Source organism: Bradyrhizobium sp. HKCCYLRH3097 (assembly GCF_051167875.1).
Lineage (GTDB): Bacteria > Pseudomonadota > Alphaproteobacteria > Rhizobiales > Xanthobacteraceae > Bradyrhizobium.
In genome coordinates this window covers 167249-394805 of the sequence record NZ_JBNPTX010000001.1, presented here as the reverse complement: position 1 = coordinate 394805, position 227557 = coordinate 167249, and the positions used below count along the sequence as shown (strand labels likewise).

Below are 227557 nucleotides of genomic sequence, written 5' to 3'. Positions count from 1 at the left end.
GACCGCCAGGGCGGTCAGCGCGGTGGTGGCAACGAGAGCAAGCAGCAGGCGGCGTCTGGTCATGAGGAGCTCCTCCGTCAGTTGGATCTGCCGGACCAGACTGCGGCTGCGGCCCGGACGCTCGCCGATTTCGGAAATCATCCCAGCCGAGAATCGCCGGGATCTCGCCGATTCTGGAATTCCTCTGCAGTTTCAAGGCTGAACAGATCACGCCGCCGACAGCCTCATGCGCCGGTATTCGGTCGGCGTCACCCCGGTCACCGCCTTGAAGGCGCGGTTGAAGGGCCCAAGCGACTGGAACCCAGCGTCCATCGCGATGGTGATCACGGGCACCTCGGCCTGGGCAGGATCGGCGAGCGCGGCCTTGGCCTCCTCGATGCGGTGGGCGTTGAGGAAGGTGTTGAAGTTGCGGTAGCCGAGCTCGCCATTGATCAGCCGCCGCAGCCGGTATTCAGGAATGGAGAGCTTCGTCGCCAGCATGCCGATCGTGACGTTCTCCCGACGATAGACCCGCTCGTCCGCCATCAGCCGCATCAGCGAATCGACCAGCCTGCGGTCGGCGGCTTTCGGAGCCACCGCTTCGAGTGCCGCGGCCGGGGGCGCCTCCGGCGCGAGCACATCGCCGGCACCGACCTTGAGCAGCATCAGCGCAACGGCGCCGACCACGGCCAAGAACATCGCCGCGTTGACCACATTGGCGAGCTCGGACGGGCCGCTGCCGGCGGACGCCATCTGCAGCAGCGCATTGACGCCACCGTAGGACAGCGCCGCGATCACGACGAAGGCGCGGATGCGCCGCCGTCCCTCGACGAGATCCGCCGCCCAGGAACGGATGGTCTGCGCCAAGGTCAGGCCGAGGAAGCCGAGAGCCAGCACATTATTGGCGACGATCACGAGCCGTCCATGTCCGGCAGGCCCCAGCACGAGACAGCTCAGCAGGCTGAAGCCGAACACCGCGAGCCAGATCAGGCCGTGCAGCCAACGCAACGCAAAGCCATCGTCGAACAGCGCGCGGCAGAACAGCCAGAGCACGACGATATCGGCGGTCGCCACCGCAATCAGCGGCGTGGAAGCGAGCGATGGCGCAGCCGTGCCGCCGATGTTGAAAGTCGCGGCATGCGCGGCCGAGCCCAGCGCCAGCGCGATCGCGAGCCGGCCGCGCCATTGCCTGCCGAGATCGCGTCCCAGTGCGACGGCGAGCACGGCCAGCAGCGCGATGGCGGCGGCGCGAAGCGCGAGATCGAGGCTTTCGAGCGTCATCGTCATGGGTCCGTTGTCAGCACCGGAACTCTAGGCCGGAGCTTCGCTTCGTTCAAATCGCGCAAGCGCCGCGACCTCGTGCCCTGCCCTCGCCCTCGTGAAGCTGCTAAGCTCGCGCGACCACATTGCAGGAGCGCCCCATGAGCTGGCAGCCATCGATCGATCCCGAGTTCGGCGATCCCACATCCTGCGACGCGCTGGAGCACGTCATCGTGCCGCGCACCCGCGATCTCGGCGACGGCTTTGCCGTGCGCCGCGCGCTGCCGCATGGCCGTCGGCAGATGGTCGGCCCGTTCATCTTCTTCGATCATTTCGGCCCGGTGCAGTTCATGTCCGGCAAGGGCATGGACGTGCGGCCGCATCCGCATATCGGGCTTGCCACCGTCACCTATCTGTTCGACGGCGCCATCATGCATCGCGACAGCGAGGGCAACGTGCGGGAGATCCAGCCCGGCGCGATGAACCTGATGACGGCGGGCCGCGGCATCGCGCATTCCGAGCGCACACCCGACCTGCAGCGGCAGAACGGGCAGAGGATGCTGGGCCTGCAGAGCTGGATCGCGCTGCCGGTCGAATCGGAAGAGATCGCGCCGAGCTTCCAGCACTACGCGGCGGACGCGCTGCCGACGGTCAGCGACACCGGCTTCTCCGCGCGCGTCATTGCCGGCAAGGCGTTCGGCGCGGCCTCGCCGGTGACGATGGTCTCGCCCTGGTTCTATGTCGAGGTCACGGCGCAGGCCGGCACGGTGGTGCCGCTCGATCCCGATCACGAGGAGCGCGCCATCTACATCGTCGATGGCGAGGTCGAGATCGCGCGCGAGCGCCACGAGGGCCCGCGGCTCCTGATCTTCCGCCCGGGCGACGCCATCAGCGTGCGCACGGTGAAGCCGACCCGGATGATGTTCCTTGGCGGCGACGCCCTGGAAGGGCCGCGGCACGTGTGGTGGAATTTCGTCTCCTCCAGCAAGGAGCGCATCGAGCAGGCCAAGCAGGACTGGAAAACCGGCCGCTTCGCCGCCGTTCCGCAGGAGCACGAGTTCATTCCGCTGCCGGAATAGGCTATTGCGGTCGCAACGCTCCCGTTTCGAAGGCTCTGCACGATGACCACGCTTCTCGCCAGCAATCTGCCGCTCCCGAAGATCGGCCGCGGCAAGGTCCGCGACATCTATGCCGTCGGCGACGACCGCGTGCTGCTGCTGACCACCGACCGGATCTCGGCCTTCGACGTCGTGATGAACGAAACCATCCCGATGAAGGGCGCGGTGCTGACGCAGATCTCGGCCTACTGGTTCAACGCGCTCGAAGGCGTGGTGCATCACCACATGATCTCGGCCGACACCGACACGATCATCGCGGAGGTGCCAGCGCTGGCGCCGCATCGCGACGAGATTCTCGGGCGCGCGATGCTGTGCAAGCGCACCACCGTGTTCCCGATCGAATGCGTGATCCGCGGCTATCTCTCCGGCTCGGCCTGGAAGGAATATGCGGCCCATGGCACGCTGGCCGGCGAGCAGCTTCCCGCCGGCCTCGTCGAGAGCCAGAAGCTCGACCCCGCGATCTTCAGCCCCGCGACCAAGGCCGAGACCGGCCATGACGAGAACATCACCATTGCGCGAATGCGCGAGGTGGTCGGCGACGACACCGCGTATACGCTGGAGAGCATGACGCGCGCGGTCTACACGCTGGGTGAAAAGCTGGCGCGCGAGCAGGGCATCATCATCGCCGACACCAAGTTCGAGTTCGGCCGCGACAAGGACGGTCACATCATCCTGATCGACGAGGTGATGACGCCCGACTCGTCGCGCTTCTGGGCCGTCGATGCCTATCAGCCGGGCCAGCCGCAGCCGAGCTTCGATAAGCAGCCGCTGCGCGACTATCTCGATGCCGAGCGCCGTGCCGGCCGCTGGAACGGCGACGCCCCCCCGCCGCCCTTGCCGCAGAGCGTGGTGGATGCGACCAGCCAGCGCTATCTGGAGGCGTTCCGGCGGGTGACGGGCAGCGAGCTGAAGATCTGAGCACTGCACGTCTCTCGCCGCGATGACGGAGCCGAAGGCAGTATTTTCTTCGGAGTGGGAGTCGAACTGGTACCGTATCGGCGGTGCGCTCCCCCGCCCCGCTTGCGGGGAGAGGGCTGGGGTGAGGGGGGCTCTCCATGCACACCAGACTCGCGGAGAGCCCCCGTCACCCGGATTGCATCTTCGATGCAATCCGACCTCTCCCCGCAAGCGGGACGAGGTGAGAACTGATCGTTCTGCGAGGCGCGTGCTCACATCAGCCAAGGCATCGTTGATCATCGGAGAGTTGCTAACGAGACGCGCTGCGTCGATCTCGCGGCCATGCTTGCCCGAGCTATGCTGATCGATCTCGCCCTCTGAAAATGCGAGGGCGCAGGGAAGGCCGGGAGCTGGCCGCCCCCATGGCCCGCGTGCGAAAGAAAATGCACGCGGCGGTCACCACAGGTTCAGCCGAGACATCCCGGCCCTCCCTGCGCGATGGGTTTAACGGCTGCTCCGTACTCTCCCCGGGGACCGGCTTGTTTGCCCCCGTCGCCCGCCACGACGCACGAACGTCATCGCGAGATTGGCGCCAGCATCGGGGCGCCAGGACCACACGGCTTGACCGTCCGCGCGCTGCCGTTCGTCAGCGCAAGAGCGCCTGACAGGCACGCGGCCACCGCTCCCCGCCTCTACGTATCGTGACGACGCGTACGCCCCTCTGCATGAGGACGGGATGCGCGGATAAGAACATGATTTCGGAAATAACGCAAGTCAAAAATTGATTGGTGATAGAGTAGCCCGACGGCCGGGGCCGTAAGGAGGGCAAAGGCGCAGCTATGCTGTCTCCGAACGTGATCGCGGTGGCGCCGTGCCCACCAAGTCGCTGATCGAGGGTGGGCACGCTGCCGCCCCACCGTACCGGCCGACCCATCCCGCGATGGTCACGATTAGGATGTGCTACAACATCATATGACGCCGACTACGACCATCGCCATCATCCTGCTGCCAGGAATGGACGGAACCGGAGAGCTCCTGAAGCCGCTTGCCGAGCGCCTGTCCGCGAACCGGCCGACGCAGATCATCGCCTACCCTCTCGATCGACCGCTCGATTACGACCAGCTCGCGACCTTCGTCAGTGAGCGGTTGCCGAGAGATCCCTTCGTCATTCTCGGCGAGTCGTTCTCCGGACCGATCGCCATCGAGATTGCAGCGACTGACGCGCGAGTCGCAGGGCTCATCCTTGCATCGAGCTTCGCGCGCCATCCGTTACCGGCCTGGCTTTCGCACGTCGCGTCGCTGCTCGATCTGAGATGGCTTCCATCAAACCTCTTCGCCGCGATGATCATGGGACGGATGGCGACACCGGAGCTCAGGCTGCAGCTGAAGGACGTCTTGAGATCGCTTCCTGCGGCAGTTCTTCAAGCACGCGCCAAGGACGCCCTTCGCGTCGACAAATGCGACCGGTTGGCCCTGACCAATTGTCCGGCGTTGTGCCTGCACGGCCGCGCGGATCGGCTCGTGGGCCGGCGACAGACCGCCGAGATCCTCACGGCACGCCCCGACTGCAAGCTGTGCGAGCTGGATGCACCGCACATGCTGCTGGCAACCCATGCCGAGGCCGCGGCGGCGGTGATCGACGATTTCTGCCGGCGCTTGGAGCGCAACTAGTCCTCGAACCCCACGAACACCGTCGCTTCCTTCACCGGCTTCCGCTCCGACACCACGGCATTGGCGGGGAAATCGTGATCCGGCCAGCCCAGCGCGATGCTCTTCATGATGACCTGGTCGTCGGCGATGCCGGCGTGCTCGCGGACCACGGGCGATTGCATGATGCCCTGGCTGTTGATGACGGCGCCGAGGCCGCGCGACCAGGCGGCGTTGACCAGCGCATTGGTGACGGCGCCGCAGTCGAACGGCGTGTCGTCGCTGCCGTCGAGCGCACGATCATAGGTCACGATGATGCAGACCGGTGCGTCGAACTGGCGGAAGCCGCGCAGCACCCAGTCCTGTCGCTTGTCCTTGTCGTCGCGCGCGATGCCCATGGCGGAGAACAACTGCTTGGCGACCTGCACCTGGCGCTCGCGATGCGCGCCCGCGAAGGGCTGGCCGATACGGAATTCACGCGACTGCGGGACGCCGGCGACCATCCGCTCGGTGTTGCCGGCGCGGATGCGGTTCAGCGGCTCGCCGGTGATGACGTAGAAATTCCAGGGCTGGCTGTTCATCGACGACGGCGCGCGCATCGCAAGCCCGATGATCTCCTCGATCAGCGCCCGCGGCACCGGATCGGGCTTGTAGCCGCGGATGCTGCGGCGGCCGAGGATGACGTCGTCGAACTGCATGTGTGTGATAGTCCCGTGATGACAACTGACCTGCCGCGAATATTCGCGGCTTTCCGGTTCCGGTGCAAGGTTGACGCGCGGACCGATCGGGGTGTCGCGAACACAGGAGGTTGTGATCGAGCTAGACCTTCAGCATCGACAGCACGGCGCGCGCGAGATCGGCCGGACATTCCACGAGGCGGTCGGCGCCGGCCATCTCGAGCTCGTCGCGGCTGCCATAGCCCCAGAGCACGCCGAGGCTGCGCATCCTGACGGCATGGGCGCCGGCAATGTCGTGGCGGCGGTCACCGACCATGATCGCGTCGGAGGGTGCGATATTCCGCTCGGTGAGAATATGCGCGAGCAGCTCCGGCTTGTGGTCCAGCAGGCCTGACGGCACCGAGCCGTGGATGGCGTCGAACAGCGACGCGAGATCGAGATGCTCGAGGATGCGGCGCGCAAACACCTCCCGTTTGGATGTCGCGAGATAGAGCCGCACCCCCGCGCCATGCATCTCGTGCAGCGCGTCCCGGATGCCAGCATAGAGCGCGCTGCCGAACAGTCCGCTCTCGCCGTAATGCTGGCGATAGGCGGTCACCGCTTCGTCGACCCGATCGTCGTCATAGGCCTGCAGCAGCGCCCGCAACATGTCCTGCAGCGGCGGCCCGATGACACGGCGGATATCGAGCGTCTCGTCCGGTGCATGCCCGAGCGCGCGCAACGCCGCTAGGGCGCTCGCGGCGATGCCGGGCTGGGAGTCGATGAGAGTGCCGTCGAGGTCGAGCAGGACGGAGTGACGACCGAGGCTCATCATATCAAGCCTTCGCACTGGGACGGCTCGAAACTACACCATACCACCGCGCGAGATGGTGGAGGTGATCCGGCGGATCGAGCTTGGCGCGGACCGCGAAATCCACCGTCACCATGGCGCTGATGTCGGCAATGGTGAAGTCGGGTCCGCAGACGAAGGCGTGATCGGCCAGCCGCGCATCGAGCCACGCGAAGTAGTGCGTGGCGCGGAGACGCCCGCGCTCCGCCAGCGCCGGAATCTGCTCGAGCGGCAACGGGCCGGGCAGAGCGCGGCTCTCCAACCCTGGCGCACTGTTCCGGAACGCTTCCTGGATGGCGTAGATGCCATCCCATTCGATCCGCCGCACCCAGCATTCGATCAGCGCGCGTTCCTCCGCACTCCGCCCCATCAGGGCCGGCTCAGGATGCAGCTCCTCGAGGTAGCGGCAGATCGCGATGATGTCGGTGATCGCAGCACCGCTGTCGAGCTGCAGGACCGGCACCGTGCATTGCGGGTTCAGCGCGCGAAATTCCGGCCGGAACTGCTCGCCGGCGCGCAGGTCGAGCTGAACGGTGGGAATCGTGAGGCCCTTCTCGCTGAGGAAGATGCGCACGCGGCGCGGGCTTGGCGCCGTCGCGGAATCGTACAGCCTCATGAGCGTCCTCTCTGCGGGATTTGGGCTGGAAGCTTGGCAGCTTCGGCGGATGGCGCAGCTACTCCGCGCCGAAGATTTCGTCCTGGTCCATGCGCACCGCGCGCAAGGCGCGGGTCCGTCGCCACGCGTCCAGCTGCACCGAGGTGGCGTAGGTGATCAGCAGCGAGCGACGGCGGGCGCCGCTGCGGTTGCGGGTCGCGCCGTGCAGCAGGTTGACGTCGAACAGCAGGATGTCGCCGGCTTCGCCTGTCGTGACGAACGGGGCGGCCTGCGCATCATCCGTGTCGCGGCGATGCGTGCCCGGCGCCACCTGCGTCGCGCCGTTGTCGGGGCCGAACGGATCGAGGAAGGCGAGCGCCGAGACGGCGTCGGTACGGAACCGGTCGACGCCGTCGCGATGCAACGGCTGCTGGCCGCCATCGGCGAGCGGCTCGCGGCCCTCGACTTGGCCGAGGAAGAACGGCGCCTTGAGAATGTGAGACACGGCCGCGAGCATCACCGGCAGCCGGCAGGCGCGCTGCACCCTGGCATCGAGATCGACCATCGCGTGGCGCCAGTCGCGGCCGCGCGGCACCGGCCATTGCTCGGATGGCAGCGTGCCCGCCTCGAACGCATCGCGCAGCGGCGGGAGCCAGTCCGCCGGAATCGCGCCGCGCAGCAGCAGATAACCGTCCGCATCGAGGCGGCGCGCATCCGCGTCCGGAAGCTGGCCGACACCGACGCGCGTGAAGGCTGCGGTCATGGTGAGCTCGCACATTGAAAGGTCGTGGTTCGCCGCGTCATGGTCGACGATCCGGCGCGTCTGGGCAAGCGGCTCGCTTACGCCCGTGCAGCCCGGTGGGGCTTCGCGCCGTCGCATTCATCCGAGGGCTATTCGTCGCCACAGGAAGACGCTGAGACGATGAGCCGCAGCGCGGAACGGGCGGCTCGTAGCCGCAGTTCACCGTTCGTTAACCCCCTCGACCTACGTCTCGTTAGCAACACTCTGCAACGATCCGACACACGGGGTAAACGAGCAGTCGAGCTCCTTGGAAGCACACATGGTCGCCATCCAAAGCACCAACCAGATCTCGCCCGCCAACGAGCGGGTCTATCGCCAGAGCAACCTGCTGGGCGAGTGGAAGGGCAGTTGGACGGCCAACGGCCAGGCCGTGAGCTTCAAGGTCGTCAACATCAGAGGCGCCGCCGCCACGGTGGAATACACCCATAACGGCCGCACCGAACGCGGCATCGGCCAGGTCAACGGCTCGACCATCGACTTCGGCGCGGTCACGCTCGGCACCAAGAACGGCAAGAACGCGGTGCTGCTGTTTTCGGCCGGCGGCGGCAAGGCCACCGCGATGCTGGAGAAGCAGGCGCCTCCCGCCGACGAGAGCAATCTGGTCGGCAGCTGGGCCGGCTATAACGGCGAAAACGGCCAGAGCGCGAGCTTTCGCGTGCTGTCCGTCAGCGGCAAGGAGGCCCAGGTCAGCGTCACGACCAACGGCGTCACGCGCCAGGGCACGGGGATCGTCTACAACAACGTCATCATGTTCGGTCAGTCGCAGATCTCGACGACCGACGGCAAGAGCGGCAAGGTCATCTTCCAGGTCGGCAACAAGTCCTATCTTGTGCCAGTGGACAAGCTGCCCAAGACTGCTTGAGCTCGGCCTGAGCCCAGGCGTCCAGAGCTCAGACGCCCGCCATCATCACGTATTTGATCTCGAGGTATTCCTCGATGCCGTGATGCGAGCCCTCGCGGCCCAAGCCGCTCTCCTTGACGCCGCCGAACGGCGCGACCTCGGTGGTGATCAGACCGGTGTTGACGCCGACCATGCCTGATTCCAGCGCCTCCGCGACGCGCCAGACCCGGCCGAGATCGCGGGCATAGAAGTAGGACGCGAGACCGAACGGCGAGGCGTTGCACATCGCAATGACGTCGGCCTCGTCCTTGAAACGGATGACGGGGGCGAGCGGGCCGAACGTCTCCTCCTGCGCGACCAGCGCGTCGGCCTTGACGTCCCGAAGGACGGTCGGCTCGAAGAAGGTGCGGCCGAGCGCATGGCGCTTGCCGCCGGTCACGACCTTCGCCCCGCCCTTGACCGCGTCGGCGATGTGGCGTTCGACCTTCTCAACCGCCTCTTCGTTGATCAGCGGCCCCTGGGTCACGCCGGCCTCGGTGCCCTCGCCGATCTTCATCGCCGCGACCTTGGCGGCGAGCTTCGCGACGAAGGCGTCGTAGATGCCGTCCTGCGCATAGAGGCGATTGGCGCAGACGCAGGTCTGGCCCATGTTGCGATATTTCGAGACCATGGCGCCTTCGACAGCCGCATCGACATCGGCATCGTCGAACACCACGAACGGCGCGTTGCCGCCGAGCTCGAGCCCGAGCTTCTTCACCGTGCCGGCCGACTGGCGATAGAGAATCTTGCCGACCTCGGTCGAGCCGGTGAAGCCTATGAAGCGCACCGACGGATGCTCGCACAGCACCTTGCCGATGTCAGGCGCGTCGCCGGTGACGATGTTGAGCGCGCCCGCCGGAATCCCGGCGCGTTCGGCCAGCACGGCGAGCGCCAGCGCCGACAGCGGCGTCTCGTTGGCCGGCTTCAGCACCACGGTGCAGCCGGCGGCGAGCGCAGGCGACACCTTGCGGGTGATCATCGAGTTCGGGAAATTCCATGGCGTGATGGCGCCGCAGACGCCGATCGGCTGCTTCAGCGCCAACAGGCGCGCATCCGGCTTCTGGGTCGGGATGGTCTCGCCATAGACGCGACGCGCCTCCTCGGCGAAGAACTCGATATAGGCGGCGCCGATATCGACCTCACCGAGCGCCTCCGTCAGCGGCTTGCCCTGCTCGGAGGTGAGGATCAGCGCGAGGTCCTCGCGGTTGGCCGTGATCAGCTCGAACCATTTGCGCAAGGTATTGGAGCGCTGCTTGGCGGTCAGCCGGGCCCAGGACGGGAACGCGCGCGCGGCGGCCTCGACGGCTTGCGTGGTCTCCGCCGCACCGAGTTGCGCGACCTTGGCGAGCTCGGCGCCGGTGGCCGGATTGTTGACCGGGAGCACCGGCGTACCGACCCACGCACCATCGATGTAGCACTGCTCGCGCAGCAGCGACGGATCCTTCAGGCGGTCACGCAGGCTCGGGGCGGCAGTGGAGGCACGGGCGGCGGCGGGCGGTGTCATCGGGCTACTCCTCGAAAGCGAGCGATCGTCTCCGAATATAGCCACGCCCCGGCGGCGGCGCACGGCGCGTGCGCCTCCTCAACGGTACATTCGATCCGGCGATCCGTGCCTGTACGGCACCAAATGCTGAATGCTGACGAGCCGACCCGGGATCAGGCCGCGCCGCTCATATAGGTCTCGCGCCGGCCGATCATGCGCTCCGCCGCCGCCTTGGCGTCGGCCTTGGTCGAGGTCGCGCAGGTGCGGTATTCCAGGTCCGGCAAGGCGGCGGGATCACGGCGGCCGAACCATGATTTCTGCCCCACGGGCAGCAGCGCCAGGGCCTGCGCCACATTGTCGACCGCGCCGAACGCATACAGCGCTCCGGTCGCCGCAATGCGCACTTCGTAGATGCCGGGCGTGATCGGCGCCTCGATATTGTCGCCGCGCCCCGGGCGGGGATACCGCTTCCACTCGCTCCACGTTGAAATCATATCGCCCCCAACGGCGGACATTGCCGCCAAAGCCATGCCATCGGCTCGAAAAAGCCGGTTCTTCAACCCTTTAATGCAAAAATGGTTGCAACTCACAACAGTCGCAAGCCCGTGGTGGGAACATGGCCCCCATGTGTCGGACTCGCGACTGAGTGGAACTAATCATGATTCTGGCGAGAAATTGAAGCGCTGTGGCCTCCGCGGCGCTGTTGTCCCCGCCTGCTTCGTTCGCGCCGCATCATCACGAGATCGCGACCGGCCGTGAGACCGGCGGTCCTTGCTGCCCAGGCCGGCCCGAGAAACAATCGCCTACCGTCATCAAGAACGGAACGGAGGAGACCATGCAGAACAAGACCGACATCGACGGCGTGCTGCGGCAGAAGGCGGAGGCGGGAGAGATTCCCGGCGTCGTCGCCTTTGCCGCTGACAGCAACGGCATCATCTATGAAGGCGCCTTCGGCAAGCGCGACCTCGGCCGCGACGACCCGATGACCACCGACAGCGTGTTCTGGATCGCCTCGATGACCAAGGCCATCACCTGCGCGGCCGGGATGCAGCTGGTCGAGCAGGGCCGGTTGTCGCTGGATGCGCCGATCGGCACGGTGCTGCCGGACCTCGCCGCGCCCAAGGTGCTCGACGGTTTCGACGCCAATGGCGAGCCGATCCTGCGGCCGGCGAAGACCGCGATCACGCTGCGCCATCTGATGACCCACACCGCCGGCTTCTGCTACGACATGTGGAACGGCGATATGGCCACCTATGTGCAGAAGGCCGGAACGCCCGGCATCATCACCTGCAAGAACGACGCTCTCAAATTGCCGCTCGCCTCCGATCCGGGCACGCGCTGGGAATACGGCATCAACATCGATTTCGTCGGCAAGGCGGTCGAGGCCGCCAGCGGCCAGAAGCTCGACGCGTACTTGCGCGACCATCTGTTCGCGCCGCTCGGCATGGACGATACCGGCTTCAAGCTCGGTCCGTCGCAGCGCGCACGTCTGGTCGGCATGCATGCCCGCGGCGAGGACGGCAGCCTGGCGCCGATCCCGTTCGAGCTCGAGCAGGAGCCGGAATTCCACATGGGCGGCGGCGGGCTCTACGGCACGGCCGGCGACTACATCCGCTTCACCCGGATGATCCTCAACAATGGCCGCGGCAACGGCAACCAGGTGCTCAAGCCCGAGACGGTCGCGGCGATGCGCGACAACCATATCGGCGAGCTCGAGATGACGAAGATGGCCGCGGCGGTGCCCGGCGTGACCAACGACGTCGATCTCTATCCCGACATTGTCAAGAAATGGGGCTTGAGCTTCATGATCACGACGGCGCAGACCCCGGAGGGCCGCAGTGCCGGCAGCCTCGCCTGGGCCGGCCTCGCCAACACCTACTACTGGATTGATCCTGCGCGCGACGTCACCGGCGTGATCCTGATGCAGCTCCTGCCGTTCGCCGACCGGCTGTGCCTGGAGACCTTTGCCGGCTTCGAACGCGGGGTCTATGCCGGGCTCGATGCCGCGGGCGGACAGAAGGCGGCGTGATCAGATTGATAGCTCGGTCCCGCTCCGAGCGGACTCGTTGTTAGTTCGACGTCATGTCCGGGCTCGGCCAGGGCATCCTCGTCTTTCACGACGACAACTCAAGAAGCGTGCATGGCCGGGTCAATCCCGGCCATGACGGTGCAGAGATATCACGGTGCAGAGAGTGGTGTCGGAAGCGCAAGAGAACGACTGCGTGACCACAGCTTCGACCTACACCTTCAGTCCGTTCTGAGCCGCCAATTCCTTCAGCGACACCTGCGGCCTTGCACCAATGTGCTGGATCACCTCGGCGGCGGCGAGGCCGCCGAGGCGGCCGGCCATCTCATAGCCGGTCTTGCGCACCAGCCCGAACAGGAAGCCGGCGGCGAACAGATCGCCCGCGCCGGTAGTATCGACCAGGCTCTCGATCGGATGCGCCGGCACCGAGATCACGCCGTCATTCGACACCACGACGCAGCCTTGTTCGCTGCGGGTGACGATGCCGAGCGTGGCGTCCTCACGCAGCTGCTTCAGCGCGCCGTCGAAATCCGAGGTCTGGTACAGCGAATGCAGCTCGGCCTCGTTGGCGAAGACGAGATCGACGGTGCCGCCGCGCATCAGGTCGAGAAACTCCTCGCGATAGCGATCGACGCAGAACGAATCCGACAAGGTCAGCGCGACCTCGCGTCCGGCGTCATGCGCGATCGCCGCCGCCTTCACGAACGCATCCTTGGCGTCCTTCGGGTCCCACAGATAACCTTCGAGATAGATGATGCGCGCCGCCGCAATCTGCGCGGGATCGATGTCCGCGGCGGTGAGATTTTGCGCGGCGCCGAGATAGGTGTTCATGGTGCGCTCGCCGTCCGGCGTCACCAGGATGTAACAGCAGCCGGTCGCCGGGCCGTCGGCAGCGGGCACGGTATCGAAGGTGACGCCGGCGGCGCGGATATCATGCCGGTACATCCGGCCGATCTGGTCGTCCTTGACCTTGCCCACGTAAGCGGCACGCGCGCCCAGGCTGGCGAGGCCAGCGATGGTGTTGGCCCCCGAACCGCCGGACATCTCGGTGGCCGGACCCATATCGGCATAGATCGCGGCCGCGCGGGCCTCGTCGATCAGCGCCATGCTGCCCTTGGTCATGCCGTGCCGGGTGAGAAAGGCTTCATCGGCATGCACCAGCACGTCGAAGATCGCGTTGCCGATCCCGAGAACATCGTATTTCGCGTCAGTCATCCACTGGCCCCGTTTACGGCGTTTTGCAAACGCTGCGGCCTATCACAAGCGGCGCTGCTATAGAAGCCTGATGATCCGCTCATTCGTGACTGTGTTGTCAGGAACACTGGCCTCGCGCCTGCTCGGCTTCGTCCGGGATGCGCTGATGGCCGCGCTGCTCGGCGCCGGTCCGGTCGCGGACGCATTTCTCGCGGCGTTTCAGCTCGTCAACGTCGTCAGGCGATTGCTGACGGAGGGCGCGCTCAATGCAGCCCTGGTGCCGGCCTGGCTGCGAATATACCAGCAGTCTGGTAGGACACATGCGGCAGCTTTTGCCGGCCGCGTGCTCGGCACCGTCAGCGCCGGCCTGCTCGCCGCCACCTTGGTGCTGGCGCTGCTGATGCCGTTCGTGATGACCGTGCTCGCGCCGGGCTTCGCCGGTGAAGAGACGCTCACCCTGGCCGTCAACGATGCCAGGCTGATGCTGCCCTATCTCGCCTTTGCCGGCCCCTCGACGGTGCTGCTCGCACTGTCCAGCGCGCAACGACGCTTTGCGCTCGCGGCCTTCGCCCCGCTGCTGTTCAACGTGGCATTGATCAGCGTGACCATCGTGCTGCTGATGCAACATCCGGACCCTGGAAGCGCCGCGCTGCTGCTCGCCGCCACGATCGGTGTCGCCGGGCTGCTGCAGCTCGCGATGCTCGCGCGGCGAGGCCGCGACGGCCCCCTCGCCTCGCCGGTGCGCGTCACCTTCCATGGCGAAATGCGCGGCTTCTTCGCCAAGGCGCTGCCCGGCATGGTCGCCAGCGCCGGCCCGCAATTGCTCGCGGTCGGCGGCGCGGTCATCGCCTCCACCTCGCCTTCCGCGGTGTCGTGGCTGTATTTCGCCAACCGCCTGATCGAGCTGCCGCTCGGGCTCGTCGGCGTTGCCATGGGCACGGTGCTGGTGCCGGAGCTGACGCGCGCGCTGCACGAGGGCAACGAGGAGGCTCTGGCGGAGGTGCAATCGCGCGGCCTCGAGCTGACGATCGGGCTCGCGCTGCCTGCGACGCTCGGACTCATGATCCTGAACGAGCCGATCATTCGTTTGCTGTTCGAACATGGCGCATTCAGTTCGGACGATGCCGCCGCGACGGCGCAGGTGCTGACCTGGCTCGCGGCAGCGTTGCCGGCGCAGGTGCTGACCAAGGCGCTGCAGCCCGCCTTCTTCGCGCGCGAGGACACGCGGACGCCGCTGCGCGCGACGTTGATCGGATGCGGTGTCGCGATCGCGCTGGCGTTCCTGCTCGCACAATTGTTTGCGGCAAGTGGCATCGCGGCAGGGCTCGCGCTCGGTGCCTGGGCCAATGCGGCGGTCCTGATCCGGCGTGGCGCCACGCGCTTCGGTTTCGCGCTTCCCCCTGCCTCGCGGCGCCGGCTGCCGCGCATCACGTTGGCTGCGATGGTCATGGGCGCGGTCCTCTGGACCGTCGCCGGACGCTTCGCCGGCACGTGGAGCAGCAGCCATCTCGGCGCGGCCGCCCTGCTCGCCGCCCTGATCAGCGGCGCCATCATCCTCTACGGCGTGCTTCTGTTGTCCCTGGGCGCCGTAAGCTGGCGCGAAACCGTCCGGGCGATCCGGCAAAAGCCCGCCGGCGACTTGCACCTTTGAGGCGCACGTGCCAAACGACCCCAAATCCATTCATCCGGAACAGTGACCATGGCCTTCGTGGAACGGGTTTTCTCGGGCGTCCAGCCGACCGGCAACCTGCATCTCGGCAACTATCTCGGCGCGATCGTCAACTTCGTGAAGATGCAGCAGACCCACAACTGCATCTATTGCGTCGTCGACATGCACGCGATCACCATGCCGATCGATGTCTGGGGCGGCCCCGCCGAACTCGCGCGCAACACCCGCGAGGTCACCGCCGCCTTCATCGCCGCCGGCATCGATCCGAAGAAGCACATCGTTTTCAACCAGAGCCAGGTCTCAGGGCACGCGGAGCTCGCCTGGATCTTCAACTGCGTTGCGCGCATCGGCTGGCTGAACCGCATGACGCAGTTCAAGGAGAAGGCCGGCAAGGACCGTGAGAACGCATCGGTCGGTCTGTACGACTATCCGGTGCTGATGGCCGCCGACATCCTGCTGTACCGCGCCACCCATGTTCCGGTCGGCGAGGACCAGAAGCAGCATCTCGAGCTCTCCCGCGACATCGCGCAGAAGTTCAACAATGACTACGGCGACTCGATCCGCAGCCACGGCTTCGGCGACGGCCTGTTCTTCCCGCTTCCGGAACCCTTCATCACCGGTCCCGCGACGCGCGTGATGTCGCTGCGCGACGGTACCAAGAAGATGTCGAAGTCCGATGCCTCGGACTATTCGCGCATCAACCTGACCGACGATGCCGATACGATCGCGCAGAAGGTCCGCAAGGCCAAGACCGATCCGGAGCCGCTGCCGACCGAGGAAAAGGGGCTGGACGCGCGTCCCGAGGCCGACAACCTCGTCGGCATCTACGCGGCGCTGTCGGACCGCAGCAAGGCCGATGTGCTCAGGGATTTCGGCGGCGGCCAGTTCTCCAGCTTCAAGAACGCGCTGGTCGAGCTGTGCGTCACCAAGCTCGGGCCGATCGCCGCGGAGATGAAGCGCCTGACCGCCGATCCCGGCTACGTCGAGTCCGTGCTGGTCGACGGCGCCGACCGCGCCCAGGCCATCGCCGCGGAGACCATGAAGACGGCCAAGGACATCGTCGGCTTCATCCGCAAGCCCTAAGCAGCACGGCGCGCGCTCCGGAGTCGGCCTTGCGGCCGTAGCCAGGATGAGCGAAGCGACATCCTCGCTACTAGAAGCCGCACCACCGCTGTCGTTGCGGGCGCGATGGAACCCGCAGCCCTCTCCCCAACGGAGATGGGCTGTGGCAGCATCGCGGCCGGATCGACTCGCAGCAGCAGGCGGGAACGCGATGGCGGCGCAGCGGCAGAGCTACCAGACCGGCCATGCGCCGAAATGCCTGGTCGTGGTCGACGACAGCGAGGAGTGGGACCGCGCGGTCCGCTATGCCGGCCGCTGGGCGGTCCGTTCCGGCGGCCGTATCGTCATGCTGCACGTCATCGAAACGGAGGACCAGAACCAGCAATGGCTGGGGGTCGCCGATCTGATGCGGGCCGAGGCGCAGGAGCAGGCGCATGCCGAGCTCGACCAGGCCGCGGCGCTGCTGTCGGCGATCGGCGTGACCGCGCCGGAACGGGTGATCCGCGAGGGTGAGCCGACGGCGCAGATCCTGGAGACGATCGAGCACGACAGCGACATCGCGCTGCTGGTGCTCGCCGCCCATTCCGGCCCCGAGGGCCCCGGCCCGCTGGTCACCCATGTCACCAAGACGAGCGGTGCCTTCCCGATCCCGCTGGTGATCGTGCCGGGCGATCTCGGTGACGCCGATCTCGACGCTCTTTCATAGGCTTAGATCGGAAACGCCGGCCATGCCCCCTTGATCGTGCGCGCGTTCGCGCCATCTGCTATGAGGACACCACAGGCCGGCCTTGAACCGGCGCTGCCGGAGAAAACCATGTTCATCCAGACCGAAGCCACCCCCAATCCCGCCACCTTGAAGTTCATCCCGGGCCGCGTCGTGTTGCCCGCGGGCACGATGGAGTTCGGCAGCCGCGACGCCGCCGCACGCTCCCCGCTGGCCGAGCGCCTGTTCGCCGTCGACGGCGTCAGCGGCGTGTTCTACGGCGCCGATTTCATCACCGTCACCAAGAGCGGCGGTGAGTGGCAGCACCTCAAGCCGGCGATCCTCGGCGCGATCATGGAGCACTACATGTCGGGCGCGCCGCTGCTCGCCGACGGCAGCGCCGCCAATGACGAATCCGCCGACGAGGACGACGAGTTCTACGACGAGGCCGACACCGAGACGGTCGGCATGATCAAGGACCTGATCGAGAGCCGCGTCCGCCCGGCCGTAGCCAATGACGGCGGCGACATCACCTTCCGCGGCTTCAAGGACGGCATCGTCTATCTCAACATGAAGGGCGCCTGCTCGGGCTGCCCGTCGTCGACCGCGACCCTGCAGCACGGCATCCAGAACCTGCTGAAGCACTTCGTGCCCGAGGTGGTTGAAGTCCGGCCGATGTAGGAAGGCAATGGCGAATGGGGTTGGCGAACAGATCTGCGCGCTAATCAGCATTTGCCTCTGCTCACGCTGCGCTGCCGAGGGTGGCGGCCACGGCCGCCCCCACCGCATGCTCGACGGTATCTCGCTCGTCACCGCGCTCGGCGTGCCGACCGGCTTCGCCGGCGCCGCCCAGACTTGCGCCAATCGGTACTTTCGCCGGACCTGTTCGTCGCCCCCCACTGCGCTCGAACTTGACCGAGCGGAATTGGGCGTTTGAGGCTGGTCCGGATGAGGCGGCGACCCCCATGCCATCGGTGCCGAACCCGAGCACCGGCTTGCGAGCGATTGATCGCCTCGACCCGGCCCCATCGCGCCGGCATCGCCTTTGCCACCGGGATGGCGCGGCGGCCTGAACGTCGAACCGGACGATCAATCCAACAGCCCGGAAAGATTTGCTTGAATGAGCGCCAATTCAGTAGTTTGCGGTCGTGCGCCGTGATGCGTTTTTCCCGATCAGGATGTAAGAAAGCGGCAACCGACTTTATCAAAGCCCCAAAAAGGTATTCGGCGCTCCTTTCAATGTGAATCTGACCGGATGTTGATCCTCGCCATCGATACTGCCCTCGACCATTGCGCGGCTGCCGTTCTGGACACTGATTCGGCCGCGATGCGCGCCGAGGAAACGCTGCCGATGAAGCGCGGCCACGCCGAGGCGCTGATGCCGCTGATCGCGCGCGTGATGCGCCAGTCGGGCGTCGGCTTCCACGAGCTCGACCGCATCGCGGTGACGACGGGTCCTGGTAGTTTCACCGGGCTGCGCGTCGGCCTCTCCGCCGCGCGCGGCATTGCCTTGGCGGCGCACAAGCCGGTCGTCGGCGTGACCACGCTGTCCGCCTACGCGGCGCCGATCGTCAGCGAGGACCGCGCCAACCCGGTGATCTCGGCGATCGATGCCCGGCACGACCATGTCTACTACCAAGTCGTGAGCGGCAGCGGCGAGGAACTGGTCGCGCCCCAGGTCGCTGCGACAGACGACGTCCTGGCGGCCGCGCGGCTCGGCGCCCCGCACCTCGTCGGCAACGCCGCGGCGCTGCTGGCCGAGCGGTGGCCCAAGGACGCAGCCGCGCCAGTTGCGGTCGACTCGCAAGACGGGCCCGACATCGGCTGGGTCGCCTGGCTCGGCGCGGCCGCCGACCCGGCGCACGCGCCGGCGCGGCCGTTCTATCTGCGCGCGCCCGACGTCAAGCCGCCCGCCGGTGCGGCGCGTCAACCGGCGCAGACGGCCGTCTCGTCATGAACATGTTCTTCCGCTGGCTCGGCAGCCCCAAACCGTTGATCGAAGCGGCCGCGCCGCGCGACGCCGCCCGGCTCGCCCTGATCCACGCCGCCTCGTTTCACCGCGGCTGGGGCGAAGGCGAGTTCGAGGCGATGCTGGCCGAGCGCAACACCATGATCCATCGGCTGCGGCTCGGGCGGAAGCTCATCGGCTTCATCGTCTCGCGAATCGGCGCGGACGAAGCGGAAATATTGTCAGTTGCACTTGACCCAAATCAGCGCGGCCGCGGATTTTCTCGTGATCTGTTGCTGCAGCATCTCGGGCACCTCGCGGGGCGCGGGGTCCGGACGGTCTTTCTCGAAGTGGAGGAAAACAACCAGCCGGCCCGCCGACTCTATGAACGCGCCGGATTTGCGACCGTGGGCCGTCGGGAACGCTATTACCTTCAGCCCGGCGGGGAACAGTTGAATGCGCTTCTGATGCGCCGGGACTTGTCGTAACCTGCGCTTGGTGGCAGAAAGCGCATCCTTGAGGCGAGACACGATGACCTCCTTGAAAACCACGCCAGCGCTCAATTCCACCGGAATCGAGGCCCGCTGTGCCGCCACCGGCATGCGCATGACCGAGCAGCGCCGGGTCATTGCCCGCGTGCTCGCGGAAGCCTGCGACCATCCCGACGTCGAGGAGTTGTACCGGCGCTGCGTCGCCGTCGACGACAAGATCTCGATCTCCACGGTCTATCGCACCGTGAAGCTGTTCGAGGATGCCGGCATCATCGAACGCCATGATTTCCGCGAGGGCCGCGCCCGCTACGAGCAGATGCGCGACAGCCATCATGATCATCTGATCAATCTGCGCGACGGCAAGGTGATCGAGTTCACCTCCGAGGAGATCGAGAAGCTGCAGGCCGAGATCGCCCGCAAGCTCGGCTACAAGCTGGTCGATCACCGGCTGGAGCTGTATTGCGTGCCGCTCGACGAAGAGACGAATGGCTGACGCGGCGCCGGCTTCGAACCTCGATCTCGTCATTTTCGATTGCGATGGCGTGCTGGTCGACAGCGAGGTGATCTCCTGTCAGACGCACGCCGACGTGCTCAGCCTGTGCGGCTATCCGATCACGACCGAGCAGGTGTTCGCGCGGTTCCTGGGCCGCTCCCTGAAACAGGCGAAGCTCGAGGTCGAGGCCGAGCTCGGTCGTTCCCTGCCCGACGATTTCAACCCGAAACTGCAGGATCGCCTGTTCCGCGCCTTCGAGCAGGACCTCGCGGCCATCGACGGGATCGCGGAGGCGCTCGACGCCATCGACGCGCCGGTGTGCGTCGCCTCCTCCGGCTCGCATCAGCGCATGCGCGTCAGCCTTGGCGCCACCCGGCTCTACGATCGCCTCGCCCCGCACATCTTCTCATCCTCCCAAGTCGAGAACGGCAAGCCCGCGCCCGATCTGTTCCTGTTCGCGGCAGCGCAGATGAAGGCGCGTCCCGCGGCCTGCGTGGTGGTCGAGGACAGCACGGCCGGTATCCGGGGCGGTGTCGCGGCCGGCATGACAGTGCTCGGGTTTCACGGCGGCAGCCACTGCCGGCCCGGGCACGCCGACGACCTGCGAGCGGCCGGCGCCACCGTGGTTTTCGACGACATGCGGCAGTTGCCGGCGATTCTGAGCCGGCTGGCCGAGAAAAAGCCCGCGATCGCTGGATTTTCGGCCCCCTAGCCTATATCTGAGCGCGGCGCCGAATTGGGCGCGCCTCCGACCGCATGCAAGGGTTCATGACGCCGCCGCGCAAGCTGCACATCAAGTCCTATGGCTGCCAGATGAATGTCTACGATGCCCAGCGCATGGTGGACACGCTGGGGCCTGAGGGCTTCGTCGAGACCGCCGAGGCCGGCGACGCCGATCTCGTGATCCTCAACACCTGCCACATCCGCGAGAAGGCCTCCGAGAAGGTCTATTCGGAGCTCGGGCGGCTGCGGGTCGCGAAGGAGGACGCCGCGCGGGCCGGCCGGACGATGCAGATCGCCGTGGCCGGCTGCGTGGCGCAAGCGGAAGGCGAGGAGATCATCGCCCGCGCCCCCACCGTCGACGTCGTGGTCGGCCCGCAGAGCTACCACCATCTGCCGCAGCTCCTGGCCCAGGCCCGCCGCGGCGAGCGGGCGATCGAGACCGAATTCCCGGCCCAGGACAAGTTCGGCTTCCTGGCGAAGCCCAGCCGCGAGGCGATCCGCGCCCGCGGCGTCTCGGCCTTCGTGACCGTGCAGGAAGGCTGCGACAAGTTCTGCACCTTCTGCGTGGTGCCGTATACGCGCGGCAGCGAGATGTCGCGTGCGGTGACACGCATCGTCGACGACGTGACGCAGCTCGTCGACAATGGCGTTCGCGAGATCACCCTGATCGGCCAGAACGTCAACGCCTATCACGGCGAAGGCCCTGACGGCCGGCCCTGGACGCTGGGGCGGCTGCTCCATGGGATCGCCGAGATTCCGGGCGTGGCGCGGATCCGCTACTCGACCAGCCATCCCAACGACGTCGACGACAGCCTGATCGCGGCGCATCGCGATCTCGAAGCGGTGATGCCGTTCGTGCATCTGCCGGTTCAGTCGGGATCTGACCGCATCCTGAGCGCCATGAACCGCAAACACACGGCGACTGACTATCGCAAAGTCGTCGACCGTTTTCGCGCCGCCCGTCACGACATTACATTCTCTTCGGATTTCATCGTCGGGTTCCCGGGCGAGACCGAGGAAGATTTTCGCGCCACCCTCGCCCTGATCGACCAAATCGGCTACGCTGCGGCCTATTCGTTCAAGTATTCGCCGCGCCCGGGAACTCCGGCAGCGGACATGCCGGAGATGGTGTCAGCGACCGAGATGGACGAGCGATTGGAGCGCCTCCAGAGCTTGATCGACAGCCAGCAAGCAGCCTTCAACAAGGCCGCGATCGGCCAGGTCGTCGACGTGTTGTTCGAGCGGCCAGCGCGCAAGCCCGGGCAACTGGTCGGACGGACCGCGTATCTGCAGCCGGCCCACGTCATGGCGTCCGACGACATCATCGGCCAGGTTCTGCCGGTGCGGATCGACAGTCTCGAACGCTACAGCCTGCTCGGCGAACTCGTCACGGCCGCGCCGGCAGTGATCTCCCCCACGCCCCTCGTGTCCATCGGAGGCTGAGCACTTGCCCAAGAGCGCATCGGATCCGTCTTCCCTCGCTCCCAGCCGCAAGTACGACCGCGACATGTCCATGCCCCCCGAGACCCAGGTCGTCATCGATTTCGACGACAACCGTGCCGCCTCCGCCCTGGTCGGGCCTTACGGCCAGAATCTGGCCCTGGTCGAACGACGGCTCGGCGTCGTCGTCGATTCCCGCGGCAACCACATCACCATCGGCGGAACACGCGACGGCTGCGATGCCGCGCGGCGCGTGCTCGAATCGCTCTATGCGCAGGCCGTGAAGGGCCACGATCTGGCGCAGGGCGACGTCGAGGGCGCGATCCGCGCCGTGGTGGCGCAGGGCTCGCTGTTCGAGTTCGACGCCAAGAACGCCAAGAACGCGTTCGAGAGCATCAACCTGCGCAAGCGCCCGGTGCGCGCCCGCACCGCCGCGCAGGATTCCTACATCCGCGCGCTGAAGCGGCACGAGCTCGTGTTCGGCATCGGCCCGGCCGGCACCGGCAAGACCTGGCTTGCGGTCGCGCATGCGGCGCAGCTGTTCGAGCGGAAGGAAGTCGACCGCATCATCCTCTCACGCCCGGCGGTCGAGGCCGGCGAGCGGCTCGGCTTCCTGCCTGGTGACCTCCGCGAGAAGGTCGATCCCTATCTGCGCCCGATCTACGACGCGCTGTACGATCTGATGGATGCGCGCATCGTCGAGCGCGCGCTGCAGGCCGGCGAGATCGAGATCGCGCCGCTCGCCTTCATGCGCGGGCGCACCTTGACCAACGCCGCGATCATCCTCGACGAGGCGCAGAACACCACATCGATGCAGATGAAGATGTTCCTCACGCGTCTCGGCGAGAACAGCCGCATGATCATCACCGGCGATCCCTCGCAGGTCGATTTGCCGAACGGCCAGACCTCCGGACTCGCCGAAGCCGCGCGCCTGCTCGACGGTGTCGAGGGGATCGCACAGGTCCGGTTCACCGGCGAGGATGTCATCCGCCACGAATTGGTGGCGCGCATCGTCGCCGCCTATGAGGGGCCGAAAGCCCGCTGACGCGAGAGCAAGCACGCCGATGGTCGCGTCGTTCCAGCGCCATCCGCACAGATATCGACCAGGATGCCACAAAGTCCCATTCCAACGACCGAGGTGATCGTCGCAGCCGATTGCTGGCAGGACCAGCCTGACGCCGAGGACGTCATACAACGCGCCATTCTCGCCGCGGCCGAGATGGTCGATGCCGATGTCGGCGACGCCGAGATCGCCGTCATGCTGACGGACGACCAGGGCATCCGCACCCTGAACAGCAATTGGCGCGGCATCGACAAGCCCACCAACGTGCTGTCGTTTCCGGCGCTGCAGCCGACCGGACCGCGCGGCGAGGATGATGCCCCGCGCATGCTCGGCGACATCGCCATCGCCTATGAGACGATGCGGCGCGAGGCCGACGACGAACAGAAGCCGTTCGAGCATCATCTCAGCCATCTCACCGTGCACGGCTTCCTGCATCTGATCGGCTACGATCACGAGACCGATGACGAGGCCGAGGAGATGGAGGCGCTGGAGACCGAGATCCTGGCCCATCTCGGCATCCCCGATCCCTATGCCGACCGGGAACGGATGAACTGACCATGGCCGATTCCGAGCCCATCCACGACAATCCGCGCCAGACGCGCAATCTGCCGGCCGTGGTGCCGCCGGCCGAGCTCGGCCGCTCGCCGGGCGAGAACTGGCTGTTTCGCGCGCTGCGCAACCTGTTCGGCTGGAAAGGCGGCGGCTCGGTTCGCGACGATCTGCAGGTCGTGCTCGATGCCTCGACGCCCGATGACATCGGCTTCTCCGCGGTCGAGCGCACGCTCCTGCGCAACATCCTCGATTTGCACGAGCGGCGCATCGCCGACGTGATGGTGCATCGTGCCGACATCGTCGCCGTCCGGCGCGACATCACGCTCGGCGAACTGATGAGCCTGTTCGAGAGCGCATCGCATTCGCGGCTCGTCGTCTACAACGACACGCTCGACGACCCCGAAGGCATGGTGCACATCCGCGACCTGCTCGCCTTCACCACGGCGCAGGCCCGGGTCTCCGACGAGGTGAAGGCGCGGCGCAAGAAGCCGCTGCCCGCCGGCCTCGATCTCAAGGCCGTCGATCTGTCGATGCCGCTGTTCGAGGCCAATATCATCCGCAAGCTGCTCTACGTGCCGCCGTCGATGCGCGCGATCGACCTGCTGGCGCAAATGCAGGCCTCGCGCATCCACCTGGCGCTGGTCGTCGACGAATATGGCGGCACCGACGGGCTGGTCTCCATCGAGGACATCGTCGAGCAGATCGTCGGCGAGATCGACGACGAGCACGACAGCGACGAGCCGCCGGCGATCGTGCGGCAGGCCGACAACGCCTTCATCGCGGACGCCCGCGCCAGCCTCGACGACGTACGCCGGGTGATCGGCGAGGAGTTCGTGACGGGAGAGGCGGGCGAAGGGGTGGAGACGCTCGGCGGCTATCTCGTCAACCATGTCGGCCGGCTGCCGGTGCGCGGCGAGCTGATCTCCGGCCCCGGCAATTTCGAGGTCGAGGTGCTCGATGCCGATCCGCGCCGGGTCAAGCGCCTGCGCATCGCGCCGCGCAAGGAACGCCCGACGCCCCGCCCGCAGCGCGAAAGCCGGCGTCGAGACGTTGCGCCGGAAGTGACCCCGGCGGACACGGACGTCCCGGCCGAGCCGCCGCCGACAGAGGCCGGCCCTGCGCCGGTCCACGACGATAGCAGCCCGCCACGGGGCGATGGAGCCAGCTCACAGTGATCCGCCCATCGACGATTCGCGGCCTCGCCATTGGCGTTGTCCTGGCCTGGGGCTGGAAGCGTGCGGCGATCGCGCTCGCCGCCGGCGCGCTCTCGTCGCTCGCGATGGCCCCGTTCAACGCCTGGCCGGTGCTTGCGATCACCTTCCCGGTTCTGGTCTGGCTGATCGATGGCGCCGCGGCGGGACGGCGGCGCGGCATCCCGGCTGCCGCCTTCACCGGCTTCTGCTTCGGCATGGGCTATTTCGTCCCCGGCCTTTACTGGATCGGCAACGCGTTCCTGGTCGATGCCGACACCTTCGCCTGGCTGATGCCGTTCGCCGTGCTGGGCCTGCCGGCCTATCTCGCGCTGTTTCCGGCCCTAGGCTTCGCCTTGGCCCGGTTGATCTGGACGCGTGATGCAACCCGCATCCTGGCGCTCGCCGTCTGCCTGACCGCGAGCGAATGGCTGCGCGGCCACGCGCTCACCGGCTTCCCCTGGGACACGTTCGGCTATGCCCTGTCGCAGCCGCTCGCGCTGGCGCAGACGGCCTCGCTGATCGGGATCTGGGGCATGACGTTCCTGGCGATCGCGATCTTTGCCAGCCCCGCGGTGCTGATCGACGGCAAGACATGGCGTGAGCGCTGGCGGGCGCCGGCCGCGGCCGCCGCCCTGCTCGTGATGATGGGCGTGTTCGGCGCCATCCGGCTCGGCCTGCATCCGACGGCCTTCGTCGCCGACCTCAAGCTGCGGATCATGCAGCCGAACCTGCAGCAGGACGTGAAGTTCAACTATGGCGCCAAGGCCGATGTCATGCGCCGCTATCTGGCGCTGTCGGACCGCGCCTCGGGCCCGAACGCCACCGGCGTCCGGGACACCAACGTCCTGATCTGGCCGGAATCGGCGTTCCCGTTCTTCCTGACCCGCGAGGCGGACGCGATGGGCCAGATCGCCGACCTGCTGTCGCCGGGCACGGTGCTGATCACCGGTTCGGTCCGCGCCCCCGACGCGCCTCGCAACACCCCCATCACCCGGGCCTACAATTCGATCTACGTGATCGATCACGACGGCACCGTGCTGTCGGTCTACGACAAGCTCCATCTGGTCCCGTTCGGCGAGTTCCTGCCGTTCCAGAATCTGCTGGAGCGGATCGGGCTCGAGCAACTCACGCGGGTGCAGGGCGGCTTCATCCCCGGCACGGCGCGACGCAACCTGGACGTGCCACACGCTCCGCGTGTTCTTCCCTTGATCTGCTACGAGGCGATCTTTCCGAGTGACAGCGTGCCGACCGAAGAACGACCGGGCTGGATCGTCAACTTGACGAACGATGGCTGGTTCGGCATTTCGACTGGGCCTCATCAGCATCTGCAGCAAGCGCAGTGGCGCGCGATCGAGCAAGGACTTCCATTAGTTCGATCTGCGAACACCGGCATCTCCGCAGTGATCGATCCCGTCGGCCGTATCGTTAAGCAATTGCCTCTCGGCGCAGAGGGCGTGCTGGATGCCGCGCTGCCTGTTGCGTTGCAGCCGACAGCCTATGCAAGGCTCGGCGACATTCCGGTTGCGATCCTGTTAGTGATCGCCCTGAGCACCGTCGTTCGCAGACGTGTTGCTCAAAAGCTTCCCTGACGACAGCAAGATCTCGATTCTTTCCGGGTCCGTAAGATTTTTTTTGACAAGCAAAACCCCAAGTGTTGACAGATAGCTGCTGCAATTCGCATTCTCGCGCGGCAGCATGAGCCGTCCAGTTCGTTGCTCGGCCGTCTTCGTTAGTACGACATGCGAACATAAATTGACGGTGTGAGCGCCTGAGGCATACTGCGACCGCCTCGTTCCGAGGCCCATTCTAAGGAGTTGAGAGATGTCGACGAAAGCGCCCAACCCTGTTGACAAGCATGTCGGCAGCCGGGTGCGGATGCGCCGTATCATGTTGGGCATGAGCCAGGAAAAACTTGGCGAGGCTCTCGGACTCACGTTCCAGCAGATACAGAAGTACGAAAAAGGCACCAATCGAGTCGGCGCCAGCCGGATTCAGCAGATCTCGGAGGTTCTGCAGGTCCCGGTCTCCTTCCTGTTCGAAGGGGTCCCGAGTGGCGGGACCAACGGTGAAGCTTTCGGCGAAGGCGCTTCGCCCGCCTATGTGTCTGATTTCCTGGCAACCTCCGAAGGACTGGCGTTGACCCGCGCATTCACGCGGATCCACGATTCGAAGCTTCGTCGCAGCATCGTCGACCTGGTCGAGCAGATCGCTGATCGTGAAGCTCCGGAAGAAGGCTAGCTGATGCGCCGGCGCTGACATTCCTATCGTGATCACTCTCATAGGAATGTCAGCGCCCTCGGGGGGCCATCAGCGGGGCACGTTTGCGGACGACGCGCTGGGCACGCTGCGTTCCGCCAGACGAATGAGCCGATAGACAGGTTGGATCACGACCAATAGAGCGCGATGGCTCCCCTTCGGGAAAGGCTATCGCGCTCTAAATCTTTTTATGCACATGTGGCCTGGAACTCCGGCGTCCCAGCCGCCAACCCGCCCAGCGACGCGCCAAGCGCGTCCACCGCCTGCTACCACTTCGTAACCATCGAGAACGATTTACAAAGCTCATGACCGCCAGCAGCAGCCCGTTCGATAGTCGCACAATTCTCGAAGGCATCCGCCAATGGGTCGAGATCGAGACCCCGACCGAGGCGCCTGATCAGGTCAACAAGCTGGCTTCCCTTGTCGCGGATGGCTATCGCGGGCTCGATGCCACGATCGAACGGATCGCCGGACGCGACGGCTGCGGCGACCACCTCGTCGCACGGTCGTCGTGGGGACAGGACGAGCCGGGCATCCTGGTCCTGAGCCATCTCGACACGGTACATCCGATCGGGTTCATCGCGCGGCTGCCGTTCGCAGTCGACGGCGACGTTGCGTACGGTCCCGGGATCTACGACATGAAGGGCGGCGCCTATCTCGCCTTTCACGCCTTTCGTCAGCTCTGCGCAGAGGGTCAAAAATCGCCCCTCGGCATTACTCATTTGTTCGTCTCGGATGAAGAGATCGGCAGCCCGACCTCGCGCGCGCTGATCGAGGAGGAAGGCCGCAAGGCCAAATACGTCCTCGTCACCGAGCCGGCGCGCGACGGCGGCAAGATCGTGACCGGACGCAAGGGCGTGGCGCGGTTCGACGTGGCAATCCGCGGCGTGCCCGCGCACGCTGGCGCGCGTCCACAGGATGGACGCAGTGCGATCCGCGAACTCGCCAACGTCATCCATGCGCTCGAAGCGCTCAACGACCCCGCCCGCGGCATCACCGTGAATGTCGGCGTCGTGCGCGGCGGCACCCGTCCCAACGTGATCGCTGAGGAAGCTTATGCCGAGGTCGATGCACGGCTGCCGACGCCTGCCGATGCCGAAGAAATCCTGCCCAAGATCCTGGGGCTGACCTCGCGCAGCGATGGCGTCACGGTCGAAGTGAGCGGCGAGGTGAACCGGCCGCCTTACGTCAAGGGCAACGCCGGCGCCGCCCTGTTCGAGCATGCGAAATCCCTGGCCGACGAGATCGGCTTCGAGCTGGTCGACACCTATACCGGGGGCGGTTCGGACGGCAATTTCACCGCACCGTTCACGGCGACGCTCGATGGGCTCGGCGTCGATGGCAAGGGCGCGCATACGCATTACGAGCAGATGTACATCTCCTCGATCGAGCCGCGGACAAGGCTGCTCTACCGTCTCTATCAAACCCTGCGATGAGCCCCGCGATCAACATGCCCGTCGACGACGATCACACCGGCACCGAGGCCCTGCACGGCCAGGGCTCGTTCTTCGGCCGGCGCAAGGGCCACAAGCTGCGGGCGCATCAGGCCGGCCTGGTCGACAACCTGCTGCCGCACCTCGCGCTCGATCTCGCCGCGCCCGCGGAAGCCGTGCTGCCCACGCTGTACGATCCGCCGGTCGACGCGCTGCGGCTGGAGATCGGGTTTGGCGGCGGCGAGCATCTTGCCGCCGAAGCGAAGGCGTGTCCGACCACCGGCTTCATCGGCTGCGAGCCCTATGTCAACGGCATGGCCAAGATCCTGTCGGCCATCGAGGCCGACAACATCGGCAATATCAGGCTGGTGGCGGGCGACGCCGCCGAGCTGTTGGCCTGGCTGCCGCCGCAGTCGCTGCAGCGCATCGACCTGATCCATCCCGATCCCTGGCCGAAGCGGCGGCACTGGAAGCGGCGTTTCGTGCAGGATGCGACGATCGCAGCGATGGCGCGCGTCCTGAAGCCCGGCGGCGAGTTCCGCTTCGTCAGCGACATCGCCGACTATTGCGCCTGGACGCTGTGGCATCTGCTGCGTTCGCCGGAGTTCGCCTGGACGGCCGAGCGCGCCGACGACTGGCGTCTGCCCTGGCTGGGCTACACCATGACGCGCTACGGGCGGAAGGCCACGCGCGAAGGCCGCGTCGCCAACTATCTGATCTTCAGCCGGCGCTGACCGCTGCGCCGGCGAGGTCACTCAGTGTCGTGTCTTCCAGAACGCGACGACGCGTTCGGCGGTCGATGGCAGCAGGCGCGCGTAGTTGACCCTGATCGCATCGATATCGCGCGGCGCCGGCACGCGTTTCGGTCCGAGGCGCAGCAGGATCAGTGCGTGCACGGTGCGCCAATCGAGCCCGATCATGCGCCCCAGGATCAGCAGCGGATCGTGACGATCGCCCGACACCAGCCGGTCGAGCGTCGCGATCTTCAATCCCGTCATTGCGGCGAGCGCCGCGATGACCTCCTCGTATTTGTGCTCGGATGCGAAGCCGAACAACGCCGACTGGTCCAAGGCACCGGCTTCATACAGCGACAGGATGGTCCGCTGCGCCGGCACGAAATCGCGCGTGCTATGCGCTGTACGCTCCGCATCGGCGAGTTCGGCGAGAGCCTGCCTGATCCTCGCCTGCTTGTCCGGCGGCACGACATCGAACAGCCGCCGCCTGATGACATCGAGCGAGCCGGCCAGCAGTTGTTTCAGATGATCGTCGGAAACATCTGCGCGCCGGCCGACCGTGAGCGTCAGCACGCCGTCTGAACTCGCGCGGTGGATCAGCGCGGCATAGCCGCGCGGGGAAAATGCTGCGCCGTCATTGGCAGCGGTCCGCCGCACCACGTCGCGATCACCTCGGCGCACCAGCACATCGGTCGTATCGGCCGATAGGCGCGTCCGCTCTGCCATCGCGAGCAAATGACCCTGGCTCTTGTCGCGCGCAATAGCGATGAGCACGGGATCGTCGAGCACGAGCGAACGGCGCAACAGCGGACCCGCCACCGCAACCTCGTCGTCGCGCGCCAGCCGGCTGACGACGGCACGGGGCGCCTTGAGGAGCCGCGACAACCGCTCCGCCAGATCGATCCGCGTCGGCAGATCCGCGAACGGGACCAGATCGATCAGGAGACCGTCGAACAGATTGATATGCTCGGGACGCAGCTTCGTCGCATCCTCGAAGAACAGGTCGGCGATGCGGCGCGTGGCCTCGAGGCCGCGTTCAGCATTGCCCTGCCTGACGATCCCGCCGAGGCCGGGGATCAGCGCGGTTGCCGGGGTCATGGACGTCTACTCGATACGCAACACGCCACGTTTCGGTGCGCTCCACTCCGTGCGGCACGACGACGGGGGCGAAAAGCACGAACTCAGCTCATTTTTAAGCGATCTTGGTGAATGAAGGGTTAGACCCTGCGGCATTCGGCCGTTCCCGGTCAGGGAAAACGATCCGATCCGCAGTCCGGGCGCGGAGCAAATTCCCAGTTCCAGGCGCCGTTTGAGGCGACACGACCCTTGCCGTCAGGCGGCAAAGCGGCTATATGAGCGCCATCAAACATCATCTCATATACGATCGCGTAGTGAGGGTGGGCCCTTCCGGACCCGCTCTTTTTTGTTACCTGGATCGCTCCGCCACGGGCGGGATCGGTCCGGTGAGCGCGATCGAACAGGCCCGACGGCCCAACCAAGCAAGACACGCGATCGACGCCTCGATGACGGAACCTACGTTCGCAACCGCTGACACCGACCTCCTGACCGAGCCCCGCCTCGTCGTCGAGCCGGGCGTCGCGGCGCGCGTGGCGGCGGTGGCCGACCCGGTGCTGCAGGGAATGGGGTACCGCCTGGTGCGGATCCGCATTTCGGGCGAAGGTGGTTGCACGGTCCAGGTGATGGCCGAGCGTCCCGACGGCACGATGCAGATCGAGGATTGCGAGGCGGTGTCGCGGGCGCTGTCGCCGGTGCTGGACATCGCCGATCCGATCGACCGTGCCTATCGGCTCGAGATCTCCTCGCCGGGCATCGACCGGCCGCTGGTCCGCCGCTCCGATTTCGAACGTCACATCGGTCATCTCGTCAAGATCGAGATGGCGGTGGCACATCAGAACCGCAAACGCTTCCGCGGCATCATCGCCGGCGTCGAAGGCGACGGCGTGCGCATCACCCGCGATGACGTGGCCAAGGACCAGGAGCCGGATGTCGTGCTGCCGATGGCCGACATCGGCGACGCCAAGATGGTGCTGACCGACGAGCTGATCGCCGAATCCATGCGCCGCGGCAAGGCGGCCGAGCGCGAGAAGAAGCGCGAGCTTGGAATCGTCCCACCGCTGGCGCCGCACGCCAAGCCGGCGGCCCAGGCGAAGCCCAAGCCGAAGCCGAAAGCAAAAGACGACAAGCCGGCCAAGAAGCCGCTGCCGACCAATACCAAGAAACATCGCCTCGCCGCCGATCGCGCGCGCAGAGGCGAGATCGATCCTGATTAGAGGAGATTTGAGCCATGGCCGTCAGCGCCAACCGGTTGGAACTGCTGCAGATCGCCGACGCCGTCGCGCGCGAGAAGTCGATCGACCGCGGCATCGTGATCGCCGCGATGGAAGACGCGATCGCCAAGGCCGCCCGCGCCCGCTACGGCAGCGAGACCGACGTTCATGCCGAGATCGATCCGAAGAAGGGTGAGCTGCGGCTGTCGCGCCACATGCTGGTGGTCGAGAAGGTCGAGAACCCCTCCAACCAGATCTCGCTGGATGATGCGCGCCGCGCCAACCCGGGCGCGCAGATCGGCGACACCATCGCCGACACCCTGCCACCGCTGGAATATGGCCGCATCGCCGCGCAGTCGGCCAAGCAGGTCATCGTGCAGAAGGTGCGCGAGGCCGAGCGCGACCGGCAGTACCAGGAGTTCAAGGACCGCATCGGCGACATCGTCAATGGCGTCGTCAAGCGCGTCGAATATGGCAGCGTGATCCTCGACCTCGGCCGCGGCGAGGCGATCATCCGCCGCGACGAGATGCTGCCGCGCGAGGTGTTCCGCAACGGCGACCGCGTCCGCGCCTACGTCTTCGACGTCCGCCGCGAGACCCGCGGCCCGCAGATCTTCCTGTCGCGCACCCATCCGCAGTTCATGGCCAAGCTGTTCGCGCAGGAGGTGCCGGAAATCTATGACGGCATCGTCGAGATCAAGGCGGTCGCCCGCGATCCCGGCTCGCGCGCCAAGATCGGCGTCGTCTCCCGCGACTCCTCGGTCGACCCGGTCGGCGCCTGCGTCGGCATGCGCGGCTCGCGCGTGCAGGCGGTGGTGAACGAGCTGCAGGGCGAGAAGATCGACATCATTCCGTGGTCGCCTGACATCGCGACCTTCGTGGTCAACGCGCTGGCGCCGGCCGAAGTCGCCAAGGTCGTCATCGACGAGGACCGCGAGCGCATCGAGGTCGTGGTGCCCGACACCAACAACCAGCTCTCGCTGGCGATCGGCCGCCGCGGCCAGAACGTCCGCCTCGCCTCGCAGCTGACCGGCTGGGACATCGACATCCTGACCGAGCAGGAGGAATCCGAGCGCCGCCAGGCCGACTTCGAGAATTCCACCCGCGTGTTCATGGAATCGCTGAACGTCGACGAGGTCGTCGGCCAGCTGCTGGCGTCCGAAGGCTTCACCTCGGTCGAGGAGCTCGCTTTGGTCGACCTCAAGGATCTCGCCGGCATCGAGGGCTTCGACGAGGAGACCGCGACCGAGCTGCAGACCCGCGCCCGCGAATTCCTCGAGCAGCAGGAAGCCGAGCTCGAGGCCAGGCGCAAGGAGCTCGGCGTCGAGGACGCGGTGAAGGACGTGCCCGGCGTCACTACCAAGATGCTGGTCAAGTTCGGCGAGAACGACATCAAGACGGTCGAGGACCTCGCGGGCTGCGCGACCGACGATCTGGTTGGCTGGACCGAGCGCAAGGAGGGTGGCGAAGCCACCAAATTCCCCGGCATTCTCGACGGTCTCGATATCTCCCGCGACGATGCCGAGGCCATGGTCATGCAGGCCCGCGTCAAGGCCGGCTGGGTCAGTGAGGCTGACCTCGCCAAGGCCGAAGCCGAACCCGAGAATGAGGACGAAACGACCGAAGGACAGCCCGCCTGACCCGCTTGGCTCGCCCCATGGACACCACGATGACCCCCACCCTGACCCAGCTCGCTTGAGATGAGGAGCCGCATCACCGCATGCTCGCTTTGGCCGACCCCGAGCTCGACAATGGACCGCGGACCGAGAAGTCCGCGACCATGCGCATGTGCGCGGTCAGCCGCGAAGTGCGGCCGATCGGCGAGCTGATCCGCTTCGTCGTCGGCCCGTCGGGCGAGGTCGTGCCCGACATCAAGCGCAAGCTGCCCGGACGGGGCCTGTGGATCACCGCCTCGCGCCAGGCGGTTGCGGAGGCGGTGCGGCGTCACCATTTCAGCCGGGGCTTCAAGACCAACGTCCGCGTCCCGCCAACCCTTGTCGAAGACCTGGAAGCCTTGCTGGCCCGCAGCGCGATCGAAGCGCTGGGGATTGCCGCCAAGGCCGGTCAGGTCGTCTCCGGTTTCTCCAAGGTGGAAGCGGCGCTGTCGCAGCGGCCATCACGGTCGACATTGGCAGCCCTCGTCCATGCCGCGGACGGCGCAGCCGACGGGATCCGCAAGCTCGACGCGCTGGTGCGGCCGAACGACGGGGGTCAGGACCAAGCCCCGACGATTCCGATCATCTGCTGTCTCACTTCGGCAGAATTGGATTTGGCACTTGGGCGCTCAAATGTGATACATGCTGCCGTGCTCGCAGGCCCGGCGAGCAGGACATTCCTGTCGCGCAGCCAGACACTGGTCCGATACCGGTCGGCCGACGCTGACAAGATTGCCGGAACCGCGGCCACGAAATCTGCTTCGACTTCGAAGACATAGCACTTTGAAGCCATAGCTACGAAGACATCGCGACGATTGCACGAATGAGACGGTGCGGTAGCCCGCACGCTGGTAACGAGATTAGGACGACTGAATGGCCGACAACAACACTCCGGGCGACAAGAAACTGAGTGTCCCGAGCAAGACCTTGACGCTGAAGCCGCGCGTCGAGACCGGCACGGTACGCCAGAGCTTCCCACATGGCCGGAGCAAGCAGGTGGTGGTCGAGAAGCGCGGCAAGCGCCGCGTCGGCGATGGGGGGCCCGATGCGCCGCATGCGCCGGAGCCGACCGTCGCCAAGGCGCCGCCGCCCCCGCCATCGCCGCGCTCATCCGGACCGCGCCCATCCGGCTCGTCGCAGCGCGGCGGGTCCGGCGTCGTGCTCCGCACCCTGACCGAGGACGAGCGCTCGGCGCGCGCCAGCGCGCTGGCCGATGCCCGCGTGCGCGACATCGAGGAACGCCGCCAGGCCGAAGAGGAAGCCCGCCGCCGCGCCGAGCGCGAAGCCGCCGAACGCGCCGAGCGCGAGGCTGCCGAGGCGCGCCGCAAGGCCGAGGAAGAGCGGCACCGTCACGAAGAGGAAGCCAAGCGCAAGGCCGAGCTCGAAGCCAAGAAGCGGTTCGGTGAAGGCGAGGCGCCCCGTCCGGCGACATCCGCGCCCCAGCCCGCCGCAGCCGCACCGGCCCGCTCGACGCCCGCCCCCGGCAGGCCCGTCGGCGCACCGGGCAGCCGGCCCCAGCAGATTGGTGGTCCGAGCTCGCGGCCCGGTGGCGCTCAGCCGGCGGGCGCACGCCCGGCCGGCGCCCGTCCTGCCGCCGGCGGTCCGCTCGGCCGCGCGCCGGCGGCGGTTGCCGCCGGTCCGGACGAGGATGAGGGTCCGCGCCAGATCCGCAGGGGTCCCGGCGGAGCCGCACGTCCCGCGCCGCCGCCGAAGACCACGCACAAGCCGGGCCCGCAGAAGCAGCGCGGCCGCCTGACGGTGGTCACGGCGCTCACGGCCGACGATGTGCGCGAGCGCTCGATCGCGTCGTTCCGCCGCCGCACGCAGCGCCTGAAGGGCCATGCCGCCAACGAGCAGAAGGAGAAGCTCGTCCGCGAGGTGACGATTCCGGAAGCCATCACCATCCAGGAGCTGGCGAACCGCATGTCGGAGCGCGCGGTCGACGTGATCCGTCTGCTGATGCGCCAGGGCGCGATGCACAAGATCACCGACGTGATCGATGCCGACACCGCGCAGCTCATCGCGGAAGAACTCGGCCACACCGTCAAGCGCGTCGCCGCCTCGGACGTGGAGGAGGGCCTGTTCGACGTCGTCGACGATTCGACCGACACCGAGCCGCGCTCGCCGGTCGTCACCGTCATGGGCCACGTCGACCACGGCAAGACCTCGCTGCTCGACGCGCTGCGCCACGCCAATGTGGTCTCGGGTGAAGCCGGCGGCATCACCCAGCACATCGGCGCCTATCAGGTGACCGCGCCGGATTCCGGCAAGAAGATCACCTTCATCGACACGCCCGGCCACGCCGCGTTCACCGCGATGCGCGCCCGCGGAGCCAAGGTCACCGACATCGTCGTGCTGGTGGTCGCGGCCGATGACGGCGTCATGCCGCAGACGATCGAGGCGATCAACCACGCCAAGGCGGCGAAGGTGCCGATGATCGTGGCGATCAACAAGATCGACAAGCCCGACGCCCGTCCCGAGCGCGTCCGCACCGAGCTGCTCCAGCACGAGGTTCAGGTCGAATCGCTGGGCGGCGAGGTCGTCGACGTCGAGGTGTCCGCCAAGAACAAGACCAATCTCGATCGTCTGCTCGAGATGATCGCGTTGCAGGCGGACATCCTCGACCTCAAGACCAATTCGGATCGCCCGGCCGAAGGCACCGTGATCGAAGCCAAGCTCGATCGCGGCCGCGGTCCGGTCGCCACCGTGCTGGTTCAGCGCGGCACCTTGCGGGTCGGCGATATCATCGTCGCCGGCGCCGAGATGGGCCGCGTCCGCGCGCTGATCTCGGACCAGGGCGAGACGCTGCAGGAGGCAGGCCCGTCGGTGCCGGTCGAGGTGCTCGGCTTCAACGGTCCGCCGGAAGCTGGCGATCGTCTCGCCGTCGTCGAGAACGAAGCCCGTGCCCGCCAGGTCACCAGCTACCGCGCGCATCAGAAGCGCGAGAACGCGGCAGCCTCGATCTCCGGCATGCGCGGTTCGCTCGAACAGATGATGTCGCAATTGAAGACTGTGGGCCGCAAGGAATTCCCGCTGATCATCAAGGCCGACGTGCAGGGCTCGCTGGAAGCCATTCTCGGCTCGCTGGAGAAGCTCGGCACCGAGGAGGTCGCCGCCCGCATCCTGCATGCCGGCGTCGGCGGCATCAGCGAGTCCGACGTCACGCTGGCCGAAGGCTTCAACGCCGCGATCATCGGCTTCTCGGTGCGAGCCAACAAGGAAGCGGCCGCACTCGCCAAGCGCAACGGCATCGAGATCCGCTACTACAACATCATCTACGACCTCGTGGATGACGTGAAGAAGGCGATGAGCGGTCTCCTGGCCCCCACGCTTCGGGAAACCATGCTCGGCAATGCGCAGATCCTGGAGGTGTTCAACATCTCCAAGGTCGGCAAGGTCGCCGGCTGCCGCGTCACCGACGGCACTGTCGAACGCGGCGCCAATGTCCGCCTGATCCGCGACAACGTAGTCGTTCACGAGGGCAAGCTGTCGACCCTGAAGCGCTTCAAGGACGAAGTGAAGGAAGTGCAGGCCGGCCAGGAATGCGGCATGGCCTTCGAGAGCTACGGCGACATGCGTGTCGGCGACGTCATCGAGTGTTATCGCGTGGAGACCATCCAGCGCTCGCTGTAAGTCCGAATCCTACAGAGCGCTGCAATTCGAGCGAGCAGCGATTCCGTGAACATGCGGAATCGCTGCGCCTCTTGAACTTAACGAAGCGTCGTTGAACTCAATCAGAATGATCCTCTCGCCCGTGCTCACGCCGGGCGACGATCCATTGGATTTTTGAAAAATGCCTCGCCATCACCAGAGGGGAAGCGCCGCTTCCGGCGGCTCGCAGCGTCAGTTGCGCGTGGCCGAGACCGTGCGTCACGCTGTCGCCGACATTCTCAGCCACGGTGACGTGCACGACCCGGACCTGGAGGGACACATCATTACGGTGCCCGAAGTCCGCATGTCGCCCGATCTGAAGCTCGCCACGATCTACATCATGCCGCTCGGCGGACAGGATACGGACGTGGTGCTCACGGCGCTGGAGCGCAACAAGAAGTTCCTGCGCGGCGACATCGCGCGGCGCGTTAACCTGAAATTTGCACCTGACATCCGCTTCCGCGTCGACGAGCGATTCGACGAAGCGGAACGGATCGAGAAATTACTGCGAACACCCGCGGTGCAGAGAGACCTCAATTCGGATTCGGAAGAGAGCTGATGACCATTCCCCCCGAAACCGGCACTGTCGACGCGCCGAGCGCCGAACCGACCGCGGCCAAGACGATCCATTCTGCCGACGGACGCCCGCCGCGCGACAACAACGATCCGCGCAACAAGCCGCGCCAAGGGAACGGTCAGGGCAACCAGCCGCGCCGCGATCGTCGCGACGTCCATGGCTGGGTCGTGCTCGACAAGCCGATCGGCATGACCTCGACCCAGGCCGTGGCGGTGGTGAAGCGCCTGTTCCAGGCCAAGCGCGCCGGCCATGCCGGCACGCTCGATCCGCTCGCCTCCGGCGGCCTGCCGATCGCGCTGGGCGAAGCCACCAAGACGGTTCCCTTCGTGATGGACGGCCGCAAGCGCTACCGCTTCACCGTGACCTGGGGCGAGGAGCGCGATACCGACGACACCGAAGGACGGGTCGTCGAGACCAGCGACGGCCGGCCGGATGCCGCGGCGATCCGGGCGCTGCTGCCGCAATTTACCGGCCGGATCGAGCAGACGCCGCCGCGCTATTCCGCGATCAAGATCCAGGGCGAGCGCGCCTATGATCTCGCCCGCGACGGCGAGGTCGTCGAGCTCCAGCCGCGCCCGGTCGAGATCCATGAACTGACCCTCGTCGACCAGCCCGACCCCGACCATTCGGTATTCGAGGCGGAATGCGGCAAGGGAACCTATGTCCGGGCGCTGGCCCGCGACATGGGCCGCCTCCTCGGCTGTTACGGCCATATCAGCGCGCTCCGACGGACCCTGGTGGGCCCGTTTACCGAGAACGACATGATTCCGCTGGAACAGTTGGAGGCTTTGTGCAATAGAGCCGCGTCCGGTGAGGGAAGCCTCGCCGACGCACTCCTGCCCGTTGAGACCGCGCTGGACGACATCCCGGCACTGGCCGTCACTCGGGCTGATGCGGCAAGGCTCCACAGGGGCCAGGCCGTTTTGTTGCGCGGACGGGATGCGCCCAATAGTAGCGGCACAGTCTATGTCACGGTCGCAGGCCGCCTTCTGGCGCTTGCCGAAATTGGCAATGGCGAACTCATCCCCAAGCGCGTGTTCAACCTGACCGGACTGACTGCCAGCTCCGGTCGCAACGAAAGAGACTGACGATGTCGGTGACCGCAGAGCGCAAGGCGGAAATCATCAAGGCGAACGCCACCAAGGCCGGTGATACCGGTTCTCCCGAGGTGCAGGTTGCGATCCTGTCGGAACGCATCAACAACCTGACCAGCCATTTCAAGACCCACGGCAAGGACAACCACTCCCGCCGCGGCCTCCTGAAGCTGGTGTCGACCCGCCGTTCGCTGCTGGACTATCTGAAGAAGAACGACGAGGCGCGCTACAAGGCGCTGCTCGAGAAGCACAACATCCGTCGTTGAGCTTCGCGTTGGAATGGGCGCGCGCGGTATTGCGCGCGTTGATGGCATGATGCCGAGGACGCCGCTTCGATCGCGGCGTTCGCGAGTCCGGGATCGTGCGGTCCGGCTGGGTCTGGAAAGAGGCAGATACGCTCTTCGCCTGATCCTGCCCGGACCATGCAGTACGCCTCAGCAGCAATCCGGCCGCTGGGCGTAACGGGCAAGGTGCCCGTTATTTACGAGAAGGATGGACGCCATCCGAAATAAGAAAACCATGGCAGGATCGCAGGGCGCTGATCGTTTTCCAGCGCCCTGCAATCTTGCGCATGGTTTTTTTGTTTCCGGGGAGTCCGCCTTCGATCATCTCATGAAAGAAGATACCCATGTTTACCAAGCATTCCGTCGAGATCGACTGGGGTGGGCGTCCGCTCAGGCTGGAAACCGGCAAGATCGCCCGCCAGGCTGACGGCGCCGTCGTCGCCACCTATGGCGAGACCGTCGTGCTCGCGACCGTCGTCGCCGCCAAGGCGCCGCGCGAGGGCGTCGACTTCCTGCCCCTGACCGTCGACTATCAGGAAAAGACCTACGCCGCGGGCCGCATTCCCGGCGGCTATTTCAAGCGCGAGGGCCGTCCGACCGAGAAGGAGACGCTGGTCTCCCGCCTGATCGACCGCCCGATCCGCCCGCTGTTCGTCGATGCCTGGCGCAACGAGACCCAGGTGATCGTGACCGTGCTGTCGCACGACATGGAGAACGATCCGGACATCGTGGCGCTCGTCGGCGCGTCGGCCGCCCTGACCTTGTCGGGCGTTCCGTTCAAGGGTCCGATCGGCGCGGCCCGCGTCGGCTTCGCCAATGACGAATACATCCTCAATCCGACCCTCGACGAGATGGCCGACACCCAGCTCGACCTGGTCGTCGCCGGCACCTCGGACGCCGTGCTGATGGTGGAATCGGAGGCCAAGGAGCTCAACGAGGACATCATGCTCGGTGCGGTGATGTTCGGTCACCGTCACTTCCAGCCGGTGATCAACGCGATCATCGAGCTCGCCGAGAAGGCCGCCAAGGAGCCGCGCGACGTCGCGATCATCGACAACGGCGCGATCGAGAAGGAGATGCTCGGGATCGCCGAGCAGGACCTGCGCAACGCCTACGCGATTCCGATCAAGCAGCAGCGCTATGCTGCCGTCGGCGCCGTCAAGGAAAAGGTGATGGCCTACTTCTTCCCCGAGGGGCAGGAGCCGAAATACGACAAGCTCCGGATCGCCGCCGTGTTCAAGGAGCTCGAGGCCAAGATCGTCCGCTGGAACATCCTGGACACCGGCAAGCGCATCGACGGCCGTGACGCCAAGACGGTGCGCAACATCGTCTGCGAGGTCGGCGTGCTGCCCCGCGCCCACGGTTCGGCGCTGTTCACCCGCGGCGAAACCCAGGCGCTGGTCGTAACCACGCTCGGCACCGGCGAGGACGAGCAGTACATCGACGCGCTGTCGGGGACGTACAAAGAGACGTTCCTGCTGCACTACAACTTCCCGCCCTACTCCGTCGGTGAGACCGGCCGTCTCGGCGGCACCAAGCGCCGTGAGATCGGCCACGGCAAGCTCGCCTGGCGCGCCATCCACCCGGTGCTGCCGCCGCATCACGAGTTCCCCTACACCACGCGCGTGGTGTCGGAGGTGACCGAGTCCAACGGTTCGTCGTCGATGGCCACCGTCTGCGGCTCCTCGCTGGCGCTGATGGATGCAGGCGTGCCGCTGAAGCGGCCGACTGCGGGCATCGCGATGGGTCTGATCCTGGAAGGCAGCCGCTTCGCCGTGCTGTCCGACATTCTCGGCGACGAGGACCATCTCGGCGACATGGACTTCAAGGTTGCGGGCACCGAGAGCGGCATCACCTCGCTGCAGATGGACATCAAGATCGAGGGCATCACCGAGGAGATCATGCGGGTTGCGCTGGGCCAGGCCCGCGAAGGCCGCATCCACATCCTGGGTGAGATGTCCAAGGCGCTGACCGCCGCGCGCGCCGAGCTCGGCGAATACGCGCCGCGCATCGAGACCTTCAAGATCCCGACCGACAAGATCCGCGAAGTGATCGGCACCGGCGGCAAGGTGATCCGCGAGATCGTCGAGAAGACCGGCGCCAAGGTCAACATCGAGGACGACGGCACCGTGAAGGTCGCCTCCAACGACGGCGAGGCGATGAAGGCCGCCATCAAGTGGATCAAGTCGATCGCCTCCGATCCGGAGGTCGGCCAGATCTATGACGGCACCGTCGTCAAGGTGATGGAGTTCGGCGCCTTCGTGAACTTCTTCGGTACCCGCGACGGCCTCGTGCACATCTCGCAGCTCGCCGACAAGCGCGTGCAGAAGACCACCGACGTCGTCAAGGAAGGCGACAAGGTCAAGGTCAAGCTGCTCGGCTTCGACGACCGCGGCAAGACCCGGCTGTCGATGAAGGCGGTCGACCAGACCACCGGCGAGGATCTCGAGGCCAAGCAGAAGGACGCGCCCGCCGAGGCGCGCGAAGCCGCCGGCGAGTAAAGCCGGGGCACCATTCGAGTGAAACACAAAGGGCGGCTTTCGAGCCGCCCTTTTTTGTTGTCCTATTGGTCGCGCACCCTCGCGCGTCCCGGGTCACGGCTGCGGATGCAGAGGCCGTCACCCCGCTTAAGGTCACCCACATGCACCATCCTATCATCCGCCCTGCCCGCCCGGACGAATACGACGCCGTCGCCAGGCTCTGGATGGAGAGCTGGTGTTCGACGGGCCTGGAAACGCAGAGCGAGAGGCTGCTCGCGGTCCTCAGGGAGCGCGTGCCGCGCGAAGTCGCCGGCGGTTGGAGCCTGTATGTCGCCGACGACCGCGGCGGCCTCGCGGCGATGCTCGCGATCAACGTCCCCACGCTCTATCTCGACCAGCTGATGATCGCCCCGTCCCATCAGGGCCGCTCGCTCGGCCGCCGGCTGCTCGCCTTCACCCGCGAGCTGCTCCCCGACGAAGTGTGGCTGCGCTGCGCGAAGGGCAACGACAAGGCGTGGCGCTGGTACGAGCGCGAGGGCTTCGTGCTGGAAAAGGAGGAAGCTGACCCGCTGCACGGCCGGATCATGAAATATTATCGCTGGAAGCGTGACGGTCAGGCGGCGGCCTCCTGATCGCAGAGCGTGCAAGCGCAAATCTTGCGCGTGGCGACCGGAAACCGTTGCGTGCGCCTTCGCAGGCGAACTAAGTTCGAGTTCCCGACGACCTTGCATTCTCGAACCGTCCCCATGTCCGTGCCGCTCCTGCCGATCCGCCGCCTTGCGCTCGTCGTCCTCGCCGCTGCCTTCGCAACCGGGGCTTGGGCCCAGGCTCCGTCAGCAACGGCGCCCAAGGCCGCCCCCGCGGCCAAGAAACCCTCCGGAAAGACAAAGGCGATGGCGAAACCAGGCGCCATCGAAAGCGGTCCGTGCCGTCTTGGCGTCATTGCCGCACTCGGCGACCAGCTCGCCGTCAGCAAGTTCGGCCTCACCGTGTTTGAAATCGAAGAGGACGAAGTCACGTTGCCGGGATGGGGACTGGACGACCTCGCCATGGCGCGCGTGCGCGCGGCCACCGGCGGCGACCCGGCCGTGCACAGGATCGGCTATCCGAAAGGCGCGTTCGAGCCGTACTACCATCCGACGTCGCGCTTCCTGCCCGATCCGAAGGAGAGCCTGGCCTCGATCGTGCGCAACGTCACCACGAATGCCAACTGCGCACGCTACCTCGTCGTCACCAGGTTCGAGACGACCATTCCCAACACCACCCTGAGGCTCAGAGGCATCGGCGCCTACAATCAGGGGGTCGGATCGATCCTCAGGCACTCGCATCTGTTTGCGAACGTCAACATCACGCTCATCGACGGCCAATCCTACGAGAAGATCAGCTCGTTCTCGGCGGATACCGGCGCCAGGCTGGCCGAGACCATGAGGCTCACCGAGGATCCTCTCAACAAGCTCAACAATGCCGACTTCCCCGAGCCTCTCGCGGCTGCGGCCTCCAGCACCGTCCTGCGCGAGCGGCTGCGCACCCTGGTCGCGGCGAAGCTCGATCGCGACCTGCCGAGCTATCTGAAGATCGAATGATGCCGTCGCCCGCGTTCACACGGTTCGAACGAGCTTCATTGGCCCAATCCTCTCCCTTATGCGACGAGCTCTCCCAGTGACAATCTCTCGCCGACTGGCGCCGCTGTTCATGGCCGTGATCTGGTCATGCACCAATGCCCTGGCGCAATCGGCGCCGGCGCCGCTGAATGCCAAAACAACGCCAAAGACCGCGGGCACCGCTGCCAAGGCAGCCAAGCCCAACGCAGCCAAGCCGACGACGGCCCTCCGCGAGGGCGGACCGTGCGAGGTCGGGGTGATCGCCGCGCTCGGCGATGTCTTCACGGTGCAGAAGAACGGCATGACCCGCCTGGGCAACGAGTACGCCGAAGTGCCGGTGTCCTGGGGTTTCGACGACATCGTCTACACGCGTGTGAAGGCAGCCGCGGGTGATAGCGGGATCCGCCGCATCAGCGTCCCCAGGGGCGCATTCGATCCGTTCTATCAGTCGCCACCGGTCAAGGCCGAGAACGGGAAGCTCACGCCCATCGTCAGGAAGGTGGCCGGCACGGCAGGGTGCGCTCGCTACCTCGTGATCACCCGCCGGACCGACAGCGAACCCTCGACAAACGACGAGGTTACCGGCGTCGGTGTCATCAACCGGGGCGAGGGATTCGGCCGGATCAGCCACGTCTTCACCATGATCGATATCCAGCTCTATGACGGCGCGACGTTCGAGACGCGCGAGCCTGCCACGAGCTCCAGATCGCTGCTCTCACGGCTGACGTCCGGCGTCGGACCGCCGTCTCACGCCGGGGACGTCGACAACTCCGCATTCCCCGCTTCGCCGCCGGAGGCTGCGAACAACAATGTGCTGCGCGACATGGCGCGTTCGATGCTCAAATTCCGGCTCGACCAGCGCTTGCCGGCCTATTTCGGGCGCGAATAGAACGACGAGCTCGGCGCGTCACAGCCTGATCTTCAGCACCGCGTGGCCCGACTGCTGGACGAGACCGGACGATGTCGCGTTGATGCCATAGCGGATGCTGAGGTCGAGCCGGTCGTTGCCGGCGGCCACAAGACCAAGGCCCGCCGAATAGATCCATGGCGACAGGCCGAGGCCGTGGGTGACGAAGCTCTCGCCGCCGCCCGAGAACGTCGCGCGGATCTGCAATGGCTGATTCAGCGTGTTGTAGCCGACGCCTATATCGCTGGTCAGACGAATCTGCCTGGTGGGCGCGTAGACCGCTTTCAGCTGCGCCGTCGTCACGAGCTCCTGATAGATCTGAGGATCGACGTTGAGGCTGAAGCCGCCGGCACCGTTCTCGCCGTAGGAATTGCTGCGAACCGTGCCGTAGTCCAGGCGCAGTGCTGGAACGAGCGCGAATCCGTCCTGCAGCGGAATGCGCGTCTTGATGCCTGCGCCGGCATGGCCGCTGTAGGAGCGATAGCTGCCGCCGGCGGATGCGCCCATGAAGCTCAGCGACCGGTTTTCGCCGTTATCGGTCGATCCGCCATCGAGCTGATAGTCGAAGAGGACATCACGGGTGATCGCGTAGGCTCCATAGAGCCCGAGCTGATAGGAGGCGAGACCGAGACGGTTCGGCACGGCCGCGTCGCTTCCGGTGATCGTGTGATGAGAATAACCGAGAACGCCGCCAATGATGGCGCGGGACGAGACTGCGACGTCGGCGCCGAACGCCAGACCGCCGCCGGAGGCGTCATAGCCGGGAACGCCATCGCGTCCCGTCTGCTGCGCGGTGCTGCCGAGAGGCTGCATCCAGACATTGCGACCAGCGGCCCAGCCGATGCTGCCGACATCGTCGAGCCTGTTGGTCATCGTCTGCCGGAACGCCTGCTGGCTGACATGGGTCGCCTGCGAGGCCGCCCCGGTCAACACCGGCAACGTCTGCTTCACGGCGGCGCTGAGAGATGGACCGCTGAGATTATCAAGCGCGGCAAAGCCCGAGACCATCGATCCGGTCCAGCCGGCCGACGTCATCGACAGCCGGTACAGTACGTCAGCCGCTTCCAAGCCGACGCGGCCGCCTGCAGACCGAAGCGTATCCGCATAAGGCCGGATCAGCGACATCGTCGCCAGTCCTCCAGTCAAATTCCCGGTAAGGTCGTAGGTCGACACCAGCATCTGCGCGCCCGCGGCGTTGCCGCTCGCCGTGCCATAGAGGCTGGTCAGGGTGCCGCGCGAGAGGGTGTTGAACAGCAGGCTGCCCTCGGGAGTCACCGAGCCGAGCAGCGTGAAGCCCGCCGCGGCGCTGCCGGGCGGTGCGACGCCCGCACCCCAGAAATAGCCGTTCTGATAGTTGGTGATGACGAAACGGCCCGGCGCCTGCGTGCCGAACAACGTCGGACTGACGATCCGCCAAGGCGTGCCGGCGGTCCACGCCCATTGCGGCACGGAGTTGGCCGGCACCGGTGCTGACGGCGGCGGCGTGAAGGTCGCGGGATCATAGGGCAGCATGTAGGCCCAATGCGTCACCAGCAGGCTGTCGCCGGTGATCATCTGCATTTCCATGCTGGTCACGCCGTTGACGTTGCGCATATAGCCGAGTCCGACCGTCACGGTGCCGCCGCCGGTCGGCGTGAACAGCATGGTGATCTGGCCGCTGGTGGTGACGAAGCCCTGGATGGTCGAGGTGTCCGTCAGCAGCGCCAGCCCGATCCTGAGCTGCGCGACGCTGGTGCCGGTGAAGGCGCCGTTGGTCGCGGTGCCCAAGGTCCACAACGTCTGGTCACCGATCGGGACCGGATTGGAGAAGCCCGTCTTCGGCGACATGTACGCGAGCAGCTGCGCCGTCGGCACATACCAGCTGGTGTTGGAGATCGTGGAGTCCCAGACGCTCGATTGCGCCTGCGCCGGCCCGGCGCCCCCTGCCACAAGCGCAATGCCGGTCATCGCGCAGAGAGCGATGACACGGGCCTTCGAACGCAGCATCAATCGCCCCCACGACTTGTCTTGCTGCCGGCGCGAGCGGCTGGCTGACGGCCGCGGCCGATGCACCGGTCATGATGCATCGCAGCGTCGTCGCAACAACCAACACGAGTCGCGCCAATGCTTCCTGATTAGCCGTTCAGGAACATCGCCTTCAACTGGGAAAATTTGGGTCGATCGCGGGACGGAGTCTCGCGTTCCCCTGATACCGCCGATGCGCGGGGAGGTCAGTCCGCCTTGAGATCCTCGGGGCGCGGCATCGAGATCACGTTGTAGCCGGAATCGACGTAGTGGATCTCGCCGGTGACGCCGCCGGACAGCTCCGACAGCAGATAGAGCGCCGAGCCGCCAAGCTCCTCCAGGGTCACGCCGCGACCGAGCGGCGAGTGCTTCTGCTGGAAGGCGAACATGAAGCGGGCATCGCCGATGCCCGAGCCCGCCAGCGTGCGCACCGGGCCGGCCGAGATCGCGTTGACACGGATGCTGCGGCGGCCGTAGTCGGCGGCGAGATAGCGCACCGAGGCTTCCAACGCGGCCTTGGCGACACCCATCACGTTGTAGTTCGGCATCACGCGGTTGGAGCCGTCGAAGGTCAAGGTGATCATGCTGCCGCCGCTCTCCGGCATCAGCTCGGCGGCGCGCTTGGCGATCTCGGTGAAGGAGAAGCAGGAGATCAGCATCGTGCGCGCAAAATTCTCGCGCGAGGTGTCGGCGTAGCGGCCCTTGAGCTCGTTCTTGTCGGAGAAGGCGACCGCATGGACGACGAAGTCGAGCCCGCCCCAGGCCTCGCGCAATGTGGTGAACACGCCGTCGACGCTGGCGATGTCCTCGACGTCGCAAGGCAACACGTGCTTGACGCCGAGCTCGTCGGCGAGCGGACGGACGCGCTTGCCGAGCGCGTCGCCCTGATAGGTGAAGGCCATCTCCGCGCCATGCGCAGCCAGCGTCTTGGCGATGCCCCAGGCGATCGAATGGTCGTTGGCGATGCCCATGACCAGGCCGCGCTTGCCTGCCATCAGTCCCTGCATGATGTCTCTCCTTCGTCATGCCGGGATCGACCCAGCCAGGATGATCGTTCCGCCTTCGAGACGCCAATGGCCGGACATCGGTGCGAAGAATGAGCTTCGCGCTGCTGCCCGGCCATGACGCCGACGAAACCACTGCTGTTGGAAATCTTAGGCGTCGAGCTGCTTGAACACCAGCGTCGCGTTGGTGCCGCCGAAGCCGAACGAGTTCGACAGCACGGTGCCGAGCTTGGCGTTGTCGATGCGCTTGCGCACGATCGGCATGTCGGCGAAGGCGGGATCGAGCTCGGTGATGTTGGCGCTCTCGCAGATGAAGCCGTTCTTCATCATCAGCAGCGAATAGATCGCTTCCTGGACGCCGGTGGCGCCGAGCGAGTGGCCGGTCAGCGCCTTGGTCGCCGAGATTGGCGGACATTTCTCGCCGCGGCCGAACACCTTGCGGATCGCCTCGATCTCCGGCGGATCGCCGGCCGGCGTCGAAGTCGCATGCGGATTGATGTAGTCGATCTTCGTCTTCACGGTCGACAGCGCGAGCTGCATGCAGCGCTCGGCGCCTTCGCCCGACGGCGCCACCATGTCGTAGCCGTCCGAGGTCGCGCCGTAGCCCACGATCTCGCCGTAGATCTTGGCGCCGCGCGCCTTGGCGTGCTCGAGCTCTTCCAGCACGAGGACGCCGGCGCCGCCGGCGATCACGAAGCCGTCGCGCGTGACGTCATAGGGCCGCGACGCGGTCGCAGGCGTGTCGTTGTGCTTCGACGACATCGCACCCATCGCGTCGAACAGCACCGACAGCGTCCAGTCGAGCTCTTCGCAGCCGCCGGCGAACATCACGTCCTGCTTGCCGTACTGGATCATCTCGTAGGAATTGCCGATGCAATGATTGGACGTCGCACAGGCCGAGGAGATCGAGTAGTTGACGCCCTTGATCTTGAACCAGGTCGCCAACGTCGCCGAGGCCGTCGACGACATTGCCTTCGGCACGGCGAACGGACCGACGCGCTTCGGGCCCTTGGTGCGGGTGATGTCGGCCGCTTCCACCAGCGTGCGCGTCGATGGCCCGCCTGAGCCCATGATGATGCCGGTTCTGACGTTGGAGACGTCGGTCGGCTCCAGCCCGGAATCGAGGATGGCCTGCTCCATGGCGACATGATTCCACGCCGCCCCCTCGCCGAGGAAGCGCATGGCGCGGCGGTCGACCACATCGGCGGGATTCAGCGTCGGCGCACCTTGCACCTGCGAACGAAAACCAAGCTCGGCATATTTCTCGGCGCGGGAGATACCGGACTTCGCCTCGTACAGGCTGGCGAGCACCTCCTGGGTGTTGTTGCCGATCGATGAGACGATGCCCATGCCCGTGATGACAACCCGCCTCATGATGTCCGCCTCACCTTGCTCGTGTGTTGTGTTGCAGCCGTGCCTGCTGCACTGTCTGTGGTCGCAGCCTGCCGGTTCAAGTCGGCGCGGCACCCTGCTTGAACAGGCCGACCTTCAGGTCCTTGGCGCGATAGATAATCTCGCCATCCATCGAAAGCCACCCGTCGGCAATACCGAGCACCAGCTTTGAGCGCATCACGCGCTTGATGTCGACGTTGTACACAACCTTGCGGGCGGTCGGCAGCACCTGGCCGGAAAACTTGAGATCGCCGAGGCCCAGCGCACGGCCGCGCCCCGCGCCGCCGGTCCAGCCGAGGTAGAAGCCGACCATCTGCCACATCGCATCGAGGCCGAGACAGCCCGGCATCACCGGATCATTCTTGAAATGGCAGCCGAAGAACCAGAGATCCGGCTTCACGTCGAGCTCGGCGCGGACGACACCCTTGCCGAACTCGCCGCCGGTCTCGGAGATCTCGACGATCCGATCGAACATCAGCATCGGCGGCAGCGGCAGTTGTGCATTGCCGGGGCCGAACAGCTCCCCGCGGCCGCAGGCCAGCAGGTCCTCGTATTCATATGCGCTGCGCCGATCCAGCATGCTTGGTGGCCTTTCTCAACGATCCCCGGTGGAATTTGTGCCGCGCGACATGGACCCTTCCCGCGCGCCGCCCCCTTCCGCGCCGCGCTGGCCGGTCATCGCGTCGGCACGAAGGCTGGGCCATCGCACTTGGCGAACATGACCGCTGTCAGCGGCGGGCCTAACGACGCCTGGATTCGCGCACATGGCCATCACGGCCGCCGGCGCTCACCATGGCAGGGCAAATCGGGTCCGGGCGCTCTCTAACATAGAGGATTGCGGCGTCAATGCGCGTATCCAGGTAAATCGACGCAGCACCAGGGCCGGCGCCCGAACCGGGCGGCAAATGCAGTTTAGGAGCGTTCTAGATACGTTAGTTGCGATAAGCTTGCATCTGAATGGGTTTCTTCCTATATCGGTTGTGGATGAGAGCGAGATTGTGCGGTGCTTGAAGTGGATGTCAGCAACAACGCCTCGATGAGTGGTCATGACCGCGGCAACCCGGATCTCGGGAACGGCCGGCAGCCAGCACTCAATGGCTGCCCATGGCACGACGTCAACGAGATGCTGCAGGCGGCCGGGCTGCGCCCGACCCGCCAGCGCATGGCCCTCGGCTGGCTGCTGTTCGGCAAGGGCGCGCGGCATCTGACCGCCGAAATGCTCTATGAGGAAGCGACGCTGGCCAAGGTTCCGGTCTCGCTCGCCACGGTCTATAATACGCTGAACCAGCTGACCGACGCCGGCCTGCTGCGCCAGGTCAGCGTTGACGGCACGAAGACGTATTTTGACACCAACGTCACCGCCCACCATCACTTCTATCTCGAGAACAACCACGAGCTGGTCGACATCCCGGACCAGCATCTGGCGCTGTCGAAGCTGCCGGAGGCGCCCGAAGGTTACGAGATCGCCCGGATCGACATGGTCGTCCGGCTGCGCAAGAAGCGCTGAGCCTCCGGAAGGTCTTCATCGAGGCATCATGCCCGCACCCGCTGCGGGCATTTTTGTGTCGGGAGCGCGTCAGGATGGAGGTCAGCGCCTTGCGCTGACCTGGGCCTTCAATTGACCTGCTCGTCGGCGTAGACGCCCCACAGCCGCTGCTGCTGGATCCAGCCTTCGAAACCATTGCCGAGCACGCGGCACCAGCCATTGCCGCATTTCTTCACCTGCGCGACAACGCCGGCCTGCAGCCGCGCTGTGACCGCGCTGGTCGCGTCGGCGCTCTCGTAGATCGGGGCGAGATCGTCCTTGTTCTTCATCGTGACCACCGCCGTGCGGCGCCCCGACAGCAACGAGTGATAGACCCACCCCTCCGAGCCTTCGGAATCGCGCACGCGGCGCCAGTTCTCATATTCCGCAGTGATCTCGACCGGCAGGCCGGAGCGCGTATAGACCCAGGCCACGTCGTTGTCCTTGGTCGGACCGGCGCGAACGTTCACATGATCCGACTTCAGGCTGACATAGCGCGGCACCGGCAGGCCGCTGGTGGTGAGAACGGAGTCCTTCGCCGCAACGCCGCCCCTGCCGACGGCAACGTCGAACAGACAGACCAGCAGCACCACGACAGCACCGAAACGCCACAACGTCAATTTACTCAACTCACTCTCCCTCGAAAGGATCGACCCGCGCTCCGATCAAAGCGGATTGCGTTGCGATCCTTCGCCCGATCCCCATCGAACCGCCCGGCTGCCCCCCTTCGTGCTCGGAGAGGGCTTGCCGAAAGCGCCAGTCCCGACCTGCCGTTGGCTTCTTGTCTTGGCCGGGCCTTCTGCTAGACAGGACCGAACACAAGCGGCCAGGAAGCGCCTGAGAATCGCTCGCGAAGCCCTGTCAGGGACGGATCGGCCCACCTGCGAGATCCGACACGACCAGTCCAGGGAAGCGCCGCTCTCAGGCGACGACGGTAGTTTCGGCGAACCCGGTTAATGAGGTCTGAAGGATCTCATGAGAGCAGCACATGTCAGGTAGGAAAAAGCCCCTCGTCGTGGTGACACGCAAGCTGCCGGACTCGGTCGAGACGCGCATGCGCGAGCTGTTCGACGCCAGGCTCAATCTCGACGACGAGCCGTTGAGCCAGGAACAACTCGCCGACGCCGTGCGCACCGCCGAGGTGCTGGTTCCGACCGTCACCGACCACATCAGCGCCGACATTCTCAATCAGCCCGATTGCAAGCTGCGCATGATCGCCAACTTCGGCAACGGCGTCGACAACATCGACGTCGCGGCGGCGGTGGCGCGCGGCATCACCGTCACCAACACGCCGAAGGTCCTCACCGAGGACACCGCCGACATGACCATGGCGCTGATCCTCGCCGTGCCGCGGCGGCTGATCGAGGGCGCCTCGATCCTCACCGAGGGCAAGAACTGGGCGGGCTGGTCGCCGACCTGGATGCTCGGCCACCGCATCGGCGGCAAGCGCTTGGGCATCATCGGCATGGGCCGGATCGGCCAGGCCGTGGCGCGGCGTGCCCGCGCCTTCGGCCTGCAGATCCACTATCACAACCGCCGCCCGGTCGCCCCCGTGATCGCCGACGAGCTCGGCGCTACCTACTGGGAGAGCCTCGACCAGATGCTGGCGCGGATGGACATCATCTCGGTCAACTGCCCGCACACGCCGGCGACGTTCCATCTGCTGTCGGCGCGCCGGCTGAAGCTGATCCGCAAGGACGCCTACATCGTCAACACCGCACGCGGCGAGGTGATCGACGAGGAGACGCTGACGCGGCTGATCGAGGCCGGCGACATCGCCGGCGCCGGTCTCGACGTGTTCGAGCACGAGCCCGCGGTGAATCCGCGCCTGGTCCGGCTCGCCAAGGCCGGCAAGGTGACGCTGCTGCCGCACATGGGCTCGGCCACCATCGAAGGCCGCGTCGAAATGGGCGAGAAGGTCATCATCAACATCAAGACCTTCCTCGACAACCACCGCCCGCCGGACCGCGTGCTGCCGAGCATGTTGTAGGCCCGTCACTCGACCCCACAATCAGTGTCGTCGCTGCGAACGCAGGGACCCGTACCGCGTAATGTCCGCGTGGGACATCGCTGGTCGTCATCGTCTCGTTCACGCTGGTGGTTATGGGTCTCGGCTCAAGGCCGGGACGGCAGCTGGGTACGGGGCGCCTGCGCGCTTCCGCCACTCCCCGACGAACGCGACGAACGCCGCCAGCGCCGGCGGCGGTTGCCGGCGGCTCGGGTAATACAGATACGGTCCGGGGAACGGCGGGCACCAGTCGTCCAGCACGCTGACGAGACGGCCTGCCGCCAGCGCATCGCGCACATGTCCCTCGAATGTCGCCCAGTAGCCGACCCCATCACAGGCGGCGCGCATCGCCAATCCGAGCTGCACCGCGATCAGCCGGGCCGGCGGCGCGATCCTGATCACCTGCCCGTCTTTCTCGAACTCCCAATCCAGCATCGCGCCGGACGAGAAGCGCGTGCGAATGCAGCCTTGCTGCAGCAGGTCGCGCGGATGCGCGGGACGGCCATGCTGCGCAACATATTGCGGTGAGGCGACGATGGCGTAGCGCTGCGTTTCGCCGAGCGGCACGGCGATCATGTCCTGCGCCAGGTGCTCGCCATAGCGCACGCCGGCATCGAACCCGGCCTGCACGATGTCGACGAAGCCGCTGTCGGCGACGATCTCGAGCTCGATCAGCGGATAGGCCTGAAGGAACGGCGCGACCATCGGCGCCAGCACCAGATCGACCGCGGGCGGCGGCGCATTGATGCGCAGGCGCCCCGCCGCGACCTGCTGCTGGCCGCGCACCTGATGGATCGCCGCTTCGATCTCGGCCATCGCAGGCGCGAGCCGTGCCAGCAGCGCCTCGCCGGCCTGCGTCAGGCCGACGCTCCGCGTGGTCCGGTTGAGCAGCCGGACGCCGAGCCGCTGCTCCAGCTCCTTGAGCCGCTGGCTGAGGCTGGATGCCGCGAGTCCCTGCTCGCGCGCAGCGCGGCGGAAATTGCCGCTGCGAGCCACGGCAGCGAAGGCTTGAAGATCGCGGAGGTCCGGCTCGCTCATTGTTCGATATGCTGAACAGTCCATTCGGAATTGTCCAGCTTTTCGAGCCGCGAAAATGCGCCGATATCCGCGTTGTCCGGGCGGGCCAGCAGGCCGCCTGCGCCAGCAATAGGAGATTGATCATGCAAACCCGCCAACTCGGCTCGACCGGCCCCGACGTTTCGGTCATCGGACTAGGCTGCATGGGCATGTCGGACTTCTACGGCCCCACCGACCGGTCCGAGAGCATCGCCACCATCCACGCCGCGCTCGACGCCGGCATCACGCTGCTCGACACCGGCGACTTCTACGGGATGGGCCACAACGAGATGCTGATCCGCGAGGCGCTGGCCTCGGCCGGTCCGCGCAACGTGCAGATCTCCGTGAAGTTCGGCGCCCTGCGCGGCCCCGACAAGAGCTGGCTCGGCTATGACAGCCGGCCCGAAGCTGTCAGAACCTTCCTGTCCTATTCGCTGCAGCGGCTCGGCGTCGACGCCATCGACATCTACCGCCCGGCGCGGCTCGATCCCAAGGTGCCGATCGAGGACACGATCGGCGCGATGGCCGAGCTGAAACAGGCCGGCTACATCAGGCATATCGGGTTGTCGGAGGTCGGTTCAGAGACGATTCGCCGGGCGCACAAGGTGCACCCGATCTCGGATCTGCAAATCGAATATTCGCTGATCTCGCGCGGCATCGAGAGCGACATCCTGCAAACCTGCCGCGAGCTCGGCATCGGCATCACCGCCTATGGCGTGCTGTCGCGCGGGCTGATCAGCGGGCACTGGTCGATGGACCGCGCCAACGCTGCCGACTTCCGTGGCCATTCGCCGCGCTTCAGTGGCGACAATCTCGATCGCAATCTCAGCCTGGTCGACACGCTGCGCAGCCTGGCAGGCGAGGTCGGCGCCACGCCGGCGCAAGTCGCGATCGCCTGGGTGGCCGCGCAGGGCAACGACATCGTCCCGCTGGTCGGCGCCCGCCGCCGCGACCGTCTCGACGAGGCGCTCGGCGCGCTCTGCGTCAAGCTCACCGAGGTCCAACTCGCCGCGCTGGACAAGGCCTTCCCGATTGGTGTCGCCGCCGGAGAGCGCTATCCGGAGGCGCAGTTGGTGCATATGGACAGCGAGCGCGGTCAGCCGGGCTGAGCGTCATGCGAGTCCAGGTCGCGCAACAAACTCGGTGTCGTCCCCGCGAACGCGGGGACCCATACCGCGTGATGTCTGGAACAGGCAGATGACCCGTTCCGCGCGCCTCATTGCATTCACGGAGTATGGTCCCGGATCGGCGCCCGACGACGCGTTGCGTCGCCGGGCTTGTCCGGGACGACAGTGAATTTGTGGCGCGCCTCTCGACTCAAGCGGCCATCACTTCCGATGCGCGCTCAAGTCCGCAATGACTGGCCCGTCACCATTCAGCGGATTGGCCGGATCGCGCCCATAGCGCAGGGTCTCGAACCGCATCGTGCGCGCGTCCAGCATCAAGAGCCGTCCCACCAGCCCCTCGCCGAAGCCGACGATCTCGCGGATCGCCTCCAGCGCCATCATCGAGCCGAGCATGCCGGCGAGCGCACCCATGACGCCCGCTTCGGCGCAGGCGGGCACCGTGCCCGGCGGCGGCGGCTCGGGGAACAGGCAGCGATAGGTCGGATTAAACTGGCCCTTCTCATTCCGCTCATGCGCGCGGATCGTCGTCAGCGACGCATCGAAGGTGCCGAGCGCGCCGGTGATCAGCGGCTTCTCGGCCAGAAAGCAGGCATCGGAGACGAGATAGCGGGTGTCGAAATTGTCGGAGCCGTCGAGCACGAGATCATAAGCGCCGATCAGATCGAGGGCGTTGTCGGCATTGAGCCAGGTCCGATGCGCCATGACGCTCACATGCGGATTGAGCGCGTTGATGCGCTCGGCAGCGCTCTCGACTTTGGGTCTGCCGATGTCGGGGGTCGCATGGATGACCTGGCGCTGCAGATTCGACAGCGACACGACGTCGTCGTCGACCACGCCGATCGTGCCGACGCCAGCCGCGGCGAGATACATCAGCGCCGGTGCGCCGAGGCCGCCTGCGCCGACCACCAGCACCGCAGCGCGCTTCAGCGCCGCCTGACCGGGACCACCGACATCGCGCAGCACGATGTGACGGGCATAGCGCTCCACTTCTTCGTCGCTCAGCATCGTTCCACCACGCCCTTCCGCTGCCGCACCGCTGTCAGCCCATTGCCGGCCCATGGCGAAGACGGCGGATCTCCGCACTGAACCCTCGCCGGATTGTGACCGACCAAGCAGATGTGCTTATTTAGCGGCGCGGCAAGAGCATCGGGATTTGTCATGAGACGGCTGGCCACGGCAACCTTCATCTGCGGGATCGCCGCATGCGCGTCGGCGCAGGCACAGACGCCGCAGGGCGCGTCGCCGGGCGCCAAGCCCAAGCCCGTCGCGACCCAGCCGGCGCGCCCGGGCGTGCAGGCTCCCGCCGACACCGCCAATGCGATGAGCCAGGCCGAGCGGCTCGCGCTGCAATCCGATCTCGCCTGGGTCGGCCAGTACAATGGCGCGATCACCGGCGACGTCAGCGAGCGCATGGTCAACGCGATCAAGGAATACCAGAAGCTCGTCGGCGGCAAGCCGACCGGCGTGCTGAACCCGCAGGAGCGCGCCGTGCTCGCCGACACCGCGCGCCGCAAGCAGGAGGGCGTCGGCTGGAAGCTCGTGACCGAGCCGGTCAGCGGCGCACGGCTCGGCATTCCCGCAAAGCTGGTGCCGCAACAGACCAGCGACGGCACCGGCTCGAAATGGACCTCGCCCACCGGCACCGTGCAGGTCGTGCTGTCACGCCGCAAGGAGGCGAACCCGACCACCGCGGCGCTCGCCGACCGCGAGAAGAAGGAGCCCGGCCGCACCGTCGACTACAGCGTGGTGAAGCCCGACTTCTTCGTGCTCTCGGGCCTGCAGAACCTGAAGAAGTTCTACATCCGCGGCACCTTTCGGGGCGACGAGGTGCGTATCCTGACCATCCTCTACGATCAGGCCACCGAGAACACGGTCGAGCCGGTCGTGATCGCGATGTCGAGCGCTTTCACCGCGTTTCCGTCGACATTGGCCGCGCAGCCCGCGCCACGGCGCCGCGTCGATTACGGCACCGGCATCATCGCTACCCAGGACGGCGCCATCATCGCCGATCGCGAGGTGACCGATGCCTGCGTGGCGATCACCATTCCCGGTTTCGGCCATGCCGAGCGCGTGGCCGAGGACAAGGAGCGCGGCCTGGCGCTGCTGCGCATCTACGGCGCGCGCGGCCTGAAGCCGCTGGCGCTGTCGGGCGGCAGTGCGAAATCGTCGGTCGACATCGTCGGCATCGCCGATCCGCAGAGCCAGGGCGGCGGTGCCGCGATCAGCACCGTCAAGGCGCAGCTCGCCGGCAATGGCGCCGGCGACGCCTCGCTGGCGCCGGCGCCCGGGCTCGGCTTTTCCGGAGCGGCGGCGCTCGACGGCGACGGCAAGTTCGCCGGCGTCACCTTGCTCAAGCCCGGCGTCCTCGCCGGCACGGCGCTGATCCCATCGACGCAGGTCGTGATGGTCAGCGCCGATGCGACGCGCGCCTTTCTCGCCACGCATGGCGTCAAGCCCGACGGAACCTCGCTCGACGCCAAGGCGGCGACGGTGCGCGTGATCTGCGTGCGGAAGTAGCGCCTGCGCCAAACCGGTCCGGCATCGCGATCATGCCGCCGCGCCCTGCGGCGCGGCGGCGTTTACGCAATGTTAAGCATGTCGTTTTAGAAAAAATTAAGGGCCCAACGGCGGCCGGCGGGGATCGGACGTGCAGCATCGCGACTGCATGGGATGATGCTCGGCGATGCCGATCGCTCGCCCGCGGCTCGCTGCCACTCAACTTCCTAGCACCTTGCTATCAACTCGGAACGGCTCCCGCCGTAGTCAACCGGTCTGTGCAGGCACAGGCCGAGCGTGAAATAGTTCGAACAGTTTTGTCGGCGTGCTGATTCGGACCACCGCGATCGCTCTTCATGAGTTGGATCGGGCCGGGACTGTCCTGAGCGAGAATAGCTCTGCACCGCGATCGCGATGCGCTCAGCTTTGGCGTTCTCATAAGTTCCGTCAACATCCGAAGGACTGTCTCCCGATGTACACGATCGTTTTGGCCACGCAGAAGGGCGGCAGCGGCAAGAGCACGCTGGCGATTGGTCTGGCCGTGGCGGCCCAGCAGGCCGGCCACAAGGTGCGCGTGATCGAGACCGACCGTCAGGGCACGCTGACCAAATGGCAGGCGCGCCGCGCCGCGAGCGAGCCGATCGTCGAAGCCGTCTACGATGCCAAGACGATCGAGCCTCGCCTCGAAGCGCTGGCCCGCGACGGCGTCACCCTCTGCGTGATCGACACCGGGGCCGGCATCACGGCATCCACAACGGCCGCGATCCGCCACTGCGATCTGTGCCTCATTCCGGCGCGTCCGAGCGTCGCCGACATCGAAGCGACGGCACCGACCTTGAGCGTCGTGCGCGCCTGGCGCAAGCCGTTTGCCTTCGTGCTCAACCAGGCCCCGATCCGCGGCGGCCATCGCGTCACCGATGCGACGACTGCACTCGACGCCGACGCGCCGCGCGACATCGCAGAAGTGCTGGCGCAGCCCTTCATCATGATGCGCAACGACCACCAGGACGCGCTCGCCGCCGGTCTCGGCGTCAGCGAATTCGATGCGGCCGGCAAGTCGGCGCAGGAGATTCGCAGCCTGTGGCGCTGGACCGCGGGCAAGCTCGCCGGCGACCACGTCATGCATGACGCTGGCGAGCTGAAGGACGCGAGCGAGCACGCCGAGGTCGAATTCCCGATCATGCTGACGCCGCCCGCCGAGGAAGCGAAGCTGCCGGTGACGCGGGCCTACCCGACCTGGGCCGACAATGGCATCAACTGGAAGGCGGGGCTGTAAAGGCGGGCTGTGGTCGTCATCGGATACGAGCTACCGCAAATGCGGTGCGCTCCCTCGCCCCGCAAGCGGAGCGAGGGAAACATCACCGACCGCGGGATCGAGTCCACCGAATCCAACCGGGCCTAGCGCTCTCCAGCCTCGCGCATCTCCAGCTGCTTGATCCGCGCATCGGCGCGACGCAGGCGGCGGCATAGCTCGCGATTGATGTTCTGCAGCACGATCACATAGGCGTGGATGTCAGCCTTGTAGAAGGCATACAGCTTTTGCGCCGTCAGCTCGTACAATACGGTCGGCGCTTCCGCGACGACGGTGGCCGATCTGTTCTGCATGTCGAGCAGGGTCATCTCGCCGAAGAAATCGCCGGGCTCGAGACGCGACATATGGATCGCAACGCCCGTCTCCAGGCGCTCGCTCACCTCCAGCGTGCCGCTGTGCACGACGAACATCGAACGACCCGCCTCGCCTTCGGCGACGACCACGGCGCCGCTCTCGAACTCACGCGCGACCAGCATCGAGACCAGCAGATCGAGGCTCGCATTGGGCAGGCCGCCGAAGAACGGCGTCGCGAGCAGGAATGCTTTCAGATCGGGCGAGCTGACAGCCATGGCGGCAGTATACCCCCACCCCCGTCCGTCACAAGCAGACTGGGGCAAGCCGGCCATGCCGGCTCGTCGGCCGCTGCATCACTTCTGGCACTTCGGGCACCAGAACGTCGACCGCCCGTTCTGCACGAAACGCTTCACCACGCCCTCGCAGCCATCCGTCCGGCACGGCTCGCCCTCGCGGTCATAGACCTGGAACGAGTGCTGGAAATAGCCGAGTTCGCCTGATGTCTGGCGGTGATCGCGCAGCGACGAGCCGCCGGCGCGGATGGCCTCGTTGAGCACGGCGTGGATCGCTTCCACCAGACGCCTGGCGTGATCCGTGGGCTCGCCCTTCTTCGTTGCCAGCGTTGCCGCCAGCCGTCGCGGCGACAGATGGGCGCGGAACAGCGCCTCGCAGACATAGATGTTGCCGAGCCCGGCGACGACGCGCTGGTCGAGCAGCGCCGCCTTGAGGCTGGTCTTCTTGCCGGCACAGGCGCGCGCCAGCATGGCGGCATCGAATTCGTTGCCGAGCGGCTCGGGCCCGAGATCCTTCAGATGCGGCTCGGTCTCGATCTCGCCGCGGCCGATGATCTTCATGAAGCCGAAGCGGCGCGGATCGTTGAACACGATGTCGGCGCCAGACGACATGTGAAACACGACATGGTCGTGCACGCTGTCCTTGCCGCGCGGATAGTGAAACTCGCCCGGCGTCTCCTCGTGCTCCGGCTTGATCACCCGGAACGAGCCGGACATGCCCAGATGCATCAGCAGCACGTCGCCGGAGCCAAGGTCGGCCAGCAGATATTTGGCGCGCCGGCCGAGTCCCCTGACGGTCTGGCCCTGCAGGCGCTTCGCAAAATCGGGCTGGAACGGAAACCTGAGATCGCCGCGCCGGGCCTCGGCCTTGACGATGACGGCGCCTTCCATGACGGGCTGCAGCCCGCGCCGGACGGTCTCGACTTCGGGCAGCTCAGGCATGCCGGCTCATTTCACCTTTTGCATCCGCAACCATTCACCTTGTCCGGCTGACGTGATAGCGCCTTGGCCGCATCAGCGCTATGGTGCCGTATCGGAGTAAGGGTGATGGATCAGCCGGACCAAACCACTCATTTCGGCTTCAGGGACGTGCCTCTGGGCGAGAAGCAGACGCTGGTGAACGACGTGTTTCACAGCGTGGCACAGCGCTACGACCTGATGAACGACCTGATGTCGGGCGGACTGCACCGCGTCTGGAAGGACATCATGATCAACACGCTGAACCCGCCGAAGAGCGACGCGCCGTTTGCGCTGCTCGACGTGGCCGGCGGCACCGGCGACATCTCCTTCCGCGCCGCCAGGAAGGCCGGCGCTGGCTTCCATGCCACCGTGTGCGACATCAACAGCGACATGCTCGAGGTCGGGCGCCAGCGGGCGCTGAAGCAATATCTCGACGACAAGGTCTCGTTCGTCGAGGGCAATGCCGAAAAGCTCGCCTTTCCCGACCGGTCCTTCGACGCCTATACGATCGCCTTCGGCATCCGCAACGTGCCGCAGATCGAGCTCGCGCTCGCCGAGGCCTTCCGCGTGCTCAAGCATGGCGGCCGATTCCTGTGCCTGGAATTCTCCACCGTCGAGATGCCCGGGCTCGACAAGCTCTACGACCTGTTCTCCTTCAACGTGATCCCGCAGCTCGGCCGCGCCGTCACCGGCGATGCCGAGTCCTACCGCTACCTCGTCGAATCGATCCGCCAGTTTCCGCGCCCCAGCGCCTTCGCCGAGATGATCTCGGCGGCCGGCTTCTCCCGCGTGTCCTGGCAGACTCTCTCCGGCGGCATCGTCGCGCTTCATTCCGGCTGGCGTTTGTGATCTCCGCACTCACCCACATTACGCGGCTCGCCCGGGCCGCCTTCGTGTTCGCGCGCGAGGGCGTGTTCGGCGCCGTCGATCCGAGCCTGGCGCCGCCGCCGGGCCAGCTCGCGCTGAAGCTGGCGCGCCTCGTCGAGCGCCCCGGCGCCAAGTCCGGGCCAAGATTGTCGCGGGCGCTGGAGCGCATGGGCCCGGCCTATCTCAAGCTCGGCCAGTTCCTGGCGACGCGGCCCGACGTCGTCGGCGTCATCATGGCGCGCGACCTCGAATCGCTGCAGGACCGGCTGCCGCCATTCCCGCAGGCCGAGGCCGAGGCGGTCATCGCCACCGCGCTCGAGCGCCCGATCAGCCAGCTGTTCACGCATCTCGGTCCTCCGGTCGCCGCCGCCTCGATCGCGCAGGTGCATCGCGGCGAGGTCGAGCGCGACGGCATTCGTCGTCCGGTCGCGGTGAAGGTGCTTCGGCCGAACGTCGCCTCGCGCTTCCGCCGCGACCTCTCCGATTTCTTCTTCGTCGCCGAAAAGGCCGAGGCGCATTCGTCGGAGGCGCGGCGGCTGCGGCTGGTCGAGGTCATCAACACGATGTCGCGCTCGGTCGCGATGGAGATGGACCTTCGCCTGGAGGCCGCTGCGCTCTCCGAGATGGCGGAAAACATCAAGGACGATCCGGACTTCCGCGTACCCACGGTCGACTGGGATCGCACCGCCAACACCGTGCTGACGATGGAGTGGATCGACGGCATCGCGCTGAACGATCACGCCCGGCTCGCGGAGGCCAATGTCGATCTGCCCGACGTCGGCCGCAAGGTGATCCAGAGCTTTCTCCGCCACGCGCTGCGCGACGGTTTCTTCCACGCCGACATGCACCCGGGCAACCTGTTCCTGGACCAGCAGGGACGGCTGGTCGCGGTGGATTTCGGCATCATGGGCCGGCTCGGCATGAAGGAGCGGCGCTTCCTCGCCGAGATCCTGCTCGGCTTCATCACCCGCGACTATCGCCGCGTCGCCGAAGTGCATTTCGAGGCCGGCTACGTGCCGCCGCATCATTCGGTGGAGAATTTCGCCCAGGCCATCCGCGCCATCGGCGAGCCGATCCACAACCGCACGGCCGAAGAAATCTCGATGGCCAAGCTGCTGACCCTGCTGCTCGAGGTCACCGGCCTGTTCGACATGCGCACCCGGCCGGAGCTGATCCTGCTGCAGAAGACCATGGTGGTGGTCGAGGGCGTCGCGCGCGGCTTCGATCCCAAGCTCGACATCTGGAAGGTCGCCGATCCCGTGGTGCGCGAATGGATCGAGCGCAATCTCGGCCCGCTCGGCCGCATCGAAGGCGCCGTGTCCGGCGTCGGCGACCTGGTCCGGCTCAGCGCGACCCTGCCCGTGCTCGCCGCCCGCGCCGCCGCCGTGCTGGAGCACATGGAGACCATGACCCGCGACGGCCTGCGCCTGTCGCCGGAAACCATCGCCGCCATGGGCCGCACCGAAGGCAAGAAGAGCCGCTGGCGCGCCATCGCGCTGTGGGTCATCGCGCTGACCTTCATCGGCATTCTGTTCGCGGTGCTCAGGCTGTGACCTGAGAGCCCCGCTCTCTCCACTAGTCATTCCGGGGCGCGCGAAGCGCGAGCCCGGAATGACGGCGGCAAATAGCTAGGCTCACCAATCGGCATTATGTCTACTGATTGCACTGCTGTCATTTTCTGCTAGCATTGCCTTCACAAGGGCAATGCTGGGGAGGCGGTCATGGCGAGCCTGACCATCCGCAAGCTGGACGACTCTCTCAAGACTTATCTGCGACTGCGCTCGGCGCAGAACGGGCGCTCCGTCGAAGAGGAAGTCCGGGTCATCCTGCGCGCGCTGATCGAGCCCGCCGATCCATCCGAGCCGCCGATGGCGCCGCCTGCTCCAGCCAACCTGTCCGCTCCGCTCGTCCCCCAGCCCGGCCAGGCGCGCGAGGCTCGCGTCACCCTGATCATCGGCGGCGGCATCGCCGCCTACAAATCGCTCGACCTGATCCGGAGGCTCAAGGAGCGCCACATCCACGTCCGCTGCGTGCTGACCAAGGCGGCGACGCAATTCGTGACCGAGCTCGCCGCATCGGCGCTGTCGGGAGATCGTGTCTTCACCGATCTGTTCGACGCGCGCAGCGAGTTCGACGTCGGCCACATCCGGCTCGCGCGCGACTGCGATCTCATCGTGGTGGCACCGGCGACCGCCGACCTGATGTCGAAGATGGCGCACGGCGCCGCCGACGACCTCGCCAGCGCCATCCTGCTCGCGGCGAGCCGGCCGATCCTGCTGGCGCCGGCGATGAACCCGATGATGTGGAGCAATCCGGCGACGCGCCGCAACGCCGCGACCCTGCAGCGCGACGGCGTCCAGATGATCGGGCCGAACGCCGGCGAGATGGCGGAGAAGGGCGAGGCCGGTGTCGGCCGCATGGCCGAGCCGACCGAGATTGCGGACGCCGTCGTCGCCATGCTCAAGCCGCCTGTGCCGCGCCCGCTCGCCGGCCGCCGCGTACTGATCACCGCGGGCCCGACCCACGAGCCGATCGACCCGGTGCGCTACATCGCCAACCGCTCCTCCGGCAAGCAGGGCTTTGCGATCGCCGCCGCCGCGCAGGCCGCCGGCGCCGACGTGCGGCTGATCGCAGGACCGGTGGAGCTTGCCGACCCCAGGGGCGTCAGCGTCACCCACGTCGAATCGGCGCGGCAGATGCTCGACGCCGTCGAGGCCGAGCTGCCCGCCGACGTCGCGATCTTCGCCGCGGCGGTGGCCGACTGGCGCGTCGCCAATGAGGGCGGCCAGAAGCTGAAGAAGACGGACAAGGCGATCCCGCCGCTGACGCTGGTCGAGAACCCCGACATCCTCGCCACGATCTCGAAGCTGAAGGAGAAGCGGCCTGGTCTCGTCATCGGCTTCGCCGCCGAGACCGAGCACCTGATCGACAACGCGAAGGCAAAGTTCGCCCGCAAGGGCTGCGACTGGATCGTCGCCAACGACGTCTCGCCCGCGACCGGTGTGATGGGCGGCGACCGCAACACCGTACATCTCTTGACGAAGGACGCCGATGGCGTCCATGTCGCGTCCTGGCCGATCATGACCAAGGACGAGGTCGCGACTGCGCTCGTCGCCGAGATCGCCAGAACCATGGGACCCGTTGCGTGACACAGACGATCGCGATCGACGTGCAGATCCTGCCGCATGGCGAGGGCCTGCCGCTGCCGGCCTATCAGACCGCACATGCCGCGGGGCTCGATCTGCTCGCCGCGGTTCCGCCCGATGCGCCGCTCGTCCTTGCGTCAGGCAGCCATGCGATGGTGCCAACGGGACTGTCGATCGCGCTGCCCGACGGCTACGAGGCCCAGGTGCGGCCGCGTTCGGGGCTCGCTGCGCGGCACGGCGTCACAGTGCTGAACTCACCGGGCACAGTGGACGCGGACTACCGCGGCGAGATCTGCGTGCTGCTGATCAACCACGGCAAGGAACCGTTTACGATCCGCCGCGGCGAGCGCATCGCGCAGATGGTGATCGCCGCCGTCGCGCGCGCCGAGCTCAGCCTCGCGACAACCTTGACGACGACCGCGCGCGGCAGCGGCGGCTTCGGCTCGACGGGCCGTTGAACTACGGGCTGGCCACTGTTCCGACTCGAAAGAGTCGATCGGCGGACGCATTTTCCTCAGGCGCAACCATCGTTCACGGTCTGGACTCTTACCGCTGGAGTCCCGAAGCGGTTATGGTTGATTGATTCGTGAGACGGCGCGGTCGACGCGATCGGCGCCCGGAACTTCGTGCGGTTTGGGGCAAATATGTCGGGCGTGATCGTGGTGATGCGTCAGACGCTGCTGTCGTGCACGTCACTTGCGCGCAAGGGCCTGATGGGTCTCGCTGCGACTGCGCTTGCGCCGGCGACACCGGGCTTCGCAGGCGATGGCGTGCCGCCGGATGCGATCACGACGCTGTTCGAGCTGAGCCGTCCTGATATCGCCGAGGTCACGGCGATGCTGGCGCTGCTCGGCTTCTCCGTCGTCGCCGCGGTCGCGCTGGTGCGCACGCGTCTGGCGGCCGGCCGGAAGGAAGCGCGGCTGCGCGCCGACGTCGCCGGGCTGCAATTGCAGGCCGATCGCTACCGTGCGCTGCTGTTCGCCGAGCCGCAGATCCTGATCGCCTGGCCGGCCGGCGGCCACCGCCCGCAGATCTCCGGCGACACCTCGATGCTGGTACCGCAGGATCAGCCGCAGCGCATTCTCGCCTTCGGAACCTGGCTGCCGCCGGAGCCCGCGCTGCAGCTCGACCGCGCCGTCGACGCGCTGCGCGAGGCGGGCGAGGGCTTCATGCTCAATCTCACCACCTCGCACGGCCATGCCATCGAGGCGATGGGCCGCGCCATCGGCGGCCAGGCCATCGTGCGCATCCGCGAATTGTCCGGTCTGCGCCGCGAGCTCGCCGAGACGCAGCTCCGCTTCAAGGCGCTCGGCGAGGAGACGGAGTCGCTGCGCGCGCTGGCAGCGGCGCTGCCGTGGCCGATCTGGGCACGGCACGCCAATGGCGCCCTCGCTTACGTCAACACCGCCTATGCCCGTGCCGCCGATGCCCGCGACGTGCCGGACGCGATCGGCCGCAACATCGAGCTGCTCGACTCGGCCGACCGTATCGATCTGCAGCGCGCGCTCGCCACCAACGGCCGTTTCGAGGGCCGGCTGCCGATCGTGACCGGCGGCGAGCGCCGCATGTACGACGTGCGCGCCTTCATGCTGGGAAACGGCAGCGCCGGCGTCGCCATCGACGCCAGCGAGGCGGCGGCGCTGGATGCGGCCGTGGTGCGGATGCGGGAAGCACACCGGCGCACGCTCGATCAGTTGTCCTCGGGCGTAGCCGTGTTCGACGGCCAGCGCCGGCTCGCCTTCTACAACGACTCCTATCGCCGGCTGTGGCGTCTCGATCCCGCCTTCCTGGACAGCCAGCCGGATGACTCGTCGGTGCTCGACCGTCTTCGCGCCGCGCGCAAGTTGCCCGAGCAGGCCGACTTCCGGGCCTGGAAGGCCAAGCTTCACGAGGCCTATCGCGCCGTCGAGGCCGCCAAGGACACCTGGTTCCTGCCCGACGGCCGCGCGCTGTCGGTCGTCACCACGCCGAACCCGGAAGGCGGCGTCACCTATCTGTTCGACGACGTCACCGAGAGCTTCGCGCTTGCCCGCCGCTTCGACGGCTTGATCCGGGTCCAGCGCGAGACCCTCGACAGCCTTGCCGAGGGCGTCGCGGTGTTCGGCTCGAACGGCCGGGTCGAGCTGTTCAATCCGGCCTTCGCCAAGATGTGGCGGCTGTCGCCGGATCAGCTGCGCGAGCATCCGCATATCGACACCGTGGAATCCTGGTGCCATCAGCTCTATGACGATGCGGTCGCCTGGCGCACCATCCGCGAGGCGATCACGTCGATCGAGAACCGGCTCGACGTTGCGCTAAAACTCGAGCGCAAGGACGGCAGCGTGCTCGACTGCATGAGCCGCCCGCTGCCCGACGGCGCGACCATGCTGACCTTCCAGGACATCACCGACACCGAGAATGTCGAGCGAGCCCTGCGCGAGAGCAACGAGGCGCTCGAAGCCGCCGGCCAGATGAAGATCGACTTCGTCCACCACGTGTCCTACGAGCTGCGCGCGCCGCTGACGACGATCATCGGCTTCGCGCATTTCCTGTCCGATCCGTCGACCGGGCCGCTGACGCCGAAGCAGGCCGAGTATCTCGACTACGTCACCAAATCCACCAACGCGCTGCTGGCGCTGACCAACAACATTCTCGACCTCGCCACCATCGATGCCGGCGCCATGAAGCTCGAGCTCGGGCCGGTCGACGCCGCCAAGGCGATCGAGGCCGCCGCCGAGGGCGTGCAGGACCGGCTTGCCACGGATCGCATCCGATTGACGATCGCGGTGGACCCCGACGTCGGCTCCTTCGTCGGCGACGAGCGCCGCGTCGTGCAGGTGCTCTACAATCTGCTCGCCAATGCCGTCGGCTTCTCGCCGCCGGATTCGAGCGTCGTCGTCAGCGCCCGCCGCACCGACCACAGCGTCATCTTCGCGGTCACCGATTCCGGCCCCGGCATTCCGCCCGAGGTGAAGGACAAGGTGTTCGAATGGTTCGAGAGCCATTCGCAGGGCTCGCGCCATCGCGGCGCCGGCCTCGGACTGTCGCTGGTGCGCTCCTTCGTCGAGCTGCATGGCGGCAGGGTGCGGATGGATTCGGTGGTCGGCAAGGGCACCACGGTCACCTGTGACTTCCCGACCGACCACGTCGCGCAACGCAACGCCGCGGAATGACGGACCAGCTGACATTCACCACCACGCTGGCGGATGAGACCGCCACCGCCGCCCTGATGGCCGATCTCGCGCTGCTGATCGGCCCGGGTGCACTGATCACGCTCACGGGCGATCTCGGCGCCGGCAAGACGGCGGCGGCGCGGGCGATGATCCGCTATCTCGCCGGCGACGACGAGCTGGAGGTGCCGAGTCCGACCTTCACTCTGGCGCAGAGCTACGACCTGCCGAGCTTCCCGCTGGTGCATGCCGATCTCTATCGCATCAGCGACGCATCGGAGCTCGAGGAGATCGGCCTGTCGCCGCTGCCGGAGGCGACCGTCGTGCTGATCGAATGGCCGGAGCGCGCCGGCGGCACTCTCCCGCTGGATCGCGTCGACATCGCGCTGCGCCACGATCCATCGCAGGGCGACACCGCCCGCAGCGCCGAGATCACCGGCGGCGGCAAGGCGGCCGCGGTGGTTGCACGGCTGAAAGCCTTGCGCGAATTCCTCGCCGAGGCCGGGCACGCCAAATCGCGCCGCGAGCGCATGGCCGGCGATGCCTCGACCCGCTCCTATGCGCGGCTCCACAAGGGCGAGCGCGTCTCCATCCTGATGAACTCGCCGAAGCGGCCCGACGGCCCGGCGATCTACAACGGCAAGCCCTATAGCGGCGCCGTGCATCTCGCCGAGGACGTCCGCCCATTCGTCGCGATCGCCGCCGCCTTGCGCGGGCGCGGCATCTCGGCGCCGAAGATCAACGACGCCGATCTCGGCCACGGCTTTCTCATCACCGAGGATCTCGGACGCGAGGGCGTGATCGAGGGCGACCCGCCACGACCGGTCGTGGAGCGCTACGAGGCCGCGACCGATCTGTTGGCCGCGCTGCACGCGCAGGACGTCCCCTCGGTGCTGCCGCTGGCGCCGCAGGTGACCTACGAGGTCCCGACCTTCGACGTCGAAGCCATGCTGATCGAGATCGGCCTGATGCTCGAATGGTACCTGCCCGACCGTGGCGTGGAGCTGTCGCAGGTGCGGCGCGCCGAATTCCTGGAAATATGGCGCGAGTTGCTGGAGGCGCCGCTCGCATCTAAGCCGACCTGGGTGATCCGCGACTACCATTCGCCCAACCTGCTCTGGCTGCCCGCGCGCGAAGGCATCGCCCGCGTGGGCGTGATCGACTTCCAGGACGCGGTGATGGGACCGCCGGCCTACGACGTGGTCTCGCTGGCGCAGGACGCCCGGATCGACGTGCCGGCAGAGCTCGAGCGGGCGCTCCGAGAGCGCTACATCGCCGCACGCCAAGCGGCGTCGACGGAGTTCGACGCCGACGCATTCAGCGCCCACTACGCGGTCATGTCGGCCCAGCGCAACACCCGCCTGCTGGGTACCTTCGCCCGCCTCAACCGCCGCGACGGCAAGCCGCAGTACCTCAAGCACCAGCCTCGCATCTGGGACTATCTCCACCGGTCGCTGGCGCACGCGGCGCTCGACCCAGTCCGCGACTGGTACGCGGCCAACGTGCCGCCACCGGCAGGGGTGGCTTAAGGCAGCGTCTCGCAGCACCACCGGTGCGCTCCCCCTCCCCCTTGCGGGGAGGGGAGCCGATCGCCGCCGTGGAGAGAGAACGCGCCAAAACCGCGCACCTCCGTGGCTTTACCGGTTCTTAGCCATCCCCCTTTACCTTGCGCCCGTGGCGCCGGTTGCGCGCCGCGCGTGAATGGAGGTTGCGATGGCAGAGCGGATGAAGGGCGAACGCGTCGTCTTCGAGCGCGGCATCCCGGCTTTCATGATGGGCATCGACGGCACCTGGCGGCGCAACTGCACCATCGAGGACGTCTCGGAGACCGGGGCGAAGCTGACGGTCGAGGGCTCGGTCGAAGGCCTGCACCTGAAGGAGTTCTTCCTGCTGTTGTCGTCGACCGGCCTGGCCTACCGGCGCTGCGAGCTGGCCTGGGTCAATGGCGACCAGATCGGCGTCACCTTCCTGAAGCAAGGCAAGAAGAAGACCAACAAGCGCGCCGCGGCCGAAGCCTGACCGAGCCACGACTGCGGCATCTTGCATTCACGATGGCCGGGCAGCCGTCGCATATTCGTCATCGGCCCGGGCTATCGCAACCGGCCGAGACGATAGATATTTTTGCGTGGTATGATTCGCACATGCCACCGTTGATCGAGATGCCCTGAAGATGCCCGTCAAGCCGCACAAAGCCATGGTCCTCGCCGCCGGTCTCGGATTGCGCATGCGCCCACTGACGGAGACGATGCCCAAACCGCTGGTGCGCGTCGCCGGTCGCCCGCTGCTCGACCATGTGCTCGACCGCCTCGCCGAAGCCGGCGTCACCGAAGCCGTCGTCAATGTCCACTATCTCGCCGACCAGATCATCGCGCACACGGCCGCGCGCAGCACGCCCCGCGTGATCATCTCCGACGAGCGCGACCAGGTGCTCGGCACCGGCGGCGGCGTCGTCAAGGCGCTGCCGCTGCTCGGCCACGAGCCGTTCTTCCACGTCAACTCCGACACGATGTGGATCGAGGGCGTGCGCCAGAACCTGTCCCGGCTCGCCGACGCGTTCGATCCCGAACGCATGGACATCATGCTGCTGATGGCGCCGACCGCGACCTCGATCGGCTACGCGGGTCAAGGCGACTACGCGATGCTCGCCGACGGTACCTTGCGCAAGCGGCGGGAGCATCAGGTGGTGCCGTTCGTCTACGCGGGCGCCGCGATCATCTCGCCATCGATCTTCGACGGCGCGCCGAACGGCGAGTTCTCGCTGACGAAGATGTTCGACAAGGCGAACGAGCAGGACCGCCTGTTCGGCCTCCGCCTCGAAGGCGTCTGGATGCATGTCGGCACGCCGGCCGCGGTGGCGGAAGCGGAAGAGGCTCTGATGGAGAGTGCGGCGTAGCGGACTGCCCGACGGGCGAATCAGGTCGGCGCGTTGCGCGATTTGCTCCACCTCGTCGGCGCCGACCCTGCGCTGGGATCACTCAAATCATCTGCGTCGAGAAACGATTTTCGTCCGCACATTCAACCCGATCCCGCTCGTCGCGTCCGACGCGCACAAAATTCTTCTTTCGCTTTTACAGAATTCATGTTCTCTCATGCGCATCCCGCCTCGTTGCGAGGGGCGTATCGCGGTCGTCACGGACGTTGAGCGCGGGATGCGATGGCCTGTCAGGATTGCAGCGTGCTTTCGGGTGCGCGGACGAACGGTTCGGGCAGGACGGCGAAATCGTAAGGTCCCGGCATCCCGACGCTGATGCCAAGCTCGCGCCGCTGCTGACGCTGCGCGCGGGCGACGGTGGCTACAAGCCGGCACACCGAGGAGAGGACGTATAAGCCGTAACACCGTCGCGCAGGGAAGGCCGGGTCGTTCCGGCTGAACCTGTGGTTCCTGCCCCGTGCACTCTTTCACGCACGGGGGCCACGGGCCTCAGCCGAGGCCCGGCCTTCCCTGCGCCCTTGCTTCGGATGAGGGCGAACGATTTGCATCACTCGGGCGCGAGAAGCGTTGCGGGAATGAGGATGTTTGTCTCCGTCATTGCGAGCAGCGAAGTCCCACTGCAGAGGCGGCCTGGATTGCTTCGCTGCGCTCGCAATGACGATGGGGGTGGGCAACTCGCGCTCCGTAGTCAGCTGCCATCGCCCGCGAAAGCGGGCGATCCAGGACGCCGCGGCCTCTCGAATCAAGCTGAACCGCCTCGGAGGACCGGATCGCCCGGTTGAGCCGGGCGATGGCGGAGAGCGTGGCTGCAGCTGGGGCTCAGGCGCACGGCGTCCTCCAGCACAGGGACAAAGGTCACGCACCTATCAACACCCGTCCACACCCCGGATATGACCTCCGCCCGATCGCTCCCTATATAGACGGCACAGCAACCCGAATCGCAGGCCATGCGCGTCTTCACCGTTCCCATCTCGGCGCCGTTCCTGCGCAGCGTGATCGCCGCGCTGGTCGACGGCCGGCTGGTCGACGGCTTCGAGGCACGCAGCGATCCCGCCCGGCTCGCGACCGCGACGCTGTATCTACCGACGCGGCGCTCCCTGCGGGTGGCGCGCGAGATGTTCCTCGACGAGCTGAAGACCGATGCCGCGGTGCTGCCGCGCCTGGTCGCGCTCGGCGATATCGACGAGGACGAGCTCGCCTTCGCGGAGGACCGCGACGCGTTCCTCGGGCCGGCGCCGCTGGAGATTCCGGAACGACTCGACGACCTGCAGCGCCGGCTCACGCTGGCGCGGCTGGTCGCGGCCTGGGCCAAGACGCCGGTGTCGGCGCCGCTCGTGATCGGCGGGCCCGCCTCGACGCTTGCGCTGGCCGGCGACCTCGCGCGGCTGATCGACGACATGGTGACGCGCGGCGTGTCGTGGGATGCGCTCGATGCGCTGGTGCCGGATCAGCTCGACAAATACTGGCAGTATTCGCTCGAGTTCCTGCGCATCGCGCGGACGGCGTGGCCGGCCTATCTGCAGGAGATCGAACGCATCGAGCCGGCGGCGCGGCGCGATCTGCTGATCGCGGCCGAAGCGGCGCGGCTGTCGGCGCATCCCGATGGTCCCGTCATTGCCGCAGGCTCCACCGGCTCGATGCCGGCGACGGCAAAATTCCTGCTCGCCGTCGCCAAGCTGCCGCATGGCGCGGTGGTGCTGCCTGGGCTCGACACCGATCTCGACGAAGCCGCGTGGAATTCGATCGGCGGTGCCAAGGACCGCGCCGGCCGCGTGTTGACGCCGCCCGCGGTCAATCATCCGCAATATGCCATGCACCTGCTGCTCAAGCGCTTCGGCCTGGAGCGGCGCGACGTGATCCGCCTCGCACCACCCGGCCGTGGCGGCCGCGAGGTGCTGATCTCAGAAGCGATGCGGCCGTCGGAAGCCACCGCCGTCTGGCACGAGCGCCTGCGTCAGTTCGACATCGCCGCCAACATTGCCGAAGCGATGGACAATCTCGCCGTCGTCGCCGCGCCCAACCCCGAAATGGAGGCGCTGGCGATCGCCATCGCGATGCGCGAGGCGCGCCATCTCGGCAAGTCCGCTGCGCTGGTGACGCCGGACCGCGCGCTGGCGCGCCGCGTGATGGCGGCGCTGACGCGCTGGCACCTGACGTTTGACGATTCCGGCGGTGACGCGCTGTTGGAGACGCCGGCCGGCATCTTCGCGCGCCTCGCCGCCGAAGCCGCCGCGCGCGGACTGGAGCCGCCGACTTTGCTGGCGCTGCTCAAGCATCCGCTGTGCCGGCTCGGCCGCGCCGCGAATGGCTGGAAGAGTGCCATCGAGACGCTGGAGCTCGCGGTGCTGCGCGGCACGCGGCCACAAGCCGGAAGCAGCGGGCTCGCGCGCGACTTCGCGCGCTTCCGCGACGAGCACACCAAGCTGCACCAGGGCGAAGCATCATCGCTGCACAAGGCCGAGCCGCGCGCGCGTCTCAGTCCCGAGCAGCTCGACCGCGCCGGCGCGCTGATCGCGCAATTGCAGACGGCCCTGGCGCCGCTGGAAAACCTTGCCTCGCCGCGCCCGCAGGATTTCGCCGAGCTCGCCGCGCGGCATCGTGAGGTGTTGATCGCACTCTCGACAGACGATGTCGGTCTCAGCACCGCGTTCACCGATCGCGACGGCGCGGCGCTGGCGCGCTGCTTCGACGACCTGCTCGCGTCCGGCGAGCGTTGCGGCCTGATGGCGCCGCTGTCGGACTATCCGGATCTGTTCCATACCGCCTTCTCCGATCGCGCGGTGCGCCGGCCCGAGCGCCACGGTGCGCAGCTGCAGATCTACGGTCCGCTCGAAGCGCGACTGATGCAGGCCGACCGCATGATCGTCGGCGGCCTGATCGAGGGCATATGGCCGCCGGCGCCGCGCATCGATCCCTGGCTCAGCCGCCCGATGCGGCATCAACTCGGCCTCGACTTGCCCGAGCGCCGCATCGGACTATCGGCACACGATTTCGCACAACTGCTCGGCGCGCCCGAGGTGATCCTGACGCACGCCGCAAAATCGGGTGGCGCGCCGGCCGTGGCCTCGCGCTTCCTGCACCGTCTCGAAGCCGTCGCCGGCGCCGAGCGCTGGAAGGCGGCGACCGCGCGCGGCGAGACTTACGTCCGCTATGCCGAGGTGCTCGACCAGCCCGCCGCGGTGAAGCCGGTCGAACAGCCGGCGCCGAAGCCGCCGCTGGCAGCGCGGCCGCTGCGCATGTCGGTGACCGCCATCGAGGACTGGCTGCGCGATCCCTACACCATCTTCGCGCGCTACATCCTGCGGCTCGATCCGCTCGATCCCGTCGACATGCCGCTGTCGGCCGCCGATCGCGGCTCGGCGATTCACGAAGCGATCGGCGAATTCACGCAGACCTATGCTGATGCCCTGCCGCTGCATCCGGCGCATGCGCTGCGCGTGATCGGCGAGAAGCACTTTGCGCCGCTGATGGAGCGGCCCGAGGCGCGGGCACTGTGGTGGCCGCGTTTCCAGCGCATCGCCGGCTGGTTCGCGGCGTGGGAGACCGCGCGGCGCGCGCAGATCGGCGCGATCACCGCGGAGATCCGCGGCGAGATCGGCATTCCCTTGGATCAGGGCCGCACCTTCATCCTGTCGGCGCGCGCCGACCGCATCGAACAGCGTGCCGAGGGCACCTACGCCATTCTCGACTACAAGACTGGCCAGCCGCCGACGGCCAAGCAGGTGCGCATGGGGCTGTCGCCGCAGCTCACACTCGAAGCCGCGATCCTGCGCGAAGGCGGCTTCGACGGCATTCCCGCCGGCAGCCTGATCAGCCAGCTCGTCTATGTCCGCTTGTCCGGCAACAACCCGCCGGGCGAAGAGCGCATTCTCGAGCTGAAGATCAACAAGAGCGACCCGCCGCAACATCCGGACCAGGCCGCGCAGGAGGCGCGCGAAAAGCTCGAGGCATTGATCCGCAGCTTCGAGGACGTCAATCAAGGCTACACCTCGCTGAACCTGTCGATGTGGGCGAACCGCTACGGTAGCTATGACGATCTCGCCCGTATCAAGGAATGGTCGGCGGCCGGCGGCCTGGGGGTGGAGGAATGGTGAAGGCGCCCCGCCCCATTCCGCAGGCCGTGCGCGAGGCGCAGACGCGCGCATCGAACCCGGCTGCCTCCGCGTTCGTGTCGGCCAATGCCGGCTCGGGCAAGACGCATGTGCTGGTCCAGCGCGTGATCCGGCTGCTGCTCGACGGCGTGCCGCCGGAGAAGATCCTCTGCATCACCTTCACCAAGGCCGCGGCCGCCAATATGGCCGAGCGCGTGTTCTCGACGCTCGGCCATTGGGTGACGCTCGACGACGACGCGCTTGACAGCGCGATCCAGTCCACCGGCATTCCCAATCCCGACAAGAAGCTGCGGGCCTCGGCGCGAAAACTGTTCGCCAGCGCGCTGGAGACGCCGGGCGGATTGAAGGTGCAGACCATTCACGCGCTGTGCACGCGGCTGCTGCAGCAGTTCCCGTTCGAAGCCAACGTGCCGGCGCGGTTCTCGGTGCTCGACGAGCGCGACCAGACCGAGATGATGGAGCGCGCCAATCTCAAGGTGCTGCTCGACGCCGCGCGGGCGCCCGACAGCGCGGTCGGCCGCGCGCTGCAGGTGGCGATGGCCAATGCGGCGGATTCGACCTTCAAGGACGTCGTCCGCGAGGCCTGTTTGAGCCGCGATCACTTCATGGCCTGGACCGATGGCGCCGGCCGCGTCGAGGTTGCCGCGCAACATCTCGGCGAGGTGCTCGGCATCAGCGCCGGCGAGACGCTGGAAGCCATCGAGCGCGACATCGTCGACGGCCCCAATCTGCCACTGAGGGATTGGACCGATATCGCCGCGCGGCTCGACGGCGGCGCCAAGACCGACCAGAAGCAGGCGGAGCAACTCCGCGCCGCACTGGCGTTCTCGGGTGCCGATCAGGTCGATGAATATCTCCGCGTATTCCTGACCGAGGACAAGGAGCCGCGGAAGTCCCTGCTGACCAAGAAGTTCGCCGACGCCAATCCCGGCATCGCCGGCCTGTTCGAATCGGAGGCGCGCCGGCTCGATCGCCTGATCGAAAAGCGCCGCGCGGCGGTCGTGCGCGACCGCACCGAGGCGCTGTTGCAGATCGCGACCGCCGCCGCCGCGAACTATCGCCGCGAAAAAGAAGAGCGCGGCCTGCTCGACTATGACGACCTGATCGACAAGACGCTGGCGATGCTGAACCGCGTCTCCGCCGGCTGGGTGCACTACAAGCTCGACCGCGGCGTCGATCACGTGCTGATCGACGAGGCGCAGGACACGAGCCCACGGCAATGGGACATCGTCGCCCACATCATCGAAGAGTTCACCGCCGGCGCCGGGGCGCGCGACGGACTCACGCGCACGATCTTCGCGGTCGGCGACGAGAAGCAGTCGATCTTCTCGTTCCAGGGCGCCGACCCGCACGAGTTCGATGCGCGCAGGCGCCAGTTGCAGAAGCGCTTCGCCGACGCCGGGCTGCTGTTCGATCCGGTGTCGTTCACCTATTCGTTCCGCTCCGGGCCGACGGTGCTGCACGCGGTCGACCACGTGTTCCGCGAGCGCGACGTCTACAGCAGCATCCACTCGCCTGACATCGGCCATCCCATCCACAACGCGCTGACCGATGCCGGACCGAGCATGGTCGAGCTCTGGAGCCTGTGCGAACGCGACGACCGCAAGGAGATCGAGGGCTGGCGCGCGCCGTTCGACGGCGTCTCCGTCACCAGCCCCGAGGTGAAGCTTTCCAGGCGCATCCAGGCAGAGATCAAGCGGCTGATCCAGACGGGCACGATGACCGGCCATGACGGCGCGCGGCGGCGGCTGAGCTATGGCGACATGCTGATCCTGGTGCGCCGGCGCGGCAACGCCTTCGATGCTGTCATCCAGGCGCTCAAGCACGCGGGCATCCCCGTGGCCGGCGCCGACCGGCTGAAGCTGACCGAGCACATCGCGATCATCGACCTGATGAACCTCGCCGACGCGCTGCTGCTGCCGCAGGACGATCTGGCGCTGGCGACCGCGCTGAAGAGCCCGCTGTTCGGGCTCGACGACGACGATCTGTTCAAGCTGGCGTGGCAGCGTCGCGGCTCGCTACGCGACGCACTGACGGCGCACGCCGCTGACGACGCGCGGCTGCAGGCGGTCGTACGGCGCTTGCAACAATGCGAGCGCCGCGCCGCGGAGGACACGCCATTCGCCTTCTATGCCTGGCTGCTCGGCGGCGATGGCGGCCGGCGCCGCATCCTGGCGCGGCTCGGCCACGAGGCCAATGATGCGCTCGACGAGTTCCTCGAGCTCGCGCTGTCCTACGAGCGCAAGGCGCCGGCCTCGCTGCAGGGCTTCGTCGCCTGGCTGCGCGCCGCCGACACCGAGGTGAAGCGCGACATGGAGATCTCGCGCGACGAGATCAGGGTGATGACCGTGCATGGCGCCAAGGGCCTCGAGGCGTCCGTCGTCTTCCTGGTCGACACCACCTCGTCGCCGGCGGATTCGCAGCGGCTGCGGCTGATCCACGTGCCGCATGGCGAGCAGGAGATCGTGGTCTGGGCCGGGCGCAAGGCCGACGATCCGCAGCCCGTCGCGGCGGCACGCGTGGCGATGCTCAAGGAGACCGAGGACGAGTATCGCCGGCTGCTCTATGTCGCGATGACCCGCGCCGCGGATCGGCTGATCATCGGCGGCTGCATGCCGGGCAACATGAACAACGTCCGCGGCGGCAGCTGGTACGATCTGATGGCGCGCGGATTGGACGCCGCCGGCCTGCAGGTCGAGGTGATCGAAACCGAGGACGGGCCGGTCAAGCGCTATGCGCGGGCCGAGGACATCGCGGAAACCGCTGCTGACAAAACGCGGCCCATGGTCGAGACGGCCGTCGAACTGCCGGCGTGGCTGCGCACGGCGGCGGTGGAGGCGCCCGGCGAGGTCGCTGTGCTCCGGCCGTCCGATCCATCCGCCGACGAGCGGCCGGTGCGCACGGGCGAATCGCTGGCGGCGCGCAGCCTCGCGATGCAGCGCGGCACGCTGGTGCATCGCCTGCTGCAGTCGCTGCCCGACGTGGCGCCGGAGCGGCGGCGCGATGCCGCGCTGCGATATTTGATTCGCAACGCCGCCGACTGGCCGGAGGACGAGCGCGTGGGGCTTGCGGAACGCGTGCTCGCCGTGGTCGAAGACCCGCGCTTTGCCGCGGTGTTCGCGGCCGGGAGCCGGGCGGAAGTCTCGATCGTGGGCCGCCTCGCACTGGCCGGCCAGCCTCCGGCACTGGTCTCCGGCCAGATCGACCGACTGGTGGTCACCGGGACCGAGGTGCTGATCGTCGACTTCAAGACCAACCAGCAGCCGCCCTCGGGACTCGCCGACGTGCCCCCGGCCTATGTCCGGCAGCTCGCGCTGTACCGCGCAGTGCTTGGCCAATTGTACCCCGGCCGCGTCGTCCGCGCCGCGCTGCTCTGGACCGAAGCCGCTGAATTCGTGGAGCTTCCCGCCTCCGCGCTGGACGCCATGCTGCCATCCCAGCACGTCTGAGTGAGCCCGCTTGACCCGGGATCACGCCATTCCTACTTTGACGTCCACGCTGAGGCGGCCCGTCCGTGCCGCTCCCTCCAACCGAACGAGGTAATTTCCATGGCCGTTGGCAAGGTTTCCGACGCCGATTTCGAAAGCGAAGTGCTCAAGGCCGACGGCCCGGTCGTGGTCGACTTCTGGGCCGAGTGGTGCGGCCCGTGCCGCATGATCGCGCCCGCCCTCGACGAGATCTCGAGCGCGATGGGCGACAAGGTCAAGATCGTCAAGCTGAACGTCGACGAGAGCCCGAAGACGGCCTCGAAGTACGGCGTGATGTCGATCCCCACCCTGATGGTGTTCAAGGGCGGCGAGATGGCCTCGCGCCAGGTCGGCGCCGCGCCGAAGGCGAAGCTGCAGCAGTGGATCTCGTCGGCGGTGTGACGCTTGCGGAACAATGATTTTTGTCGAACGGCCGGCGGAATCGCCGGCCGTTTGCGTTGAGGGGTGTGATTCAGCGTTTTCGGATGTCGCCATGCCCGCCCGCGCCGATCGCTCGCCCTCCCGCAAATCCGGCCTGCTGGCCATGGAGGCGCGCTCGGTGGATGCGATCCCGCGCGGCGAGGACTGGCAATACGAACCAAAATGGGACGGCTTCCGTTGTCTGCTGACGCGCGACGGCGCAACGGTGACGATGCAGTCGAAGGCCGGCGAGGACCTCGCGCGCTACTTCCCCGAGGTCGTCGCCGCGGCGCGCGAGCTCGAGGCGACGAGCTTCATCCTCGACGGCGAGCTGGTGGTGCCGCAGGCGAAGTCGTTCTCGTTCGATGCATTGCTGCAGCGGATTCATCCCGCCGCCAGCCGGGTGAAGAGGCTATCGGTGGAGACGCCGGCGCTGTTCCTGGCCTTCGATCTGCTGGCGAGTGGCAAGAAGGAGCTAGTGACGCACACGCTGCACGAGCGGCGGCCGGCGCTGGAAGCATTCGCGAAAGCGAACTTCGCGGATCATCCGACGTTCCGGCTGTCGCCGGCGACGACGCGCTTCGCGACCGCGCAAGACTGGCTGGCGCATTCCGGCGGCGGCTCGGACGGGGTGATCGCCAAGCGGACCGACCTGCCCTACCAGGCCGGCAACCGCGACGGCATGCAGAAGATCAAGCGCTATCGCTCAGCCGATTGCGTCATCGGCGGCTTCCGCTACGCCACCAACAGGGGCGCGAACGGACGCAAGCTGGTCGGCTCGCTGCTACTCGGGCTCTACGACGATGACGGTCTGCTGCATCACGTCGGCTTCACCTCCGCGCTCAAGAAGGACGAGAAGCCCGCACTGACCGACAGGCTCGAGCCACTGATCTCGCCGCCCGGCTTCACCGGCAATGCGCCGGGCGGGCCGAGCCGGTGGTCGACCGAGCGCTCGGCGGAATGGTGTCCGCTGAAGCCGAAGCTGGTGATCGAGGTCTGCTACGACCATTTCTCCGGCGAGCGCTTTCGCCACGGCACCTCGATCCTGCGCTGGCGCCCTGACAAATCGCCGAAGCAGTGCACGTTCGAGCAGCTCAAGCAGAAGGTCGCCGATCCCTTGAAACTGCTCGCGTGAGGTCAGCGGATCCAGCCGGTCGCGAGAGCCGAGGCGAATTCGGCATCGCCATTGGCGCGGGCCAGCGCGGCCATCGCCTGATGATCATAGGGCACGTGGCGGAACGTCACGCTCCAGCCTGCGGGCTTAAGTTCAAGGATCGCATAGCGGGCGTCGGGCGTGCCGGCTTCCATCACATGCGGATGCGGTACGGAGTAGGAATAGCCGGGGCTGCCCACGCTACCGGGATTGACGATCAGCCGCCCGTCGCGAAGCCGCACCGCGCGCGCGGTGTGGGTATGGCCACAGAGGATCAGTGACTGCGGGATGCCCTCGGCCGTTGTCTCGATTGCATCGAGCGGCGCGCATGTGACCGCGCCATCCGGCGCGACGCTCTCGAGCCAGTAGACGTTATCGTCCTCAGGCGTGGCGTGACAAAGGAAGACCTCGTCGCGATAGATGCCCGTCGGCGGGATCGTGCCGAGCCAGTCGAGATGCTTAGCTACGAGCTGCGCATAAGCCGGCCGCTCCCAGGCGCCCATCCTCTCCGGCGGCCGATCGATCAGCCAGCGGTCGTGATTGCCGCGCACATGGACGGCATCGAGCGGCATCAGCAAGTCCATCGTCTTGCGCGCATCGAGCGGGCCGCTCGCCATATCACCGAGATTGACAATGTCATCGACGCCTTGCGCGCGGATGTCGGCCAGCACGGCTTCGAGCGCGAGGTGGTTGCCGTGGACGTCTGCGATCGCGGCAAAGCGCATGCGCTATTCCCCTCAGGTCGGCGGCGTGCCGTTGAGGTCGAGCACGTGGCCCGCGAGATAGAGCGACCCCGTGATCAGGATACGCGGCGGGACCTCATAGGCAAGCCGCGCGATGCCGGCGAGCGCCGACGCGACGCCATCGGCGATCTCGACCCGCATGCCGAGCGTGCGGGCGGCGGCGGCCAGATCAGCCGGTGCCATCGCCTTGCTCTCGTTCGGAATCGGCACGACGATGATGTGGCGCGTCAGGCCGGCGAAGTTGGCCAGGAAGCCCGCGGCATCCTTGTTGCCCATCATGCCGACGATGACGACGAGCTGCCGCGACACGCGCTCCTCGAGGTCGCCGATCGCGGCCGCGACGACGCGACCGCCCTCGGCGTTGTGGCCGCCGTCGAGCCAGATCTCCGCGCCTCGCGGCGCGATCGCGGTGAGCGCGCCGTTCGACAGCCGCTGCATGCGCGCCGGCCATTCGGCGCCGACGATGCCGTCCTCGAACGCCTTGGTGGTGAGCTTGAAATGATCGACCGCCCGCAAGGTCGCGATCGCCAGGCCCGCATTGTCGAACTGATGCCGGCCGAACAGTTTGGGTGCCGGAAGATCGAGGAGACCGCGATCGTCCTGATAGACCAGCCGGTTGCGCTCGACATTGACGTGCCAGCTCTCACCGGCCGCAAACAGCGGCGCGCGCTGGCGCCTGGCCTCGCGCTCGATCACGGCCATGGCATCGGGCTCCTGCGCCGCCGAGATCACCGGGCAGCCGCGCTTGATGATGGCGGCCTTCTCGGCCGCGATCAGCGCGCGGGTGTCGCCGAGGAACTCCATGTGGTCCATGCTGATCGGCGTCAGCACGGAGGCCGCGACCTGCTCGACAACATTGGTGGAATCGAGCCGGCCACCGAGACCGACTTCGAGCAGCACCACATCGGCTGGATGCCTTTCGAACAGCACGAAGGCCGCGACGGTCTTGACCTCGAAGAAGGTGATCGGCGCGCCGGCGTTGACCCGCTCGCACTCCAAGAGCGCGGAGATCAGCTCATCGTCCTCGACCAGGACGCCACCGCCGACCTGGCCGAGCCGATAGCTCTCGTTGATGCGCACCAGCCAGGGCGAGGTGAAGACGTGGACGCGCAGCCCCGCGGCCTCGAGCATCGCGCGCAAATATGCGACCGTGGAGCCCTTGCCGTTGGTGCCCGCGACATGGATGACCGGTGGCAGCTTGCGCTCGGGATGACCGAGCTGCGCCAGCAGCCGGTGCATGCGCTCCAGCCCGAGCGAGATCCGGCTCGAATGCAACACAGAAAGCCGCGTGATCAGCTCGTCGAGCGACGGTCTTGGCTGGGCGGCAGAATCGTTCACGCGCTCGTTGCGACCGCCGGCGCTTCCGCGGTTTCGGCGGGCTTGGCAGGCGGCGGCAGCTGCGGCGCGGGCTTGGCGTGTTCAACGGCCGGCGCCTTGGTCAGCAATCGGCACAGCCGCGCCAGCGTCGGGCGCAGGTCATGACGGTGCACGACCATGTCGACCATGCCGTGGTCGAGCAGGTATTCAGCGCGCTGGAAACCTTCGGGCAGCTTCTCGCGAATGGTCTGCTCGATCACCCGGGCGCCGGCGAACCCGATCAGCGCGCCGGGCTCGGCAATGTGGACGTCGCCGAGCATCGCGTAGGACGCGGTGACGCCGCCGGTGGTCGGATTGGTCTGCACGACGATGTAGGGCAGCTTGGCCTCTCGCAGCATCTGCACGGCCACGGTCGTGCGCGGCATCTGCATCAGGGACAGGATGCCTTCCTGCATGCGCGCGCCACCGGAGGCCGCGAATACGATGAACGGCGACTTCTTCTCGACCGCGAGTTCGAGCCCGCGCACGATGGCTTCACCCGCGGCCATGCCGAGCGAACCGCCCATGAAATCGAAATCCTGCACGGCGATGACGACGCCCATGCCTTCCAGCTTGCCGAAGCCGACCTTCACCGCATCGTTCATGCCGGTCCGCGCCCGCGCATCCTTGATGCGGTCGGCATAGCGGCGCTCGTCACGGAATTTCAGCGGGTCGGGTGTGACCTCGGGCAGCGCGACGTCGAACCAGGTCTCGTTGTCGAACATCGACTTCAGCCGCGCCACGGCGCCCATGCGCATGTGGTAATTGGAGCCCGGAATGACGAACTGGTTGGCCTCGACGTCCTTGTAGAACACGAGCTGTCCGGAATCCGGACACTTGATCCAGAGGTTCTCCGGCGTCTCACGGCGCAGGATGTTGCGGATCTTCGGCCGGACCACGTTGGTAAGCCAGTTCATGTGTCGCTCCGTGTTGCGGTCGCCCGGATATATGGCGGGACGGCGGGGTCACGGCAAGACGGCCGCGACGCCCGGTCGAATAGTGGTTGACGGCCTATTCCGCGGCCTGTTGCGCCCCGTGCACGCCCCTTGCCAGCGCAGCGGCCAGATCGGCGACGGCGCTCACGGTCTTGGCGGTCGCGCGGCCCTCGGCGTCCAGGCTGGCGCGGAGCGCGTCGACCAGGGCGGTGCCGACCACGGCACCGTCGGCATGGGCGGCGATGGCGCGGGCGGTCTCCGGTGTCCGGATGCCGAAGCCGACGCAGACAGGCAGCGCCGTATGCCGCTTGATCCGGGCCACGGCGGCACCGACGGCGGACGAATCCGCCGCCGCCGCGCCGGTGATGCCGGTGATCGAGACGTAGTAGACGAAGCCCGAGGTGTTCGCGAGCACCGCCGGCAGCCGCTTGTCATCGGTCGTCGGCGTCGCCAGCCGGATGAAATTCAGCCCCGCCTTCAGCGCGGGAATGCACAGCTCGCTGTCTTCCTCCGGTGGCAGGTCGACGATGATCAGGCCGTCGACGCCGGCGCTCTTCGCATCATCGAGGAACTTGTCGACGCCGTAGATGTAGATCGGGTTGTAGTAGCCCATCAGCACGATCGGCGTCGCCGCGTCGCCCTCGCGGAAGCTGCGCACGAGCTGCAGCGTCTTCCTCAAGGTCATGCCGGCCTTGAGCGCGCGCAGACCCGCCGCCTGGATCGACGGGCCATCGGCCATCGGATCGGTGAACGGCATGCCGATCTCGATGATGTCAGCGCCAGCCTGCGGCAGCGACTTGACGATCGCGAGCGAGGTTTCAGGATCAGGGTCGCCTGACATCACGAAGGTGACGAACGCCGAGCGGCCTTCTTGCTTCAATTGCGCGAAGCGCGCATCCATCCGGCTGGTCACGATGCCTTCGCCCTTCCTCGCAAGATGTCGCCCACCTGCGGCACGTCCTTGTCGCCGCGGCCGGACATGTTGACCACCATCAGATGGTCCTTCGACTTCTTCGGCGCGAGCTCCATCACCTTGGCGATCGCGTGCGCGGGCTCCAGCGCCGGAATGATGCCCTCGAGCCGCGACAGCAGCTGGAACGCCGCCAGCGCCTCCTCATCGGTCGCCGACAAATAGTTCACGCGACCGACCTCGTGCAGCCAGGAATGCTCCGGCCCGATGCCGGGATAATCGAGACCGGCCGAGATCGAATGCGCCTCCTCGATCTGCCCGTCCTCGTCCATGAGCAGATAGGTGCGGTTGCCGTGCAGCACGCCGGGGCGGCCGCCGGCGATCGAGGCGGCGTGCAGATGCGTCAGGCCATGGCCCGCCGCTTCCACGCCATAGATCTCGACCGAGGGATCATCGAGGAACGGATGGAACAGGCCCATCGCATTGGAGCCGCCGCCGATGCACGCGATCAGCGAGTCCGGGAGCCGGCCCTCAGCCTCTTGCATCTGCGTGCGGGTCTCGTTGCCGATCACCGACTGGAAGTCGCGCACCATCATCGGATAGGGGTGCGGACCGGCGACCGTGCCGATGCAGTAGAACGTGTTGTGGACGTTGGTGACCCAGTCACGCAACGCCTCGTTCATCGCATCCTTCAGGGTCTTGGCGCCGGACTGCACGGGCACCACCTTGGCGCCGAGCATCTCCATGCGGATCACGTTCGGCTGCTGCCGCTCGACGTCGACCGCGCCCATGTAGACGACGCAATCGAGCCCGAAACGCGCGCACAGCGTGGCGGTCGCAACGCCGTGCTGGCCGGCACCGGTCTCGGCGATGATGCGCTTCTTGCCCATGCGGCGCGCGACCATGATCTGGCCAAGCACGTTGTTGACCTTGTGCGAGCCGGTGTGGTTCAGCTCCTCGCGCTTGAAGTAGATCTTGGCGCCGCCGAGATGCTCGGTCAGGCGCTCAGCGTAATACAGCGGCGAGGGCCGGCCGACATAGTTCTTCAGGTAGCCGTTCATCTCGGCATGGAATGCCGGATCCGCCTTGGCCTCCGCATAGGCCTTTTCCAGATCGAGGATCAGCGGCATCAGGGTTTCGGCGACGAAGCGGCCGCCGAAGATGCCGAAGTGACCGCGGTCATCCGGACCGCTGCGGTAGGAATTGGGAATGGCTGTCGTCATTGAACGCTCAACTCTTCAGCGGCCCGCGCCGCGCGAATGAAATCCCGGATCATGTCGCAATCCTTCACACCCGGCGCCCGTTCGACGCCAGATGACACGTCGACGCCGCCCGCGCGGGTGATCCGCACGGCCTCCGCGACGTTGTCGGCGCTCAGACCGCCGGAGACCATGAACGGGCGATCGAGCTTCACGCCCTGTAGCAGACGCCAATCGAAGGTGGCACCGAGGCCGCCGGGACGGGTCGCATCCTTGGGCGCCCGCGCATCGAACAGGATGCGGTCGCACACGTCGGCATAGCCCGCCAACGGCGCGAGATCGGCGTCGGTCGCGACCGGAATGGCCTTCATGATGGGTAGGCCGAAGCGCTGCTTGAGGTCGCGGACGCGCGCGATGCTTTCGCGGCCATGCAGCTGCAGGAGATCAGGCCGCAGCGTCTCGACGATGTTTTCGATCATCGCGTCGTCGGCATCGACGGTCAGCGCCACCTTGAGCGCGCGCCCCCTGACGTCACGACCCAGCTCACGCGCGGCCGTCAGGCCGACATGGCGTGGGGACGGCGGAAAGAACACGAAGCCCACCATGTCGGCGCCCGCGTCGAGCGCCGCAGCGAGGGTGTCGGGCGTGGTCAGGCCGCAGATTTTGACGAGCAGGGACATCAATGAACAACGCACGTCCGGGCGGAAAGGATCACCAGAAGCCGGCGGCTTCCAGGGCCGCCGAGCTTTCGCGCCTTCTACAACGCGACGCCCTGCTTGTCTTGCCCATAAGGGGCGAAAAGCCGCGCCGGCGCAGCTGGAACCAGAGATTGCGCAGAGCCCTGTTTTGCACGCGCCGCGGCGCTCAACTGCGCCACCTGCGCGCGGGCCGCTTCGGCATCGGCCTGATGGCGGCGCGCGGCCCGCCGCCAGCGGCGCTGGCCGATCCAGGTGGCACAGCCACCCGCGATCACGCCCAGGATCGCGACGGCGATGATCAAGGCGAACAGCGGGACCGACGCCGAGAGCGCCGGATCAGTCGCGTTGAAGGGATCAAACGATACGGTAACGAAATGCCGATTGGCGACCGCGAAGATGACGAACAGCACCAGCAGCGGAAGGACGACCACGACAGTGAAGAATTTTCGCATGCGCTCGCTCGTGTCAGTCAGGCCGGATTCGCCTCGAGATCAGCCGCAGACGATTAGCACGGCCGGCGCGAGATGCTTCAATCGTCGGCGTCGTCAGCCGCGGCGCCGGCGGGATTGTCCCGGTTCAGCCGCTCGCGCATTTCCTTGCCCGTTTTGAAGAACGGGACACTTTTCTGGTCCACCGGGACATGAGCTCCGGTCCGTGGGTTGCGCCCGGCGCGGGCCGGCCGATGCTTGACCGAGAAGGCGCCGAAGCCGCGCAACTCGACGCGGTCACCGCGGGCGAGCGCCGCGACGATCTCATCGAGGATCGCATTGACGATGTTCTCGACATCCCGCTGGTAGAGATGCGGGTTGTGCTCGGCGATACGCTGAACAAGCTCGGATTTGATCATCGAGAAAATGTACCCGGGGAGACAAGTCCCATTTCCGTGAAAATATGCTGGACTGTCAAGACGCTAAATCATTCATCGCGGCCGTGAATCGGGGTGCGAGGCCCGGTACGGGGTCTCGCCACGGCACACGCGAAGCGGGAAGATTGCCCTGGGAATGGTCTTTGCGGGTTCAATTGCCCGGCGCGGGCGTCCAGAGCGCGAGCATGCCGTCGAGACCGATCCGGTCCACCGCCTGGACCACGCCGGTGCGCTCGATCTGGCGGGCGATTCCGGAGAGGCCGACGGCGTCGAGCGCGATCGAGGTGGCCGTTCGCAGGAAGGTGAGATCGCCGAACCGCGGCGTGAGCTTGTAGTCGCGCACCGGAAGGTCCTTCTTGACGTTCTTGTTGGCGACGAGCCAAGCGACCGCGGTCTTCTCGTCGCCGAGTTCGTCGATCAGCTTCAGCTCGATCGCCTGCCTGCCGGTGAAGACGCGGCCATCAGCCACCTTATCCAACTGCTCATCGTTCATGGCGCGGCGGTCCTTCACCAGTCCGCGGAACCAGGCATAGGAATCCTTGACCAGGGCGTCGAGCGCCGCACGCGCTTCCGGGCTGGTCGGCTCGTAGCCGTTGGGGGCGGCCTTCAGCGGCGAGGATTTGACCTCCTCGATCTTCACGCCGACCGTCTTCAACAGCTCGCCGACATTGGGATATTGAAACAGCACGCCGATCGAGCCGACCAGCGAACTCTGCTGCGCGACGATGTGGTCGGCAGCGATCGCGCCGATGTAGCCGCCGGACGCCGCGAGGCCTTCCACGACGACGACCAGCGGCTTCTTCGCCTTCAGCCGGACCAGCGAATCGTAGAGCTGCTCGGAGCCGGCGGTGGTGCCGCCCGGCGAATTGATGTGAACGATGACGGCTTCGGCCGAGGAGTTTTCGAGCCGCTCCAGCGCCTCGACGCGCTCATGGTCGCTGCGGATCAGGCCCTCGATATTGACGCGGGCGATCGAGCCGGAGGTCGAGAGCACGGTGCGGCCGCGCGGCGACATGGCGAGACCGATGGCGGACAGAGCCGCAATCGCGATCAGCACCGCGACGACGCGCCAGAACGTCAGCTTGCGGCGCAGCCTGCGGCGATCGACGATCACATCCGAATCAAGCGACATGGGCAGCTCCTGGAAGTCTCGGCGCGTTTTGCATCCGCAGCCTGAATATCTCGTTATCCGATTACATCAATCGCGGCGCAATTTGAAGAAAGGAAGGCTTGCGGCGAGGCCGGATCCGCGCGGCCGGCACGCGCGTCCTTGCCTCGCCGGAACAAAAAAGCCCCGGCTTGCGCCGGGGCTTTGATCTGATCGCAGGACGCGAAGACTTACTTCGAGTCGCGGTTCTTGAGCGCGGTGCCGAGAATGTCGCCCAGCGTGGCGCCCGAATCGGACGAGCCGTACTGCGCGATGGCTTCCTTCTCTTCCGCGACTTCCAGCGCCTTGATCGACACCTGCACCTTGCGGGCCTTCTTGTCGAACTGGATCACGCGGGCATCGACCTTCTCACCGACGGCGAACCGCTCGGTGCGCTGGTCGTTGCGATCGCGCGCCAGCTCGGAGCGCTTGATGAAGGTGGTGAAGTCGGTGCCGGTGATCTTGACGTCGATGCCGCCGTCCTTGACGTCGAGCACCTCGCAAGTGACGACCGCGCCCTTCTTGACATCGCCCGGCTCGGCGAAGGGATCGCCTTCGAGCTGCTTGATGCCGAGCGAGATGCGCTCCTTCTCCACGTCGACGTCGAGCACCACGGCCTTGACCATGTCGCCCTTCTTGTAGTTGTCGATGACCTGCTCGCCCGGCAGCTTCCAGTCGAGATCCGACAGATGGACCATGCCGTCGACGTCGCCTTCGAGACCCAGGAACAAGCCGAACTCGGTCTTGTTCTTGACCTCGCCCTCGACCACCGAACCCGTCGGATGCTTCTCGACGAAGACCTCCCACGGATTGCGCATGGTCTGCTTGAGACCGAGCGAGATGCGGCGCTTGACGCTGTCGACCTCGAGCACCTGCACTTCGACCTCCTGCGAGGTCGACACGATCTTGCCGGGGTGCATGTTCTTCTTGGTCCACGACATCTCGGAGACGTGGATCAGGCCTTCGATGCCCGGCTCGAGCTCGACGAACGCACCGTAGTCGGTGATGTTGGTGACGCGGCCGTGGAAGCGGGCCTGCAGCGGGTACTTGGCCTCGATGCCCTGCCACGGATCGTCCAAGAGCTGCTTCATGCCCAGCGAGATGCGGTGCGTCTCGTGGTTGATCTTGATGATCTTGACCTTGACCGTCTGACCGATGCTGAGCACCTCGGTCGGATGGTTGACACGGCGCCAGGCGATGTCGGTGACGTGCAGCAGGCCGTCGATGCCGCCGAGGTCGACGAACGCACCGTAATCGGTGATGTTCTTGACGACGCCGTCGATGACCTGACCCTCTTCGAGGTTCTGCACCAGCTCCTGGCGCTGCTCGGCGCGGGTCTCTTCCAGCACGGTCCGGCGCGACACGACGATGTTGCCGCGGCGACGGTCCATCTTGAGGATCTGGAACGGCTGCGAGTTGTTCATCAGCGGCGCGACGTCGCGGATCGGACGGATGTCGACCTGCGAGCGCGGCAGGAAGGCCACGGCACCGTCGAGGTCGACGGTGAAGCCGCCCTTGACCTGGTTGAAGATGACGCCGTTGACCTTTTCGTTGTTCTGGAACGCCTTCTCGAGCTTGCCCCAGCTCTCTTCGCGACGCGCCTTGTCGCGCGACAGCACCGCTTCGCCGAGTGCGTTCTCGATACGATCGAGGAACACTTCGACCTCGTCGCCGACTTTCAATTCACTGTCACGGCCGGGCCCGGCGAATTCGCGCAGCGCCACGCGGCCTTCGGTCTTCAGGCCGACGTCGATGACGGCCATGTCCTTCTCGATCGCAACAACCTTGCCCTTGACGACAGAGCTTTCCTGCAGGTTGCCCTTCGTGAAGGACTCGTCCAGCATCGCGGCGAAATCATCGCGGCTGGGATTGTAGGAAGAAGCAGAGATACTCGAAGCCATTTGTTCTCCAGATGCGGACATTCTCGCCAGCTTGGGTTGATCGGCGCATCGAATGGACAGTGCCTGGAGGTCCACAAATCCCCAGACGTCCGCGCGATGCGCGATAAGCGCAAACGACGCGGGCCGGCAGTGCCTGCACATGCGATACGTATGAAGTGCGTCCGGATGATCGGACTCGATTGAACCGCAATCGAGCTATCGACGGTCAAGGGCGGGAGCGGGCATTCCTCCAATGACGCCGGCGGAAATCAAACCCGCTGGCGGCCCGCTCGAACGGCCTCGACGATATCGATGGCGGCCCGGACGCCGCCTTCTATATCCAAATGGGAGTTGTCAAGCAAGTAAGCATCCGGGGCTTGTTTTAAAGGCGCGACGGCCCGGTTCTGGTCACGCTCGTCGCGCGCCAGGATGTCGGCCAGAATGGCCGCCTCATCGGCCGGTTCCCCACGTGAAAGCGCCTCGAGGGTGCGACGATGCGCCCGGATGCGGGGATCGGCGACGACGTAGATCTTCACCTCGGCGTCCGGGCAGATGACGGTTCCGATGTCGCGGCCGTCGAGCACGGCACCGGGCGGCCGGTTTGCGAACTGACGCTGGAAAGCCACCAGCGCTTCGCGCACTTTTGGCAACGCCGATACCACGGAGGCCGCGGACCCGACCTGATGCGACCTCAGCGCCGGATTGTCGAAGCTCGAGGGATCCAGGCGCATGGCGACGTCCGCCGCCCGCGCCTCATCCTTGAGGTCGATGCCGGCGGTCAGTAGCGCGTGCGCGACCGCCCGGTAGATCACGCCCGTATCCAGGTGCCTGAGGCCGTAATGCGCCGCGAGACGCTTGGCCATGGTGCCCTTGCCCGAGGCCGCCGGGCCGTCGATGGCGATGATCATGCGAAATCCGCGCCCGCCTTGCACATCAGCGGGATGAAATCTGGGAAGCTGGTGGCGATGAAGGCGGTGTCGTCGACCCTGACCGGCTTGTCGGAGGCGAGACCCATCACCAGGGCGGACATCGCGATGCGGTGGTCCATGTGGGTCGCGACGATGCCGCCGCCCGGCACGTGACCGCGGCCCTCGACGATCAGATCATCGCCGGTGATCTCGACCTTGACGCCGTTGACACGCAGCATCGCCGCGGTGGCCTCCAGCCGGTCGGATTCCTTGACGCGCAGCTCATGCAGGCCGCGCATGATGGTCGTGCCCTCGGCATAGGCGGCGGCGACGGCCAAGACGAGATATTCGTCGATCATCGACGGCGCGCGCTCGGGCGGCACCACCACGCCGCGCAGCTTCGAGGCGCGCACGCGCAGGCGGGCCATCGGCTCGCCGGCATCGCCGCGGACGTCGTCCTCCTCGATCGCGGCGCCCATCTCGCGCAAGGTCGTGAACAGGCCGGTGCGCAGCGGGTTGGTCATCACGTCCGACAGCACGAGGTCCGAGCCGTCGACGATCAGCGCGGCGACCAGCGGAAACGCGGCCGAGGACGGGTCGGCGGGAACGATCACTGGCGCACCACGCAGCTCCGGCTGGCCGGTCAGTGCGATGCGGCGGCCATGAGACCCTTCCGGCGTGGTCACGATCTCCGCGCCGAAATGCTTCAGCATCAGCTCGGTGTGGTCGCGGCTGGCCTCCTGCTCGATCACGGTGGTCACACCGGGCGCGGCGAGGCCCGCGAGCAGCACCGCCGACTTGATCTGGGCCGAAGCCACCGGCGTGCGGTACTCGATCGGCACCGGGTTGCCGGCGCCCTGCAGGGTTAACGGAAGCTTGCCGCCCTCGGCGCTGGCGGTCACCTTGGCGCCCATCAGCACCAGCGGGTCGAGGATGCGCCGCATCGGACGGCTGCGCAGCGAGGCATCACCGTCGAAAACGGCCGTGATCGGGCAACCGGCCACGGCGCCCATCACCAGCCTGCAGCCGGTGCCGGAGTTGCCGAAATCGAGCGGCGCGCTCGGCTGGGCGAAGCCGCCCACCCCGACGCCACGGACGGTCCACGCGAAATCGCCGGTGCGCTCGACCTTGGCACCCAGGGATCGCATCGATTTGGCGGTGTTGAGGACGTCCTCGCCCTCCAGCAGGCCGGAAATCCGGGTCTCGCCGACCGACAGCGCCCCCAGGATCAGTGCCCGGTGCGAGATCGACTTGTCGCCAGGCACGCGAATCGTGCCCGAGAGGGGCCCTGAGGCGCGTGATTCCAGGGGAGTCGGGGCGATTGACGTGCTCACGGCGAGATCCTCGTGTTTCGGACGGGGCAGGTATCACAGCCCCCGCCCTCCGTCACGAGCGGTGATTTTCCCGTTGACAGCGCTATTGACAGCGGCGCGGCAACTAGCCAAGTGAGACACCGCTTTTCAGACATTGCCAGGACGCCTGCACGTGGCCAAATCCGAGCTCGGAACCAAACGCATTTGCCCGACGACGGGCAAAAAGTTCTACGACCTCAACAAGAACCCGGTGATTTCGCCCTACACCGGCGAGGTCGTGCCGATTGCGCCGATCGCGCCCACCCGCGCCATGCGCGGCGAGGCTGCGCGCGCTGCTGCGGCGGCCGACGTGGTCGAGCCCGCGGAGGCCGAGGAGCTGGTGCCGCTCGAGGAGGCCGACGCCGAGGAGAACTCCGGCAAGGTCAAGGCCGTCGTTCCCGAATCGGAGGACGACATCGAGATCGACGAGACGCTCGACGACGACGAGGATGACGACTCGACCTTCATCGCCGACGAGGAAGAAGGCGACGAGGACGTGACCGACATCATCGGTGATGTCGGCGGCGACGAAGAATAATCGTCGAAGACACTTGAGATCAGCCGCGAACTGTGGTTCACGGTGCTCCCCGGCGGTCACCCAGACCGCCGGCTCGGTTCAGGGGCCATAGCTCAGCTGGGAGAGCGCTTGCATGGCATGCAAGAGGTCGGCGGTTCGATCCCGCCTGGCTCCACCAGCCTTCGCTCGCTTCGCGAGCTTCGGCTCGGCAAGCCACCCCAATCTGCCGGTTGCGCGAAGTGAGCGAAGGCTGTCGCGCCGTAGTCTGGACGCCGAAGCCCCCTTGGGCGGAGGCGGGAAGACGAAGGCGGACTTGGGCTCCGGGCGATAATGCTCTCTCCGCATCGCTTCGCGAGCTTCGGCTCGGCAAGCCACCCCAATCTGCCGGTTGCGCGAAGTGAGCGAAGGCTGTCGCGCCGTAGTCTGGACGCCGAAGCCCCCTTGGGCGGAGGCGGGAAGACGAAGGCGGACTTGGGCTCCGGGCGATAATGCTCTCTCCGCATCGCTTCGCGAGCTTCGGCTCGGCAACCCACCCCAATCTGCCGGTTGCGCGAAGTGAGCGAAGGCTGTCGCGCCGTAGTCTGGACGCCGAAGCCCCCTTGGGCGGAGGCGGGAAGGCGAAGGCGGACTAGGCTCCGGGCCATGATGCCCTTCATCAATCGACTGAGCAGTTCAGCCCATCCAAGCTCTGGACGCCACGCAGCACGACCTGCCACATTCGCGCCCGTGAAGGGTCGAGGGCGGCCTGCGATGAAGTTCGTTTACATCCTGGAAAGTCTCAACGGCGAGCATTTCTACGCAGGCATCACCGACGACGTTCCGGCCCGCGTCACGAAGCACAATGCCGGTGAAGTCCCGCACACATCGAAGTTTCGGCCTTGGCGGCTCAAGACCTACGTTGCCTTCAGCGATGTGAAGCAGGCATTTGCCTTCGAGAAATATCTCAAGTCGGGTTCAGGCCGGGCTTTCGCGAAGAAGCGCCTTTAGAGCCCCCTCACCCCTCCACAACCGCATCGAGCCGCTCCCGCAGGCGCACCAGCTTGCCGTGCAGGTCGGCCAGCTCGGCGATCGAGCAGCCCGTCGCATCCAGGATCGCGGGCGGCACGATCGACCTTGCCTTGTCGCGCAGGCCCGCGCCCTGGGCGGTGAGGGTGACGATCACCTGACGCTCGTCCTCGGCCGACCGGGTCCGCTTGATCAGGTGCGTAGCCTCCATCCGCTTCAGCAGCGGCGTCAGCGTGCCAGAGTCGAGGAACAGCCGCGCGCCGATGTCCTTCACCGTCAGGCCGTCCTGCTCCCAAAGCACCAGCATGACCAGATATTGCGGATAGGTCAGGCCAAGGCGGTCGAGCAGGGGCTTGTAGACGCGGTTGAAGGCGTGCGCGGTCGAATAGACTGCGAAACAGAGCTGGTTGCCGAGCTGGAGCGGCAGGTCTGCCGCGGACTTCTTTCGCATCGAGGTCACCACAGGTCGATCCTATCGGCATCTTGAGCCCGCACGCCTCGGATCGACAACGGGCCCGGCGCACCGATCACGAATTTTCTACCGAACAATTATATTGTACACAATCTAATTGTGTGCAATATGGCCGCGCTGAATTCGTCCATCCAACCAGGAGACACCCATGTCCGTGAACGTGCTCTACAAGACCAGCGCCAAGGCCACCGGCGGCCGCGACGGCGAAGCCGCGACCCTCGACGGCTCGCTCAAGGTCAAGCTTTCCACCCCGAAGGAGCTCGGCGGCGGCGGCGGTGCCGGCAACAATCCGGAGCAGTTGTTTGCGGCCGGCTACGCAGCCTGCTTCATCGGCGCGATGAAGTTCGTCGGCTCGCAGGGCGGCCCCAAGGTTCCCGCCGACACGTCGGTGACCTCGACGGTCGGCATCGGCCCGCGCTCCGAAGGCGGCTTCGGCATCACCGTCGAGCTCGCAGTGTCGCTGCCCGGCCTCGCCAAGGCCGACGCCGAAGCGCTGGTCGCCAAGGCGCACGAGGTGTGCCCCTATTCCAACGCCACGCGCGGCAATGTCGACGTCAAGCTGAACGTCGTCTGAGCTTCAATTCCGTCATGCGGCAGGACGGCCTCCGTTGTCCTGCCGCATGGCAGCCATCCGTTTGCGCCGCCGCCGCAGCAATGCTTAATGATCGCGAGCTGAAACCAACCTCGCGACATCCGATGACACCCCAATTTGCTCCTGGCGCCATGGCCGGCCTGCGCGTGATCGATCTGACGCGCGTGCTCGGCGGCCCCTATTGCACGCAGATCCTGGCCGATCACGGCGCCGACGTGATCAAGGTCGAGCCGCCGGCCGGCGACGAGGTGCGCGACTGGGGTCCGCCCTTCCACGATGAGGACGCCGCCTATTTCGTCGGGATCAACCGCAACAAGCGCTCGATCGGCCTCGACCTCGCCTCCGAGGGCGGCCGCGCCGTGCTGATGCGGATGCTCGAGACGGCCGACGTGCTGATCGAGAACTTCAAGCCTGGCACCTTGGAGAAGTGGGGCATCGGCAGCGACACGCTGCGCGAGACATTCCCCAAGCTGGTGCACTGCCGCATCTGCGGCTTCGGCGCGGATGGCCCGCGCGGCGGCAATCCCGGCTACGACGCGATCATCCAGGCGATGACCGGCATGATCGCGGCGACCGGTTCGCCGCAGAGCGGACCGATGCGGATCGGCGTGCCGCTGGTCGACATCACCACCGGACTCTATGCCGCGATCGGCATCCTGATGGCGCTGTCGGAGCGGCAGCGCTCGGGCATCGGTCAGTTCCTCGAGGTCACGCTGTATGAGACCGGCCTCGCGATCATGCATCCGCATACCGCAAACTACTTCATGCATGGCAAGCCGCCGTCGCTGACCGGCAACGAGCACCCGAACCTCGTTCCGTATGCGATCTTCGCGACCAAGACCGACGATATCTTCATCGGCGTCGGCAATGACGGTACCTTCCGCAAGCTCGCCAAGGAGATCGGCCGCCCCGAACTCGGCACCGATCCGCGCTTCGCCCGCAACAAGGATCGCGTCGCCAATCGCGAGGCGCTGCGCGCCGAGCTTGCCGCCGTGTTCAGCCAGTTCGAGGCGGAGCCGCTGTGCGACCGGCTGCTCGCGGCCGGTCTGCCGGCAGGACCCGTGCAGAAGATCGACCAGGCGCTGACCAATCCGCACACGATCTACCGCGGCGATGTCATCGAGAAGGACTGGTACAAGGGCGTCGCGTCGCCGATCCGGCTCGAACGCACCAAGCCGAGCCTGCGCTCCACCCCGCCGAAGTTCAGTCAGCACGCGCAGGAGGTGCTGACCGAGTTCGGTTACACGCCGAGCGAGATCGAGGCGCTGCTGTCCCAGGGCACGGTGTGCGCCGAGCGCAAGCGCTGAGGCGCGATCAGCCTGTCGTCTCTCACCGTCAGCGCCGGCCGGGGCATCGCCCCGGCGCGGCGCCGTCTCCCGCAAGTCGCTGCGTTCCGCCGCGATGAACGCGCTTTCCGCTGACGATCCAACCGGTTATACATTCACGAAACTGTCATCTCGCGCTGCTACGGCCGCGACGCCGATGACGTTTCACGGGAGGTATTCTTTAATGTCACTTCGCCAATTCTGGACGGCCGCGACTGCGGCAGTCACGCTGGTCCTGAGCGCCGCAGCACCTGCGCATGCCGTGACCGAAATTCAGTGGTGGCATGCGATGACCGGCGCCAACAACGACGTCATCGTCAAGCTCGCCAACGATTTCAACGCCTCGCAGTCCGACTACAAGGTCGTCCCGACTTACAAGGGCAACTACGCCGACACGATGAATGCCGGCATCGCCGCCTTCCGCGCCGGCAATGCGCCCCACATCATGCAGGTGTTCGAGGTCGGCACCGCCACCATGATGGCCGCCACCGGCGCCGTGAAGCCGGTCTACAAGCTGATGCAGGACGCCGGCGAGAAGTTCGATCCCAAGAGCTACCTGCCGGCGATCACCGGCTACTATTCGACCTCGAAGGGCGAAATGCTCTCCTTCCCCTTCAACTCATCGTCCACCGTCATGTGGGTGAATCTCGATGAGTTGAAGAAGGTCAACGCCGAGATCCCGAAGACCTGGCCCGAACTGTTCGAGACCGCCAAGAAGCTGAAGGCGGCCGGCCATGCGACCTGCGGCTTCTCGGGCTCGTGGGTCACCTGGGTCAATCTCGAGCAGCTCTCCGCCTGGCACAACGTGCCGCTGGCCAGCAAGGCGAACGGTCTCGACGGCTTCGACACCGTGCTGGAGTTCAACGGTCCGCTGCAGGTCAAGCATCTCGAAAACCTGGTCGAGCTGCAGAAGGACAAGACCTACGACTATGCCGGCCGCACCAACACCGGCGAGGGCCGCTTCACCTCGGGCGAATGCCCGATCTACCTGACCTCGTCGGCGTTCTTCGGCAACGTCAAGGCCCAGGCCAAGTTCGCCTTCACCGCCGCGCCGATGCCGTATTATCCGGACGCCAAGGGCGCGCCGCAGAACTCGATCATCGGCGGCGCCTCGCTCTGGGTGATGGGCGGCAAGAGCGCGGACGAATACAAGGGCGTGGCGAAGTTCCTGACCTTCCTCTCGGACACCGATCGTCAGGTCTACATCCACAAGGCCTCGGGCTATCTGCCGATCACCAAGGCGGCCTACGCCAAGGCCAAGGCCGAGGGCTTCTACAAGGATCAGCCCTATCTGGAGACGCCCCTGCTCGAACTGACCAACAAGGAACCGACGGAGAATTCCCGCGGCCTGCGTCTGGGCAACATGGTGCAGCTGCGTGACGTCTGGTCGGAGGAAATCGAGCAGGCCCTGGCCGGCAAGAAGACCGCCAAGCAGGCGCTGGACGCCGCCGTCGAGCGCGGCAACCAGATGCTGCGCCAGTTCGAAAAGACGGCCGTGAAGTGAGGCCATGAGCCGGCAGGCCGCCCCGCGGCCTGCCGGTTCGCCGACCGACCATGCAGAAGAACGCCATCTTTCAGTCAAAACTGCTGCCGTTCGTGCTGGTCGCTCCCCAGCTCGCGATCGTGCTGATCTTCTTCTATTGGCCCGCGATCCAGGCCGTCATCCAGTCGTTCCTGCTGCAGGACGCGTTCGGCCTGTCCACGAGCTTCGTCTGGTTCGAGAACTACGCCGACCTGCTCAGCCAGCCGGACTATTTCCAGGCCATTCTCCGCACCTTCGGCTTCTCCTTCGCGATCGCGCTCTCGTCGCTGTCGGTCGCACTGCTGCTCGCGGTCATGGCGGATAAGCCGTTGCGCGGCGTCACGCTGTACCGGACGCTGCTGATCTGGCCCTATGCCGTGGCGCCGCCGGTGGTGGGCGTGCTCTGGATCTTCATGCTCCACCCGTCGCTCGGCGTGATCTCGCGCTATCTGCGCGCTGTTGGCATCGACTGGAATCCGCTGCTCGACGGCGACCAGGCGGCGCTGCAGATCATCCTCGCGGCCGCCTGGAAGCAGATCTCCTACAACTTCCTGTTCTTCCTCGCCGGGCTGCAGAGCATCCCCCGGAGCGTGCTCGAGGCCGCCGCGATCGACGGCGCGCGGCCGATGCGGCGGTTCTGGACCGTGACCTTCCCGCTGCTGTCGCCGACCATCTTCTTCCTGCTGGTCATCAACATCGTCTACGCCTTCTTCGAGACCTTCGGCATCATCGACACGATGACCCGCGGCGGTCCTGGCAAATCCACCGAGACGCTGGTCTACAAGGTCTATACCGATGGCCTGCTCGGCGGCAATCTCGGTTCGTCGGCCGCACAATCCGTCGTTCTGATGGTCATCGTCATCGTGCTGACGGCGATCCAGTTCCGCTTCGTCGAGCGCAAGGTGACCTACTGATGGTCGAGCAAGAAGGCATTCGACGCTACGTCGCGCACGCCATCCTGTGGATCGGAATCGCGATCGTCGCGTTCCCGGTCTATCTCGCATTCGTCGCCTCGACGCAGGACAATGCGGTGATCGCCAACGGGCAGATGTCGCTGCTGCCTGGCGGGCACTTCCTGTCGACCTACTATCAGACGATCTTCGTCGGCACGAGCGGCTCGACCCGCGAGCCGGTTGCGACCATGCTTTTGAACTCGCTGGTCATGGCGCTGCTGATCGCCGTCGGCAAGATCGCGATCTCGATCATCTCGGCCTATGCGGTCGTCTACTTCCGCTTCCCGTTTCGCATGGCGATCTTCTGGCTCATCTTCATCACCCTCATGCTGCCGGTCGAGGTGCGCATCTATCCGACCTACAAGATCGTCGCCGACCTCCACATGCTCGACAGTTATGCCGGGCTCGCGCTGCCGCTGATCGCGTCCGCCACCGCCACGCTGCTGTTCCGCCAGTTCTTCATGACGGTGCCGGACGAGCTGCTGGAGGCGTCCCGCATCGACGGCGCCGGGCCGTTCCGCTTCTTCTGGGACACCCTGCTGCCGCTGTCGCGCACCAACATGGCGGCGCTGTTCGTGATCCTGTTCATCCTCGGCTGGAATCAATATCTCTGGCCGCTGCTGATCACGACGCGCGACGACATGCAGACCATCCAGATCGGCATCCGCAAGATGATCACGACGACCGACGCGCTGACGGAGTGGCCGGTCGTCATGGCGACCGCCGTGCTCGCGATGCTGCCGCCGGTGTTCGTCGTCGTCGTCATGCAGCGCCTGTTCGTCAAGGGGCTGGTGGAGACGGAAAAGTGAGAGGGGCGAATAGCGAATGGCGAGTGGCGAATAGGGAGATCCGAACATGAGGATGCATTCGCCCTTCCCTATTCGCCACTCCCTATTCGCCATTCGCCACTCGTCACTTCCTCCTTATCGGTAACCGCCATGGCCAACGTCACCCTCCGCAACGTCCGCAAGGTCTACCAGGGCGGCTTCGAAGCCATCAAAGGCGTCGATATCGACGTCGGCGACGGTCAGTTCTGCGTGCTGGTCGGGCCGTCGGGCTGCGGCAAATCCACCCTGCTGCGGATGGTCGCGGGGCTCGAGACGATTACCTCGGGCGAGATCGACATCGGCGGCCGCATCGTCAATGCGATCGAGCCGGCGGATCGCGACATCGCGATGGTGTTCCAGAACTACGCGCTCTATCCGCACATGACCGTCTACAACAACATGGCCTACGGCCTGCGCAATCGCGGCATGGCGGAAAAGGAGATCAGGACGCGGGTTGAGGACGCCGCACGCATCCTCGAGCTCGGCACCATGCTCGAGCGGAAGCCGCGCCAGCTCTCCGGCGGCCAGCGCCAGCGCGTGGCGATGGGCCGCGCCATCGTGCGCCAGCCCAAGGTGTTCCTGTTCGATGAGCCGCTCTCGAACCTCGACGCCAAGCTGCGCATCGCGATGCGGGTCGAGATCCGCAAGCTGCAGCGCCGGCTCAACACCACCGCGATCTACGTCACCCACGACCAGCTCGAGGCGATGACGCTCGCCGACATCCTAGTGGTGATGAACGGCGGGAAGGTCGAGCAGATCGGCAATCCGCTCGAGATCTATCAGCGTCCAGCCACCACCTTCGTCGCATCCTTCATCGGCGCGCCGCCGATGAACCTGATGCCGACCGATGGCGTGCGCGCCCAGTTGCTCGGCGCCGACGCGGTTCCCCAAGAAGCGGGCCAGCTCGGCATCCGGCCTGAGGATTTCCAGCTCGGCGACGCCGTTCCGGCGGGCGGGGTCGGGCTCGACCTCCGGGTCGAGGCGATCGAGCACGTCGGCGCCGAGACCTATGTCTACGGCGCACGCCAGGACGCGGGCAGCGATGACCGGCTCTCCGCGACCGCCAACGACATCATCGTGCGGCTGCCGGGTACCGCCGCGCCGGAGATCGGCGCACGGATTCGCGCCGTGGCGCCGAGGGCCAAGCTGCATCTGTTCTCGGCCGACGGCCGTCAGCGGCTGTCCGTTTAAACCCTTCCACAGACAGGCTGTTCCGGCGCATTCGGGGTGCTTGAACGCGCCCCGGATCGTGCCCATATTGCTGCTCAAGGGGTGCCGTCAGGGCCCTGATACATCAAAGTCGCTTCGAGAGGACTTTGTAAACCATGTCTCGTGTTCCTTCGCTCTCCAGCCCGTTCCTGCTGGGCTTCGACGAGATCGAGCGCGTCCTCGACCGCGTCGTCAAAGGTGCCGACGGCTATCCGCCCTACAATATCGAGCGGTTCGAACGCACCAATGGCCAGCCCGAGCGTCTGCGGATCACGCTGGCGGTGGCGGGTTTCACCCGCGACCAACTCGATGTCACCATTGAGGAAAACCAGCTCGTCATCCGCGGCCGTCAGCAGGACGACAAGACCAGGCAATACATTCATCGCGGCATCGCCGCGCGCCACTTCCAGCGCACCTTCGTGCTGGCGGAGGGAATGCATGTGCTTGGTGCGGACCTGAAGAACGGGCTGTTGTCGGTCGATCTGGCCAGGCCAGAGCCTGAGCGGATCGTTAAGACAATAGCGATCAATGAACACGAATAATGGTTTGATGGAACGAGTAGCGGACTCGACCGCTTGAGTCTCAGAAGGAGTCGAGACCATGACTGAAGGTAATGTTGCGTCGGAATCCCCCGTCTCCCTGGAGTCGCTGGCGACCTTGGGCGAGGGCCACATCGCTTACGTGAAGCAGATCCGCTCCGAGGACGTACCGGGACTGTTTCCGCAGGCGCCGCACATCGCGCCGGGACTGAAGCTGTTCGCCTTGCATGCCGCCGACGGCACGCCGATCATGCTCACCGACAGCCGCGAAGCCGCGATCGCGAATGCGTGGAGTCACGAACTCCAGGCCGTGAGCGTCCACTGACGCAAAGGCCGAGCCGCAGCGTTGACAACGGCCGCTTCTCGTGAGACTCAACGCTCATTGAGACGCGATGCTCACGAGGAGCATGCAGCTCACGGACTGACACGAGGGCGGTCCCTGGAAACGGGGACGGCCCTTTTTTCTGCTCGTAACGATGGCCGCGCATGACCTTGATGACGACACCCATGAGCCCGGCCGGACTGCGTGCAGATCCTGCGCTTGCGGACGCACTGCTCGCGCTCAACAATGCGCATGCCTCCGAGCTGTCGTGGCTCACGCCCGAAACGCTCATGCAGCTGCTCGATCGGGCATGGCTGGCCTGGCGAATTGGCAGGGCCGATGCGTTGATGATCGCGCTCGACCACGCCGCCGTCTACGATAATCCCAATCACCGCTGGTTTCGCGCGCGCTACGATCGGTTCGTCTATGTCGACCGCATCGTGGTGGCGCCGGCCGCCCGCGGCCGGGGCTTGGCGCGGCAGCTCTATGAGGAGCTGATTCGGGAGGCGACCGCGGCGGGCCACGACCGCATCGTCTGCGAGGTCAATCTGGATCCGCCCAATCCGCAGTCGGACGCGTTTCATGCTGCGCTCGGCTTCGCGCCGCTGGCGACGGCCGGCATCCATGGCGGCGCCAAGACGGTGCGCTACATGGCGAGATCATTGCGATAGCCGGCCAAGGACGAAGCGGCTGCGGAAGTGCGTTTGAGAAATTTGTTTCCGTCGATGTCCGGAACGGTCGATTTGACAACCAGATACAATCCGACCCGGTTTAAGGCGAAGGTGTCCAATCCTTAAGTTGTCCCTGTTGCGGCACGCGCTAGTCCGATGTGTGACGAGCATGTGTAGGGATGGCAGATGCATGGATCACGGCTTGATGCAGGCGTCTTTCGAGAGCTTGCGCTCGGGACCCTACCCAACCGGCACGTCTTTCTTGACAGTCCTCCGCCTGGGCCCAGCCCTTACTACGTCATCTGCAACAGCGTGCCGAAAGCGGGGACGTACCTGCTGGTCGAACTCGTCAGAGCGCTGGGCGGTCATGTCGATGTCGGCTATCACACCTACACGTCATCGATCAGCAAGCTGAATCCCGACGGTTCGCTCGACTACGGACGCGCGCTTCCGGCCCCGCTCTGGGCGTCGGCCCTGCGCTCCGGCTACTCCTGCGCCTCGCACACCGAGTATTGTCCGTATCTCGAGCAATACCTCCTGGGCAGACCGGAACACAAGATGCTGTTCATCGTCCGCGATCCCCGCGACATCGTCGTGAGCTGGGTCGACTTCGTCTACCACTCGGCGGCCTATCCGAAGATGCGGAAGTGGAACGCCTATCTGCGGTCGGCCGGATCGGCCGCTCACCCCGATGACGCCTCCCGAATCACATCGACCCTCCTCTCCTTGCCCCGATCGGGCATCAAGAAGTTCATGAGCTGGCTGGACTCGCCAGCCTGCCTGACCGTGAAGTTCGAAGAGCTCTATTCAGAGCTCGCGATCGACGATGTGGCGCGGTCGTCGTTTCCTGTCCTCAACCGCATCTGCGACTACCTGGGACTTCCGCGCAAGACGGCCGCGGAGCTCGATGTGCTCGGCCGCGGCCTGACGTCGTCGGGACGCGGCCGGAAGGTCGGCATCTACAGGGAGCGAATGACGCCGCATCATTTCGACCTGCTCCGCAGCGAGGCATTCCAGGAGCTCGTCGTCGAGTTCGGCTACGAGCCGACGCCGTTGCACACGCCCGCGCGGACGAACGGGTTCGGGGCTGCGCGGAGGCTCGCCAGCAGGCTCTCTCGGTGCTTGCAGGGCGGCGCGATACGACGTCAGGCGGCGGAAGCGGGCGGCAGCGCCAGCACCGAATAGATCGCCTGGGCGTCGCGCGAGGCACGGAGCTTCTTGGCGACATCCTGGTCGCGGAGCAGCCGGGCGATCCGCGCCAGGGCCTTCAGATGGTCGGCGCCGGCGCCTTCCGGCGCCAGCAGCAGGAACACCAGATCGACCGGCTGGCCGTCCATGGCCTCAAAATCGATCGGCCGCTCCAGCCGGGCGAACAGGCCGAACAGCTTCTCCAGCTTCGGCAGCTTGCCGTGGGGAATCGCGACGCCATACCCGACGGCCGTGGTTCCGAGCTTCTCCCGCTGCAGCAGCACTTCGAACACGTTGCGCTCGTTCTGCCCGGTCAGCGCGGCCGCGCGCGCGGCGAGCTCCTGCAGCGCCTGCTTCTTACTGATGACCTTCAAAGCCGGCACGATCGCCTCGGGTGCGACCAGATCGGTAATCGGCATAGGGCGTTCCGAGGTGATTGAACCGTCAGGGTGCGAAATAGGTCGGGACAGACCGGCGTCAAGAAGCTGAGGCGGCAGGCGGGCTTAACCCGTGTCCGATGGGTGGGCTTCTACCCCAACGCAACGGCCGTGCCAACACCCGCAAGCGCGTTCCCGCAGCCTATCCTTAAAGATCGCCGGAGCGTGGCGGCCTGAAGGCGCCAGCGCCCCAACCGCTTGATCGCATCCCTTCATTGCCGTGGCGTGACGTCGCAACCGGTCCGCCAACCACCTGATCGGGAACCGGTTTTCACGCCGCCGGGAGATCCCTGGAAGGCGTCCGCGCGGCTACGGTTTCACCGCCGGCGGATCGACCCAGCCGATATTGCCGTCGGCGCGGCGGTAGATGATGTTCACCCGGCCGCTGGAACCGTGCTGAAACACCATGCAGGGCGCGCCCGAAAGATCGAGCTCCATCACGGCTTCGGACACCGACAGGCGCTTCAACGCGGTGGTGTTCTCGGCAATGATCACCGGGCTGTAGCCGGTGATCTCCTCGTCGCCCTCGGCCGGCGCCTCGATCACGTAGCTCGGCGCATCCAGCACCGCGCCGTCGAGATTGGCGAGCGCCGCATTGGCGGCGTGGGATTTGCGCCCCGAGCGGTCCTTCAGCCGGCTCTTGTAGCGGCGCAGGCGCTTCTCGATCATCAGGAGCGCCTGGTCGGCGCTGGCATAGGCGTCCGGCGCGTTCGATTCGGCCTCCAGGGTGATGCCCGAATCGAGGTGCAGCGCGCAATCGGTCTTGAACCCGAAACCGTCCTTGGAGAGCGTGACATGGCCGGAATAGTTGCCGTCGAAGTATTTTCGCAAGACTTCGTCGGTGCGCTCGCTGACGCGCCCACGCAGCGCTTCGCTGACGCTGATGCTCTTTCCGGAAATCCGCAGGGTCATGTGTCGCCTCGATTCATGTGAACCAAGTATGACACTAAGCCTATTTGGTTAAGGCGCAATCTTGCGCAGCGGTCAAACTGACGCGGCATCCCGGGTGCGGTCGGCGCTGGCGGGAGCCGACAGGGCATGGGCCAGCATGCTCTGCTTGTCGCGGCGGCGCTGCACCGAGGACGGGATCCGCATCGCCTCCCGGTATTTCGCGACCGTGCGACGGGCGATGTCGATGCCGGCGGTCCGCAGCTTCTCGACGATGGTGTCGTCGGAGAGAATTGCGGAGGGATCTTCCGCATCGATCAATTGCTTGATGTGATGGCGCACGGCTTCCGCCGAGTGCGCCTCGCCGCCATCAGCCGATGCGATCGAGGCGGTGAAGAAATATTTCAGCTCGAACGTGCCGCGATTCGTCGCCATGTATTTGTTGGCGGTGACGCGCGACACGGTCGATTCATGCATCTGGATCGCATCCGCAACGGCCTTCAAGTTGAGCGGCCGCAGATGCGCGACACCGTGGGTGAAGAAGCCGTCCTGCTGGCGCACGATTTCGGTCGCCACCTTCAGGATCGTGCGGGCGCGCTGATCGAGCGCGCGCACCAGCCACGTCGCATTCTGCAGGCAGTCGGTGAAGTAGGACTTGTCGCCGTCCTTGCGGATCGTCTTCGACAGCTCGGAGTAATAGTGCTGGTTCACCAGGACGCGCGGCAGCGTGTCGCTGTTGAGCTCGACCAGCCAGCCGCCGTCGGGACCCGGGCGCACGTAGACGTCGGGCACCATGGTCTGTGTGCGCGTGGTGCCGAACTTCAGCCCCGGCTTCGGGTCGAGCCTGCGGATCTCGCCGATCATGTCGACGAGGTCCTCGTCGTCGACGCCGCACAGCTTGCGAAGAGCGACGAAGTCGCGCTTGGCCAGGAGATCGAGGTGCTCGACCAGCACCTGCATCGCCGGATCGTAGCGGTCGAGCTCGCGCAGCTGGATCGCGAGACATTCGCTCAAATTGCGGGCGCAGATGCCGGGCGGATCGAAGGTCTGCAGCACGCCGAGCACCGCATCGACGTCGGCCTGCTCGGCGCCGAGGCGGTCGGCGGCCTGGCCGAGATCGGCGGGCAGATAGCCGGCCTCGTCGACGAGATCAATCAGGTACTGGCCGATCATGCGGTCGGCCGGCGCGGTGAAGGCCACCGCCGCCTGCTCGGCGAGATGATCCGACAGCGTGGTCTCGGCCGCGACAAAGGCTTCGAGATTGTAGTCCTCGTCGCCCGAGGCGCCACCGCCCCATTCGGTGTAGGTGGTCGGCGCGGCGTCCTGCGCGTTGCGCGCCGCGGCCTCCGCCGGCTCCTCGGAGAACACGTTGTCGAGTCCGGTGTCGAGCGTCTGTTCGATCTCCGTACGGGTGCCGAGATCGCGGCTCATCCAGTCTTCCTGGGCGCCCTCGAAGCTGTCGCCGCCGCTGCCGCCGGCCTCGCCGAAATCGTCGCCGCCGGTCTCGCCACCTTCCGAGAACTCGGCGCGCTCGGACATCTGCTGCTCGCCCGCGACCGGCGCTTCCGGACCGTCGCTGGCCCGCTCCAGCAGCGGATTGCGCTCCAGCTCCTCTTCGACGAACGTGGAGAGGTCGAGATTGGACAGTTGCAGCAGCTTGATCGCCTGCATCAGCTGCGGCGTCATCACCAGCGACTGCGACTGGCGGAATTCTAATCTCTGCGTCAACGCCATGGGAGCAAGAACATTCCCTTACTGGTCCAATTCTTGCTTATCCTAATCCGCGCGCGATGTACACGGCTTGACGAATAAGAAAAACGGAGTATGGCGCGCGCGGAAGACGCAGTTACCGGCCCGCGAGGACTCGCTGGAAACAGCGTCGATCGTAGTGGTTCCGTCGCCTGTCGCGATCGCGACAACAGCCTGCGAATACCGCGTCGGCAATCCTACAGCCGGAATTCCTCACCGAGATACAGCCGGCGCACGTCGGGATCGGCGACGATCTCCTCCGGGCTGCCTTCGGTGAGAATCTGCCCCGCGTACACAATGTAGGCGCGGTCGGTGAGGCCGAGCGTCTCGCGGACGTTATGGTCGGTGATGAGCACGCCGATGCCGCGGTTGGTGAGATGGCGCACCAGCTGCTGGATGTCGCCGACCGCGATCGGATCGATGCCGGCGAACGGCTCGTCGAGCAGCATGTAGTTCGGGCGCGTCGCCAGCGCGCGGGCGATCTCCACGCGGCGACGCTCGCCGCCGGACAGTGCGATCGACGGCGACTTGCGCAGCCGCGTGATGGTGAATTCTTCCAGCAGCGCGTCGAGCTCGCGCTCGCGCTTCTTGCGCGAGGGCTCGACCACTTCGAGCACGGCGCGGATGTTCTGCTCGACGGTGAGGCCGCGGAAGATCGAGGCCTCCTGCGGCAGGTAGCCGATGCCGAGCCGCGCGCGCTGATACATCGGCAGCCGCGTGACGTCATGGCCATCGAGCTCGATGGCGCCGCGATCGGCCTTGATCAGGCCGGTGATCATGTAGAACACGGTGGTCTTGCCGGCGCCGTTCGGCCCGAGCAGGCCGACGGCCTCGCCGCGGCGGACATAGATCGACACGCCCCGCACCACCTGGCGGCTGCCAAAGCTCTTCTCGATCGAATGCACGGCGAGGAAGCCCGGCCGGCGCAGCAGTTGCGGACCGCCCCCCGCGCCATTGTTGCGCGGCCTGGCTGGCGTCGGCTGCGAGGCCGGCCGCTTGCGCTGGATCTGCTCGGTGTTCTGCGGCGAGCGCGGATTGATGCGCGGCACCGTTTCATCGCGCACGGAGTCGGCGAGCGCGGCGAGCGGATCATCGCTGTAGGAATTGCCGAACGGATCGTCCATGGCTGTGATGTCGTCGCGCCGACGCGAGGAGCCTCGCTGGCCGCGCTTGGCGGGACGCCCACGAAACATGCCGAGTAGATCCACCATCCCCGCTTCGCTTACGCCCTTCGAGGCTGCCCGTCATCGACCGCAGCGCTGGCTCGCCCGCTCACCGCGAGCGAACGCATCTCACCTCTCGCGGATCACAGGGAGCGCGAGGCCGGCCAAAGCGCGGCAGGCCGCGCTTCGGAGTTTGTCGTCTGACGGCGAAGTCGCGGTCGCCACGCAGGCGACCGATCGCAAGATCGCAATCGTGTCCGGCATCACTCTTTCGCAGCCACGCAACGGGCTCCACGGCCTCCCGTTGCATCGGTCCTGCGACAGAACCGCCCGCTCGCTAGATAGAGGCAGCAGCGGCGCGGTTCAACTGGGCCGCCGGCGTTTTGCTAAATAATTGAAGTCACTTCGATTTGCCTGGACCGAGCTGCAGCGGCGCGGCGCTGCCCGGAGCCGAGGCCGTCGACGGACCGCAGCCGCCGCCGGCGCCCGTGCCCGCGCCCGCCTGCGGCAGCAGCACCTGGACGCCGCGCCCGCTGTCGGATTCGACGCGCGACACGCCGGTGGTCATGTCCACCGTCAGCCGGTCGCCGCGCATCACGTTCTTGCACTGGGTCAGCACCACGCCGCCCTGCATCGAGATCATGTTGGTCTTGGTGTCGTAGACCGCGGTCTCGCCGGTCACGACCTGGTCCTTCTGGGTCACCTTGACGTCGCCGCGCGCCTCGAGACGGCGGATCGCCGAGCTGCCGTCCGGCCCAGGCGTCGCCGCCGGCGTGGCCTTGGTCGCCTTGGCGCCGCCCGGCTGGGCGCCGCCGTCGTAGAACACCACCAGCGACTTCGAGGTCATGGTGGTGTCGCCCTGCACGACCTTGACGTTGCCGGTGAAGGTCGCCTCCTTCTTCTTGTCGCGCATCTCGAGCGCGGCGGCCTCGATCTGGATCGGCTGGTCGCGATTCTGCGAGAACCCCTGCAGCGCGTTGGGCACGCCGGTGGTCGCGCTCTGCGCCTGCGATGAGTCGGCAAGCGCGAGCAACGCCAGCGCGGCGAAGCCGGCGCCGCGAATCGCTACGGGAATGAAACGGCACGTGGTCATGAGGTCACTTCACGTTGCGGGCCGGACGGCCGGGATCGGCGCTCGCCGTCGTGGCCGGAGCGGCATTCATGTTGTCGAGGTTCATCATCACATTGCCCTCGAAGCGGATGACCTCGCCATTGTCGGTGATGCGCAGGCGGTCGGCGGAGAGCGTGCCGTTGGTGAGCTTGACGTCGACGCGCTCGTCCGAGCTCACGGTGCCCTTGGCCATGTCGACCGAGGCCCGGCTCAGCCGCGCCTCGTAGCCCGTCGACGTCGTCAGCAGGATATCCTTCGTCAGCTCGAGCTGCTGCTGCTTGGTGTCGAACACGCCGGTATTCGCCTTCAAGGTCACCGTCGACTGATCCTCCATCAGCACCTTGGCGCGGAGGATGTTGAGCTCGACGTGATCGGGATCGGTGAGGTCCTGCACCGCGCTCCGGGCGACGAGATCATACGGCCGCTGGTCCGGCGTGAAGCCGGTGAGATGCGGCGTCTCCATCGTGATCTTGCGGCCGGAGATGACGAGATTGCCGGTGAGATTCGGGGTGTTGATCTCCATGTGGAACGGATTGAACAGCGCGATGCCGATCACGACCGCCATCGCCAGTCCGACCGCCGCCGGCACCGCGACCCGCAGCACGCGCACGAAGCGGCTGTGGCGCGCCGCGACCGCGAAGCGCGCCTGCAGGGTGGGGTCATAGGCGGGGTTGTGGACCGAGTTCACCAGGGCTCCGACGGACACGGGGAGGCGCGCGAAACAGCGCCCATCCTACCATGGACGCCTTCACCATTGCAGCCTGGAACTGGCGCGAAATCGCGACGCGGGGCGGCTTGCGATCATTACGAGACATTAATGATCGTGAACGCGCCCGCGATTCGCCGGCTTCAGGAATGCGCGAAGATGTCCTCGGCCTCGAATCCGCCCAGATCGAGCGTCGCGCGGTGGGGCAGGAACGCGAAACAGGCCTGCGCCAGCGCCAACCGCCCTTCGCGCGCCAGCATCCCGTCGAGCTTTTCGCGCAGCGCATGCAGATGCAGCACGTCGGAGGCGGCATACGCGAGCTGCGGCTCGCTGAGCTGCTCGGCGCCCCAGTCGCTCGACTGCTGCTGCTTGGAGAGATCGACGTTGAGCAGCTCGCGCACGAGATCCTTCAGGCCATGGCGGTCGGTATAGGTGCGCGCCAGCCGCGAGGCGATCTTGGTGCAATAGACCGGCTGCGGCATCACCCCGAACGCGTGAAACAGCGCCGCGACATCGAAGCGCGCGAAGTGGAAGATTTTGGTGATGTCCGGGTTGCCGAGCAGCGCCTTCAGGTTCGGCGCGTCGGTGTGCCCCTTGGGAATCTGCACCACGTCGGCCGAGCCGTCGCCGGGCGACAACTGCACCACGCACAGCCGGTCGCGGTGCGGATTGAGCCCCATCGTCTCGGTGTCGATCGCGACCGACGAGGTATAGCGGGAAAGATCAGGCAGGTCGCCGCGGTGCAGGCGTACGGTCATGGCTCTCAAAACCTCGTCGAATCGAAATCGGACGCGACGGGCCGGAGCAACGCCGCGGGAAGCGCTCGGGAACCGGCTGTAGCCCGGCGCTGGTAACCAACCGGCAAACGCGCCGGGCCGGTCCGGAGATCAGCCGTGGGAATGCCAGCCCCGCCGCCCGGGCGCAAGGGCCGGACAGGGCCAAGTGATCGCATCTCAAGTGATCGCATCTGAGGTGGCGCCGGCAGTGTCTCCGCGGCCGTTCGAGGCGGCGCCGTCGTCATTGACGGGCGGTCGACCCGCTGGTTGCATCGCGCCAGATCGCACCCGATCGATCGATGCAACTCTTGCATTGATCGATGCCGCCTTTGGCTTGGACAGAAATAGCCACTGGCCCTACGCGTGATATTGTCGCAGGACTTCGCATCTGGAGCGCAGCGACCCAAGGCGGTCTGCAGCATCTGCCCAACAACGACATAATCAATTGAGGAGGAAGCCAAGATGAAGGCACTTACAGGTATCATTGCGGCCGCTGTGCTGGCGGTCTCGTCGCCGCTGGCGACCGCGCGCGATTTCCGCTCCGCCGACGTGCACCCCGCCGATTATCCGACCGTCGAAGCCGTCAAGTTCATGGGCAAGCAGCTCGCTGCCGCGAGCGGCGGCAAGCTCGGCGTCAAGGTGTTTCCGAACGGCGCCCTCGGCTCCGAGAAGGACACGATCGAGCAGCTCAAGATCGGCGCGCTCGACATGATGCGGATCAACTCCTCGCCGCTCAACAATTTCGTGCCGGAGACCGTCGCGCTGTGCCTGCCCTTCGTGTTCCGCGACACGCAGCACATGCGCAACGTCCTGGACGGGCCGATCGGCGACGAGATCCTGGCGGCCATGGAGCCCGCCGGCCTGGTCGGCCTGGCTTATTATGACAGCGGCGCGCGCTCGATCTACACGGTCAAGGCGCCGGTGAAGTCGCTCGCCGACCTCAAGGGCCTGAAGATCCGCGTCCAGCAGTCCGACCTCTGGGTCGGCATGATCCAGAGCCTCGGCGCCAACCCGACCCCGATGCCCTATGGCGAGGTCTACACCGCGCTCAAGACCGGCCTCGTCGACGCCGCCGAGAACAACTGGCCGTCCTATGAATCCTCGCGCCACTTCGAGGCCGCCAAGTTCTACAACGTCACCGAGCACTCGCTGGCGCCCGAAGTCCTCGTGATGTCCAAGAAGGTCTGGGACACGCTGAGCAAAGAGGATCAGGCGATGATCCGCAAGGCGGCAAAGGAATCCGTGCCGGTCATGCGCAAGCTCTGGGACGAGCGCGAGCAGACCTCCCGCAAGACCGTCGAGGCCGCTGGCGTCCAGGTCGTGACGATCGCCAACAAGCAGGAATTCGTCGACGCGATGAAGCCGGTGTACCAGAAGTTCGCTGGCGACGAGAAGCTCTCGAGCCTCGTCAAGCGCATCCAGGACACCAAATAAGAGTAGCGACGCAAAAATCGCGACTTCAAAGACATCTACCAAGAACAACAATCATACGGTCCGGCGTCGCCATCAGGCGGCGCCGCAGGAAAGCCAGGGGAGGGACGGGAATGACAGATCCACATGTCGGAGACCACGAGCAGCAGGAGGGACGTCCGTCGACCGGCCTGCTCTCGCGGATCAACGCCGTCATCGCGCGCGTCGGCATGTATCTGTCCGTCGCCGGCCTGCTCGTCATCGTCACCATCGTCTTCTACCAGGTGTTCGGACGCTACGTTCTCAACTCCAGCCCGACCTGGACCGAGAACCTGGCGCTGGTCCTGATCCTCTATGTCACGCTGATCGGCGCCGCCGTCGGCGTTCGCGACGCCGGCCATATCGGCATGGACAGCCTCCTCGTGATGCTGCCGGATGATCTGCGGGAAAAGATCGAGCTCGTCATCCACGTGCTGGTCGCGATGTTCGGCGTCGCGATGGCCTACAACGGCTGGATCCTCGGCGCCTCCGTGGGCACCGTGAAGATCGCCAATCTCGGCCTGCCCGAAGTCGTCCGCTACGTGCCGCTGATCGCTTCGGGAATCCTGATCGTCATGTTTTCCATCGAGCACATCATTGCTCTCTTGCGCGGCGAAGAGGTCGTCCCCTCATGGAACTGATTATTCTCGGCGTCACCTTCTTCGGCTTCCTGGTCCTCGGCGTTCCCGTTGCGTTTGCGATCGGCCTCTCGGCGATCTGCACCATCCTCTATGAAGGCCTGCCGGTTGCCGTCATCTTCCAGCAGATGATGTCGGGGATGAACATCTTCTCGTTCCTCGCCATCCCGTTCTTCGTCTTCAGCGGCGAGCTGATGCTGCATGGCGGCGTCGCGGACAAGATCGTGCAGCTCGCCAAGAATCTCGTCGGTCACATCCGCGGCGGGCTCGGCATGTCGAACGTCGTCGCCTGCACGCTGTTCGGCGGCGTCTCCGGCTCTCCCGTGGCCGACGTGTCGGCGATGGGCGCGGTGATGATCCCGATGATGAAGAAGGAAGGGTTCGACACCGACTACGCCGTCAACGTCACCACCCACGCCTCGCTGGTCGGCGCGTTGATGCCGACCAGCCACAACATGATCATCTATGCGCTCGCCGCCGGCGGCAAGGTGTCGATCGGCGCGCTGATCGCCGCGGGTCTTCTTCCGGCGCTCGTGCTGATGGTCTGCATGCTGGTCGCCGCCTACGCGGTCGCCGTGAAGCGCGGCTATCCCGCGGGCAAGTTTCCCGGCTGGGCGGAGGTGTTCCGCTCGTTCGCCGCGGCGCTGCCCGGCCTCTTGATCGTCGGCATCATCCTGGCGGGCATCCTGTCCGGCGTGTTCACGGCCACCGAGTCCGCGGCCGTCGCGGTCACCTACACGATCCTGCTGACGTTCTTCATCTACCGCACGATGACCTTGCAGAACTTCCTGCGGGCCGCCGCCAAGGCGGTCAAGACGACCGGCGTGGTGCTGCTGCTGATCGGCGTCTCCACCATGTTCCAGTACCTGATGGGATTGTACGAGGTCGCCGATTTCGCCGGCGACCTGATGAGCAAGGTGTCGACGCAGCCCTGGATGATCTTCCTGCTGATCAACGTCATCCTGTTCCTGCTCGGCACGTTCATGGACATGGCGGCGACCATCCTGATCTGCACCCCGATCTTCCTGCCGATCGCGATGAAGGCGGGCATGGATCCGGTGCAGTTCGGCATGCTGATGCTGATCAACTGCGCGCTGGGCCTCAACACCCCGCCGGTCGGCACCACGCAGTTCGTCGGCTGCGCCATCGGCGGCATCTCGGTCGGCGCGGTCATGCGCACCATCCTGCCGTTCTACGCCGCGCTGATCGCCGCCCTGATGTTCGTGACCTACGTGCCGGCCTTCTCGCTGTGGCTGCCGCGGCTGCTGATGGGGTATAAGGGATAGGTCGTCCGAGCGTTCGCCGGTCTTGGCCGGCGAACCGCGCCTGCGGTGGTTTGCGCCACGGCAGCGGAAAGACTCCGCTTGCGACCGACGACCGCAGGCTTTTTCGAAATAGCTCAGTCGTTTCAATCACGTCGGATGGCGCTTCGCATCAGTGGCAGCATAGCCACCCGAGTGTCGGCAACCTGCAGGCGGACCGAAAGAGGGCCGCACAAGGCGAACGGCTCTACTAGAACGGAAGATCATCATCGACCGATGTCAGCCTGTCGGCCTCCCTTGAAAGACCGCCCTCCCTCAGCAGTTCTAAAAGCCGATCTTTCGGCATGAGTTCGTGGTCGTAAACATATTGCAAGAAGGCATTGAAACTGTGGGAGCCTCTCAGGTCAGCCCCATTCCACGAAGCACGAACTATCATTTCGACATCTCCGGCAGTGAACGAAGCGAGAAGCGGTTCCACCACTAGCCCGTAGATCGAATTTGCATCTGGCCAATTCCGCGCGGAGCTGTACAGCCGAACTGCCTGCGCAACGATGACACGGTCTTTTGACTGCAGAACCTGCTTTAATTCCTCTGCTGAAAAGCTACTCAATCGAGACTCGGCCGTGTCTCTAAGACCTGGGAGGCTCAACGACGCCCCAATAACTGCCTGGATCCGAGCGACAGGAGCTCTTCGAAGGAAATCATTAAACTTCCTTCTATTGTCCTCGTCGAGGAAGCTCCAAGATTGCGGCACGTGGCGCAGGATTGCGAAGGTCAAAGGAAATTCCGTGTCTGAGATTTGCCTGCAAATCTTGTTTATTGCGCTTGCAATGCGGGGCTCAGCAAAAGAGGGAAAGCCGTCGCAGCAAGCGCGGAGAGCTACAAGCGTTTGGCGGCGTTCCTTCAATTGCTCAGGCCCATCGAAGAAGCCGAACAACAATTTGTCGGTGAAGGTCTTCACAAGAACGTCCTTCGGTCTACCTAGGCCCGCCGCCTTGAGTGCCGAAAGCGCCTGCTTGTAATCGGATGGAAACAGATTTGAGCCAACCACCGACACCAAACTTTGAACCGCTGCCTTGCCTTGCACGGGTGGTTGGGAGAGAACAAATTCAACGGCGTTGCGAAGGTGCAGCCGAGCGAGCTCTGCTGATGGTTGATAGTGCGCGTCCTGCCTTTGATACGTCGGATGGGCACAGCGATTCCGATCTTCCCGCAACCTTTGCAAATCTATGAGTTGCTGATGTTCAAAGAACTCGAACTTGGAATATGTTTGGTCGATGATGCTGCGTTCGAATTCTAGGCTCTTCTTTAAAGCTTCGGCATCTCCTCGTTCGACCCCCACCCGCCATCGTTCGTACGTGTCAATGAGCAATTTTGCCTCTGGATCACCTGACAGCGCTAGCTCGCGAACTTTCTCGATAAGGTCAAAAACGACAGCTATCCACACGGATACAATGCAGGCTCTGTTTGCCCCCGCCTTGTAGCTGGCGACTGCTTCGCGCAGGTAATTGCGGGCTTCTTCTCCCCTGCATTTGAGAACCAACTCGTCGAGATCAGTGATCACGCTATGCTCCTGCACGGGCTAATACTGTAGGAGTACATCGGAAGTTGTATGGCGGCTACCGACCAAACATTGATTGAGTGGATGAATCGCCGCCACGTCCTGCTACCGGTGTCTGTTGAGGTATAAAAATACGGACATCAGTGGATCGGCAAGCGTCCTGATGCACCGGAACGGAAGTACCTCGGGCCTAAGCCCGGCTTCAACCGTCAGCAATTCGGGACGGTCTGCAACATGCTTGCACAAAGGAAATAGCGAGATCGCCGACGCCACCGGCCTGACCCGCCAGACCATCTACCACATCCGAGTTGATCGCGCAGCGGCTGAAGCGGCTTTGGCAAGTTGGGCAGCCTAAGAGAAGGTCAAACCTAAGCGCATCGGTCCGCCCCGATCAGTGTCTTTCCAAGCACGACACGGCAATCACCCGCCAATCAGGGATTTGGCGGGTCTTTATCAAAGAAGTCGCCCTGCCTTGGATCGGGCCGTTCGCGCTCCTCGGAAGGGGCCGCCGGACGTCGGGCAAGCTCGGCTTCGGCCATGAAATATCCATCGGCGAAGACCCTAAGCATCTCTATTTTTCTGTCTTCGCTGACGCGCGGAATGTCGCCGGCCTCAATGACCCGCAATTCCCTCAGAGGCTCACGCCCCTTCACTCTTGGAACACTGAAATCCAGAATCTGGAATTTTGCTGCGGCGAGATCAGGATCGTCCGCCAGCAACTCGTCGACGAGCGTCACGAAAAGCGACAACCGCTCTCTGGCAAGCGGATTCTGGCGCCAGAAACTGAACCAAGGAAAGGTAAGCTGGCCACCTACTCCGTACAGAAGCGGAGGATCGAACGGCACCATGAGCCCACGGCCGATCGAATAGTATCGACGGTCGATCGACTGAACAAAATCCGGCGTCACATCAGCGAAATGGTCCCGGATGAGCGGAAGAACCTCAAGAAAATTCTTCCGAACATCGGCACGCTTCACAGCCCGCTTGATGCCTTCAACGATCTCGTCATAGGGCTGGTTGAAAACCAGCATATCGCGAGCGGCCAAGAACAGAGCGTTGTAATTGAACGTAGGTGGATTGTTTACCAGACGGACGAGCGTCTTGCAGGTACGCTCAGGCGTGTCCTGCCAATTTCGCGCGAGATGCTGAACTGATGGCACTTTCGGTTTGGCCACGGTTACCTCTCATTGCAGCGTGTATGGCGCTATGTGCTTCGAGTAGAAACTAACTATATCCTCGTCTGCGATCTTCATACCCGGGTTGACAGAACCTGAGTGATTCCAAACCTTATACCACGGACCACCCTTGACATGGGTTAGTTCCACCAAATCACCAGGGCGGAGTCGGGAGTAAAAGGCAACAATTTTCCTGAGTATATCTGTAGTTGACGCATCGAATTTGTATTGAACAACTTGACTCTGTCCGGTTGCTGGATCGATTCGGCACGCTCTTCCTCGAATGGGCGATCTGTCGTTGCCCTTGAACTCTCGGTAAAGATACGGAAGCACCGGCCCGAGCTCCCACGCCTCAAATCTATGGGCGATCAGAGGGGCCTTAAGCTCGATCAACGACCAAGCATGACAAAAGTATACAATCTTCTGGAGCGAGAGGTTTGTTACTTCGACTCCTCGCTTTTCACATTCATCTAGGACGAAGTTCGCGATCGCGCGGCCATCGTGAGCCATCTTTTGGCGCTCCGCTGTCCCCAACGCTTTTGGCACACAGTTGCGGCAGCAACCGCGGCTTGTTCATTGGATACTGATTATATCGTTTTCCCGGCTCTTGCCCCAACACCTTTCTAAGCGATGTAGAGTGGACATGCAGCAACGCTATGCGGCCATATTGATCGCCCCGTCGCATACCACCCATCTCCAAACTGCCCGTCGTGCCAGTCTGTCGCAGCATTTCGGCTTGCGCCGTCGGGCAAATCACCTGCACATTTCCGCGCGTCCCTGCTGCCGCATGAGGGGCGTGTCGCGACCGTCACGAGACGTTGGCAGTGGGATGCGATGGGCGTGTGTCGTTGCAGCGTGATTGAGTTCGCGCGGACGAACAAGGATGCACGCACGGTCAAGTCGCGCGGTCCTGATATCCCGACGCTGATATCAACTCATGACGAAGCTTTCGCTTCGCGTGGGGATGGTGGCCACCAAGCCCGGCGCACCAGGGAGAACGCGAAGCAGCCGTTAAAACCAATCGCGCAGGGAGGGCCGGATGATCCGGCGCGTACCTGTGGTTCCTGCCGCCAGCATTTTCCTTCGCTGGCGGGCCATGGGTGCGGTCGGCACCCGGCTCTCCCTGCGCCCTCATGATTTCGAGGGCGAGACGATCGGCATGGCTCGGGCGCAAAGCGCGCCACGAGGCTGATAGGTCTTGCCCTAAACGAGAAAGACCACGGCGGTCATGGTGATCACTCAACACGAAGGCGGTGCCCACCCTCCCCTGGAGGGGGAGGGTCGCCTCACGGAGAGCGAAGCGAAACGTGAGGCGGGGTGGGGTGATCTCTCCTCTGGCGCTGGCGTGCGTGGAGAGATCGCCCCACCCCGCTCGCCCGCTTCGCGTGCGATCGACCCTCCCCCTCCAGGGGAGGGTGGAGGCTCGCAGCCGGCAGCAGCGGCTACATCACGGGCGTTGAAAGGAGGATTATCGGCTGGCTCGGGGACGAGCGTGTCGCTGATGTCGCGAAGACATCAGCTAAATCGATGCCACCCAATCAGATCGCGAGGCGCATCAGCGCCGTCGTCTGTCACAGAGTTCTGTGCGGGGGAGGTCACCACCAAAAATGGTGCCCAGGAAAGGACTCGAACCTTCACGGCCGTTAAGCCACTGGCACCTGAAGCCAGCGCGTCTACCAATTCCGCCACCTGGGCATGGGGGCGCTGTGTACGGATCGAACGGGCGCTTGTCAAACCGCTGAACGCCCAAGATGACAATTTTTCTCACCCCATGCGCAAAAACACGGCTCCCTTTTCCGCGGTGCGGGCGATGGGCTATACAGCGGCCCAGGATGGCGGGCCGCGGGGTGCGAATCGCCGCTGACAGCTATCTCGTCCGGGGCGGACCGACCGCCCGGCAATCCCAGGACTCATTCCATGGCATCGAATCTGGACACATTGGTTACCGTCTTCGGCGGCTCCGGCTTCGTCGGGCGCAACGTGGTCCGGGCGCTGGCCAAGCGCGACTACCGCATCCGCGTCGCGGTGCGTCGGCCGGAGCTGGCCGGCCATCTGCAGCCGCTCGGCCGGGTCGGCCAGATCCACGCCGTACAGGCCAATCTGCGCTATCCCGACTCGGTCGCATCGGCGCTGCGTGACAGCCATGTCGCGATCAACCTCGTCGGCGTCCTGACCGAGAGCGGCGCGCAGACCTTCGAGGCCGTGCAGGCCGAGGGCGCCGCCACCGTCGCCAAGGCGGCGGCCGCCGCCGGCGCCCGCATGGTGCACGTCTCGGCGATCGGCGCCGACGCCGAGTCGGCGTCGAGCTATGCCCGCGCCAAGGCGGCCGGCGAGGCCGCCGTGCTGGCCGCGGTGCCCGAGGCCGTGATCATGCGCCCCTCGGTCGTGTTCGGCCCCGAGGACCAGTTCACCAACCGCTTTGCGGGGCTCGCCCGGATCTCGCCGTTCCTGCCGCTGATCGGCGGCGGCGAGACGAAGATGCAGCCGGTCTATGTCGGCGACGTCGCCACCGCGGTGGCCGATGCGGTCGACGGCAAGGCGCAGCCGGGCGCGACCTACGAGCTCGGCGGGCCCGAGGTGCTGAGCTTCCGGGAAATCCTGAAAATCATCCTCGACATCACCGACCGCGACCGCGCGCTGCTGCCGTTGCCGTTCGGGCTCGCCAAACTGCAGGCCGCAATCCTGCAGTTCGCGCCGGGGCCGCTGAAGCTGACGCCGGACCAGGTCGAGCTGTTGCGCCACGACAACGTGGTGTCGGAGGCGGCAAAGGCGGCCGGGCTGACCTTGCAGGGCCTCGGCATCACGCCGGATTCGCTCGAGGCGATCGCCCCGCAATATCTCTGGCGCTTCCGTCCGTCCGGCCAGTTCCAGCGCAAGAACGCGTGAGGGGCCACCGGCCTCTCCACGTCATTGCGAGGAGCGAAGCGACGAAGCAATCCAGAGTCCATGACACCACACTGGATTGCTTCGCTTACGCTCGCAATGACGGTGGATGGAGCTGGGGCTCAGCTCATTTCCCCAGCGCCAGTGCGATCAGGCCGAGGGTGCCGACGATGACGCGCCACCAGGCGAACAGCACGAAGCCGTGGCGGGTGACGTAGCCGAGGAAAGCCTTCACCACGATCATCGCGGTGATGAAGGAGACGACGAAGCCGATCGCGATCAGACCGAGATGGTCCGCCGTCATCTCGGCGCGGCTCTTGTAGAAGTCGTAGACGAAGGCGCCGACCATGGTCGGGATCGCCAGGAAGAAGGAGAACTCCGCGGCCGAGCGCTTGTCGCCGCCGAGCAGCATCGCCGCCACGATGGTGGCGCCGGAGCGCGACACGCCGGGGATCATCGCCGTGCACTGCGCGACGCCGATCCACAGATACATCATGAGCGGATAGCGCGTGGCGTCGTGCTCTCGCGGCTTGAAATCGATCTGATCGACCCACAGCAGGATGGCGCCGCCGACGATCAGCGAGAAGCACACGACCCAGGGATCGAACAGGAGCGCCTTGATGTACTTGCCGGCGATGAGGCCGATGATGACCGCGGGCAGGAAGGCGATCAGCACGCCGATGATGAAGCGGCGGTCGTCAGGGTTCGTCAGCGCGCCGATCGCGACGCGGTACAGCTTGAAGAAGTACAGCGCAACGATGGCGAGGATGGCGCCGAGCTGGATCAGGATCGCAAAGCTCTTCCAGAACCCCTCGTCGCCGAGCCCGAAAAAGCGCTCGGCGAGCAGCAGATGGCCCGTCGAGGATACGGGAAGAAACTCGGTGACGCCCTCGACGATGCCGAGAAGCACCGCCCGCAGCGTATCTGACATCATTGATCGGATCCTGGATGGCCGGCAAAACGCCGCCCTTCTCGCCTATTCGGCCCGCGCCCGCAATTGCAAAAAGCGCTCGAACCGGCCACATCCGATGAATGAACCGGCGTGTGATCGGCCATGCGAATCGGAACGAGGCAATGCCGGACAGCGGATCGGGCGCGCTGATCGCTGTTCCCGAAAGCGCCGTTTCCCGCATGACCGCCCGTCGCCCTACTGCTTACACTTTCGCCGACCATGCGCTAATGGTCCGATTCGCGAGCGCACCCGCGCGCCGGTATCGGGACGAGGCGTCGGTGCGAACCGATGGTTGATTGTTCGTTAAGCGCCGTAGCCGCGGAATCGTCGAAAGGCTCCATGTACACGCTCTACCACCATCCCTTCTGCCCGCATTCACGCTTCGTCCGGCTGGTGCTCGGCGAATACGGGCTCGATCTGCGCCTGGTGGAGGAACGCGCCTGGGAGCGCCGCGAGGCGTTTCTCGTGCTCAATCCCGCGGCCACCACGCCGGTGCTGTCGGTCGAAGGCCTGCCGCCGGTGCCCGGTGTCGGCGTGATCGCCGAATTCATCGACGAGACCTGCGGGCCCGAGATGGGTGATCGCCGGCTGATGCCGGCCTCGGCGGCCGAGCGCATCGAGGTGCGCCGGCTGATGGACTGGTTCAACACCAAGTTCTTCGAGGAGGCCTCGAACCTGCTGGTCACCGAGCGCATCTACAAGCGCTTCATGAGCGAGGAGGATGGCGGCGGGCCGCCGTCGACCGACGTGATTCGCGCCGCCAAGACCAATGTGCGCTATCATCTCGCCTATATCGGCTGGCTGGCGCAGCGGCGCAATTTCCTGGCCGGCGACCGCCTGACCTATGCCGACCTCGCCGCCGCCGCGCATCTGTCGGCGATCGACTATCTGGGCGACGTGCCATGGATCGAGGACGACGCCGCGAAGGCGTGGTACGCGCGGGTGAAGTCGCGGCCGTCGTTCCGGCCGCTGCTCTCCGACTGGCTGGCGGGCGTGCCGGCGTCGCGCACCTATGTGGATCTGGACTTCTGAGCGCCGCTAGGCCCACGCCGGAGACGTTGAAGGCGGCGCTGGCCGCCGAGGCGCAACGGCTGGGCTTCGATGTCGTCGGTATCACCGCCCCGGTCGTGAGTGCCGAACGGGCCGCTGCGTTCGAACGCTTCCTCGCCGCCGGCCAGCACGGCGACATGGACTGGCTGGCGCGCGAGCCGTCCCGCCGCACCGATCCCACCACGCTGTGGCGCGAGGTCCGCAGCATCATCATGCTCGGCGTCAATTACGGCCCCGACGAGGACCCTCGCGCGGTCCTGTCCCGGCGCAGCAATGCTGCGATTTCGGTCTATGCCCGCGGGGACGATTATCACGACGTCATCAAGAAGAAGCTCAAGGCGCTCGCTCGCTGGCTGGTCGCGCAGGCCGGCTGTGATGTGAAGGTGTTCGTCGACACCGCGGCCGTCATGGAGAAGCCGCTGGCCGAAGCGGCCGGGCTCGGCTGGCAGGGCAAGCACACCAACTTGGTGTCGCGCGGCTTCGGCTCCTGGCTGTTCCTCGGCGCCATCTACACGACGCTGGCGCTGCCGGCGGACGCGCCGGAGCGGGATCATTGCGGCTCGTGCCGGGCCTGCCTCGACAGCTGCCCGACCGCGGCGTTTCCGGAGCCTTACAGCCTCGATGCACGGCGCTGCATCTCGTATCTGACGATCGAGAACAAGGGGCCGATCCCGCGCGAGTTCCGCAAGGCGCTGGGCAACCGCATCTATGGCTGCGACGACTGCCTCGCCGCCTGCCCCTGGAACAAGTTCGCGCAGGCGGGACGCGAGGCGAAGCTGGCGGCGCGCGACGCGTTGCGCGCGCCTTCGCTGGCGGAGCTGGTGGCGCTCGACGATGCCGCGTTCCGCGCGTTGTTCGCGAAATCGCCGATCAAGCGCATCGGCCGCGACCGCTTCCTGCGCAACGTGCTGATCGCGATCGGCAACTCCGGCGATGCGGCGCTGACGCCGTCAGCCGAGCGACTGGCCGCCGATCCGAGTCCGCTGGTGCGCGGTGCCGCCGCCTGGACGCTCGCTTGGCTGCTCGACGAGGCTGCTTACGCGCGGCGTGCGAAGGCGGCGCTGACGTCGGAGACCGACGAGAGCGTCCGCGCGGAATGGCAGGCGCGATGCTGAAGCCGGCCGCCTCAGCCCATCTCGCCGACGGCGGCCAGCATACGCGTGATGTCCTGCGGACGCGACAGCCGGTGGTCACCGTCCTGGATCATGGTCAGCACCACGTCTTCGGCCGGCAGGCGGTGGGTCAGTGCGAACGCATGCTGCCAGGGAACGTCGCGGTCCTGCGCGCCCTGCAGGATGCGCACCGGGCAGCCGACCTTGATGGCACCGCCGAGCAGCAGATGGTTGCGCCCGTCCTCGATCAACGCCCTGGTGATGGGATAGGGCTCGCCGTACTCCGACGGACGCATCCAGACGCCGTTGGTCTCGATCTCGGTCCGGACCGCCGGCGCAAAGCCCTTCCACATCAGCTCCTCGGTGAAATCGGGCGCCGGGGCGATCAGGACCAGGCCCGCCAGCGTTGCTTCGGCCGGCTCCTTGAGCAGCTCGCGCGCCAGCAGCAGCGCCATCCAGCCGCCCATCGAGGAACCGATCACGACCTGGGGTCCGCGGCAGAATTGCCGGAACACCGCGACGCTCTCCTCGAGCCAGCGGCTGATGGTGCCGTCGACGAAGCGTCCGCCGGATTCGCCGTGCCCGGAATAGTCGAAGCGAACGCAGGCGCGGCCGCGCTCGGCGGCCCAGGCGTCGAGGGCCAGGGCCTTGGTGCCTTTCATGTCGGAATTGAAGCCACCGAGCCAGAACAGCCCAGGCGGACGGCCTGGCCGCGCCCGCACCGCGATCCGGCGCGACGATTCGCCCGCGCCGACGGCGATGAAGACGGGCGGATCGGCATTTTCTGCAGCAGGGTTCATGGATCGTTACTCGCTGTCGGGTGTTGTGTGGGCGAACCGGCCGTTTCCGTCAATCGGCGCGGCCCGACGCAGCCGCTTGCGAAAGCGCGCCGCGCACTCTATGTCCCCCGGCGGAACCACGAGGGCCCGAAAAAGCGCGAGTTTGATCGCAATTCTCGGCCGTGTGGCTTCCTTGGGGGAATGCATCGACGCGCAAGTCTCGCGCATGCGACGCAGGAGCCGCGACGACCGGGCGGAATTTCGACGCACCGGACCGTTGCGACCTTGCCCGCGAAAGCATCTTCCTTCAAACTAGCCGCCTTCTTCCACAACCTTGGAGCACTACCCATTCGCCGCCCCAATCGAGCCCCGCCCGCTGCCGTCAAAGACGGGCCGCGTACCAATGATGAGATTCGCAATGCGCAGATCCAGCTGATCGATGCCGAAGGCACCAACCGTGGTGTCGTCGAGACCGTTGTCGCGATCAAGATGGCCGCTGATGCCGGCATGGATCTGGTCGAGATTTCGCCGAACAACTCGCCTCCCGTCTGTAAGATCATGGACTACGGGAAGTACAAATATTCGGCGCAGAAGAAGGCCGCCGAGGCCCGCAAGAAGCAGAAGGTCGTCGAGATCAAGGAGATCAAGCTCCGCCCGATGATCGACGACCACGACTACGACGTGAAGATGCGCGCGATGCAGCGGTTCTTCGAAGAGGGCGACAAGGTCAAGATCACGCTGCGCTATCGCGGCCGCGAAATGGCGCACCAGGAGATCGGCACCAAGCTGCTCGACAAGGTGAAGTCCGACGTGGCGGCGTTCGCCAAGGTCGAGCAGGACGCCAGGTTCGAGGGACGTCAGGTGGTCATGGTTCTGGCGCCGCGCTAAGTCCAGCACGCCGACACCTGAAGCCGGGCCCGCCACGCGTTTGGCGGGCTTTTCTCTTGGGGCGCCCGTCAGGACCGCTTTTGCGGGCCCGGGTCAGGACCGCGTCGCCTGCCACCGCCCCCTGCAGGTCCCGGACGAGCCTTTGCCGCTCCAGCGGCCGACGCCGGACGTGGCGCCAAGCCGGCCGGTGCCGCTGGCAGAGGCACCACCCTGGGATACCCGCACGGTGACGGCGCCGCCGCGGCCAACCGAGCCGGTAATGTTGGCGGTGCTGTTCGAGAGGACCCGGCCGCCGCTGATCCGGATCGGGAAGCTGTAACCCTGGTCGCAACTGCCGGCCTCGGTGATGATGAGCACGGTCCAGGCGCCATCGAAGCCGGCAGCGTGCGCCGGCCTTGCCGTCAGGCCCGCGAGGCCCGTCAGCAGCGCGGTCGTGAAGGCGGCGGAGATGGCGCGGCGGGTCATGGTCGATCCTCGACTGTCATGGTCGGCTGATCATGGGTCGGAATAGCCGATTCCGTGGTTCGACGTTGCCAACGGGCTTTGTCTCTGGCATAAGCGCGGCCTTCGTCGCCCGGCTGATCAAGGGCTGCCGTGGCGATGTTTCTGTGCGGGTGGGTCCTCGTTTGGACCCGAAACCTGAGCACAACCAACGCTCTAACGAGCATTTTCGCCGGATGGCGCCGCTTTTGCGGGCGGCTTGCCGTTGGCATCAAGGAGAGCCAAATGCCCAAGCTGAAGACCAAATCCGGCGCCAAAAAGCGCTTCAAGGTGACTGCCACCGGCAAAGTGATGCACGCCCAGCGCGGCAAGCGCCACGGCATGATCAAGCGGACGAAGAAGCAGATCCGGCAGCTGCGCGGCACCCGCGTGCTGTTCAAGACCGACGGCGACAACGTCAAGAAGTACTTCTTGCCGAACGCCTGACCGGCCTCTCGCGTCCGAACCCTGGCCGCCTCAAAGCCGCGGCTGATCGTCATCTCTGAATCCAAGGATTTCCGGCATGTCTCGCGTCAAACGCGGTGTGACCGCCCACGCCAAGCACAAGAAAGTCTTCAAGGCCGCCAAGGGCTATTACGGCCGCCGCAAGAACACGATCCGCACCGCCAAGCAGGCCGTCGAGAAGGCCGGCCAGTATGCGTTCCGCGATCGCAAGCGCAAGAAGCGCACCTTCCGCGCGCTCTGGATCCAGCGCCTGAACGCCGCCGTGCGTCCCTTCGAGCTCACCTACAGCCGATTTATCGACGGCCTGTCGAAGTCCGGCATCACCGTCGACCGCAAGGTGCTGTCGGATCTCGCGATCAACGAGCCCGCCGCGTTCCAGGCGATCGTTGAGAAGGCCAAGGCGGCGCTCGCCGCCTGATCGCCTCCGCATCGTGAGGATTTCAAAAGCGGCCGATGCTCTCGGCCGCTTTTTGCTATCCGGCGACATCAATCCTTCGCTTGACCCCTGTCGCCCGCGCGGCGACAACCCAGCCGCCTTTTGTCCCGCGGAGATTTTGCCCGTGTCCGACCTCGCTTCGCTCGAAACCTCGATCCTCGACCAGATCGCCGCCGCCGGCGATGAAGCCGCGCTGGAAGCCGTCCGCGTCGCAGCCCTCGGCAAGAAGGGCTCGATCTCGGCGCTGCTGGCGACCCTCGGCAAGATGTCGCCGGACGAACGCAAGACGCAAGGCGCCGCGATCAACCTCGCCAAGGACAAGGTCACGCAGGCGCTGGCCGCGCGGCGCGACGTCCTCAAGGCCGCCGCGCTCGACGCCCGTCTCGCCGCCGAGACCATCGACGTCACCCTGCCGCTGCAGGATTCGCCGGCCGAGACCGGCCGCATCCATCCGCTCAGCCAGGTGATGGACGAGCTGACCACGATCTTCGCCGATATGGGCTTTTCGATCGCGGAAGGTCCCGACGTCGAGACCGACGACTACAACTTCACCAAGCTGAACTTCCCGGAAGGCCATCCGGCGCGGGAGATGCACGACACGTTCTTCTTCAATCCGAAGCCGGACGGCTCGCGCATGCTGCTGCGAACCCACACCTCGCCGGTGCAGGTGCGGACCATGCTCAGCCAGAAGCCGCCGATCCGCGTGATCTGCCCGGGCCGCACCTATCGCATCGATTCGGACGCGACCCACACGCCGCAATTCCACCAGGTCGAGGGCCTCGTCATCGACAAGGGCTCGCATCTCGGTCACCTCAAATGGATCCTGCATGAGTTCTGCAAGGCGTTCTTCGAGGTCGACCACATCAACATGAAATTCCGGCCGTCGTTCTTCCCGTTCACCGAGCCGTCTCTTGAGGTCGACATCCAGTGCCGCCGCGACAAGGGCGAGATCCGCTTCGGCGAGGGCGAGGACTGGCTGGAGATTCTCGGCTGCGGTATGGTGCACCCGAACGTGCTGCGCGCCTGCGGCATCGATCCCGACGAATACCAGGGCTTTGCCTGGGGCATGGGCATCGACCGCATCGCGATGCTGAAATACGGCATGAGCGACCTGCGCCAGCTGTTCGACGGCGACGTCCGCTGGCTGTCGCATTACGGCTTCAAGCCGTTGGAGGTCCCGACCTTGGCCGGAGGGCTGAGTTCGTGATGAGCCTCGCCCTCTCTCAGCAAACGCTCGAACTCCCTCTCCCGCTTGCGGGGGAGGGCTGGGGTGGGGGTCTCTCCGCGCAGGAGGTGTCGATGGACGACGAGAAGCCCATCTGGACAGTCTCGCCGAAGCTTCGAACGAATGCGCGCGCCCTCCGCCAAAACTCGACGGATGCCGAGAGAATATTATGGTCCGAGCTGCGCGGCCATCGCCTGCTCGGCGCGGGCTTTCGCCGTCAGGTCCCGATCGACCGCTACATCGTCGACTTCGTCTGCCACACCGCACGTCTCGTCATCGAGCTCGATGGCGGACAGCACTTCTCAACTGAAGGCGAACAGCGCGACGCTTCACGCTCAGCTGCGATCGAAGCCAAAGGATTTCACATCCTGCGCTTTGCCAATAACGACGTCCTGGCCAATCGCGCCGGCGTTCTTGAAACCATTGCCGCTGCCATTGCGGCGAGAGCCCCCACCCTGACCCTCCCCCGCAAGCGGGGGAGGGAACGGGACTGAATCAGCGGAAAGAGCCATGAAATTCACGCTGTCCTGGCTGAAGGACCATCTCGACACCGACGAGTCGGTCGAGACGCTCGCCAACAAGCTCACGATGATCGGCCTCGAGGTCGAGCATCTCGAGGACAAGGCGAAGCTGCTCGCGCCGTACAAAATCGCGCGCGTCGTCTCCGCCGAGCAGCATCCGAATGCGGACCGGCTGCGGGTCTGCATGGTCGACACCGGCGACGGTGGCGCGCCGGTGCAGGTGGTGTGCGGCGCGCCGAATGCGCGCGCGGGACTGGTGTCGGTGTTCTCGCCGCCGGGCACCTACATCCCCGGCAAGAACATCACGCTGTCGGTCGGCACGATCCGCGGCGTCGAGAGCCGCGGCATGCTGTGCTCGGCGGCCGAGCTGCAGATCTCCGACGATCACGACGGCATCATGGAGCTGCCGGCGGATGCGCCGATCGGCACCCCCTACGCCGAATGGGCTGGGCTCGGCGATCCCCAATTCGAGATCAACCTGACGCCGAACCGCCAGGACTGCACCGGCGTGCACGGCATCGCCCGCGACCTCGCCGCCGCCGACATGGGCAAGCTGAAAGATCCCGGCATCAAGCCGGTGAAGGGCGAGCTCCCCTGCCCGGTGAAGGTCACGGTCGAGGACGAGAAGCTGTGTCCGGGCTTCGCGCTGCGGCTGGTGCGCGGCGTCAAGAACGGCCCGTCGCCGAAGTGGCTGCAGCAGCGCCTCACATCGATCGGCCTACGCCCGATCAACGCGCTGGTCGACATCACCAACTACATGACCTTCGACCGCGCGCGTCCGCTGCATGTGTTCGACGCCAAGAAGGTGAAGGGCAATCTGGTCGTCCGCCGCGCGCGTGACGGCGAGACCCTGCTCGCGCTCGACGGCCGTACCTACACGCTCGACCATTCGATGTGCGTCATCGCCGACGATTCCGGCGTCGAATCGCTCGCCGGCATCATGGGCGGCGAGGCTTCGGGCTGCGATGAAGGCACCACCGACGTGCTGATCGAATCGGCGCTGTGGAACGAGATCAACATCGCCCAGACCGGCCGCAAGCTCGGCATCAATTCCGACGCGCGCTACCGCTTCGAGCGCGGCGTCGATCCGGCCTTCATGGTGCCGGGCCTGGAGATGGCGACCAAGCTCGTGCTCGACCTGTGTGGCGGCACGCCGTCGGAGACTGTCGTCGTCGGCAATCCGTTCGGCGATGACCGCATCGTCGACTTCCCGTTGACCGAGGTGAAGCGGCTGGCGGGCATCGAGGTGCCGCTGACCGAGATGCGGCGGATCCTGACGCATCTCGGCTTCGTGGTCGCCGGCAACGGCCCCATCGTGAAGGTCGCGGTGCCGTCCTGGCGCAGCGACGTGCACGGCAAGGCCGATATCGTCGAGGAAGTCGTGCGCATCGTCGGCGTCGACAAGGTGCCTATGACGCCGTTCGAGCGCGGCGACGCCCCGCGCAAGCCGGTGCTGACGCCGCTGCAATTGCGCACGCGGCGCGCCAAGCGCGCGCTGGCCGCGCGCGGCATGGTCGAAGCCGTGACGTGGTCATTCATCTCCAAGCCGGCCGCCGAATTGTTCGGCGGCGGCAAGGCCGAGCTCGCTCTCGCCAATCCGATCGCGGCCGATCTCTCGGACATGCGCCCGAGCCTGTTGCCGGGCCTGACCGCGACGGTGCAGGCCAATGCCGATCGCGGCTTCGGCGATGCCGCGATCTTCGAGGTCGGGCAGGTCTTCAAGGGCGATGGCCCCACGGATCAGTTCGTGGCCGCGAGCGGCATCCGCCGCGGCATCGCGCCGGCGAAGGGACTCGGCCGGCATTGGACGGGATCGCAGCCGGCCAACGCGTATGACGCCAAGGCCGATGCGCTCGCGGTGCTCGCGGCGGCCGGCGCGCCGATGGCCTCGCTGCAGATCGTCGCCGGCGGGCCGGCCTGGATGCATCCGGGGCGCTCCGGCACGATCCAGATGGGCCCGCAGAACGTGCTCGGGCATTTCGGCGAGCTGCATCCGCGCACGCTGGAGGCGCTGAAGGCGGACGGGCCACTGGTCGCCTTCGAGGTGATCCTGGATCGCATTCCGGCGGCCAAGGCGAAGCCGACCCGCGCCAAGCCGGTGCTGGAGCTCTCGGCATTCCAGCCGGTGTCGCGCGACTTCGCCTTCATCGTCGATCGCAAGGTCAAGGCCGGCGACATCGTCCGCGCCGCGCAGGGCGTCGACAAGAGGCTGATCACCGATGTCACCGTGTTCGACATCTATGAGGGCAAGGGCATCGAGGACGGCAAGAAGTCGGTCGCGATCGCCGTGACCCTGCAGCCACGCGACAAGACGATGACCGACGAGGAGATCGACGCCGTCGCGGCAAAGATCACCGCAGACGTCGGCAAGAAGACCGGCGGCACGTTGCGCGGATGAGCCTCTCCGGGCTCATCCCTGCCGATCTCAGCCTGTTCGCGACGATCGCGCTGGCGATCGTCGCCTTCATTGCCGCAACCGCGCGCGGCTTCTCCGGCTTCGGCGCGGCGCTGATCTTCATGCCGCTGGCGAGCAGCTTTGCGACGCCCCGTCTCGTTGCGCCACTGCTGCTGGTGATCGATTTCGTCTCGATGGCCCCGATGGTGGCGCCGGCCTGGCGCGAGGCCGACCGCAAGGCCACCGCGGTGATCGTCGCGGGTGCGTTGGTCGGCGTGCCCGTGGGCACCTATTTCCTCAGCCGGCTGGACCCGGTCACCGTCCGCTGGATCATCACCGGTTTCGTGATCGGGCTGCTTGCGCTGCTGCTGTCCGGCTGGCGCTATCGCGGCAGGGAGTACACCGCGCTGTCGGTCGCTGTCGGCTGCATCTCCGGATTCTGCAGCGGACTGGCGCAGACCGGGGGCCCGCCGATCGTCGGCTACTGGCTGGGACGCCCGATCCCGCCAAAGATCGCACGAGCGAACATCGTGCTGTTCTTCGGCGCATCGGACTTCTTCGCGATGGTGAGCTACGCAATGAGCGGGCTGATCACCTGGGATTCGCTGAAGCTTTCGCTGCTGATCGGGCCGGTCTACGCGCTCGGTGTCGCGTTCGGCGCGTCGCTGTTCGGCCGCGCCAGCGAGCAGGTGTTCCGCGCCATCTGCTATGCGCTGATCGCAATCGCCGTGATCGCCGGCCTGCCGGCCCTCGACGGCGTGCTCGGGCGGGGTTAGCCTTCCTGCAACGAAGCAGACAGGGAGGCCACCGTGATCCATCGGCGAACAATGCTCAAGCTCGCGCTGGGAACGGCCGGCGCCATCGCGGCGCCCGCGGCGTTCGCGCAAGGCGCGAAGACCGGCACGCGGATGGTCTTCCTCGGCACCAAGGGCGGCCCACGCGTCGGCGTGGGCGCTTCGAATCCGGCCAATCTCGTCGTCGTCAACGGCACGCCGTTCGTGATCGATTGCGGCATGGGCGTCAGCCGTCAGCTCGTCAATGCGGGCGTTCCGATCCCTTCGGTCAAGTACATCCTGATCAGCCATCACCATTCCGATCACAATCTCGAATACGGCAATCTGTTCTACAACGCCTGGGCCGCAGGATTGTCGACGCCGATCCAGTCGTTCGGACCGAAGGGCCTGGAGGCGATGACCAGGAGCTTCTGGGAAACCAACAAGTTCGACGTCGACACCCGCATCGCGGACGAAGGCCGGCCAGATCCGCGGCCACTCCTGGTCGCGAAGGATATCGACGCGGACGGCGTCGTGCTGAAGACGGCGGACGTGACCGTGACCGCGTTCCGCACGCCACATCCGCCGATCACCGACAACTTCGCGTACAAGTTCGAGACGCCCGACGGCACGATCGTGTTCTCGAGCGACACGGCCTATAACCCGAAGCTTGCAGAGTTTGCCAAGGGCGCCGATGTGCTCGTGCATGAATGCCTCTATGTGCCCGCGGTCGATCGGCTGGTCGCCAAGACGAAGAACGGCTCGACGCTGAAGAAGCACCTGCTCGACAGTCACACGACCACGGAAGACGTCGGACGCATCGCCGCGGCTGCAGGCGTGAAGGTGCTGGTGCTCAGCCACTTCGTGCCCGGTGATGATCCCGAAGTGACGGACGAGGACTGGACGCGGGACGTGAAGAAGAACTACACGGGCCGCATCGTGGTCGCGAAAGACCTGATGGAATTGAAGCTGCCTGTATAGCCAAGGCTGGGCGTGCTGCAATCGGCAGCTCGCCTGCATCAGCCGTAGGGTGGGCAAAGGCGCAGCCGTGCCATTCACGCTTGAGATCGCAGTTGCGCCGTGCCCACCCTCTTGCTGATGAGCTTGCGGATCGACGGTCAATCCTCCGGCGAGGCCGAGCGCACCTTGCCACGACGGCGCGGTCGTTGCCGCTCACTGCTCGGCTCCGGTTCGGCGTCCTTGATCGCGCCGATCCGGCGCAGCGCGGCTTCCGCGGCGCGCTCGCCGGAGTCCCAGGCGCCGTCGACCGTGCCCCACAGCGTTTCGTGCGTGGCCTCTCCCGCAAGAAACAGCGGACCCAAGGGCTCGCCCAATATTTTGCGGGCGCCCTGGCTGCCGGGCGTGGCCGCCGACATCGCGCCGAGTACGCCCGGCGCCAGGTTCCAGCGCGTCGCTGCGGACGACTTCACCGCTGCGGCGGCCTCACTTCCAAACAGTTTGCCGATCCACTCCCTGGCGAAGTCGACCATCGCCGCCTCGCCCTGCGCTGATAGTTCGCGGCCGAAGGCGCCGGCAACATCGACGGTACAAAGCGACGATCCGCCGATATTGGCAAGCAGCAGACCTGTGCGACTGGAATTGCTCTGCTCGATGATGACCTCGTCCCGCGACAGGCCGAGCGGATTGCCCGCCAGCATCAGCGCGATGTGATCGTAGCTGCCGAGGCTGAGCTTCGCGGCGGAGTCGAGCTGCCGCTTGGGCAGCTCGGGCGCGAACTTGATGGCGCCTGATGTCAGGACGTTGGTCGACACCGTGAGGATGACGGCGCGCGCCGCGATTCGCCCCGCCGGCGTTTCCACCGCGACGTCGCGGTTGGCCCACACGACGCGCGTTGCTGGAGTCGACAGCGACAACGGCAACGATTCGCCGAGCCTGGCGATGAACGTGCCCAGCCCCTGGCGGCAGGCCAGCGGCGCGCTGCGATCCTGCGCACGCGCCTTGTCCATCGCGGAGAGATCGGCGAGATCCTTTCCGGTCGCGCTGGCGCCAAGCACGAACGCGGTGGTGCTGGTCCAGTCGCCCAGATCTTTCGGCAGCGCCGCGGCGCAGGAGGTATCGAGCTTGCCGCGCGCCGCCTCGTCGATGGCGCGATTGGCGCGCACCAGCCCCGCCAGGAACTGCTCGGTCTCGCCGGGCCGCGCATTGCGCCGGCCGACGCGGATCTTCTGCCCGACGGGAGCCGCGACGAGATCGAGTCCGAGACCGCGCGCGAGCCTGCTGATGGGATTGCCGTCGGCGTTGAGCAGCCAGCGGGCGCCGCGATCGAACGGCACGCCGAAGGTGGCTGCATCCGTGCGGCAACGGCCGCCGAGCTGCGGCGCGGCCTCCAGCACCACGACCCTGCGGTTGGCCGCGACGATGCGGCGGGCCGCGGCGATTCCCGCCGCACCCGCCCCGATCACGACAATGTCAGCCTCGCGTGGAACAGCCGCCTGCGCGGTGCGGCCGGCGATGGGCAGCACGGCCAGCGCCGCGGAAGCGGAGAGGAAGCCGCGGCGCGTGACATTCATGACATGGTTTCCGAAAGCTTTGAACCAAACGAATACCGGCGAATTTGCCGCATCTGCCGCGCTGCGGCAACCGGGATGGTAAACGTGATACCGTGCAGAACGCGTCGACTATGAACCAAATTGCAACCGCAATCGACCATCATGGAAGAAGGGAAAAAAGCCGGCGACCGGCCAAGTCGCCCGGGGAGCGTTATGGGTATCGTGCTTGATCAGATCGGCAAGCTGATTGCCGCCTATCTCCAGAAGGAGATCCCCGGCTATGAGCCGTTCACGCCGAGCGATCCGGACTATCTGCGCAAGGACGTCCAGCCCGGCGACGTGCTGCTCGTCGAGGGCAACAGCCGCATCTCCGGCATCATCAAATACCTCACGCAGTCGACCTGGTCGCACGCCGCGCTCTATGTCGGACCGATCGACGGCGCCGTCGAGCCCGACGGCGAGCCGCATGTGCTGGTCGAGGCCTATGTCGGCGACGGCGTGATCTCGGCGCCGCTGTCGAAATATTTCGCCTATCACACCCGTGTGTGCCGTCCGGTCGGCCTGACCTATGAGGACCGGCACACGGTGTGCCGCTACGCCATCAATCGCATCGGCTTCGGCTACGACACCAAGAACATCATCGACCTGATGCGCTATCTGATCCCGATGCCGATTCCGCAACGCTGGCGGCGGCGCATGATCGCGCTGGGCTCGGGTGATCCGACCAAGATGATCTGCTCGGCGCTGATCGCGCAGGCCTTCGATGCGGTGCGCTACCCGATCCTGCCCAAGATCACGCGGGCGCCATCGCGGCGCGCCAAGCGCGAGATCCTGCACATCCGCGATTCCTCGCTCTACATGCCGCGCGACTTCGACATCTCGCCCTATTTCGAGATCGTCAAGCCGACCATCGTCAATGGATTCGACTACACGACCCTGCATTGGGCCGACAAGCAGAAGCCGCTCGCGGAGGTAGCGGGCGAGTTCGCCGTGTTTCCAGGAGCCATCACAGCGCCGCCGCTCGTTCCTGAGACGGCTGACGAAGAGGCGACGCAGCAGGCTGCGGCTGAGGAAATAGTTGCGAAGCTCGGCGAACGGCTCGTGGTCAACGAGCATTTTCTCGTCGCCGAGCCGGTACGAAACGTCGCGCCACGTCCGACCGCACGCCGCCGCAACAAGGTGGCGGTCTGAGCTGGGCTGACCTCAGCGATCCGACCGGCCGATCACATCCATCAACTCCGCGATCTTCTGCCGTTGATCGGCCTTGTCGCCGGATGCGATGGCATGCTCGACGCAATGCGCGACGTGGTCGCGCAGAATCTCCTCCTCGACCCGGCGCAACGCCGCCCGCACAGCGGAGATCTGGGTGACGATGTCGATGCAGTAGCGGTTGTCCTCGACCATTTTCGACAGGCCCCTGACCTGCCCTTCGATCCGACTCAAACGTTTCTGACAGGATGTCTTGATGTCCTCGCGCATGGAGCCTATATACCCCTACAGGGTATAGGTTTCAAGAGGCTGAGCGATGTCGGAAACCAGACACGAGCATGGCGTCGCGGCGGGCGGCGAGGGCGGATGCGGCTGTGGATCGCGCGCGCGCGCGGTGGAAACCGGACACGAACAGGCATCCGCGGACAGTTGTTGCAGCGATCGTGCCGGCGCGGCGCCTGCCAGCGCTTCGGGCGGCTGCTGCGGCGGCTCGGACCACGCCGCGCCTGAACCAGCGAAGGCAACGGATCCGGTCTGCGGCATGTCGGTCGATCCCGTGACCTCGAAGCATCGCTTCGAGCATCAGGGACAGACCTTCCATTTCTGCTCCGCCGGCTGCCGCGCCAAGTTCGCCGCCGATCCCGCTAATTATCTCGCGACGGCCGCAGCGCCTGCAGCCGCTCAGTCATGCTGTGGCGGTCATGACCACCATGAGCATGACCCGGCAACGGTCATCGATCCCGTCTGCGGCATGAGCGTCGATCCTGTGACCTCGACACATCGTTTCGACCATCAGGGTCACACCTTCCATTTCTGCTCGGCCGGCTGCCGCACCAAGTTCGCGGCCGAGCCGGACAAATATCTCGGCGAACGCGAGCCGCCGCCGGAGATGCCGGCAGGCACGATCTACACCTGCCCGATGCATCCCGAGATCCGCCAGGAAGGCCCAGGCACCTGCCCGATCTGCGGCATGGCGCTCGAGCCCGACGTCATCAGCCTCGACGATGCGCCCAATCCCGAGCTCGCCGACATGAGCAGGCGGTTCTGGATCGGCACTGTGCTGTCGGCACCCGTTGTCGTGCTCGAGATGGGCGGCCACCTCGTCGGCGGCCACGGCCTGATCGATCCCGTGCTGTCGAACTGGATCCAGTTCGCGCTGGCGACGCCGGTGGTGCTGTGGGCCGGCTGGCCGTTCTTCGTGCGCGGCTGGCAATCGGTCCAGACCCGCAATCTCAACATGTTCACCCTGATCGCAATGGGCACGGGCGTCGCCTATGTCTACAGCGTGATCGCGACCGTCGCGCCGCAGGCGTTTCCGCCGGCGTTCCGCGGCCATGGCGGCGCGGTGGCGGTGTATTTCGAGGCGGCCTCGGTCATCACCATTCTCGTCCTGCTCGGCCAGGTGCTGGAGCTGCGCGCACGCGAAGCAACGTCGGGAGCGATCAAGGCGCTGTTGCAGCTGGCGCCGAAGACGGCGCGGCGGCTCGACACCGACGGCAACGATCATGAGGTGGAGATCGCCGAGCTCGCGGTCGGCGATCGCCTGCGTGTGCGCCCGGGCGAGAAGGTGCCGGTCGACGGCATCATTCTCGAAGGCCGCTCGTCGCTCGACGAATCGCTTGTCACCGGCGAGTCGATGCCGGTGACCAAGGACGAGGGCGAGCGCGTCATCGCGGGCACCTTGAACCAGACCGGCAGCTTCGTGATGCGCGCCGACAAGGTCGGCCGCGAGACCCTGCTGTCGCAGATCGTGCAGATGGTCGCCGACGCGCAGCGCTCGCGCGCGCCGATCCAGCGCCTCGCCGACCAGGTCGCGGGCTGGTTCGTGCCGATGGTGATCGCTGCTGCCATTGCCGCCTTCGTCGCGTGGTACGCGTTCGGTCCCGAGCCGCGCTTCGCCTTCGGCCTCGTCGCCGCCGTGAGCGTGCTGATCATCGCCTGTCCCTGCGCGCTCGGTCTTGCGACGCCGATGTCGATCATGGTGGGGGTCGGCCGCGGCGCCCAGGCCGGCGTGCTGATCAAGAGCGCCGAGGCGCTGGAGCGGATGGAGAAGGTCGATACGCTGGTCGTCGACAAGACCGGCACCCTGACCGAGGGCAAGCCGAAGGTGACCAGCATCGTCACCGCTCAGGGCTTCGACGAGGCCGACGCGCTGCGGCTGGCCGCCAGCGTCGAGCGCGCCAGCGAGCATCCGCTGGCCGAGGCCATCGTCCGGCATGCCGCGGAGCGCAACATCAAGCTCGCCGACGTCAAGAACTTCGACGCGCCGACCGGCAAGGGCGCGCGCGGCGAGGTCGACGGCAAGGCCATCGTACTCGGCAATGCGACCTATCTCGCCTCGCTCGGCATCATCACCGATACGCTCGGCGTCGAGAGCAAGCGGCTGCGCGAAGAGGGCGCCACCGTGATCACGATGGCCGTCGACGGCAAGCCGTCTGCGCTGTTTGCGGTCGCCGATCCGGTCAAGGCGTCGACGCCGGAGGCGCTGAAGGCACTCGCGGCCGACGGCATCAAGGTGATCATGCTGACCGGCGACAACCGCACCACCGCCACCGCGGTCGCGCGCAAGATCGGCATCACCGAGGTCGAGGCCGAGGTGCTGCCCGAGCAGAAGAGCGCCGTGGTCGCGCGTCTGCGCGCCAGCGGCAAGATCGTCGCGATGGCCGGCGACGGCGTCAACGATGCGCCGGCGCTCGCCGCGGCCGACGTCGGCATCGCCATGGGCACCGGCACCGACGTGGCGATGGAGAGCGCCGGCATCACGCTGCTGCAGGGCGACCTCGGCGGTATCGCGCGGGCGCGAAAACTGTCGGCGGCGACGATGCGCAACATCCGCCAGAACCTGTTCTTCGCGTTCATCTACAACGCCGCCGGCATCCCGATCGCCGCCGGCATCCTCTACCCCGTGTTCGGCATCCTGCTGTCGCCGATCATCGCAGCCGCCGCGATGTCGCTGTCGTCGGTCAGCGTGGTCGGCAACGCGCTGCGGCTGCGGGCGACCGATCTTTGATACGATACCGGCGGACTTGCCGAAGCCCGCCGGCATGTCTACCTCTGCCGCGGGCTTTGCAGCGAGGGACCCCGCCATGATCGACGCCGCCATCAAGGCGATTTCGCAGATTCTGTCGCCGCCGATGCGCTCGATCCTGTGGCGCTCGATCGGGCTGGCGCTGGTGCTGGTCACGGTGCTCGCGATCGGGCTGCAGCGGCTCCTGACCTGGCTCGCGACTGCCGGCGAGGGCTGGGCGGAGGCCATGCTCGGGCCGAACTCGCACGGCACGCTGGAGGTGCTGACCTGGATCATCTCGATCGCCGCCGGCTTCGGCGTCGTGTTCGGCGGCATCATGCTGATGCCGGCAATCACCTCGGTGATCGCGAGCCTGTTCGTCGACGACGTCGCCGACCTCGTCGAGCGCGAGCATTATCCGGCCGAGCGCCCCGGCGCCGCCCTGCCATTCGGCGTCGCCATCATCGAGGGCCTCAAGGCCGCCGGCCTCACCATCCTGGTCTATCTGGTCGCCCTGCCCTTCGTGTTCCTCGCCGGCGCCGGCTTCGTGATCTTCTTCCTCGCCACCGCGTGGCTGCTCGGCCGCGAATATTTCGAGCTCGCCGCGATGCGCTTCCGGCCGCCGGCGGAGGCCAAGGCGATGCGGCGCGACAATGCGATCACGGTGTTCACCGCGGGGCTGATCATCGCGGCCTTCGTCACCATCCCGATCGTGAACCTGGCGACGCCGCTGTTCGGCATGGCCTTCATGGTCCACCTGCACAAGCGCCTATCCGGACCGCGGCCCGAGCTGATCGAGCCGTCGCCGGAGCGCCGGCTGCGCAGCCTCTAGCGCCATCATCCGCGGCGACAGGCTCGCCGCCTTGCTGCGGGCGAAGGGGATCAGCAGGAAGCCGAGCAGCGCGACACCGGCGAGCAGTGACCACGCCTCGTTGACGCACAGCGCCAGCGAGGCCTTCTCCACCAGCGGCCGGACATAGGCGATCGCCTGCTCCTCGGAGACGCCGCGCGGCCGGTTGCGCAGCAGCTCCGGCGCGAGCCCGATCGCCTTGGCCGCCGCGGTATCGCCGGCCAGCAGGCGGTCGCGAAACGCCTGGGCATGCATGGCGACGCGGCCATAGATGATGGTGTCGATCAGCGCGATGCCGATGGCGCCGCCGAGATTACGCATCAGGTTGAACAGCCCGCTGGCGTCGGCGACCTCGGCCTGTGGCAGGTCGCCGAGCGCGATCCGCGTCGGCGGCAGCAGGCAGAACATGATGCCGACGCCGCGCACCACCTGCGGCCAGAACATCTCCTGATAGTCGGCGGTCGGCGGCTGGAACGCGCTCGCGGCCAGACCGGAGCCGAACAGCACGAAACCGAACGCCGTCAGGAGACGCGCGTCGACCTTGCCGTCCAGCGCCGTCACCAGCGGAGCGGCGATCAGTTGCGCCACGCCGGTGACCAGCATGATCTTGCCGATCTCGAACGCATCGTGGCCGCGCACGAAGGCGAGGAACACCGGCATCAGATACACCGAGCCGAACAGCCCGATGCCCAGACAGAAGCTCGACAGGCAGCCGAGCGTGAACGACCGCCGCTGAAAGCTGCCGAGCCGCAGGATCGGCTGCGGTGAGGTCAGCAGGCGCTGGACGAGCAAGGTGAGGCACGACGCGCTCAGCACCAGGAACGCGATGCAGTTCGACGACAGCCAGCCGCCCTTCGGCGCCTCCTTCAGCCCGAGCTCGAGGCTGGCCAGGGACACTGCGAGCAGCAGCAGCGCAAACAGGTCGAGCTTGTCGAGCTCCGCGAGGTCCATGCGCTGCTTCGGCAGCAGGCCGGGCGTCGCCAGCGCGGCGACGAGGCCGGGCGCGATGTTGATCAGGAACAGCCAGGGCCACGACCAGGTGTTGGTGATGAAGCCGCCGACGACCGGGCCGATGGTCGGCGCGAGCACCGCGACCACGCCGCCGATCGTCGTCGCGACCGCGTGCAGGCGCGGTGGAAACAGCAGGAACACGGCGGAGAACACCACGGGAATCAAGAGACCACCGAAGAAGCCCTGCAGCACGCGGAACGCCAGCAGCGTGTGAAAATCGCCGCTGAACGCGCAACCGAGCGAGGCGGCGGTGAAGATGCCGACGGCGCCGACGAACAGCCAGCGCAACGTGAACACCCGCGTGAGCAACCCGGTCAGCGGAATGGCGATGATCTCGGCGATCAGATACGCCGTCTGGATCCAGCTCATCGCCTCCGGCGTGATGCCGAGCGCCTCCTGGATGGTCGGCAGCGACGTCGCCACCACCTGGATGTCCAGGATCGCCATGAACATGCCGACGCACATCAGGATGAAGCCGAGCCAGGTGGCGAGGCTCGGACGATCCTGCGGCGCGGCCGATGCGCTCATGCGGTCTGGCCGCCGCCGATGCCGGTGAGTGCTTCCGATTCGGCGCGGATGCGGATGAACAGCACCGCCGCATTCAGGCCGGAGAAGATCAGGGCGATCAGCGGCAGATGCAGCGCCAGCGGCAGCAGCGCGATCTCGGCTGCGACCACCAGATAGTTCGGATGCGAGATGTAACGATAGGGACCATCGGTGACGAGGGGCGCCCCCGGCAGGATGATGATGCGCGTCGTCCAGCGCGGACCGAGCGTCGCCAGCACCCACCAGCGCAGCCCCTGCAGCAGCACGAAGCCGCTCAAGAGCCACGGGTCGACCTCCTGGTCGGCGCCGAGCAGCCACAGCGATACCAGCCAGGCCGCATGCATCGAGATCATCAGCGGATAATGATCCGCCCCGACCTCGACCGCGCCCATGGCGCGCAGGCGCTTGGTGTTGTGGCGGGCGAGCACGAGCTCGCCGAGCCGCTGCATGGTGACGAGGGCGAGGACGAAGGCGGCGAAGGTCATGCGGCGTGCCTCAATGAAACGCAGCTTGCGGTGAACCCAGGTCCGAGCGCAGTGAGCACCGAGCGCGGCGGCAAGCCCCGGGCGCGGGCGCGCTCCAGCACGAACAGCACCGTCGGCGCGGACATGTTGCCGTAGTCGGCGATGATCTCGCGCTCATGATCCAGCGTGCCCTGATCCAGCGACAGCGCGCGCTCCAGCGCCGTGATCACCTTGGCGCCGCCGGGATGGCAGACGAAGCGGTCGACGTCGGCAGGCGCGAGCTTCATCCGGTCCAGGATCTCGTTGACCGCGGGGCCCATGTTCTCGGTGACGAAGTCCGGAATGGTGCGCTGGAAGATCACGCCAAAACCTTCGGGATCGACGCTCCAGCCCATGATGTCGAGCGTATCGGGCCACAGCTTCTCGCCGGTCGCCTCGACGCGGATAGCGCCGCCATCGCCGGCGCGCAGGATCGCGGCCGCCGCGCCATCGCCGAACAGGCTCAGCGCGACGATGTTGGCCTTCGTCAACTCATCATGGCGGACAGCCAGTGTGCACAGTTCGAAGGTCACCAGCAGCACGTTGGTGCCGGGCCGGGCCTGCGCCAGGCGCGCGGCGATCGACAGGCCCGAGACGCCGCCGGCGCAGCCAAGCCCGAACACCGGCACGCGCGACACGTCCGCGCGAAAACCCAGGCGGCCGGCGACGCGCGCTTCCAAGGTCGGCGTCGCGATACCCGTCGAGCTCACGGTGACGATGGTGTCGATGTCGGCGGCGTTGAGATCGGCCTGCGCAAGCGCCTTGTTCGCCGCGTCGACGAACAGCGCCTCGGCGCCTTCGAGATAGGCTTCGGTGCGCTCCGGCCAGCCGCGCCGCTCCATGTACCATTCGATCGGCTTGACGCCGTAGCGCTGGCGGATGCCGGTGTTGGCGAACAGGCTCGCCATCGTGTCGAACTGCGGAAAGCGCGGCGCCAGCACCACGCGGGCGGCCTCCATCACTTCGTTCTGGCGAAACTGATGCGGTGGCACCGAGGTCGCGAGCGACACGAGTGCGGCAGTGTTGTCCATGCGGCTGATCCTTCAACGTCCCGGCGCAGAAAGGTCCGAGAACGCGGGAATCGTCACGCGCCACTCACATCGCCCCGGATTACGGGTGTCATCTTATGTCCAATGCGGGCGGCGATGTGGCCCGGCCATGGTGAGACGGCGTCGCGCCGTGACACAATAGTGACTGTCAAACGCGTTCTCAGGCGAAACCGTTCGTCACACACAACGTATCAGGCGGTCTTCTCCGGCCAGCGGCAGAGGTCCTTGATCAGGCACAGCTCGCAGCGCGGCTTGCGCGCCAGGCACGTGTAGCGGCCGTGCAGGATCAGCCAGTGATGGGCATGCAGCATGAACTCGGCCGGGATCGCCTTCTCCAGCCCGAGCTCGACCTCGAGCGGCGTCTTGCCGGGTGCCAGCCCGGTGCGGTTGCCGACGCGGAACACATGGGTGTCGACCGCCATCGTGTGCTCGCCGAACGCCATGTTGAGCACGACGTTCGCGGTCTTGCGGCCGGCACCGGGCAGCGACTCGAGCTCGGCGCGCGTACGCGGCACCTCGCCGCCGAACTCGCTGATCAGCTTCTGCGACAGCGCGATCACGTTCCTGGCCTTGGTGCGGTAGAGGCCGACGGTCTTGATGTAGTCGCGGAGTTTGTCCTCGCCGAGCGCGATCATCTTCTGCGGCGTGTCGGCGACGGCGAACAGCGGCCGCGTCGCCTTGTTGACGCCGGCGTCGGTCGCCTGCGCCGACAGCACCACGGCCACCAGCAAGGTGTAGGGGTTGAGGTGCTCGAGCTCGCCCTTCGGCTCGGGATTGGCCTGAGCGAAGCGGCTGAAGGCCTCGCGGATCTCGGCCGGCGTCCAGGGCCTGGCCGCCTTCGACGCTGTCTTGACCGGCCGGGCAGGGCTCTTCGGCTTGGCCGTCGGAGCCTTCTTGGCGGCCCGTTTCGAGGCGGCCTTGGGGGCTGACTTGGGCCCGGCCTTGGGAGCGGCCTTCTTCAAGGGGCTGCGAACCGGCGCCGGCTTGGCGCGTTGGGGGCGGGTGATTTTGGCCATGATCCGGGTATACTGAGGCCCCATGACGCCAGGCAACGCTTTTGCGTATCAGGAGACCGGCACCGACGCCGCTGATCCCGAGCTGTTTTCGGCCCGGCTGACGCCGCATCGCTCGCTCAGCCGCACCGGCTTTCTGGTGCTGATGGCGGTGGTCTGCGCCATCAGCTTCATCGGCGGCATCGCCTCGCTCTTGATGGGCGCCTGGCCGGTGCTCGGCTTCTTCGGCCTGGATGCGCTCGCGATCTACTGGGCCTTCAAGGTCAACTTCCGCCGCGCCAACGCCTATGAGGACATCTCGATCACCCTGACCGAGCTGCGCCTGCGCCGCGTCAGCCACAAGGGCCACGTCATGGAATGGCGCTTCAACCCGCTCTGGGTGCGGCTCGACCAGGAGACCCACGAGGAGTTCGGTATCGAGCGCCTCTACCTGGTGGCGCGCGGCCAGCGCGTCGCCATCGCGAGCTTTTTGGGCCCGGAGGAGAAAGCCAGTTTTGCGAAGGCCCTCACGGCCGGGCTGCAGGCCGCGAAGCGCGGGCCGGTGTACAACCCGCTGTAGCGCGTCCAAGGGCACTGACTGCGGGCAGCTCTACCCAGGCGAAAGCGCCGCTAACACCCTCCGGCGTCGTTCCGGGGCGCGCGCAGCGCGAGCCCGGAACCCATACCCACAGGACCTTGTGTGGGGCACGCGGGTAGTGGGCATCTCGCCTCACACGTCTTCTCGTGGTTATGGATTCCGGGCTCATCGCTGCGCGATGCCCCGGAATGACGGAGCAAGCCGGGAAACTCCTGTTTCAAGCCGAAGCCGATCGCAACGCCCCTAGCCTCCCGATCGGAAATCGGGTGGAGTCCGCGCCCCGGCCGCCCTACATCCGGATCATGATGACCCTCGCCATTCACGATTCCGCCCTGGCCAAGCCGGGCCCGCAACAATCGGCCGCGCTGCGCGACTACGATGCGGTGCGCCGCGCAATCGCTTTCATCTCGGAACACTGGCGGCGGCAGCCGACCATCGAGGACATGGCCGACGCCGCCAGCCTGACGCCGGACGAGCTGCACCATCTGTTCCGGCGCTGGGCCGGCCTGACGCCGAAGGCGTTCATGCAGGCGCTGACGCTCGATCACGCCAAGGGCCTGCTGAAAGGCTCGGCCAGCGTGCTCGACGCCGCGCTCGACTCGGGGCTGTCAGGCCCCGGCCGGCTGCATGACCTGTTCGTCACCCATGAAGCGATGTCGCCCGGCGAATGGAAGACCGGCGGCGCCGGCACCACGCTTCGTTACGGCTTCCACCCCTGCCCGTTCGGCATCGCGCTGGTGATGGCCACCCCGCGTGGCCTCGCTGGCCTCGCCTTCGCCGACCCCGGCGAGGAGGCTGGCGCGCTCGCCGACATGAAGAGCCGCTGGCCCCGCGCCACCTATATCGAAGACGTCCCCGGCACCGCCGGCCTCGCCCAGCGCATCTTCGACAAGACCCTGTGGCGCCCCGACCAGCCGCTCCGCGTCGTCCTGATCGGCACCGACTTCGAGGTCCGCGTCTGGGAGACCCTGCTCAAGATCCCGATGGGCCGCGCCGTCTGCTACTCGGACATCGCGACCCGGCTGGAGTCGCCGAAAGCCTCGCGCGCCGTGGGTGCCGCGGTCGGCAAGAACCCGATCTCGTTCGTCGTGCCCTGCCATCGCGCGCTCGGCAAGACCGGCGCGCTGACGGGCTATCATTGGGGGCTGACCCGGAAGCAGGCGATGCTTGGGTGGGAGGCCGGGCAGGTGGGGATGGGGTAGAGCGGCGAGGCCGCCGCTACTCTCGCTGTCATCGTCCGCGAAAGCGGACGATCCAGTAAGCACTGACATCTCGAGTCTCACGACCGTCACGGCGTACTGGATGCCCCGCCTTCGCGGGGCATGACGACTGAGAAACTACGCAGCTTTTCGTACGACACGAATTCCAGTCAGGCGCCACTCTCTCCGCTGTCATTCCGGGGCGTGCGCAACACGAGCCCGGAATCCATCGCATGGCAGATCGTGGCGGTTGCGCTGCGCGAACGTCGCCAACTTTCGATGATGCCGACGGCAGGCGCCGCGATCTCAGTCTCACCCTCCCCTGGAGGGGGAGGGTCGATCGCGCGCGAAGCGGGCGGGCGGGGTGGGGTGAGCCGCGGAAACCGGTGCGAGTGGAGAGATCACCCCACCCCGGCTCACATGCGCTCCGCGCATCTGAGCCGACCCTCCCCCTCCAGGGGAGGGTGACAGCGGGGCTCACCTCGGCTGCTCTCAATTCTCTGCCCTTGAGAACGGGCAGAGGGAGCGCAGCGTCGATACGGCGGGGGCTGGGCTTCAACTCATGGGGATGCGATCACCCATGAGCAGTGGAATCTTGCGACGGTCCTAGCCCGCCAGGTCCAGCTTCGACTCCACCGTCGAGTCGGCGTTCAGGCGATAGATGATCGGCACGCCAGTCGCCAGCTCGCGCTTCAGGATGCCTTCCGGCGTCAGCTTCTCCAGCACCATGATCAGGGCGCGGAGCGAGTTGCCGTGGGCGGCGACCAATGTGCGCTGGCCGCGGAGAACGCCGGGGAGGATCTCCTGGACGTAGTAGGGCAGCGCGCGGGCGAGCGTGTCCTTGAGGCTCTCGCCGCCGGGCGGCGGGACGTCGTAGGAGCGGCGCCAGATGTGGACCTGCTCCTCGCCCCATCTGGCGCGGGCGTCGTCCTTGTTGAGGCCGGAGAGGTCGCCATAGTCGCGCTCGTTGAGCGCGAGGTTCTTGGCTGTCGGCAGGCCGGTCTGGCCGAGCTCGGTCAGGATCAGGTCGAGCGTGTGCTGGGCGCGCGTCAGCACCGAGGTGAAGGCGACGTCGAAGACCAGTCCCTGCGCCTTCAGCTTGCGCCCGGCCTCCTTGGCCTCGGCGACGCCCTGCTCGGTCAGGTCCGGATCCTTCCAGCCGGTGAACAGGTTCTTCAGATTCCACTCGCTCTGGCCGTGGCGCACCAGCACCAGGAGACGTTCGCTCATCAGTTCGCTTCCATCGACGTTGAACTAGAACAGGTCCTTGAGGCCGAGCACGTCGTCCATCGTGTAGTAGCCCGGCGGCTTGCCATGGGCCCACAGCGCCGCCTTCAGCGCGCCATGGGCGAAGATCATGCGGTCCTCGGCCTGGTGCGACAGCACCAGCCGCTCCGAGGGACCGGCGAAGATGACGCTGTGATCGCCCGCCGCCGTGCCGCCGCGCAGCGAGGCGAAGCCGATGTCGCCGCTGCGGCGCTCGCCGGTGATGCCGTCGCGGCCGCGCGCGGAATGCTCGTCGAGCGCGATGCCGCGGCCCTCGGCGGCGGCCCGGCCGAGCATCAGCGCCGTGCCCGAGGGCGCGTCGACCTTGTGCTTGTGGTGCATCTCGAGGATCTCGATGTCGAAGCCGGCATCGAGCGACTTCGCCACCTGCTTGACCAGCGCCGCCAGCAGGTTGACGCCGAGGCTCATGTTGCCGGACTGCACGACGATGGCGCGCTTGGTGACGCTCCTGATGACGGCGTCGTCCGACGCGGACAGGCCGGTGGTGCCGACGACGTGGACGATGCCGCGCTGGGCGGCGATGGCGACATTGGCGATGGTCGCGGCCGGGACGGTGAAATCGAGGATGCCGTCGGCCTCGGCCGACATGCTCCAGAGGTCGCCCGACAGCTTGATGCCGTTGGCGGGCAGGCCGGCGAGGGCGCCGGAGTCCTTGCCGATCAGCTCCGAGCCGGGGGCTTCGAGCGCGCCCGCCAGCACGGCGCCGTCGGTCTCGGCGATCGCGCGCACCAGGGCGCGGCCCATGCGGCCGCCGGCTCCGGCAACGATCAAGCGCATCTTGGACATGTCAACTCCTCTGCCCCTTCAAGGGCTATAGCCGGGGCTGATAGCGGCGGCAACCGAGCGAGGCCACGTCGACGGTGGCCGGGGCGGGCGGCGATCAGGGCTGCGGGCCGTCATAGCCCTCGATGATCACCAGATCGCCTTGCGAATGCGGCGCGCGCATCGCCACCAGCCGCTGGTATTCAGGGGAATTGTAGCACGCCAGCGCGGTCGCGTAGTCCTTGAACTCGATCACGACGTTGCGCGAGCGCGAGGTGCCTTCCTTGGTCTCGTACTGGCCGCCGCGGACCAGGAATTTGGCGCCGTACTGGTGGAACACGGCGCCGTTCTGCGCGACGTAGTCCTTGTAGCCGTCCATGTTGTGCACGTCGATCCGCGCGATCCAATAGGCCTTGGGCATCCCTGTCGTCTCCTTGCTCTCTGGCGCGCTTGCTCAAGCTCGGTTGGTCTTGCCGACCAGCGCGACGGCGCTGGCGATGTCGGCGACGATGCTCTCGGCGGCCGCTGCCGGATCGGCGGCGCCGGTGACGGGACGGCCGACGACGAGGCGGTCGGCGCCGCCGGCGATCGCCAGCGCCGGGGTCATGATGCGCTTCTGGTCGCCAACGTCCGATCCCGCCGGGCGGATCCCGGGGGTCACGAGCTGCATATCAGGGCCGACCAGCGGGCGGATGAGCTGGGTCTCCTCCGGCGACAGGATCAGGCCGTGGATGCCGATCTCCTTGGCCTGCCTGGCGCGGTGCGCCACGAGTTCCTTGACACCCATGGCGTAGCCGGCGGCGGCGAGGTCAGCATCGTCGTAGGAGGTCATGACGGTGACGGCGAGCAGCTCGAGGCTGGAGCCGGCAGCGCCGGCGAGCGCCGCCTTCATGCTCTGGGAGAAGCCGTGCACGGTGAGGAAGCGCGCGCCGAGCCTGGCGATCTGCCGGGTGGCGCGCTCGACGGTGTTCGGGATGTCGTGCAGCTTGAGGTCCATGAACACGTGCTTGCCCTCGGCCGCGAGCCGTTCGGCGAGACCGAGGCCGCCGGCATAGGTCAGCTCCATGCCGATCTTGTAGAACGTCACGGCGTCGCCGAGCCGTGCGATCATGGCTTCGGCCTCCGCCACGCTCGGCAAATCGAGCGCCACGATCAGGCGGTCGCGGGGAGCAATCTCAGTCGGCATGTCACCTCACATCGTATGTTGCGCTGTTGCGACCAGCTCCCGCACCAGCGCGTCGAGCGCCGTGATGTCGGCGGGCAGTTTGAGCCGGTCCATGTCGTTGTAGGCCTTGTCTGCGAAGGCCAACGCAAGCTGGCTCGGGATCACCGTCGCGTTGCAGGCCGTCAGCATCAGCCGCAACGCGGCAAGGGCGCGGATGCCGCCAAAGCGGTTCTCGGAGGCGGCGGCGATCGCAAACGGCCTGTTGCGGAACACCGCGCCGCGGCTGCCCGGCGGCTCGTCGACGCGCGAGATCCAGGTGATGGCGTTGGTCAGCAGCGGCGGCACCGAGGCGTTGTATTCCGGCGTCACCAGCAGCACGGCATGATGGACGCCGATCATGCGCGTCAGATTCACGGCGTGAAGCGGAATGCCCGATTGCGCCTCTAGGTCGGCGTCGTAGATCGGCAGCGGGAAGTCGGCGAGCGAGATGCGGGTGATGTCGGCGCCGGCCTGCACGAACTGATAGGCGGCGGCCGCGGCGAGCTTCGCGTTGTGCGAGCCGGCTCGCGTCGAACCGGGGATGATGAGCATCTTCAGCGCGGACATCGTGAGGTCGGTCAACGACCCGCCACGAAGGATCGCGGCCGCCGGTCAGGGCTTGCGATACACCCAGACGCGCGCTGGCGGAAGATTCATCCAGATGCGCTCGGAGGCCTGCGTGGTAACGCCGGGCAGCGACTTCGGAATCGGCGGCACGACGGAATAGGTGAACTGCACGAACGGCGCATTCGGCGACATCGCCGCGAACGCATCGCGGATCAGCTTCATGCGGGTCAGCATCGGCTTGGTCACGAGCGGCAGGCCGGAGACGACGGCCGAGGCCGGGGCACCGAGCACGTTCCAGAGCGTGTCGCGAAGGCGATAGGCGTCGCCCTGGACCACCTTGGCCTGCGGGTAGCGGTCGCGCAGCAGGGCGCAGAAGCCCGGATTGTACTCGACCAGCACCAGCCGCTTCTGATCGACGCCATGTTCGACCAGCGCATTGGTGATCGCGCCGGTGCCCGGTCCGAGCTCGATGACGGGGCCTGTCCCGTGCGGATCGACGTACTGCGCCATGGTGCGGGCCAGCAGTCGGCCCGACGGCATGACGGCGCCCATGTGCAGCGGCTTTTCGATCCATGAGCGGAGGAAGCGCACTTCGTCGTCCAGACGGAGAGGCTTTTTCGACGCACGCACGGACGTTTGCAGGGGCATCTCAGTACCAGACGGGACCGTCTTCACGGCGATGTCAGAAAAGAGTCACAAAGACGTATAGGGCGCAGGCGGGGCGGTCAAGCCGAACCGTAACGTACGATTAAGGCTGGCGGGTCCGCGCTCTTACAGTTGCATTCGATAATTTTTTGCATGTGCGGAGCAGCAAATTCGCTCGACATCGACATTCCGATGCCGTTCAGCGAAAGCATGCGGCCCCGCGGTTCTGCACTCACGGCTCAGCTCGCCGCCTTGCCGAAGAAGTCCTTGACCTTGGTGAAGAAGCCGGCGGCCTCGGGCTGGGTTGCTCCCGAGGACAGCTTCTCGAACTCGGCCAGCAATTCCTGCTGCTTCTTGGTCAGGTTCTGCGGCGTCTCGACAACGATCTGGACATACATGTCGCCGGTCTGGCGCGAGCGCAGCACCGGCATGCCCTTGGCCGCGATCCGGAACCGGCGCCCGGACTGCGCACCGGCGGGAATCTTCACCTTGGTCTTGCCCTTGTCGATCGTGGGCACCTCGAACTCGCCGCCGAGCGCCGCGGTCACCATCGAGATCGGCACCCGGCAGTGCAGGTCGGCGCCGTCGCGCTGGAAGAACTCGTGAGCCGTCAACGACAGGAAGATGTAGAGATCGCCCGGCGGCCCGCCGCGCAGGCCCGCCTCACCCTCGCCGGCGAGACGGATGCGGGTGCCGTCCTCGACGCCCTGGGGAATGTTGACGGACAGCGTGCGGTCACGGGTGACACGGCCCGAGCCGGAGCATGACGGACAGGGGTCCTCGATCATCTGGCCGCGGCCGTGACAGCCGGGGCAGGTCCGCTCCAGGGTGAAGAAGCCCTGCGCCTGCCGCACGCGGCCGGCGCCGCCGCACATCGCGCAGGTCTTCGGCTTGGTGCCGGCCTTGGCGCCGGTGCCGGAGCAGGATTCGCAGGTCACCGAGACCGGAATTTCGATCTGTGCGGTCTTGCCCTGGAACGCCTCTTCCAAGGTGATTTCCATGTTGTAGCGCAGATCGGCGCCGCGCTCGCGTCCGGTGCCGCCGCGGCGCTGCCCGGCCATGCCGAACAGGTCTTCGAAGATGTCGGAGAACGAGGAGGCGAAACCGGCGCCGAAGCCGTGCGCCCCGCCCATGCCGCCCTGCTCGAAGGCGGCGTGGCCATAGCGGTCGTAGGCGGCGCGCTTGTCGGCGTCGCGCAGCACCTCATAGGCCTCGTTGATTTCCTTGAATTTCACTTCGCTGGAGGCATCGCCCGGATTCTTGTCCGGATGCCACTTCATGGCCAGCTTGCGGAAGGCGGCCTTGAGTTTGCTCTCGTCGGCGTCGCGCTCGACTTCCAGGGTCTCGTAGTAGCAGCGCTTGGTGGACATCAATCAAACCCGCCCGAACTTCGCCCAACAGGAACGGCTGGCGCGATCGCCGCGCGCGTTCCGGGTCAATGAAAATGACCCCCATCCAACGAGCCGCTGAAAGCGCTCTTTGGAATGGGGGTCATGGTCACTACCTCTGCCTCAGTTAAGCAGATTTCTTCTTGTCGTCGTCGACCTCGGTGAACTCCGCGTCGACCACGTCATCCTTGGCGGCGTCGCGGGCCGCATCGCTCTCGGCCTGCTGCTTGTACATGGCCTCGCCGAGCTTCATCGACGCCTGGGCCAGCGTATTGGTCTTGGCCTTGATCGCCTCGGCATCGTCGCCCTTCAGCGCTTCCTTGAGATCGCTGACGGCATCCTCGATGGCACGGCGCTCGGTGTCGGCGACCTTCGAGCCATGCTCGGCCAGAGCCTTCTCGGTCGAGTGCACCAGCGCGTCGGCATGGTTCTTGGCGTCGACCGCCTCGCGGCGCTTCTTGTCCGCCACGGCGTTGGCCTCGGCGTCCTTGACCATCTTGTCGATGTCGGCCTCCGACAGACCACCCGAGGCCTGGATGCGGATCTGCTGCTCCTTGCCGGTGGCCTTGTCCTTGGCCGACACGTTGACGATGCCGTTGGCGTCGATGTCGAACGTCACCTCGATCTGCGGCATGCCGCGCGGGGACGGCGGAATGCCCATCAGGTCGAACTGGCCGAGCATCTTGTTGTCGGCCGCCATCTCGCGCTCGCCCTGGAAGACCCGGATGGTGACCGCGTTCTGGTTGTCCTCGGCGGTCGAGAACACCTGGCTCTTCTTGGTGGGGATCGTGGTGTTGCGGTCGATGATGCGGGTGAACACGCCGCCCAAGGTCTCGATGCCCAGGGACAGCGGGGTCACGTCGAGCAGCAGCACGTCCTTGACGTCGCCCTGCAGCACGCCGGCCTGAATGGCCGCGCCGATCGCCACCACCTCGTCGGGGTTGACGCCCTTGTGCGGCTCCTTGCCGAAGAACTGCTTCACCATCTCCTGGATCTTCGGCATGCGGGTCATGCCGCCGACCAGCACCACTTCGCCGATCTCGCCGGCGGTGAGGCCGGCATCCTTCAGCGCCTTGCGGCACGGCTCGATGGTCTTCTCGACGAGGTCGGCCACCAGCGCCTCGAACTTGGCGCGGGTCAGCTTCATCGTCAGATGCTTCGGACCGGACTGGTCCGCGGTGATGAAGGGCAGGTTGATCTCGGTCTGGGTGGTCGACGACAGCTCGATCTTGGCCTTCTCGGCAGCTTCCTTGAGGCGCTGCAAAGCGAGCTTGTCGTTGCGCAGGTTGATGCCCTGCTCCTTCTGGAATTCGTCGGCGAGGTAGCTGACCAAACGCATGTCGAAGTCTTCACCGCCGAGGAAGGTGTCGCCGTTGGTCGACTTCACCTCGAACACGCCGTCGCCGATCTCCAGGATCGAGACGTCGAAGGTGCCGCCGCCGAGGTCGTACACGGCGATGGTGCCGGCCTTGGTCTTGTCGAGGCCGTAGGCGAGCGCGGCCGCGGTCGGCTCGTTGATGATGCGCAGAACCTCGAGGCCCGCGATCTTGCCGGCGTCCTTGGTGGCCTGACGCTGGGCGTCGTTGAAATAGGCGGGGACGGTGATGACGGCCTGGTCGACCTTCTGGCCGAGATGGGCTTCCGCGGTCTCCTTCATCTTCTGCAGGATGAAGGCGGAGACCTGCGAGGGCGAATAGGTCTTGCCGTCGGCCTCGACCCAGGCGTCGCCGTTGCCGGCCTTGACGATCTTGTAGGGGACGAGCTTCTTGTCCTTCTCGACCATCGGGTCGTCGTAACGGCGGCCGATGAGGCGCTTGACCGCAAAGAAGGTGCGCTCGGGGTTGGTCACGGCCTGGCGCTTGGCCGGCTGACCGACCAGACGTTCGCCATCGTCACTGAAGGCGACGATCGACGGCGTGGTGCGCATGCCCTCGGCGTTCTCGATGACTTTCGACGATTTGCCGTCCATGACGGCCACGCACGAATTCGTGGTGCCGAGATCGATCCCGATGACCTTTCCCATGGTCTCATATCCTTCTTTTTGCGGCAGGTTGGGTGGGGCCCTGACGGCGCCCCCATCCAAAACCCCCTCAGATCAAATGCTCGCGATATTGCGACGATGAGCGTCATATAGGAGGGGGGGAGTGGCCCGCAAGGACCGGACCAGGGGTTCGACCCCACGAAAATCACGGCAGCCGCCGGAGGTCATCATGGAGACAACAGAGCGGCCCATCGGGCCCCGCGGAACGGCGGCTCGGACCGGAGGCGACTGTGCGGGTCCAGCTCTCGGCACATCGAACGGCTGGTGCGAAATGCAGGGTGCGATCGCCGGCAAGTGCGACAGACCCGGTACCGCTGATCTGCCCCAATGACCGAAATGCGTTGTTAACCCACGGGCCCTAGCCTGCCGCACTCCTGGGACGGGAATGAGGCATGGTCATCGACACCGATTGGGGCTTTCCGCAACGCGCGCGCGAAGCCGGCCAGGCCACGTTCCCGGGACTGCTGATCTGCGCCATCGTGGTTGCAGCGGCGTGGCTGCGGTACATCCTTCCCCTCAATGTCGACGTCAGCTGGTGGCTCCTCGTCAGCGAGCGCATGCTCGATGGCCAGCGACTCTACGTCGACATCCTCGAGACGAATCCGCCGATGGCGGGATCGGTCTATCTTCTGGCGCTCGCACTGGCGCGTGCGATCCATCTCAGGCCCGAGCTGGCGACGAATATCCTGATCTTCGCACTGACCGCAGCATCCCTGACGCTGGTGTGGCTGGTGCTGCGGACATCGGCCCTGCGCCATCGGCTCGCGGACGGCCGGCTGGCGGCGTGGACGACCGCCCTGCTCCTGATCGCGCCGATGTATGATTTCGGCCAGCGGGAACATCTGGCCCTGATCACGATATTGCCGGCGATCGCGGTGTATATCCTGCGCGCCGAGGGCGAGCGGGTAGCCCCGACGGCCATCCTCATCGCCGGGCTCAGCGCCGGCCTCACGATGAGCTTCAAGCCCTATTTCGCCTTCAGCGTCGGCTTCTGCATTCTCGCCGCCGCCGCGCAGGCGCGCGACTGGCGCGCGCTGTTCGCGCTGGAGAACTGGATCGCCGCGGCCCTGGTGCTGCTCAACGCGGCGTGCATCTACCTGTTCTTTCCCGAATATTTCACGGTCATCTATCCGCTGGTCCGCGACGTCTATCTGCTTCTGAAGGCGCCCGTACCGACCATCCTCGTCACTCTGCCGATGGGCCTGTGGCTCGCTGCGGCAATCATCGTCCTCCTCCTGCAGCGCCAGCAATACGAGCGCGACGCGGCGTCCTTCACCACGCTGGCCGGATCGCTCGGCTTCCTGGTGTCGTTCGTCGCGCAGCAGAAAGGCTGGGGCTATCACGCCTACCCCATGGTCGCGCTGGCGCTGCTTGCCGCCGGCCTTGCGGTGTCGGCGATCGACAGCGGCCGCGACGCGCGACGCTGGCCGCGTGCCGCCACCGCTCTCGCCGGCGCCGTGCTGTTCGTGCAGACCTGCTTCTGGTTCAATGGCAGCGTCGACGTCCGGCAGATCGAAGCCCAGGTGGCGCGGCTCGGTCCGCACCCGAGCATGCTGGTGCTCAGCGCGGCCGCGGTCATCGGCCACCCCATGGTGCGGACCCTTGATGGCACCTGGATCTCGCGCCAGGAGGCGTTCTGGGTCCGGGAAATCGTTCGCCGCTCGCAACAGGACGGAACCATCGATTCACAGACGGCGCAGAGGCTCGCGCCCTACGTGGAACGCGAACGCGCCGGGATCGTCGCCGACTTCCGGAAACAGCCGCCCGACGTCGTCCTGATCGACAATCAGAACAGCGACTGGGGCGATTGGGCGCGTTCCGACCCCGAACTCAGGGCTCTGCTCGAGCCCTATGTGCTGGTACAGACCGTCGACGGCGTCGAAATCCTGAAACGCAGCTAGCGCTGGACCATCCTGAATCCGCCTTTCGAGGCGAATTATCCGCGAAATGCGCCCCTGCGGGGTCCCGCCAATCGCCGCAGGCGATCAAAACCGCGCGCCCGGCCTGTTGCGGGGGGCGCAAAGCCGCTAAAAGCGTGCCCGCCGAAGACCACGCTGGCGAGGATCCCGACCGCCTCGGCACGAGGCCTCGGTCAACGAGGCAATGTTGATGATGATCGTTCGATTTTTCGCCGCGGCCACCCTGCTGATGTCGCTGCTGCACCCCGCATTGGCCGCCGACGCCATATTTCCGCCCGGCGTCCGCATCGGGCTCGCGCCCCTGGTGGGACTCGCCAAGGCCAAGACGTTCTCCGGCTTCGAAACCGAGGACCAGAGCGTCAAGGTGCTGCTGACCGAACTGCCGGCGGCCGCCTATGGCGAGGTGAAGAATGCGTTTACCGCCAATCCCGCCGGGACCGGCAGCGTCAAGCCGGAGAGCATCGAGACCGCCGCCGGCACCGCCTACTACACGGTGGAGAACGGCCGGGATGGCGCCACGCCGGTGCGGCGCTACTCGATGATCCTGCCCGGCAACGGCTTCTCCGGCTACGTGGCCGTGCAGATCCCGGAGACCGCGAGCCGGATCTATACCGACGATGCCGTGCGCCAGATGTTCGCCTCCGCCGTCGTCCGCAAGGACGTTCCGGTCGACGAGCAGCTCGCGATGATGCCGTTCAAGGTCACCGACCTCTCCGGGTTCAAGACCATCCGCACGCTCGGGCCGGGCGCCCTGATCCTGGCCGATGGCGAAGAGGACAAGGGCTTCGAGGCCGCGCCCTTCGTGGTGATCGGGCTGGTGGCCGGCGTCGCCCCGGAGGCAGGCGACCGCGCGCGCGTCGCGCAGCAGGCGGCCACCACCATTCCGGGCGTCCGCGAAGCGCGTATCACGATGTCCGAGCCGATCCGCATCGACGGCCAGCCGGCCTATGAGACCCGGATCGACGCCACCAGCGGCAAGGACAATACGCCGGTGACGGTGGTGCAGTGGCTGCGCTTCGGCGGGCCGAACACGTTGCGGATCATCGGCAGCGCGCCGCGCGACCAGTGGTCGGCGGCCTTCCCGCGCTTCCGCGCCGTCCGCGACGGCATCCAGCCGAGAGGCTGAGACCAGCCTGGCATCGGACGTCGTGATCACGTCGGCCGCTCGCCGTGAGACGAACTACAAAGTTGCGCCGACAAACAAGAAGCCACGGGCATCGTTGCCCGTGGCTTGTTCGTTCGATCGACAGGACGGCAGCAGGACGCCTGCCTAGGCTCGCCGTCAGGCGGCGCTGTTCGACTGATCGTTGCTCGCCGCCGGCGCCGCCTTCGCGCCACCCTTGGACACGCCGACCAGCGCGGGACGCAGCACGCGCTCGCCGATCATGAAGCCGGCCTGCACGACCTGCACCACGGTACCGGACGGCACCGACGGATCCGGGACCTCGTACATCGCCTGCTGGAAGTTGGGGTCGAACTTCTGTCCCGTCGGATCGAACTTCTTGACGCCGTTCTTCTCCAGCGTGTTGAGCAGCGAGCGCTCGGTGAGCTCGACGCCCTCGATCAGCGACTTCAGGCCCGCATCGGCATTGGCGCGCGTCTCGGCCGGCACGGCATCGAGCGCGCGCTGCAGATTGTCGGCGATATCGAGCACGTCACGGGCGAAGCCGGTGATGCCGTACATGCGCGCATCGGCGACTTCACGGGCCGTCCGCTTGCGCAGGTTCTCCATCTCCGCGAGCGTGCGCAGCATCTTGTCGCGCGCGTCGGCCACCTCCTTGGCAAGCGCCTCGGCCGAGCCGGCCTCAGGATCATCGGGCATGATGTAGGGCTTGGAGACGACGGGTTCGCTGGCCTGCGCCGGGTTTTCCGGATCATTCTTATGCAGGTCGGGATCGGTCATGGACAGACTCGCAAGTTCGGCTGACGGGTTTGGGGGATATGGGGCGGGATATCGTGCTTTGAGCGTCGAAAATCAAGCGCAGCCTGACCATCGCGCCCGGAGGCGCTGTCCGCGGGTGAACCAAGTCACGCGTCAGCCGCCCAGCAGCCGGCTGACCAGACGCGCGGCATAATCGACCGTCGGAATCACCCGGGCATAGTTGAGCCGGGTCGGACCGATGACGCCGAGCACGCCGACGATGCGACCCGTGGCGTCGGAATAGGGCGACACGATCGTCGACGAGCCCGACAGCGAGAACAGCTTGTTCTCCGAGCCGATGAAGATGCGGACACCTTCCGCGCTCTCCGCCCGTCCGAGCAGATCGACGACGCCGCGCTTGGTCTCGAGATCGTCGAACAGCCGCCGGACACGCTCGAGATCTTCGAGCGCATGCAGGTCCTCGAGCAGGTTGGCGTGGCCGCGCACGATGAGCTGCCGCTCGTCGCTGTCCCCTCCGGACCAGCTCGCGACTCCGGCGGCGATCACCTTCTGCGTCAACTGATCGAGCTCGGCACGGTCATGCGCCAGCGCGGTCTCGAGCTCGAGCCGCGCTTCCGCCAGCGTCCGTCCTCTGATGCGGGCATTGAGGAAATTGGACGCCTCGGTCAGCGCCGACGACGGCACGCCCGGCGGCAGGGTCAGGACCCGGTTCTCGACCTGTCCGTCCTCACCGACCAGAACGACGAGCGCGCGCTCGGGCTCGAGCCTGACGAACTCGATGTGCTTCAGCCGGGTGTTGGATTTGGCGGTGAGAACCACGGCAGCGGCACGGGTCAGACCCGACAGCCGGGTCAGCGCTTCATCCAGCGCCGCTTCGACCGACTGCGCCCGGCCGACAGCCGCGAGCTGGCTCTGGATCGACTGCCGCTCGGCCTCCGTCATGTCGCCGACCTGCATCAGGGCGTCGACGAAGAAGCGCAGGCCAGCCTCGGTCGGCAGCCGGCCGGCCGAGGTGTGCGGCGCGTAGATCAGGCCGAGCTGCTCGAGATCGGCCATGACGTTGCGCACCGAGGCCGGCGACAGCGGAACCGCGATCAGCCGCGAAATGTTGCGCGAGCCGACCGGTTCGCCGGTCGCCAGATAGCTTTCGACGATCTGCCGGAAGATCTCGCGCGAGCGCTCGTTCAGGTGCGCCAGACCGGCCGGCGGTGTCATCAGGTTGATCGGATCGTGGTGGGCCACCAGATGCACTCCTCCCAGCTGCCTATAATGTGTCCATGCGGCGGCTCGGTGGCAAGCCGGTCGGCGCTCGCGGGCGAAGCCATGATAAACCCTTGCCGCTGCCGGTCCCGGCTCCTACAAGGCCGGTCAAAGTCGGTCTTTCGCGCGCTTTCACGGAGAGAATCATGCGGCCGAGCCGCCGTGCACCGGATGAACTGCGGGCCGTGAGCCTGGAACGCGGCGTCGTCAAATACGCCGAGGGCTCCTGCCTGGTGAAGTTCGGCGACACCCATGTCCTGGTCACCGCCACGCTCGAGGACCGGCTGCCGCCCTGGCTCAAGGGCCAGGGACGCGGCTGGATCACCGCCGAATACGGCATGCTGCCGCGCGCCACGCTGGAACGGACCCGGCGCGAGGCTTCCGCCGGCAAGCAGACCGGCCGCACCGTCGAGATCCAGCGCCTGATCGGCCGCTCGCTGCGCACCGCGATCGACCTGGAAGCGCTCGGCGAGCGCCAGATCACGGTCGATTGCGACGTGCTGCAGGCCGATGGCGGCACGCGCACGGCGTCGATCACCGGCGCCTGGGTGGCGCTGGCCGACTGCATCAAGTGGATGAAATCGCGCAACATGATCAAGACCGAGGTGCTGCGCGCCAACGTCGCCGCAATCTCATGCGGCATCTACAACGGCACGCCAGTGCTGGATCTCGACTACGCCGAGGACTCCGAGGCCGAGACCGACGCCAATTTCGTCATGACCGGCGACGGCCGCATCATCGAGGTGCAGGGCACGGCGGAGAAGACGCCGTTCACCGAGACCGAATTCCTGGCGCTGATGGCGCTCGCCCGCAAGGGCGTCGCGCGGCTGGTCGACCTGCAGAAGATGGCGGTCGCGTGAGCAGCCCGCACCGCAAGCTCACCGGTCGCATCATCATTGCGACCCACAATCCCGGCAAGCTTGCCGAGATGCGCGAGCTGCTCGCCCCCCATGGCGTCGAGGCGGTGTCGGCCGGCGATCTCGGCCTGGACGAGCCGGATGAGACCGGCGAGACCTTCCAGGCCAACGCCCGCATCAAGGCGGTCGCCGCGGCCAGAGCCGCGCAGCTTCCTGCCTTTGCCGACGATTCCGGCATCGTGGTTCATGCGCTCGATGGGGCGCCGGGGATCTATTCGGCGCGCTGGGCCGGACCGGACAAGGATTTCGCCGGCGCGATGACGCGCATCGAGCGCCTCCTGCAGGAGCGGGACGCGACTGGTGCCGACAAGCGCAGCGCCCATTTCGTCTCGGCGCTGTGCGTGGCGTGGCCGGACGGTCACGTCGAGGAGGTCGAGGCGCGGGTCGACGGCACCCTGGTCTGGCCGCCGCGTGGCACGGCGGGCTTCGGCTACGACCCGATGTTCCTGCCAGAGGGCCACGACCGGACCTTCGGCGAGATGACCAGCATCGAGAAACATGGCCTGCCGCCGCTCGGGCTCGGCCTGTCGCACCGGGCGCGCGCCTTCGTGAAACTCGCGGAGATCTGTCTTGAGCAGCGCTGACAGCGAAGCGTTCGGCGTCTATGTGCACTGGCCGTTCTGCCTGTCGAAATGTCCGTATTGCGACTTCAACAGCCACGTCCGGCATGCCGCCATCGATCAGGACCGCTTCGCCCGCGCCTTTGCGCAGGAGATCGCGACCACGGCCGCCCGCATTGGGCCGCGCACCGTCACGTCGATCTTTCTCGGCGGCGGCACCCCGTCGCTGATGCAGCCGCAAACGGTCGGCGCCATTCTCGACGCGATCGGCCGGCACTGGCACGTCGCTGGCGATGTCGAGGTGTCGCTCGAAGCCAACCCGACCAGCGTCGAGGCGACCCGCTTTGCCGGCTATCGCGCCGCCGGCGTCAACCGGGTCTCGCTCGGCGTCCAGGCGATGGACGATGCGTCGCTCAGGATGCTCGGCCGCCTGCACACCGCCGAAGAGGCGATGAAGGCGGTCGCGATCGCGCGCCATGCATTCGAGCGCTATTCGTTCGATCTGATCTACGCGCGGCCCGACCAGACGCCGGCGATGTGGACCGAGGAGCTGACGCGGGCGATCGGCGAGGCGGCTGAGCATTTGTCGCTGTATCAACTGACCATCGAGGAAGGCACGCCGTTCTTCGGCCTGCACGCCGCAGGCAAGCTGAAGACGCCGGACGAAGGCCTGGCGCGCACCTTGTACGACGTCACGCAGGAGATCTGTGGCCGTCACGGACTGCCGGCCTATGAGATTTCCAATCACGCCCGGCCCGGCGCGGAGTGCCGGCACAACCTCGTCTACTGGCGCGGCCACGAATATGCCGGCATCGGCCCGGGCGCCCATGGCCGCCTCGACATCGGCGGCATCAGGCACGCGACCGCGACCGACAAGCGGCCGGAGGCCTGGCTGATGCGGGTCGAGTCCAACGGTCATGGTGTGATGACCGACGACGAGCTCAACCGCGAGGAGCGCGCCGACGAATTCCTGCTGATGGGGCTGCGACTGGCCGAGGGCATCGACCCGCAGCGCTACGCAAGGATCTCCGGCCGCACGCTCGATCCGCGCCGCATCGCGCTGCTGCGCGAGGAGGGCGCGATCGCGGTCGATCCGGACGGGCGGCTGCGCGTGACCCAGGACGGCTTTCCGGTGCTCGACGCGGTCGTCGCCGACCTCGCCGCCTGAGAAGTGCTGCGACTCACGTCGCGCTGAAACTCTTCGGCGCGCCGGCGACCGCCTGTCCGCCACCCGAACCGACGCGCATCACCGCAAGCCCGCGCTCATTGGTGCCGTCGCTGCGGAACCGGAACAGCCCGTCGATGCCGGCGAAGCCGGATGCATTGGTCAGGACGTCGGGCGCGAAACGCTGGTTGCCCTGGGTGCGCGCCAGCGCGGCCACGAGCGCCACCGCATCATAGGCGAGGGTCGCCGTACGTACGGGATCGCCGCCGAATCGCGTCCGGTAGCGGCCGGCAAAGGCGCGGAAGCCGGAGGGATCCGGCGCGGCATAGAGGCCGCCCTGCAGGCTGGCGCTGGCATAGACGCGCGGATTGTCCCACAGCCCTGTGCCGAGCAACTGGATGTTGCGCAGATTGGCGCCGGCAGCGGTCAGCGCATCGGCCGTCGCCGCGACCGATTCGCCGTCATCGGCCAGCAGCAGCGCATCGGCGCCGCCGAGCGCCTGCGCCACCGTGCGCGCAGGCCCGTTGCGGTCGCCGGAATATTTCTCGAATGCCACGATGCGTCCGCCGCGGCGGCTGACCGCGGTCTTGAACGCCCCCTCGACGACGGTGCCGTAGGCATTGTCGGGCAGCAGCGCCGCGAACGAGCGTTTGCCGACGCTGGCGGAATATTCGACGATGCGGCTGGCATCGGACTCCGGCAGGAAGCTGAGCAGATAGACGCCGCGCCCCGCCACGCTCGAATCGGTCGAGAAGGCGATGACCGAGATGTTGCGCGCGCGCGCCACCTGGGCCGTCGCCGGCACCGAGCCCGCGAACAGGGGGCCGAGGATGATCTCGGCGCCTTCGTCGCAGGCCTGTTGCGCGCCCTGCTGCGCCCCTTGCGGGCTGCCGGCGTCGTCCTTGATCAGGAGCTGGATGTTGGGGTTCTGAAACTCGGCCAGCGCCATCTCGGCGGCGTTCTTCATCGATTGCGCGGCGACGCCGGCATTGCCCGACGCCGACAGCGGCAGAATCAGCCCGACCTTGACCTGGCCGTTGCCGGCCACCGCCGGTTGCTGCGGCGGTCCCGCCGGCGCGGTCGGCTGCTCGAACGGATTGAAGCCCTGCTGGACGTTGGAGCACGCCGACAGCAGCGGCGCGCCGACGATCAGGCCCAGCGCCGTTCGCCGGGCGACCCCATGGGGTCCCGGACCGAGAGAGTTGGGATGACGCGGGCCCACCATGGCATCTCTTCGTTCGGCCGAGTCCGGCCAGAAGTTCCCCAAACGCACGTCCCGCAGGCCGTGCAGATTCACTCATATTGTCGACGAATAGTTAAGCAAAACAAAAGGCTGTCAGCGCCACACAGCCGATCAATTCGACGTTTTGCACGGCCTATCCCCTGCTCGTACACACCCTCATCGAGGTGCAGCTTCGAACTTGAAGCTGCGATGAACGGCACCCCCCTGCCGATCGGCACTTCAAAATCGCTGCGTGGCTGTTCCCCTGTGGCAATCCCGCGGCAGGCCCTTTAAATTACCTCGATGGGCGCGAAGGCAATCCCCAAGACGTCGCCGGACGACGGCAAATCTTCCACCACGTCGACCTATCTGGTGGCGGGGCAGATCGTTGCGGCGCCCAAGGCGCGGCCTGGATTGCATCTGGTGGCGACCCCGATCGGCAATCTCGGCGACATCACGCTGCGCGCGCTGGAAACCCTGGCCGGCTCCGACCTCATCTTGTGCGAGGACACGCGAATCACGCGGCGCCTGACCGAGCGCTACGGCCTCAGCGCGGAACTCGCAGCCTATCATGAGCACAATGCCGAAGCCGTCAGACCCAGGATCCTGCAGCGCCTCGCCGAAGGCGCGGCCATCGCGCTGGTGTCGGACGCCGGCACGCCGCTGATCTCCGATCCCGGCTACAAGCTGGTGCGCGAGGCGTGTGAGGCCGGGCATGCCGTCACCGCGCTGCCGGGACCTTCCGCCCTGCTCGCGGCGCTGAGCGTGGCCGCGCTGCCGACCGACCGTTTCTTCTTCGAGGGGTTCCTGCCGGCCAGGCAGCAGGCGCGGCGTACGCGGCTGTCCGAGCTCGCGCGGATCGACGCGACGCTGGTCCTGTTCGAAGCCGGCAGCCGGGTGCAGGAGACGCTGGCCGACCTCGCCGATGCCATGGCGGGACGCCAGGCCGCGATCTGCCGCGAGCTCACCAAGCTGCACGAGGAGGTGCTGCGCGGCGCCATCGGCGATCTCGCTGCGGAGGCCGGCGATCTCGAAACGCGCGGCGAGTTCGTGCTGGTGATCGGTCCGCCGCCGCGCGGCGCCGGGGTGCTGACGCCGGATGCGCTCGACGCCGTGTTGAAGGATCTGCTGCAGCGGTCGAGCGTCAAGGATGCCGTGATGCATGCCGTCGAGCTGTCCGGCCGGCCGCGCCGCGAAGTCTATGCGCGCGCGCTCGAGCTGGTGAAGGACGTGCGGTCAGGGTCGGCCGATGGCGAAGACTGAGCGCGTCTCCCCTGACAAGCCGGCGAAGACGGCGGCACCCGAACGCGTCGCCGCCTTCCGCACCGGGTTATCGGCGGAAGCCCGCGCCGCAGCGCTGCTGATCGCCAAGGGCTATCGCATCCTCGCCAAACGCTTCCGCACGCCCCAAGGCGAGATCGACATCATCGCGCGCAGGCGCGGCCTGGTCGCCTTCGTCGAGGTCAAGGCGCGTGCCTCGCTCGACGATGCCGCCTATGCGGTGACGCCGCGCCAGCAGCAGCGCATCATCGATGCCGCGCAGGCCTGGTTGATGGCGCATCCCGACCATGCCGAATTGGAGCTGCGCTTCGACGCGATTCTGGTTGCGCCGCGCAGCCTGCCGCGCCATCTGGTAGCGGCGTTCGACGCCAGCACCTGACATGAACTGATTGCAGAGAGCAGGGACCTGCCCATGAAACTGAACGTCGCCGTCCAGATGGACCCCATCGCGCGCATCAACATCCGCGGCGACTCGACCTTCGCGATGCTGCTCGAAGCGCAGCGGCGCGGCCATGGCCTGTGTTACTATACGCCCGACAAGCTGTCGCTGCGCGGCGGCGAGCTCTATGCGCCGGTGCAGGCGCTGACGGTGCGCGACCAGGTCGGCGACCATTTCACGCTCGGCGAACCGAAACCGACCGCGCTGACATCCTTTGATGTCGTGCTGCTGCGGCAGGATCCGCCGTTCGATCTCGCCTACATCACCTCGACGCATTTCCTCGAGCGCATCCATCCGAAGACGCTGGTGGTCAATGATCCCGCAAGCGTCCGCAACGCGCCGGAAAAGCTGTTCGTGATGAACTTCCCGCAACTGATGCCGCCGACCTTGATCTCGCGCGATCTCGACGAGATCAACGCCTTCCGCGATCAGCACGGCGCTGTCGTGATGAAGCCGCTGCATGGCCATGGTGGCGCGGCGGTGTTTCGGGTGATGCCGCAGGATATGAATTTCGGCTCGCTGTTCGACATGTTCTCGGTCACGTTCAAGGAGCCCTGGGTGATCCAGCGCTTCCTCCCCGAGGTGAAGCACGGCGACAAGCGCATCATCCTGGTCGACGGCGAGTTCGCCGGCGCCGTCAACCGCGTACCGGCAGCAGACGATCTGCGCTCCAACATGGTGCGCGGCGGCGCCGCGCAGGCCACCGATCTCAGCGCACGCGAGCGCGAGATCTGCGACACGCTCGGTCCGGAATTGCGCGCGCGCGGCCTGCTGCTGGTCGGTATCGATGTGATCGACGGCAACCTCACCGAGATCAACGTGACGTCGCCGACCGGCATCCGCGCGATCTCGCGGCTCGGCGGACCCGACATCGCCGCCCGCGTATGGGACGTCATCGAGAGCAAACGGCGCTGATCAGGCGCCGTCCCACATGGCTGGGGATAACGCCAATCAACGCGGTCAGTCCGATGCGTCGGAGGCGAGGCGGAGTCGCTGACATCGCCGCAATTCATGGTATGACGCGGGTCTCATGCGTCTCGTCCTGACCACCTGGAACATCAACTCGGTGCGCCTGCGCATCGACCTCGTCGCCAAGCTCATCAAGCAGGTCAGGCCCGATGTGCTGTGCCTGCAGGAGACCAAGTGCATCGACGACGCCTTTCCGCTGAAGCGCTTCAAGCGGCTCGGCTATGAGCACGTCGCGCTGAACGGGCAGAAGGGCTATCACGGCGTCGCCGTGATCTCGAAATGGCCGTTCGAGGAGACCAACGTCCGCACCTTCTGCGACAAGGTGGATTCGCGCCACATCACGGTGGCGTTCGGCGAAAAGGCGCAGCTCGCGCAGCCGCTGGTGCTGCACAATTTCTATGTGCCCGCAGGCGGCGACATTCCCGACCCCGCGCTCAATCCGAAATTCGAGCACAAGCTGCAATTCCTCGACGAAATGAAGGCGTGCGAGCCGCTGCATCCACGCGGCGACGACCGGCATATCCTGGTCGGCGATCTCAACGTCGCGCCGCATGAGCACGATGTCTGGTCGCACAAGCAGCTCCTGAAGGTGGTGTCGCACACGCCGATCGAATGTGAAAAGCTGTTGGCGGCGCAGACCCATGGCGAATGGGTCGATGTCGCCCGCGAGCGCATCCCGATGTCGGAGAAGGCCTACACCTGGTGGAGCTACCGCGCGGCCGACTGGACCGTCGGCGATCGCGGCCGAAGGCTCGACCACATCTGGGTGTCAAGCGCACTGAAGGACCGGGTCAGCGACTTCAGGATCCTGCGCGACGCCCGCAGCTGGGAGCGGCCGTCGGATCACGTGCCGGTCACGGTGACTCTGGACGTGTCGTAGCAGACCCGCGCGGTCACGAAGATCACGACGTGAGCTTGGCCCCGGCCGCCATGATGTCGTTGGCGATTCGGCTGGCGCGGTGGGCGAACTCGTCGCGCAGCCGGCGCGCCGCCTTGGCGTCGCTTTCCAGCACACGCTGAAACAGGCTGCGCGAGATCCGCACCACGGTCGAATATTCCAGGGCCGTCGCGGTCGCCGGGCGCCGCATCTCGACCAGCAGCGCCAGCTCGCCGATCAGCATGGTCGGCGTGGCGACGATCTCGGCACCGACCTCGTCGCTGATGCGCAACGACCCGCGCTGCACGACATAGCCGCAATCGGCGGTGTCCCCCTCGCGGAACAGGGTCTCTCCGCTCTGGATGTTACGCTGCTCGGAGCCGATGGCAATCATGCGCAGCGAGTCGCTTCCCAGCAGGCGCAATGTTGGGACGCGCTCCAATAGCGCAATATCGTCTTCGATCGACATCAAGGGCCCGGGGAAGGCTGAATGGAACCAATATCATAAATGGCGAAACCGCCATCCCCGAACCTATCACGGTACCAACTTGTAGCCACCGGCCTCCGTCACCAGAATCTCCGGATTCGCGGCATCTTTCTCGATCTTCTGCCGCAGACGGTAAATGTGCGTTTCCAGCGTGTGGGTGGTGACGCCGGAATTGTAGCCCCAGACCTCCTGCAGCAGGGTCTCGCGCGACACCGGCTGCTGGCCGGCGCGGTACAGGAAGCGCAGGATCGCCGTTTCCTTCTCCGTCAGGCGGACCTTGCGGGCGTTGGCGCCGGTCAGCATCTTCGAGCCCGGCCGGAAGCTGTAGGGGCCGACCGAGAACACCGCGTCCTCGCTGGCCTCGTGCTGGCGAAGCTGGGCCCGGATGCGGGCCAGCAGCACGGCGAAGCGGAAGGGCTTGGCGACATAGTCGTTGGCGCCGGATTCGAGCCCGAGAATCGTGTCCGAATCGGTATCGTGCCCGGTCAGCATGATGATCGGCGCCTTGAAGCCGCCCTTGCGCAGGGACCGCACCACTTCGCGGCCATCGGTGTCGGGCAGGCCGACGTCCATCAGAACCAGGTCGGGTGAATTGGCCTTTGCGGCGGTGGCGCCTTTGGCGCCGGTATCGACGGCCTGGGCTTCGAACTCGTCATGCAGCGAGAGCTGCTCCATCAGGGCATCGCGCAGATCGGTGTCGTCATCCACGATCAGGATCTTGCGGGCATTGGCCATTGTACAATCCTCTAGGTGGCGCCGGCGGGATCGGATGGGTGGCGCCGTCAACGGTGGGCAAACAGGCTCATCAGCCCTGTTCCGTCTTGAAGTAGGGGGCTGTTACCGATTCACAAGCGCCCGGGACTCTACTCCAGAATTGAGCAGGGATTGAGATGATTGTCCTGTTCGACCCTCGCGGCGGACCATTTGCCGACATTAAGGCAATTACCGGGCAATCCATGGCAATGAAAAGGCACGTTGTTTCATGTCGTTAGCGAAGGTGAAGCCTGGCATGCCAGCATCGCGGATCTCGATTCGCACCAAAGCCGGGTCGCGGCAGCGCGGCTGGCTCCATGTCTGGGGCCATGTCATTCCGGTGGCGCTCGGGCGCGGCGGCGTCCTGGCCAACAAGCGCGAGGGAGATGGCGGCACCCCCCGAGGGACCTTCCGGCCCCGGCGGCTGTGGTGGCGGGCCGATCGTCATTCGCGTCCGCGCACCTTTCTGCCGATCCGGCCGATTGGCCCGGAGGATGCGTGGTGCGAGGACCCGGCCGACCGGCACTACAACCAGGCGATCCGGCTGCACGGCGACCATCCCGGAGACCGGCTGGCGCGCCAGGACCATCTGTACGATTTCATCATCGAGATCGACCACAACACGCGGCCGCGGATCGCGGGCCGCGGCAGCGCCGTGTTCCTGCATCTGGCGCGGCCGAATTTCGGCCCGACCGCAGGCTGCGTGGCCATGACCCGGCCGGCGATGCTGCGTCTGTTGCAAAGAATCGGTCCGCGCACCAGAATCGTCATCGAATGAGAAGCGAGTTGGGGGAGGACGTCATGCGCGCACCGGATCAGCCAGCCAGCGCCGCTGGCATCCTGCGCCAGCATTGGAGCGAAGGCAGCAAGCTGGCAGAGCTGCCGACTGAGCTGCGTCCGAGAGATCGCGCCGAAGGCTATGCCATCCAGGCCGAGCTCGAGCGCCACTCGCCCAAGCCATTATTTGGCTGGAAGATTGCGGCGACCAGCGAGGCCGGCCAGCGCCATATCAATGTCGCCGGTCCGATGGCCGGGCGGATCCTGGCCGAAACGGTGCTGCCGGTCGGCGGCACCGCGTCGATGGCCGGCAACGCGATGCGGGTCGCCGAGCCGGAATTCGCGTTCCGCCTCGGACGCGATCTGCCGCCCAGACCGACACCTTATGATGTCGCGGAGGTGCTGGCCGCGGTCGACACGCTGCACCCCGCGATCGAAATTCCCGATTCGCGGTTCGCCGACTTCGTCAGCGCCGGCGAGGCGCAACTGATCGCCGACAATGCCTGCGCGCATCTGTTCGTGCTGGGCGAGGCCAGCACCGCCGACTGGCGCGGCCGCGACCTGACCGCGGAGCGGCCGCGCATCGCGCTGCGTGGCGAGACCTTCATCGGCCACGGCCGCAACGTGCTCGGTGATCCGCTGATAGCGCTGGCCTGGCTGGTCAACGAGCTCAGCGCGCTCGGCGTGCCCGCGCGGGCAGGGCAGGTGGTCACGACCGGCACCTGTCATCCGCCGCTGCCGATCGGCAGCGGGGACCACATGGAGGCCGATTTCGGCGATCTGGGGCAGGTATCGGTGCGGTTCGAGTAGGGAGCGGCCGCGACCGCGCCCCCTTCAGCGATGCCCGAAGATCGCCGAGCCGACCCGGACATGCGTGGCGCCGAACTGGATGGCGGTGGCGAAATCGGCGCTCATGCCCATCGACAGATGCGCGAGGCCGTTGCGGGCGGCGATCTTGGCGGTCAGCGCGAAATGCGGCCCCGGTGCTTCGTCGACCGGCGGAATGCACATCAGCCCTGAAATCGCGAGCCCGTAATCCGTGCGGCAGGCGGCGATGAAGGCGTCGGCCTCGCCGGGCGCGATGCCCGCCTTCTGCGGCTCCTCGCCGGTATTGATCTGGACGAACAGCTGCGGATGCCGGCCCTGGGCGGATATCTCCTTGGCAAGCGCCACGCACAGGCTTGGCCGGTCCACCGAATGGATGGCGTCGAACAGCGCGACCGCCTCCTTGGCCTTGTTGGATTGCAGCGGCCCGATCAGGTGCAATGCGAGCCCCGGATGCGCGGCCATCAGCGGCGGCCACTTGGCTTTGGCTTCCTGAACGCGATTTTCACCGAACACGCGCTGTCCGGCCGCGATCACCGGCTCGATCGCGTCGGCATCGAAGGTCTTCGACACAGCGATCAGCGTGACCGAGCCGCGATCGCGTTTGGCGTCGCGGCAGGCGCGCAGAATCTCCTGCTCGACGGCGGCGAGCGCGGACGGCGAGGACGAGGTTGAGGCGTTCGATTCATCAGGCACGATGGCGTCCGTCGGTAGATTTACGGGTTTGGCTGCAATTTTACAGAGTTCGAGAAAGGGTTCTTGAGCCCTTCTCCTTACCCTTCACGGCCGGGGGTAGGGGGAAGAAATGCCAAGCATCCGGTTCAATCGCAATAGAGTGAAGCTGAACCGGCTGATGGGGATCCGCGCCCGGCTGGCGCTGCTCGCCCTGATCCTGGTCGCGCCGCTGATGCTGGAACGCGCGCGCTCGCTGGAAAGCGCCAGGACAAGGCAGATCGCACTCGCATCGGAGGAATTCTCCGGCCTCGCCCGGCAAAGCGCCGACATGCAGCGCGAGGTCATCATGTCGGTGGAGACGGTGCTGAAGTCGACGGCCTATGTCCGGGCGTCGAGCACCGGCGTGAGCCGCAGCTGCGACATGATGCGCGCCAGCCTGCCGGCGACCCTGCCGTGGATCCGCACCCTGATGATCGCCGGCCGCGACGGCCGCATCCAGTGCTCGACCAACAACCAATATGTCGGGCTCGATTTCAGCGACCGGCCATATTTCCGTGGCGCCCAGGAATCACGTGATTTCGTGTTCAGCGACTACCTGCTGTCGAAGCCGTCGCACGTGCCGATCGTCATGGCCGCCTATCCGGTCGGCGCGATCACCGGCGAGCCGGACGCGGTGATGCTGGCGAGCGTGAACCTGGAATGGATGTCCAAGATCATGAACAATCTTGGCGGCCGCCCCGGCATCACGGCGGTGCTGGTCGACAGCGAAGGAACCGTGCTGGCGGCGCCCGCCGACCGCAACGAGCTGATCGGCCGGCCGCTCGACAGCGTACCGTTGTTGTCGGCCGTTGCCGAGACCGCCCTGAGTTCGGGGAAGCCGAGCGAGACGATGAGTTTCACGGCGGCGGATGGTTCTAAGCGCGCGATCACCTTCACTCGGATCGCCGACACCGGATCGCGGCTGATCGTCAGCATCGATGAGACCCGCGTCACCGCCGCCATCGACCGCGAGATCCGCAACGCCTATCTGCAGGCTGGCCTCGTCTGCCTGATCGTGCTGCTCGGCGCGCTGATCGCCGCCGAGAAGCTGATCGTGAAGCCCGTCAGCATGCTCGCCGCGACCGCCAAGCGCTTCGGCCACGGCCACTGGTCGGCGCGCGTCACCACCAAGCATCTGCCGTCGGAGTTCGTTCCGCTGGCAAAGTCCTTCAATGCGATGGCCGCCAAGCTCGGCCAGCGCGAGCGCGAGCTGGTCGCCGCCAATGACCGGCTGACGGTGATGGCGTCGATCGACATGCTCTCGGGCCTCGCCAACCGCCGCGGCTTCCAGAACCGCATCGACGTCGAATGGAGCCGCGCGCAGCAGGCCGGCACCGAGCTGTCGCTGCTGATGATCGACGTCGACCACTTCAAGCTCTACAACGACACCTATGGGCACCCTGAGGGTGACGCCTGCCTGTCACGTCTCGGCGAGACGCTGTCGCAGATCGCCGGCGCCATGACGGCTTTCGCCGGCCGCTATGGCGGTGAGGAGTTCTGCCTGTTGTTGCCGGGCATGGGCGCCAGAGAGGCGCTCGCGGTCGGCGAGCAGGTGCGCGCCACGGTGCTGGAGCTCGAGCTGCCGCACGCGACGTCGGCGCATCGGTGCGTCACCGTGAGCGTCGGTGTCGCCTCGACCCGGCCGAACGAGTCGCTGATGCCCTCCGACCTGATCGAAGCCGCCGATGCCGCGCTCTATGCGGCCAAGCATCGCGGCCGCAACACGGTCATCGCGCATGGCTTCGCGGATGTCGCGGATGTCAGGAGCGGCGTGGCACGCGCAGGATAGGGCTGCGGCTGCGGCCTGCGATCAGCCGACCGCGAGCTTCTGGTCGAGCTCGAGCTCGGTGACCACGCGGTTGCGGCCGAGCTTCTTGGCGAGATACAGCGAGCGGTCGCAACGGTCGATCAGATCAGCCATCGATTCGCCGAACTGGAACTGGCCGACGCCGATCGACACCGTGATCTGCGGCAACACCTCGCCGGTCGAGCGCCGCGTGAACTGACAATCGGCGATGGTGCGCCGGATGCGCTCGGCGATGACAGTACAACCTTCGAGGTCGGTCTGCGGCAGCACCGCGATCAGTTCCTCGCCGCCGTAGCGTGCGGGAAGATCCTTGTCGCGGACGCGCTCGCGCAATGCCTTGGCGACAAGGCGCAGCACCTGATCGCCGACGCCATGGCCGTAATTGTCGTTGAACTTCTTGAAGTGGTCGACGTCGATCAGGAGAACGCTGAGCGGTTCGTCGCGCTCCATCGCCTCGACCTGCGCATGGCGGAAGAACTCTTCGAGCGCGCGCCGGTTCGGCAATCCGGTCAGCGTGTCCGTGCGTGCGCGCTGCTCCGACTTGTTGAGCGAGTCTCGGATGGTGTCGAGCTCGCGTGACTTCTCGGCAAAGCTCGCTTCGAGTTTCGCCGCACGCGCTGTCGCCTGGGCGAGCTCACTGACCAGGTTCTCGATCAGGATCTTCGGATCGACGCCCTGCTCGCTGCGTTCGGCGACGCCATCGATCGCCGCCATGTGCGTGCGGTTGTCGGCGATCGCGGCCGTCAGATACTGCTTGGCGGAGTCCATCACGCCATGCAACTGCTGCGAGACTTTGTGGACGACAGCCGCTTCCGTACCCTGCTGGCCGATGTACGTGTCGAACAGCGCCTGGTTGGTGGTCTTGTCGAACTTGCGCTTGTTGCTGACCAGGATGTCGACGGCGCGCTTGAGATCCGACGCCGAGCCCAGTGAGTACTTGAACCACAGATGGAAGTTGTTAGGCGTCGGTGGCACGCGCTGTTGAGCCATGGATTTCATGGCCTTTTCCGCGACCGTCGTCGCGTACTCGAAGTCAAGCTCGTCGAACGTAGCGCCGGACACGATGTGGAGTGATCCCAGATGCGGGCTGATGCCTGGATGTATGCACTCAGTCTCCCATTCAAGTCTTAACCGTGCCTCAATCGAACCTTCGACACTGCCGGCAGAGGCTGCAAAAAAACTCACGATTACCGTCGCTTAGCGGATGCCCAAAATGGTATCATCATCTGTCGCCCCATTGACCGGGCTGCCGCTTTTGTGGCCTAGTCCGCCGTCTTCAAACGACGCGAATCCTCGAAAATTACAAGCGATTCCATGACATCCGAACGCTACAACGCCCGTGAAGCCGAGCCGCGCTGGCAGCGCCAGTGGGACGAAAAGGCGATCTTCGCCACCAGGAACGACGATCCGCGTCCGAAATACTACGTGCTCGAGATGTTTCCCTATCCGTCGGGACGCATCCATATCGGCCATGTCCGTAATTATACGCTGGGCGACGTGCTGGCGCGCTTCATGCGCGCCAAGGGCTTCAACGTGCTGCACCCGATGGGTTGGGACGCGTTCGGCCTGCCGGCGGAGAACGCAGCGATCGAGCGCAAGGTGGCGCCGAAGGCGTGGACCTACGACAATATCGCGGCGATGAAGAAGCAGCTGCGCTCGATCGGCCTGTCGCTCGACTGGGCGCGCGAGTTCGCGACCTGCGATCCATCCTACTACAAGCACCAGCAGAAGATGTTCCTCGACTTCATGCAAGCGGGGCTGGTCGAGCGCGAGAAGCGCAAGGTGAACTGGGATCCGGTCGACATGACCGTGCTCGCCAATGAGCAGGTCATCGACGGTCGCGGCTGGCGCTCCGGTGCGGTGGTCGAACAGCGTGAGATGAACCAATGGGTGTTCAAGATCACGAAGTACTCGCAGGAGCTGCTGGACGCGCTCGATGGTCTCGACCGCTGGCCCGACAAGGTGCGGCTGATGCAGCGCAACTGGATCGGCCGCTCCGAAGGCCTGCTGATCCGCTTCGCGCTGGATCCCAAGACGACGCCGGCGGGCGAGACCGAATTGAAGATCTTCACGACGCGGCCGGACACGCTGTTCGGCGCCAAGTTCATGGCGATCTCGGCGGACCATCCGCTGGCGCAAGCCGCAGCCGCCAAGAACCCGGAGCTCGCCGCGTTCATCGCCGAGATCAAGCGGATCGGCACCGCGCAGGAGGCGATCGACACCGCGGAGAAGCAGGGCTTCGACACCGGCATCCGCGCCGTGCATCCGTTCGATCCGAGCTGGACCTTGCCGGTCTATGTCGCGAACTTCGTGCTGATGGAGTACGGCACCGGCGCCATCTTCGGCTGCCCGGCGCATGACCAGCGCGACCTCGACTTCGTCAACAAATACGGCCTCGGCAACACGCCGGTGGTCTGCCCCGAAGGACAGGACCCGGGCTCGTTCGTGATCACCGACACCGCCTTCGATGGCGACGGCCGCCTGATCAATTCGCGCTTCCTCGACGGCATGACGATCGCGCAGGCCAAGGACGAGGTCGCCAGGCGGCTCGAGAGCGAGCAGCGTGGCGGCGCTGCGGTCGGCGAGCGCCAGGTCAATTTCCGCCTGCGCGATTGGGGCATCTCGCGCCAGCGCTATTGGGGCTGCCCGATCCCGGTGATCCACTGCCCGACATGCGATGTCGTGCCGGTGCCGGCCAAGGACCTGCCCGTGGTGCTGCCGGACGACGTCACCTTCGACAAGCCGGGCAATGCGCTCGACCACCATCCGACCTGGAAGCACGTCACCTGCCCCGCATGCGGGGGCAAGGCGCAGCGTGAGACCGACACCATGGACACCTTCGTGGATTCGTCCTGGTACTTCGCGCGCTTCACCGATCCATGGAACGAGGCCGCGCCGACGACGCCGGCCGTGGCCAACCGGATGATGCCGGTCGACCAGTATATCGGCGGCGTCGAGCACGCGATCCTGCATCTGCTCTACAGCCGGTTCTTCACCCGCGCGATGAAGGCTACCGGCCACGTCGCGATGGACGAGCCGTTCGCCGGCATGTTCACACAGGGCATGGTGGTCCACGAGACCTATCAGAAGGCCGACGGCACCTACGTCAACCCGGCGGAGGTCAAGATCGAGATCGGCGGCAACGGCCGCCGCGCCGTGCTGGCCGCCACCGGCGAGGACATCACGATCGGCCCGATCGAGAAGATGTCGAAGTCGAAGAAGAACACCGTCGACCCCGACGACATCATCGAGAGCTACGGCGCCGACGTCGCGCGCTGGTTCATGCTGTCGGACTCGCCGCCGGACCGCGACGTGATCTGGAGCGACGAGCGGGTGCAGGGCGCGGCGCGCTTCGTCCAGCGGCTGTGGCGGCTGGTCAACGAATCGGTCGCGGCAGCGGCCGAGGCCCCCTCCTCCCGCCCGGCCGCGTTCGGCCCCGACGCGCTGGCGCTGCGCAAGGCTGCCCACGGCGCCCTGGACAAGGTGACCGGCGGCATCGAGCGGCTGCACTTCAACGTCTGCCTGGCGCATATCCGCGAGTTCGCCAATGCGCTGGCCGACGTCCTGGCGCGGCCGGCCAAGCCGGCGGCCGACCTGGCCTGGGCGATTCGTGAGGCCGCCGGGATCCTGGTGCAGCTGTTCTCGCCGATGATGCCGCATCTGGCCGAAGAATGCTGGCAGGTGCTGGGCCAGACCGGGCTGATCTCGGAGGCCTCCTGGCCGCAAATCGAACGAGATTTGCTGGTTGAGGACAGCATGACCCTGGTCGTCCAGGTCAACGGCAAGAAGCGCGGAGAAGTCACAGTCGCCAGCAACGCGCAGAATCCGGAAATTGAGGCTGCCGTTTTGGCCCTCGATGCAGTAAAACTGGCGCTGGATGGCAAACCCGTCCGCAAGGTGATCATTGTTCCCAAGAGGATCGTGAATGTCGTCGGCTAGGTTTCGGATCGCTGCTCGGCTTGTTGCCGTGGCCGCTTTGGCCGCGCTGACGGCAGGCTGCTTCCAGCCGATGTATGCAGAGCATACCGACGGCACGCCCGGCCTGCGCGAAAAGCTGATGGGCATCGAGCTGCCGCCGGTCGACAAGCCGAACGCCTCGCCCGAGGCGCGCATCGGCGTCGGCATCCGCAACGCGCTCGCCTTCAAGCTGTACGGCACCGCAACCGGCACGGCGCCGACCCACAAGCTGGTGCTGCGATTGCAGACCAGCCGGTCCTCGCTGATCGTCTCACAGACCACCGGCCTGCCGACCACCGAGAATGTCGGCCTCGACGTGCAGTACAATCTGGTCGAGTTGGCGACCAACAAATCGGTCATGACCGGAACGACCTTCGCGCGCACCTCCTATGACATCCCCGGCTCGTACCAGCGCTTCGCCCGGCAGCGGGCCTTCCGTGACGCCGAGGATCGCGCCTCCGAGGAGGTCGCCGAGAAGATCAAAACGCGGCTCGCGGCCTATTTCACCGCGGGCACCTGACGCACGGCTGACATCGCCGTGGTCGCGCTGCGCGGACGAGACATCGATGCCTTCCTGGCCAAACCGGACGCCACTCGTCCGCTGATCCTGTTGTACGGTCCGGATACCGGCCTGGTTCGCGAGCGTGCCGAGGCCCTCATCGCTTCGGCCGTCGACAACCCCGATGATCCCTTCTCCGTGGTCAGGCTCGACGGTGACGAGCTCTCCGCGGAGCCATCGCGCCTCGTCGACGAAGCCATGACCGTGCCGCTGTTTGGCGGCCGCCGGGCCATCCGGGTGCGCGCTGGCTCGCGCAATTTCGCCAGCGGCGTCGAGACGCTCAGCGAGATGAACGTGCGGGACTGCCGCATCGTGATCGAGGCCGGCGACATCCGCCCCGATTCGCCACTGCGCAAGATTTGCGAGAAGGCCAGAACGGCGGTGGCGATCGGCTGCTACCCGGACACCGAGCGCGATCTCGCCAAGCTGATCGACGACGAATTGCGCTTGGCCTCGCTGCGCATCTCTCCGGAGGCCCGCGCCTATCTGATGGCGCTGCTCGGCGGCGACCGCCAGGCCTCCCGCAACGAGCTGCGCAAGCTGACCCTGTTCGCCCACGGCGAAGGCGAGGTGACGCTCGACCATGTGATGGCCGTGGTCGCCGACGCCTCGGAGATGAAGCTCGATCCGATCGTTGACGGCGCCTTCGGCGGCAAGCCGGAAATGGTCGAGACCGAGTTCGGCAAGGCGATGATCGCGGGCACCTATCCCGGCGTCATCATCTCCGCCGCGCAGCGACATGCCGCATGGCTGCATAAATCGGCGCTCGCCGTCGCTTCCGGCACGCCAGTCTCGTCCATCCTCGAAGGCGGCTTCCCCCGGCTGCACTTCTCGCGCAAGCCGAGCGCCGAGACGGCGCTGCGCAATTTCTCCCCTGCCCGCCTGCTGCCGATCATCGACCAACTGGCGACAGCCGCGCTCGACATGCGCAAGCAGCCGGGATTGGCGGCAGCGATCGCGCAGCGGACGCTGCTGTCGATCGCGGTCGCGGCACGGCGGAAGGGGTGATGGTCAGTGCGCCGGCTCCCTGAATACGGCGTCGAGAACTTCAGCCCGAGTGGACCCGAGATCGCTCTCCAACCTCAGCCGTCATTCCGGGGCGCCCGAAGGGCGAGCCCGGAATCCATCGGGCTACAGGATCTGCTGAGAGATGGATTCCGGGTTCGTGCTGCGCACGCCCCGGAATGACGGAGGAGAGAGTCGTGTGCTCGCTTTGGCAATCGCGACGAAAAACACAGCCGTAGCTCTTCCAAATTATTAGCTCGTCATGCCCGGGCTTGACCCGGGCATCCATCCGCTTCGTCCAAAAAAATGGATGGCCGGGTCAAGCCCGGCCGTGACGTAGGTGAGAGCGGAGCAACGAACTCATGGAGGCCCGAGGCACAGCCGCGGCGGCGCAATGAGCGCCACGACCTAACAACCTAGCCCTGCTCCAGCCGGCGCATCACCTCGTCGAGCTGCTCGAGGCTGCGGTAGGTGATCTGCACCGTGCCGCCGGGGTCGCGGTGGCTGATCGACACCGAAAGGCCGAGTGCATCGCCGACGCGCTTCTCCAGCGCGATGGTGTCGGCGTCCTTCTTCTCCGCCGGCGCGCTGCCGCTGCTGCGCGGCTTCTGCGGCTTGCGTTCCGGCACGCCCTCCTCATGCGCGAGCGCCTCGGTCTGCCGGACGTTCAGCCCTTCCGCGATGATCTTCTTCGCCGCCGACATCGGATCTGGCAGGTTGATCAGCGCTCGCGCATGGCCGGCCGAGATCTGCCCGGTCGCGATGAAGCCCTGCACCTCGGCCGGCAGCTTGGTCAGCCGCATCATGTTGGCGACGTGGCTGCGGCTCTTGCCGACGATCTTGGCGATGTCTTCCTGGTTGCGTTTGAACTCGTTGGCGAGCGCGTGATAGCCCTGCGCCTCCTCCATCGGATTGAGATCCTCGCGCTGCACGTTCTCGATGATCGCGAGCTCCAGCGCATCGCTGTCGCTGACATCGACCGGAACGATCGGCACCTCGTGCAGACCGGCGGCCTGCGAGGCGCGCCAGCGCCGCTCGCCGGCGATGATCTCGTAGCGGTCGTGCTGGCCCTTCACCGGACGCACCACGATCGGCTGGATCACGCCATGCTGCTTGATCGAGGCCGAGAGCTCGGCGAGCTCGCCGTCGGAAAATGTCTTACGCGGGTTGCGCGGGTTCGGCTTGAGGAATTCGATCGGCACCTTGCGCTGATTGCGCGGCCGCTCCGGCGGAGCGCCCGCCTCGCGGCCGACGTCACCGATCAGACTCGCGAGACCCCGGCCCAATCGCGATCGCGACTCGTCGGCCATCGCCTTCTCCTTTGGATTCACGTCACGCTCCGCTTGCGTCTGCTGCCGATCGGTCCCGTCGGCACAATGAACGAGGGAGCGGATTCATTTCGGAATCCGCTGCCGTCCTCGAATGAGATCCGGGCGACGAGGTCCCCCGGAGCAGAGGCAAAGTCAGTTCGTGCGCAGGTCACGCTCGCGCTGAATGACTTCGGTCGCGAGCTTGAGATAGGCCTCGCTGCCGACGCACTTCAAGTCGTAGACCAGCACCGGCTTGCCGTAGGACGGCGCTTCCGAGATGCGCACGTTGCGCGGGATCATCGTGTTGTAGACCTTCGATCCCATGAACTGGCGGACGTCGGCGACCACCTGGTTCGACAGGTTGTTGCGCGAGTCGAACATCGTCAGCACGATGCCGTGGATCGAGAGGTTCGGGTTCAAGGTCGAGCGCACCTGCTCCACGGTCTGCAACAGCTGCGACAGACCTTCGAGCGCGAAGAACTCGCACTGCAGCGGCACCAGGATCGCGTCGGACGCGGCCATCGCATTGACCGTCAGCAGGTTCAGCGACGGCGGACAATCGACCAGCACGTAGGTGTAGTCGTTCTCCGGCGAGACGTTGTTGTTGAGGCCGGCGATCGCATCGCGCAGACGGAAGGCGCGGTTGGCGGTGGAGCCGAGCTCGAGCTCGAGCCCCGACAGGTCCATCGTCGAGGAGGCGATGTGCAGCCGCGGCACGGCCGTCGCAACGACGGCGTCGCGCAGCGAGGCCTCGCCGATCAGCACGTCATAGGTCGAGCAGTTGCGGCTGCCACGGTCGATGCCGAGGCCGGTCGAGGCGTTGCCCTGCGGATCGAGATCGACGATCAGCACCCGCTCGCCGATCGCGGCCAGCGCCGTACCGAGGTTGATCGCGGTTGTGGTCTTGCCGACCCCGCCCTTCTGATTGGCGAGCGCCAGGATGCGCGGATGCCCCTCCGGGTGCGGGGCTCTATCTTCTTGATAAATCTGATCAATTACGGCCATGCGCGATCGCCATTGGTTGTCGTCTTGACGGAATTCAGCTCTGTCGCTCGATGCAATCGATTGCGACGATCCAGCCCTGCCCGCCCGTCCGGCTGGAGTGAAGTTTCGACTCAATTTTCCAATACTTAGTAGATTCGGTCAATTCCGCTTCTACATCTTGACCCTTGAGAAACAGCGCTTTCGCGCCTTTTTTCACCAAGGGCTCCGCAAAGCCGATGAGCTGATGTAGCGGAGCAAGCGCGCGTGCGGTCACGCAATCGACTCGCCCGCCCCACTTCTCCACGATATCCCCGATCTCTGACAAATGCACGATCCCCGGAGCGCCGGTGACGCGAATTGCCTCGCGCAGGAAGGCGGCCTTCTTGGCGTTGCGCTCGACCAGATGGACCTGGGCACCATCCCGCTCGGCCAGGGCGCAGGCGAGGACGACGCCCGGGAAGCCGCCGCCGCTGCCGAGATCAATCCAGATCCGGGCGTCGGGCGCGAGGTCCAGGAGCTGAAGCGAGTCGGCGATGTGGCGCGTCCAGAGATGCGGCAAGGTCGACGGCGCGACCAGATTGGTCTTCGCCTGCCACTCCAGCAGCAGTGCGACGTAGCGATCGAGGCGATGCTCCGTTTCACGTGAAACCGGCGTCAAGGCGAGTGCTGTCGCCTTGTCCGATTCAATCGTCTTGGACGCCGTCATCGGCGATGCCTGTTTCACGTGAAACGCCTCAGCCGGTGGTCTTGCTAAGACGCGCTTCGCGGCGGAGATAGGCCGCAAGGATCCCGAGCGCCGCCGGCGTCATTCCATCGATCCGGCCGGCCTGCCCGATCGTCCACGGCCTGGCCGCCGTCAGCTTCGCTCGCGCCTCGTTGGAGAGACCTGGGACGAGCGCATAGTCGACGTCACCGAGCACCAGGCTTTCGTCGCGCCGGAAGGCGTCGACGTCCTGGCTCTGCCGGCGGACATAGACATCATATTTGGCATCGATCTCAAGATGGATGACGATGGCGGGATCGATCGCGCCGAGCTCCGGCCAGATCGCCCTCACCTCGGAGAAACCGATCTCCGGATAGGCCATCAGCTCGAAGGCCGAGCGGCGCTGGCCATCCTTATTGAGCGTGAAGCCATGCTTCGCCGCCTCATTGGGCGTGATCGTCAGCGACCTCGCCATCGCGCGGGCAGCTTCCAACGCGCCCATCTTGCTTCGATGGAAACGCGCACGATCAATGCCGACACAGCCGAGCGCGATGCCCTTGTCGGTCAGCCGCTGGTCCGCGTTGTCCGCCCGCAGCGTCAGCCGATACTCGGCGCGCGAGGTGAACATCCGATACGGCTCGGTGATCCCCCGCGTGACGAGGTCGTCGATCATCACCCCCAGATAGCCATCGGCACGATCGAATACGACCGGCCCGCCGCCGCCCGCGGCCAGCGCGGCATTGAGGCCCGCGACCAGACCTTGAGCTGCGGCCTCCTCATACCCGGTCGTGCCGTTGATCTGGCCAGCGAGGAACAGACCCTTCATCCGCTTGGTCTGCAGGGTCGGCTCGAGCTCACGCGGATCGACGTGGTCGTACTCGATGGCATAGCCCGGCCGGATCATCCGGACCCGTTCGAGACCCGGGATGGTCGGCAGCAGCGCGAGCTGGACCTGCTCCGGCAGCGAGGTCGAGATGCCGTTCGGGTAGACCGTCGTATCGTCGAGCCCTTCGGGCTCCAGGAAGATCTGGTGACCGTCGCGGTCACCGAAGCGGACAATCTTGTCCTCGACCGAGGGACAGTAACGCGGCCCGGTCGACTTGATCTGCCCGGAGTACATCGGCGAGCGATGGACGTTGGCGCGGATCACCTCGTGGGTTGCGGTCGTCGTCCGGGTGATGCCGCATTGGATCTGCGGGGTGGTGATCCTGTCGGTCAGGACGGAGAACGGCTCCGGCGGATCGTCGCCGGGCTGCATCTCGACCGCGCTCCAGTCGATCGTCGATCCATCCAGGCGCGGCGGCGTGCCGGTCTTGAGGCGGCCGAGCCGAAATCCGATGGCTTCGAGAGACTGGGACAGCCCCAGCGCCGGCGCCTCGCCGACCCGGCCGGCCGGCCAGGTCCTCTCACCCAGGTGGATCAGACCACGCAGGAACGTGCCGGTCGTGATGACGACAGCGCCACAGATGAAGGTCCGGCCGTCAGCCAACCGCACCCCTGCCACCCGTCCGCCGGTAGCGATCAGTTCGTCCGCCTCGCCTTCAATGACGGTGAGGTTTGGGGTCTCCCGGATCGCCGACTGCATCGCCGCGGCGTAGAGCTTGCGGTCGGCCTGGGCGCGTGGACCTCGAACGGCCGGTCCTTTCCGGCGATTCAGAACGCGAAACTGGATGCCGCCGGCGTCGGCGACGCGACCCATCAAGCCGTCGAGAGCGTCGACCTCGCGAACCAGATGTCCTTTTCCCAGTCCTCCGATGGCCGGATTGCAGGACATGGCCCCGATCGTCGCGAACTGATGGGTGATCAGCGCGGTTAGGGCGCCCATGCGCGCCGCGCCCGCCGCGGCTTCACAGCCGGCGTGGCCGCCACCGATGACGACGACGTCGTAGGATGTCAGATGCTGGATCATGGGGCTTATCTAACGCCTGCAGACAATGCTCGGAAGACGTTTCACGTGAAACATTCGCCGACGTCGAATCCTCGTTGTTTCACGTGAAACAATTGACGATCGATTAACCAAGCAACGCTTCATTAAGTATATTCGACCCGGTTCGTGGGGCCGCGGCTACTTACCGATGCAGAACTCGCGAAAGATCACGTCGAGCAGGTCTTCGACATCCACTCGTCCCAAAAGACGCCCGAGCGCAAGCGCGGCGATCCGCAGCTCCTCCGCAGCAAGCTCCTCGCCCAGGTCGATCGCCGAGATGCTACGCTGAAGCGCAGCGGCGGTGTCGGCGAGCAGAGTCCGCTGCCGCTGCCGTGTGATCAGGCCGCTCTCAGTTGATCCAAAATAGTCCCGGGCAAAGCCAACCAGCGCATCCAGCAGCTCGACCAGCCCTGCCCCGCTTCGCGCGGAGATTTGAAAGACCGGGTTATCTCCGCTGGACGATGGACGACCCCCCTCCCGACCTCTGCTCAGATCGATCTTGTTACGAACGAGCCAGACGGGAGCCTCGCTTTGGCGCTCAACCTCGGCCTGCTCATCCTCCGACAGCCACAGCACCAGATCCGCCTGCGCCGCTCGGTCCCGCGCGCGCCGAACACCCTCCTGCTCAACCGGATCGTCCGTCTCGCGAATGCCCGCGGTGTCGATCACCGTCACTGGATAGCCGTCGAGATCGAGCTGGACCTCAATGAGATCGCGCGTGGTGCCGGCCTGCGGAGAGACGATCGCGACCTCGCGACGCGCAAGCTGGTTCATCAGGGTCGACTTGCCCGCGTTCGGCGGTCCGGCAATGACGACCGTCAGGCCGTCGCGCAGACGTTCGGCCCGGCCCTGGGCCGACAGCACCGACTCGATCTCGGTCAACAGCTCGCCGATCCGGGCGAGCGCCGGCGCCATCAGCTCGATTGGCACGTCGCCTTCATCGGCAAAATCGATCCCGGCCTCGATCAGCGCCGCCGCCTCGATGATCTGCTCACGCCAGCTCCGCGCCTTGTCGCCCAACAGACCCTTCAGCTGCCGCAACGCCTGGCGCCGCTGGCGGTCCGTGTCGGCGTGAATGAGGTCGTCGAGACCTTCGGCCTCGGTCAGATCGATCTTGCCATTCTCGAACGCGCGCCGCGTGAACTCGCCCGGCTCAGCAGGGCGCATCTGCGGCATCGTCGACAGCACCGAGAACATTGTCGCCACGACGGCTCGACTGCCGTGCACATGCAGCTCGGCAACATCTTCGCCGGTGGCGCTTGCGGGTCCGGGAAACCACAGCACGACGGCATCGTCGATCGGCTCGCCATTACCATCCCGCAGCAAGGCGCGCGTCGCCATCCTCGGCAGCGGCAGTTTCCCCGCAAGCATCTGAAGGGCGATGCCGGCGTGAGGCCCGGAGAGCCTGACGATCGCAATCGCACTCGGCAGGCGTCCGGAGGACAGCGCGAAGATGGTCTGGTCGTGTGGATGCATGATCCTCAGTTGGGCTCACCGGCAGCGAAAGACAATCGGTTTGCAGCGGCATGCTTTACGCCGCCGAACCATGGCGGGCGGATAAGCATCGAGGTCTTCACGCCGAGCGCAGCGACAAACACGTCAAACAAAAAGGGCGCTCCGGAGAGCGCCCTTTGCAGATTGAAGCAGTGCCTCGATCAGGTGTTCATCGACTCGAAGAACTCGGCATTGCTCTTGGTGCTGCGGAGCTTGTCGAGCAGGAAGTCGATCGCGTCCATGGTGCCCATCGGATTGAGGATGCGGCGGAGCACGTACATCTTCTTGAGGTTCTGCGGCTCGGTGATGAGCTCTTCCTTGCGGGTGCCGGAGCGGGCGATGTCGATCGCCGGGAAGGTCCGCTTGTCCGCGACCTTGCGGTCGAGGATGAGCTCGGAGTTGCCGGTGCCCTTGAACTCCTCGAAGATGACCTCGTCCATGCGGCTGCCGGTGTCGACCAGCGCGGTCGCGATGATCGTGAGCGAGCCGCCTTCCTCAATGTTGCGGGCAGCGCCGAAGAAGCGCTTGGGACGCTGCAGCGCGTTGGCGTCGACGCCGCCGGTCAGCACCTTGCCGGAGGATGGCACGACGGTGTTGTAGGCGCGGCCGAGACGGGTGATCGAGTCGAGCAGGATGACGACGTCGCGGCCGTGCTCGACCAGGCGCTTGGCCTTCTCGATCACCATCTCCGCGACCTGGACGTGACGGGCGGCCGGCTCGTCGAAGGTGGATGACACGACCTCGCCCTTGACCGAGCGCTGCATGTCCGTGACTTCTTCCGGACGCTCGTCGATCAGCAGCACGATCAGGTAGCACTCCGGATGATTGGCCGTGATCGAGTGCGCGATGTTTTGCATCAGCACCGTCTTGCCGGTGCGCGGCGGCGCGACGATCAGCGCACGCTGGCCCTTGCCGATCGGCGCGACGATGTCGATGACGCGTGGCGACAGATCCTTGCGGGTCGGATCCTCGAGCTCGAGCCGGAAGCGCTCGTCCGGAAACAGCGGCGTCAGATTGTCGAAATTGACCTTGTGCTTGGACTTCTCGGGATCCTCGAAGTTCAGCGTGTTGACCTTGAGCAGCGCGAAATAGCGTTCGCCTTCTTTCGGGCTGCGGATATGCCCTTCGATCGTGTCACCGGTGCGCAGGCCGAAGCGTCGGATCTGCGACGGCGAGACATAGATGTCGTCGGGACCGGGCAGGTAGTTCGCATCCGGCGAGCGCAGGAAGCCGAAGCCGTCGGAGAGCACCTCGACGACGCCCTCACCGATGATGTCGGTTTCCTGGATCGCGAGCTGCTTGAGGATGGCGAACATCAGCTCCTGCTTGCGCATCGTGCTGGCGTTCTCGACCCCGTTTTCCTCCGCGAAGGAGACGAGCTCGGCCGGCGTCTTTGACTTGAGGTCCTGTAGTTTGATTTCCCGCATTGGGGTGGTCCTGTGGAAGCGACTTGGGAGGGATGCGAGGTGGCTGTGGGAAGGCGGACGAAATGAGGTCCGCAGGTCTGAGCAAGGTTGGCGCCGATGAGGCACCAGACCTGATGCGGCGGCCGGTCAAGCCGGAACGCAACCACATCCGCCTGCGTGGGGTGGGATATCCATAATATAGAAAATCGCGCCGTCGTCTGCAAGGCATCTGCAGCGGAGCGGTATTCCCTGGGAAGCGGTCAGAACGGCTTGACGATGACGAGAATCACGATGCCGATCATCAGCACCGTTGGTACCTCATTGATATACCGGTAGAATTTCTGGCTTCGGGTGTTCTTGTCGGCGCCGAATTCTCTGACCCAGCGGGTGAACAGTCCATGGACCCCGGACATGATCAGCACCAGCAGAAATTTCGCATGAAACCAACCGCTGGTATACCAGTGGCCGGACCAGGCCAGATAGAGTCCGGCAAGCCACGTCACGGTGATCGCCGGATTGATGATCGCCTTGAGCAGGCGCCGTTCCATGATCTTGAACGTCTCGGACTGCTTCGAGCCGATCTCGGCGTCGCAATGATAGACGAACAGCCGTGGCAGATACAGCATGCCGGCCATCCACGCGATGACAGCGATGACGTGAAGGGCCTTGATCCACTCATACATCGGAAACGCGTGGTCCTCTCGGCTGGCGATCAGCTTGCGTGTCGAGACATATCCGCTCGCTCAGTCCCCTCCAAACCAAATAATTTTAGAATCTTAAGGTTTGAGTCTAGGTAGCGGTGGATTGGACTCATGCAATGTCATCCGCAGTCTGCCCGCAGCTTGTTCACATCCCTCAACATGCGAGCTGCGCACGCCGGATCGCCCCAGAGTCTGATGTGATTCAGACGCTTGTCGAAATCCTTCGACAGCTTATCCAGAGACAAATGGGCCTCGTCCCGATATCATCGCGCTGCTGCCTGACGTTGTCCCGGACGGCGACCATGTGCAGAACAATCGGGGTTATACAAAGGGAGCGGTCCGAGGCGGCTTTTTGGCCCCATCCTTCACAGGGATTCACAGATCGTTAAGGATTTGATGCCCACCACCGGCAACTACTTTCACCTCCATCTGGTTTCCGATTCGACGGGCGAAACCCTGATCACGGTCGCGCGTGCGGTCGCCGCGCAATACACCAACGTGACCCCGGTCGAGCACGTGTACCCGCTGGTGCGGAGCCAGAAGCAGCTCGACCGCGTGCTCGACGAGATCGAGGAAGCGCCGGGCATCGTGCTGTTCACCCTACTCGAGAAGGATCTGGTCAGCCGGCTCGAAGCCAAGTGCCAGCAGATCAACATCCCGAGCCTGTCGATCATCGGTCCGGTGATGCAGCTGTTCGAGGCCTATCTCGGCGCATCGACCGCCGGCCGCGTCGGTGCGCAGCACGTGCTCAATGCCGAATATTTCGCCCGCATCGATGCGCTGAACTACACGATGCTCCACGATGACGGGCAGATGGTCGACGGTCTCGAAGACGCCGAAGTGGTGCTGGTCGGCGTCAGCCGGACGTCGAAGACTCCGACCTCGATCTATCTCGCCAACCGCGGCGTGCGCACCGCCAACGTGCCGCTGGTCCCGGGCATTCCGATCCCGCATCAGCTCGAGATATTGAAGAAGCCGCTGGTGGTCAGCCTGCATGCGACCCCGGAGCGGCTGATCCAGGTGCGGCAGAATCGCCTGCTCAGCATGGGTGCGGAATCCGGCAATGAGAACTATGTCGACAAGCAGTCGGTGACGGACGAGGTCGCCTATGCACGCAAGCTGAGTGCGAAGTTCAACTGGGTCATGCTCGACGTGACGCGGCGCTCGATCGAGGAGACGGCCGCCGCGATCCTGAAACTCTATACCGACCGGCAGCGGCAGCGGCTTCCGGACTAGTGAGCGGATTAATGTCCATCTGGTGCAGTGACGAGCCTCTCATTCTGGCATCGCAGAGCCGCGCGCGGCGGATGCTGCTCGCGAACGCAGGCCTCGCCTGCGAGGCGCTTCCGGCCGATATCGACGAACGCGCGGTGCAGGCCGAAGCCGGCCTGGTCGCGCCCTACGAGATTGCGTTGCACCTTGCCAACGCGAAGGCCGCAGCGGTCTCGGCAAACAGGCCCAATTCATATGTGGTGGGCGCGGATCAGACGCTGGCATTGGGTGAGCGCATGTTCAACAAGCCAGCCGGCCGCCAGCATGCCATGCAGCAACTGTTGGCGCTGGGCGGACGCACCCATGCGCTGCACTCGGCCATCGCCGTGGTCCGCAATGGCGAGGTGTTGTTCTCGCACGTCGCCGTCGCCTGGATGACGATGCGGGCCCTCACCGAAACCGAGATCGCAGCCTATCTCGATGCCGCCGGCGAAACCGTTACATCCAGCGTCGGCGCCTACCAGCTGGAAGGGCTCGGCGTGCACCTGTTCGACCGCATCGACGGCGATCACTTCACCATCCTCGGCCTGCCGCTGCTGCCGCTGCTCGCCTATTTTCGCGAAGCGAAGCTGCTCAGGATCTGAGGCCGACCGCAGCCACGCGCAAGGGGGAGTGACCGCGGATGAGAGTGCTGGGTCTGACCGGCTCGATGGGCATGGGCAAGTCGACGACCGCAAAGCTGTTCGCCGAAGCCGGCGTCCCGGTCTATGACGCCGACGCGACCGTTCATAAGGTCTATGAGGGCGAAGCCGCGCCGGCGATCGAAGCCGAATTTCCCGGGACCACGGTGGACGGCAAGGTGGATCGGGCCAGGCTCTCCGCCAAGGTCGTTGGCGATCCCGACGCGATCCGCAGGCTCGAAGCGATCGTGCACCCGATGCTGCGCTCCTATCATCAGAAGTTTCTCGACGACGCCGAGCAGTCCGGCGTGCCCGTTGCCGTCGTCGATGTCCCCTTGCTGTTCGAGACCGGCGGCGACAAGCGCGTCGATGCCGTGGTGGTGGTGTCGACCGCGCCCGAGATCCAGCGTCAGCGCATTCTGGCGCGCGGCACGATGACGGAAGAAGCGCTCGATGCGCTGCTCGCACGGCAGATGCCGGATGCCGAGAAGCGCAAGCGCGCCGATTTCGTCGTGGATACCTCGCACGGGCTCGATCCGGTGCGGGCACGCATCCGCGACATCCTGGCGGAGGTCGTTAGAATGCCACAGCGCCGACGCTGATTCGCGAACGCCGGCCGCGCGGAATTCGACGGATCAAATCAGATGCGTGAGATCGTTCTCGACACCGAAACCACCGGCCTCGACGCCCTGCGCGGCGACCGCCTGGTCGAGATCGGCTGCGTCGAGATCATCAACCGCATGCCCACCGGCCAAGTCTACCACCGCTACATCAATCCCGAACGTGACATGCCGGCGGAGGCGTTCGCGGTTCACGGACTGTCGAGCGAGTTCCTCGCGGACAAGCCGCTGTTTCACGAGATCGTGGAGGAGTTCCTGGAATTCATCGGCGATGCCCCGCTGGTGATCCACAACGCCTCGTTCGACATCGGCTTCATCAATGCCGAGCTCGACCGGGTCAAGCGCGCGGCCATTCCGAGGGACCGTCTGGTCGACACGCTGCTGCTGGCACGTCGCAAGCATCCCGGCGTGTCGAACCGCCTCGACGACCTGTGCTCACGCTATGCGATCGACAACTCACGCCGCACCAAGCACGGCGCGTTGCTCGACGCCGAGCTGCTGGCGGAGGTCTATGTCGATCTGGTCGGGGCGCGGCAGTCGCAGCTGATCCTGACCCAGGATAGCCAGGAGATCCGCATCGGATCTGCCGGCGAGACGCCGCGCCGTCAGCGCGAGCAGCCGCTGTTGCCGCGGGTCACGGAGGCGGAGCGAGAGGCGCATCGCGCCTTCATCGCCACGCTCGGCGACAAGCCGATCTGGACGGAGTTTCTCGCCGGCACGTGATCCGCTTGATCGGCAGCGGATCACGCCCGGCAAACATCAATCGTAAGCAGAACCGGATCAGCTCGACAGCACCTGGCCGCCCTGGGCCGCCGCCTGGCGCTCCATGTTCTGGCGGTACAGGCCGACGAAATCGACCGGGTCCAGCATCAGCGGCGGGAAGCCGCCGTCGCGCACCGAATTGGCGACGATCTCGCGGGCGAACGGGAACAGCAGGCGCGGGCATTCGATCAGCAGCATCGGCGACAGGTTCTCGCGCGGAATGTTGACCAGCCGGAACACGCCGCCATAGACCAGCTCGAAGCTGAACATCACCTGGCTGCCGCTCTCGGCCTTGCCCTCGATCGTCAGCGTCACCTCGTATTCGGTGTCATTCAGAGCATTGGCGCCGACATTGATCTGGATGTTGATCTGCGGCGGCTGGCCCTGCGGCGCCAGGGACTGCGGAGCGTTCGGATTCTCGAACGAGAGATCCTTGATGTATTGCGCCAGCACGTTCAGTTGAGGAGGAGGAGCCGCCTCGGGAGTGGCGCCGTTACCGTTGGTCATCGCAGTGTTCTCCAGGCAAAAAGGGCGGGTCGTTGCGGCGCGTGGCTACCATAGGGCCGGCTTGTTCCACAAGGACGAGGCACGGACGCCGCAAAAGGCCGAGGCAGAGGGTTGATCCGGCCGGCATGCCTCTATTTGTCGCATCGGCCCGGGGGCGGAACCAGCGACCGTCCTACTCTGTTCCAATCCAAGGTCGATCGGATTTCCCCTTGAGAGGGAAAAGGGTTAGGATCACCGGGCCACAATGTGCCATTGGCCGGGCCCAATTCGATGACTACATCCGGGTCGACCGAGGGATTCACGGGTCTTTACCCGGATCCTGTAGAACGGGTGCCCGGTGGCCGGGCTCCGCGTTCGGCTCGACAAGTCAGAAAGCGAACACGAAGTGGACATTTATACCATCATCTTCCTGGCGCTGGCGGTCTTCATCTTCATCCGCCTGCGCGCCGTGCTCGGGCAGCGTACCGGGAGCGAGCGGACGCCGTTCGATCACGCCGCCCGAAACGCGGTCCAGGGCGCGCCGGACAACCACGTCATGCCGGTTCCCAACAAGCCCATCGATCCCTCGGCTGCGGTCCCCGGCGGCGAGATGCCGGCGCCGGGCGATCGCTGGCGTGGCCTGGCCGAGCCGGGCACACCGCTCGCCCGTGGCCTCGACGCGATCGTCGCCGACGACTCGTCGTTCGATCCGCGCCATTTCCTGACCGGCGCGCGCAGTGCCTACGAGATGATCGTGCTGGCGTTCGCCAATGGCGATCGCCGCGCATTGCGCGACCTGTTGTCGTCCGAGGTCTATGAGAGTTTCGACGCCGTCATCAAGGAGCGTGAGAAGCAGGAGCAGAAGACCGAAACCCGCTTCGTCTCCATCGATACCGCCGAACTGGTCGGTGCCGAGCTGCGCGACCGCACCGCGCAGGTGACGGTGCGCTTCGTCTCGCAAATGATCTCGGTGACACGCGACAAGGGGGGCAACATCGTCGACGGCAATCCGGACAAGGTGGCCGACATCACCGACATCTGGACTTTCGCCCGCGATACCGGCTCGCGCGATCCCAATTGGAAGCTGGTCGGCACCGGCAGCCATTGATGGAATAGGTTGCCGCCGCCGGCGTTACATCGGGAGATCGCCCGCTCTCGATGTCGACCCAGTTCTGCAAGGAGGACGACGAGGTCGATCCTCGGCTTTTTGACCCGGATCTTTTCAGCATCCCGTTTTCTCTGAATTTCGCGTTGAGTGGTACTTTGATGGTGCAAGCATGGTTCGCGAAATTTGGAAGCGGGGGTTCACCGCTCATCGCCTGAAATACTGGACGCCGGCGCTCGCCCTGAGCGTCGCCGCCGTGGCGCTCGCCCCTTATGCGGCCGAGGCGGTGCGCTCGCGCCACCGGGCGGCGACGCCCCCGGTGCGCCACCTGCCCTACCCGCAACTCGACTGGCCGCTCGAGATCAGCAACAGCCAGTACCTGCCATTGGCCTGGAACGACGTGCCCGGCTGGAACGACGACGACCAGCTTGCGGCCTATCGGACGTTCCGCGCCAGCTGCAAGCCGATCGCCGCAAAGACGGATGCAGCGCCGGATGCCAAGGCGGATAGCAAGCCGCTGGGCGATTCCCTGCGCGACCCCTGTCGCGACGCTCGGGCCACCGATCTCGCCGACAATGCTGTGGCAAGGGCTTTTTTCGAACGGCACTTCGAGCCGCTGAAGATCTCCAAGCTCGGCGATGCCGATGGCTTCGTCACCGGCTACTACGAACCCATCATCGAGGGCTCGCGGACCCAGAACGAGGTCTACAACGTTCCGGTCTATCGTCGCCCCTCCAATCTGTTCGTCCGTGGCTTCAAGCAGGACGCGACGAGTCTGCCCAACAAGGGTCCCGTCTATCGGAAGATCGGACGGCGCAAGCTGGTCCCCTATTACGACCGCGCGGAGATCGAGGACGGCGCCATCGAGGGCCGTGGCCTGGAGATCGCGTGGCTCAGGAATCAGACCGACCTGCTGTTTGCCCAGATCCAGGGATCGGCGCGCATCAGTCTCGACGACGGCTCGACCATCCGCATCAACTACGATGCCTATAATGGCCTTCCCTACACACCGGTCGGCCGCATCCTGATCGAACGCGGCATCATTCCGCGCGAGCAGATGTCGATGCAGCGTATCCGCGACTGGATGGAGCAGAATCCGGAAGGTGCCAACGACCTGCGGCGGATGAACCGCTCCTACATCTTCTTCCGCGAGGTGCAGCTGTCGGAGAAGGATGAGGCGGTCGGCGCGCAGGGCATCCCGCTGACGCCCGGCCGTTCGATCGCCGTCGACAAGTCGCTGCACGTCTATGGCACGCCGTTTTTCATCACCGGCGAGCTGCCGATCGAATCCGAGAAGTCGAAGAGCCCGTTTCACCGGCTGATGATTGCGCAGGATACAGGCTCGGCGATCGTCGGACCTGCGCGCGCCGATCTCTATTTCGGCGCCGGCCAGGACGCCGGCAAGGTTTCCGGCCGTCTCAAGCACAGCATCCAGTTCGTGATGCTGGTGCCGAAGAGCCTCGATCCGGTCGCGCGTGGCCGCAAGATGCCGCTGCCGGATGCACGCCCGTCGGAGAAGATCGCAAAACTGTTTCCGCAGGTGCTGCCGAAGGAGGCCGCCAAAGCCGCCGCCTCCCCGGTCAACGATGCGAAGGCCCCTGCTTCCGCCGCGAGCGCAATCCCGACGACCACGGTGGCGCAGAACGTTGTGGCGCCGCAGCCCGTGCCCCTGCCCGAGGCCCGCCCCCGTATCGAAAGTGATCGCAATATCCGCCGATTGCGTTATGGCAGGCGCCATCGCAACCGCCGATGACAAGCCGTCTCCATGTCTGAAGATCCCGAGCCGCCGCGCGGCCGTCGCAAGCGTGGCCTCTCCGAGGACGAGCGCACGCTGTGGGAGACGGTGGCGCGCCAGGTCAAGCCGCTGCGCAAGACGCACCGTCCGGTGCGGCCGCATCCGCCGATGGTGACGGCCGAGCCGCAGCCGGACAAGCCGATGATGACACCGCGGCCGGTCGCGCCGGTGGTCGTGCCCAAGCCGGCCCGGCCGGCGATCCCGCCGCTGGTCTCGCTCGGCCGCAAGGAGCGGTCCAAGCTGTCGCGCGGCCGCAGCGAGATCGATGCGCGGCTCGATCTGCACGGCATGACCCAGAGCCGGGCGCATCAGGCGCTGCATCATTTCCTGCATCGCGCCCAGCATGACGGTCTCACCTTCGTGCTGGTCATCACCGGCAAGGGCACCATCGGGGCGGATCCCGAACGCGGCGTGCTCCGGCGGCAGGTGCCGCATTGGCTCAGCCTGCCGGAATTCCGCTCGCTCATCGTCGGCTTCGAGGAGGCTCATGTCGGCCATGGCGGCGCCGGCGCGCTCTATGTCCGGATCAGGCGCGCCCGCGGCTGAGCGTCAGAACGGGCGGATGATCCCGATCCGCGGTACGGCGGTGACGATCCATCCCAGGATCGTCGTCATGCGGTCGTCGGCGTCGATCGGAGTGATCGGCTTGGTCGCAGGAAGCGTCTTCACCGCGTGCAGCATCAGTACCATGCAGACCACCCAGCTCGAGATCCAGCGCGAATAGTCGAACACCATGGCGAACATGACGAGGTAAGCGCAGCTGATCGCGATCAGAGCGGCGATGACGATCTGGCGATGGCGCTTGTCAGCCAAGGCGCCGATGAGATCCTTGAGATTCCGCCACAGCGGCGCGTGCAGCCACAGCAGCAGCGCATAGATGGGCAGGCCCAGCAGGTTCGACGGCAGCCGCGCCCAGGTGTCCTGCACCTCCTTGGCGAGCGGCTGATACCAGACATAGGCGAACTGCAAGAGCTCGGTGCGCGACGGATCGACCATGCGCGAGCGCAAGTAGGACACGAAGTCGGCCTCGGGCAGCGGCATGGTGCCGAGGAATTGCGCCGCGAGGAACAGCGCGCCGAGGCCGAGCAGCGCGCTGGCGCCGACTGCAATATCTAGGCGAGTGCGGGGACGCGTCAGGTAGTAGCGCAGCACGACGATCGCGGTGATGGTCGGCACGTACATCAGCAGATGGATGTGATGAATCAGCACGAGCAGGGCCGAAATCAATGCCGCAAGCAGCACGTAGGCCAGCGTGCGCGCCGGCACCAGCAGCAGGACGATCGCGCCGAGACAGCCATAGATGTCGAAATGGCCGAGCGTGAACAGGAAGTTCTTGAACACGAACGGTGAGCAAGCGGTGAAGATGAACAGCGGCAGCCGTGCGCGATCGAAGCCGAACGTGCGGCGGAAGAGCTGCGCGAACAGCGCGAGGGTGATGAGCCAGACGCAACCGGCCAGCGCGAACACCAGCCAGACCGGCACCTTCGCGGCGAACAGGCCGACCATGGCACCGATCAGCGCGCGCTTGATGAAGCCGAAATGATAGTCGACCAGCAGATGGATGTACGGAATGTAGGGCGGCAGCGTGAGCTTGTGCAGGAACACGCCGAGCATGACGGCGGCGTTCACGGCGAGCATCAGGCGCCAGTGTTTGCTGGAGGCGGCGGTCATGCGGCGTCCGAGCGGTGATAGATGGAGACGAGGTCGTCGCCCCGTCCACCACTGTCGTCCCGGCCTTGAGCCGGGACCCATTGCCGCCGCCGTTCGTGGTGAGGCAAGGCTGGAGCCGCCATCGTGAGTCACAATCAGCTTTGGTGGTTATGGGTCCCCGCGTTCGCGGGGACGACAGCGGATTTTGACGCCGCGCCGGAGCGAAGAAGCTCAGCGCTTGCTAGGCGCAGCCGACTACAAAATGAACCGGCTGAGATCCGCGTTCTTGGCGAGGTCGCCGATGTGTTGCTGCACATACGCAGCGTCGACGCGCATGGTTTCGCCGTTACGATCGGACGCCGTGAAGGAGATCTCGTCGAGCACGCGCTCCATCACCGTCTGCAGCCGGCGCGCGCCGATGTTCTCGACCGTCGAATTCACCGCGACCGCGATGTCGGCGAGCGCGTCGATCGCATCGTCGGTGATGTCGAGCGTCACGCCCTCGGTCTGCATCAGCGCGACATATTGCTTGATCAGCGATGCCTCCGGCTCGGTCAGGATGCGCCGCATGTCGTCGCGCGTCAGCGCCTGCAGCTCGACCCGGATCGGCAATCGTCCCTGCAGCTCCGGCAAGAGGTCCGAGGGCTTGGCGATGTGGAACGCGCCGGAGGCAATGAACAGGACGTGGTCGGTCTTGACCGCGCCATGCTTGGTCGAGACCGTCGTGCCCTCGATCAGCGGCAGCAGGTCACGCTGCACGCCCTCGCGCGAGACGTCGCCGCCGGCGCGGTTCTCGCGCACGCAGATCTTGTCGATCTCGTCGAGAAACACGATGCCGTTGTTCTCGACCACGCTGATTGCTTCCTGCACCAGCTGCTCGCTGTCGAGCAGCTTGTCGGATTCTTCCGCGATCAGGATGTCGTGCGAGGCCTCGACCGTCACGCGCCGCGTCTTAGTGCGGCCGCCGAGCTTGCCGAAGATGTCGCCGATCGAGATCGCGCCCATCTGGGCTCCCGGCATGCCGGGGATCTCGAACATCGGCAAGCCGCCGCCGGAGGACTGCGTCTCGATCTCGATCTCCTTGTCGTTGAGCTCGCCGGCGCGCAGCTTGCGGCGGAACGAGTCGCGCGTCGCAGCACTCGCATTGGCGCCGACCAGCGCGTCGAGGACGCGCTCCTCGGCGGCGAGCTGCGCGCGGGCGGCGACGTCCTTGCGCTTGCGCTCCCGGACCTGGGCGATCGCGACCTCGACGAGGTCGCGGATGATCTGCTCGACGTCGCGGCCGACATAGCCGACCTCGGTGAACTTGGTCGCCTCGACCTTGAGGAACGGTGCGCCCGCAAGCTTGGCCAGCCGCCGCGCGATCTCGGTCTTGCCGACGCCGGTCGGCCCGATCATCAGGATGTTCTTCGGCAGCACCTCTTCGCGCAGGCCTGCATCGAGCTGCAGCCGGCGCCAGCGGTTGCGCAAGGCAATGGACACCGCCCGCTTGGCGTCGGCCTGGCCGACGATGTAGCGGTCGAGTTCGGAGACGATTTCGCGGGGTGAAAAGTCGGTCATGGGGCTCTAGCTAGGTTTGGATCGCGATCAGGGCAAGTCGCCGGGCTGGCTCACCATCAGCAGCGCAGAGCCCTCCGGCGTTTCGACGAGCCGATCGCGTCTGAATCCGGCCTTCTCGTAGGCGCGCACGGCACGGGCGTTCGCCGGATCTGGATCGGTCACCACGCGTGGCGCGGCCGATCGCAGCAGGTCTTCGACGAACTGCCGAATGAAACGCGCCCCATGGCCGCGCCCGATCATGTCGGGCTCGCCGATGAACTGATCGATGCCACGCGTGGCGGGCGGTTGAGGCCCGAATCCATGATCCCATGCTGAGAGCGCATAGCACTGGAGATATGCGAACGGCCGGCCATCGATCGCGACGATAAATTGGTCCATGTCAGGATGAGCGAGATCGCCGCTCACCAGCGCATATTGCTCGTCGGGCTCTCCCCACCACCGCATCACGTCCGGCGTGCCAAGCCAACGGCGTATCAAGGGCAGGTCGGCGGCAGCCATTGCGCGGATGGCGTAATCCTGAGCCATTAATCCCGCACCATGGCTGAGCCGCCCTGCAAGGTCTCGATGGTGATGTTGCGGTTGGTGTAGACGCAGATGTCGGCGGCGATGTCGAGCGAGCGCCGCACGATGCTCTCGGCGTCTTTGTCGGTGTCGAGCAGGGCCCGCGCCGCGGCCAACGCGTAATTGCCGCCTGAGCCGATCGCCATCACGCCGGCCTCAGGTTCCAGCACATCGCCGGTGCCGGTCAGGACCAGCGAGACGTCCTTGTCGGCGACGATCATCATGGCTTCGAGCCGCCGCAGATAGCGGTCGGTGCGCCAGTCCTTGGCGAGCTCGACAGCGGCCCGGGTCAACTGCCCCGGATATTGCTCCAGCTTGCTCTCCAGCCGCTCGAACAGGGTGAAGGCGTCGGCGGTGGCGCCGGCGAAGCCGCCGATGACGTCGCCCTTGCCGAGCCTGCGCACCTTGCGGGCGTTGGACTTGATCACGGTCTGGCCGATCGAGACCTGGCCGTCGCCGCCGATCACCACCCTGCCCCCCTTGCGGACGGTCAGGATCGTGGTGCCGTGCCAGACGGTGGGCTCGTTCGCGGATGCGTGCATGGGGGGTCCCTGGTTGATCCTCTGATTTAGGCGTTCAGGCGTCGGGATACAATTACCGGGTCCCTGCCCTGCCCTGGCGGGCCTTGAAATCCGCTCACCATGGCCCGAGATCAAGGCCGAGGGGCGTCATCCCGCAGTAGCTAAGGTGACATCCGCCTGATAAAAGGGCCGCGTTTTCAAGGGAAAGCTGACCCCATGCGTAGCGCGACCATCAAGCGCAAGACCAAAGAGACCGAGATCGAGGTGTCCGTGAACCTCGACGGCACCGGCGTCGTGAACATCGCGACCGGGATCGGCTTCTTCGATCACATGCTGGATCTGCTGGCCCGGCATTCCCGCATCGACATGACCGTCAAGGCGGTCGGCGACCTCCATATCGATTTCCACCACACCACCGAGGATGTCGGCATCGCCCTCGGCCAGGCCGTGCGTCAGGCGCTCGGCGACATGGCCGGCATCACCCGTTACGCCTCGATCCACATGCCGATGGACGAGACCCTGACGCGCGTCGTGATCGACGTATCGGGCCGGCCGATGCTGGTATTCCGCACGACCTTTGCGCGCGACAAGATCGGCGAGTTCGACACCGAGCTGGTGCGCGAGTGGTTCAACGCCTTTGCCATGAACGCCGGCATCACCCTGCATGTCGAGACGCTGTACGGCGAGAACGCCCATCATATCGCCGAATCCTGCTTTAAGGGTCTGGCGCGGGCCCTCCGCGCAGCCCTTGCGATCGATCCTCGCAATCAGGGCGAAGTGCCATCCACCAAGGGTCAGCTCGGCGGCTGACCTCCCTCCTCCCAAGGGATTATCGACATGCCCGTCTATACGGTTCACGCTCCCCTGGCCGCCGGGGTCGATCTGCGTTCGACCGATCGCTTTGTCTTCATCCGCGACGGCTTCCATTTCTGGGCCGCCGTGCTCGGCGCCGTCTGGCTGGCCTGGCATCGCCTCTGGCTTGCGATGCTCGTCTGGGCCGTGCTGATGATCGCGCTCGACGTCATCCTGGCGCGCGTCGGCGTCAGCGGCGGCGCGATTGCCGGCATCGATCTGTTGCTTGCGATCCTGCTCGGGCTCGAAGCCTCGAGCCTGAAGCGCTGGAGCTACTCGCGCGGCAATTGGCGCCAGATCGACGTCGTCGTCGCCGACGATCTCGATGCCGCCGAGCGCCGCTTCTTCGAGCGCTGGGCCGCCCGGCGCAGCACGCTCGGCTACGACAATCACACCGTCGATCGCGGCGCGGCGCCGCCGACACGCGACAATGGCAATGGGCAGCACCCGCCGCCGCTGCCGCATGCCAGCATCATTGGCTTGTTTCCCGAACCCGGAGGTGGACGATGAGTGTTGCGATCATCGATTACGGCTCCGGCAATCTGCATTCCGCCGCCAAGGCGTTCGAGCGCGCTGCGCGCGGCATGGCGGATCCGCAGAAGGTCGTCGTGACGCGCGATCCCGATACGGTCTATCGCGCCGATCGCATCGTGTTGCCCGGCGTCGGCGCCTTCGCCGACTGCCGCCGCGGGCTCGACTCCGTCGACGGCATGCTGGAGGCGATGACCGAAGCCGTGCGCCACAAGGCGCGGCCATTCTTCGGCATCTGCGTCGGCATGCAATTGATGGCAACGCGCGGCAAGGAGCACGTCACCACCGACGGCTTTGACTGGATCTCCGGCGACGTCGAGAAGATCACGCCGCGCGACGAAAGCCTGAAGATCCCGCATATGGGATGGAACACGCTCGATGCGCTGCAAGAGCATCCGGTGCTGGAGCGGCTGCCGCTCGGACCGAAGGGCCTGCACGCCTATTTCGTGCACTCCTATCACTTGAATGCCGTCAACGAGAGCGACGTTCTGGCACGCGCCGATTACGGCGGACCGGTCACCGCGATCGTCGGCAAGGACACCGCGATCGGCACCCAATTCCATCCCGAGAAGAGCCAGCGTTTCGGTCTCGCCCTCATTTCCAACTTCCTGAAGTGGAAGCCGTGAGCGCAGCGCGCCTGTCCGTCCAAGAGGCGGGCAGGGCGCTTGCCTGAAAGACAGCTCCGATGATCCTGTTTCCTGCCATTGATCTGAAGAACGGCCAGTGCGTGCGCCTGGAGCAGGGCGACATGGCGCGCGCCACCGTGTTCAACCTCGATCCCGCCGCGCAGGCCAAGAGCTTCGCCGACCAGGGGTTCGACTATCTCCACGTCGTGGATCTCGACGGCGCCTTCGCCGGCAAGCCGATGAATGCGCACGCCGTGGAAGCGATGTTGAAAGTCGTCAAGATGCCGGTGCAGCTCGGCGGCGGCATCCGCGATCTCAAGACGGTGGAGGCTTGGCTCAGCAAAGGCATCACCCGTGTCATCATCGGCACTGCGGCGGTGCGCGATCCCGAGCTGGTGAAGACCGCAGCCAAGGCCTTCCCCGGCCGCGTCGCCGTCGGGCTCGATGCGCGCGACGGCAAGGTCGCCGTCGAGGGCTGGGCCGAGACATCCGAAGTGACCGCGCTCGACATCGCCAAGCGCTTCGAGGACGCCGGCGTCGCCGCGATCATCTTCACCGACATCGCACGCGACGGCCTGCTCAAGGGCCTCAACCTCGACGCCACGATCGCGCTCGGCGACGCCATCTCGATTCCCGTGATTGCCTCCGGCGGCCTGGCCTCGATCGAGGACGTCAAGGCGATGCTGACACCGCGGGCGAAAAAGCTCGAAGGCGCCATCGCCGGCCGCGCGCTCTATGACGGCCGCCTCGATCCCGCGGAAGCACTGGCGCTGATCCGCGCGGCGCGTGCGTAGGAGGAAACAGGATGTTCAAGGTCCGTGTCATTCCCTGCCTCGACGTCAAGGACGGACGAGTCGTCAAGGGCGTCAACTTCGTCAATCTGCGCGATGCCGGCGATCCGGTCGAAGCCGCGATCGCCTATGACGCGGCCGGCGCCGACGAGCTGTGCTTCCTCGACATCACCGCCACCCATGAGAACCGCGGCATCATGCTGGACGTCGTCCGGCGCACGGCGGAGGCCTGCTTCATGCCGGTCACGGTCGGCGGCGGCGTGCGCACCATCGACGACATCAAGACCCTGCTCCGTTCCGGCGCCGACAAGGTTTCGATCAATTCGGCCGCGGTGAGCAGGCGCGAATTCGTCAAGGAGGCGGCCGAGAAGTTCGGCGAGCAGTGCATCGTGGTGGCGATCGACGCCAAGTCCGTGTCGCGGCCGGGCGGCGGCAGCCGCTGGGAGATCTTCACCCATGGCGGCCGCAAATCGACCGGCATCGATGCCCTGGAATACGCCCAGGAGGTGGTCGCGCTCGGTGCCGGCGAGATCCTGCTGACCTCGATGGACCGCGACGGCACCCGCCAGGGCTTCGACCTGCCGCTGACCCGGGCAGTCGCCGACAGCGTCCCGGTGCCGGTGATCGCCTCCGGCGGTGTCGGTAACCTCGATCATCTGGTGGACGGCATCCGCGAGGGCCACGCGACCGCGGTGCTGGCGGCGTCAATCTTCCATTTCGGGGAATTTACCATCCGGCAGGCCAAGGAGCACATGGTGCGCCAGGGGCTGCCGATGCGGCTCGATCCCTGACGACATTGCGTCGCAAAAATGTTAGATGAACGCTGGTCCGGCCGCCGTGGTCGGGCAGGCGTTCCGAGTACCGGCTGATGTCCCGCTTCACGCTTCACGATCTGGCTGCCATCATCGACGCGCGCGCCGCGGCGGGCGGCGAGGCGTCCTATACGCGCAAGCTGCTCGACAAGGGTCCGCCGCAATGCGCCAAGAAGATGGGCGAGGAGGCGGTCGAGACGGTCATCGCCGCACTTGGCACCGACCGTGAGCATCTGATCTCCGAAAGCGCCGACCTGCTGTTTCATCTGTTGGTGTTGTTGAAGTCGCGCGACGTCCGGCTCGAGGAGGTCGAGGCGGCGCTCGGCAAGCGGACCGGCCAATCGGGGCTGGAAGAAAAGGCGTCGCGCAAGACGGAGTAGGGCGCGACGGCGGGGGAAACGAAGGGCAGCGTCATGGACATGCGCACCACCGAACAACAATATAATCCGTACCGCGTCTTCACCCGCGAACAATGGGCCGAGCTGCGCAACGACACGCCGATGACCTTGGAGCCCGGCGAGTTCTCCAAGCTGCGGTCGATGCACGATCGTCTCGACCTTCAGGAGGTCGAGGACATCTACCTCCCGCTGTCGCGATTGCTGTCGATGTATGTCGATGCGGCGCAGCGGCTGTACTACGCGCAGCGCCAGTTTCTCGGCATCCGCGACCGCAAGATGCCCTACATCATCGGCGTCGCCGGCTCGGTGGCGGTCGGCAAGTCGACCACTGCGCGCGTGTTGCAGGCGTTGCTGACCCGCTGGTCGCCGCGGCCCAAGGTCGATCTCATCACCACCGACGGCTTCCTGTATCCGAACGCGGTGCTGGAGCGGCAGGGCCTGATGCAGAAGAAGGGCTTTCCGGAAAGCTATGACCTGCCGCGGCTGCTCGGTTTTCTCTCCGACATCAAGGCCGGCCGCCATCCGGTGCGCGCACCGGTGTATTCCCATCTGAGTTACGACATCGTCCCCAATCAGTGGGCCGAGATCGACCAGCCGGACATCCTGATCGTCGAAGGCGTCAACGTGCTGCAGACCGGACCGCTGCCGCGCGACGGCCAGGCCGTGCCGGTCGTCTCCGACTTCTTCGACTTCTCGGTCTACATCGACGCCGACGAGGCGATCCTGCGCAAATGGTACGTCAAGCGCTTCCTGTCGCTGCGCGACACGGCGTTCCATGATCCGCGGTCCTACTTCAACCGCTACGCGCTGCTGTCGGACGAGGAGGCCATCGCCACCGCGATCGCCATCTGGGAGCGCACCAACCTGGCCAATCTCGAGGACAACATCCTCCCGACACGGCCGCGTGCGACCTTGATCCTGAAGAAGGGCGCGGATCACGAGATCGAGACGGTGGCGCTCAGGCGGTTGTGAGCGGGGCCCGCGAGCGCGGCGCCGAGCTGATCCGCTCCAACTAATGACCTACGCTGGCACCTGTCGTGCCGCCGCCAGATTCGCCAGCGCCTCGTCGAGCTTGTCGCGATCGATCGGCTTGACCAGGAACCCATCCATGCCCGCCTCGAAGCAGGCGTAACGGTCCTCGACCAGAGCATTGGCCGTGAGCGCCAGGATCGGGGTGCGGCCGCCGGGCTCGCTGGCCTCGATGGCGCGAATGCGCCTGGCGGCGGCAATGCCGTCGAGCTTCGGCATCTGCACGTCCATCAGGATCAGATCATAGGGCGCGCCGGCCGAGCGCGCCGCGAGCCAGGAGTCCAGCGCGGCTTCGCCATGCACGGCGATGTCGGCGTGGTGGCCGAGCTTGCTCAGCAGCGAGCGCATCAGCAGTGCGTTGATGTCGTTGTCCTCGGCGACCAGGATGGACAGTCCCGTGCCGGCCTGGGCCGCGATCGGCGGCGCGATGGTCGGGATCGGATCGTCGGCCATGACCGTGCCGTCGGTGTCGAAGTTCACGCGCGCGGCGAGCGAGGCAGCCCGCAGCGGCTTGACGAGGTAGCCGTTGAATGGCGCCCCCGGCGCCAGCTCGTGGCGGCTCGCCGGTGTCACCAGCACGATCAGCCGCGTCGTATGATGTCGCGCGACCCCGCCCACACGCAGCGATTCATCGCCGCCGATGCTGTCGTCGACCAGCACGGCGTGCCAGGCGCGTTCGGGCAGCAGGGCCTCCGCCACCTCGGCCTCGGCGACCAGGCAGGTCTGCGCGCCCCAGTTCTGCAAGCGCCGCTCGATCAGCTCGGCCTGCAGCCCGGCCGGCGCGACCAGCATGATCGACCGTCCTGCGAGATCGGGGCCGCGAAAGCTGTTCTGCTCGCCGCGCTCCAGCGCCGGCGGCAGCGGCACCGACACCTCGAAGGTCGAGCCGGCGCCGAGCGCGCTCTGCAGCGCGATGCGGCCGCCCATCCGCTTGACGATCCGGTCCGAGATCGCAAGGCCAAGCCCGGTGCCGCCGAAGCTGCGCGCCACGCTGTCGTCGGCCTGCTCGAATTCGCGGAAGATGCGCTCCTGCGCGTCGGCTGCGATGCCGATGCCGGTGTCGCACACCTGGAAGCTGATCTCGTTCGGCCAGATGCCGGGCTCGGCGATCAGGGCAACGCCGCCCGTCGCGGTGAACTTGATGGCGTTGCCGGCGAGGTTGAGCAGCACCTGGCGCAGCCGCGCGGCGTCGCCCGTCACCCAGGTCGGCAGCCGCTCGTCGAGATAGGCCGCGATCTCCAGTTGCTTGGCCTGCGCCCGTGGCGCCATCAGCTCGGTGATCTCCTCGATCAGCGCCGCCAGCGAGAACGGCTGCGCCTCGAGCGCCAGCTTGCCGGCCTCGATCTTGGAATAGTCGAGCAGCTCGTCGATCAGCGACATCAAGGCCTCACCCGAGGTGCGGACCGCCTTGGCGTAGGTCGTCTGCTCCGGCGTCAGCTGCGTCTCGAGCAAGAGCCCGCTCATGCCGAGGATGCCGTTCAGCGGCGTGCGGATCTCATGGCTGGCCATCGCCAGGAACCGCGACTTGGCGCGGTTCGCGGCGTTGGCCTGATCGCGCGCGTCCGCCAGCGCCCGCTCGGTCTCGGTGCGGTCGGTGACGTCGCGGCCGACACATTGCAGCACGGCGGGCTGGCCGGCGTCGGAACGCACCAGCGCCTCGCGCCACGCGATCCAGCGCGGCCCGATCGCGCTCTCGATACGCTGGTCGTGGACGCGCGTGCCGTTCGGCTCCAGCGCACTGTCGCCCTGCTCGATCAGCTCGAAGGTGAACGCGCTGCCGAGCAGGTTGTCGCGATCGAGGCCCGCCATCCGGCAATAGGCGTCGTTGACGAAGATGATGCTGCCGCCGTGCGCGCGCATGACGATGAGATCGCCCTGCTGCTCGAACAGATTGCGGGCGCGCTGCTCGGCTTCCTGCAGCTCCCAGTTCCGGTCGGCCAGCACCTCGTTGTGGAGCGCAATCTTGTGCATCTTCCTGGCGACGAAGCGCAGCCGCATGCTGAGCGTGGCCAGGCCGACGCAGGCGAGCGCGAACAGGAAGCTGGCGCCGATCGCGAACGTGTGCGGGTTATAGCCGGAGTTCTCGGAGATGCTGGCCTTGATGAAGCCGTACGCGCCGCCGAAGCCGGCGGAGAAGATCATCAGCGAGCGCAGGATGGCGAAGATGGTGCGGTGACGGCGCATGAACCGGCGCAGGCGCAGCCTGACGTGAAAAATCCGTCCCATCTCGATCACCCCCGACGATTTCGATCCCAATGTCATGGCCGGCCCGCACCATGCGGCGTCGGTATTGCTGAGACTTTGAAAGGTCATGCACGCGCGATGAAGCCGTGCTGAGATGGTGAACCGGGCGTTAGCCCGACTCACAGAACCGGATCGGCGGGCGGTGAGTCGTGGCCGCGGGCCGAGACGATGAGCGCGGCGGCGTGAGCATCTGCTGCACTGTCCTTGGCGAGATGGATCCGGAGCGCGCCAGGATGCGGATCGGCGGCGATCGCGACGACCGCGGTCGCGGCAGTCATGCCGCAGCCACGATCCTCCTTGGCGAGCACATCGTCGACCACGACGAAATCGGCCGTCTCCGGACTGTCGGCCAGCGCCACGCGAACGGTGGCGAGCGCCGGGTCATCGGTGAAGTCGACATGGAGATCGGCGGTAAACGGCGCCGAGCCGAGCGAGATGCTGTCGGCACCGACGGCAATGCAGGGCTGCGGGGAGGGCGCCAATTCGAGTCTGGCGATGACCGCGGCCGCGATCAGCGGCACGGCCGAGACAAGGACCTTGAAACGCAACATGATACGCACCGACGCGGCAGGCCTAATGACGGAACGCGGGCCTTATGGTTGTCGGAGCGTAAAGAGAAGTCGTTACCAGAGTGTTGAGGGGGAGGGGGCGCCCTTACGCCGCGTGGCGATTGTCCTCCGCCAGCGCGCGATACGACAGCGCCTCGGCCAGATGCAGCCGGCCGATCGCATCAGTGTGGTCGAGATCGGCGAGCGTCCGCGCCACGCGCAGCACGCGGTGATAGCCGCGCGCCGACAGCCGCATCGTCTCGGCGGCTTCGCGCAGCAGCTTCTGGCCGGGCGCGTCGAGCCTGGCGATTTCGTCGAGCACGGCGGCGGGGGCCTCGGCGTTGGTCCGGATGTGCGGCAGGCCGGCTTTGGCATAGCGGGCGCGCTGCAGGTCGCGCGCGGCGGCGACGCGGGCGGCCACCTCGGCCGAGCCTTCCTTGGCGGGCGGCAGGATGAGGTCGGCGGCGGTGACGGCGGGGACCTCGATGCGCAGGTCGATGCGGTCCATCAGCGGGCCGGAGATGCGCGTCTGGTAGTCGGACGTGCAGCGGTCGATGCGGCCGCGCTTGCAGGCATAGCCGGGCTCGAACGCGTTGCCGCAACGGCACGGATTCATCGCGGCGACCAGCATGAAGCGGGCAGGGTAGGTGACGCGGTGGTTGGCGCGCGAGATCGAGACCTCGCCGTTCTCGAGCGGCTGGCGCAGCGAATCCAGCACGCGCGGATCGAACTCCGGCAGCTCGTCGAGGAACAGCACGCCCTGATGCGCCAGCGAGATCTCGCCGGGGCGGGCGCGCAGGCCGCCGCCGGTCAGCGCCGCCATGCTGGCGGAATGATGCGGGCTGCGGAACGGCCGGCGCGACGTCAGCGCGCCGCCCTCGATCTCGCCGGCGACCGAGGCGATCATCGAAACTTCCAAGAGCTCTGCCGGCGACAGCGGCGGCAGGATCGACGGCAGCCGCGCCGCCAGCATCGACTTGCCGGCGCCGGGCGAGCCGATCATCAGCAGATGATGCCCGCCGGCGGCCGCGATCTCCAGCGCGCGCTTGCCGCTCTCCTGGCCCTTGATGTCGCGCAGGTCGAGCAGGCTGGCGGGTGCCTCCTGGATCTTCGGCTGCGGCCGCGACAGCACCTGCGTGCCCTTGAAATGGTTGGCGATCTGGATCAGCGACGTCGCCGCGATGATCTGAAGGTCCGGGCTCGCCCAGGCCGCTTCGGCGCCGCAGGCGGCCGGGCAGATCAATCCTTCCTCGCGCGCATTGGCGCCGATCGCCGCCGGCAGCACGCCGGCGACCGGCGCAATCGAGCCGTCGAGCCCGAGCTCGCCGAGCACCGTGAAGCCGCCGAGCGCATCCGGCGGAATGGCGCCGATCGCGGCCATCAGGCCGAGCGCGATCGGCAGATCGTAATGGCTGCCTTCCTTGGGCACGTCGGCCGGCGCGAGATTCACCGTGATCCGCCGCGCCGGCAACGCGAGGCCCGAGGCGATCAGCGCCGAGCGCACCCGCTCGCGGGCTTCCGACACCGCCTTGTCCGGCAGGCCAACGATGGCGAAGGCCGGCAGGCCGGGCGCGACCTGGACCTGCACGTCGACCGCGCGGGCCTCGATCCCCTCGAAGGCGACGGTGGAAACGCGCTGGACCATGATGCCCCTCCCGGACAAGGAGGCTAGCGGAAGCCGGCATCGTTCGCAAGAACAATACGGGAACACTGTTGTTGCCGCGCTCTGCCGCAATCCATTAACGACAGCCGCGTGGGGTTTCAGCTCCGTCCGCTGCGCTTAACGCCCCTTTAGTCCGGCCTTCGCATTCTTCCTCAATTGAAGATCGACCCGCGCCTCCGTCACAGCCGAGGGAGGCGCCCAACGAGGGACGTGCGATGCCTCCAGCGCCTGCGGCAGCTCCGACCGCCAAGACGCCCCCCGGTGATGCGCGGACGGTGTCCGAGCTCGCCACCGACATGCTGCGCCGGACCACCAGCCTGTTCCTGGCCGGTCCGCGGCCGGCCTCGGCCGAGCAGCTCGATCTCTACGATCAGATGTTCGCCCGGCTGATGCCGCAGGTCGCGACCGAGCTGCTGGCCGAGCTGAGCATGGCGCTCGCCGGCGTCGAGCGCGCGCCCTACGCGACGGCGCGGATGCTCGCCGTTCACCCCGAATTGCGCGTCGCCGGGCCGATGCTGGCCAAGGCGGCGGTGCTGACCGAGCGCGACCTCGCCGAGTTCATCCGCACCGGCAGTCCGGCGCATCTCGTTGCGATCGCCAGCCGCAGGGGCATCGGCGACGGCCTCACGACGCAGCTGATCGCGCGCGGCTTTCCGGCGGTGCGCATGGCGCTGGCGCAGAATCTTTCCGCCCGGCTGTCCGAGGACGGCTATCGCAGCCTGTTCAAGATCGCCGAGCGCGACGAGGATCTCGCCGAGAAGCTGGCGCTGCGCACCGACCTGCCGGCCAAGCTGTCGCGGGCCTTCGTCGCCGCGGCCAGCGAGGGCGCCCGCGCCCGCTTCATCAAGGCCGCGCCGCCGGCGACCCGCGCCACTCTGCAGGCGACGCCGACCCGCTCGCCCGGCGCGGCAATGCGCGCGATCTGGGATTATCAGCAGGTCAAGGCCGAGGTTGCCGCCCTTAGCCGGACCGGCAAGCTCGGCGACTCCGCCGTCAACCGCTTCTGCGCCACCGGCGATTTCCCTGCCGTGATAGCAGCGCTGGCGCTGCTCTGCGTCGTCACCATCGAGACGATCGAATCGCTGCTGGAGGAGGACCGCATCACGGACCTGCTGCTGGCCTGCAAGGCCGCGCGGCTCAGCTGGGCGACGACGTCGATGATCCTGCGCGACCGGCCCGGCTGCGACGCGCTTCCGGCCGATGACCTCGAAGAGGCGCGCAAGCGCTTCGAGAAGCTCGCACTGTCAGAAGCGCAATGGAAGGTGCGCGGGCTCGAATCGCGCTGAGCGAGCGCGAGAGGCGGCGTCAGCCCGGCGGCGTGCTCGGATAGGCCGTGAAGTCGATCTTGAACATCGCCGGATCGAGCTTCTTGGTCGTATCCAGATTGTAGACGGCAATCGTGGTGTCGTAGCCCTGCGGATCGGTCACGGTCCACTGCTTGAGCTGGCCGTCCTTGGCGCCGAGCATCAGCATCAGCCGGCTGGTGCCGATCAGGGCCTGCTTCTCCTCGATCGTGATCGTGACGTAAAGGTCGTCGGCGGCGACCGCGATCACGTTGGTGTCCTTCAACAGGTCGATGCGGTCGGACAGCAGATAACGCAGCGGCGTCTGCGACAGCGGATAGACGTCCTGGGTCGCGAGCTTGCGGTCGCGCACCACCAAGGAAGAGCCGTCGGCGATGATGTCGATCGGCGTCGGCGGCTCGTATTCGAAGCGGACCTTGCCCGGCTTCTGGATGTAGAAATCGCCCTTGGTCTTGCTGCCGTCCGGGCCGACCTGGACGAAGTTCCCGACCAGGGTCTGCAGCGACGACAGATAGGCGCTGACCTTGGCCGCCTGCGCCTTCTGGTTGGCGTCGAACGAGGTGAAGATGCTGGCCGGCACGTTGCGCCGGGGATCGGGAATGACCGGGTTTGGCGGGGCCGTCTGGGTGGTCGAGGGGCTCTGGCCGGCCCGCTGCTGGTCGGAGGCGCTGAGCTGGGAGCCGCTCTTCGGGCCTGATTTCGGAGCCGGCGTGCCCTGCGCGGCGGCGTGACCGGACGCACCGGCGACAGAGCATATCGTCACGGCGCAGGCGACCAGCCAAGCGCCGATCCGGCGCCCGCGCCAAGCTGCGTGATACGAAAACGTGCTGTTCAACAAGGAGCTTTTCAAAACGACGTCCTGAGGTTTTACGCGTTCTATCCCGGTTCGGCCGGGCAGCGTGATCGTAATCGCGTGAAGATCGGGCACTGAAGCGGCGTTTCTGCGGCCATCGGGGCCGTCAGAACCCGCCTTCCTCCTCGGGCACCAGGATCTCGCGCTTGCCGGCGTGGTTGGCCTGGCCGACGATGCCTTCCTGTTCCATCCGCTCCATCAGCGAAGCGGCCTTGTTATAGCCGATCTGCAGCCGGCGTTGAATGTAGCTGGTGGAGGCCTTGCGGTCGCGCTTGACCACGGCGACCGCCTGGGAGAACAGGTCGTCGCCGCCGCCACCGCCGCCCATGCCGGTGGCATCGAACACGGCGCCATCCTCCTCGCTCGGCTCCTCGGCGGTGACCGCCTCGAGATATTCCGGCGAGCCCTGTGCCTTCAGGTGCTTGACGACCTTCTCGACCTCCTCGTCGGAGCAGAACGGGCCGTGCACGCGGCTGATGCGGCCGCCGCCGGCCATGTAGAGCATGTCGCCCTGGCCGAGCAGTTGCTCGGCGCCCATCTCGCCGAGAATGGTGCGGCTGTCGATCTTGGACGTGACCTGGAAGGAGATGCGGGTCGGGAAGTTCGCCTTGATGGTGCCGGTGATGACGTCGACCGACGGGCGCTGCGTCGCCAGGATGACGTGCAGGCCGGCGGCACGCGCCATCTGCGCGAGGCGCTGCACCGTGCCCTCGATGTCCTTGCCGGCGACCATCATCAGGTCGGCCATCTCGTCGACGATGATGACGATGTAGGGCAGGGGATCGAGGTCGAGCTTCTCTTCCTCGTAGATCGCCTTGCCGGTCTCCTTGTCGAATCCGGTATGGACGGTGCGCGTCAGCTCCTCGCCCTTGGCGCGCGCTTCGCCCAGACGGGCGTTGTAGCCGTCGATGTTGCGCACGCCGAGCTTGGCCATCTTCTTGTAGCGTTCCTCCATCTCGCGCACGGCCCATTTCAACGCGACGACGGCCTTCTTCGGATCGGTGACGACAGGCGTGAGGAGATGCGGAATGCCGTCATAGACCGACAGTTCGAGCATCTTGGGGTCGACCATGATCAGCCGGCACTGGTCCGGCCTGAGGCGATAGACCAGGCTCAGGATCATGGTGTTGATGGCGACCGATTTGCCCGAGCCGGTGGTGCCGGCGATCAGCATGTGCGGGGTGCGGGCGAGGTCGATGATGATGGATTCGCCGCCGATGTTCTTGCCGAGGCACAGCGGCAGCTTGGCGACGCTCTCGGTCGCCTCCTTGGCGACGAGCAGCTCGCGCAGGTACACCTTCTCGCGGTGCGCGTTGGGCAGCTCGATGCCGATGGCATTGCGGCCGGGCACGACCGCGACGCGCGCCGACAGCGCGCTCATCGAGCGGGCGATGTCGTCGGCAAGACCGATGACGCGGGACGATTTGATGCCCGGCGCCGGCTCCAGCTCGTACAGCGTGACGACCGGGCCGGGATGCGCCTTGACGATCTCGCCGCGCACCCCGAAGTCCTGCAGCACACCTTCCAGCGCGCGCGAATTGGCCTCCAGCTCGCTCTTCGACAGCGGCTGGCGGTCGGAGGATTTCGGCGCCGCCAGCATCGAGACCGAGGGCAGGTCGTATTTGTCGTTGGCCTTGCGCGCCGGCGTCTTGGCCGCGGGCTTCTTGCGGGCGCGGGGAGCGGGCTCCTCCTCCTCTTCTTCGTCCTCGCCTTCGTCGGCCTCGTCCTGGTCGCCGCCGTCCTCGTCCATCTCGGGCGCGAGCGTCGGCTTGCCGCGACCCAGGCTCGGCTCCTGCCGGCCTGCGGCGGCGGCGCGCGGCTGCGGGCCGGAGGAGACCAGCGCACGATAGGCCGTGCTCAGGAACCAGACGACCTGGGCCTTGGCGCTCATGATGGCGTGGAACACCCAGCCGAGCCGGATCGCCTTGCGGTCGTCGTCGTCCTCGGGGTCGGCCAGCGGCGTGTCGTCGTCCTCATCCGCGAGCAGGCTCGGATCGGCTTCCTTCGCGCCCATGCCGCCGGCCACCAGCAGGCAGCCGATCATCGCAACCAGAAGAAGGGCGCCGAGCACCAGCCGATAGATCACACCGGGCGGACCGAACACCACGGCCGGTGCGCGCACCAGGGCGTCGCCGACCACGCCGCCGAGACCGGTCGGCAGCGGCCAGGCGTGCGAGCGCGGCCAGCAGCTGGCAAAGCCGGCGGCGATGACGGCGCCGAGAATCCAGGCGCCGAAGCGCAGCGCCTCGCGGTCGAACGGCCGGTGCGTCATCATCCGCCAGCCGCGGATCGAAAGCGGCAGGATCGCCATGATCGAGCCGAGACCAAGGATCTGCATCAGCAGATCGGCGCTGATCGCGCCGGGATAGCCGACGATGTTGCGGATGGCGCGCGAGGTGGCGTGGCTCAGGCTGGGGTCCTGCACCGACCACGTCATCAGCGCCGCCGCGGCCACGCCGCACAGCGCGATCAGGCAGAGGCCCGCGAGCTCGCGCAGCCGCCGCACCAGCGCGTCGCGCAGCGACGTCGGCAGGTGGTTGACCAGAGGGATGACTCGTTCGATCGCCGGCATCTGCATCAGCCCCGCGATTATCCCAGGACCTCGACCAGCCGGTGCAACGCCTCACCGGTGGATCCGGCGTCCGCCACCAGCGCCAGCCTGATGTAGCCCAGGCCCGGATTGAACCCGTCGGCTTGCGGCCGCGCCAGGTAGCTGCCGGGCACCACGCGCACGCCGGCGTCGCGATACAGCCGCAACGTCACGTCCTCGTCGCCGCCGCGATCAGCCACGTCGAGCCAGACGCAGAAGCCGCCATCGGGACGCTTGTAGCCATAGCGGTTGCCGATGATCTGGTCGGCGAGATCGAACTTGGCGCGGTACAGCCGCCGGTTCTCCTCGACATGCGCCTCGTCGGCATAGGCGGCGACGGCCACGTGCTGCAGCGGCACCGGCACCTGCGGCGCCGCGACGTTGCGCAGCTCGTGAAAGCCCGCGAGGAATCGGCGGTCGCCGGCGGCGAAGCCGATCCGCATGCCCGGCACGTTGGAGCGCTTCGACAGCGACTGGAACGCGACCACGTTGGTATAGTCGGGTCCGGCATGCTCGAGCATGCTGCCGGGCGCCGCCTTCGTGTAGATCTCCGAATAGCATTCGTCGCTGAAGATCAGGAAGCCGTAAGCGTTGGCAAGCTGGACCAGCTTGCGCATGTAGTCCGCTGATGCCACCGAGCCTTGCGGGTTGGCCGGCGTCGCGAGGTAGAACGCGATCGTGCGCGCCAGGGTCGCCTCGTCGATCGCATCGAGATCGGGCAGGAAGCCGTTGTCGCGCGTGGTCGGCAGATAGATGGAGTCGCAGCCGGCGGTGCGGGCGCCGACGCCATACACCGGATAGAACGGGTTCGGCATCAGGATCGCCGGCCGTCCGCGGCGCGGGCCGACATGGCGGAGCGCCGCATGGGCGGCGAAGAACAGGCCCTCGCGGCTGCCGTTCAGGACCAGAATCTCGTGCTCGGGATCAACAGCGCGCGGCAGCGCGAATCGGCGCGACAGCCAGCCGGCGGCCGCCTTGCGGAACGGCTCGATGCCCTTGGCGGCCGGGTAGCGGCCGAACTCGGCGATGTGCTGGGCCAATACAGGCCCGACGAAGTCCGGCACCGGATGCTGCGGCTCGCCAACGGCGAGTGTGATCATCGGCTTGCCCGGCTTGTAAGGGGCGAGCAGCTCGTTCAGCCGCGCAAACGGCGAGCGTTCGCTCTCCGAATGGCTGGCGCCAGCGGGCGCGGGGGATGAAGCGGTCATTGCCATACGTAAAACGCGCGCCAAACCAGTGGAAGCCGCCGATCGCCCATGAACCGGTGCCTGTCTGGTCACCATAGGTGGGGCGAGGTTAAGACGCGATTAACCATCGGCGCTGCCGCCCGTTTTGATCGGTTTTCCCGCCCCGATCCAGAGGCAATTTCGCAACAGCGGCGGACATTGTGGTGATTCGGGTGGGGCGGCGGGAACCGTGGGAGGGCAAGGCGGCCGCCGAAGGCGGCGGCCGGCACACCGCCGCGCAGCGCATTCGCGCTCAGACCGTGGGCATGGCGCTGCCGCGACCTCGGATGGAGCCGCGGCACGACCGCCTCCGCCCATCCTACGGGCCATCGGCTCGCGCGCGAGGGAAAACGGGCGGCCCGGTGCGCCGGAATATAAATGGGAATCTACGCGCACCGGGCCTTGGCCGAACTACTTGGGGGCTTAGTTCGGATGACGATCAATTAGCACCCTCGTTTTTCCCTCGTATTGCCAATTTCCGAAGATTTGTAGAATTTGATTTCGGAAGCCACCGAATGCGGCGCGGCCGGGCCGATTGCTTAACGGAGATGTCCGTCTCAGCCGTGGCTTTCCGGTCGCAGCGCGGGCGACGCACTTATTAGCTGCTCATGCCCTCTGCCGCTCGGTTGGCCCGAGAATCTTGTCTGACCGGAAATACTCAGTCACATCCAGCATCATCAGACATTTCACGAAACGAGATCGGCGCATCGCGACCATCTTTGACGGGCATCAGCGATTCCGGTGGCGTGCCGACGAACGTCTGCGCGCCGAGGACTCTGACTTTCGAAAGAGCGTCGATGATGCGTCTGAGACTGCTGGGCGTGCTTGCCCTGATGCTGCTGGCCATGCCCGTTTCCTCGCTGCCCCGCATGGCCGCGGCGGCACCCGCCGTCGCCAGCGCGATCACCGTCGAGGGTAACAGGCGCGTCGAATCCGACACCATCCGCTCCTATTTCAAGCCGGGTCCCGCCGGCACGCTCGATGCCGGCCAGGTCGACGACGGCCTCAAGGCCCTGGTCCAGACCGGCCTGTTCGCCGACGTGAAGATCGACCGGCAGGGCGGCCGGCTGATCGTGCGCGTGGTCGAGAATCCCGTGATCGGCCGCGTCGCCTTCGAGGGCAACAAGAAGGTCAAGGACGAGCAGCTCTCGGCGGAAGTGCAGTCGAAGCCGCGCGGCACGCTGTCCCGTCCGATGGTTCAGTCGGACGCGCAGCGCATCGCCGAGATCTACCGCCGCTCCGGCCGCTACGACGTCCGCGTCACGCCCGAGATCATCGAGCAGCCCAACAACCGCGTCGACCTCGTCTTCACCATCGAAGAGGGCGTCAAGACGGGCGTGAAGTCGATCAGCTTCGTCGGCAACAACGCCTATTCCGCCGCGCGCCTGCGCGACGTCATCAAGACGCACGCAACGAACTGGCTCAGCTTCCTCGGCAACAACGACGTCTACGACCCCGACCGCGTCGAGGCCGATCGCGACCTTATCCGCCGCTTCTATCTGAAGAACGGCTATGCCGACGTTCAGGTCGTCGCGGCGCTCAGCGAATATGACCCGGACCAGAAGGGCTTCCTGGTCACGTTCCAGATCGAGGAGGGCCAGCAATACCGCGTCAGCTCGGTGCAGTTCCAGTCGAGCGTCGCGGCGCTCGACGCCAACACGCTGCGCGGCTATTCGCGCGTCAATGTCGGCGCGCTCTACAACGTCGAGCAGCTCGAGAAGTCGGTCGAGGAGATGCAGATCGAGGCCTCGCGTCGCGGCTTTGCCTTCGCTGTCGTGCGTCCGCGCGGCGACCGCAATCTGGAAGCGCATACGGTCGCGATCGTGTTCCAGGTCGACGAGGGCCCGCGCACCTATATCGAGCGCATCACCATCCGCGGCAACACCCGCACCCGCGAGTACGTGATCCGGCGCGAGTTCGATCTGTCCGAGGGCGACGCCTACAACCGCGCGCTGGTCGACCGCGCCGAGCGCCGGCTGAAGAATCTCGACTTCTTCAAGGACGTGAAGATCGCGGCCGAACCGGGCTCGTCGAGCGACCGCGTCATCCTCGTGGTCAATCTGGAGGAGAAGTCGACCGGCGACCTCTCCGTTTCCGGCGGCTATTCGACGACCGATGGCGCGCTGGGTGAGGTCTCGGTTTCGGAGCGCAACTTCCTCGGCCGCGGTCTGTACGCCAAGGCGTCCGTGAGCTACGGCCAATACAGCAGGGGCGTCTCGCTGTCCTTCGTCGAGCCCTATCTGCTCGACAACCGGATCGCGCTCGGCCTGGATGTCTACTACAAGCAGCAGCTGGCGAACAGCTATACGAGCTATGGTGTGACGACGATCGGCTTCAGCCCGCGGCTTGGCTTCCAGTTGCGCGAAGACCTCTCGCTCCAGTTGCGATACTCGCTGTATCGCCAGGAGATATCGCTGCCGTCCTACTACAAGAACTGCAACAACAACGCCGCCAACAGCCTGCTCGCCTTCAACCCGACCCCGGCCTACATCAAGAGCGTGCTCGGCGGCGTCGATCCGACCAATTCGACCAGCTCGGGCTACTATGGCTGGGGCTGCTACGGCGATGGCGAGTCGAGCCTGCCGGTCCGCAAGGAGCTGAGCGACGGCGCCGCGCTGACCTCTGCGCTCGGCTACACGCTCAGCTACAACACGCTCGACAACAACAAGAACCCGACCGATGGTCTGCTGATCGACTGGAAGCAGGATTTCGCCGGCGTCGGCGGCAATGTCAGCTACCTCAAGTCGGCGGTGGATGCGAAATATTACTCGCCGCTGGTGGCCGACATCGTCGGCATCATCCATCTGCAGGGCGGCATGCTGAACAAGATCGGCGACAAGGATCTGCGGATGCTCGACCACTTCCAGATGGGACCGAGCCTGGTGCGGGGCTTCGCCTCGAACGGAATCGGGGCGCGCGACATCACCTATCGCAGCCTCGGTGCCACCGGCGATGCGCTCGGCGGCACCAAATATTGGGGCGCCTCGGCCGAGCTGCAGATGCCGTTCTGGTTCCTGCCGAAGGAAGTGGGCTTGAAGGGCGCCGTCTATGCGGATGCCGGTTCGCTGTGGGGCTATCAGGGCCCGACCTCCTGGGCGGCGACCGGCGAGGTCAACACCGCGGCCTGCAAATGCGGCCTGCTGTACGATGACAGCAAGGTGGTGCGCTCCTCCGTCGGCGTCGGCCTGATCTGGGCCTCGCCGTTCGGCCCGCTCCGCTTCGACTACGCGGTGCCGCTGTCCAAGGGCAAATACGACACCGTCCAGGAGTTCAGGTTCGGCGGCGGCACGTCGTTCTGAGGCGCATAGCGACTGCGCTCTCCCAGAGGTGCGAGACGCTCACCACGCGGGCGGTGCGCTCCCCTCCCCCTGTGGGGAGCGGGGCGGGTACACGAGTCCGCTCTCAATCGGAGTCCGAGCCCCCCAGCCAATAATCCGTCGATCGTGTTCATCGCACTTTGTTGTTCGAGGTCACGCACGCCACCGAATTCAACGCCCGCGGACCCTCAACCCCTCCCCGCAAGGGGGAGGGAGCAGACTGCTGTCGTGGTGATAGCTCGACCAGAATGATGAGGCGGCTGGGGATCATGCCGGCGGTCGATAGCGTGATGCTCGCCACCGTCATTGCGAGGAGCCAAGCGACGAAGCAATCCAGAGCTACGGCGGGACTCTGGATTGCTTCGCTTCGCTCGCAATGACGGTGGGGCTGCCAGCATCCCTCCCATGCGCAAATTGCCCGTCGTGTTAGTCTGCCGCAGCAATAAGGCTTGCACCGTCGGGCAAATCACCTGCACATTTCCGCACGTCCCTGCTGCCGCATGAGGGGCGCTTCGCGACCGTCACGGATCGTTGGCAGTGGGATGCGATGGGCGTGTGTCGCCGCAGCGTGGATCAGTCTGCGCGGACGAACGGTGATGCACGCACGGTCAAGTCGCGCGGTCCTGACATCCCGATGCTGATGTCAACTCACGTTGAGGCTTTGCTTCGCGTGGGGATGGTGGCCAGACAGCCCGGCGCACCAGGGAGAACGCGAAGCAGCCGTTAAAACCGTTGCGCGGGGAAGGCCGGGCGTTCTCGGCCAGACCTGTGGTACCTGCCGCCTGCATTTTCTTTCGCAGGCGGGCCACGGGCGCGGCCAGCGCCCGGCCTTCCCTGCGCCCTCTGTTTGAGGGGCGACCAAATTCAGCACAGCTCGGGCGCGGATGCGTCGCGGGGTGAACACACACGTATTCAACTCTGTCTCGAAGGCAACGCTGCCAACGCCAACCTCCGCCGTCGTCCCTGCGAACGCAGGGACCCATAACCACAGGGTTCAGTTGTTTTGCACGGGACTCGCCGCCTGCCTCCTACAACAATCACGCGGTATGGGTCCCTGCGTTCGCAGGGACGACACCGGTAGCTGGGCATCACCTCGATCTTCATGACCCGCGCCGACACGATTGCCGCAACCGATATCCAGCCCCGGTCAATCCCGGTTCCCCGGCGTCTGGATAAATCCCCGATTCCACGTCGGACTGATCAGGATCTCGTTGACGCACACCCGCGGCGGCATGTTCGCCACAAAGGCGATGGTGCGGCCGAGGTCTGCCGGCTGCAGCATCCGCGCCTGCTCCTCGGCGCTCGGCACCACCGGGCGCTGCTGCAGGATCGGCGTGGCGACCTCGCCGGGCATCAGGCAGCAGGCGCGCAGGCCGTTGACGCATTCCTCCATGTTGAACGAGTGCGTCAGCGCCAGCACCGCGTGCTTGGTCGAGGTGTAGGCCGGTCCCGGCATCTTCGAGACATGACGGCCGGCCCAGGACGAGACGTTGATGATGGTGCCGTCCTGCTGCGCCCGCATCGCCGGCAGCACCGCCTTCATGCAATAGAGCACACCGTTGAGGTTGATCTCGACCAGCTGGTTCCAGCCCTCGATCGTCAGGTCGTCCCAGCGCCGCTTCGGCACGTTGACGCCGGCCGAGTTGACCAGCAGATCGATGCGGCCATGCCGCGCCAGGATGGCATCGGCCGCGGCCTGCACGTCGGCGGCTTTGGCAACGTCGAGCTCAACGGCCTCGGCCGTGCCGCCCGCCGCGGCAACCTTGGCCACCACGGCCTGGAGCGCGGCCGTGCGCCGGCCCGAGACGATCACCGTCCAGCCGTCGGCCGCGAGCGCCAGTGCGCCGGCCTCGCCGATTCCGGTGCCGCCGCCGGTGATCCACGCGATCCGTTTTCCCTTGACCATATCCCAGCGTCTCCCGTTGCCTTCGAAAGGGCGTTTTTGCTAGAGCAGCCTCGATCAGAGATGGCGACCGTGGTGATGGCGATGTCACCGGTCTTGTTCGCTGTCCCGGCCCTTTTCGTCTTCGTCGAGCATGATGTTCCGCCGGCTGGCACTGCCGGCCTGCCCATGCTCCCAGGGGAATGTTGCATGAACCAAGCCGCCAACGCCAATCTGTTCTCCCGCCTGTTCGATGGCCTCGACGATCCCAGCCGCCTGGCGATCGAGACCCATGACGGTCAGCGCATCACCTACGGCGACCTGATCGCGCGGGCAGGGCAGATGGCGAATGTGCTGGCGGCTCGCGGCGTCAAGCCGGGCGACCGGGTCGCGGCGCAGACCGAGAAGTCGGTGTCCGGCCTCGTGCTCTATCTCGCCACGGTCCGTGCAGGCGGCGTCTATCTGCCGCTCAACACCGCCTATACGCTCAACGAGCTCGACTATTTCATCGGCGACGCCGAGCCGACCGTCGTCGTCTGCGATCCGGCAAAGGCCGGGGGCATCGGCGCGCTGGCGGCCAAGGTCGGCGCCAAGGTGGAAACGCTCGATGCGTCGGGCAGGGGCTCGCTGACCGAGGCGGCCGACAAGGCCGACAAGGCGTTCACCACCGTGCCACGCGGCGCCGATGATCTCGCCGCCATTCTCTATACGTCGGGCACCACCGGCCGCTCCAAGGGCGCGATGCTGTCTCACGACAATCTCGCCTCGAACTCGCTGACCCTGATCGACTACTGGCGCTTCACCAAGGACGACGTGCTGATCCACGCGCTGCCGATCTATCACACCCATGGTCTGTTCGTGGCCAGCAACGTCACGCTGTTTGCGCGGGCGTCGATGATCTTCCTGCCCAAGCTCGATCCGGATCTGATCATCGACCTGATGGCGCGCGCCACCGTGCTGATGGGTGTGCCGACGTTCTACACCCGGCTGTTGCAGAACCCGCGGCTGTCGAAGGAGACGACCAGCCACATGCGGCTGTTCATTTCCGGCTCGGCGCCGCTGCTCGCCGATACCCATCGCGAATGGTTCGCGCGGACCGGCCATGCCGTCCTCGAGCGCTACGGCATGACCGAGACCAACATGAACACGTCGAATCCTTACGAGGGCGAGCGCGTGCCCGGCGCGGTCGGCTTCCCGCTGCCCGGAGTCTCGGTGCGCGTCACCGATCCCGAGACGGCCAAGGAGCTCGCGCGCGACGAGATCGGCATGATCGAGGTGAAGGGCCCGAACGTGTTCAAGGGCTATTGGCGGATGCCTGAGAAGACCAAGTCGGAATTCCGCGACGATGGCTTCTTCATCACCGGCGATCTCGGCAAGATCGACAAGCAGGGCTACGTCCACATCGTCGGCCGCGGCAAGGACCTCGTGATCTCCGGCGGCTTCAACGTCTATCCGAAGGAGATCGAGAGCGAGATCGACGCGATGCCGGGCGTGGTCGAGTCCGCCGTCATCGGTGTGCCGCATCCCGATTTCGGCGAAGGTGTCACGGCGGTCGTGGTGCGCCATCCGGGGGCCGATGTCAGCGAGGCCGGCGTGCTCAAGGGTCTCGACGGCCGACTGGCGAAATTCAAGATGCCCAAGCGCGTGTTCGTGGTCGACGAGCTGCCGCGCAATGCGATGAGCAAGGTGCAGAAGAACGTGCTGCGTGATCAGTACAAGGACATCTATACGAAGTGACGGCGGCCTAGCGCCGTCGTCCGATCGCGAGGCCGGCGAGCGCGGCCAGCGGCGGCGCGGCGCAGATCAGCACGAATTCGAGCACGGCGAGCGAGGCAATCTCATGCTGGATGGCCAGCGCGAGACAGGCGGCGAACAGGCCGGCGGCGGTGAAGCCGAGCACGCAGGTCAGGGGCTCCTCGACGGGCTCGTGCGACGACACCTTGCGCGCCGGCAGTGCCGCCGGGCGTTCGGTGGTTGTCGGTCGGACCGTCGGCAGCGGCATCGAGGCTCCCTGCACCGCGTCTGTTGCACCTCGCCTGAGACTAGGCCGCTTCGCCGGGCGGCGACATGCGGCAAAATCGACCGGCGGAGGGGCCCCGTGTGGGCGAGGAACGCGGGAGATCGAGGGAGATTTGCTGCAGCGCAGGCGGTCGCAACGCAGGTTGTTGCTCCGCGAATCGCTCCGGGCAGGTTTGCAGAATCATCAGATGGCGCTGGCGCTTGCCGCGAAACCGGCTTGCTCAGGACCGTAGCTAAGCGGTGAATCAACGCTCGACAGTCGGCGCTATTTGACAGTCTCGCCGCGTTGGTCGTGGCCTTGGTGAGGAGTTAGGAATGAATAATAGTTCGCCGCATCCGGGCGCGATCGGTTTCTGGTATACCACGACGGCCATTGATCCTTTTGCGATCGGTCGCCTAGGACTGAATCCTTGTTCGGATTTGGGCGATTTGTCCGTTGCAACACCTGTTCCTTCTCCGTAAATAAAGCCCGCCTGCCGATCCACACGGCCGCAAGCCCCCCGCGTTCACGGCCCACAAGAAATCATCAAAGCAACCAATGACAGCCAGGATCGAACGACCGCTTTCGCCGCATCTGCAAACCTACCGCTGGACGCTGACGATGATTCTCTCGATCGTCCATCGCGCCACCGGGGTTGCATTATATTTCGGGACGCTGCTGCTGGCCTGGTGGTTGATCGCCGCCGCGTCCGGTCCCAGCGCCTACTCCTACGTCCAGGGCTTCATGGGCAGCTTCCTCGGCCGCCTGATCGTGTTCGGCTACACCTGGGCGCTGCTGCACCACCTGCTGTCCGGCATCCGCCACTTCGTCTGGGACCTCGGCTACGGCTTCAAGGCCAATGAGCGCGAGGCGCTCACCTGGGGCGCCCTGATCGGCGGCATCACCTTGACCGTCCTGGTGTGGATCGTGGCTTACGCAGTGGGAGGCGGCCGATGAGCAACGCACACGCGAAATCGATGCGCACCCCGCTCGGCCGGGTCCGCAACCTCGGCGCAGCGCATTCCGGCACCGGCGACTTCTGGCGCCAGCGGCTCACCGCCGTCGCCATGACCCTGCTGATCGTGCCGGTCGTCGTGGTCGTGATCATGCTGCTCGGCCGCAACCAGGCCGGCGCGGCGCAGATCCTCGGCTCGATTCCGATTGCGGTGATCATGCTGCTGTTCGTGATCGCGAGCTGCTGGCACATGAAGATCGGCATGCAGGTCGTGATCGAGGACTACGTGCACAGCGAGCCGCTCAAGCTCGTCGCGATCATGGCCAACAACTTCTTCGCGGTGACCGTGGCGCTCGCCTCGATCTACGCCCTCATCAAACTGTCCACTGGAGTCTAGCCTATGGCCGGCGGAGCAAATGGCAGCGCGAATGGCGCGCCCGCGACGAACGGAAAAGCCTATCCGATCGAGGACCACACCTATGACGTCGTCGTGGTCGGCGCCGGTGGCGCGGGCCTGCGCGCCGTCGTCGGCTGCAGCGAGGCGGGCCTGCGCACCGCCTGCATCACCAAGGTGTTCCCGACCCGCTCGCATACGGTGGCGGCGCAGGGCGGCATCTCGGCCTCGCTCGGCAACATGCACCAGGACGACTGGCGCTGGCACATGTACGACACCGTCAAGGGGTCGGATTGGCTCGGCGACCAGGACGCGATCGAATACATGGTGCGCAACGCGCCCGACGCCGTCTACGAGCTCGAGCATTGGGGCGTGCCGTTCTCGCGCACTGAGGACGGCAAGATCTACCAGCGGCCGTTCGGCGGCATGACCCTGGACTACGGCAAGGGCCAGGCGCAGCGCACCTGCGCCGCCGCCGACCGCACCGGCCACGCGATGCTGCACACGATGTACGGCCAATCTCTGCGGCATGCGGCCGAGTTCTTCATCGAGTTCTTCGCCATCGACCTGATCATGGACGACCAGGGCGTCTGCCGTGGCGTCATCGCGCTGAAGCTCGACGACGGCACGTTGCACCGCTTCCGCGCCCAGACCACCATCCTCGCGACCGGCGGCTATGGCCGCGCCTATGCCTCCTGCACCTCGGCGCATACCTGCACCGGCGACGGCGGCGGCATGGCGCTGCGCGCCGGCCTGCCGCTGCAGGACATGGAGTTCGTGCAGTTCCACCCGACCGGCATCTACGGCTCCGGCTGTCTGGTGACCGAAGGCGCGCGCGGCGAAGGCGGCTATCTCGTCAACGCCGAGGGCGAGCGCTTCATGGAGCGCTACGCGCCGTCCGCCAAGGACCTCGCCTCGCGCGACGTCGTCTCCCGCGCGATGACCATCGAGATCCGCGAAGGCCGCGGCGTCGGCCGGAAGAAGGACCACATCTTCCTGCATCTCGACCATCTCGACCCGAAGGTGCTGGCCGAGCGTCTGCCCGGCATCTCCGAATCGGCCAAGATCTTCGCCAATGTCGACGTGACGCGCGAGCCGATCCCGATCGTGCCGACCGTGCACTACAACATGGGCGGCATCCCGACCAACTATCACGCCGAGGTGCTGACCAAGAAGGATGGCGACGACAACGCGATCGTCCCCGGCCTGATGGCGGTGGGCGAGGCGGCCTGCGTGTCCGTGCACGGCGCCAACCGGCTCGGCTCGAACTCGCTGATCGACCTCGTGGTGTTCGGCCGCGCCGCCGCGCTGCGGCTGGCCGAGAAGCTGACGCCGAACGGCAAGCAGCCGGATCTGCCAAAGGACTCCGCCGACAAGGCGCTGAGCCGGCTCGATCATTATCGCTACGCCTCCGGCGGCACGCCGACCGCGAAGCTGCGCGAGAGCATGCAGAACGTGATGCAGACCAACTGTGCCGTGTTCCGCACCGGCGAGGTGCTGCAGGAAGGCCATAACCTGATCCACAAGGTGTATGGCGGCATCGGCGACATCGCGGTGTCCGACCGATCGCTGGTGTGGAATTCCGACCTGATCGAGACGCTCGAGTTCGACAATCTGATCGCGCAGGCAGTCGTGACGATGGACTCGGCCGTCAATCGCACCGAGAGCCGCGGCGCCCATGCGCGCGAGGACTTCCCGGATCGCGACGACAAGGACTGGATGAAGCACACGCTGGCGTGGATCGACAGCAAGGACGGCAAAACCACGATCGATTACCGCCCGGTGCACAACTACACCATGACCAACGACGTGCAGTACATCCCGCCGAAGGCGCGGGTGTACTGATCGCGTGTGACCTGAGCCCGTCCGTCAAACCCAAGAAGGCCTTCCGAAATGGCTGAGTTCGCACTTCCGAAGAATTCTCAGATCACCGGCGGCAAGACCTGGCCCAAGCCGGCCGGCGCCACCGAGGTCCGCGAGTTCAAGGTCTATCGCTGGAATCCGGACGACGGCAAGAATCCGAGCGTCGATACCTTCTACGTCGACGTCAACGATTGCGGCCCGATGGTGCTGGACGGGCTGATCTGGATCAAGAACCACATCGATCCGTCGCTCACCTTCCGCCGCTCCTGCCGCGAGGGCGTGTGCGGCTCCTGCGCGATGAATATCGACGGCCAGAACACGCTGGCCTGCACCAAGTCGATGCACGACGTGAAGGACGGCGCGGTCAAGATCAATCCGCTGCCGCATCAGCCTGTCGTGAAGGACCTGGTGCCGGACCTCACCAATTTCTACGCGCAATACGCCTCGATCGAGCCGTGGCTGAAGACGACCTCGCCGACGCCGCAGAAGGAATGGCGGCAGAGCCACGAGGATCGCGAGAAGCTCGACGGCCTTTACGAGTGCATCCTGTGCGCCTGCTGCTCGACCTCGTGCCCGAGCTACTGGTGGAACAGCGAGCGCTATCTCGGACCCGCCGCTCTGCTGCAGGCGACGCGCTGGGTCAAGGACAGCCGGGACGAAGCCACCGGCGAGCGGCTCGACAATCTCGAGGACCCGTTCCGGCTGTACCGCTGCCACACCATCATGAACTGCGCCAAGGCCTGCCCGAAGGGGCTCAACCCCGCCGAGGCGATCGCGGAACTCAAGTTCAAGCTGGTCGAGCGGCAGATCTAGCCTGACGGGCGGCTTTCGATCTCACCTTCCGCGCCCGATACCGGTGCAAGTTTCGGGCGCGGCTAGTTTGTAGCTGCCGTCGATTGCGTTAAGCTCGTGGCCCTTTGAAGCCGGAGCGACCGTGCAGACCGCACAACGCAAATCGATGACGATGCTGCGCTGGATGATGGTCGCGTCCCTCGCGCTTCCCGTCGCGCTGTTCGTGATCACGGCCTACGTATCCCACGGCACGACGTATGAGGAGGCCGATCGCGAGATCCGCCGCTCGCTCGAAATCGTCCACGAGCACGCGCTGAAGGTGTTCGAGACGATCGAGCGCAGCCTCTCGGAGATCGACGAGGTCGTCCGCGATCTGTCGGATGCCGACATCAAGGCGCGCGAGCAGGTGCTGCATGCCCGGTTGCGACAATTGTCGGACGCGCTGCCGCAGATGAAGTCCGCCTGGGTGTTCGACGCCAATGGCCGGCCGCTGGTCAACAGCATGATCTATCCGGCGCCGGACATGACGTTCCTCGACCGCGACTACTTCAGCGCCCACGTCAAGGACAGCATCGGCACCTTCATCGGCGCGCAGTTGACGCCGCGGCCGCCCTATCAAGGCGCGCCGTTCTTCAGCATCAGCCGCCGCCGCCAGAGCGACGACGGCAGCTTCACCGGTATCATCCAGGCCTCGGTGCTTCCGGATTATTTCGAGCACTTCTATGCCCGGATCGGCCGGGCGCCCGGCAGCTACTTCGCGCTGCGCCGCTTCGATGGTCTCGTTCTGGCGCGCTTCCCGGCCGGCGGGCGAAGCGCGGCTGCGGGGCCCAGCGACATCGCCGCCCGGGCCGCAGATACGGAGCAGCTCGTCACCGAGATCTCGCCGGTCGATGGCGTCGAGCGTCTCGTCGGGTATCAGCGGCTCGGCGGCTATCCCGTCTACGTCTCGGCAGGGCTTGCGACGTCGACCATCCGCAACCGCTGGCTCGGCACGATCGGCCGGCATCTCATCTTCGGCATCCCGGCAACCGCGCTGCTCATCGTCTTCCTGGCCCTTGCCCAGCGGCGAACCGAGCGCCTGCATGTCGAGGCCGCCCGCCGCCTCGAGGCCGAGGATGCGCTCAAGCACGGTCAGCGCATGGAGGCGCTCGGACAATTGACCGGCGGCGTTGCGCACGACTTCAACAATCTGCTGACCGTGATCCGGGCCTCAGCCGACCTGTTGCGCCGGCCGAATCTGGCTGATGAACGGCGGCAGCGCTATATCGACGCGATCTCGGATACGGTGGCGCGCGCATCGAAGCTCACGTCGCAGCTCCTCGCGTTCGCCCGTCGCCAGACGCTGAAGCCGGAGGTCTTCGACATCTGCCGCAGCGTCGTCACCCTGCGCGACATGACCAAGACCCTGGTCGGGTCACGCGTCGAGGTCGCGGTCTCCGTTCCCGACGAGCCGTGCTACGTCAATTCCGACGCTGGCCAGTTCGAGACGGCACTGATCAACCTGGCCGTCAATGCCCGCGATGCGATGGCCGGCCAGGGACGTCTCAGCATCACCGTCGCCCCTGCAGCGGCGCTGCCGACGCCGGCGGCGCCGCACGACCGTCCGCCGCTGGGCTATGTCGCCATCACCGTCCAGGACACCGGCGTCGGCATCCCGTCGGAGCATTTCGGACGCATCTTCGAGCCGTTCTTCACGACCAAGACCATCGGCCAGGGCACCGGCCTCGGTCTCTCGCAGGTCTTCGGCTTCGCGAAGCAGTCCGGCGGCGAAATCGGGGTCATGAGCCAGCCGGGCCGCGGCGCGACGTTCACGCTCTATCTGCCGCGCGTCGCTCCAGCCCAGGTGCAGCGCGGCGAGGACGGCAGCCATGCGGAGCCGATCGACGGTCGAGGCATGTCGGTGCTGGTGGTCGAGGACAACATCGACGTCGGCAGGTCGGCGACCGAAGCGCTGGCCGAGCTCGGCTATCGGACCACGCTGGTCGACAACGCCAGAGACGCGCTGGAGGAGCTGATCAGCGGCACCAGCCGGTTCGACGTCGTCTTCACCGATGTCGTGATGCCCGGCATGACTGGGCTGGAACTTGCCGAGGAAATCAGGCGGCTCGAGCTCAACGTGCCGGTCGTGCTCGCGAGTGGCTACAGCCATGTGCTGGCGCAGCAGGGCACGCATGGCTTCGAGCTGCTGCGCAAACCCTATTCGATCGAGGAATTGTCGCGCGTGCTGAACAAGGTCGTTCCGGTGCCGCTGTATCGCGCCCCACCAATGGCGCCGAACACGCAGGTGCCCTGAAACCGGCGCGCAACGCGCGGGAACCAGGCCGGGAACCTTCTGTTCGCACTGCTGTTATCGCGCGATGGGACAGGTTCAGGACACCGCGCGGCCGCCGGCACAGGCGCCCGAGAAGGCGCCGATCATCGAGATCGCGGCCGAGAATGGCGCCCAGGTTGAGCCGCCGCCGCCCGAACTGGTGGAGCCTGATCCGGAGCTGTCGCCCGAAGAGGCAGAGCAGCTGCGCAAGCGCTATCTGCTGACGCGGTTCTGGATCAGCGCCCGCGGTTATTGGGGTCAGAGCGGCGACCGTCTGGCGTGGGCATTCACGATCGGGCTGCTGTTCCTGATCGTTGCGACTGTCGGATTTCAGTACGGCATCAACGTCTGGAATCGGTCGATCTTCGATGCGATCGAGAAACGCGATTCGGCGACGGTCTTTCATCTCACCGCGATCTTCTTCCCGCTCGCGATCGGCAGCGTCATACTCGGGGTCGCCCAGGTCTATGCGCGCATGTCGATCCAGCGGCGCTGGCGCGCCTGGCTGACCAACAGCGTCGTCACCCGCTGGCTGGCCAGCGGGCGCTACTATCAGCTCAATCTCGTCAGCGGCGACCACAAGAATCCGGAATACCGGATCGCCGAGGACCTGCGCATCGCGACCGATTCGCCGGTCGACTTCATCGCCGGCGTGACCTCGGCGCTGCTGTCGGCTGCGACCTTCATCGTCGTGCTCTGGACCATCGGCGGCGCGCTGACGCTGCATCTCGGCGCCACTGAGATCACCATTCCCGGTTTTCTGGTCATTGCCGCGATCGCCTACGCCGCCATCGCCTCGGGCTCGATCATGACGATCGGCCGCCGCTTCGTGCAGGTCTCCGAGGACAAGAACCAGGCCGAGGCCGATTTCCGCTACACCCTGACCCGCGTCCGCGAAAACGGCGAGAGCATCGCCCTGCTCGGCGGCGAGACCGAAGAGCGCGCCGGCATCGACCGGACGTTCGGTAACGTGCTGCAGCAATGGGCGCGGCTCGCCGGCCAGCACATGCGCACCACCCTGGTGTCGCAGGGCTCCAGCCTCATCGCCCCTGTCGTGCCGCTGCTGCTGTGCGCGCCGAAATTCCTCGACGGCAGCATGACGCTCGGGCAGGTGATGCAGGCGGCGAGCGCGTTCACGATCGTGCAGACCGCGTTCGGCTGGCTGGTCGACAACTATCCGCGGCTCGCGGATTGGAATGCCTGTGCCCGCCGCATCGCCTCGCTGATGATGTCGCTCGATGCGCTGGAACGTGCCGAGAGAGGCGACGGCATCGGCCGCATCAAGCGCGGCGAGACCACCGGCGACGCGATGCTCAGTCTGAATGATCTGCAGGTGACGCTCGACGACGGCACCGCGGTGGTCGGCGAGACCGAGGTCGTGGTCGATCCCGGCGAGCGCCTGCTCGTCGCGGGCGAATCCGGCACCGGCAAGAGCACGCTCGTGCGCGCCATCGCCGGGCTGTGGCCGTGGGGCGGCGGCAGCATCAACTTCCACCCCGACCGCAAGCTGTTCATGCTGCCGCAGCGACCCTACGTGCCATCGGGCACCCTGCGCCGGGCCGTCGCCTATCCCGGGGCTGCCGAGGATTGGAGCGTGGCGCAGGTCGGCGAAGCCCTGCACAAGGTCGGTCTCGACCATCTCAAGGACAAGATCGAGGAGGACGCGCCCTGGGATCAGACGCTCTCCGGCGGCGAGAAGCAGCGTCTCGCCTTCGCGCGCCTGCTGCTCCACAGCCCCGACATCGTCGTGCTCGATGAAGCCACCTCCGCGCTCGACGAGAAGAGCCAGGACAAGATGATGGAGATGGTGACGAGCGAGCTGCCGAAGGCGACCATCGTCAGCGTGGCGCATCGGGCGGAGCTCGAGGCCTTCCACAGCCGCAAGATCGTGCTCGAACGGCGCAAGGGCGGCGCCAAGCTCGTCAGCGACATCGATCTCATTCCGCGCAAGGGGAAGCGCCGCCTCATCGGCCGCTTCCTGCGTCAGCGCAAGGCGGCCTGAACGGCTCGGGCGTTGCCTCAGCGCGGTCCTGGAGACGACACAATGCGGCCACGCCGCCTGCATTGGAGATCGCGGCGAAACCAGCTATCACACGTCGCCCTCAGCCCAGGACGCGACCTTGACGCCCGACAACGATCCTTCTCCGCCCCCCTTTGGTGCCTTCGCTCCGAATGCCGCCCAGGCGCTGGTGATCCGCATGGCGCACGGCTCCGGGCTGAAGCGCGGCGCGTTCCGGCCGATGTTGACGCGTGTCGTCAACATGCTCGGAGCAGGCCCTGTCGACGTCGGCTATCAGGGCGCCAATTTCCGCTTCTACCATCAGGTCAGTGCGACCGAGCGCGGTGCACTGTTCAATCCCGACTACAATCGCGAGGAGCTGGATTTCCTGCGCAGCCACGTTCCGCCGGGCGGCGTGGTGGTGGATGTCGGCGCCAATGTCGGAACGTTCGCCTTGCCGCTTGCCCGTCACGTCGGGCCTGATGGCCTCGTGATCGCAGTGGAGCCGCATCCGGTCACGCATGCGCGGCTGAGCTTCAACCGTGCTGCGTCCGCGCTGCCCCAGGTCAGGCTGCTCGCGGTGGCAGCGGGTGAGAGCGATGGCGAGGTGATGATCGAGACCGATGGGGACAATCTCGGCGCCAGTCACATCGTGACCGGCGAGGCCGGAGCGGAAGCGTTCAAGGTGCCGTCGTTGCGGCTGCAGACCATTCTCGCACAGGCCGGAGCGACCAGGGTTGATGCGCTGAAGATCGACGTGGAAGGTTTTGAGGACCGCGTGCTGACCGGCTTCTTCCGTGACGCGCCTGCCGCGTTATGGCCGCGTGCCGTCGTCATCGAACACCTGTCACGCGACGAATGGCAGAACGATTGTCTCGCCGACATGCTCGGTCGCGGTTACCGTGAGAGCGGCCGCACGCGCAGCAATACGCTGCTGCTGCGCGGCTGAATGGCGTTCGCTTTCCCCGGGCGCGTCCGGAACATCGGCGCCCCACGCGGCGTTGTCGCCCCTGACATTGAGGAGCCGACCATGAGCAATGACGACGCGCGCGACCAGGACCGCGTTTGGGACCTGATGAAGAAGATCGGCTTTGCGATGCTGGTCACCCGCGACGGTGACAGGCTGCGGGCACGGCCGATGAGCGCGTATCTCGCGCGCGGCGAGAACATGATCTATTTTCTCACTGACGCGCGGCATCACAAGGACGAGGAGATCGCGCGATCGCCGCAGGTCAATCTGTCGTTCGCGGACGCCGGCAACCAGAAGTACGTGTCGCTCACGGGTACGGCGGCCATTTCCAACGATCGCGGCAAGATCCGGGAGCTGTTCTCGACGCCGGCCAAGGCCTGGTGGGACAGCGCCGAGGATCCGAACATCCGCCTCTTGAAGATCACGCCCGACGACGCCGAATTCTGGGATTCGCCCGGCACGGTCGTGAGCTACGTCAAGATGGCGGCGGCCGCGGTGACAGGCACGCGTCCCGACCTCGGCGACAATCGAAAGGTCGCGATGTGATGCCGATCGAACCGCCAGAGATTCCGCCGGCGACGCCGGGCCGCCCGGTCGAACCGCCGCCGGAGGATCCCGTCGGCAATCCGCAGCCCGACATTCCGCCGCCGGTCTACGAACCCGATGCGCCGGCGCCGCCGCGCGAGCTGCCAGGGCAGACGCCGGACGAAATCCCCGGCCGGGGGCCGCTCGGTCCCACCACACCGAATCCGGCCACGGATTGACCGCGATTGGACGGTCATGATGATCGCCCGCCAGGGGCTTGGTCGCGGGCCTGTCCCGCAGCCCTGCGGCTGCGCCAAGCCCTTGAAAATCAAGGCTGAATGAAACCTGAATGGCGGCCCTGCGGGGGTGGCTTCGCGTCGAAATAAATCCCCCTGCGGATTTGAACTGCGCCACAATCCGGCCTAACGCATACTTGTTGATCTCTCCGTGCTTGAAAAAGATCGTTCCGGGAAAACAAGACACATGAGCAAACTTCGCGTCCTGCTGCTGGCGACGACTGCGCTGTCGGCGATGCAACTAATGAGCTCCGGCTCCCATGCGCAGGGGGCGCCGATGATCGTCGCCCAAGGCCCGGGCGGCGGCGAAGTCGGTCCAGACGGCCGGCCGAAACAGCAGCCGCAGGGGCAGCCGCAGCGACCTGGCCCAGGCGCGCCGCCACCTCATCAGGCTGCGCCTCCGCCGCCTCCCGCGCCGCCGCCGGCCGCTGCTCCACGCCCAGCGCCTCCACCGCCCGCGCCGCCACCGGCAGCGGCCCCGCGTCCCGCACCCCCTCCACCACCGCCTGCTCCGCCGCGGGCCGAGCCGCCGCGTCCGGCGCCCCCACCGCCCCCTCCGCCACGGGCCGAGCCACCACGTCCGGCTGCTCCGCCGCCGCCGCGGGCTGAGCCGCCACATTCGGCACCGCCGCCTCCACGGGCTGAGCCGCCTGCACCTCCGCCGGCGCGTCCAGCGCCACCTGTTGCGGCTCCGCCGGTGCATACGCCGCCGCCTCCAGCGCCTCCGCCGGGGCCGCCGCGTGAGCCGGCACGTCCTGCGACTCCGCCTGCGCCCCCGCCGACGGCTGCTCCCGCGCGTCCAACGCCGCCCACGCCGCCCGTGGCCACGCCCGCCCCGCCACCTCCGCCGAGTCCGGCACCGAACCTGCGGCCGGGAACGCCGCCGTCAGCCGTGACACCCCCGCCTTCGTCGCCAGCGGCCGGGAACGCGTCGCCGCCTGCGCACTCGCCGGCTCCGTCCGCGGCGCCGTCTCCGCAGCCGACGCCGGCTCCGACTCCTCCGGTTGGCCCCGGGCAGCGGCCGCCGACACAGCCAGGTGCCGGCGTCCCGCCGCCTGGTGCTCCCCAGGGAGCACCCCCGCCACGCGGCGCGCCGACGCCGCCGGCCGGAACCGTCGCGCCTGCTCCGGGAACTCCGCCGGCGCCACCCGCGCCTCCGGCCACCCAGACGCCGTCGCAGCAAGGCACGCCGCCCGCAGCCGGGAGCCCGCCCGGCGGACGTCCGGGGACGCCCCCAGGAGCCCCGGGTGGTCCGCCTCCGGCGGCAGGTCCTGGTGCTGCCGGACCCGGTCCGGGACCCGCCGGCGCGCCGCAGGCCGGTCCTGGCGCTGTGCCGCCCGCCGGCCCCCCGGCCATGTCCAATCGGCCGCCGCCGCAGGTCACTGCGCCCATCCCGGCGCCGCCGCCGCCGACGGCACAGCAGCTCACGCCGATCGCGCCCGGCGCGCCGTTGGCGGGGCCGCAGCGGCTGGACGATTTCCGCGGCCAGCGCCGCGAGGTCCAGGAGGGCGGTCGCACGCTGATCTACGAGCCGGGCCGCGTCATCGTGCGCGATCCGAGCGGTCAGGAGTTCGTGCGTCATGACGAGCTTGAGCGCTTCCGCTACGGCGCGCGGGACATCCGCGTCCAGCAGGAGCGGGGAGAGACGCGCACGGTGGTGATCCGTCCCGACGGTAGCCAGATCGTCACGATCACCGCGCCGGACGGCCGGCTGCTGCGCCGCATCCGCCGCGACATCGGTGGCCGCGAGATCATCATCATCGACAACACCTACCGCGATCCCCAGGCGGTCGGCGGCTTCTACGTCGACCTGCCGCCGCCGGAGATCCGCATCCCCTACAACCGCTACATCGTCGACGCGGATGAGGCCGAGCCGGATGTCATCTACGACACGCTGATCGCGCCGCCGGTGGAACGCGTCCAGCGCCGCTACTCGCTCGACGAGGTCCGCTACTCCCCATCGGTGCGACAGCTGATGCCGTCGATCGATCTCAACACGATTACCTTCGAGACCGGATCGTGGGAGATCAGTCCCGACCAGGTGGCGAAGCTGCAGGTCATCGCCGACGGCCTCAACCAGGCGATCCAGCGCAACCCGCGCGAGGTCTTCCTGATCGAGGGCCACACCGACGCGGTCGGCAACGACACCGACAATCT

Annotated in this window: 210 protein-coding genes and 2 tRNA genes (2 of these 212 cut by a window edge); 123 read left to right on the top strand and 89 right to left on the bottom strand. The window is 66.3% G+C overall.

Features of this window, described 5'->3' with window-relative positions:
• Window positions 1–63, bottom strand: the 5' portion of a protein-coding gene (locus ACQR0U_RS01850; protein WP_434872070.1) for a serine hydrolase domain-containing protein. The gene continues 1344 nt to the left of window position 1, outside the view; only the first 63 of its 1407 coding nucleotides appear in the window; it begins with the start codon at window positions 61–63; its stop codon lies off the left edge, out of view.
• A 144-nt stretch (window positions 64–207) separates the two neighbouring features.
• The gene (locus tag ACQR0U_RS01845; RefSeq protein ID WP_434872069.1) at window positions 208–1260 is read right to left on the bottom strand and encodes a helix-turn-helix domain-containing protein; all 1053 of its coding nucleotides are present in this window, start codon (window positions 1258–1260) and stop codon (window positions 208–210) included.
• Window positions 1261–1400: 140 nt separating this feature from the next.
• Between ACQR0U_RS01845 and ACQR0U_RS01840 the strand changes: the two genes are divergently transcribed.
• The 3 genes from ACQR0U_RS01840 to ACQR0U_RS01830 all read left to right on the top strand — a co-directional run bounded on the left by ACQR0U_RS01840 (window position 1401) and on the right by ACQR0U_RS01830 (window position 4925).
• On the top strand, window positions 1401–2318 hold the full coding sequence (locus ACQR0U_RS01840) for a pirin family protein (protein ID WP_434842500.1): 918 nt from the start codon (window positions 1401–1403) through the stop codon (window positions 2316–2318).
• 42 nt (window positions 2319–2360) lie between these two features.
• Entirely contained in the window at window positions 2361–3275 is a 915-nt protein-coding gene (locus ACQR0U_RS01835; protein ID WP_315715007.1) for a phosphoribosylaminoimidazolesuccinocarboxamide synthase, read from the top strand.
• A 951-nt stretch (window positions 3276–4226) separates the two neighbouring features.
• Window positions 4227–4925: an alpha/beta fold hydrolase gene (locus tag ACQR0U_RS01830; RefSeq protein WP_315825640.1), complete on the top strand. Its 699-nt coding sequence runs from the start codon at window positions 4227–4229 to the stop codon at window positions 4923–4925.
• Here ACQR0U_RS01830 and ACQR0U_RS01825 read toward each other — a convergent pair.
• From ACQR0U_RS01825 to ACQR0U_RS01810, 4 genes are all read right to left on the bottom strand, one after another.
• Complete coding sequence (locus ACQR0U_RS01825; protein ID WP_315751798.1) at window positions 4922–5599, bottom strand: nitroreductase; 678 nt, start codon at window positions 5597–5599, stop codon at window positions 4922–4924. The genes ACQR0U_RS01830 and ACQR0U_RS01825 overlap by 4 nt on opposite strands.
• 121 nt (window positions 5600–5720) lie before the next feature.
• Window positions 5721–6389: an HAD hydrolase-like protein gene (locus ACQR0U_RS01820; protein ID WP_315751951.1), complete on the bottom strand. Its 669-nt coding sequence runs from the start codon at window positions 6387–6389 to the stop codon at window positions 5721–5723.
• A 4-nt stretch (window positions 6390–6393) separates the two neighbouring features.
• Window positions 6394–7023 (bottom strand): glutathione S-transferase family protein, encoded by a 630-nt coding sequence (locus ACQR0U_RS01815; RefSeq protein ID WP_315751797.1) that lies wholly within the window; start codon window positions 7021–7023, stop codon window positions 6394–6396.
• Window positions 7024–7081: 58 nt separating this feature from the next.
• A complete protein-coding gene (locus ACQR0U_RS01810) occupies window positions 7082–7765 on the bottom strand; it encodes a phytanoyl-CoA dioxygenase family protein (RefSeq protein ID WP_315751796.1) in 684 nt (227 codons plus the stop codon).
• Window positions 7766–8063: 298 nt separating this feature from the next.
• On the opposite strand from ACQR0U_RS01810, the gene ACQR0U_RS01805 reads away from it, so the two are divergent.
• On the top strand, window positions 8064–8666 hold the full coding sequence (locus ACQR0U_RS01805) for a hypothetical protein (protein WP_315751795.1): 603 nt from the start codon (window positions 8064–8066) through the stop codon (window positions 8664–8666).
• A gap of 28 nt (window positions 8667–8694) precedes the next feature.
• Here ACQR0U_RS01805 and ACQR0U_RS01800 read toward each other — a convergent pair whose 3' ends face one another.
• Window positions 8695–10188: an NAD-dependent succinate-semialdehyde dehydrogenase gene (locus ACQR0U_RS01800; RefSeq protein WP_316202455.1), complete on the bottom strand. Its 1494-nt coding sequence runs from the start codon at window positions 10186–10188 to the stop codon at window positions 8695–8697.
• 152 nt (window positions 10189–10340) lie between these two features.
• Entirely contained in the window at window positions 10341–10661 is a 321-nt protein-coding gene (locus ACQR0U_RS01795; protein WP_011942561.1) for a hypothetical protein, read from the bottom strand.
• A gap of 341 nt (window positions 10662–11002) precedes the next feature.
• On the opposite strand from ACQR0U_RS01795, the gene ACQR0U_RS01790 reads away from it, so the two are divergent.
• The gene (locus ACQR0U_RS01790) at window positions 11003–12196 is read left to right on the top strand and encodes a serine hydrolase domain-containing protein (RefSeq protein WP_315751793.1); all 1194 of its coding nucleotides are present in this window, start codon (window positions 11003–11005) and stop codon (window positions 12194–12196) included.
• A gap of 210 nt (window positions 12197–12406) precedes the next feature.
• On the opposite strand, the gene ACQR0U_RS01785 is transcribed toward ACQR0U_RS01790, so the two are convergent.
• Window positions 12407–13408 (bottom strand): adenosine kinase, encoded by a 1002-nt coding sequence (locus ACQR0U_RS01785; protein ID WP_315751792.1) that lies wholly within the window; start codon window positions 13406–13408, stop codon window positions 12407–12409.
• 70 nt (window positions 13409–13478) lie between these two features.
• Here ACQR0U_RS01785 and murJ point away from each other — a divergent pair, with 70 nt between their 5' ends.
• The 16 genes from murJ (at window position 13479) to ACQR0U_RS01705 (ending at window position 29147) form a co-directional block, all read left to right on the top strand.
• Window positions 13479–15038: a murein biosynthesis integral membrane protein MurJ gene (murJ, locus tag ACQR0U_RS01780; RefSeq protein WP_315716943.1), complete on the top strand. Its 1560-nt coding sequence runs from the start codon at window positions 13479–13481 to the stop codon at window positions 15036–15038.
• Window positions 15039–15086: 48 nt separating this feature from the next.
• Entirely contained in the window at window positions 15087–16139 is a 1053-nt protein-coding gene (gene trpS, locus ACQR0U_RS01775; protein WP_315716942.1) for a tryptophan--tRNA ligase, read from the top strand.
• Between the two features lie 190 nt (window positions 16140–16329).
• The gene (locus ACQR0U_RS01770; protein WP_315716941.1) at window positions 16330–16824 is read left to right on the top strand and encodes a universal stress protein; all 495 of its coding nucleotides are present in this window, start codon (window positions 16330–16332) and stop codon (window positions 16822–16824) included.
• A 108-nt stretch (window positions 16825–16932) separates the two neighbouring features.
• Window positions 16933–17502: a NifU family protein gene (locus ACQR0U_RS01765; RefSeq protein ID WP_434841473.1), complete on the top strand. Its 570-nt coding sequence runs from the start codon at window positions 16933–16935 to the stop codon at window positions 17500–17502.
• A 574-nt stretch (window positions 17503–18076) separates the two neighbouring features.
• On the top strand, window positions 18077–18778 hold the full coding sequence (tsaB, locus tag ACQR0U_RS01760) for a tRNA (adenosine(37)-N6)-threonylcarbamoyltransferase complex dimerization subunit type 1 TsaB (RefSeq protein ID WP_315716939.1): 702 nt from the start codon (window positions 18077–18079) through the stop codon (window positions 18776–18778).
• On the top strand, window positions 18775–19257 hold the full coding sequence (gene rimI / locus ACQR0U_RS01755; RefSeq protein ID WP_316202458.1) for a ribosomal protein S18-alanine N-acetyltransferase: 483 nt from the start codon (window positions 18775–18777) through the stop codon (window positions 19255–19257). The genes tsaB and rimI overlap by 4 nt, the downstream gene beginning before the upstream one ends.
• Window positions 19258–19300: 43 nt before the next feature.
• Entirely contained in the window at window positions 19301–19753 is a 453-nt protein-coding gene (locus ACQR0U_RS01750; RefSeq protein WP_315716937.1) for a Fur family transcriptional regulator, read from the top strand.
• Window positions 19746–20465, top strand: a complete 720-nt coding sequence (locus tag ACQR0U_RS01745) for an HAD family hydrolase (RefSeq protein ID WP_434841474.1) — start codon at window positions 19746–19748, stop codon at window positions 20463–20465. The genes ACQR0U_RS01750 and ACQR0U_RS01745 overlap by 8 nt, the downstream gene beginning before the upstream one ends.
• A 56-nt stretch (window positions 20466–20521) precedes the next feature.
• Window positions 20522–21919, top strand: a complete 1398-nt coding sequence (gene miaB / locus ACQR0U_RS01740; protein ID WP_434841475.1) for a tRNA (N6-isopentenyl adenosine(37)-C2)-methylthiotransferase MiaB — start codon at window positions 20522–20524, stop codon at window positions 21917–21919.
• A gap of 64 nt (window positions 21920–21983) precedes the next feature.
• Window positions 21984–22961, top strand: coding sequence for a PhoH family protein (locus ACQR0U_RS01735; protein WP_315716934.1), 978 nt, complete (start codon window positions 21984–21986; stop codon window positions 22959–22961).
• Between the two features lie 63 nt (window positions 22962–23024).
• Window positions 23025–23534, top strand: a complete 510-nt coding sequence (gene ybeY / locus ACQR0U_RS01730; protein WP_315716933.1) for an rRNA maturation RNase YbeY — start codon at window positions 23025–23027, stop codon at window positions 23532–23534.
• A 2-nt stretch (window positions 23535–23536) separates the two neighbouring features.
• The gene (locus ACQR0U_RS01725; RefSeq protein WP_315716932.1) at window positions 23537–24706 is read left to right on the top strand and encodes a hemolysin family protein; all 1170 of its coding nucleotides are present in this window, start codon (window positions 23537–23539) and stop codon (window positions 24704–24706) included.
• Complete coding sequence (gene lnt, locus ACQR0U_RS01720; protein ID WP_434842497.1) at window positions 24703–26313, top strand: apolipoprotein N-acyltransferase; 1611 nt, start codon at window positions 24703–24705, stop codon at window positions 26311–26313. The genes ACQR0U_RS01725 and lnt overlap by 4 nt, the downstream gene beginning before the upstream one ends.
• A gap of 232 nt (window positions 26314–26545) precedes the next feature.
• Complete coding sequence (locus tag ACQR0U_RS01715) at window positions 26546–26962, top strand: helix-turn-helix domain-containing protein (RefSeq protein WP_006615449.1); 417 nt, start codon at window positions 26546–26548, stop codon at window positions 26960–26962.
• Between the two features lie 323 nt (window positions 26963–27285).
• Window positions 27286–28416 carry a M20 family metallopeptidase gene (locus ACQR0U_RS01710; protein ID WP_315716930.1) on the top strand — a complete coding sequence of 377 codons (1131 nt, stop codon included), beginning with the start codon at window positions 27286–27288 and terminating at the stop codon, window positions 28414–28416.
• Window positions 28413–29147, top strand: coding sequence for a tRNA (guanine(46)-N(7))-methyltransferase TrmB (locus ACQR0U_RS01705; protein ID WP_434842496.1), 735 nt, complete (start codon window positions 28413–28415; stop codon window positions 29145–29147). Before ACQR0U_RS01710 ends, ACQR0U_RS01705 begins: the two co-directional genes overlap by 4 nt.
• 21 nt (window positions 29148–29168) lie before the next feature.
• Here the strand turns inward: ACQR0U_RS01705 and ACQR0U_RS01700 are convergent, their stop codons facing one another.
• Window positions 29169–30245: a DUF2336 domain-containing protein gene (locus ACQR0U_RS01700; RefSeq protein WP_316193234.1), complete on the bottom strand. Its 1077-nt coding sequence runs from the start codon at window positions 30243–30245 to the stop codon at window positions 29169–29171.
• A 425-nt stretch (window positions 30246–30670) separates the two neighbouring features.
• Here ACQR0U_RS01700 and rimP point away from each other — a divergent pair, with 425 nt between their 5' ends.
• The 7 genes from rimP to rpsO all read left to right on the top strand — a co-directional run bounded on the left by rimP (window position 30671) and on the right by rpsO (window position 38678).
• Window positions 30671–31438, top strand: coding sequence for a ribosome maturation factor RimP (rimP, locus tag ACQR0U_RS01695; protein WP_315716927.1), 768 nt, complete (start codon window positions 30671–30673; stop codon window positions 31436–31438).
• A 14-nt stretch (window positions 31439–31452) separates the two neighbouring features.
• Window positions 31453–33075 carry a transcription termination factor NusA gene (nusA, locus tag ACQR0U_RS01690; protein ID WP_315716926.1) on the top strand — a complete coding sequence of 541 codons (1623 nt, stop codon included), beginning with the start codon at window positions 31453–31455 and terminating at the stop codon, window positions 33073–33075.
• Between the two features lie 80 nt (window positions 33076–33155).
• Window positions 33156–33869, top strand: coding sequence for an RNA-binding protein (locus ACQR0U_RS01685; protein WP_316191499.1), 714 nt, complete (start codon window positions 33156–33158; stop codon window positions 33867–33869).
• 94 nt (window positions 33870–33963) lie between these two features.
• Window positions 33964–36723 (top strand): translation initiation factor IF-2, encoded by a 2760-nt coding sequence (infB, locus tag ACQR0U_RS01680; protein ID WP_315716924.1) that lies wholly within the window; start codon window positions 33964–33966, stop codon window positions 36721–36723.
• A gap of 160 nt (window positions 36724–36883) precedes the next feature.
• Window positions 36884–37300, top strand: a complete 417-nt coding sequence (gene rbfA / locus ACQR0U_RS01675; RefSeq protein WP_315716923.1) for a 30S ribosome-binding factor RbfA — start codon at window positions 36884–36886, stop codon at window positions 37298–37300.
• Window positions 37300–38406: a tRNA pseudouridine(55) synthase TruB gene (gene truB / locus ACQR0U_RS01670; protein ID WP_315751779.1), complete on the top strand. Its 1107-nt coding sequence runs from the start codon at window positions 37300–37302 to the stop codon at window positions 38404–38406. Before rbfA ends, truB begins: the two co-directional genes overlap by 1 nt.
• Window positions 38407–38408: 2 nt before the next feature.
• Window positions 38409–38678: a 30S ribosomal protein S15 gene (gene rpsO, locus ACQR0U_RS01665; protein ID WP_009025947.1), complete on the top strand. Its 270-nt coding sequence runs from the start codon at window positions 38409–38411 to the stop codon at window positions 38676–38678.
• A gap of 211 nt (window positions 38679–38889) precedes the next feature.
• Here the strand turns inward: rpsO and ACQR0U_RS01660 are convergent, their stop codons facing one another.
• The gene (locus ACQR0U_RS01660) at window positions 38890–39042 is read right to left on the bottom strand and encodes a hypothetical protein (RefSeq protein ID WP_315751778.1); all 153 of its coding nucleotides are present in this window, start codon (window positions 39040–39042) and stop codon (window positions 38890–38892) included.
• Between ACQR0U_RS01660 and pnp the strand changes: the two genes are divergently transcribed.
• The 4 genes from pnp to ACQR0U_RS01640 all read left to right on the top strand — a co-directional run bounded on the left by pnp (window position 39041) and on the right by ACQR0U_RS01640 (window position 43666).
• Complete coding sequence (gene pnp / locus ACQR0U_RS01655; RefSeq protein WP_315716921.1) at window positions 39041–41197, top strand: polyribonucleotide nucleotidyltransferase; 2157 nt, start codon at window positions 39041–39043, stop codon at window positions 41195–41197. The two genes, ACQR0U_RS01660 and pnp, sit on opposite strands and share 2 nt — an antisense overlap.
• A gap of 140 nt (window positions 41198–41337) precedes the next feature.
• Entirely contained in the window at window positions 41338–41808 is a 471-nt protein-coding gene (locus ACQR0U_RS01650) for a GNAT family N-acetyltransferase (RefSeq protein ID WP_316173531.1), read from the top strand.
• Between the two features lie 114 nt (window positions 41809–41922).
• Complete coding sequence (locus ACQR0U_RS01645; protein WP_316173529.1) at window positions 41923–42759, top strand: hypothetical protein; 837 nt, start codon at window positions 41923–41925, stop codon at window positions 42757–42759.
• 109 nt (window positions 42760–42868) lie between these two features.
• Window positions 42869–43666, top strand: coding sequence for a hypothetical protein (locus tag ACQR0U_RS01640; protein ID WP_434862567.1), 798 nt, complete (start codon window positions 42869–42871; stop codon window positions 43664–43666).
• 18 nt (window positions 43667–43684) lie between these two features.
• On the opposite strand, the gene ACQR0U_RS01635 is transcribed toward ACQR0U_RS01640, so the two are convergent.
• The 4 genes from ACQR0U_RS01635 to fabA all read right to left on the bottom strand — a co-directional run bounded on the left by ACQR0U_RS01635 (window position 43685) and on the right by fabA (window position 48664).
• Entirely contained in the window at window positions 43685–45670 is a 1986-nt protein-coding gene (locus tag ACQR0U_RS01635) for an autotransporter outer membrane beta-barrel domain-containing protein (RefSeq protein ID WP_434842494.1), read from the bottom strand.
• 224 nt (window positions 45671–45894) lie between these two features.
• Entirely contained in the window at window positions 45895–46695 is an 801-nt protein-coding gene (gene fabI, locus ACQR0U_RS01630) for an enoyl-ACP reductase FabI (RefSeq protein ID WP_315751773.1), read from the bottom strand.
• Between the two features lie 147 nt (window positions 46696–46842).
• A complete protein-coding gene (fabB, locus tag ACQR0U_RS01625) occupies window positions 46843–48066 on the bottom strand; it encodes a beta-ketoacyl-ACP synthase I (protein WP_315716915.1) in 1224 nt (407 codons plus the stop codon).
• A gap of 76 nt (window positions 48067–48142) precedes the next feature.
• On the bottom strand, window positions 48143–48664 hold the full coding sequence (gene fabA / locus ACQR0U_RS01620) for a 3-hydroxyacyl-[acyl-carrier-protein] dehydratase FabA (protein WP_315716914.1): 522 nt from the start codon (window positions 48662–48664) through the stop codon (window positions 48143–48145).
• A gap of 456 nt (window positions 48665–49120) precedes the next feature.
• On the opposite strand from fabA, the gene irrA reads away from it, so the two are divergent.
• Window positions 49121–49591, top strand: coding sequence for an iron response transcriptional regulator IrrA (gene irrA, locus ACQR0U_RS01615; protein ID WP_315716966.1), 471 nt, complete (start codon window positions 49121–49123; stop codon window positions 49589–49591).
• Between the two features lie 107 nt (window positions 49592–49698).
• Here irrA and ACQR0U_RS01610 read toward each other — a convergent pair whose 3' ends face one another.
• On the bottom strand, window positions 49699–50184 hold the full coding sequence (locus tag ACQR0U_RS01610; RefSeq protein WP_409977910.1) for an SH3 domain-containing protein: 486 nt from the start codon (window positions 50182–50184) through the stop codon (window positions 49699–49701).
• A gap of 413 nt (window positions 50185–50597) precedes the next feature.
• Here ACQR0U_RS01610 and ACQR0U_RS01605 point away from each other — a divergent pair, with 413 nt between their 5' ends.
• Window positions 50598–51599, top strand: a complete 1002-nt coding sequence (locus ACQR0U_RS01605; RefSeq protein ID WP_315716913.1) for a 2-hydroxyacid dehydrogenase — start codon at window positions 50598–50600, stop codon at window positions 51597–51599.
• Between the two features lie 111 nt (window positions 51600–51710).
• On the opposite strand, the gene ACQR0U_RS01600 is transcribed toward ACQR0U_RS01605, so the two are convergent.
• Window positions 51711–52655: a LysR family transcriptional regulator gene (locus ACQR0U_RS01600; RefSeq protein WP_434872068.1), complete on the bottom strand. Its 945-nt coding sequence runs from the start codon at window positions 52653–52655 to the stop codon at window positions 51711–51713.
• Window positions 52656–52777: 122 nt separating this feature from the next.
• Between ACQR0U_RS01600 and ACQR0U_RS01595 the strand changes: the two genes are divergently transcribed.
• Window positions 52778–53782 (top strand): aldo/keto reductase, encoded by a 1005-nt coding sequence (locus ACQR0U_RS01595; RefSeq protein ID WP_315716911.1) that lies wholly within the window; start codon window positions 52778–52780, stop codon window positions 53780–53782.
• Between the two features lie 219 nt (window positions 53783–54001).
• Here ACQR0U_RS01595 and ACQR0U_RS01590 read toward each other — a convergent pair whose 3' ends face one another.
• Complete coding sequence (locus ACQR0U_RS01590; protein ID WP_316170093.1) at window positions 54002–54805, bottom strand: HesA/MoeB/ThiF family protein; 804 nt, start codon at window positions 54803–54805, stop codon at window positions 54002–54004.
• A 153-nt stretch (window positions 54806–54958) separates the two neighbouring features.
• On the opposite strand from ACQR0U_RS01590, the gene ACQR0U_RS01585 reads away from it, so the two are divergent.
• Entirely contained in the window at window positions 54959–56317 is a 1359-nt protein-coding gene (locus ACQR0U_RS01585) for a peptidoglycan-binding protein (protein ID WP_315751769.1), read from the top strand.
• Window positions 56318–56768: 451 nt separating this feature from the next.
• Window positions 56769–57572 (top strand): ParA family protein, encoded by an 804-nt coding sequence (locus tag ACQR0U_RS01580; protein WP_315751768.1) that lies wholly within the window; start codon window positions 56769–56771, stop codon window positions 57570–57572.
• A gap of 122 nt (window positions 57573–57694) precedes the next feature.
• Here the strand turns inward: ACQR0U_RS01580 and ACQR0U_RS01575 are convergent, their stop codons facing one another.
• Both ACQR0U_RS01575 and mutM read right to left on the bottom strand, forming a co-directional pair.
• Window positions 57695–58177 carry a Crp/Fnr family transcriptional regulator gene (locus ACQR0U_RS01575; RefSeq protein WP_315825656.1) on the bottom strand — a complete coding sequence of 161 codons (483 nt, stop codon included), beginning with the start codon at window positions 58175–58177 and terminating at the stop codon, window positions 57695–57697.
• A 78-nt stretch (window positions 58178–58255) separates the two neighbouring features.
• Window positions 58256–59137: a bifunctional DNA-formamidopyrimidine glycosylase/DNA-(apurinic or apyrimidinic site) lyase gene (mutM, locus tag ACQR0U_RS01570; RefSeq protein WP_315825657.1), complete on the bottom strand. Its 882-nt coding sequence runs from the start codon at window positions 59135–59137 to the stop codon at window positions 58256–58258.
• 105 nt (window positions 59138–59242) lie between these two features.
• Here mutM and ubiE point away from each other — a divergent pair, with 105 nt between their 5' ends.
• From ubiE to ACQR0U_RS01510, 12 genes are all read left to right on the top strand, one after another.
• The gene (gene ubiE / locus ACQR0U_RS01565; protein ID WP_315716905.1) at window positions 59243–60004 is read left to right on the top strand and encodes a bifunctional demethylmenaquinone methyltransferase/2-methoxy-6-polyprenyl-1,4-benzoquinol methylase UbiE; all 762 of its coding nucleotides are present in this window, start codon (window positions 59243–59245) and stop codon (window positions 60002–60004) included.
• The gene (gene ubiB, locus ACQR0U_RS01560; RefSeq protein WP_315716904.1) at window positions 60001–61575 is read left to right on the top strand and encodes a 2-polyprenylphenol 6-hydroxylase; all 1575 of its coding nucleotides are present in this window, start codon (window positions 60001–60003) and stop codon (window positions 61573–61575) included. The genes ubiE and ubiB overlap by 4 nt, the downstream gene beginning before the upstream one ends.
• A gap of 168 nt (window positions 61576–61743) precedes the next feature.
• Window positions 61744–63171 carry a bifunctional phosphopantothenoylcysteine decarboxylase/phosphopantothenate--cysteine ligase CoaBC gene (coaBC, locus tag ACQR0U_RS01555; protein WP_434842492.1) on the top strand — a complete coding sequence of 476 codons (1428 nt, stop codon included), beginning with the start codon at window positions 61744–61746 and terminating at the stop codon, window positions 63169–63171.
• Entirely contained in the window at window positions 63168–63626 is a 459-nt protein-coding gene (dut, locus tag ACQR0U_RS01550; RefSeq protein WP_315751765.1) for a dUTP diphosphatase, read from the top strand. The genes coaBC and dut overlap by 4 nt, the downstream gene beginning before the upstream one ends.
• A gap of 186 nt (window positions 63627–63812) precedes the next feature.
• On the top strand, window positions 63813–66320 hold the full coding sequence (locus tag ACQR0U_RS01545) for a PAS-domain containing protein (protein ID WP_434842491.1): 2508 nt from the start codon (window positions 63813–63815) through the stop codon (window positions 66318–66320).
• The gene (gene tsaE, locus ACQR0U_RS01540; protein WP_434842490.1) at window positions 66317–67846 is read left to right on the top strand and encodes a tRNA (adenosine(37)-N6)-threonylcarbamoyltransferase complex ATPase subunit type 1 TsaE; all 1530 of its coding nucleotides are present in this window, start codon (window positions 66317–66319) and stop codon (window positions 67844–67846) included. Before ACQR0U_RS01545 ends, tsaE begins: the two co-directional genes overlap by 4 nt.
• Window positions 67847–68030: 184 nt before the next feature.
• Window positions 68031–68336 (top strand): PilZ domain-containing protein, encoded by a 306-nt coding sequence (locus tag ACQR0U_RS01535; protein ID WP_315716899.1) that lies wholly within the window; start codon window positions 68031–68033, stop codon window positions 68334–68336.
• A gap of 151 nt (window positions 68337–68487) precedes the next feature.
• On the top strand, window positions 68488–69210 hold the full coding sequence (locus tag ACQR0U_RS01530; RefSeq protein ID WP_315716898.1) for a nucleotidyltransferase family protein: 723 nt from the start codon (window positions 68488–68490) through the stop codon (window positions 69208–69210).
• Between the two features lie 986 nt (window positions 69211–70196).
• Window positions 70197–73343, top strand: coding sequence for a double-strand break repair protein AddB (gene addB / locus ACQR0U_RS01525; RefSeq protein WP_315716897.1), 3147 nt, complete (start codon window positions 70197–70199; stop codon window positions 73341–73343).
• Window positions 73337–76810, top strand: a complete 3474-nt coding sequence (gene addA / locus ACQR0U_RS01520) for a double-strand break repair helicase AddA (RefSeq protein WP_434842489.1) — start codon at window positions 73337–73339, stop codon at window positions 76808–76810. The genes addB and addA overlap by 7 nt, the downstream gene beginning before the upstream one ends.
• Before the next feature lie 99 nt (window positions 76811–76909).
• The gene (gene trxA, locus ACQR0U_RS01515; protein ID WP_015663255.1) at window positions 76910–77230 is read left to right on the top strand and encodes a thioredoxin; all 321 of its coding nucleotides are present in this window, start codon (window positions 76910–76912) and stop codon (window positions 77228–77230) included.
• Between the two features lie 142 nt (window positions 77231–77372).
• Window positions 77373–78383 carry an ATP-dependent DNA ligase gene (locus ACQR0U_RS01510; RefSeq protein WP_434842704.1) on the top strand — a complete coding sequence of 337 codons (1011 nt, stop codon included), beginning with the start codon at window positions 77373–77375 and terminating at the stop codon, window positions 78381–78383.
• A 2-nt stretch (window positions 78384–78385) separates the two neighbouring features.
• Here the strand turns inward: ACQR0U_RS01510 and ACQR0U_RS01505 are convergent, their stop codons facing one another.
• The 12 genes from ACQR0U_RS01505 to aroA form a co-directional block, all read right to left on the bottom strand.
• On the bottom strand, window positions 78386–79126 hold the full coding sequence (locus tag ACQR0U_RS01505; RefSeq protein ID WP_434842488.1) for a metallophosphoesterase family protein: 741 nt from the start codon (window positions 79124–79126) through the stop codon (window positions 78386–78388).
• A 12-nt stretch (window positions 79127–79138) separates the two neighbouring features.
• Window positions 79139–80482: a bifunctional folylpolyglutamate synthase/dihydrofolate synthase gene (locus ACQR0U_RS01500; protein ID WP_434872067.1), complete on the bottom strand. Its 1344-nt coding sequence runs from the start codon at window positions 80480–80482 to the stop codon at window positions 79139–79141.
• Window positions 80479–81417, bottom strand: a complete 939-nt coding sequence (gene accD / locus ACQR0U_RS01495) for an acetyl-CoA carboxylase, carboxyltransferase subunit beta (protein WP_315716893.1) — start codon at window positions 81415–81417, stop codon at window positions 80479–80481. Before accD ends, ACQR0U_RS01500 begins: the two co-directional genes overlap by 4 nt.
• A gap of 94 nt (window positions 81418–81511) precedes the next feature.
• Complete coding sequence (gene trpA, locus ACQR0U_RS01490) at window positions 81512–82348, bottom strand: tryptophan synthase subunit alpha (protein WP_316186517.1); 837 nt, start codon at window positions 82346–82348, stop codon at window positions 81512–81514.
• Window positions 82345–83568 (bottom strand): tryptophan synthase subunit beta, encoded by a 1224-nt coding sequence (gene trpB / locus ACQR0U_RS01485; protein ID WP_315716891.1) that lies wholly within the window; start codon window positions 83566–83568, stop codon window positions 82345–82347. Before trpB ends, trpA begins: the two co-directional genes overlap by 4 nt.
• Entirely contained in the window at window positions 83565–84224 is a 660-nt protein-coding gene (locus ACQR0U_RS01480; RefSeq protein ID WP_316170024.1) for a phosphoribosylanthranilate isomerase, read from the bottom strand. The genes trpB and ACQR0U_RS01480 overlap by 4 nt, the downstream gene beginning before the upstream one ends.
• A 77-nt stretch (window positions 84225–84301) precedes the next feature.
• A complete protein-coding gene (locus ACQR0U_RS01475; RefSeq protein WP_316203437.1) occupies window positions 84302–84694 on the bottom strand; it encodes a lipopolysaccharide assembly protein LapA domain-containing protein in 393 nt (130 codons plus the stop codon).
• 77 nt (window positions 84695–84771) lie between these two features.
• Entirely contained in the window at window positions 84772–85089 is a 318-nt protein-coding gene (locus tag ACQR0U_RS01470) for an integration host factor subunit beta (protein ID WP_315716888.1), read from the bottom strand.
• A 169-nt stretch (window positions 85090–85258) separates the two neighbouring features.
• Window positions 85259–86239 (bottom strand): signal peptide peptidase SppA, encoded by a 981-nt coding sequence (gene sppA / locus ACQR0U_RS01465; RefSeq protein WP_316203436.1) that lies wholly within the window; start codon window positions 86237–86239, stop codon window positions 85259–85261.
• 206 nt (window positions 86240–86445) lie between these two features.
• Window positions 86446–88155, bottom strand: coding sequence for a 30S ribosomal protein S1 (gene rpsA, locus ACQR0U_RS01460; RefSeq protein ID WP_316193805.1), 1710 nt, complete (start codon window positions 88153–88155; stop codon window positions 86446–86448).
• Between the two features lie 248 nt (window positions 88156–88403).
• Window positions 88404–89042 (bottom strand): (d)CMP kinase, encoded by a 639-nt coding sequence (cmk, locus tag ACQR0U_RS01455; RefSeq protein WP_434842487.1) that lies wholly within the window; start codon window positions 89040–89042, stop codon window positions 88404–88406.
• The gene (gene aroA, locus ACQR0U_RS01450; RefSeq protein ID WP_434842486.1) at window positions 89039–90376 is read right to left on the bottom strand and encodes a 3-phosphoshikimate 1-carboxyvinyltransferase; all 1338 of its coding nucleotides are present in this window, start codon (window positions 90374–90376) and stop codon (window positions 89039–89041) included. Before aroA ends, cmk begins: the two co-directional genes overlap by 4 nt.
• A 151-nt stretch (window positions 90377–90527) precedes the next feature.
• Between aroA and ACQR0U_RS01445 the strand changes: the two genes are divergently transcribed.
• The 3 genes from ACQR0U_RS01445 (at window position 90528) to ACQR0U_RS01435 (ending at window position 91898) form a co-directional block, all read left to right on the top strand.
• The gene (locus ACQR0U_RS01445; RefSeq protein ID WP_315716883.1) at window positions 90528–90932 is read left to right on the top strand and encodes a TIGR02300 family protein; all 405 of its coding nucleotides are present in this window, start codon (window positions 90528–90530) and stop codon (window positions 90930–90932) included.
• A gap of 81 nt (window positions 90933–91013) precedes the next feature.
• Window positions 91014–91089 (top strand) — tRNA-Ala (locus ACQR0U_RS01440).
• A gap of 572 nt (window positions 91090–91661) precedes the next feature.
• On the top strand, window positions 91662–91898 hold the full coding sequence (locus tag ACQR0U_RS01435) for a GIY-YIG nuclease family protein (RefSeq protein WP_316166375.1): 237 nt from the start codon (window positions 91662–91664) through the stop codon (window positions 91896–91898).
• Between the two features lie 7 nt (window positions 91899–91905).
• On the opposite strand, the gene ACQR0U_RS01430 is transcribed toward ACQR0U_RS01435, so the two are convergent.
• Window positions 91906–92367, bottom strand: coding sequence for a MarR family winged helix-turn-helix transcriptional regulator (locus ACQR0U_RS01430; RefSeq protein ID WP_315750467.1), 462 nt, complete (start codon window positions 92365–92367; stop codon window positions 91906–91908).
• A gap of 169 nt (window positions 92368–92536) precedes the next feature.
• Between ACQR0U_RS01430 and ACQR0U_RS01425 the strand changes: the two genes are divergently transcribed.
• The 10 genes from ACQR0U_RS01425 (at window position 92537) to ACQR0U_RS01380 (ending at window position 101533) form a co-directional block, all read left to right on the top strand.
• Entirely contained in the window at window positions 92537–92962 is a 426-nt protein-coding gene (locus ACQR0U_RS01425) for an organic hydroperoxide resistance protein (protein ID WP_316193803.1), read from the top strand.
• A gap of 122 nt (window positions 92963–93084) precedes the next feature.
• Window positions 93085–94287, top strand: a complete 1203-nt coding sequence (locus tag ACQR0U_RS01420) for a CaiB/BaiF CoA transferase family protein (protein ID WP_315825665.1) — start codon at window positions 93085–93087, stop codon at window positions 94285–94287.
• 202 nt (window positions 94288–94489) lie between these two features.
• Window positions 94490–95809: a sn-glycerol-3-phosphate ABC transporter substrate-binding protein UgpB gene (ugpB, locus tag ACQR0U_RS01415; protein ID WP_434842485.1), complete on the top strand. Its 1320-nt coding sequence runs from the start codon at window positions 94490–94492 to the stop codon at window positions 95807–95809.
• Between the two features lie 50 nt (window positions 95810–95859).
• The gene (ugpA, locus tag ACQR0U_RS01410; RefSeq protein ID WP_315716879.1) at window positions 95860–96741 is read left to right on the top strand and encodes a sn-glycerol-3-phosphate ABC transporter permease UgpA; all 882 of its coding nucleotides are present in this window, start codon (window positions 95860–95862) and stop codon (window positions 96739–96741) included.
• Window positions 96741–97589, top strand: coding sequence for a sn-glycerol-3-phosphate ABC transporter permease UgpE (gene ugpE / locus ACQR0U_RS01405; RefSeq protein WP_315825666.1), 849 nt, complete (start codon window positions 96741–96743; stop codon window positions 97587–97589). Before ugpA ends, ugpE begins: the two co-directional genes overlap by 1 nt.
• Window positions 97590–97718: 129 nt before the next feature.
• On the top strand, window positions 97719–98798 hold the full coding sequence (locus ACQR0U_RS01400) for a sn-glycerol-3-phosphate import ATP-binding protein UgpC (RefSeq protein ID WP_434841481.1): 1080 nt from the start codon (window positions 97719–97721) through the stop codon (window positions 98796–98798).
• A 134-nt stretch (window positions 98799–98932) separates the two neighbouring features.
• Window positions 98933–99358: an Hsp20 family protein gene (locus ACQR0U_RS01395; protein ID WP_006613108.1), complete on the top strand. Its 426-nt coding sequence runs from the start codon at window positions 98933–98935 to the stop codon at window positions 99356–99358.
• A gap of 58 nt (window positions 99359–99416) precedes the next feature.
• Window positions 99417–99680 carry a DUF1150 family protein gene (locus tag ACQR0U_RS01390; protein WP_009026315.1) on the top strand — a complete coding sequence of 88 codons (264 nt, stop codon included), beginning with the start codon at window positions 99417–99419 and terminating at the stop codon, window positions 99678–99680.
• A gap of 161 nt (window positions 99681–99841) precedes the next feature.
• Window positions 99842–100348: a GNAT family N-acetyltransferase gene (locus tag ACQR0U_RS01385; protein WP_315750471.1), complete on the top strand. Its 507-nt coding sequence runs from the start codon at window positions 99842–99844 to the stop codon at window positions 100346–100348.
• 312 nt (window positions 100349–100660) lie between these two features.
• Window positions 100661–101533 carry a hypothetical protein gene (locus tag ACQR0U_RS01380; RefSeq protein ID WP_316166377.1) on the top strand — a complete coding sequence of 291 codons (873 nt, stop codon included), beginning with the start codon at window positions 100661–100663 and terminating at the stop codon, window positions 101531–101533.
• Here ACQR0U_RS01380 and ptsN read toward each other — a convergent pair.
• The 7 genes from ptsN to ACQR0U_RS01345 form a co-directional block, all read right to left on the bottom strand.
• Window positions 101494–101955, bottom strand: a complete 462-nt coding sequence (gene ptsN / locus ACQR0U_RS01375; RefSeq protein ID WP_315716874.1) for a PTS IIA-like nitrogen regulatory protein PtsN — start codon at window positions 101953–101955, stop codon at window positions 101494–101496. The two genes, ACQR0U_RS01380 and ptsN, sit on opposite strands and share 40 nt — an antisense overlap.
• A gap of 327 nt (window positions 101956–102282) precedes the next feature.
• Window positions 102283–102885, bottom strand: coding sequence for a ribosome hibernation-promoting factor, HPF/YfiA family (gene hpf / locus ACQR0U_RS01370; protein WP_315741249.1), 603 nt, complete (start codon window positions 102883–102885; stop codon window positions 102283–102285).
• Between the two features lie 72 nt (window positions 102886–102957).
• A complete protein-coding gene (gene rpoN, locus ACQR0U_RS01365; RefSeq protein ID WP_434842484.1) occupies window positions 102958–104595 on the bottom strand; it encodes an RNA polymerase factor sigma-54 in 1638 nt (545 codons plus the stop codon).
• 212 nt (window positions 104596–104807) lie between these two features.
• Complete coding sequence (gene lptB / locus ACQR0U_RS01360; protein WP_315825670.1) at window positions 104808–105821, bottom strand: LPS export ABC transporter ATP-binding protein; 1014 nt, start codon at window positions 105819–105821, stop codon at window positions 104808–104810.
• A gap of 352 nt (window positions 105822–106173) precedes the next feature.
• A complete protein-coding gene (locus tag ACQR0U_RS01355) occupies window positions 106174–106866 on the bottom strand; it encodes an LptA/OstA family protein (RefSeq protein ID WP_434842483.1) in 693 nt (230 codons plus the stop codon).
• Window positions 106867–106870: 4 nt separating this feature from the next.
• Window positions 106871–107572: an LPS export ABC transporter periplasmic protein LptC gene (lptC, locus tag ACQR0U_RS01350; protein ID WP_315716868.1), complete on the bottom strand. Its 702-nt coding sequence runs from the start codon at window positions 107570–107572 to the stop codon at window positions 106871–106873.
• A 161-nt stretch (window positions 107573–107733) separates the two neighbouring features.
• On the bottom strand, window positions 107734–108348 hold the full coding sequence (locus ACQR0U_RS01345) for a ribonuclease D (protein WP_315716867.1): 615 nt from the start codon (window positions 108346–108348) through the stop codon (window positions 107734–107736).
• 480 nt (window positions 108349–108828) lie between these two features.
• Here ACQR0U_RS01345 and ACQR0U_RS01340 point away from each other — a divergent pair, with 480 nt between their 5' ends.
• The 3 genes from ACQR0U_RS01340 to ACQR0U_RS01330 all read left to right on the top strand — a co-directional run bounded on the left by ACQR0U_RS01340 (window position 108829) and on the right by ACQR0U_RS01330 (window position 111739).
• Window positions 108829–109800, top strand: coding sequence for a TRAP transporter substrate-binding protein (locus ACQR0U_RS01340; RefSeq protein ID WP_315716866.1), 972 nt, complete (start codon window positions 108829–108831; stop codon window positions 109798–109800).
• 110 nt (window positions 109801–109910) lie between these two features.
• A complete protein-coding gene (locus tag ACQR0U_RS01335; protein ID WP_434842482.1) occupies window positions 109911–110456 on the top strand; it encodes a TRAP transporter small permease in 546 nt (181 codons plus the stop codon).
• Window positions 110447–111739, top strand: a complete 1293-nt coding sequence (locus ACQR0U_RS01330; protein WP_315716864.1) for a TRAP transporter large permease — start codon at window positions 110447–110449, stop codon at window positions 111737–111739. The genes ACQR0U_RS01335 and ACQR0U_RS01330 overlap by 10 nt, the downstream gene beginning before the upstream one ends.
• A gap of 226 nt (window positions 111740–111965) precedes the next feature.
• Here ACQR0U_RS01330 and ACQR0U_RS01325 read toward each other — a convergent pair whose 3' ends face one another.
• The 4 genes from ACQR0U_RS01325 to ACQR0U_RS01310 all read right to left on the bottom strand — a co-directional run bounded on the left by ACQR0U_RS01325 (window position 111966) and on the right by ACQR0U_RS01310 (window position 116146).
• Entirely contained in the window at window positions 111966–113279 is a 1314-nt protein-coding gene (locus tag ACQR0U_RS01325) for a hypothetical protein (protein ID WP_316191515.1), read from the bottom strand.
• A 428-nt stretch (window positions 113280–113707) separates the two neighbouring features.
• Window positions 113708–114451, bottom strand: coding sequence for a hypothetical protein (locus ACQR0U_RS01320; RefSeq protein WP_316191516.1), 744 nt, complete (start codon window positions 114449–114451; stop codon window positions 113708–113710).
• 9 nt (window positions 114452–114460) lie between these two features.
• Window positions 114461–114961, bottom strand: a complete 501-nt coding sequence (locus ACQR0U_RS01315; RefSeq protein ID WP_410052167.1) for a Panacea domain-containing protein — start codon at window positions 114959–114961, stop codon at window positions 114461–114463.
• 1098 nt (window positions 114962–116059) lie between these two features.
• Window positions 116060–116146: transfer RNA gene (locus ACQR0U_RS01310), tRNA-Leu, on the bottom strand.
• Between the two features lie 222 nt (window positions 116147–116368).
• Between ACQR0U_RS01310 and ACQR0U_RS01305 the strand changes: the two genes are divergently transcribed.
• The gene (locus tag ACQR0U_RS01305) at window positions 116369–117337 is read left to right on the top strand and encodes a complex I NDUFA9 subunit family protein (RefSeq protein ID WP_316173498.1); all 969 of its coding nucleotides are present in this window, start codon (window positions 116369–116371) and stop codon (window positions 117335–117337) included.
• A gap of 124 nt (window positions 117338–117461) precedes the next feature.
• Here ACQR0U_RS01305 and ACQR0U_RS01300 read toward each other — a convergent pair whose 3' ends face one another.
• Complete coding sequence (locus tag ACQR0U_RS01300; protein ID WP_434842480.1) at window positions 117462–118268, bottom strand: undecaprenyl-diphosphate phosphatase; 807 nt, start codon at window positions 118266–118268, stop codon at window positions 117462–117464.
• A 357-nt stretch (window positions 118269–118625) separates the two neighbouring features.
• Between ACQR0U_RS01300 and ACQR0U_RS01295 the strand changes: the two genes are divergently transcribed.
• Together ACQR0U_RS01295 and queG are read left to right on the top strand one after the other, a co-directional pair.
• On the top strand, window positions 118626–119318 hold the full coding sequence (locus ACQR0U_RS01295) for a glutathione S-transferase family protein (protein WP_315716854.1): 693 nt from the start codon (window positions 118626–118628) through the stop codon (window positions 119316–119318).
• Window positions 119267–120451 carry a tRNA epoxyqueuosine(34) reductase QueG gene (gene queG / locus ACQR0U_RS01290; protein WP_434842703.1) on the top strand — a complete coding sequence of 395 codons (1185 nt, stop codon included), beginning with the start codon at window positions 119267–119269 and terminating at the stop codon, window positions 120449–120451. Before ACQR0U_RS01295 ends, queG begins: the two co-directional genes overlap by 52 nt.
• Before the next feature lie 11 nt (window positions 120452–120462).
• Here queG and ACQR0U_RS01285 read toward each other — a convergent pair whose 3' ends face one another.
• Complete coding sequence (locus ACQR0U_RS01285) at window positions 120463–121248, bottom strand: alpha/beta hydrolase (protein ID WP_315750480.1); 786 nt, start codon at window positions 121246–121248, stop codon at window positions 120463–120465.
• A 327-nt stretch (window positions 121249–121575) separates the two neighbouring features.
• On the opposite strand from ACQR0U_RS01285, the gene infC reads away from it, so the two are divergent.
• Window positions 121576–122115: a translation initiation factor IF-3 gene (gene infC, locus ACQR0U_RS01280; protein ID WP_315716960.1), complete on the top strand. Its 540-nt coding sequence runs from the start codon at window positions 121576–121578 to the stop codon at window positions 122113–122115.
• Between the two features lie 93 nt (window positions 122116–122208).
• Here the strand turns inward: infC and ACQR0U_RS01275 are convergent, their stop codons facing one another.
• Window positions 122209–122580 carry a hypothetical protein gene (locus ACQR0U_RS01275; protein WP_315716852.1) on the bottom strand — a complete coding sequence of 124 codons (372 nt, stop codon included), beginning with the start codon at window positions 122578–122580 and terminating at the stop codon, window positions 122209–122211.
• A 261-nt stretch (window positions 122581–122841) separates the two neighbouring features.
• Here ACQR0U_RS01275 and rpmI point away from each other — a divergent pair, with 261 nt between their 5' ends.
• The 7 genes from rpmI to ACQR0U_RS01240 all read left to right on the top strand — a co-directional run bounded on the left by rpmI (window position 122842) and on the right by ACQR0U_RS01240 (window position 129391).
• Window positions 122842–123042 carry a 50S ribosomal protein L35 gene (gene rpmI, locus ACQR0U_RS01270; protein WP_008539890.1) on the top strand — a complete coding sequence of 67 codons (201 nt, stop codon included), beginning with the start codon at window positions 122842–122844 and terminating at the stop codon, window positions 123040–123042.
• Between the two features lie 76 nt (window positions 123043–123118).
• Window positions 123119–123478, top strand: a complete 360-nt coding sequence (gene rplT / locus ACQR0U_RS01265) for a 50S ribosomal protein L20 (RefSeq protein WP_012040570.1) — start codon at window positions 123119–123121, stop codon at window positions 123476–123478.
• Between the two features lie 142 nt (window positions 123479–123620).
• Window positions 123621–124703 (top strand): phenylalanine--tRNA ligase subunit alpha, encoded by a 1083-nt coding sequence (gene pheS, locus ACQR0U_RS01260; protein WP_316166383.1) that lies wholly within the window; start codon window positions 123621–123623, stop codon window positions 124701–124703.
• A 92-nt stretch (window positions 124704–124795) separates the two neighbouring features.
• Window positions 124796–125215: an endonuclease domain-containing protein gene (locus ACQR0U_RS01255; RefSeq protein ID WP_315716850.1), complete on the top strand. Its 420-nt coding sequence runs from the start codon at window positions 124796–124798 to the stop codon at window positions 125213–125215.
• A gap of 16 nt (window positions 125216–125231) precedes the next feature.
• A complete protein-coding gene (pheT, locus tag ACQR0U_RS01250) occupies window positions 125232–127640 on the top strand; it encodes a phenylalanine--tRNA ligase subunit beta (RefSeq protein ID WP_434842479.1) in 2409 nt (802 codons plus the stop codon).
• Window positions 127637–128413 (top strand): sulfite exporter TauE/SafE family protein, encoded by a 777-nt coding sequence (locus tag ACQR0U_RS01245; RefSeq protein ID WP_316203426.1) that lies wholly within the window; start codon window positions 127637–127639, stop codon window positions 128411–128413. Before pheT ends, ACQR0U_RS01245 begins: the two co-directional genes overlap by 4 nt.
• A gap of 33 nt (window positions 128414–128446) precedes the next feature.
• Window positions 128447–129391, top strand: a complete 945-nt coding sequence (locus ACQR0U_RS01240) for an MBL fold metallo-hydrolase (RefSeq protein WP_434842478.1) — start codon at window positions 128447–128449, stop codon at window positions 129389–129391.
• 137 nt (window positions 129392–129528) lie between these two features.
• Here ACQR0U_RS01240 and ACQR0U_RS01235 read toward each other — a convergent pair whose 3' ends face one another.
• Window positions 129529–130941: a flavin monoamine oxidase family protein gene (locus ACQR0U_RS01235; protein WP_434842477.1), complete on the bottom strand. Its 1413-nt coding sequence runs from the start codon at window positions 130939–130941 to the stop codon at window positions 129529–129531.
• Between the two features lie 192 nt (window positions 130942–131133).
• Here ACQR0U_RS01235 and ACQR0U_RS01230 point away from each other — a divergent pair, with 192 nt between their 5' ends.
• Entirely contained in the window at window positions 131134–132111 is a 978-nt protein-coding gene (locus ACQR0U_RS01230) for a YiiX/YebB-like N1pC/P60 family cysteine hydrolase (RefSeq protein ID WP_315716844.1), read from the top strand.
• 12 nt (window positions 132112–132123) lie between these two features.
• Here the strand turns inward: ACQR0U_RS01230 and ACQR0U_RS01225 are convergent, their stop codons facing one another.
• Together ACQR0U_RS01225 and ACQR0U_RS01220 are read right to left on the bottom strand one after the other, a co-directional pair.
• The gene (locus ACQR0U_RS01225) at window positions 132124–132399 is read right to left on the bottom strand and encodes a metal-sensitive transcriptional regulator (RefSeq protein ID WP_315716843.1); all 276 of its coding nucleotides are present in this window, start codon (window positions 132397–132399) and stop codon (window positions 132124–132126) included.
• Between the two features lie 15 nt (window positions 132400–132414).
• A complete protein-coding gene (locus tag ACQR0U_RS01220; protein WP_315750488.1) occupies window positions 132415–132672 on the bottom strand; it encodes a hypothetical protein in 258 nt (85 codons plus the stop codon).
• Here ACQR0U_RS01220 and ACQR0U_RS01215 point away from each other — a divergent pair.
• Together ACQR0U_RS01215 and ACQR0U_RS01210 are read left to right on the top strand one after the other, a co-directional pair.
• Window positions 132671–135139 carry a heavy metal translocating P-type ATPase gene (locus ACQR0U_RS01215; RefSeq protein WP_434842476.1) on the top strand — a complete coding sequence of 823 codons (2469 nt, stop codon included), beginning with the start codon at window positions 132671–132673 and terminating at the stop codon, window positions 135137–135139. The two genes, ACQR0U_RS01220 and ACQR0U_RS01215, sit on opposite strands and share 2 nt — an antisense overlap.
• A 76-nt stretch (window positions 135140–135215) precedes the next feature.
• Window positions 135216–135968, top strand: coding sequence for a sulfate transporter family protein (locus ACQR0U_RS01210; RefSeq protein WP_315825677.1), 753 nt, complete (start codon window positions 135216–135218; stop codon window positions 135966–135968).
• Here the strand turns inward: ACQR0U_RS01210 and ACQR0U_RS01205 are convergent.
• From ACQR0U_RS01205 to nth, 4 genes are all read right to left on the bottom strand, one after another.
• On the bottom strand, window positions 135906–137525 hold the full coding sequence (locus tag ACQR0U_RS01205) for a DHA2 family efflux MFS transporter permease subunit (protein ID WP_434842475.1): 1620 nt from the start codon (window positions 137523–137525) through the stop codon (window positions 135906–135908). The genes ACQR0U_RS01210 and ACQR0U_RS01205 overlap by 63 nt on opposite strands.
• Window positions 137522–138028, bottom strand: coding sequence for an isoprenylcysteine carboxyl methyltransferase family protein (locus ACQR0U_RS01200; RefSeq protein WP_315716838.1), 507 nt, complete (start codon window positions 138026–138028; stop codon window positions 137522–137524). Before ACQR0U_RS01200 ends, ACQR0U_RS01205 begins: the two co-directional genes overlap by 4 nt.
• Window positions 138025–139077, bottom strand: a complete 1053-nt coding sequence (locus tag ACQR0U_RS01195; protein WP_315716837.1) for a type III polyketide synthase — start codon at window positions 139075–139077, stop codon at window positions 138025–138027. Before ACQR0U_RS01195 ends, ACQR0U_RS01200 begins: the two co-directional genes overlap by 4 nt.
• Window positions 139078–139286: 209 nt before the next feature.
• Window positions 139287–140111 (bottom strand): endonuclease III, encoded by an 825-nt coding sequence (nth, locus tag ACQR0U_RS01190; RefSeq protein WP_315825679.1) that lies wholly within the window; start codon window positions 140109–140111, stop codon window positions 139287–139289.
• Window positions 140112–140133: 22 nt separating this feature from the next.
• On the opposite strand from nth, the gene ACQR0U_RS01185 reads away from it, so the two are divergent.
• On the top strand, window positions 140134–140667 hold the full coding sequence (locus ACQR0U_RS01185) for a DUF2244 domain-containing protein (RefSeq protein WP_434842474.1): 534 nt from the start codon (window positions 140134–140136) through the stop codon (window positions 140665–140667).
• Between the two features lie 320 nt (window positions 140668–140987).
• Complete coding sequence (locus ACQR0U_RS01180; protein WP_434842702.1) at window positions 140988–141887, top strand: methylated-DNA--[protein]-cysteine S-methyltransferase; 900 nt, start codon at window positions 140988–140990, stop codon at window positions 141885–141887.
• A gap of 603 nt (window positions 141888–142490) precedes the next feature.
• Here ACQR0U_RS01180 and ACQR0U_RS01175 read toward each other — a convergent pair.
• From ACQR0U_RS01175 to dnaK, 8 genes are all read right to left on the bottom strand, one after another.
• Complete coding sequence (locus ACQR0U_RS01175; RefSeq protein WP_315716834.1) at window positions 142491–143114, bottom strand: 2,3-bisphosphoglycerate-dependent phosphoglycerate mutase; 624 nt, start codon at window positions 143112–143114, stop codon at window positions 142491–142493.
• Between the two features lie 24 nt (window positions 143115–143138).
• Entirely contained in the window at window positions 143139–143957 is an 819-nt protein-coding gene (dapB, locus tag ACQR0U_RS01170) for a 4-hydroxy-tetrahydrodipicolinate reductase (protein WP_315716833.1), read from the bottom strand.
• Window positions 143958–144051: 94 nt separating this feature from the next.
• Window positions 144052–144354, bottom strand: a complete 303-nt coding sequence (locus ACQR0U_RS01165; RefSeq protein ID WP_315716832.1) for a DUF1330 domain-containing protein — start codon at window positions 144352–144354, stop codon at window positions 144052–144054.
• A gap of 33 nt (window positions 144355–144387) precedes the next feature.
• Window positions 144388–145119 carry an orotidine-5'-phosphate decarboxylase gene (gene pyrF, locus ACQR0U_RS01160; RefSeq protein WP_315825681.1) on the bottom strand — a complete coding sequence of 244 codons (732 nt, stop codon included), beginning with the start codon at window positions 145117–145119 and terminating at the stop codon, window positions 144388–144390.
• A 6-nt stretch (window positions 145120–145125) separates the two neighbouring features.
• Window positions 145126–145704, bottom strand: coding sequence for an NADPH-dependent FMN reductase (locus tag ACQR0U_RS01155; protein WP_316186447.1), 579 nt, complete (start codon window positions 145702–145704; stop codon window positions 145126–145128).
• Between the two features lie 45 nt (window positions 145705–145749).
• A complete protein-coding gene (locus ACQR0U_RS01150; RefSeq protein ID WP_315716829.1) occupies window positions 145750–146352 on the bottom strand; it encodes a class I SAM-dependent methyltransferase in 603 nt (200 codons plus the stop codon).
• 236 nt (window positions 146353–146588) lie between these two features.
• Window positions 146589–147719 carry a molecular chaperone DnaJ gene (dnaJ, locus tag ACQR0U_RS01145; RefSeq protein WP_315716828.1) on the bottom strand — a complete coding sequence of 377 codons (1131 nt, stop codon included), beginning with the start codon at window positions 147717–147719 and terminating at the stop codon, window positions 146589–146591.
• A gap of 145 nt (window positions 147720–147864) precedes the next feature.
• Window positions 147865–149760 carry a molecular chaperone DnaK gene (dnaK, locus tag ACQR0U_RS01140; protein ID WP_315716827.1) on the bottom strand — a complete coding sequence of 632 codons (1896 nt, stop codon included), beginning with the start codon at window positions 149758–149760 and terminating at the stop codon, window positions 147865–147867.
• Between the two features lie 410 nt (window positions 149761–150170).
• Between dnaK and ACQR0U_RS01135 the strand changes: the two genes are divergently transcribed.
• Together ACQR0U_RS01135 and ACQR0U_RS01130 are read left to right on the top strand one after the other, a co-directional pair.
• Window positions 150171–151679 (top strand): hypothetical protein, encoded by a 1509-nt coding sequence (locus tag ACQR0U_RS01135; RefSeq protein ID WP_434842473.1) that lies wholly within the window; start codon window positions 150171–150173, stop codon window positions 151677–151679.
• 208 nt (window positions 151680–151887) lie between these two features.
• Window positions 151888–152823 carry a hypothetical protein gene (locus tag ACQR0U_RS01130; RefSeq protein WP_315716825.1) on the top strand — a complete coding sequence of 312 codons (936 nt, stop codon included), beginning with the start codon at window positions 151888–151890 and terminating at the stop codon, window positions 152821–152823.
• Between the two features lie 156 nt (window positions 152824–152979).
• On the opposite strand, the gene grpE is transcribed toward ACQR0U_RS01130, so the two are convergent.
• Both grpE and hrcA read right to left on the bottom strand, forming a co-directional pair.
• Window positions 152980–153600, bottom strand: a complete 621-nt coding sequence (gene grpE / locus ACQR0U_RS01125) for a nucleotide exchange factor GrpE (RefSeq protein ID WP_434842472.1) — start codon at window positions 153598–153600, stop codon at window positions 152980–152982.
• A gap of 132 nt (window positions 153601–153732) precedes the next feature.
• Window positions 153733–154821 (bottom strand): heat-inducible transcriptional repressor HrcA, encoded by a 1089-nt coding sequence (gene hrcA, locus ACQR0U_RS01120; RefSeq protein WP_316173482.1) that lies wholly within the window; start codon window positions 154819–154821, stop codon window positions 153733–153735.
• Window positions 154822–154985: 164 nt separating this feature from the next.
• Here hrcA and rph point away from each other — a divergent pair, with 164 nt between their 5' ends.
• From rph to hemW, 3 genes are read left to right on the top strand one after another with little or no spacing between them, the layout of a single operon-like run.
• The gene (rph, locus tag ACQR0U_RS01115; protein WP_315750500.1) at window positions 154986–155699 is read left to right on the top strand and encodes a ribonuclease PH; all 714 of its coding nucleotides are present in this window, start codon (window positions 154986–154988) and stop codon (window positions 155697–155699) included.
• The gene (gene rdgB, locus ACQR0U_RS01110; protein ID WP_315716821.1) at window positions 155696–156340 is read left to right on the top strand and encodes an RdgB/HAM1 family non-canonical purine NTP pyrophosphatase; all 645 of its coding nucleotides are present in this window, start codon (window positions 155696–155698) and stop codon (window positions 156338–156340) included. Before rph ends, rdgB begins: the two co-directional genes overlap by 4 nt.
• Complete coding sequence (gene hemW / locus ACQR0U_RS01105) at window positions 156327–157484, top strand: radical SAM family heme chaperone HemW (RefSeq protein ID WP_316203418.1); 1158 nt, start codon at window positions 156327–156329, stop codon at window positions 157482–157484. Before rdgB ends, hemW begins: the two co-directional genes overlap by 14 nt.
• Before the next feature lie 13 nt (window positions 157485–157497).
• Here the strand turns inward: hemW and ACQR0U_RS01100 are convergent, their stop codons facing one another.
• Entirely contained in the window at window positions 157498–158706 is a 1209-nt protein-coding gene (locus tag ACQR0U_RS01100) for a penicillin-binding protein activator (protein ID WP_316170007.1), read from the bottom strand.
• Window positions 158707–159006: 300 nt separating this feature from the next.
• Between ACQR0U_RS01100 and rsmI the strand changes: the two genes are divergently transcribed.
• From rsmI to ACQR0U_RS01080, 4 genes are all read left to right on the top strand, one after another.
• Window positions 159007–159966 carry a 16S rRNA (cytidine(1402)-2'-O)-methyltransferase gene (gene rsmI, locus ACQR0U_RS01095; protein WP_434842471.1) on the top strand — a complete coding sequence of 320 codons (960 nt, stop codon included), beginning with the start codon at window positions 159007–159009 and terminating at the stop codon, window positions 159964–159966.
• Window positions 159953–160363, top strand: coding sequence for a YraN family protein (locus tag ACQR0U_RS01090; protein WP_315716817.1), 411 nt, complete (start codon window positions 159953–159955; stop codon window positions 160361–160363). Before rsmI ends, ACQR0U_RS01090 begins: the two co-directional genes overlap by 14 nt.
• Window positions 160364–160396: 33 nt before the next feature.
• A complete protein-coding gene (gene gshB, locus ACQR0U_RS01085) occupies window positions 160397–161338 on the top strand; it encodes a glutathione synthase (RefSeq protein ID WP_315716816.1) in 942 nt (313 codons plus the stop codon).
• A gap of 115 nt (window positions 161339–161453) precedes the next feature.
• Window positions 161454–162272, top strand: a complete 819-nt coding sequence (locus ACQR0U_RS01080; protein WP_434842470.1) for an exodeoxyribonuclease III — start codon at window positions 161454–161456, stop codon at window positions 162270–162272.
• Window positions 162273–162294: 22 nt separating this feature from the next.
• Here the strand turns inward: ACQR0U_RS01080 and ACQR0U_RS01075 are convergent, their stop codons facing one another.
• Window positions 162295–162738, bottom strand: a complete 444-nt coding sequence (locus tag ACQR0U_RS01075; protein WP_315716814.1) for a cyclic nucleotide-binding domain-containing protein — start codon at window positions 162736–162738, stop codon at window positions 162295–162297.
• Between the two features lie 66 nt (window positions 162739–162804).
• Window positions 162805–163491 carry a response regulator transcription factor gene (locus tag ACQR0U_RS01070; RefSeq protein WP_315716813.1) on the bottom strand — a complete coding sequence of 229 codons (687 nt, stop codon included), beginning with the start codon at window positions 163489–163491 and terminating at the stop codon, window positions 162805–162807.
• A gap of 274 nt (window positions 163492–163765) precedes the next feature.
• Here ACQR0U_RS01070 and ACQR0U_RS01065 point away from each other — a divergent pair, with 274 nt between their 5' ends.
• A complete protein-coding gene (locus ACQR0U_RS01065) occupies window positions 163766–164287 on the top strand; it encodes a L,D-transpeptidase family protein (protein WP_315825687.1) in 522 nt (173 codons plus the stop codon).
• Between the two features lie 23 nt (window positions 164288–164310).
• Window positions 164311–165096 carry a 2-keto-4-pentenoate hydratase gene (locus ACQR0U_RS01060; RefSeq protein ID WP_434842469.1) on the top strand — a complete coding sequence of 262 codons (786 nt, stop codon included), beginning with the start codon at window positions 164311–164313 and terminating at the stop codon, window positions 165094–165096.
• Window positions 165097–165120: 24 nt separating this feature from the next.
• Here ACQR0U_RS01060 and ACQR0U_RS01055 read toward each other — a convergent pair whose 3' ends face one another.
• Window positions 165121–165807, bottom strand: coding sequence for a YggS family pyridoxal phosphate-dependent enzyme (locus ACQR0U_RS01055; protein WP_316203417.1), 687 nt, complete (start codon window positions 165805–165807; stop codon window positions 165121–165123).
• Window positions 165808–165916: 109 nt separating this feature from the next.
• On the opposite strand from ACQR0U_RS01055, the gene ACQR0U_RS01050 reads away from it, so the two are divergent.
• Window positions 165917–167614, top strand: a complete 1698-nt coding sequence (locus tag ACQR0U_RS01050) for a sensor domain-containing diguanylate cyclase (RefSeq protein ID WP_315825690.1) — start codon at window positions 165917–165919, stop codon at window positions 167612–167614.
• 21 nt (window positions 167615–167635) lie between these two features.
• On the opposite strand, the gene ACQR0U_RS01045 is transcribed toward ACQR0U_RS01050, so the two are convergent.
• Window positions 167636–168622 carry a GGDEF domain-containing protein gene (locus ACQR0U_RS01045; RefSeq protein ID WP_315825825.1) on the bottom strand — a complete coding sequence of 329 codons (987 nt, stop codon included), beginning with the start codon at window positions 168620–168622 and terminating at the stop codon, window positions 167636–167638.
• A 324-nt stretch (window positions 168623–168946) separates the two neighbouring features.
• Between ACQR0U_RS01045 and leuS the strand changes: the two genes are divergently transcribed.
• Genes leuS through holA form a run of 3 tightly spaced genes read left to right on the top strand, consistent with a single transcriptional unit; the run spans window position 168947 to window position 173156 of the window.
• Window positions 168947–171571 (top strand): leucine--tRNA ligase, encoded by a 2625-nt coding sequence (gene leuS / locus ACQR0U_RS01040; RefSeq protein ID WP_316194665.1) that lies wholly within the window; start codon window positions 168947–168949, stop codon window positions 171569–171571.
• Window positions 171558–172109, top strand: coding sequence for an LPS assembly lipoprotein LptE (lptE, locus tag ACQR0U_RS01035; RefSeq protein ID WP_315716807.1), 552 nt, complete (start codon window positions 171558–171560; stop codon window positions 172107–172109). The genes leuS and lptE overlap by 14 nt, the downstream gene beginning before the upstream one ends.
• A gap of 18 nt (window positions 172110–172127) precedes the next feature.
• Window positions 172128–173156, top strand: a complete 1029-nt coding sequence (gene holA, locus ACQR0U_RS01030) for a DNA polymerase III subunit delta (RefSeq protein WP_315750509.1) — start codon at window positions 172128–172130, stop codon at window positions 173154–173156.
• 413 nt (window positions 173157–173569) lie between these two features.
• On the opposite strand, the gene ACQR0U_RS01025 is transcribed toward holA, so the two are convergent.
• The 7 genes from ACQR0U_RS01025 to hemJ form a co-directional block, all read right to left on the bottom strand.
• Complete coding sequence (locus tag ACQR0U_RS01025) at window positions 173570–174463, bottom strand: ParB/RepB/Spo0J family partition protein (RefSeq protein ID WP_315716956.1); 894 nt, start codon at window positions 174461–174463, stop codon at window positions 173570–173572.
• A 153-nt stretch (window positions 174464–174616) separates the two neighbouring features.
• On the bottom strand, window positions 174617–175468 hold the full coding sequence (locus tag ACQR0U_RS01020; protein WP_315716805.1) for a ParA family protein: 852 nt from the start codon (window positions 175466–175468) through the stop codon (window positions 174617–174619).
• A 34-nt stretch (window positions 175469–175502) separates the two neighbouring features.
• Window positions 175503–176153: a 16S rRNA (guanine(527)-N(7))-methyltransferase RsmG gene (rsmG, locus tag ACQR0U_RS01015; protein ID WP_434842701.1), complete on the bottom strand. Its 651-nt coding sequence runs from the start codon at window positions 176151–176153 to the stop codon at window positions 175503–175505.
• Window positions 176154–176181: 28 nt separating this feature from the next.
• Complete coding sequence (gene mnmG / locus ACQR0U_RS01010) at window positions 176182–178059, bottom strand: tRNA uridine-5-carboxymethylaminomethyl(34) synthesis enzyme MnmG (protein ID WP_434842468.1); 1878 nt, start codon at window positions 178057–178059, stop codon at window positions 176182–176184.
• 156 nt (window positions 178060–178215) lie between these two features.
• Window positions 178216–179553: a tRNA uridine-5-carboxymethylaminomethyl(34) synthesis GTPase MnmE gene (gene mnmE, locus ACQR0U_RS01005; RefSeq protein WP_434842467.1), complete on the bottom strand. Its 1338-nt coding sequence runs from the start codon at window positions 179551–179553 to the stop codon at window positions 178216–178218.
• A gap of 179 nt (window positions 179554–179732) precedes the next feature.
• On the bottom strand, window positions 179733–180998 hold the full coding sequence (rho, locus tag ACQR0U_RS01000) for a transcription termination factor Rho (RefSeq protein ID WP_008965552.1): 1266 nt from the start codon (window positions 180996–180998) through the stop codon (window positions 179733–179735).
• Between the two features lie 239 nt (window positions 180999–181237).
• Window positions 181238–181660 carry a protoporphyrinogen oxidase HemJ gene (gene hemJ, locus ACQR0U_RS00995; protein ID WP_316166404.1) on the bottom strand — a complete coding sequence of 141 codons (423 nt, stop codon included), beginning with the start codon at window positions 181658–181660 and terminating at the stop codon, window positions 181238–181240.
• A 414-nt stretch (window positions 181661–182074) separates the two neighbouring features.
• Between hemJ and ACQR0U_RS00990 the strand changes: the two genes are divergently transcribed.
• From ACQR0U_RS00990 to dnaQ, 4 genes are read left to right on the top strand one after another with little or no spacing between them, the layout of a single operon-like run.
• The gene (locus tag ACQR0U_RS00990) at window positions 182075–182914 is read left to right on the top strand and encodes a pyruvate, water dikinase regulatory protein (RefSeq protein WP_316166406.1); all 840 of its coding nucleotides are present in this window, start codon (window positions 182075–182077) and stop codon (window positions 182912–182914) included.
• Window positions 182915–182925: 11 nt separating this feature from the next.
• Window positions 182926–183534, top strand: coding sequence for a Maf family protein (locus ACQR0U_RS00985; protein WP_315716800.1), 609 nt, complete (start codon window positions 182926–182928; stop codon window positions 183532–183534).
• A 38-nt stretch (window positions 183535–183572) separates the two neighbouring features.
• Window positions 183573–184172, top strand: coding sequence for a dephospho-CoA kinase (gene coaE, locus ACQR0U_RS00980; RefSeq protein WP_434842466.1), 600 nt, complete (start codon window positions 183573–183575; stop codon window positions 184170–184172).
• A 42-nt stretch (window positions 184173–184214) separates the two neighbouring features.
• A complete protein-coding gene (gene dnaQ, locus ACQR0U_RS00975; protein ID WP_434842465.1) occupies window positions 184215–184913 on the top strand; it encodes a DNA polymerase III subunit epsilon in 699 nt (232 codons plus the stop codon).
• A 57-nt stretch (window positions 184914–184970) separates the two neighbouring features.
• Here dnaQ and secB read toward each other — a convergent pair whose 3' ends face one another.
• Window positions 184971–185459 carry a protein-export chaperone SecB gene (secB, locus tag ACQR0U_RS00970; RefSeq protein WP_315716797.1) on the bottom strand — a complete coding sequence of 163 codons (489 nt, stop codon included), beginning with the start codon at window positions 185457–185459 and terminating at the stop codon, window positions 184971–184973.
• Between the two features lie 385 nt (window positions 185460–185844).
• Here secB and ACQR0U_RS00965 point away from each other — a divergent pair, with 385 nt between their 5' ends.
• From ACQR0U_RS00965 to ACQR0U_RS00955, 3 genes are all read left to right on the top strand, one after another.
• Entirely contained in the window at window positions 185845–186546 is a 702-nt protein-coding gene (locus tag ACQR0U_RS00965) for a Tim44/TimA family putative adaptor protein (protein ID WP_315716796.1), read from the top strand.
• A gap of 169 nt (window positions 186547–186715) precedes the next feature.
• Window positions 186716–188296 carry a murein transglycosylase A gene (mltA, locus tag ACQR0U_RS00960; RefSeq protein WP_434842464.1) on the top strand — a complete coding sequence of 527 codons (1581 nt, stop codon included), beginning with the start codon at window positions 186716–186718 and terminating at the stop codon, window positions 188294–188296.
• Between the two features lie 12 nt (window positions 188297–188308).
• Window positions 188309–188884 (top strand): Smr/MutS family protein, encoded by a 576-nt coding sequence (locus ACQR0U_RS00955; RefSeq protein WP_315716794.1) that lies wholly within the window; start codon window positions 188309–188311, stop codon window positions 188882–188884.
• 3 nt (window positions 188885–188887) lie between these two features.
• Here the strand turns inward: ACQR0U_RS00955 and ACQR0U_RS00950 are convergent, their stop codons facing one another.
• The 4 genes from ACQR0U_RS00950 to hslV form a co-directional block, all read right to left on the bottom strand.
• Window positions 188888–190009 (bottom strand): hypothetical protein, encoded by a 1122-nt coding sequence (locus tag ACQR0U_RS00950; RefSeq protein WP_316183644.1) that lies wholly within the window; start codon window positions 190007–190009, stop codon window positions 188888–188890.
• A 234-nt stretch (window positions 190010–190243) separates the two neighbouring features.
• Window positions 190244–191548 (bottom strand): ATP-dependent protease ATPase subunit HslU, encoded by a 1305-nt coding sequence (hslU, locus tag ACQR0U_RS00945; RefSeq protein WP_315716792.1) that lies wholly within the window; start codon window positions 191546–191548, stop codon window positions 190244–190246.
• Window positions 191549–191575: 27 nt separating this feature from the next.
• A complete protein-coding gene (locus ACQR0U_RS00940; protein WP_315825695.1) occupies window positions 191576–192073 on the bottom strand; it encodes a GNAT family N-acetyltransferase in 498 nt (165 codons plus the stop codon).
• Window positions 192073–192651, bottom strand: a complete 579-nt coding sequence (hslV, locus tag ACQR0U_RS00935) for an ATP-dependent protease subunit HslV (protein WP_315825696.1) — start codon at window positions 192649–192651, stop codon at window positions 192073–192075. The genes ACQR0U_RS00940 and hslV overlap by 1 nt, the downstream gene beginning before the upstream one ends.
• 195 nt (window positions 192652–192846) lie before the next feature.
• On the opposite strand from hslV, the gene hisB reads away from it, so the two are divergent.
• The 7 genes from hisB (at window position 192847) to coaA (ending at window position 197612) form a co-directional block, all read left to right on the top strand.
• Window positions 192847–193440: an imidazoleglycerol-phosphate dehydratase HisB gene (gene hisB / locus ACQR0U_RS00930; RefSeq protein WP_315716789.1), complete on the top strand. Its 594-nt coding sequence runs from the start codon at window positions 192847–192849 to the stop codon at window positions 193438–193440.
• A gap of 27 nt (window positions 193441–193467) precedes the next feature.
• Window positions 193468–193992: a DUF2628 domain-containing protein gene (locus ACQR0U_RS00925; RefSeq protein WP_315716788.1), complete on the top strand. Its 525-nt coding sequence runs from the start codon at window positions 193468–193470 to the stop codon at window positions 193990–193992.
• Entirely contained in the window at window positions 193989–194639 is a 651-nt protein-coding gene (hisH, locus tag ACQR0U_RS00920; RefSeq protein WP_315750522.1) for an imidazole glycerol phosphate synthase subunit HisH, read from the top strand. Before ACQR0U_RS00925 ends, hisH begins: the two co-directional genes overlap by 4 nt.
• A 59-nt stretch (window positions 194640–194698) precedes the next feature.
• Complete coding sequence (gene hisA, locus ACQR0U_RS00915; RefSeq protein ID WP_315716786.1) at window positions 194699–195433, top strand: 1-(5-phosphoribosyl)-5-[(5-phosphoribosylamino)methylideneamino]imidazole-4-carboxamide isomerase; 735 nt, start codon at window positions 194699–194701, stop codon at window positions 195431–195433.
• Window positions 195434–195444: 11 nt separating this feature from the next.
• Window positions 195445–196221, top strand: coding sequence for an imidazole glycerol phosphate synthase subunit HisF (hisF, locus tag ACQR0U_RS00910; protein ID WP_315716785.1), 777 nt, complete (start codon window positions 195445–195447; stop codon window positions 196219–196221).
• A gap of 77 nt (window positions 196222–196298) precedes the next feature.
• Window positions 196299–196622, top strand: a complete 324-nt coding sequence (locus ACQR0U_RS00905; protein WP_315716784.1) for a phosphoribosyl-ATP diphosphatase — start codon at window positions 196299–196301, stop codon at window positions 196620–196622.
• 33 nt (window positions 196623–196655) lie between these two features.
• A complete protein-coding gene (gene coaA / locus ACQR0U_RS00900; RefSeq protein WP_315716783.1) occupies window positions 196656–197612 on the top strand; it encodes a type I pantothenate kinase in 957 nt (318 codons plus the stop codon).
• Window positions 197613–197660: 48 nt separating this feature from the next.
• On the opposite strand, the gene ACQR0U_RS00895 is transcribed toward coaA, so the two are convergent.
• The 3 genes from ACQR0U_RS00895 to ACQR0U_RS00885 all read right to left on the bottom strand — a co-directional run bounded on the left by ACQR0U_RS00895 (window position 197661) and on the right by ACQR0U_RS00885 (window position 202106).
• Entirely contained in the window at window positions 197661–199895 is a 2235-nt protein-coding gene (locus tag ACQR0U_RS00895) for an ATP-binding protein (protein WP_434842463.1), read from the bottom strand.
• Window positions 199896–200032: 137 nt separating this feature from the next.
• The gene (locus tag ACQR0U_RS00890) at window positions 200033–200464 is read right to left on the bottom strand and encodes a hypothetical protein (protein WP_316200452.1); all 432 of its coding nucleotides are present in this window, start codon (window positions 200462–200464) and stop codon (window positions 200033–200035) included.
• 103 nt (window positions 200465–200567) lie between these two features.
• Window positions 200568–202106 carry a YifB family Mg chelatase-like AAA ATPase gene (locus ACQR0U_RS00885; protein WP_434842462.1) on the bottom strand — a complete coding sequence of 513 codons (1539 nt, stop codon included), beginning with the start codon at window positions 202104–202106 and terminating at the stop codon, window positions 200568–200570.
• A 233-nt stretch (window positions 202107–202339) separates the two neighbouring features.
• Between ACQR0U_RS00885 and ACQR0U_RS00880 the strand changes: the two genes are divergently transcribed.
• Window positions 202340–203410, top strand: coding sequence for a DUF2336 domain-containing protein (locus tag ACQR0U_RS00880; protein ID WP_316200450.1), 1071 nt, complete (start codon window positions 202340–202342; stop codon window positions 203408–203410).
• 19 nt (window positions 203411–203429) lie between these two features.
• Here ACQR0U_RS00880 and ACQR0U_RS00875 read toward each other — a convergent pair whose 3' ends face one another.
• The 3 genes from ACQR0U_RS00875 to ACQR0U_RS00865 form a co-directional block, all read right to left on the bottom strand.
• Window positions 203430–204191 carry an outer membrane lipoprotein carrier protein LolA gene (locus ACQR0U_RS00875; RefSeq protein WP_315716778.1) on the bottom strand — a complete coding sequence of 254 codons (762 nt, stop codon included), beginning with the start codon at window positions 204189–204191 and terminating at the stop codon, window positions 203430–203432.
• Window positions 204192–204387: 196 nt separating this feature from the next.
• Window positions 204388–206859 (bottom strand): DNA translocase FtsK, encoded by a 2472-nt coding sequence (locus tag ACQR0U_RS00870; RefSeq protein WP_315716777.1) that lies wholly within the window; start codon window positions 206857–206859, stop codon window positions 204388–204390.
• Window positions 206860–206870: 11 nt separating this feature from the next.
• The gene (locus ACQR0U_RS00865; RefSeq protein WP_316166418.1) at window positions 206871–208085 is read right to left on the bottom strand and encodes an aminotransferase class I/II-fold pyridoxal phosphate-dependent enzyme; all 1215 of its coding nucleotides are present in this window, start codon (window positions 208083–208085) and stop codon (window positions 206871–206873) included.
• An 809-nt stretch (window positions 208086–208894) separates the two neighbouring features.
• Here ACQR0U_RS00865 and bamA point away from each other — a divergent pair.
• Window positions 208895–211396 carry an outer membrane protein assembly factor BamA gene (gene bamA / locus ACQR0U_RS00860; RefSeq protein ID WP_316225979.1) on the top strand — a complete coding sequence of 834 codons (2502 nt, stop codon included), beginning with the start codon at window positions 208895–208897 and terminating at the stop codon, window positions 211394–211396.
• A 1165-nt stretch (window positions 211397–212561) separates the two neighbouring features.
• Here the strand turns inward: bamA and ACQR0U_RS00855 are convergent.
• The gene (locus ACQR0U_RS00855) at window positions 212562–213320 is read right to left on the bottom strand and encodes an SDR family oxidoreductase (RefSeq protein WP_434842461.1); all 759 of its coding nucleotides are present in this window, start codon (window positions 213318–213320) and stop codon (window positions 212562–212564) included.
• Between the two features lie 186 nt (window positions 213321–213506).
• Between ACQR0U_RS00855 and ACQR0U_RS00850 the strand changes: the two genes are divergently transcribed.
• A complete protein-coding gene (locus tag ACQR0U_RS00850) occupies window positions 213507–215033 on the top strand; it encodes a malonate--CoA ligase (RefSeq protein ID WP_434842460.1) in 1527 nt (508 codons plus the stop codon).
• 7 nt (window positions 215034–215040) lie between these two features.
• On the opposite strand, the gene ACQR0U_RS00845 is transcribed toward ACQR0U_RS00850, so the two are convergent.
• Window positions 215041–215298: a hypothetical protein gene (locus ACQR0U_RS00845; RefSeq protein ID WP_315758639.1), complete on the bottom strand. Its 258-nt coding sequence runs from the start codon at window positions 215296–215298 to the stop codon at window positions 215041–215043.
• A 555-nt stretch (window positions 215299–215853) separates the two neighbouring features.
• Here ACQR0U_RS00845 and sdhC point away from each other — a divergent pair.
• From sdhC to ACQR0U_RS00795, 10 genes are all read left to right on the top strand, one after another.
• The gene (gene sdhC / locus ACQR0U_RS00840; RefSeq protein WP_315716771.1) at window positions 215854–216252 is read left to right on the top strand and encodes a succinate dehydrogenase, cytochrome b556 subunit; all 399 of its coding nucleotides are present in this window, start codon (window positions 215854–215856) and stop codon (window positions 216250–216252) included.
• Between the two features lie 20 nt (window positions 216253–216272).
• Window positions 216273–216647, top strand: coding sequence for a succinate dehydrogenase, hydrophobic membrane anchor protein (gene sdhD / locus ACQR0U_RS00835; RefSeq protein ID WP_315716954.1), 375 nt, complete (start codon window positions 216273–216275; stop codon window positions 216645–216647).
• Window positions 216648–216650: 3 nt separating this feature from the next.
• Window positions 216651–218489: a succinate dehydrogenase flavoprotein subunit gene (gene sdhA / locus ACQR0U_RS00830; protein ID WP_315750532.1), complete on the top strand. Its 1839-nt coding sequence runs from the start codon at window positions 216651–216653 to the stop codon at window positions 218487–218489.
• 48 nt (window positions 218490–218537) lie between these two features.
• Window positions 218538–219320 (top strand): succinate dehydrogenase iron-sulfur subunit, encoded by a 783-nt coding sequence (locus ACQR0U_RS00825; RefSeq protein ID WP_315716769.1) that lies wholly within the window; start codon window positions 218538–218540, stop codon window positions 219318–219320.
• Window positions 219321–219441: 121 nt separating this feature from the next.
• Window positions 219442–221592, top strand: coding sequence for a hybrid sensor histidine kinase/response regulator (locus ACQR0U_RS00820; RefSeq protein ID WP_315825705.1), 2151 nt, complete (start codon window positions 219442–219444; stop codon window positions 221590–221592).
• Between the two features lie 64 nt (window positions 221593–221656).
• Window positions 221657–223612: an ABC transporter ATP-binding protein/permease gene (locus ACQR0U_RS00815; protein ID WP_315750534.1), complete on the top strand. Its 1956-nt coding sequence runs from the start codon at window positions 221657–221659 to the stop codon at window positions 223610–223612.
• Window positions 223613–223730: 118 nt separating this feature from the next.
• Window positions 223731–224558: an FkbM family methyltransferase gene (locus tag ACQR0U_RS00810; protein ID WP_315750535.1), complete on the top strand. Its 828-nt coding sequence runs from the start codon at window positions 223731–223733 to the stop codon at window positions 224556–224558.
• Between the two features lie 81 nt (window positions 224559–224639).
• Window positions 224640–225125: a pyridoxamine 5'-phosphate oxidase family protein gene (locus tag ACQR0U_RS00805; protein WP_315825706.1), complete on the top strand. Its 486-nt coding sequence runs from the start codon at window positions 224640–224642 to the stop codon at window positions 225123–225125.
• The gene (locus ACQR0U_RS00800) at window positions 225125–225343 is read left to right on the top strand and encodes a hypothetical protein (RefSeq protein ID WP_315758646.1); all 219 of its coding nucleotides are present in this window, start codon (window positions 225125–225127) and stop codon (window positions 225341–225343) included. The genes ACQR0U_RS00805 and ACQR0U_RS00800 overlap by 1 nt, the downstream gene beginning before the upstream one ends.
• A gap of 334 nt (window positions 225344–225677) precedes the next feature.
• A protein-coding gene (locus tag ACQR0U_RS00795) for an OmpA family protein (RefSeq protein ID WP_434872097.1) crosses the window boundary here: on the top strand, window positions 225678–227557 show its 5' portion. It continues 232 nt past the right edge of the window; 1880 of the gene's 2112 nt are visible here — the first part of the coding sequence; its start codon is at window positions 225678–225680; the stop codon falls past the right edge of the window.

Coding starts and splice junctions, on each gene's coding strand:
- ACQR0U_RS01785 (WP_315751792.1), bottom strand. CDS start 13,408: ATGACTGACGCGAAATACGATGTTCTCGGGATCGGCAACGCGATCTTC.
- ACQR0U_RS01710 (WP_315716930.1), top strand. CDS start 27,286: ATGACCGCCAGCAGCAGCCCGTTCGATAGTCGCACAATTCTCGAAGGC.
- nusA (WP_315716926.1), top strand. CDS start 31,453: ATGGCCGTCAGCGCCAACCGGTTGGAACTGCTGCAGATCGCCGACGCC.
- ACQR0U_RS01050 (WP_315825690.1), top strand. CDS start 165,917: ATGCCAAGCATCCGGTTCAATCGCAATAGAGTGAAGCTGAACCGGCTG.
- ACQR0U_RS01795 (WP_011942561.1), bottom strand. CDS start 10,661: ATGATTTCAACGTGGAGCGAGTGGAAGCGGTATCCCCGCCCGGGGCGC.
- hpf (WP_315741249.1), bottom strand. CDS start 102,885: ATGACCCTGCGGATTTCCGGAAAGAGCATCAGCGTCAGCGAAGCGCTG.
- coaE (WP_434842466.1), top strand. CDS start 183,573: ATGAGAGTGCTGGGTCTGACCGGCTCGATGGGCATGGGCAAGTCGACG.
- ACQR0U_RS01425 (WP_316193803.1), top strand. CDS start 92,537: ATGTCCGTGAACGTGCTCTACAAGACCAGCGCCAAGGCCACCGGCGGC.
- ACQR0U_RS00950 (WP_316183644.1), bottom strand. CDS start 190,009: ATGACCGCCGCCTCCAGCAAACACTGGCGCCTGATGCTCGCCGTGAAC.
- mltA (WP_434842464.1), top strand. CDS start 186,716: ATGGTTCGCGAAATTTGGAAGCGGGGGTTCACCGCTCATCGCCTGAAA.
- ugpE (WP_315825666.1), top strand. CDS start 96,741: ATGGTCGAGCAAGAAGGCATTCGACGCTACGTCGCGCACGCCATCCTG.
- ACQR0U_RS01810 (WP_315751796.1), bottom strand. CDS start 7,765: ATGACCGCAGCCTTCACGCGCGTCGGTGTCGGCCAGCTTCCGGACGCG.
- ACQR0U_RS01815 (WP_315751797.1), bottom strand. CDS start 7,023: ATGAGGCTGTACGATTCCGCGACGGCGCCAAGCCCGCGCCGCGTGCGC.
- ACQR0U_RS01155 (WP_316186447.1), bottom strand. CDS start 145,704: ATGTCCGCGCTGAAGATGCTCATCATCCCCGGTTCGACGCGAGCCGGC.
- ACQR0U_RS01580 (WP_315751768.1), top strand. CDS start 56,769: ATGTACACGATCGTTTTGGCCACGCAGAAGGGCGGCAGCGGCAAGAGC.
- ACQR0U_RS01595 (WP_315716911.1), top strand. CDS start 52,778: ATGCAAACCCGCCAACTCGGCTCGACCGGCCCCGACGTTTCGGTCATC.
- mnmG (WP_434842468.1), bottom strand. CDS start 178,059: ATGATCCAGCATCTGACATCCTACGACGTCGTCGTCATCGGTGGCGGC.
- ACQR0U_RS01475 (WP_316203437.1), bottom strand. CDS start 84,694: ATGCGAAAATTCTTCACTGTCGTGGTCGTCCTTCCGCTGCTGGTGCTG.
- ACQR0U_RS01750 (WP_315716937.1), top strand. CDS start 19,301: ATGACCTCCTTGAAAACCACGCCAGCGCTCAATTCCACCGGAATCGAG.
- ACQR0U_RS01355 (WP_434842483.1), bottom strand. CDS start 106,866: ATGACCACGTGCCGTTTCATTCCCGTAGCGATTCGCGGCGCCGGCTTC.
- ACQR0U_RS00925 (WP_315716788.1), top strand. CDS start 193,468: ATGCCCGTCTATACGGTTCACGCTCCCCTGGCCGCCGGGGTCGATCTG.
- ACQR0U_RS00880 (WP_316200450.1), top strand. CDS start 202,340: ATGCCTCCAGCGCCTGCGGCAGCTCCGACCGCCAAGACGCCCCCCGGT.
- grpE (WP_434842472.1), bottom strand. CDS start 153,600: ATGACCGATCCCGACCTGCATAAGAATGATCCGGAAAACCCGGCGCAG.
- ACQR0U_RS01840 (WP_434842500.1), top strand. CDS start 1,401: ATGAGCTGGCAGCCATCGATCGATCCCGAGTTCGGCGATCCCACATCC.
- irrA (WP_315716966.1), top strand. CDS start 49,121: ATGAGTGGTCATGACCGCGGCAACCCGGATCTCGGGAACGGCCGGCAG.
- ACQR0U_RS00885 (WP_434842462.1), bottom strand. CDS start 202,106: ATGGTCCAGCGCGTTTCCACCGTCGCCTTCGAGGGGATCGAGGCCCGC.
- ACQR0U_RS01830 (WP_315825640.1), top strand. CDS start 4,227: ATGACGCCGACTACGACCATCGCCATCATCCTGCTGCCAGGAATGGAC.
- ACQR0U_RS01045 (WP_315825825.1), bottom strand. CDS start 168,622: ATGGCTCAACAGCGCGTGCCACCGACGCCTAACAACTTCCATCTGTGG.
- ACQR0U_RS01150 (WP_315716829.1), bottom strand. CDS start 146,352: ATGCCCCTGCAAACGTCCGTGCGTGCGTCGAAAAAGCCTCTCCGTCTG.
- ACQR0U_RS01220 (WP_315750488.1), bottom strand. CDS start 132,672: ATGCCGCAGACCGGATCCGTTGCCTTCGCTGGTTCAGGCGCGGCGTGG.
- dnaQ (WP_434842465.1), top strand. CDS start 184,215: ATGCGTGAGATCGTTCTCGACACCGAAACCACCGGCCTCGACGCCCTG.
- fabB (WP_315716915.1), bottom strand. CDS start 48,066: ATGAGGCGGGTTGTCATCACGGGCATGGGCATCGTCTCATCGATCGGC.
- ACQR0U_RS01285 (WP_315750480.1), bottom strand. CDS start 121,248: ATGAACCCTGCTGCAGAAAATGCCGATCCGCCCGTCTTCATCGCCGTC.
- sdhC (WP_315716771.1), top strand. CDS start 215,854: ATGACAGCCAGGATCGAACGACCGCTTTCGCCGCATCTGCAAACCTAC.
- ACQR0U_RS01205 (WP_434842475.1), bottom strand. CDS start 137,525: ATGAGCGCATCGGCCGCGCCGCAGGATCGTCCGAGCCTCGCCACCTGG.
- ACQR0U_RS01025 (WP_315716956.1), bottom strand. CDS start 174,463: ATGGCCGACGAGTCGCGATCGCGATTGGGCCGGGGTCTCGCGAGTCTG.
- ACQR0U_RS01805 (WP_315751795.1), top strand. CDS start 8,064: ATGGTCGCCATCCAAAGCACCAACCAGATCTCGCCCGCCAACGAGCGG.
- ACQR0U_RS01765 (WP_434841473.1), top strand. CDS start 16,933: ATGTTCATCCAGACCGAAGCCACCCCCAATCCCGCCACCTTGAAGTTC.
- ACQR0U_RS01060 (WP_434842469.1), top strand. CDS start 164,311: ATGCGCGCACCGGATCAGCCAGCCAGCGCCGCTGGCATCCTGCGCCAG.
- ACQR0U_RS01645 (WP_316173529.1), top strand. CDS start 41,923: ATGTCCGTGCCGCTCCTGCCGATCCGCCGCCTTGCGCTCGTCGTCCTC.
- ACQR0U_RS01430 (WP_315750467.1), bottom strand. CDS start 92,367: ATGCGAAAGAAGTCCGCGGCAGACCTGCCGCTCCAGCTCGGCAACCAG.
- ACQR0U_RS01480 (WP_316170024.1), bottom strand. CDS start 84,224: ATGTCCCTGCTCGTCAAAATCTGCGGCCTGACCACGCCCGACACCCTC.
- ACQR0U_RS01545 (WP_434842491.1), top strand. CDS start 63,813: ATGTCGGGCGTGATCGTGGTGATGCGTCAGACGCTGCTGTCGTGCACG.
- ACQR0U_RS00895 (WP_434842463.1), bottom strand. CDS start 199,895: ATGGGACGGATTTTTCACGTCAGGCTGCGCCTGCGCCGGTTCATGCGC.
- ACQR0U_RS01080 (WP_434842470.1), top strand. CDS start 161,454: ATGCGTCTCGTCCTGACCACCTGGAACATCAACTCGGTGCGCCTGCGC.
- secB (WP_315716797.1), bottom strand. CDS start 185,459: ATGACCAACGGTAACGGCGCCACTCCCGAGGCGGCTCCTCCTCCTCAA.
- ACQR0U_RS01390 (WP_009026315.1), top strand. CDS start 99,417: ATGACTGAAGGTAATGTTGCGTCGGAATCCCCCGTCTCCCTGGAGTCG.
- ACQR0U_RS01745 (WP_434841474.1), top strand. CDS start 19,746: ATGGCTGACGCGGCGCCGGCTTCGAACCTCGATCTCGTCATTTTCGAT.
- ACQR0U_RS01600 (WP_434872068.1), bottom strand. CDS start 52,655: ATGAGCGAGCCGGACCTCCGCGATCTTCAAGCCTTCGCTGCCGTGGCT.
- ACQR0U_RS01650 (WP_316173531.1), top strand. CDS start 41,338: ATGCACCATCCTATCATCCGCCCTGCCCGCCCGGACGAATACGACGCC.
- rph (WP_315750500.1), top strand. CDS start 154,986: ATGCGGCCGAGCCGCCGTGCACCGGATGAACTGCGGGCCGTGAGCCTG.
- ACQR0U_RS00845 (WP_315758639.1), bottom strand. CDS start 215,298: ATGCCGCTGCCGACGGTCCGACCGACAACCACCGAACGCCCGGCGGCA.
- sdhD (WP_315716954.1), top strand. CDS start 216,273: ATGCGCACCCCGCTCGGCCGGGTCCGCAACCTCGGCGCAGCGCATTCC.
- ACQR0U_RS01245 (WP_316203426.1), top strand. CDS start 127,637: ATGAGCCTCTCCGGGCTCATCCCTGCCGATCTCAGCCTGTTCGCGACG.
- sppA (WP_316203436.1), bottom strand. CDS start 86,239: ATGTCGCTTGATTCGGATGTGATCGTCGATCGCCGCAGGCTGCGCCGC.
- ACQR0U_RS01435 (WP_316166375.1), top strand. CDS start 91,662: ATGAAGTTCGTTTACATCCTGGAAAGTCTCAACGGCGAGCATTTCTAC.
- ACQR0U_RS01200 (WP_315716838.1), bottom strand. CDS start 138,028: ATGACCTTCGCCGCCTTCGTCCTCGCCCTCGTCACCATGCAGCGGCTC.
- fabA (WP_315716914.1), bottom strand. CDS start 48,664: ATGCTGGATCGGCGCAGCGCATATGAATACGAGGACCTGCTGGCCTGC.
- ACQR0U_RS01225 (WP_315716843.1), bottom strand. CDS start 132,399: ATGCGCGAGGACATCAAGACATCCTGTCAGAAACGTTTGAGTCGGATC.
- tsaE (WP_434842490.1), top strand. CDS start 66,317: ATGACGGACCAGCTGACATTCACCACCACGCTGGCGGATGAGACCGCC.
- ubiE (WP_315716905.1), top strand. CDS start 59,243: ATGGATCAGCCGGACCAAACCACTCATTTCGGCTTCAGGGACGTGCCT.
- ACQR0U_RS01100 (WP_316170007.1), bottom strand. CDS start 158,706: ATGGTGGGCCCGCGTCATCCCAACTCTCTCGGTCCGGGACCCCATGGG.
- ACQR0U_RS01505 (WP_434842488.1), bottom strand. CDS start 79,126: ATGCGCTTTGCCGCGATCGCAGACGTCCACGGCAACCACCTCGCGCTC.
- pnp (WP_315716921.1), top strand. CDS start 39,041: ATGTTTACCAAGCATTCCGTCGAGATCGACTGGGGTGGGCGTCCGCTC.
- ACQR0U_RS00955 (WP_315716794.1), top strand. CDS start 188,309: ATGTCTGAAGATCCCGAGCCGCCGCGCGGCCGTCGCAAGCGTGGCCTC.
- ACQR0U_RS01820 (WP_315751951.1), bottom strand. CDS start 6,389: ATGAGCCTCGGTCGTCACTCCGTCCTGCTCGACCTCGACGGCACTCTC.
- ACQR0U_RS01305 (WP_316173498.1), top strand. CDS start 116,369: ATGGCATCGAATCTGGACACATTGGTTACCGTCTTCGGCGGCTCCGGC.
- lptE (WP_315716807.1), top strand. CDS start 171,558: ATGTCGTCGGCTAGGTTTCGGATCGCTGCTCGGCTTGTTGCCGTGGCC.
- trpS (WP_315716942.1), top strand. CDS start 15,087: ATGGCCTTCGTGGAACGGGTTTTCTCGGGCGTCCAGCCGACCGGCAAC.
- mutM (WP_315825657.1), bottom strand. CDS start 59,137: ATGCCTGAGCTGCCCGAAGTCGAGACCGTCCGGCGCGGGCTGCAGCCC.
- ACQR0U_RS01800 (WP_316202455.1), bottom strand. CDS start 10,188: ATGACACCGCCCGCCGCCGCCCGTGCCTCCACTGCCGCCCCGAGCCTG.
- addB (WP_315716897.1), top strand. CDS start 70,197: ATGCGCGTCTTCACCGTTCCCATCTCGGCGCCGTTCCTGCGCAGCGTG.
- ACQR0U_RS01635 (WP_434842494.1), bottom strand. CDS start 45,670: ATGCTGCGTTCGAAGGCCCGTGTCATCGCTCTCTGCGCGATGACCGGC.
- ACQR0U_RS01020 (WP_315716805.1), bottom strand. CDS start 175,468: ATGGCCGTAATTGATCAGATTTATCAAGAAGATAGAGCCCCGCACCCG.
- ACQR0U_RS01340 (WP_315716866.1), top strand. CDS start 108,829: ATGAAGGCACTTACAGGTATCATTGCGGCCGCTGTGCTGGCGGTCTCG.
- leuS (WP_316194665.1), top strand. CDS start 168,947: ATGACATCCGAACGCTACAACGCCCGTGAAGCCGAGCCGCGCTGGCAG.
- rimI (WP_316202458.1), top strand. CDS start 18,775: ATGAACATGTTCTTCCGCTGGCTCGGCAGCCCCAAACCGTTGATCGAA.
- ACQR0U_RS01660 (WP_315751778.1), bottom strand. CDS start 39,042: ATGGGTATCTTCTTTCATGAGATGATCGAAGGCGGACTCCCCGGAAAC.
- hisA (WP_315716786.1), top strand. CDS start 194,699: ATGATCCTGTTTCCTGCCATTGATCTGAAGAACGGCCAGTGCGTGCGC.
- rho (WP_008965552.1), bottom strand. CDS start 180,998: ATGCGGGAAATCAAACTACAGGACCTCAAGTCAAAGACGCCGGCCGAG.
- hisH (WP_315750522.1), top strand. CDS start 193,989: ATGAGTGTTGCGATCATCGATTACGGCTCCGGCAATCTGCATTCCGCC.
- ACQR0U_RS01230 (WP_315716844.1), top strand. CDS start 131,134: ATGGGTATCGTGCTTGATCAGATCGGCAAGCTGATTGCCGCCTATCTC.
- ACQR0U_RS00990 (WP_316166406.1), top strand. CDS start 182,075: ATGCCCACCACCGGCAACTACTTTCACCTCCATCTGGTTTCCGATTCG.
- ACQR0U_RS01395 (WP_006613108.1), top strand. CDS start 98,933: ATGTCTCGTGTTCCTTCGCTCTCCAGCCCGTTCCTGCTGGGCTTCGAC.
- ACQR0U_RS01400 (WP_434841481.1), top strand. CDS start 97,719: ATGGCCAACGTCACCCTCCGCAACGTCCGCAAGGTCTACCAGGGCGGC.
- ACQR0U_RS01335 (WP_434842482.1), top strand. CDS start 109,911: ATGACAGATCCACATGTCGGAGACCACGAGCAGCAGGAGGGACGTCCG.
- rplT (WP_012040570.1), top strand. CDS start 123,119: ATGTCTCGCGTCAAACGCGGTGTGACCGCCCACGCCAAGCACAAGAAA.
- ACQR0U_RS01770 (WP_315716941.1), top strand. CDS start 16,330: ATGGCGGCGCAGCGGCAGAGCTACCAGACCGGCCATGCGCCGAAATGC.
- ACQR0U_RS01165 (WP_315716832.1), bottom strand. CDS start 144,354: ATGCCCAAGGCCTATTGGATCGCGCGGATCGACGTGCACAACATGGAC.
- ACQR0U_RS01420 (WP_315825665.1), top strand. CDS start 93,085: ATGACACCCCAATTTGCTCCTGGCGCCATGGCCGGCCTGCGCGTGATC.
- ACQR0U_RS01345 (WP_315716867.1), bottom strand. CDS start 108,348: ATGACCGTACGCCTGCACCGCGGCGACCTGCCTGATCTTTCCCGCTAT.
- hslU (WP_315716792.1), bottom strand. CDS start 191,548: ATGACCGACTTTTCACCCCGCGAAATCGTCTCCGAACTCGACCGCTAC.
- ACQR0U_RS01185 (WP_434842474.1), top strand. CDS start 140,134: ATGACGCCAGGCAACGCTTTTGCGTATCAGGAGACCGGCACCGACGCC.
- ACQR0U_RS01315 (WP_410052167.1), bottom strand. CDS start 114,961: ATGGCTCACGATGGCCGCGCGATCGCGAACTTCGTCCTAGATGAATGT.
- rbfA (WP_315716923.1), top strand. CDS start 36,884: ATGCCTCGCCATCACCAGAGGGGAAGCGCCGCTTCCGGCGGCTCGCAG.
- ACQR0U_RS01585 (WP_315751769.1), top strand. CDS start 54,959: ATGAGACGGCTGGCCACGGCAACCTTCATCTGCGGGATCGCCGCATGC.
- ACQR0U_RS01215 (WP_434842476.1), top strand. CDS start 132,671: ATGTCGGTCGATCCCGTGACCTCGAAGCATCGCTTCGAGCATCAGGGA.
- lptB (WP_315825670.1), bottom strand. CDS start 105,821: ATGGTGGATCTACTCGGCATGTTTCGTGGGCGTCCCGCCAAGCGCGGC.
- ACQR0U_RS01575 (WP_315825656.1), bottom strand. CDS start 58,177: ATGGCTGTCAGCTCGCCCGATCTGAAAGCATTCCTGCTCGCGACGCCG.
- trpB (WP_315716891.1), bottom strand. CDS start 83,568: ATGACGACAGCCATTCCCAATTCCTACCGCAGCGGTCCGGATGACCGC.
- rimP (WP_315716927.1), top strand. CDS start 30,671: ATGACGGAACCTACGTTCGCAACCGCTGACACCGACCTCCTGACCGAG.
- ACQR0U_RS01300 (WP_434842480.1), bottom strand. CDS start 118,268: ATGATGTCAGATACGCTGCGGGCGGTGCTTCTCGGCATCGTCGAGGGC.
- ACQR0U_RS00865 (WP_316166418.1), bottom strand. CDS start 208,085: ATGGCAATGACCGCTTCATCCCCCGCGCCCGCTGGCGCCAGCCATTCG.
- ugpB (WP_434842485.1), top strand. CDS start 94,490: ATGTCACTTCGCCAATTCTGGACGGCCGCGACTGCGGCAGTCACGCTG.
- ACQR0U_RS00815 (WP_315750534.1), top strand. CDS start 221,657: ATGGGACAGGTTCAGGACACCGCGCGGCCGCCGGCACAGGCGCCCGAG.
- ptsN (WP_315716874.1), bottom strand. CDS start 101,955: ATGCCGATTACCGATCTGGTCGCACCCGAGGCGATCGTGCCGGCTTTG.
- ACQR0U_RS01640 (WP_434862567.1), top strand. CDS start 42,869: ATGGCCGTGATCTGGTCATGCACCAATGCCCTGGCGCAATCGGCGCCG.
- miaB (WP_434841475.1), top strand. CDS start 20,522: ATGACGCCGCCGCGCAAGCTGCACATCAAGTCCTATGGCTGCCAGATG.
- hslV (WP_315825696.1), bottom strand. CDS start 192,651: ATGCACGCATCCGCGAACGAGCCCACCGTCTGGCACGGCACCACGATC.
- ACQR0U_RS01590 (WP_316170093.1), bottom strand. CDS start 54,805: ATGCTGAGCGACGAAGAAGTGGAGCGCTATGCCCGTCACATCGTGCTG.
- ACQR0U_RS01835 (WP_315715007.1), top strand. CDS start 2,361: ATGACCACGCTTCTCGCCAGCAATCTGCCGCTCCCGAAGATCGGCCGC.
- ACQR0U_RS00985 (WP_315716800.1), top strand. CDS start 182,926: ATGTCCATCTGGTGCAGTGACGAGCCTCTCATTCTGGCATCGCAGAGC.
- ACQR0U_RS01705 (WP_434842496.1), top strand. CDS start 28,413: ATGAGCCCCGCGATCAACATGCCCGTCGACGACGATCACACCGGCACC.
- accD (WP_315716893.1), bottom strand. CDS start 81,417: ATGAACTGGCTTACCAACGTGGTCCGGCCGAAGATCCGCAACATCCTG.
- ACQR0U_RS00805 (WP_315825706.1), top strand. CDS start 224,640: ATGAGCAATGACGACGCGCGCGACCAGGACCGCGTTTGGGACCTGATG.
- rpoN (WP_434842484.1), bottom strand. CDS start 104,595: ATGGCGTTGACGCAGAGATTAGAATTCCGCCAGTCGCAGTCGCTGGTG.
- pyrF (WP_315825681.1), bottom strand. CDS start 145,119: ATGCCGACTGAGATTGCTCCCCGCGACCGCCTGATCGTGGCGCTCGAT.
- nth (WP_315825679.1), bottom strand. CDS start 140,111: ATGGCCAAAATCACCCGCCCCCAACGCGCCAAGCCGGCGCCGGTTCGC.
- trxA (WP_015663255.1), top strand. CDS start 76,910: ATGGCCGTTGGCAAGGTTTCCGACGCCGATTTCGAAAGCGAAGTGCTC.
- ACQR0U_RS01180 (WP_434842702.1), top strand. CDS start 140,988: ATGATGACCCTCGCCATTCACGATTCCGCCCTGGCCAAGCCGGGCCCG.
- ACQR0U_RS01175 (WP_315716834.1), bottom strand. CDS start 143,114: ATGAGCGAACGTCTCCTGGTGCTGGTGCGCCACGGCCAGAGCGAGTGG.
- fabI (WP_315751773.1), bottom strand. CDS start 46,695: ATGCAGGGACTGATGGCAGGCAAGCGCGGCCTGGTCATGGGCATCGCC.
- ACQR0U_RS01090 (WP_315716817.1), top strand. CDS start 159,953: ATGGCGAAGACTGAGCGCGTCTCCCCTGACAAGCCGGCGAAGACGGCG.
- rpmI (WP_008539890.1), top strand. CDS start 122,842: ATGCCCAAGCTGAAGACCAAATCCGGCGCCAAAAAGCGCTTCAAGGTG.
- truB (WP_315751779.1), top strand. CDS start 37,300: ATGACCATTCCCCCCGAAACCGGCACTGTCGACGCGCCGAGCGCCGAA.
- sdhA (WP_315750532.1), top strand. CDS start 216,651: ATGGCCGGCGGAGCAAATGGCAGCGCGAATGGCGCGCCCGCGACGAAC.
- ACQR0U_RS00870 (WP_315716777.1), bottom strand. CDS start 206,859: ATGCAGATGCCGGCGATCGAACGAGTCATCCCTCTGGTCAACCACCTG.
- ACQR0U_RS01130 (WP_315716825.1), top strand. CDS start 151,888: ATGATGATCGTTCGATTTTTCGCCGCGGCCACCCTGCTGATGTCGCTG.
- ACQR0U_RS00940 (WP_315825695.1), bottom strand. CDS start 192,073: ATGGCTCAGGATTACGCCATCCGCGCAATGGCTGCCGCCGACCTGCCC.
- ACQR0U_RS01065 (WP_315825687.1), top strand. CDS start 163,766: ATGCCAGCATCGCGGATCTCGATTCGCACCAAAGCCGGGTCGCGGCAG.
- dapB (WP_315716833.1), bottom strand. CDS start 143,957: ATGTCCAAGATGCGCTTGATCGTTGCCGGAGCCGGCGGCCGCATGGGC.
- hemJ (WP_316166404.1), bottom strand. CDS start 181,660: ATGTATGAGTGGATCAAGGCCCTTCACGTCATCGCTGTCATCGCGTGG.
- ACQR0U_RS01735 (WP_315716934.1), top strand. CDS start 21,984: ATGTCCATGCCCCCCGAGACCCAGGTCGTCATCGATTTCGACGACAAC.
- ACQR0U_RS01535 (WP_315716899.1), top strand. CDS start 68,031: ATGGCAGAGCGGATGAAGGGCGAACGCGTCGTCTTCGAGCGCGGCATC.
- mnmE (WP_434842467.1), bottom strand. CDS start 179,553: ATGCATCCACACGACCAGACCATCTTCGCGCTGTCCTCCGGACGCCTG.
- ACQR0U_RS01700 (WP_316193234.1), bottom strand. CDS start 30,245: ATGACCCCGGCAACCGCGCTGATCCCCGGCCTCGGCGGGATCGTCAGG.
- dnaK (WP_315716827.1), bottom strand. CDS start 149,760: ATGGGAAAGGTCATCGGGATCGATCTCGGCACCACGAATTCGTGCGTG.
- ACQR0U_RS01235 (WP_434842477.1), bottom strand. CDS start 130,941: ATGAATGTCACGCGCCGCGGCTTCCTCTCCGCTTCCGCGGCGCTGGCC.
- ACQR0U_RS01825 (WP_315751798.1), bottom strand. CDS start 5,599: ATGCAGTTCGACGACGTCATCCTCGGCCGCCGCAGCATCCGCGGCTAC.
- ACQR0U_RS00855 (WP_434842461.1), bottom strand. CDS start 213,320: ATGGTCAAGGGAAAACGGATCGCGTGGATCACCGGCGGCGGCACCGGA.
- ybeY (WP_315716933.1), top strand. CDS start 23,025: ATGCCACAAAGTCCCATTCCAACGACCGAGGTGATCGTCGCAGCCGAT.
- ACQR0U_RS01790 (WP_315751793.1), top strand. CDS start 11,003: ATGCAGAACAAGACCGACATCGACGGCGTGCTGCGGCAGAAGGCGGAG.
- ACQR0U_RS01725 (WP_315716932.1), top strand. CDS start 23,537: ATGGCCGATTCCGAGCCCATCCACGACAATCCGCGCCAGACGCGCAAT.
- ACQR0U_RS00825 (WP_315716769.1), top strand. CDS start 218,538: ATGGCTGAGTTCGCACTTCCGAAGAATTCTCAGATCACCGGCGGCAAG.
- ACQR0U_RS01210 (WP_315825677.1), top strand. CDS start 135,216: ATGATCGACGCCGCCATCAAGGCGATTTCGCAGATTCTGTCGCCGCCG.
- coaA (WP_315716783.1), top strand. CDS start 196,656: ATGGACATGCGCACCACCGAACAACAATATAATCCGTACCGCGTCTTC.
- cmk (WP_434842487.1), bottom strand. CDS start 89,042: ATGATCATCGCCATCGACGGCCCGGCGGCCTCGGGCAAGGGCACCATG.
- ACQR0U_RS01135 (WP_434842473.1), top strand. CDS start 150,171: ATGGTCATCGACACCGATTGGGGCTTTCCGCAACGCGCGCGCGAAGCC.
- ACQR0U_RS01530 (WP_315716898.1), top strand. CDS start 68,488: ATGCCCGTCAAGCCGCACAAAGCCATGGTCCTCGCCGCCGGTCTCGGA.
- ACQR0U_RS01715 (WP_006615449.1), top strand. CDS start 26,546: ATGTCGACGAAAGCGCCCAACCCTGTTGACAAGCATGTCGGCAGCCGG.
- ACQR0U_RS01385 (WP_315750471.1), top strand. CDS start 99,842: ATGACCTTGATGACGACACCCATGAGCCCGGCCGGACTGCGTGCAGAT.
- ACQR0U_RS00850 (WP_434842460.1), top strand. CDS start 213,507: ATGAACCAAGCCGCCAACGCCAATCTGTTCTCCCGCCTGTTCGATGGC.
- ACQR0U_RS01510 (WP_434842704.1), top strand. CDS start 77,373: ATGGAGGCGCGCTCGGTGGATGCGATCCCGCGCGGCGAGGACTGGCAA.
- dnaJ (WP_315716828.1), bottom strand. CDS start 147,719: ATGTCCACCAAGCGCTGCTACTACGAGACCCTGGAAGTCGAGCGCGAC.
- ACQR0U_RS01195 (WP_315716837.1), bottom strand. CDS start 139,077: ATGGACAACACTGCCGCACTCGTGTCGCTCGCGACCTCGGTGCCACCG.
- ACQR0U_RS00905 (WP_315716784.1), top strand. CDS start 196,299: ATGTCCCGCTTCACGCTTCACGATCTGGCTGCCATCATCGACGCGCGC.
- ACQR0U_RS01330 (WP_315716864.1), top strand. CDS start 110,447: ATGGAACTGATTATTCTCGGCGTCACCTTCTTCGGCTTCCTGGTCCTC.
- ACQR0U_RS01295 (WP_315716854.1), top strand. CDS start 118,626: ATGTACACGCTCTACCACCATCCCTTCTGCCCGCATTCACGCTTCGTC.
- ACQR0U_RS00800 (WP_315758646.1), top strand. CDS start 225,125: ATGCCGATCGAACCGCCAGAGATTCCGCCGGCGACGCCGGGCCGCCCG.
- ACQR0U_RS01075 (WP_315716814.1), bottom strand. CDS start 162,738: ATGTCGATCGAAGACGATATTGCGCTATTGGAGCGCGTCCCAACATTG.
- addA (WP_434842489.1), top strand. CDS start 73,337: ATGGTGAAGGCGCCCCGCCCCATTCCGCAGGCCGTGCGCGAGGCGCAG.
- murJ (WP_315716943.1), top strand. CDS start 13,479: ATGATCCGCTCATTCGTGACTGTGTTGTCAGGAACACTGGCCTCGCGC.
- ugpA (WP_315716879.1), top strand. CDS start 95,860: ATGCAGAAGAACGCCATCTTTCAGTCAAAACTGCTGCCGTTCGTGCTG.
- infB (WP_315716924.1), top strand. CDS start 33,964: ATGGCCGACAACAACACTCCGGGCGACAAGAAACTGAGTGTCCCGAGC.
- rsmI (WP_434842471.1), top strand. CDS start 159,007: ATGGGCGCGAAGGCAATCCCCAAGACGTCGCCGGACGACGGCAAATCT.
- coaBC (WP_434842492.1), top strand. CDS start 61,744: ATGGCGAGCCTGACCATCCGCAAGCTGGACGACTCTCTCAAGACTTAT.
- hisB (WP_315716789.1), top strand. CDS start 192,847: ATGCGTAGCGCGACCATCAAGCGCAAGACCAAAGAGACCGAGATCGAG.
- rpsA (WP_316193805.1), bottom strand. CDS start 88,155: ATGGCTTCGAGTATCTCTGCTTCTTCCTACAATCCCAGCCGCGATGAT.
- ACQR0U_RS01605 (WP_315716913.1), top strand. CDS start 50,598: ATGTCAGGTAGGAAAAAGCCCCTCGTCGTGGTGACACGCAAGCTGCCG.
- ACQR0U_RS01845 (WP_434872069.1), bottom strand. CDS start 1,260: ATGACGCTCGAAAGCCTCGATCTCGCGCTTCGCGCCGCCGCCATCGCG.
- ACQR0U_RS00890 (WP_316200452.1), bottom strand. CDS start 200,464: ATGTTGCGTTTCAAGGTCCTTGTCTCGGCCGTGCCGCTGATCGCGGCC.
- ACQR0U_RS01470 (WP_315716888.1), bottom strand. CDS start 85,089: ATGATCAAATCCGAGCTTGTTCAGCGTATCGCCGAGCACAACCCGCAT.
- bamA (WP_316225979.1), top strand. CDS start 208,895: ATGATGCGTCTGAGACTGCTGGGCGTGCTTGCCCTGATGCTGCTGGCC.
- ACQR0U_RS01255 (WP_315716850.1), top strand. CDS start 124,796: ATGGACGACGAGAAGCCCATCTGGACAGTCTCGCCGAAGCTTCGAACG.
- rsmG (WP_434842701.1), bottom strand. CDS start 176,153: ATGACGGCGTCCAAGACGATTGAATCGGACAAGGCGACAGCACTCGCC.
- pheT (WP_434842479.1), top strand. CDS start 125,232: ATGAAATTCACGCTGTCCTGGCTGAAGGACCATCTCGACACCGACGAG.
- hisF (WP_315716785.1), top strand. CDS start 195,445: ATGTTCAAGGTCCGTGTCATTCCCTGCCTCGACGTCAAGGACGGACGA.
- ACQR0U_RS01275 (WP_315716852.1), bottom strand. CDS start 122,580: ATGACCCGCCGCGCCATCTCCGCCGCCTTCACGACCGCGCTGCTGACG.
- tsaB (WP_315716939.1), top strand. CDS start 18,077: ATGTTGATCCTCGCCATCGATACTGCCCTCGACCATTGCGCGGCTGCC.
- ACQR0U_RS01070 (WP_315716813.1), bottom strand. CDS start 163,491: ATGGCCAATGCCCGCAAGATCCTGATCGTGGATGACGACACCGATCTG.
- gshB (WP_315716816.1), top strand. CDS start 160,397: ATGAAACTGAACGTCGCCGTCCAGATGGACCCCATCGCGCGCATCAAC.
- ACQR0U_RS01685 (WP_316191499.1), top strand. CDS start 33,156: ATGCTCGCTTTGGCCGACCCCGAGCTCGACAATGGACCGCGGACCGAG.
- rpsO (WP_009025947.1), top strand. CDS start 38,409: ATGTCGGTGACCGCAGAGCGCAAGGCGGAAATCATCAAGGCGAACGCC.